The organism is Patescibacteria group bacterium, from assembly GCA_041649475.1.
In the GTDB taxonomy this organism is placed as follows: domain Bacteria; phylum Patescibacteriota; class Patescibacteriia; order Magasanikbacterales; family GWA2-37-8; genus JBAZNA01.
Map to the genome: position 1 here is coordinate 230,687 of JBAZNA010000001.1, position 230,686 is coordinate 461,372.

201 protein-coding genes, 11 tRNA genes, 1 rRNA gene, 1 other RNA gene, 1 pseudogene and 1 other annotated feature (2 of these 216 cut by a window edge) are annotated in these 230,686 nt (G+C 43.8%); of the genes and pseudogenes, 161 read left to right on the plus strand and 54 right to left on the minus strand.

Annotation, left to right across the window (positions count from 1 at the left end; all coding sequences use genetic code 11):
• From WC526_01175 to miaB, 11 genes are all read left to right on the plus strand, one after another.
• Nucleotides 1–1,314, plus strand: the 3' portion of a protein-coding gene (locus tag WC526_01175) for a class I tRNA ligase family protein (protein ID MFA5061740.1). It extends 1,005 nt beyond the left edge of the window; the window shows 1,314 of its 2,319 coding nt (coding positions 1,006–2,319); its start codon lies off the left edge, out of view; the stop codon is at nucleotides 1,312–1,314.
• A 5-nt stretch (nucleotides 1,315–1,319) separates the two neighbouring features.
• Entirely contained in the window at nucleotides 1,320–1,724 is a 405-nt protein-coding gene (locus tag WC526_01180) for a hypothetical protein (GenBank protein MFA5061741.1), read from the plus strand.
• 3 nt (nucleotides 1,725–1,727) lie between these two features.
• Nucleotides 1,728–3,047, plus strand: coding sequence for a ComEC/Rec2 family competence protein (locus tag WC526_01185; GenBank protein ID MFA5061742.1), 1,320 nt, complete (start codon nucleotides 1,728–1,730; stop codon nucleotides 3,045–3,047).
• Nucleotides 3,004–3,615 (plus strand): class I SAM-dependent methyltransferase, encoded by a 612-nt coding sequence (locus tag WC526_01190; protein ID MFA5061743.1) that lies wholly within the window; start codon nucleotides 3,004–3,006, stop codon nucleotides 3,613–3,615. The genes WC526_01185 and WC526_01190 overlap by 44 nt, the downstream gene beginning before the upstream one ends.
• 16 nt (nucleotides 3,616–3,631) lie before the next feature.
• Nucleotides 3,632–4,483, plus strand: coding sequence for an MBL fold metallo-hydrolase (locus WC526_01195; protein MFA5061744.1), 852 nt, complete (start codon nucleotides 3,632–3,634; stop codon nucleotides 4,481–4,483).
• Between the two features lie 6 nt (nucleotides 4,484–4,489).
• Nucleotides 4,490–5,131 carry a L,D-transpeptidase gene (locus tag WC526_01200; protein MFA5061745.1) on the plus strand — a complete coding sequence of 214 codons (642 nt, stop codon included), beginning with the start codon at nucleotides 4,490–4,492 and terminating at the stop codon, nucleotides 5,129–5,131.
• Between the two features lie 46 nt (nucleotides 5,132–5,177).
• A complete protein-coding gene (locus WC526_01205) occupies nucleotides 5,178–6,326 on the plus strand; it encodes a hypothetical protein (GenBank protein MFA5061746.1) in 1,149 nt (382 codons plus the stop codon).
• A 13-nt stretch (nucleotides 6,327–6,339) separates the two neighbouring features.
• Nucleotides 6,340–8,130, plus strand: a complete 1,791-nt coding sequence (thrS, locus tag WC526_01210) for a threonine--tRNA ligase (GenBank protein MFA5061747.1) — start codon at nucleotides 6,340–6,342, stop codon at nucleotides 8,128–8,130.
• 79 nt (nucleotides 8,131–8,209) lie between these two features.
• Entirely contained in the window at nucleotides 8,210–8,647 is a 438-nt protein-coding gene (locus WC526_01215; GenBank protein MFA5061748.1) for a hypothetical protein, read from the plus strand.
• Nucleotides 8,648–8,741: 94 nt separating this feature from the next.
• A complete protein-coding gene (locus WC526_01220; protein ID MFA5061749.1) occupies nucleotides 8,742–9,308 on the plus strand; it encodes a hypothetical protein in 567 nt (188 codons plus the stop codon).
• A complete protein-coding gene (gene miaB, locus WC526_01225) occupies nucleotides 9,308–10,594 on the plus strand; it encodes a tRNA (N6-isopentenyl adenosine(37)-C2)-methylthiotransferase MiaB (protein MFA5061750.1) in 1,287 nt (428 codons plus the stop codon). The genes WC526_01220 and miaB overlap by 1 nt, the downstream gene beginning before the upstream one ends.
• 27 nt (nucleotides 10,595–10,621) lie before the next feature.
• Here the strand turns inward: miaB and WC526_01230 are convergent, their stop codons facing one another.
• Complete coding sequence (locus WC526_01230; protein MFA5061751.1) at nucleotides 10,622–11,509, minus strand: hypothetical protein; 888 nt, start codon at nucleotides 11,507–11,509, stop codon at nucleotides 10,622–10,624.
• A gap of 117 nt (nucleotides 11,510–11,626) precedes the next feature.
• Here WC526_01230 and miaA point away from each other — a divergent pair, with 117 nt between their 5' ends.
• Nucleotides 11,627–12,523, plus strand: a complete 897-nt coding sequence (miaA, locus tag WC526_01235; protein ID MFA5061752.1) for a tRNA (adenosine(37)-N6)-dimethylallyltransferase MiaA — start codon at nucleotides 11,627–11,629, stop codon at nucleotides 12,521–12,523.
• Here the strand turns inward: miaA and WC526_01240 are convergent.
• The 7 genes from WC526_01240 to WC526_01270 form a co-directional block, all read right to left on the minus strand.
• The gene (locus WC526_01240) at nucleotides 12,492–14,306 is read right to left on the minus strand and encodes a hypothetical protein (protein MFA5061753.1); all 1,815 of its coding nucleotides are present in this window, start codon (nucleotides 14,304–14,306) and stop codon (nucleotides 12,492–12,494) included. The two genes, miaA and WC526_01240, sit on opposite strands and share 32 nt — an antisense overlap.
• Before the next feature lie 8 nt (nucleotides 14,307–14,314).
• Nucleotides 14,315–16,705, minus strand: coding sequence for a DUF4012 domain-containing protein (locus tag WC526_01245; protein MFA5061754.1), 2,391 nt, complete (start codon nucleotides 16,703–16,705; stop codon nucleotides 14,315–14,317).
• Nucleotides 16,706–16,782: 77 nt separating this feature from the next.
• Nucleotides 16,783–17,907: a glycosyltransferase family 1 protein gene (locus tag WC526_01250; GenBank protein ID MFA5061755.1), complete on the minus strand. Its 1,125-nt coding sequence runs from the start codon at nucleotides 17,905–17,907 to the stop codon at nucleotides 16,783–16,785.
• 2 nt (nucleotides 17,908–17,909) lie between these two features.
• Nucleotides 17,910–19,055, minus strand: coding sequence for a glycosyltransferase family 1 protein (locus WC526_01255; protein ID MFA5061756.1), 1,146 nt, complete (start codon nucleotides 19,053–19,055; stop codon nucleotides 17,910–17,912).
• A 65-nt stretch (nucleotides 19,056–19,120) separates the two neighbouring features.
• Nucleotides 19,121–19,465 (minus strand): hypothetical protein, encoded by a 345-nt coding sequence (locus tag WC526_01260; GenBank protein MFA5061757.1) that lies wholly within the window; start codon nucleotides 19,463–19,465, stop codon nucleotides 19,121–19,123.
• 4 nt (nucleotides 19,466–19,469) lie between these two features.
• Nucleotides 19,470–20,591, minus strand: coding sequence for a glycosyltransferase (locus tag WC526_01265; protein ID MFA5061758.1), 1,122 nt, complete (start codon nucleotides 20,589–20,591; stop codon nucleotides 19,470–19,472).
• A 5-nt stretch (nucleotides 20,592–20,596) separates the two neighbouring features.
• Nucleotides 20,597–22,015: a sugar transferase gene (locus WC526_01270; protein MFA5061759.1), complete on the minus strand. Its 1,419-nt coding sequence runs from the start codon at nucleotides 22,013–22,015 to the stop codon at nucleotides 20,597–20,599.
• A 158-nt stretch (nucleotides 22,016–22,173) separates the two neighbouring features.
• Between WC526_01270 and WC526_01275 the strand changes: the two genes are divergently transcribed.
• Together WC526_01275 and rnpB are read left to right on the plus strand one after the other, a co-directional pair.
• Nucleotides 22,174–22,839, plus strand: coding sequence for a hypothetical protein (locus tag WC526_01275; protein ID MFA5061760.1), 666 nt, complete (start codon nucleotides 22,174–22,176; stop codon nucleotides 22,837–22,839).
• A gap of 95 nt (nucleotides 22,840–22,934) precedes the next feature.
• Nucleotides 22,935–23,334: RNase P RNA component class A (gene rnpB, locus WC526_01280), an RNA gene on the plus strand.
• A gap of 40 nt (nucleotides 23,335–23,374) precedes the next feature.
• On the opposite strand, the gene WC526_01285 is transcribed toward rnpB, so the two are convergent.
• The 6 genes from WC526_01285 to secG form a co-directional block, all read right to left on the minus strand.
• Entirely contained in the window at nucleotides 23,375–24,913 is a 1,539-nt protein-coding gene (locus WC526_01285) for a hypothetical protein (protein ID MFA5061761.1), read from the minus strand.
• Nucleotides 24,914–24,926: 13 nt separating this feature from the next.
• The gene (locus WC526_01290) at nucleotides 24,927–25,874 is read right to left on the minus strand and encodes an L-lactate dehydrogenase (protein MFA5061762.1); all 948 of its coding nucleotides are present in this window, start codon (nucleotides 25,872–25,874) and stop codon (nucleotides 24,927–24,929) included.
• Nucleotides 25,875–25,923: 49 nt separating this feature from the next.
• Entirely contained in the window at nucleotides 25,924–27,708 is a 1,785-nt protein-coding gene (locus WC526_01295; GenBank protein ID MFA5061763.1) for a ribonuclease J, read from the minus strand.
• Between the two features lie 53 nt (nucleotides 27,709–27,761).
• Nucleotides 27,762–27,843, minus strand: a tRNA-Leu gene (locus WC526_01300).
• Between the two features lie 5 nt (nucleotides 27,844–27,848).
• Nucleotides 27,849–29,750 (minus strand): ABC transporter substrate-binding protein, encoded by a 1,902-nt coding sequence (locus WC526_01305; GenBank protein MFA5061764.1) that lies wholly within the window; start codon nucleotides 29,748–29,750, stop codon nucleotides 27,849–27,851.
• Between the two features lie 23 nt (nucleotides 29,751–29,773).
• A complete protein-coding gene (gene secG / locus WC526_01310; GenBank protein MFA5061765.1) occupies nucleotides 29,774–29,989 on the minus strand; it encodes a preprotein translocase subunit SecG in 216 nt (71 codons plus the stop codon).
• A 128-nt stretch (nucleotides 29,990–30,117) separates the two neighbouring features.
• On the opposite strand from secG, the gene WC526_01315 reads away from it, so the two are divergent.
• The 3 genes from WC526_01315 to uvrA are packed head-to-tail and all read left to right on the plus strand — an operon-like array spanning nucleotide 30,118 to nucleotide 35,205.
• The gene (locus tag WC526_01315) at nucleotides 30,118–30,864 is read left to right on the plus strand and encodes a thioredoxin domain-containing protein (GenBank protein MFA5061766.1); all 747 of its coding nucleotides are present in this window, start codon (nucleotides 30,118–30,120) and stop codon (nucleotides 30,862–30,864) included.
• 6 nt (nucleotides 30,865–30,870) lie between these two features.
• Nucleotides 30,871–32,352, plus strand: coding sequence for a pilin (locus WC526_01320; protein ID MFA5061767.1), 1,482 nt, complete (start codon nucleotides 30,871–30,873; stop codon nucleotides 32,350–32,352).
• A 3-nt stretch (nucleotides 32,353–32,355) separates the two neighbouring features.
• Entirely contained in the window at nucleotides 32,356–35,205 is a 2,850-nt protein-coding gene (uvrA, locus tag WC526_01325; protein ID MFA5061768.1) for an excinuclease ABC subunit UvrA, read from the plus strand.
• 128 nt (nucleotides 35,206–35,333) lie between these two features.
• Here the strand turns inward: uvrA and rplS are convergent, their stop codons facing one another.
• The 4 genes from rplS to WC526_01345 all read right to left on the minus strand — a co-directional run bounded on the left by rplS (nucleotide 35,334) and on the right by WC526_01345 (nucleotide 37,319).
• Complete coding sequence (gene rplS / locus WC526_01330; GenBank protein ID MFA5061769.1) at nucleotides 35,334–35,666, minus strand: 50S ribosomal protein L19; 333 nt, start codon at nucleotides 35,664–35,666, stop codon at nucleotides 35,334–35,336.
• 36 nt (nucleotides 35,667–35,702) lie between these two features.
• On the minus strand, nucleotides 35,703–36,275 hold the full coding sequence (gene gmk / locus WC526_01335) for a guanylate kinase (protein MFA5061770.1): 573 nt from the start codon (nucleotides 36,273–36,275) through the stop codon (nucleotides 35,703–35,705).
• A 9-nt stretch (nucleotides 36,276–36,284) separates the two neighbouring features.
• Entirely contained in the window at nucleotides 36,285–37,241 is a 957-nt protein-coding gene (locus WC526_01340) for an RluA family pseudouridine synthase (GenBank protein MFA5061771.1), read from the minus strand.
• Between the two features lie 4 nt (nucleotides 37,242–37,245).
• Nucleotides 37,246–37,319 (minus strand) — tRNA-Ile (locus tag WC526_01345).
• Nucleotides 37,320–37,437: 118 nt separating this feature from the next.
• Between WC526_01345 and WC526_01350 the strand changes: the two genes are divergently transcribed.
• The 5 genes from WC526_01350 to queA all read left to right on the plus strand — a co-directional run bounded on the left by WC526_01350 (nucleotide 37,438) and on the right by queA (nucleotide 41,297).
• Nucleotides 37,438–37,968, plus strand: coding sequence for a phosphatase PAP2 family protein (locus WC526_01350; GenBank protein ID MFA5061772.1), 531 nt, complete (start codon nucleotides 37,438–37,440; stop codon nucleotides 37,966–37,968).
• A gap of 2 nt (nucleotides 37,969–37,970) precedes the next feature.
• On the plus strand, nucleotides 37,971–38,510 hold the full coding sequence (locus tag WC526_01355; GenBank protein ID MFA5061773.1) for an NUDIX hydrolase: 540 nt from the start codon (nucleotides 37,971–37,973) through the stop codon (nucleotides 38,508–38,510).
• 81 nt (nucleotides 38,511–38,591) lie between these two features.
• A complete protein-coding gene (locus WC526_01360; protein MFA5061774.1) occupies nucleotides 38,592–39,284 on the plus strand; it encodes a sugar phosphate nucleotidyltransferase in 693 nt (230 codons plus the stop codon).
• 2 nt (nucleotides 39,285–39,286) lie between these two features.
• Nucleotides 39,287–40,183, plus strand: a complete 897-nt coding sequence (gene mltG, locus WC526_01365; protein MFA5061775.1) for an endolytic transglycosylase MltG — start codon at nucleotides 39,287–39,289, stop codon at nucleotides 40,181–40,183.
• Nucleotide 40,184: 1 nt separating this feature from the next.
• On the plus strand, nucleotides 40,185–41,297 hold the full coding sequence (gene queA / locus WC526_01370) for a tRNA preQ1(34) S-adenosylmethionine ribosyltransferase-isomerase QueA (protein ID MFA5061776.1): 1,113 nt from the start codon (nucleotides 40,185–40,187) through the stop codon (nucleotides 41,295–41,297).
• Nucleotides 41,298–41,451: 154 nt separating this feature from the next.
• Here the strand turns inward: queA and WC526_01375 are convergent, their stop codons facing one another.
• From WC526_01375 to gyrB, 5 genes are all read right to left on the minus strand, one after another.
• Complete coding sequence (locus tag WC526_01375) at nucleotides 41,452–41,985, minus strand: NUDIX hydrolase (protein MFA5061777.1); 534 nt, start codon at nucleotides 41,983–41,985, stop codon at nucleotides 41,452–41,454.
• A 144-nt stretch (nucleotides 41,986–42,129) separates the two neighbouring features.
• Nucleotides 42,130–42,555, minus strand: a complete 426-nt coding sequence (gene rplK, locus WC526_01380) for a 50S ribosomal protein L11 (protein ID MFA5061778.1) — start codon at nucleotides 42,553–42,555, stop codon at nucleotides 42,130–42,132.
• Between the two features lie 12 nt (nucleotides 42,556–42,567).
• The gene (gene nusG, locus WC526_01385; GenBank protein MFA5061779.1) at nucleotides 42,568–43,113 is read right to left on the minus strand and encodes a transcription termination/antitermination protein NusG; all 546 of its coding nucleotides are present in this window, start codon (nucleotides 43,111–43,113) and stop codon (nucleotides 42,568–42,570) included.
• Nucleotides 43,114–43,125: 12 nt separating this feature from the next.
• Nucleotides 43,126–43,314 (minus strand): preprotein translocase subunit SecE, encoded by a 189-nt coding sequence (gene secE / locus WC526_01390; protein MFA5061780.1) that lies wholly within the window; start codon nucleotides 43,312–43,314, stop codon nucleotides 43,126–43,128.
• Between the two features lie 93 nt (nucleotides 43,315–43,407).
• Nucleotides 43,408–45,567 (minus strand): DNA topoisomerase (ATP-hydrolyzing) subunit B, encoded by a 2,160-nt coding sequence (gene gyrB, locus WC526_01395; GenBank protein ID MFA5061781.1) that lies wholly within the window; start codon nucleotides 45,565–45,567, stop codon nucleotides 43,408–43,410.
• 90 nt (nucleotides 45,568–45,657) lie between these two features.
• Here gyrB and WC526_01400 point away from each other — a divergent pair, with 90 nt between their 5' ends.
• The 5 genes from WC526_01400 to WC526_01420 are packed head-to-tail and all read left to right on the plus strand — an operon-like array spanning nucleotide 45,658 to nucleotide 49,923.
• Nucleotides 45,658–46,593 carry a hypothetical protein gene (locus WC526_01400; protein MFA5061782.1) on the plus strand — a complete coding sequence of 312 codons (936 nt, stop codon included), beginning with the start codon at nucleotides 45,658–45,660 and terminating at the stop codon, nucleotides 46,591–46,593.
• Nucleotides 46,594–46,595: 2 nt separating this feature from the next.
• Nucleotides 46,596–47,690, plus strand: a complete 1,095-nt coding sequence (rodA, locus tag WC526_01405) for a rod shape-determining protein RodA (protein MFA5061783.1) — start codon at nucleotides 46,596–46,598, stop codon at nucleotides 47,688–47,690.
• A 50-nt stretch (nucleotides 47,691–47,740) separates the two neighbouring features.
• Nucleotides 47,741–48,082 carry a hypothetical protein gene (locus WC526_01410; GenBank protein ID MFA5061784.1) on the plus strand — a complete coding sequence of 114 codons (342 nt, stop codon included), beginning with the start codon at nucleotides 47,741–47,743 and terminating at the stop codon, nucleotides 48,080–48,082.
• On the plus strand, nucleotides 48,079–48,816 hold the full coding sequence (locus WC526_01415; protein ID MFA5061785.1) for a 50S ribosomal protein L25: 738 nt from the start codon (nucleotides 48,079–48,081) through the stop codon (nucleotides 48,814–48,816). Before WC526_01410 ends, WC526_01415 begins: the two co-directional genes overlap by 4 nt.
• Nucleotides 48,817–48,870: 54 nt before the next feature.
• Nucleotides 48,871–49,923, plus strand: coding sequence for a DUF3048 domain-containing protein (locus tag WC526_01420; GenBank protein MFA5061786.1), 1,053 nt, complete (start codon nucleotides 48,871–48,873; stop codon nucleotides 49,921–49,923).
• Here WC526_01420 and prmC read toward each other — a convergent pair.
• The 4 genes from prmC to rpmE form a co-directional block, all read right to left on the minus strand.
• On the minus strand, nucleotides 49,920–50,711 hold the full coding sequence (gene prmC, locus WC526_01425; protein MFA5061787.1) for a peptide chain release factor N(5)-glutamine methyltransferase: 792 nt from the start codon (nucleotides 50,709–50,711) through the stop codon (nucleotides 49,920–49,922). The genes WC526_01420 and prmC overlap by 4 nt on opposite strands.
• Nucleotides 50,701–52,176 (minus strand): glycosyltransferase family 39 protein, encoded by a 1,476-nt coding sequence (locus WC526_01430; GenBank protein ID MFA5061788.1) that lies wholly within the window; start codon nucleotides 52,174–52,176, stop codon nucleotides 50,701–50,703. The genes prmC and WC526_01430 overlap by 11 nt, the downstream gene beginning before the upstream one ends.
• Nucleotides 52,166–53,254: a peptide chain release factor 1 gene (gene prfA, locus WC526_01435; GenBank protein MFA5061789.1), complete on the minus strand. Its 1,089-nt coding sequence runs from the start codon at nucleotides 53,252–53,254 to the stop codon at nucleotides 52,166–52,168. The genes WC526_01430 and prfA overlap by 11 nt, the downstream gene beginning before the upstream one ends.
• Nucleotides 53,255–53,316: 62 nt before the next feature.
• Nucleotides 53,317–53,625: a 50S ribosomal protein L31 gene (gene rpmE, locus WC526_01440; GenBank protein MFA5061790.1), complete on the minus strand. Its 309-nt coding sequence runs from the start codon at nucleotides 53,623–53,625 to the stop codon at nucleotides 53,317–53,319.
• Nucleotides 53,626–53,722: 97 nt separating this feature from the next.
• Between rpmE and WC526_01445 the strand changes: the two genes are divergently transcribed.
• The 16 genes from WC526_01445 (at nucleotide 53,723) to gpmI (WC526_01520) (ending at nucleotide 70,453) form a co-directional block, all read left to right on the plus strand.
• A complete protein-coding gene (locus WC526_01445; GenBank protein ID MFA5061791.1) occupies nucleotides 53,723–54,910 on the plus strand; it encodes a protein phosphatase 2C domain-containing protein in 1,188 nt (395 codons plus the stop codon).
• A gap of 135 nt (nucleotides 54,911–55,045) precedes the next feature.
• Nucleotides 55,046–55,846 (plus strand): 30S ribosomal protein S2, encoded by an 801-nt coding sequence (rpsB, locus tag WC526_01450; protein ID MFA5061792.1) that lies wholly within the window; start codon nucleotides 55,046–55,048, stop codon nucleotides 55,844–55,846.
• Nucleotides 55,847–55,873: 27 nt separating this feature from the next.
• A complete protein-coding gene (gene tsf, locus WC526_01455; GenBank protein ID MFA5061793.1) occupies nucleotides 55,874–56,740 on the plus strand; it encodes a translation elongation factor Ts in 867 nt (288 codons plus the stop codon).
• A 119-nt stretch (nucleotides 56,741–56,859) separates the two neighbouring features.
• Nucleotides 56,860–58,539, plus strand: a complete 1,680-nt coding sequence (locus tag WC526_01460) for a hypothetical protein (protein ID MFA5061794.1) — start codon at nucleotides 56,860–56,862, stop codon at nucleotides 58,537–58,539.
• A gap of 92 nt (nucleotides 58,540–58,631) precedes the next feature.
• Nucleotides 58,632–58,940, plus strand: a complete 309-nt coding sequence (locus WC526_01465) for a hypothetical protein (protein ID MFA5061795.1) — start codon at nucleotides 58,632–58,634, stop codon at nucleotides 58,938–58,940.
• A gap of 15 nt (nucleotides 58,941–58,955) precedes the next feature.
• A complete protein-coding gene (gene gap, locus WC526_01470; GenBank protein ID MFA5061796.1) occupies nucleotides 58,956–59,951 on the plus strand; it encodes a type I glyceraldehyde-3-phosphate dehydrogenase in 996 nt (331 codons plus the stop codon).
• A gap of 9 nt (nucleotides 59,952–59,960) precedes the next feature.
• Nucleotides 59,961–61,352, plus strand: coding sequence for an aspartate--tRNA ligase (aspS, locus tag WC526_01475; GenBank protein ID MFA5061797.1), 1,392 nt, complete (start codon nucleotides 59,961–59,963; stop codon nucleotides 61,350–61,352).
• A gap of 1 nt (nucleotide 61,353) precedes the next feature.
• On the plus strand, nucleotides 61,354–61,641 hold the full coding sequence (locus WC526_01480; protein ID MFA5061798.1) for a hypothetical protein: 288 nt from the start codon (nucleotides 61,354–61,356) through the stop codon (nucleotides 61,639–61,641).
• A 14-nt stretch (nucleotides 61,642–61,655) separates the two neighbouring features.
• Nucleotides 61,656–62,348, plus strand: coding sequence for a segregation/condensation protein A (locus WC526_01485; protein ID MFA5061799.1), 693 nt, complete (start codon nucleotides 61,656–61,658; stop codon nucleotides 62,346–62,348).
• A gap of 1 nt (nucleotide 62,349) precedes the next feature.
• Nucleotides 62,350–62,883, plus strand: a complete 534-nt coding sequence (locus WC526_01490) for an SMC-Scp complex subunit ScpB (protein ID MFA5061800.1) — start codon at nucleotides 62,350–62,352, stop codon at nucleotides 62,881–62,883.
• Nucleotides 62,877–63,890, plus strand: a complete 1,014-nt coding sequence (locus tag WC526_01495) for a serine hydrolase (GenBank protein ID MFA5061801.1) — start codon at nucleotides 62,877–62,879, stop codon at nucleotides 63,888–63,890. The genes WC526_01490 and WC526_01495 overlap by 7 nt, the downstream gene beginning before the upstream one ends.
• 53 nt (nucleotides 63,891–63,943) lie before the next feature.
• A complete protein-coding gene (locus WC526_01500) occupies nucleotides 63,944–65,149 on the plus strand; it encodes a phosphoglycerate kinase (protein MFA5061802.1) in 1,206 nt (401 codons plus the stop codon).
• Between the two features lie 7 nt (nucleotides 65,150–65,156).
• On the plus strand, nucleotides 65,157–65,966 hold the full coding sequence (locus tag WC526_01505; GenBank protein MFA5061803.1) for an SIMPL domain-containing protein: 810 nt from the start codon (nucleotides 65,157–65,159) through the stop codon (nucleotides 65,964–65,966).
• A 111-nt stretch (nucleotides 65,967–66,077) separates the two neighbouring features.
• Entirely contained in the window at nucleotides 66,078–67,325 is a 1,248-nt protein-coding gene (gene eno / locus WC526_01510; GenBank protein ID MFA5061804.1) for a phosphopyruvate hydratase, read from the plus strand.
• A gap of 3 nt (nucleotides 67,326–67,328) precedes the next feature.
• Complete coding sequence (gene gpmI / locus WC526_01515) at nucleotides 67,329–68,870, plus strand: 2,3-bisphosphoglycerate-independent phosphoglycerate mutase (GenBank protein ID MFA5061805.1); 1,542 nt, start codon at nucleotides 67,329–67,331, stop codon at nucleotides 68,868–68,870.
• A gap of 8 nt (nucleotides 68,871–68,878) precedes the next feature.
• A complete protein-coding gene (gene gpmI, locus WC526_01520) occupies nucleotides 68,879–70,453 on the plus strand; it encodes a 2,3-bisphosphoglycerate-independent phosphoglycerate mutase (protein ID MFA5061806.1) in 1,575 nt (524 codons plus the stop codon).
• A 6-nt stretch (nucleotides 70,454–70,459) separates the two neighbouring features.
• Here the strand turns inward: gpmI (WC526_01520) and WC526_01525 are convergent, their stop codons facing one another.
• Nucleotides 70,460–71,605: a DHH family phosphoesterase gene (locus tag WC526_01525; protein MFA5061807.1), complete on the minus strand. Its 1,146-nt coding sequence runs from the start codon at nucleotides 71,603–71,605 to the stop codon at nucleotides 70,460–70,462.
• Nucleotides 71,606–71,751: 146 nt separating this feature from the next.
• Between WC526_01525 and tyrS the strand changes: the two genes are divergently transcribed.
• The 20 genes from tyrS (at nucleotide 71,752) to WC526_01625 (ending at nucleotide 89,732) form a co-directional block, all read left to right on the plus strand.
• Nucleotides 71,752–72,945, plus strand: coding sequence for a tyrosine--tRNA ligase (gene tyrS, locus WC526_01530; GenBank protein MFA5061808.1), 1,194 nt, complete (start codon nucleotides 71,752–71,754; stop codon nucleotides 72,943–72,945).
• A gap of 1 nt (nucleotide 72,946) precedes the next feature.
• The gene (argS, locus tag WC526_01535) at nucleotides 72,947–74,641 is read left to right on the plus strand and encodes an arginine--tRNA ligase (GenBank protein ID MFA5061809.1); all 1,695 of its coding nucleotides are present in this window, start codon (nucleotides 72,947–72,949) and stop codon (nucleotides 74,639–74,641) included.
• Nucleotides 74,642–74,756: 115 nt separating this feature from the next.
• Nucleotides 74,757–75,665 (plus strand): methyltransferase domain-containing protein, encoded by a 909-nt coding sequence (locus WC526_01540; protein MFA5061810.1) that lies wholly within the window; start codon nucleotides 74,757–74,759, stop codon nucleotides 75,663–75,665.
• Between the two features lie 119 nt (nucleotides 75,666–75,784).
• Nucleotides 75,785–77,389, plus strand: a complete 1,605-nt coding sequence (locus WC526_01545) for an ATP-binding protein (protein MFA5061811.1) — start codon at nucleotides 75,785–75,787, stop codon at nucleotides 77,387–77,389.
• 58 nt (nucleotides 77,390–77,447) lie between these two features.
• Nucleotides 77,448–77,921, plus strand: a complete 474-nt coding sequence (locus WC526_01550) for a polymer-forming cytoskeletal protein (GenBank protein MFA5061812.1) — start codon at nucleotides 77,448–77,450, stop codon at nucleotides 77,919–77,921.
• 24 nt (nucleotides 77,922–77,945) lie between these two features.
• Nucleotides 77,946–78,710, plus strand: coding sequence for a diacylglycerol kinase family protein (locus WC526_01555; protein ID MFA5061813.1), 765 nt, complete (start codon nucleotides 77,946–77,948; stop codon nucleotides 78,708–78,710).
• A 17-nt stretch (nucleotides 78,711–78,727) separates the two neighbouring features.
• Complete coding sequence (locus tag WC526_01560) at nucleotides 78,728–79,420, plus strand: LAGLIDADG family homing endonuclease (GenBank protein ID MFA5061814.1); 693 nt, start codon at nucleotides 78,728–78,730, stop codon at nucleotides 79,418–79,420.
• Nucleotides 79,406–79,489: transfer RNA gene (locus WC526_01565), tRNA-Leu, on the plus strand. Before WC526_01560 ends, WC526_01565 begins: the two co-directional genes overlap by 15 nt.
• A 49-nt stretch (nucleotides 79,490–79,538) precedes the next feature.
• On the plus strand, nucleotides 79,539–79,781 hold the full coding sequence (locus WC526_01570) for a hypothetical protein (protein MFA5061815.1): 243 nt from the start codon (nucleotides 79,539–79,541) through the stop codon (nucleotides 79,779–79,781).
• A 7-nt stretch (nucleotides 79,782–79,788) separates the two neighbouring features.
• Nucleotides 79,789–80,340: a methyltransferase domain-containing protein gene (locus WC526_01575; GenBank protein MFA5061816.1), complete on the plus strand. Its 552-nt coding sequence runs from the start codon at nucleotides 79,789–79,791 to the stop codon at nucleotides 80,338–80,340.
• A complete protein-coding gene (locus WC526_01580; protein MFA5061817.1) occupies nucleotides 80,337–80,741 on the plus strand; it encodes a hypothetical protein in 405 nt (134 codons plus the stop codon). The genes WC526_01575 and WC526_01580 overlap by 4 nt, the downstream gene beginning before the upstream one ends.
• 10 nt (nucleotides 80,742–80,751) lie before the next feature.
• Nucleotides 80,752–81,108, plus strand: coding sequence for a YraN family protein (locus WC526_01585; GenBank protein MFA5061818.1), 357 nt, complete (start codon nucleotides 80,752–80,754; stop codon nucleotides 81,106–81,108).
• A gap of 25 nt (nucleotides 81,109–81,133) precedes the next feature.
• Complete coding sequence (locus WC526_01590) at nucleotides 81,134–81,769, plus strand: nucleoside-diphosphate kinase (GenBank protein ID MFA5061819.1); 636 nt, start codon at nucleotides 81,134–81,136, stop codon at nucleotides 81,767–81,769.
• Nucleotides 81,770–81,874: 105 nt separating this feature from the next.
• Nucleotides 81,875–82,879 carry an NAD(P)H-dependent glycerol-3-phosphate dehydrogenase gene (locus WC526_01595; protein MFA5061820.1) on the plus strand — a complete coding sequence of 335 codons (1,005 nt, stop codon included), beginning with the start codon at nucleotides 81,875–81,877 and terminating at the stop codon, nucleotides 82,877–82,879.
• A gap of 4 nt (nucleotides 82,880–82,883) precedes the next feature.
• Nucleotides 82,884–84,605, plus strand: a complete 1,722-nt coding sequence (locus tag WC526_01600; GenBank protein MFA5061821.1) for a penicillin-binding protein 2 — start codon at nucleotides 82,884–82,886, stop codon at nucleotides 84,603–84,605.
• Nucleotides 84,606–84,625: 20 nt separating this feature from the next.
• Nucleotides 84,626–85,921: a Mur ligase family protein gene (locus WC526_01605; protein ID MFA5061822.1), complete on the plus strand. Its 1,296-nt coding sequence runs from the start codon at nucleotides 84,626–84,628 to the stop codon at nucleotides 85,919–85,921.
• Nucleotides 85,922–85,933: 12 nt separating this feature from the next.
• A complete protein-coding gene (gene mutM / locus WC526_01610; GenBank protein MFA5061823.1) occupies nucleotides 85,934–86,746 on the plus strand; it encodes a bifunctional DNA-formamidopyrimidine glycosylase/DNA-(apurinic or apyrimidinic site) lyase in 813 nt (270 codons plus the stop codon).
• 26 nt (nucleotides 86,747–86,772) lie between these two features.
• Entirely contained in the window at nucleotides 86,773–87,357 is a 585-nt protein-coding gene (locus tag WC526_01615; GenBank protein ID MFA5061824.1) for a superoxide dismutase, read from the plus strand.
• A 21-nt stretch (nucleotides 87,358–87,378) separates the two neighbouring features.
• Nucleotides 87,379–87,822 carry an Hsp20/alpha crystallin family protein gene (locus tag WC526_01620; protein ID MFA5061825.1) on the plus strand — a complete coding sequence of 148 codons (444 nt, stop codon included), beginning with the start codon at nucleotides 87,379–87,381 and terminating at the stop codon, nucleotides 87,820–87,822.
• Between the two features lie 2 nt (nucleotides 87,823–87,824).
• A complete protein-coding gene (locus WC526_01625) occupies nucleotides 87,825–89,732 on the plus strand; it encodes a VanW family protein (protein MFA5061826.1) in 1,908 nt (635 codons plus the stop codon).
• A gap of 339 nt (nucleotides 89,733–90,071) precedes the next feature.
• Here the strand turns inward: WC526_01625 and clpP are convergent, their stop codons facing one another.
• Complete coding sequence (clpP, locus tag WC526_01630) at nucleotides 90,072–90,671, minus strand: ATP-dependent Clp endopeptidase proteolytic subunit ClpP (protein MFA5061827.1); 600 nt, start codon at nucleotides 90,669–90,671, stop codon at nucleotides 90,072–90,074.
• Entirely contained in the window at nucleotides 90,668–91,621 is a 954-nt protein-coding gene (locus tag WC526_01635) for a DHH family phosphoesterase (GenBank protein ID MFA5061828.1), read from the minus strand. The genes clpP and WC526_01635 overlap by 4 nt, the downstream gene beginning before the upstream one ends.
• Nucleotides 91,622–91,694: 73 nt before the next feature.
• Here WC526_01635 and WC526_01640 point away from each other — a divergent pair, with 73 nt between their 5' ends.
• From WC526_01640 to WC526_01650, 3 genes are read left to right on the plus strand one after another with little or no spacing between them, the layout of a single operon-like run.
• Nucleotides 91,695–94,760 (plus strand): AAA family ATPase, encoded by a 3,066-nt coding sequence (locus WC526_01640; protein MFA5061829.1) that lies wholly within the window; start codon nucleotides 91,695–91,697, stop codon nucleotides 94,758–94,760.
• A 53-nt stretch (nucleotides 94,761–94,813) separates the two neighbouring features.
• Nucleotides 94,814–95,281, plus strand: a complete 468-nt coding sequence (gene rpsP / locus WC526_01645; GenBank protein ID MFA5061830.1) for a 30S ribosomal protein S16 — start codon at nucleotides 94,814–94,816, stop codon at nucleotides 95,279–95,281.
• A 42-nt stretch (nucleotides 95,282–95,323) separates the two neighbouring features.
• The gene (locus WC526_01650) at nucleotides 95,324–95,656 is read left to right on the plus strand and encodes a KH domain-containing protein (protein MFA5061831.1); all 333 of its coding nucleotides are present in this window, start codon (nucleotides 95,324–95,326) and stop codon (nucleotides 95,654–95,656) included.
• 137 nt (nucleotides 95,657–95,793) lie between these two features.
• On the opposite strand, the gene WC526_01655 is transcribed toward WC526_01650, so the two are convergent.
• Complete coding sequence (locus WC526_01655) at nucleotides 95,794–96,375, minus strand: hypothetical protein (GenBank protein ID MFA5061832.1); 582 nt, start codon at nucleotides 96,373–96,375, stop codon at nucleotides 95,794–95,796.
• Nucleotides 96,376–96,499: 124 nt separating this feature from the next.
• Between WC526_01655 and trmD the strand changes: the two genes are divergently transcribed.
• On the plus strand, nucleotides 96,500–97,156 hold the full coding sequence (gene trmD / locus WC526_01660; protein MFA5061833.1) for a tRNA (guanosine(37)-N1)-methyltransferase TrmD: 657 nt from the start codon (nucleotides 96,500–96,502) through the stop codon (nucleotides 97,154–97,156).
• Here trmD and WC526_01665 read toward each other — a convergent pair.
• Nucleotides 97,149–97,379 carry a hypothetical protein gene (locus tag WC526_01665; protein ID MFA5061834.1) on the minus strand — a complete coding sequence of 77 codons (231 nt, stop codon included), beginning with the start codon at nucleotides 97,377–97,379 and terminating at the stop codon, nucleotides 97,149–97,151. The two genes, trmD and WC526_01665, sit on opposite strands and share 8 nt — an antisense overlap.
• Before the next feature lie 453 nt (nucleotides 97,380–97,832).
• Here WC526_01665 and WC526_01670 point away from each other — a divergent pair.
• The 19 genes from WC526_01670 to pyk all read left to right on the plus strand — a co-directional run bounded on the left by WC526_01670 (nucleotide 97,833) and on the right by pyk (nucleotide 123,824).
• Nucleotides 97,833–99,330: ribosomal RNA gene (locus WC526_01670) — 16S ribosomal RNA — on the plus strand.
• Between the two features lie 199 nt (nucleotides 99,331–99,529).
• A tRNA-Val gene (locus WC526_01675) sits at nucleotides 99,530–99,606 on the plus strand.
• 48 nt (nucleotides 99,607–99,654) lie between these two features.
• A tRNA-Ile gene (locus tag WC526_01680) sits at nucleotides 99,655–99,728 on the plus strand.
• 90 nt (nucleotides 99,729–99,818) lie between these two features.
• Entirely contained in the window at nucleotides 99,819–100,421 is a 603-nt protein-coding gene (lepB, locus tag WC526_01685) for a signal peptidase I (GenBank protein MFA5061835.1), read from the plus strand.
• 17 nt (nucleotides 100,422–100,438) lie between these two features.
• On the plus strand, nucleotides 100,439–101,824 hold the full coding sequence (gene hisS / locus WC526_01690) for a histidine--tRNA ligase (GenBank protein ID MFA5061836.1): 1,386 nt from the start codon (nucleotides 100,439–100,441) through the stop codon (nucleotides 101,822–101,824).
• Between the two features lie 62 nt (nucleotides 101,825–101,886).
• The gene (gene rpsU, locus WC526_01695; protein MFA5061837.1) at nucleotides 101,887–102,126 is read left to right on the plus strand and encodes a 30S ribosomal protein S21; all 240 of its coding nucleotides are present in this window, start codon (nucleotides 101,887–101,889) and stop codon (nucleotides 102,124–102,126) included.
• A gap of 33 nt (nucleotides 102,127–102,159) precedes the next feature.
• Nucleotides 102,160–104,256, plus strand: a complete 2,097-nt coding sequence (locus tag WC526_01700) for a pilin (GenBank protein ID MFA5061838.1) — start codon at nucleotides 102,160–102,162, stop codon at nucleotides 104,254–104,256.
• Between the two features lies 1 nt (nucleotide 104,257).
• Nucleotides 104,258–111,961 carry an Ig-like domain-containing protein gene (locus WC526_01705; protein ID MFA5061839.1) on the plus strand — a complete coding sequence of 2,568 codons (7,704 nt, stop codon included), beginning with the start codon at nucleotides 104,258–104,260 and terminating at the stop codon, nucleotides 111,959–111,961.
• A gap of 4 nt (nucleotides 111,962–111,965) precedes the next feature.
• Complete coding sequence (locus WC526_01710; GenBank protein ID MFA5061840.1) at nucleotides 111,966–115,766, plus strand: LamG-like jellyroll fold domain-containing protein; 3,801 nt, start codon at nucleotides 111,966–111,968, stop codon at nucleotides 115,764–115,766.
• Nucleotide 115,767: 1 nt separating this feature from the next.
• Nucleotides 115,768–116,166 (plus strand): hypothetical protein, encoded by a 399-nt coding sequence (locus tag WC526_01715; GenBank protein MFA5061841.1) that lies wholly within the window; start codon nucleotides 115,768–115,770, stop codon nucleotides 116,164–116,166.
• 15 nt (nucleotides 116,167–116,181) lie between these two features.
• The gene (locus WC526_01720) at nucleotides 116,182–116,931 is read left to right on the plus strand and encodes a hypothetical protein (GenBank protein MFA5061842.1); all 750 of its coding nucleotides are present in this window, start codon (nucleotides 116,182–116,184) and stop codon (nucleotides 116,929–116,931) included.
• 10 nt (nucleotides 116,932–116,941) lie between these two features.
• Nucleotides 116,942–118,042, plus strand: coding sequence for a hypothetical protein (locus tag WC526_01725; protein ID MFA5061843.1), 1,101 nt, complete (start codon nucleotides 116,942–116,944; stop codon nucleotides 118,040–118,042).
• Nucleotides 118,039–118,461, plus strand: a complete 423-nt coding sequence (gene ybeY / locus WC526_01730) for an rRNA maturation RNase YbeY (protein ID MFA5061844.1) — start codon at nucleotides 118,039–118,041, stop codon at nucleotides 118,459–118,461. The genes WC526_01725 and ybeY overlap by 4 nt, the downstream gene beginning before the upstream one ends.
• Entirely contained in the window at nucleotides 118,458–118,826 is a 369-nt protein-coding gene (locus tag WC526_01735) for a diacylglycerol kinase family protein (protein ID MFA5061845.1), read from the plus strand. Before ybeY ends, WC526_01735 begins: the two co-directional genes overlap by 4 nt.
• A gap of 16 nt (nucleotides 118,827–118,842) precedes the next feature.
• Entirely contained in the window at nucleotides 118,843–120,111 is a 1,269-nt protein-coding gene (gene ftsA / locus WC526_01740; GenBank protein ID MFA5061846.1) for a cell division protein FtsA, read from the plus strand.
• A 126-nt stretch (nucleotides 120,112–120,237) separates the two neighbouring features.
• Complete coding sequence (gene ftsZ / locus WC526_01745; protein ID MFA5061847.1) at nucleotides 120,238–121,461, plus strand: cell division protein FtsZ; 1,224 nt, start codon at nucleotides 120,238–120,240, stop codon at nucleotides 121,459–121,461.
• A gap of 23 nt (nucleotides 121,462–121,484) precedes the next feature.
• The gene (gene nrdR / locus WC526_01750; protein ID MFA5061848.1) at nucleotides 121,485–121,937 is read left to right on the plus strand and encodes a transcriptional regulator NrdR; all 453 of its coding nucleotides are present in this window, start codon (nucleotides 121,485–121,487) and stop codon (nucleotides 121,935–121,937) included.
• A 2-nt stretch (nucleotides 121,938–121,939) separates the two neighbouring features.
• Nucleotides 121,940–122,368: a hypothetical protein gene (locus tag WC526_01755; GenBank protein MFA5061849.1), complete on the plus strand. Its 429-nt coding sequence runs from the start codon at nucleotides 121,940–121,942 to the stop codon at nucleotides 122,366–122,368.
• 19 nt (nucleotides 122,369–122,387) lie between these two features.
• Nucleotides 122,388–123,824, plus strand: coding sequence for a pyruvate kinase (gene pyk, locus WC526_01760; GenBank protein ID MFA5061850.1), 1,437 nt, complete (start codon nucleotides 122,388–122,390; stop codon nucleotides 123,822–123,824).
• Here pyk and glyA read toward each other — a convergent pair.
• Genes glyA through WC526_01775 form a run of 3 tightly spaced genes read right to left on the minus strand, consistent with a single transcriptional unit; the run spans nucleotide 123,817 to nucleotide 127,491 of the window.
• Nucleotides 123,817–125,064, minus strand: coding sequence for a serine hydroxymethyltransferase (glyA, locus tag WC526_01765; GenBank protein MFA5061851.1), 1,248 nt, complete (start codon nucleotides 125,062–125,064; stop codon nucleotides 123,817–123,819). The two genes, pyk and glyA, sit on opposite strands and share 8 nt — an antisense overlap.
• 11 nt (nucleotides 125,065–125,075) lie before the next feature.
• A complete protein-coding gene (locus WC526_01770) occupies nucleotides 125,076–125,924 on the minus strand; it encodes a haloacid dehalogenase-like hydrolase (protein ID MFA5061852.1) in 849 nt (282 codons plus the stop codon).
• A gap of 7 nt (nucleotides 125,925–125,931) precedes the next feature.
• Nucleotides 125,932–127,491, minus strand: a complete 1,560-nt coding sequence (locus WC526_01775) for a tRNA uridine(34) 5-carboxymethylaminomethyl modification radical SAM/GNAT enzyme Elp3 (protein MFA5061853.1) — start codon at nucleotides 127,489–127,491, stop codon at nucleotides 125,932–125,934.
• A 20-nt stretch (nucleotides 127,492–127,511) separates the two neighbouring features.
• On the opposite strand from WC526_01775, the gene WC526_01780 reads away from it, so the two are divergent.
• Together WC526_01780 and WC526_01785 are read left to right on the plus strand one after the other, a co-directional pair.
• The gene (locus tag WC526_01780) at nucleotides 127,512–128,219 is read left to right on the plus strand and encodes a class I SAM-dependent methyltransferase (protein MFA5061854.1); all 708 of its coding nucleotides are present in this window, start codon (nucleotides 127,512–127,514) and stop codon (nucleotides 128,217–128,219) included.
• Between the two features lie 3 nt (nucleotides 128,220–128,222).
• Entirely contained in the window at nucleotides 128,223–129,434 is a 1,212-nt protein-coding gene (locus WC526_01785) for a glycosyltransferase (protein ID MFA5061855.1), read from the plus strand.
• 1 nt (nucleotide 129,435) lies between these two features.
• On the opposite strand, the gene WC526_01790 is transcribed toward WC526_01785, so the two are convergent.
• Nucleotides 129,436–130,617 carry a glycosyltransferase family 4 protein gene (locus tag WC526_01790; protein MFA5061856.1) on the minus strand — a complete coding sequence of 394 codons (1,182 nt, stop codon included), beginning with the start codon at nucleotides 130,615–130,617 and terminating at the stop codon, nucleotides 129,436–129,438.
• A gap of 548 nt (nucleotides 130,618–131,165) precedes the next feature.
• Between WC526_01790 and WC526_01795 the strand changes: the two genes are divergently transcribed.
• The 4 genes from WC526_01795 to WC526_01810 all read left to right on the plus strand — a co-directional run bounded on the left by WC526_01795 (nucleotide 131,166) and on the right by WC526_01810 (nucleotide 134,443).
• A complete protein-coding gene (locus WC526_01795; protein ID MFA5061857.1) occupies nucleotides 131,166–132,071 on the plus strand; it encodes a DMT family transporter in 906 nt (301 codons plus the stop codon).
• A gap of 7 nt (nucleotides 132,072–132,078) precedes the next feature.
• Complete coding sequence (locus WC526_01800) at nucleotides 132,079–133,101, plus strand: hypothetical protein (protein ID MFA5061858.1); 1,023 nt, start codon at nucleotides 132,079–132,081, stop codon at nucleotides 133,099–133,101.
• Between the two features lie 44 nt (nucleotides 133,102–133,145).
• Nucleotides 133,146–133,219, plus strand: a tRNA-Val gene (locus tag WC526_01805).
• Between the two features lie 39 nt (nucleotides 133,220–133,258).
• Complete coding sequence (locus WC526_01810; protein ID MFA5061859.1) at nucleotides 133,259–134,443, plus strand: aromatic amino acid transport family protein; 1,185 nt, start codon at nucleotides 133,259–133,261, stop codon at nucleotides 134,441–134,443.
• Between the two features lie 18 nt (nucleotides 134,444–134,461).
• Here the strand turns inward: WC526_01810 and WC526_01815 are convergent, their stop codons facing one another.
• Nucleotides 134,462–136,210: a hypothetical protein gene (locus WC526_01815; GenBank protein MFA5061860.1), complete on the minus strand. Its 1,749-nt coding sequence runs from the start codon at nucleotides 136,208–136,210 to the stop codon at nucleotides 134,462–134,464.
• Nucleotides 136,211–136,366: 156 nt separating this feature from the next.
• Nucleotides 136,367–136,702, minus strand: coding sequence for a helix-turn-helix domain-containing protein (locus WC526_01820; GenBank protein ID MFA5061861.1), 336 nt, complete (start codon nucleotides 136,700–136,702; stop codon nucleotides 136,367–136,369).
• 455 nt (nucleotides 136,703–137,157) lie between these two features.
• On the opposite strand from WC526_01820, the gene WC526_01825 reads away from it, so the two are divergent.
• The 5 genes from WC526_01825 (at nucleotide 137,158) to WC526_01845 (ending at nucleotide 144,958) form a co-directional block, all read left to right on the plus strand.
• Entirely contained in the window at nucleotides 137,158–137,721 is a 564-nt protein-coding gene (locus tag WC526_01825) for an RNA polymerase sigma factor (GenBank protein ID MFA5061862.1), read from the plus strand.
• Between the two features lie 3 nt (nucleotides 137,722–137,724).
• Nucleotides 137,725–139,044 carry a DUF5667 domain-containing protein gene (locus WC526_01830; GenBank protein ID MFA5061863.1) on the plus strand — a complete coding sequence of 440 codons (1,320 nt, stop codon included), beginning with the start codon at nucleotides 137,725–137,727 and terminating at the stop codon, nucleotides 139,042–139,044.
• A 187-nt stretch (nucleotides 139,045–139,231) separates the two neighbouring features.
• A complete protein-coding gene (locus WC526_01835; GenBank protein ID MFA5061864.1) occupies nucleotides 139,232–142,939 on the plus strand; it encodes a hypothetical protein in 3,708 nt (1,235 codons plus the stop codon).
• A gap of 119 nt (nucleotides 142,940–143,058) precedes the next feature.
• The gene (gene typA, locus WC526_01840; GenBank protein ID MFA5061865.1) at nucleotides 143,059–144,870 is read left to right on the plus strand and encodes a translational GTPase TypA; all 1,812 of its coding nucleotides are present in this window, start codon (nucleotides 143,059–143,061) and stop codon (nucleotides 144,868–144,870) included.
• A 16-nt stretch (nucleotides 144,871–144,886) separates the two neighbouring features.
• Nucleotides 144,887–144,958: transfer RNA gene (locus WC526_01845), tRNA-Glu, on the plus strand.
• 11 nt (nucleotides 144,959–144,969) lie between these two features.
• Here WC526_01845 and WC526_01850 read toward each other — a convergent pair.
• Nucleotides 144,970–147,150 carry a hypothetical protein gene (locus tag WC526_01850; GenBank protein MFA5061866.1) on the minus strand — a complete coding sequence of 727 codons (2,181 nt, stop codon included), beginning with the start codon at nucleotides 147,148–147,150 and terminating at the stop codon, nucleotides 144,970–144,972.
• Nucleotides 147,151–147,262: 112 nt separating this feature from the next.
• On the opposite strand from WC526_01850, the gene WC526_01855 reads away from it, so the two are divergent.
• From WC526_01855 to WC526_01870, 4 genes are read left to right on the plus strand one after another with little or no spacing between them, the layout of a single operon-like run.
• A complete protein-coding gene (locus tag WC526_01855) occupies nucleotides 147,263–147,883 on the plus strand; it encodes a hypothetical protein (GenBank protein MFA5061867.1) in 621 nt (206 codons plus the stop codon).
• A 43-nt stretch (nucleotides 147,884–147,926) separates the two neighbouring features.
• Nucleotides 147,927–149,033, plus strand: coding sequence for a phosphatidylserine/phosphatidylglycerophosphate/cardiolipin synthase family protein (locus WC526_01860; GenBank protein ID MFA5061868.1), 1,107 nt, complete (start codon nucleotides 147,927–147,929; stop codon nucleotides 149,031–149,033).
• Nucleotides 149,026–150,249, plus strand: a complete 1,224-nt coding sequence (locus WC526_01865) for a replication-associated recombination protein A (GenBank protein ID MFA5061869.1) — start codon at nucleotides 149,026–149,028, stop codon at nucleotides 150,247–150,249. The genes WC526_01860 and WC526_01865 overlap by 8 nt, the downstream gene beginning before the upstream one ends.
• Nucleotides 150,246–150,788: an epoxyqueuosine reductase QueH gene (locus WC526_01870; protein MFA5061870.1), complete on the plus strand. Its 543-nt coding sequence runs from the start codon at nucleotides 150,246–150,248 to the stop codon at nucleotides 150,786–150,788. The genes WC526_01865 and WC526_01870 overlap by 4 nt, the downstream gene beginning before the upstream one ends.
• On the opposite strand, the gene tsaE is transcribed toward WC526_01870, so the two are convergent.
• On the minus strand, nucleotides 150,775–151,194 hold the full coding sequence (tsaE, locus tag WC526_01875) for a tRNA (adenosine(37)-N6)-threonylcarbamoyltransferase complex ATPase subunit type 1 TsaE (GenBank protein MFA5061871.1): 420 nt from the start codon (nucleotides 151,192–151,194) through the stop codon (nucleotides 150,775–150,777). The two genes, WC526_01870 and tsaE, sit on opposite strands and share 14 nt — an antisense overlap.
• A gap of 72 nt (nucleotides 151,195–151,266) precedes the next feature.
• Here tsaE and WC526_01880 point away from each other — a divergent pair.
• The 3 genes from WC526_01880 (at nucleotide 151,267) to WC526_01890 (ending at nucleotide 152,844) form a co-directional block, all read left to right on the plus strand.
• Nucleotides 151,267–151,339, plus strand: a tRNA-Pro gene (locus WC526_01880).
• 2 nt (nucleotides 151,340–151,341) lie between these two features.
• Nucleotides 151,342–152,172: an HAD hydrolase family protein gene (locus tag WC526_01885; GenBank protein MFA5061872.1), complete on the plus strand. Its 831-nt coding sequence runs from the start codon at nucleotides 151,342–151,344 to the stop codon at nucleotides 152,170–152,172.
• A gap of 72 nt (nucleotides 152,173–152,244) precedes the next feature.
• A complete protein-coding gene (locus tag WC526_01890) occupies nucleotides 152,245–152,844 on the plus strand; it encodes an SDR family NAD(P)-dependent oxidoreductase (GenBank protein ID MFA5061873.1) in 600 nt (199 codons plus the stop codon).
• Here WC526_01890 and WC526_01895 read toward each other — a convergent pair.
• Genes WC526_01895 through rpmB form a run of 4 tightly spaced genes read right to left on the minus strand, consistent with a single transcriptional unit; the run spans nucleotide 152,800 to nucleotide 154,371 of the window.
• The gene (locus WC526_01895) at nucleotides 152,800–153,372 is read right to left on the minus strand and encodes a hypothetical protein (GenBank protein MFA5061874.1); all 573 of its coding nucleotides are present in this window, start codon (nucleotides 153,370–153,372) and stop codon (nucleotides 152,800–152,802) included. The genes WC526_01890 and WC526_01895 overlap by 45 nt on opposite strands.
• 9 nt (nucleotides 153,373–153,381) lie before the next feature.
• Nucleotides 153,382–153,819 (minus strand): hypothetical protein, encoded by a 438-nt coding sequence (locus WC526_01900; GenBank protein ID MFA5061875.1) that lies wholly within the window; start codon nucleotides 153,817–153,819, stop codon nucleotides 153,382–153,384.
• Nucleotides 153,820–153,830: 11 nt separating this feature from the next.
• The gene (locus WC526_01905) at nucleotides 153,831–154,184 is read right to left on the minus strand and encodes a hypothetical protein (GenBank protein MFA5061876.1); all 354 of its coding nucleotides are present in this window, start codon (nucleotides 154,182–154,184) and stop codon (nucleotides 153,831–153,833) included.
• Between the two features lie 10 nt (nucleotides 154,185–154,194).
• A complete protein-coding gene (gene rpmB, locus WC526_01910; protein MFA5061877.1) occupies nucleotides 154,195–154,371 on the minus strand; it encodes a 50S ribosomal protein L28 in 177 nt (58 codons plus the stop codon).
• Nucleotides 154,372–154,474: 103 nt separating this feature from the next.
• Between rpmB and WC526_01915 the strand changes: the two genes are divergently transcribed.
• The 6 genes from WC526_01915 to rplL all read left to right on the plus strand — a co-directional run bounded on the left by WC526_01915 (nucleotide 154,475) and on the right by rplL (nucleotide 157,656).
• Nucleotides 154,475–155,083, plus strand: coding sequence for a site-2 protease family protein (locus WC526_01915; protein MFA5061878.1), 609 nt, complete (start codon nucleotides 154,475–154,477; stop codon nucleotides 155,081–155,083).
• A gap of 34 nt (nucleotides 155,084–155,117) precedes the next feature.
• Nucleotides 155,118–155,456, plus strand: a complete 339-nt coding sequence (locus WC526_01920; protein ID MFA5061879.1) for a phage holin family protein — start codon at nucleotides 155,118–155,120, stop codon at nucleotides 155,454–155,456.
• A gap of 222 nt (nucleotides 155,457–155,678) precedes the next feature.
• A complete protein-coding gene (gene pyrH / locus WC526_01925) occupies nucleotides 155,679–156,368 on the plus strand; it encodes a UMP kinase (protein MFA5061880.1) in 690 nt (229 codons plus the stop codon).
• Between the two features lie 14 nt (nucleotides 156,369–156,382).
• Nucleotides 156,383–156,544: a hypothetical protein gene (locus WC526_01930; GenBank protein MFA5061881.1), complete on the plus strand. Its 162-nt coding sequence runs from the start codon at nucleotides 156,383–156,385 to the stop codon at nucleotides 156,542–156,544.
• Between the two features lie 22 nt (nucleotides 156,545–156,566).
• Nucleotides 156,567–156,709, plus strand: a sequence feature (ribosomal protein L10 leader region).
• Complete coding sequence (gene rplJ, locus WC526_01935; protein ID MFA5061882.1) at nucleotides 156,708–157,238, plus strand: 50S ribosomal protein L10; 531 nt, start codon at nucleotides 156,708–156,710, stop codon at nucleotides 157,236–157,238. Its footprint overlaps the feature before it by 2 nt.
• Before the next feature lie 13 nt (nucleotides 157,239–157,251).
• Nucleotides 157,252–157,656 carry a 50S ribosomal protein L7/L12 gene (gene rplL, locus WC526_01940; GenBank protein MFA5061883.1) on the plus strand — a complete coding sequence of 135 codons (405 nt, stop codon included), beginning with the start codon at nucleotides 157,252–157,254 and terminating at the stop codon, nucleotides 157,654–157,656.
• Nucleotides 157,657–157,742: 86 nt separating this feature from the next.
• Here the strand turns inward: rplL and WC526_01945 are convergent, their stop codons facing one another.
• Nucleotides 157,743–160,019, minus strand: a complete 2,277-nt coding sequence (locus WC526_01945; GenBank protein ID MFA5061884.1) for a hypothetical protein — start codon at nucleotides 160,017–160,019, stop codon at nucleotides 157,743–157,745.
• A gap of 73 nt (nucleotides 160,020–160,092) precedes the next feature.
• Here WC526_01945 and WC526_01950 point away from each other — a divergent pair, with 73 nt between their 5' ends.
• The 43 genes and pseudogenes from WC526_01950 to WC526_02160 all read left to right on the plus strand — a co-directional run bounded on the left by WC526_01950 (nucleotide 160,093) and on the right by WC526_02160 (nucleotide 213,018).
• Nucleotides 160,093–160,692, plus strand: coding sequence for a hypothetical protein (locus WC526_01950; GenBank protein ID MFA5061885.1), 600 nt, complete (start codon nucleotides 160,093–160,095; stop codon nucleotides 160,690–160,692).
• A gap of 2 nt (nucleotides 160,693–160,694) precedes the next feature.
• Entirely contained in the window at nucleotides 160,695–161,087 is a 393-nt protein-coding gene (locus tag WC526_01955) for a hypothetical protein (protein MFA5061886.1), read from the plus strand.
• A gap of 3 nt (nucleotides 161,088–161,090) precedes the next feature.
• The gene (locus WC526_01960; GenBank protein ID MFA5061887.1) at nucleotides 161,091–162,575 is read left to right on the plus strand and encodes a glycosyltransferase family 2 protein; all 1,485 of its coding nucleotides are present in this window, start codon (nucleotides 161,091–161,093) and stop codon (nucleotides 162,573–162,575) included.
• A gap of 89 nt (nucleotides 162,576–162,664) precedes the next feature.
• The gene (locus WC526_01965; protein ID MFA5061888.1) at nucleotides 162,665–164,038 is read left to right on the plus strand and encodes a DUF4012 domain-containing protein; all 1,374 of its coding nucleotides are present in this window, start codon (nucleotides 162,665–162,667) and stop codon (nucleotides 164,036–164,038) included.
• Between the two features lie 2 nt (nucleotides 164,039–164,040).
• Nucleotides 164,041–165,048 (plus strand): rod shape-determining protein, encoded by a 1,008-nt coding sequence (locus WC526_01970; protein MFA5061889.1) that lies wholly within the window; start codon nucleotides 164,041–164,043, stop codon nucleotides 165,046–165,048.
• 1 nt (nucleotide 165,049) lies between these two features.
• Complete coding sequence (locus WC526_01975) at nucleotides 165,050–166,135, plus strand: glycosyltransferase family 1 protein (GenBank protein ID MFA5061890.1); 1,086 nt, start codon at nucleotides 165,050–165,052, stop codon at nucleotides 166,133–166,135.
• Nucleotides 166,136–166,138: 3 nt separating this feature from the next.
• Nucleotides 166,139–167,056, plus strand: a complete 918-nt coding sequence (locus WC526_01980; protein ID MFA5061891.1) for a hypothetical protein — start codon at nucleotides 166,139–166,141, stop codon at nucleotides 167,054–167,056.
• Between the two features lie 15 nt (nucleotides 167,057–167,071).
• Complete coding sequence (locus WC526_01985; GenBank protein ID MFA5061892.1) at nucleotides 167,072–168,157, plus strand: hypothetical protein; 1,086 nt, start codon at nucleotides 167,072–167,074, stop codon at nucleotides 168,155–168,157.
• Between the two features lie 10 nt (nucleotides 168,158–168,167).
• Nucleotides 168,168–168,716, plus strand: a complete 549-nt coding sequence (gene frr, locus WC526_01990) for a ribosome recycling factor (GenBank protein MFA5061893.1) — start codon at nucleotides 168,168–168,170, stop codon at nucleotides 168,714–168,716.
• Between the two features lie 79 nt (nucleotides 168,717–168,795).
• Nucleotides 168,796–170,169, plus strand: coding sequence for a glycine--tRNA ligase (locus WC526_01995; GenBank protein ID MFA5061894.1), 1,374 nt, complete (start codon nucleotides 168,796–168,798; stop codon nucleotides 170,167–170,169).
• A 2-nt stretch (nucleotides 170,170–170,171) separates the two neighbouring features.
• Entirely contained in the window at nucleotides 170,172–171,482 is a 1,311-nt protein-coding gene (locus tag WC526_02000) for a pitrilysin family protein (GenBank protein ID MFA5061895.1), read from the plus strand.
• On the plus strand, nucleotides 171,469–172,224 hold the full coding sequence (tpiA, locus tag WC526_02005) for a triose-phosphate isomerase (protein ID MFA5061896.1): 756 nt from the start codon (nucleotides 171,469–171,471) through the stop codon (nucleotides 172,222–172,224). The genes WC526_02000 and tpiA overlap by 14 nt, the downstream gene beginning before the upstream one ends.
• A gap of 13 nt (nucleotides 172,225–172,237) precedes the next feature.
• The gene (locus tag WC526_02010; GenBank protein MFA5061897.1) at nucleotides 172,238–173,161 is read left to right on the plus strand and encodes a tetratricopeptide repeat protein; all 924 of its coding nucleotides are present in this window, start codon (nucleotides 172,238–172,240) and stop codon (nucleotides 173,159–173,161) included.
• Nucleotides 173,141–173,212 (plus strand) — tRNA-Thr (locus WC526_02015). The genes WC526_02010 and WC526_02015 overlap by 21 nt, the downstream gene beginning before the upstream one ends.
• A gap of 403 nt (nucleotides 173,213–173,615) precedes the next feature.
• Complete coding sequence (locus WC526_02020; protein ID MFA5061898.1) at nucleotides 173,616–174,212, plus strand: hypothetical protein; 597 nt, start codon at nucleotides 173,616–173,618, stop codon at nucleotides 174,210–174,212.
• Nucleotides 174,213–174,530: 318 nt separating this feature from the next.
• Nucleotides 174,531–174,686, plus strand: a complete 156-nt coding sequence (gene rpmG, locus WC526_02025; GenBank protein MFA5061899.1) for a 50S ribosomal protein L33 — start codon at nucleotides 174,531–174,533, stop codon at nucleotides 174,684–174,686.
• A 32-nt stretch (nucleotides 174,687–174,718) separates the two neighbouring features.
• Nucleotides 174,719–174,789 (plus strand) — tRNA-Trp (locus WC526_02030).
• A gap of 52 nt (nucleotides 174,790–174,841) precedes the next feature.
• Nucleotides 174,842–175,804 carry an ATP-binding cassette domain-containing protein gene (locus WC526_02035; GenBank protein MFA5061900.1) on the plus strand — a complete coding sequence of 321 codons (963 nt, stop codon included), beginning with the start codon at nucleotides 174,842–174,844 and terminating at the stop codon, nucleotides 175,802–175,804.
• Between the two features lies 1 nt (nucleotide 175,805).
• The gene (locus WC526_02040; GenBank protein MFA5061901.1) at nucleotides 175,806–176,576 is read left to right on the plus strand and encodes an ABC transporter permease; all 771 of its coding nucleotides are present in this window, start codon (nucleotides 175,806–175,808) and stop codon (nucleotides 176,574–176,576) included.
• 4 nt (nucleotides 176,577–176,580) lie between these two features.
• Nucleotides 176,581–176,811 (plus strand): hypothetical protein, encoded by a 231-nt coding sequence (locus tag WC526_02045; GenBank protein MFA5061902.1) that lies wholly within the window; start codon nucleotides 176,581–176,583, stop codon nucleotides 176,809–176,811.
• On the plus strand, nucleotides 176,798–177,040 hold the full coding sequence (locus WC526_02050) for a hypothetical protein (GenBank protein ID MFA5061903.1): 243 nt from the start codon (nucleotides 176,798–176,800) through the stop codon (nucleotides 177,038–177,040). The genes WC526_02045 and WC526_02050 overlap by 14 nt, the downstream gene beginning before the upstream one ends.
• Before the next feature lie 3 nt (nucleotides 177,041–177,043).
• Nucleotides 177,044–177,589, plus strand: a complete 546-nt coding sequence (locus WC526_02055) for a thymidine kinase (protein MFA5061904.1) — start codon at nucleotides 177,044–177,046, stop codon at nucleotides 177,587–177,589.
• Between the two features lie 98 nt (nucleotides 177,590–177,687).
• Entirely contained in the window at nucleotides 177,688–179,964 is a 2,277-nt protein-coding gene (locus WC526_02060) for a carboxypeptidase-like regulatory domain-containing protein (GenBank protein MFA5061905.1), read from the plus strand.
• A gap of 6 nt (nucleotides 179,965–179,970) precedes the next feature.
• Entirely contained in the window at nucleotides 179,971–180,333 is a 363-nt protein-coding gene (locus tag WC526_02065; GenBank protein ID MFA5061906.1) for a hypothetical protein, read from the plus strand.
• 78 nt (nucleotides 180,334–180,411) lie between these two features.
• Complete coding sequence (locus WC526_02070; GenBank protein ID MFA5061907.1) at nucleotides 180,412–188,958, plus strand: hypothetical protein; 8,547 nt, start codon at nucleotides 180,412–180,414, stop codon at nucleotides 188,956–188,958.
• A 1-nt stretch (nucleotide 188,959) separates the two neighbouring features.
• On the plus strand, nucleotides 188,960–190,990 hold the full coding sequence (locus WC526_02075) for a LamG domain-containing protein (protein MFA5061908.1): 2,031 nt from the start codon (nucleotides 188,960–188,962) through the stop codon (nucleotides 190,988–190,990).
• A gap of 121 nt (nucleotides 190,991–191,111) precedes the next feature.
• On the plus strand, nucleotides 191,112–193,013 hold the full coding sequence (locus WC526_02080; protein MFA5061909.1) for a LamG domain-containing protein: 1,902 nt from the start codon (nucleotides 191,112–191,114) through the stop codon (nucleotides 193,011–193,013).
• A 1-nt stretch (nucleotide 193,014) separates the two neighbouring features.
• Nucleotides 193,015–195,126, plus strand: a complete 2,112-nt coding sequence (locus tag WC526_02085) for a LamG domain-containing protein (GenBank protein MFA5061910.1) — start codon at nucleotides 193,015–193,017, stop codon at nucleotides 195,124–195,126.
• A 3-nt stretch (nucleotides 195,127–195,129) separates the two neighbouring features.
• On the plus strand, nucleotides 195,130–197,229 hold the full coding sequence (locus WC526_02090; protein MFA5061911.1) for a LamG domain-containing protein: 2,100 nt from the start codon (nucleotides 195,130–195,132) through the stop codon (nucleotides 197,227–197,229).
• Between the two features lie 15 nt (nucleotides 197,230–197,244).
• A complete protein-coding gene (locus tag WC526_02095; GenBank protein MFA5061912.1) occupies nucleotides 197,245–199,287 on the plus strand; it encodes a LamG domain-containing protein in 2,043 nt (680 codons plus the stop codon).
• A 13-nt stretch (nucleotides 199,288–199,300) separates the two neighbouring features.
• The gene (locus WC526_02100; protein MFA5061913.1) at nucleotides 199,301–201,526 is read left to right on the plus strand and encodes a LamG domain-containing protein; all 2,226 of its coding nucleotides are present in this window, start codon (nucleotides 199,301–199,303) and stop codon (nucleotides 201,524–201,526) included.
• 142 nt (nucleotides 201,527–201,668) lie between these two features.
• Nucleotides 201,669–201,935 (plus strand): hypothetical protein, encoded by a 267-nt coding sequence (locus WC526_02105; protein MFA5061914.1) that lies wholly within the window; start codon nucleotides 201,669–201,671, stop codon nucleotides 201,933–201,935.
• 588 nt (nucleotides 201,936–202,523) lie between these two features.
• The gene (locus WC526_02110; GenBank protein MFA5061915.1) at nucleotides 202,524–202,670 is read left to right on the plus strand and encodes a hypothetical protein; all 147 of its coding nucleotides are present in this window, start codon (nucleotides 202,524–202,526) and stop codon (nucleotides 202,668–202,670) included.
• Nucleotides 202,671–202,719: 49 nt separating this feature from the next.
• Nucleotides 202,720–203,097 (plus strand): annotated as a pseudogene (locus WC526_02115) (ORF6N domain-containing protein).
• A 110-nt stretch (nucleotides 203,098–203,207) separates the two neighbouring features.
• Nucleotides 203,208–203,660, plus strand: coding sequence for a hypothetical protein (locus tag WC526_02120; protein MFA5061916.1), 453 nt, complete (start codon nucleotides 203,208–203,210; stop codon nucleotides 203,658–203,660).
• The gene (locus WC526_02125) at nucleotides 203,657–204,799 is read left to right on the plus strand and encodes a glycosyltransferase family 4 protein (protein ID MFA5061917.1); all 1,143 of its coding nucleotides are present in this window, start codon (nucleotides 203,657–203,659) and stop codon (nucleotides 204,797–204,799) included. The genes WC526_02120 and WC526_02125 overlap by 4 nt, the downstream gene beginning before the upstream one ends.
• A 30-nt stretch (nucleotides 204,800–204,829) precedes the next feature.
• Nucleotides 204,830–207,592, plus strand: coding sequence for a preprotein translocase subunit SecA (secA, locus tag WC526_02130; protein ID MFA5061918.1), 2,763 nt, complete (start codon nucleotides 204,830–204,832; stop codon nucleotides 207,590–207,592).
• Nucleotides 207,593–207,932: 340 nt separating this feature from the next.
• Nucleotides 207,933–208,199 carry a DUF3850 domain-containing protein gene (locus tag WC526_02135; GenBank protein ID MFA5061919.1) on the plus strand — a complete coding sequence of 89 codons (267 nt, stop codon included), beginning with the start codon at nucleotides 207,933–207,935 and terminating at the stop codon, nucleotides 208,197–208,199.
• Between the two features lie 201 nt (nucleotides 208,200–208,400).
• On the plus strand, nucleotides 208,401–208,703 hold the full coding sequence (locus WC526_02140) for a nucleoside triphosphate pyrophosphohydrolase (protein ID MFA5061920.1): 303 nt from the start codon (nucleotides 208,401–208,403) through the stop codon (nucleotides 208,701–208,703).
• Between the two features lie 46 nt (nucleotides 208,704–208,749).
• A complete protein-coding gene (secD, locus tag WC526_02145; GenBank protein MFA5061921.1) occupies nucleotides 208,750–210,492 on the plus strand; it encodes a protein translocase subunit SecD in 1,743 nt (580 codons plus the stop codon).
• Entirely contained in the window at nucleotides 210,489–211,403 is a 915-nt protein-coding gene (gene secF, locus WC526_02150) for a protein translocase subunit SecF (protein MFA5061922.1), read from the plus strand. Before secD ends, secF begins: the two co-directional genes overlap by 4 nt.
• Before the next feature lie 54 nt (nucleotides 211,404–211,457).
• The gene (locus WC526_02155) at nucleotides 211,458–211,619 is read left to right on the plus strand and encodes a hypothetical protein (protein MFA5061923.1); all 162 of its coding nucleotides are present in this window, start codon (nucleotides 211,458–211,460) and stop codon (nucleotides 211,617–211,619) included.
• A 1-nt stretch (nucleotide 211,620) separates the two neighbouring features.
• Nucleotides 211,621–213,018: a hypothetical protein gene (locus WC526_02160; protein MFA5061924.1), complete on the plus strand. Its 1,398-nt coding sequence runs from the start codon at nucleotides 211,621–211,623 to the stop codon at nucleotides 213,016–213,018.
• Here WC526_02160 and WC526_02165 read toward each other — a convergent pair.
• Together WC526_02165 and WC526_02170 are read right to left on the minus strand one after the other, a co-directional pair.
• On the minus strand, nucleotides 212,978–213,514 hold the full coding sequence (locus tag WC526_02165; protein MFA5061925.1) for a DUF6580 family putative transport protein: 537 nt from the start codon (nucleotides 213,512–213,514) through the stop codon (nucleotides 212,978–212,980). The genes WC526_02160 and WC526_02165 overlap by 41 nt on opposite strands.
• The gene (locus WC526_02170) at nucleotides 213,495–213,920 is read right to left on the minus strand and encodes a DUF4430 domain-containing protein (protein MFA5061926.1); all 426 of its coding nucleotides are present in this window, start codon (nucleotides 213,918–213,920) and stop codon (nucleotides 213,495–213,497) included. The genes WC526_02165 and WC526_02170 overlap by 20 nt, the downstream gene beginning before the upstream one ends.
• A 94-nt stretch (nucleotides 213,921–214,014) precedes the next feature.
• Here WC526_02170 and WC526_02175 point away from each other — a divergent pair, with 94 nt between their 5' ends.
• Nucleotides 214,015–214,944, plus strand: coding sequence for a tRNA-dihydrouridine synthase (locus tag WC526_02175; protein ID MFA5061927.1), 930 nt, complete (start codon nucleotides 214,015–214,017; stop codon nucleotides 214,942–214,944).
• Here the strand turns inward: WC526_02175 and WC526_02180 are convergent.
• The 6 genes from WC526_02180 to WC526_02205 all read right to left on the minus strand — a co-directional run bounded on the left by WC526_02180 (nucleotide 214,919) and on the right by WC526_02205 (nucleotide 221,378).
• Complete coding sequence (locus WC526_02180) at nucleotides 214,919–215,761, minus strand: bifunctional 5,10-methylenetetrahydrofolate dehydrogenase/5,10-methenyltetrahydrofolate cyclohydrolase (protein MFA5061928.1); 843 nt, start codon at nucleotides 215,759–215,761, stop codon at nucleotides 214,919–214,921. The two genes, WC526_02175 and WC526_02180, sit on opposite strands and share 26 nt — an antisense overlap.
• Before the next feature lie 8 nt (nucleotides 215,762–215,769).
• Nucleotides 215,770–215,840, minus strand: a tRNA-Gln gene (locus WC526_02185).
• Between the two features lie 3 nt (nucleotides 215,841–215,843).
• Nucleotides 215,844–216,683 carry a C39 family peptidase gene (locus tag WC526_02190; GenBank protein ID MFA5061929.1) on the minus strand — a complete coding sequence of 280 codons (840 nt, stop codon included), beginning with the start codon at nucleotides 216,681–216,683 and terminating at the stop codon, nucleotides 215,844–215,846.
• 85 nt (nucleotides 216,684–216,768) lie between these two features.
• Entirely contained in the window at nucleotides 216,769–218,271 is a 1,503-nt protein-coding gene (dnaX, locus tag WC526_02195; protein ID MFA5061930.1) for a DNA polymerase III subunit gamma/tau, read from the minus strand.
• Between the two features lies 1 nt (nucleotide 218,272).
• Nucleotides 218,273–220,696, minus strand: a complete 2,424-nt coding sequence (locus tag WC526_02200; protein MFA5061931.1) for a type IV secretion system DNA-binding domain-containing protein — start codon at nucleotides 220,694–220,696, stop codon at nucleotides 218,273–218,275.
• Nucleotides 220,697–220,877: 181 nt separating this feature from the next.
• Nucleotides 220,878–221,378, minus strand: coding sequence for a hypothetical protein (locus WC526_02205; protein MFA5061932.1), 501 nt, complete (start codon nucleotides 221,376–221,378; stop codon nucleotides 220,878–220,880).
• A gap of 155 nt (nucleotides 221,379–221,533) precedes the next feature.
• Here WC526_02205 and WC526_02210 point away from each other — a divergent pair, with 155 nt between their 5' ends.
• Complete coding sequence (locus WC526_02210; GenBank protein MFA5061933.1) at nucleotides 221,534–222,460, plus strand: CorA family divalent cation transporter; 927 nt, start codon at nucleotides 221,534–221,536, stop codon at nucleotides 222,458–222,460.
• Here the strand turns inward: WC526_02210 and cysS are convergent.
• Nucleotides 222,438–223,805 carry a cysteine--tRNA ligase gene (cysS, locus tag WC526_02215; protein ID MFA5061934.1) on the minus strand — a complete coding sequence of 456 codons (1,368 nt, stop codon included), beginning with the start codon at nucleotides 223,803–223,805 and terminating at the stop codon, nucleotides 222,438–222,440. The genes WC526_02210 and cysS overlap by 23 nt on opposite strands.
• Nucleotides 223,806–223,901: 96 nt before the next feature.
• Between cysS and pilM the strand changes: the two genes are divergently transcribed.
• The 6 genes from pilM to ppsA all read left to right on the plus strand — a co-directional run.
• Nucleotides 223,902–225,053: a pilus assembly protein PilM gene (gene pilM, locus WC526_02220; GenBank protein ID MFA5061935.1), complete on the plus strand. Its 1,152-nt coding sequence runs from the start codon at nucleotides 223,902–223,904 to the stop codon at nucleotides 225,051–225,053.
• 8 nt (nucleotides 225,054–225,061) lie between these two features.
• Nucleotides 225,062–225,454: a response regulator gene (locus tag WC526_02225; GenBank protein ID MFA5061936.1), complete on the plus strand. Its 393-nt coding sequence runs from the start codon at nucleotides 225,062–225,064 to the stop codon at nucleotides 225,452–225,454.
• A gap of 73 nt (nucleotides 225,455–225,527) precedes the next feature.
• Nucleotides 225,528–225,953, plus strand: coding sequence for a prepilin-type N-terminal cleavage/methylation domain-containing protein (locus WC526_02230; protein ID MFA5061937.1), 426 nt, complete (start codon nucleotides 225,528–225,530; stop codon nucleotides 225,951–225,953).
• Between the two features lie 99 nt (nucleotides 225,954–226,052).
• Complete coding sequence (locus tag WC526_02235; GenBank protein ID MFA5061938.1) at nucleotides 226,053–226,841, plus strand: prepilin peptidase; 789 nt, start codon at nucleotides 226,053–226,055, stop codon at nucleotides 226,839–226,841.
• Between the two features lie 80 nt (nucleotides 226,842–226,921).
• A complete protein-coding gene (ligA, locus tag WC526_02240; protein ID MFA5061939.1) occupies nucleotides 226,922–228,940 on the plus strand; it encodes an NAD-dependent DNA ligase LigA in 2,019 nt (672 codons plus the stop codon).
• Nucleotides 228,941–228,959: 19 nt separating this feature from the next.
• Nucleotides 228,960–230,686: the 5' portion of a phosphoenolpyruvate synthase gene (ppsA, locus tag WC526_02245; protein ID MFA5061940.1), read on the plus strand. Its footprint extends 1,210 nt past the window's final position; 1,727 of the gene's 2,937 nt are visible here — the first part of the coding sequence; it begins with the start codon at nucleotides 228,960–228,962; its stop codon lies beyond the right edge, outside the window.

Here is a 230,686-nt window from a genome sequence, read left to right on the forward strand (position 1 = left end):
GGCGCCATTATGGCCGTGCCGGCGCACGATGAAAGAGATAGAGAATTTGCGGAAAAGTTTAAGTTGGAAATCAGAGAGATGGTTCCCGAAAATATGGAAAAAATAATGAAATGGCTTGAAGAGAAAGGTGTTGGCAAGGCCGTTGTTAATTATAAACTTCGCGACTGGGTTTTTTCCCGACAAAGGTATTGGGGCGAGCCGATCCCATTGGTTTATTGTGAACATTGCGGCGGTTGGATTCCACTTCCCGAAGATCAGCTCCCACTAGAGCTTCCTAAAGTAAAAAAATACGAACCCACTGACACGGGCGAGTCGCCGCTCGCGGCCATGGAAAAATGGGTGAACACCAAATGCCCAAAGTGCGGCGGTCCGGCGCGCCGGGAAACCGACACCATGCCCAATTGGGCCGGTTCCAGTTGGTATTTTTTAAGATATTGCGATCCGCACAACGACCAAACATTTGCGGCGGCAGATAAATTGAGATATTGGATGCCGGTTGATTGGTATAACGGGGGCATGGAACACGTGGTTTTGCATTTATTGTATTCAAGGTTTTGGAATCAGTTTTTATACGATATCGGCGAAGTACCCGCCAGCGAGCCGTATAAGAAACGCACTTCGCACGGTTTGATTTTAGCCAAAGGCGGCGAAAAAATGTCCAAATCAAAAGGCAATGTGATTAACCCGGATGAGATGGTTGAACAGTTCAGCGCCGACACCTTGCGCGCGTACATAATGTTTATGGGTCCTTTTGATCAGGCGGTTGAGTGGGACACCAACGGCCTGGTGGGTGTGCAAAGATTTTTGGAAAAGGTTTGGCAGATGCAGGAAAAATTAAGCGCCGAGTCATCGCCCAAACTGGTGGCTTTGCTTCATCAAACCATTGCCAAAGTTTCCGAAGACATTGACGGCATGAGATTTAACACGGCCATCGCCAAGATGATGGAACTGGTAAATGAAATGGTTGATCGTCAGGCGGTGTCAAAATCGGATTATGAAATTTTAATAAAATTATTATCACCGTTTGCTCCGCATCTGGCCAATGAGATTTGGGAACTTTTGGGAAATAAATCCGATTTGGCTTTTGAACCATGGCCAAAATTCAATGCGGCACTGGCCAAAGACAGTGAATTTACTTTGGCCGTGCAGGTGAACGGAAAATTGCGGGATGCAATTTTAGTTGATGCCGGAATCTCCGAAGCGGAGGCAAAACAAACCGCCTTAGCCAGCGAGAAAGTGCAAAAATGGCTGGAAGGAAAGAAACCTAAAAAAGTTATTTACGTCAAAGGCAAGTTAATTAGTATAGTTGTGTAATTATTATGAATACAGAAATGGGTTCAGTAGAATCTATTCCAGGTGAAAATAGAAAAGATTTATCCTTAGGGATATCCGACCAGGCAGAAGCTAAGGACTACATTAATAAATTACTGGCGGGCGGGGTTAAGCCAAAAATTTCAGTGCCAAAGAGATTTTTGGAAAATGTTTTAAAGGAAGGTTCGCTTTCCGCAAAGAAATCATGGATACCAAAATTTTCAATTTTAGTGGGGACCTTGAATATTGATCCATATTCATATAGCACAGATAAGGAAAGAGTGATATTTGAAGTGACTAATCCGGAAGTGCCGGTTGAACCGCGATTTACCGGCAAAGATAAAAAATTTCACGGAATAATATATTTTCCGGAAGGACACATTGATCTAAAAGATTTAAAGAGAGTTAATTAATTTATGTTACAGGAGGGGTTAAAGAAAATTGCTGATTCCAAAAGCAAAATGTTTTTTATATTTTGCCTTTGTTTTATTATTGGGGTTGGTATTTTTACTTTTGACGTAAAGCCGCCCGACTCGCCCAAAAATATAAATTATTATAACGGCAGTCAAATGGAACTCACTGGCTATGTTTCCAGTGAACCGAATATTGGCCTAAGTAATACGCAATATATTTTAAAGACAAAAACAGGAAAAGTTCTGTTATCCGCGCCTCTTTACCCGCAGTATAATTACGGGGATGAATTGCAAGTAAAATGTATTTTGCAAGACACCAAAACATATTTGATCGCGCAAGGGGTGTGGTCAATATGCAATAGGCCAAAAATTTTATCAGTTTCAACCGGCACCGGCGGTTCAATTTTAATGAAAAAGATATTATGGTTTAAAGCAAAAATAAATAAGCAGTTAAATCAGTTGTGGCCCGAACCAGACAGCAGTTTTATGGCCGGATTATTATATGGCAGTAAAAGCGGCCTGCCTAAAGAACTTTCCGATAATTTTAGCCGCACCGGTGTGACTCACATTATCGCCGTGTCAGGGTTTAATATCAGTATTATTGTCAGTTTCCTGATGTCTATTTTGATTTTGATTGGATTATACAGACAGCAGGCCTTTTGGGTGGCCGTTTTTGGAATAATTTTATTTGTGATTTTTACCGGCGCCTCGGCTTCGGTGGTGCGGGCGGCAATTATGGGGATAATTGTTTTATTGAGCCAATATTTGGGCCGGCCGGCGCAGATAGGTAACACGTTGGTATTTACCGCCGCGCTCATGTCCGCCTTAAACCCTTATGTTTTGATTTGGGATGCCGGTTTTCAGTTGTCATTTTTAGCCACATTGGGTTTGATCTACTTATCGCCGATAGTTAATTCATATCTGACAAGATTAAAAATTCCTGAATTTATTCTGGAGAATCTCTCCACCACTTTGGCGGCCATTATTGCTACCCTGCCTTTGATTTTGTTTCAGTTCGGCCGGTTATCCATAGTGGCTCCGCTGGTAAATATCTTAATTTTATGGATAATACCCTGGCTGATGCTTTTTGGGTTTGTTTCTTTGGTCATAAGTTTTGTGGTTTTTCCTTTAGGACAGGTGGCGGCGTGGATAGCCGGATTGGGGTTGAATTATGTTATAATGGTAGTTAATTGGTTTGGCAATCAATCGTGGTCGGCCATTGATATACAAATTCCGTTTTGGGCCATGGTTTTGCTCTACATTTTAATTATTTATATTTATGTCAAAAAAAATAAAAGTGCTGTCGTCCGCAGAGGGGTATAATTTAGCAGCCGATTATTACGATGAAAAGGAAAAATATTTAAACAGTTTTGAACAAGGCAAAATTTTGCCGATGCTTGGCGATGTGACCAATAAAAAGGTCTTGGATGTCGGCGCCGGCACCGGCCGCTTGGCGGTTTACCTGGCCAATAGGGGAGCCGAGGTCACGGCTTTAGATATTTCCGGAAAGATGCTGGAAATGATTAAACGCAAACATAAAAAAATAGTCACCAAAATCGGGGATGCGGAAAATTTGCCGTTTAAAGATAGTTCCTTTGATATCGCGGTGGCGGCCTTTTTAATTGTGCATTTAAAAGATCCGAGGAGATTTTTTGATGAGGTCTATCGGGTTTTAAAAGATGACGGTATTTTTGTTGTCACCAATATCAACCAGACAGACCCGCCCCTGGTTAAGACCAAGCAGGGAGAAATTATAATAGAATCCTTTTATCACCGGCCGGAAAAAATCAGGGAAATTCTGGAATCGCTGGCATTTAAGATAGAAAAGGAAACTTTTATAACACAAGGGGATGATGTTTGGATAAACCAAATTATAGTAGCAAGGAAATAGTTTACTTCATTGGCTTATGACAAAAAGGAGGGTTATTTTGTTTTTGTTTGTTATCCTGATAATGATTTTGGTCTTGTTTTTTTATATAAAACTTTCCCGATCCAATCCAAAATTCAGCGTCACTTTTTTCAACATCGGCCAAGGCGACGCGGCTTTGATTAAATTTAATAACGGTCAAAAAATGTTGGTTGATTGCGGTCCGGACAGAAAAATTTTAGCCAAACTCGGTGCGGTTCTGCCGTTTTATGACAAAACCATAGATTTTTTATTAATTTCTCATCCGGATGCCGACCATTACGGGGGTTGTGCTGATGTTTTGGACAGATATGATGTTAAAAAAATTATTACCAATAGCACAAAAAAAGAAACGGACCCTTATTGGCGATATTTTGACCAAAAAGAAAAACAGGAGGGAGCAAAGATAAAAATTATGACCGGGCCGGAAGAATGGGTGATTGGTAGTTCAACTTTGGGGTTTTTAAATCCGGACAGCTCGCTCGCTTTGTCTGCCAAGGATGCAGAAGGGAACAATGCTTCAATTGTTTTTCGCCTGATTAATGACAATGAAAAATTTTTATTTACCGGCGATATGGAGGTTCCGCTTGAAGACGCGCTTGAACAAAAGTATTGTTCATCAACCCCGCGTGATTGTCCAGCGCTTAAAGCCGATATTTTAAAAGTCGGCCATCATGGCAGTGATAGTTCTACCGGCCAGAAACTGCTAAGCGCCACAAATCCCAGAGAAACTATTGTGTCGGTTGGTCAGAACACCTTTGGCCATCCGTCTTTTCGGGTATTAAAAAAGCTGGAACGGGCCAAAATAAAGGTGTTGCGCACTGACGAGATTGGTGATATATTTAAGTACTAGAGGTATATGAAAATTAAAAATGTCATTTGTATAATTTTTGTATCCACGTTGGTTTTTTTACCCAGTCGGCTTGTTTTTGCCGCCAGCACCTCAACTACACCGGTAACGGTTGATTTTGACAATGATGGTTTGGCAGATACCTTGGAGGTTGCCTTAGGTACTGATCTGCAAAATCCTGATACCGACAGTGATGGCTTTAAAGATGGTAATGAGGTATATAACGGGTTTAATCCTTTGGTGGGTAATAAAGACCGGAGCATGCCGCGCAAAGTTGAAGTTGATTTGTCAAAACAGCAGTTGTATTATTATTTGAATGACGTCAAAATTGGTTCAATGCCGGTTTCTACGGGCTTGCCAAGAATGCCCACGCCAGTCGGAGATTTTAAGGTAATGCGCAAAGTAATGATTATAGATTATATTGGTCCGGGTTATAATCTGCCCAATACCAAGTGGAATATGGAATTTAAGAGGCATTTTTTCTTGCATGGCGCTTATTGGCATAATCAGTTTGGCATCAGGCCGATGAGCCATGGCTGTGTGAATATTGCCTATAAAAATGCCCAAAAACTTTATGCTTTTGTAGATGCTGGCGATGCAGTTAAGATATATGGAAAAACACCCTTAGCAAGCGTTGCTTTAGCAAAATAGTTCCTTTTATGGTATAATATAGACGTTCTAAAATCGCATTTTCTCTATGATCACTCACAGAGTAACAACTAAAGTGGCGCCGGAGCCGCCGGTACGTTTTTATCGCACCATTGCCATTTCTTTTTTAGTTATCACCCTCGCTCTTTTAGGAATTATTATTTTTTTTACCTCTAAAAGCGCCACGGTGGTGATTGTGGCTAAAAATGACAACAAGAATATCAGTTTAAATGTTGATATCGGTTCAGATAATAGCAGCTTGTCTATTCCCGGTATTGTCACAACTACGGTTTTTTCCTGGAGTGAAAAATATTTTCCAACCGGCAGTGACGTGTCAGATGGCGTGGCCACGGGTAAAGCCATAATATACAATGAATCAAATATTTCTCAAACACTGGTAAAGACCACCCGCCTCTTGACTTCTGCCGGCGTATTATTTAGATTATCAGAACGCGTTCTGGTTCCCGCGGGCGGCTCCGTGACAGCTGATGTTTATGCTGATCAAGCCGGCGCCAGCGGCGATATCGGGCCGAGCACCTTTACCGTTCCGGGTTTATCCGCGGACAGGCAGAAGTCAATTTATGCCAAGAGTACTTCAGCCATGAGCGGCGGAGTGAAGAAAGTTGGGATTCTAACCGATAATGATTTAAAAACAGCTGCCAAGGATTATGATGATAAAGTTGCCAAGGCGGTTAGCGAAGCCCTGGGGAACAGTCCGTATAATGCTTATGACGCAAAATTGGTCTCGGTAATTGATAAAAATGTTAAAGCCGATCATAAGGCCGGCGACGAAGTAAGTGAATTTACTTTGTCCGGCACCAGTAGTGTGGCAGTGGTTTATTACAACAGAACATCTTTGCAAACGCTGGTGGAAAAATCCATCAAGGATAAAATTGATGTCACGACCGAGAGAATCCTGTCGGCCAGCAAAGATCCACAGGTCTCATTGGTTGATTACGACGTCAAAAAGAATGTCGCCCGGTTTTCCGTGTATCAGGATGTTTTAGTCACTTTGGATGCCAATGCCGATCGTCTGTCAGTCAGTAATTTTTTTGGAAAAAATAAAGATGATATTGAGAGATATGTTTTGAGTTTACCGCACGTGGTAGGGGTGGACGCGCAATTTTCACCGTCTTGGATGGGCAGCGCGCCGAGCGTGTCGGATAAGATAAAGGTGGTTGTAAAGAGCGTACAGTAGTTTGATTAATTATATGAATAATGAAAAATTGGAAATCATGAGGCATAGCTGCGCTCATTTGGTGGCGGCGGCTGTTTATGAGCTTTATCCGGACGCAAAGTTCGGCGTCGGGCCGGTGGTGGAAAACGGCTTTTATTATGATATAGATTTTAAGAAGCCAATCGGTGAAGCTGATTTGGAAAAGATTGAAGCCAAAGCCGGGGAATTGGCCAAAAAAGATCTAAAATTTGAACGCCAGGAGATGTCTCTTGATGAAGCGATTAAATTTTTCAAAAAAGAAAAACAGGATTATAAGGTTGAGCTTTTGCAGGATTTAAAAAAGCACGGCACCACCAACCTGAAAGACGTTGAAGAAATGAAAGATATGGATGTAAAAAATGTTTCTTTGTATAAAACTGGGGAGTTTGTTGATTTGTGCCGCGGACCGCACATCAAGTCCAGCAAGGAAATCGGCGCATTTAAAATCACCAAATTGGCCGGGGCTTATTGGCGCGGTAAAAATGAAAATCCGCAACTACAAAGAATTTACGGCGTTTGTTTTGCCAAAACATCCGAGCTTGAAGAGTATTTACACATGATGGAGGAGGCGGAGAAAAGAGATCACAGAAAGATTGGTCAGGAACAGAAATTATTTTTTATTGATGATTTAGTCGGCAAGGGCTTGATCATGTGGCAGCCGAATGGAACAATTATTAGAAATGAAATTGAAAAATTGGCGGTGGAAGAGGAAAACAAAGGCGGATACGTGCGCGTGGTGACTCCGCACATGGCCAAAGAGGAATTGTATTTAACTTCCAAACACTTGCCATATTACAAAGACAGCATGTATCCGGCCATGACAATGGATGACGGTGTGTATTATTTAAGAGGTATGAATTGTCCGCATCACCATTTGATTTACCGGCACGAAATGCGCAGCTATAGGGACTTGCCAATCAGAATTGCCGAGTATGGTACTGTTTATAGGAATGAATTGTCCGGAACTCTGGCTGGACTGCTTCGGGTGCGCGGATTGGCCATGAACGATGCTCATATTTATTGCCGCAAGGATCAAATCAAATCCGAATTTAAAGCCGTGATGGAGCTGACAATGAAATATTTTGACATTTTTGGGATGAATGACTATTGGTTCAGATTATCAAAATGGAGTCCAAAACATTTGGAAAAATATATCAATGAGCCGGCCAATTGGGAATATGCTCAAAATATAATCAGGGAGGTCTTGGATGAAATGAAAGTTAAGTATGTTGAAATAGACGACGAAGCGGCATTTTATGGCCCGAAGGTGGATGTTCAATTAAAATCGGTAATTGGCAGGGAAGAAACCATGTCAACCATTCAGCTGGATTTTGTTGCTAAGCAGAGATTTGGCTTGGCCTATACGGACGAGACCGGTAAAGAGAATAATGAGGTCTTTGTGATTCATCGCGCTCCACTTTCCACTCATGAAAGATTCATGGCGTTTTTAATAGAGCACTATGCCGGCAGTTGGCCGGTTTGGCTGTCTCCGGTTCAGGTTTTGCTGGCGCCGGTTTCAGAAAAACATGTTGACGGTGCAAAAAAGTTGGCCAAAGAATTGTTTGAAGTCGGAATTCGCGTAGAAATTGATGATGCCAATGAAACGATTGGCAATAAAGTGCGCAAGGCCGTGGAACGGAAGATCCCATATATTGTGGTGGTGGGTGATAAAGAGTTGGGCGGGGAGGATTGGATGATTAGAGTGAGAGGACAGAAGGAGCAAGTGAAGATGTCAAAGGATGAATTTGTTAAAAAAGTAGCTGATGAAATAAGTAAAAGAAAGTAGCTTTTAATAAAAAGAAAAAAGCACCCATTACCGGGTGTTTTTTTATCCCCAGGTTTACCCTTGACCAATTGTCTTTTTTATGCTAAAGTATGTGGTTCCTGCCAGAGAAAGGCAGGTCAGAAAGGAGGCCTCTCGGATGACACGGGTCATGAGTTTGATGGCTTTCTACGCGACTTATCGTCTCTTAAAGGTCGCGTACCGTGCGACCGAGAGACAGCTTAGGCTATTCTTCGTCCCCAAGCCGGGGTGCGAGGGGGCCTACGAGGTGGATGAGCAAATCTTCGCCAAGGTTCGGACGCTCATCGTCAATTCCAGGTCGTTTCAGACCGAAATCTACCCGCTGAACGCCAGTGACGTGGGGGAAGATTTCCGCCTTGGCGACCAGGATTTCACCGGCTCGGTGATGGTCTGGCTGAAGGAAGTAGATCCTTTAGACGCACTGTTTACCGACAGAATCAAGGAGGTTGTGTTCGGAGAGGAGAAAGAGTATCGCTTTCAGTGCGGTTCCCGCAACTAGCATCTGGGCGCTCATCTTCACTCCTCTCCGGGCGCCTTTACTACTTGGACTCGGATTGGTATAATATATTTACTAAAATTTAATTTTATATCATATGTTAAGCGAAGCATCAGCAAGAGCGGCAAAAGCCAGACAATTTCGCGCTAAAAATGCTGAAGTAACCGTACCTCATAGAGAGGCCGCCAGAAAACTTAAAGCCCAGATGAAGGAAGAAAAACAGGCAACAGCAAGAAATATGGTTCGTGAGGAAATTGAAACTTTGGCTGACAAATTGGAGGCGGAAGGAGATAAAGCAATAAATGGAGTTTTAGGCACCATAATTGAAAATGGCGATGTTGATGATTTGGATGTTTTAAAAATGTTAGACGGTTTCTGTTATCTGAAAAGAACAGAATTAGAACATGACAAAGTTGATAGAAGTATTTTGATGAGAGATGATACCTTGAGGGCGCAGGTGAAAAAAGCTTTAGAAAATTATAGCACCGGTGTTAAAAACCAAAAGAAAATTTTTGACGCCAGTGCGGGATTTGAAACCGGAAAGGAATACGCGCTTAAAGAAGGTGAAGACGCCATCAATGAACTTATGAGCCGGGCCCGTCAAAATATTGACGGTTTGATAACCGACAGAATCAACGAGATGGCTAACGAAGGAAAAAATTAATGTCCGGTTTTTATCACATCACAACCTTCGGCTGTCAGATGAATAAAAATGACTCCGAGCGTCTTTCGGCTCTGTTAAATTCCCTTGGTTTACAAAACACAATTCGGCCGGAACAGGCCGATTTGTTGTTTATAAATACCTGCAGTGTCCGCCAGCATGCGGAAGACAGGGTGTTTGGCTTGGTGAGGGAATGGCAAAAATTACGGTCGGCCAAACCGAATTTGATTATCGGCGTTACCGGCTGTATGCCGGGCAGAGACAAGGACGGAAAGCTGAAAGAAAAAATTCCGGGAGCGGATTTATTTTTTGGCATTGAAGAAATGGTGATGTTGCCGAAATGGATCAGGGGATTAAATCCGGATTTGATTGCGCCAGCCAAGGGTTTAAGCGACTATCTTTTGATTAATCCGGTGAGAGAAAATAAAGCCAAGGCGTTTATTACGATTGCTACCGGCTGTAATAATTTTTGTACCTATTGCGTAGTGCCTTATGCGCGTGGCCGGGAAAAGAACAGGCCGGCTAAAGATATTTTAAATGAGATTAAGACCGCGGCTGTGGATGGCTGTAAAGAGGTAACTCTGCTGGGTCAGACCGTAAATAATTATAAAGATGGAGATTATGACTTTGTTGATTTGCTGGAGGATGTGAATAAAATTAGCGGGATTGAACGAATAAATTGGACGGCTCCGGATCCGCAGTATTTTAACGATCGTCAGATTGAGGCCTTAAAATTGCCCAAGCAAATGAATTATTTGCATTTACCAGCGCAAAGCGGGGATAATGAGATTTTAAGAAAAATGAATCGCAAATATACGCGTGAAGATTATATTAATTTGGTGAAAAAAATTCGCGCCGCTCGGCCGGAAATCGCTTTGGGCACTGATTTGATCGTTGGCTTTTGCGGAGAAACCGAAGAACAATTCCAAAACACTTTGGATTTATATAAACAATGCGATTTTGATATTTCCTATCACGCCATGTATAGTTCAAGAAGCGGAACAGCCGCGGCCAAGGCGTTTAAAGATGATGTGCTCCAGGAAGAAAAAAAGCGCCGTTGGCGCGCGGTTCAGGATTTGATGGAAGAAATTGTTTATCGGAAAAATCAAAAATATTTAAATCAGACAGTTTCGGTTTTGGTTGATTCGTGCGAAGAGGGGGTATGTAGCGGAAATTCCAGCGAGATGAAACTGGTTCAGTTTCCGGGCAATGAAGATTTAATTGGCCAGATTATTGATGTTAAAATCACCAGGCCGGAGATGTGGGTGTTGAGAGGAGTGCTAGTTTAATTAGAATATTATTTGGTAGAGGGTACACTAAAGTTTGATACTTTTGAGAGATATTTTTAAATATAAATTTGAAGTCTTGTTTATTAAGAATTTTAATGTTTTGGGCAATACCCTGTCTAATAATGCAAGAAACGAGATAGTATATATTAAGGTTAAAAAATTATTTTTAAGTATCGTGATTATAAAATTTGGTTTATAATCCATCTTCCAGAATATTATATAAAGAATAAAATGTAATATGCAGAAGAATGCTATTGGCCAGAATGGAGCTTTAAAACCAAGTAGATCCCATTTTTCTGGCTCACCGAATTGGTTATTACTTTCGGGCGAGTTATAAATTTTATCATTCTTCATAATCCTTGACCAAATATCAGTGAATTTGGTTCCAGATATTATAAGTAGTAACCATTGAAAGCAGTCAGATATAAATTTTATAATATCGGTTATAATTACCCTCCAAAATAATAATTTTAACCTAAGTTTAAAACCCTTTAGTGGCATGGTTGGTTTTGTATGAAGCAAGTATAGCTCGTCGAGTAACATATTTGCTGTTATTTCTTTATTTTTTTTATAAAATTTGTTCAAGATAACATCATAAAAATACTCATCATTTGAAGTAAAATCTATCGGGCCAGTAACTTTTTTTATTTTATCTTGGTTACTCAATGATATGTAAGATCCTTTGTCATCTTCTTTAAGTTTTCCATAGCTAACCCTTATGGATAGGGGTTTAATGTTGCCATCCTTCAGTACATTTTCATTACTGATGTAAATATAGAATATTGATCCCCAATCGTCTGAACCCATTTTTCTAATTATACTAAAGCCAAATTTGCAATCTTTTAAAGGAGTGAGATTCAAAAATAATCCATTAGTTCCTATATTAAAATCTTTTATGAAATCTTGATTTTCCATATATAAATTTTATGTTAATAAATTGTAATCAATTTTTGCTTATTTCCATTAAAACTGCTAGAATGTTTAAAGTTATTCAGATTATATAGTAATTGTGTAGTTAAGTCAAAAATTCACATGGACCGAACCCTGCCAAAATTAATCGTCATCCTCGGTCCCACCGGCTCCGGGAAAACGGATCTGGGGATTGCGGTTGCCAAAAAGTATAATGGCGAAATTATTTCGGCTGATTCAAGACAGATTTACAAACAAATGAACATCGGCACGGCCAAGCCCAAGGGGGAGTGGCAGGACGGCGCTTATACTGTAAACGGCGTTCCGCACTATCTAATGGATATAATCAATCCGGATGAAAATTTCACGGTGGCGGATTTTAAAGAGCAGGCCACTTTCCATATCAATGACATTTTAAAACGTAAAAAATTACCTATTATTGTCGGCGGCACCGGATTGTATATTCAATCAATTGTAGATAATTTGGATATTCCTAAAGTGGCGCCCAGCACCGAGCTAAGATCAGAATTAGAAAAGAAAACCCAGCCGGAACTTATAGAAATATTAAAACAACTTGATCCGGAATCTGCCGAAAAAATAGATTTAAAAAATCCGCGCCGGGTTTTGCGGGCGCTGGAAGTGGCAATGATAACCGGTGAATCATTTTTTAATCAAAGAAAGAAGCAAGTGCCACTTTATGACGCCAAAGAATTTGGTATCAACATTTCCAAAGAGGAATTATATAGACGACTGGACGCCAGAGTGGACCAACAAATCAAAGACGGGCTGGTTGAAGAAGTAAAAAATTTATCTCAAAAATACAGTTGGGATTTGCCCAGCATGAGCGGAATTGGTTATAAACAGATCGGCTGCTTCCTGCGTGGCGAAATGACTTTGGAACAGGCAATTGAAGTTTTAAAGAGAGATACCAGAAGATATGCCAAGCGCCAAATGACCTGGTTTAAAAAGGATCAGAGAATAAATTGGATTACTGATTTAGAAGAATTTCATCTCCCATGAAATCAAGACGCTGACCTGTCACAGTGTCATCGGCCTGAACATGAACCTTGGAAACAAGCGTATTTTGGGTAGGATTGAGTTTGCTTAAGATCAAGGTAAATGGCATAGCCAGGGTATCGGCGTTTTCCGGCATTTCCGGAATCGTCCAGGTAATTTTTTTAGCCGCGCTGTCAAAATTGAAAGTTCCGGCCGGAGCGGATGGCTGACCTTGCAAACTAACATCGCCGTAAACATCAGCCGTTAAAGTCACATTCTTCAAAGCATGAAAGTGGTTGGTCAGCACCCAGTTGATTTGATGGGTTTTGTTGTCGCCGGAAGCGCTGTCGCGCGGATCAAATTTTAAATCGGAATTTAAAGTGATCACAATCAGATTGCTGGAAATGGTGTGGCTGGCGCCGGTGGAATCAGTATAAGAGACCTCGGCGGCGGCATTTATTTGAAAGGCGGATAAATTGGAAAGATCAAAATTTTCTGAAGTTTTTATCGGAATCTTTGTATCAATGGTAATTTCATCTCCTTTGTTAACCGCTCCCAAACCGGCAATCTGTGTTTTGCTAAAGGTCATCTCTCCGCGTCTTATAGTGTCGCTGATTTGTACGCCTTTGATGTCCGCGTTATATTTATCAACTTCCTGCGACCAATCCAAAACACTCTGCCGGTTTAAAGATGGCGCGTCCAAATTCAATTTAACAATCGCGTTTTTTAGATTACTGTTGCTGGTGTTTTTAAGATCAATCGTGATGTTAAGCATGTCCCCGGGCTGGGCATTGAAGTTAGCCATTGTTCCGTTCATGGTTAAACTGAATCCCAAATCACTTTGCAAAAGTTCTGTGTTAAAGTCGGTTTTGGCCAATTGGAAAACTTTATCATTGGCCGAAGAACTCAAGATACCCGAAATTGTGTTCGCGGACGAAGAGCTGGAGAATTTGCCGAATAATTTAAAAGTGTAACCGGTGTTGGCTGTGGTTGAAGGGCCTGCGGCCAAATCAATTGACCATTTTTTATTTTTGTTTAAAACCGGTGTGGCTGAAGCGATGTGAAAATTAGCAGGCACTGAAGGAATTAAATCTAGTTTGCTGACTCGGGACGGGTTTTCTTGCTTGACGGTAAAGTCATACTCAACCAGATTGCCGATGGCCGCTTTGTCCGGGCCGGCTATAGTCAGAGAGAACGGAGAATTGGTGGTTTTAACTTCTAAAATCGCGGTTTTCTGAAATTCAGAATTAAAATTTTCCGGTTGATAGGTTAAGAAAGCCCGCCAGGATTGGCTCTGGTCGGTTGAGCCATAAGTGATGCCGGTGATGGTGATGGTTCCAACTTGGAAAGGGGACAGCTTGCCCAGATCCCATTGGGTATGGCCGGTGTTTTGCGCGTCCGGATTGCTGGAAATGAAGATAAAACCAGCCGGATATTCAACATTTAAGACCGCGCTTTCAAGCGACAAGTTTTGGTTGTTTTTATAATCAATTTGGTAGGTGGTGGTTACTCCGGCCATGATGTTATCTGGACCGTTTACACTAAGATTGACTTTGTCGGCGGAGAATTTTCCGTTTCCGGGCATTAGGAAAAAGCCGATCCAGGCAATGGCGGCGAGTACCGCGCAAAAAATAATAAAAATAACCAGAGTTTTTAAAAAAGAACGGCCTTTTTTAATTTTAATTTTTTTCATATCAGGCAAATTACCATGGTCATCTTCATAAATTGAAACCAGTTGTTTTTCAATCTGTGAGTTTTTAACACTGGCTAATTTTTTTGTCGTCATCCTTTTGCGCGGCGTAGGCATATAGGTAATTAATTTATTTTATTATCTTGATTTAAAATCATGCTCCAAATCATGTCTTGATTTAGAAGCTGATTGTTGATTGTGGCTCCGTTGGAAGCGAGGGTTATGTTGGTTCCATCTTTCCAAACCGGATGCCAGAGGTCGGGGTAGATTATTTGATTGTCAAAGTTGCTGTCAATGCCGGATTGATTCTGGACTACCAGCTGGTATTTTGAACTCGGCACTGAAGATTGGAAAATCCCGGCCCATTTGTTTGCCGGTTTATTTTGTTCCAGGTTAAATGCTTTAAACGGCAATTTGTAAACAAACTGCACTTCACTGGTTTGGCCCGGCAGAGTGGCAATCCAATTTCCAAAAGCGGTTTTACTGAATTCATTGGTTACCCTGGTGCCTGAAACCGGGTCAATGTTGATTTCTTTTTCAAATTCATTAAGCATTTTATCCTCTGTAGTCCACTTATCGGGAACTTTTAAGTGCTGTTCATCGGGCCAGGAAAAGCCGCTGGCGCTAACGAGTTCACTGCCTTGCGGAACATAGACCCTGATATAATCAATATTCGTCTGACCGTATAATTGTTCTCCGGATACTCCGGTGTGTTCTCTTTTTACCACCACGCTGTCTAAAATTGTTCCGTCCGGCTGAACCACTGCCTGGTGGCTGATTGTCTGTTTAATTTTAGCATCGCTTTTTTGACCCTGGATGTTGGTATTTACCACCATCAGGTAATCTTGTCCGGCCGAGGTCTTGAGTATCTTTCCGCCCCAGCCGAAATTATTTATTGTCTCTTCGGTGTTGTTGTTGGTGAAATAGGCCTGGACCTCTTTTTGTTGTAAGGCCTCATGCAAATTTGTGAGAATCGGCAGAATATCCTGCGGTTTTATGTTTTTTAAATAATCCACAAACATCGGCGCCAGATCCGATAAAATTTGTTTTGGTTTGTTGTTGGCTTTGTCTGGTCCGTATTCAACGATATTTTGAATGGCCGGCAGGGCATTAGCCGCGGTTAAAGTGAGGTTGTATTTTTGGGCGGTAACCGGCCCGATAATAGAAAGAATGCGGTTTAAAACTGTGGCATTAATGGCAATGACGCCATCGGCCGTGATGTTGCGGCTGTGTCTGTAAAACCAGAGCATGTTTTGCGCGCTGGCAGGAAAATCCGGGAACCAATTTGAATCCTGAAATTCCCAGCGCTTATTGATAAATAACAGGGGGGTGGGCGGTTCTACCGATTCAGAAAGCTGGCCTTGCAAATCATAAGATCCGCCGGCCGGAACATCCATGTTCGTAATTTTACCATCCACCACGTCCAGCAAAGCGAAACTGCCGGCAAAGCCCCCGGTCGCCCTTAGTTCTGCCGGATTTTGGAAAACCAGCAAATATCTGCGTAAACCCTTGCCGCCGAAAATTTCCTGCAAGGATTGATTTAAATTTGATAAATTTTCCAGATCGCCGGAGAAAGCCGTGAAAATGGTTTTTAATTGGTTGAAAGAATTTTGATACTCAAAAGGCAGAACCTTCGGGTCAACCTGACCTAAATTTTTTAGGGCCTCATTGTAGGTGGGAATGGCATACTGCAGATATGCGTTTAAGATGTTCATGCTCTCGGTGAGGGTGGAACTGGGAGAGTTTTTAATTTCCGCCAATCCTTTGACCATATAAGTGTTGCCGAGAGCAATACTTTGTCCGGCCAGAATTAGTTTTTGTCGGCTTTGAATTTCATTACCAATTATTGGTAAAGTTGAAGCGATAGTTTGCACAAGCTGGTGGTTGCTGTTTAGAGTCGCAAGCGCGGCATCAAAGTTTTTCAAAGCATCGCCCAGTGATTTTTGGGCGTCATCAAGATTGCCGGCCATAATATCGGTGGTGGAATCCTGCAAGGCGATAAAACCTTGGGTGCTGTTTCCAGCCACTTTGTTTACGGTTGATTGCAGGTCGGTGTAATAGGACTGCGCGCTTGAGGGGAGAATGAATACCAGAGCAATAAGCGTGGCCAAGGCCACGGCGCGGCGGAGGGTGACGTGTTTAAAATAATTCTTTTTGATTTTTGGTTTGTGAATTTTAGGAATTTTGGGGGAAAATGAAGGAATCTTAATTGGGGCCTGGTTTTTTATTTTAGGGGCTTCTTCCGGTTTATGGTGAAAATAATATTCCTGATTTGTGAGTTCTTCTTCCGGAGCGGCAGTGTCAACATTTTTCCAAATGTCATGATGCTGTTCTTTTAAATTGACAACATGCGGTGAATCAGGGGAGTTGTAATTGACATGGTGGACAAAAAATTTAAACGGCTGGTTATCCCGTTTTTTTTCCTGGAGTTGTTCCGGACAGGTGGATTTGTTGTGCCCAACTCTTTGGCAAATTGCACAGCGCCTAAGCTGGGGTTTTTTGGTTGTTTTTGGCATTTTTTCAAGCACTAAAAATTGCCGATAAATATTATGGTATTATACACCATTTTTACGTTCGGCGCACCCGGCAACTGTTAATAAGTTTTGTAGATTTGAAGCGTTCTTTTGGCGGTTTCCAGCCAGGAGTATTTTTTGAGGATTTGTTGCGATTGTTGGATCAGATTAAGGCGCAAATTTTGGTTAGTAAAGCCGTTATAAAGGGCTTGAGTAATTTCTTCGGGGTTTTTGGGATCAAAATATAGCGCGGCGCTGCCGAGAATTTCCGGTAAGCAGGCGCTGTTTGCGGAAATTACCGGCACATGGTGGGTCATAGCTTCCAGTGGCGGCAGGCCAAACCCTTCATACAAGCTTGGGAACACATATAACATGGCTCCGGAGTAGATAGTGTTGAGTTCATCGTCATTTAGATAGTCAGTGAAGATTATATTCTTGCATTGTTTAAATTTTTTGCTGTTAATCAAGCGATCATAAAAATAATTTTTCTTGCCAACCAAAATCAGCTGAAAATTGTCGCCGTATTTTTTTTCAAAATCATGCCAGGCGTCAACCAAGCCCTCCAGATTTTTGTGCGGATAGGCCACGCCGACATATAAGGCGTAGGGTTTGTTAATGTTGAATTTTTTAAACAGTTCTTTGTGTGAGATATTATTTTGTTTTTGTTCCTGGGGCTGGGGGGACAGAAGGGTCACGAATATTTTTTGGAGCGGGATTTTAAGGGTTTTATGAATGTCTTGTTTGGTAAATTCGGAAGGGGTAATTATTTTTTTGGCTTTTTTTGATATTTTTTTTATTAAAATTTTATGGGCCTGATGTTTAAGCCAATAAACAATCACACTTCGCGTGCTGGCGCGGCGCGTCGGATAATGAAAAAGAATTAAATCGTGAATGGTTACCATAAACGGCCCGTTGTAAAAATAGGGGACATTCCAATGCGGAAAATGCATCAGATCAACTTTTTGCTGTTTTATTATTTTAGGTATCTTCGTTTGTTCGGCCAATCCGTACCAATAAACATCGGCTAAAACTTTTTTAAAGTTTGAATTGGCGGGCTGAAACTCTTCAAAATTTTCTTTGCGCAAAAAAATAATATATTCATTGGCTGAATCAATTTTTTCCAGATTTTTAATCAATTGTTCAATGTATCGTCCCAAGCCGCCTTGTTTTGGGCCATACATTCTGGCGTCTATGCCGATGCGCATAATTATAAGTTAGTCACTATATTTAACCAGTTTTTGGCTGTAATTGTCCAGTTGAACTTGGTTGCCTGGGTCAGGCCTTTATTTTTAAAATACATTTTTAGATCGGTGCTGTTTAAGATTTTAATCATGGCTTCGGCAAGAGAGCTGGTATCGGTTGGGTTGGTTAGCAGAGCTGCACCCTCGGTGATTTCCGGCAGTGAAGATCGGTTTGAGGTAATAACCGGCGTGCCCTCGGCCATAGCTTCTATTACCGGAAAGCCAAAACCTTCATAAAAACTGGGAAAGACAAATAATTCCGCCGCTTTATAAAGGGCGGGTTTGTCGGCCGAGTCAACGTAATCAATAAATTTTATCTGATCTTTAATTGGCGATGATTTTATTCTTTGAAAAATATGTTTATAGCGCCAACCCCTGGCGCCGGCAATCACTAAAGAGCAGGGGAAAGCCAATTTTGGGAAAGCTTTCTCATAGGCCTCAATCAAGCCGATAATGTTTTTACGCGGTTCAAGAGTGCCTAAAAATAGGATAAATTTTTCCGGGAGATTATATTTTTGTTGGATATTTTGCGTGCCATTTGTGGAGGTATTAAAATTAGAATCCAAGCCCGGATATAAAGTTTTAATCTTTTCTCCGGCTATGGCGTATTTTTCCACTATGTCTTTTTTGGTATTTTCCGATGGCGTCAGAATTACATTTGCTTGTTCGCATTGTTTTTTAGCGTTGACTATTTTATGCCAGAGGCGTTGTTTTAAAGAATAAAAATCAGGAAAAAATTCAAAAGACAAGTCGTGAATGGTAAGAATTATTTTTGTTTTATTGGCGAGCGAGGTGAAGTTAATGTTGGGCGAATAAAAAATATCAATGTTTTGCCTGGAAATCTTGGTTATCAGTTTATCCAGTCGCGGCCGTTTAAATACTTGTAAAGAAAAGTTAAATAATTTATTGGGCCATCTGGTGGTCACAAAATGCACGTTGTTTTGCTCCCACTTCGGGATAAATTTTGAAACATCAGCATGCGAATTATAAAAAAGAAAATATTGATTATTTTTATCAATTTCAAAAATAGCGTTGAGGAGTCCGTAGGTATACTCGCCAACGCCGGTGCGAACTAGTGACATTAACGGGCGGATGTCTATGCCGATATTCATAAGCGAAATGAGTGAGAGAAATGAAATTATTTATAATTTCATTTCCGAACGAATGAGCTTATATCTTAATATAACTTTTTGTAACTTTCAAAATGTATCTTATCGTCTGTAAAAATTTCTATAACTTTATACTTTCCCTTAGTATAGCTTTCATTATCTTGTTTAAAATGTGTTGCCTCAATTATGATTATGCCGGCCTTTGGTTTGGAGAGGTTTTCATTACCGGTTGTTTCAAGGAGCGGCAGTTCGCCATCCAGCCAATACAAACGTTGTCCCTTTTTTAAAAATGGATAGATCTCTCCGGTAATCAATTTTTCCGGAATGCACTCTTCAATTTTACGATTTCCAGCACGATATTCAGAAATATTTCGCAGGGCCAGATCAGGATTAAATTCAAATTTAATACCCATATAATTATTTTATTAAAACTTCCTGGTTCATGCCTTTTTTAAATTCCTCATGTCTGTCATTAATCTTTTTTTTGAAATTATTTTTAAAATTATTTACGTCAAATTTCAGAGCATGTTCGCGGATTTTGGCGCTGTCCCAATTTTCAAAATTAAAATTTAATAGGGCATCTAAAAGCGATTCCCAGCTTTGGCTGTGGAAAAATTTACCGGTTTCATTGGAGATAACCGTTTCCGTGGCTCCGCCTTGGCAGTAGGCGATTACCGGTCGGCCGCTGGCCATTGATTCAATGGCAGTGATGCCAAAATCCTCCAGTTGAGGATGAATATATGCTTTGGCACGGCTAAGCAGATCGGCTTTGGCCGTTTCCGAGATTTGTTCCAAAAATTCAATATTCGGTTTGGCTATTTTTTTTAAGGTTGATAATTCCGGACCGGTGCCAAAAATTTTAAGCGGCCAGCGCAGACGATTAAAAGCTTTAACAATTAAATCCGTGCGTTTATAAGGCACAAGTCGTCCGCCGGCTACAAAATAATCGCCGATGTTGGGTTGAATTTTGAAGTTTTGGGTGTCAACCGGCGGATAAATAACTTCGCTTTCGCGGCGGTAGTATTTATGGATTCTTTGTTGGACTGTTTTTGAGTTGGCTATAAAATAATCAACTCGGTCAACACTCATTTTATCCCAGATGCGCAAGTTATGGACCATGCCCGGTAAGAACAGTTTTATTAATCCATTTTGCCGCAGGTCGGAAATATATTCGCGATGATCGGCCCATAAAAATCTGGGCGGAGTGTGGCAGTATGAAATATGGAGAGTGCCGGGCGGGGTAATTACGCCTTTGGCAAACACGCTTGAGGTTGAAATAACCACATCAAATCCATTCAGGTCTTGGCTTTCCGTGGCCACCGGCATCCAGGGTAAGTACCATTGGTAGCTGGTTCGGCCAAAAGGCAAACGGGCCAAAAAGGTCTCTTTGATATTTTTATCAGGAAAAGAAGTGATTTTTTTCTTGTTATGAAATAAAACAAAAATCGGCGCTTCCGGCCAGATTTCATGCATGGCTTTTAGCACTCTTTCGGCCCCTCCATCTTGTGCCAGATAATCGTGAACAAGCGCGATTTTCATATTTTTTATAGGGAGCCGGTTTTTCTGATGACAACAAAAGGTGTTTTAATTAGAATTATGAGATCTAAAAATAAACTCCAGTTTTCTATATAAAATGTGTCCAGCTTTATTTCTTCTTCATAGCTTAAATTGCTGCGTCCGGAAATTTGCGCCAAGCCGGTGATACCGGGTTTGATTTCTAAAACTATTTTATGCTTTCTTTCGTAATTTTCAACCTCCCGGGGCTGGTGCGGACGCGGGCCGACCAAACTCATTTCACCTTTGAACACATTAAAGAATTGTGGCAATTCGTCTATGCTCCAGCGGCGGATAAACCGGCCAAACGGAGTGACACGCGGGTCATTTTTGATTTTGTAAATCGGACCGTTTTTTATGCTTTGTTTTTTGATCAGTTCCTGTTCTTTGGCCAAAGCCACGGTGGAAGCTTTTTTGCCAAACTGAATGCCGTTTGAATCTTTTTGATACATTGATCGAAATTTTAGCGTGAAGAATTTTTTATCGGCTTTGCCGACTCTTTCATTTTTGTAAATCACCGGCCGGCCGGTTTCAATTAAAATTATTAAAGAGATAATTAAATAAATTGGAGAGAGGATAATTATAAAAAATATACTGCCGATAATATCTATTAGTCGTTTGAAAATTCTGCCCCAACCCGTCAGCCGCGTTAAGCGCAGTTCAATAATCGGAATGCCGGTGATGGTGGAAACGGCCATGTTGGTGGAAATGGTTGAAAACAAATCAGCTGAATATTTGAAAGCGATGTGATGTTCGTTGGCAAAATCAATTGCTTCCAACGCCTCTTTTTCATTAGCTTTCGGATCCGTAAAAATTATTTCGTCCGGTTTTAGTTTTAAAATTGTTGGTTCGCTGGCGACATCAAAACCATCGTAGGTGGCCACCACTTTATAGCCAAATGACTTGTTGAGTAGTGATTGCTTGATTTCCTGGCCGATAATTTCTTTGCCGATAATAATTGTGCGGCGTAGTCCTACGCCGGCTTTGTGTAGCCAGATTTTTAAACCGGCGGTGAGGATGCGCCCCAGTGACACAAAGATAATGGCTAAAATCCAACCGACCAAAACCAAAAATCTGGAATCAAATTTTTGCAAGGTGAAAAAAACATAAATGGTGATGCCGGCAAAACCGGTGGCGGTGGCCATGACCACTCGGGTGAGATCGCGGGCGAGCTTGCGGTTGGGGTTGGTGCTATATAACCCGGATAAAGCAAAAATAATAATCCAGGCCGCGGCTGTAAGCAAGACCAATGGCCAGTATCTTTGCCAGGAAAGATTAAACAAAACCGGCCGGATGGCTTTGGCAAAATCAGCAAAGCGAAGCGTGTAGGCAGTAAAGCCGGCCAGTATCAGCAGGGCAAAGTCAAGAGGAAGTTGGAGTAAGGTAAAAAAGAGTTCAAATTTTTTCATAGTTGTGGGCGCGGTGCGCTTAGGTTGAGTATATTTTACGCCAACTGCCCAACATTGACAAGAGAGCTGTTTTAGTGTTAATTTAACGTGCTGTGGCGAAACCATTCTGGCCAAGCCCGACAGCGTCTGTAAACACGGTCGTATAAAGGAGACAAAACATGGCGACCGCAAAACAGATTCCGTTTTTGATGGGAAGGTTGGTGGAGCATCAGTTTTACTTCTGTGCTTTGTCCACCGCAAGCGCCACGTGGGCGAGCCAAAACCCGAAAGACGCCATTGCCTTGTGCGTGGCGGCGATCGAGAATCGCCAAAAGGAGCGTCAGTCCGACCCGGCGCCTTCGCCACTCCTCACCTTGGTCGGTGCCGTCGTGATCTGGCTGGCCGTGAGGTTCGTTGCCAGTGAACACCTGGTGAAGAATACCGAGAAGAACGCGCCGGTGAAGATTTCCTACATCTTCGATAAGGTCACCGTGTGGTTCCAGGGCAAGATCGAGGAGCGGGTCGAGGGCGAGATGGCTCTGTGCTGCCATACCCTGAACTCCGACTCGGACGATAACCTCATCATCAACCAGCTCGGCGGCGAGACCAAGGCCGAGACCGCCCTTGCCGAGGTCTTTGCCTGCTTGGAGAAGCAACCCAACGGCGAGGATGGTGCGCTACTCACTAACGGCCACGCGAACATCTTCTATGTTCGCAACACCGAAGGTGTGTTGTGCGTGATCCAAGTGATCTGGCGCGGTGACGGTTGGACCTTCTACACCCGTTCGGTCGGTTCTCTGGACACATGTACCGAGGGCCGCCGGGTGTTCTCCCGCGCCGCATAGTTTGTTCCTTCCTTCCAAGCGCCCCGCCTGTCAGATGGTGGGGCATTTTTTTATCCAAATCTTGACAAAACCCCTCATTTGTGCTATAGTTAACCCATTCATAGCGGATGATCGAGCCGACTTAGTCGGCTAGGAAAGTCCGAACACCCAAGATGGCAGTGGGTAACGCCCACCGCTACGGTGGCAACGCCGTGGTTGGGAAAGTGGCACAGAGACAATTCTAACCCCGACAAGCTCGGGGTAAAAGGTGAAAAGTGTATGGGGGATTTGGTTCTCGAGACCAAAGCTACTATACTCGGCTGATAGCAATATCAGTTCGTGCTAAACCCTGCCTGGTGCAAGAGCAGCGTTTCGCGGCGCAAAACCGCGGTTCGAAAAGTTCGCTCGCTAGAACGCGTTAGCAATAACGCGTCCAGATAAATGATCGTCACCTCGCCCCATTTTTAAACAAAATGGTGCGGAGCACAAAATTCGGCTTATAGCTATGAATAAAAAAGACGACCCGCAAGGGCCGTCTTTTAATATATCCGCGGATTTATGATGTTCCCGGCGCCATCGTTGGTTGCTGTTGCATCATCGGCTGTTGTGGTTGTTGTGGCATGTATTGTTGCATTCCCTGCGGCATTTGTACTTGTTTAAATTGTTGCGGCCCTTGTTCCCAAGGCATTATTTCTCCTTCTTGTCCGGTCAGTTCATTAACCTTATTGCCAAAATCCTGTCTTAAATTTTCTAAGTCATCCAGGGCTGATGTAATCGTATCAACATCATAATTTTTACTCGCAATCAAATCTTTTATTTCCTGTCCTTTTACTTTTATTTCATCCAGAATTGGTACAAGTTCGGATGTGTCTATCTTCTTTTTCTTTAATTGATTGATTGTTTGTTGCGCTTGATTGACACTTTGTTTAAAGGTGGAATTGAAACTGCCCAGGTTACCCATCATCATTATAATCTGGTCATTCTGCATTATGTCATCCATTTGGCCGAAGAAATCATTTTCCACGGTATCAAACGCGCCCTGTGAATCATCGGTGGCCATTTTGCTTACCGCGTCCGCTTTAACCGCTTTGAGTTTATTAACCGCCTCTTCAAATGCGTTGTAAACACTTTGGATGTCTATGCCCTTCTTAACTAATTTATCAGTGATTTGTTTGGCGCGTTTGAGCTCACGGGTAAGCATGGTGAGCTGTTTGTCCATCTGTTTTAAGGTTTGCGGCCAGCGAGCCAGCATCTCCAGTGTCTGACGGTCTTGGTTTAAATTTTCCATTGCTTCAGACATTGAATTGAAATCAATATCATTCAACTGATCGGCGGTGGTCGCGTTTTTTATACTGTTAATAATATTCCTTAGGTTAAGAATATTTTCTTGGGTGTTGGTCGGAATGGATATTTTTTGTTTTTGGAATTTGGCCACTTGTTTTTCAAACATATTAAGCTGCGATTCCATGCCTTTGATATTTCGTTTCATGTCCTGCAATCTTTGGTTTGCCTGAAAAACATCCTGCCTATATTGGTCTAAGGATTGTGACAGATCCTGCATCTCGCCCATATCAACATTTTGCATTTCTTCCATGGTGCTCACATTGGAAGCGGCCGCGACCAAATCTTTTAATTTAACCAAATTTTGTTTGATATCATCCGGTACGGTGATTCCGCTTTTCTCCGATTGGGCTATCATCCGGTCGTATTCTTTAATGGATCGTTGCAGTTGTTTTATACTATTTTTTATTTGTTTAAGCTGTTGTTCCGGACTTGGACCATAATTCGGTTGTTGCGGCGGCTGTTGTGGGGGTTGTGGTTGTGGCTGTGGTTGTGGCTGTGGTTCAGGACCCGGCTGTTGCGGGCCAGGGTTGGGCTCCGGAGATGGTTGAGGTGGAGTCGGGGGAGTTGGTTCGGGGGGAGCCGGAGCAATGACTTGTTGCTCTTCCGCTGAAGTATTGTTGGTGCCTAGCGTGCTTAAAAAGTTTTTTAATATTTGCGGAAGTTCTATATAAAAAGCTTTGGCTGGCATGGCAAATGAAAAAGTCACGGCCATGGCCACGGTTAGAATAGAAATGTTTATTATTTTTTTCATAAGGTTTAGTTTTTTATTTGACCCCGGATTGGTCCAGGGCAGTACGGATAATTTGAGCCGACCTTTTAAATTTTTTTAATTCTTCATTGTTTAATTTTATATCCAGCACTTTTTTTATGCCGGTGCGGCCAACTGTGCTGGGCAAAGAGATACAGACATCTTTTACGCCATATTGTCCGCTCATTAGGGAAGAAACCGAGTAAGCATGATCTTCGTCATTTATAATTGATTTAACAATGCGGGCAACAGCGGCGGCGATTCCATAGTAGGTGGCGCCTTTTTTACGGATAATTTCCTGGGCTGAGTCCCTGGTTCGGGTATAAGCGGCGGCAACTGTTTTTTTATCGTATTTAGGCAGGGAAGCAATATTTTCTCCCATAACATTGGCATGGGAATAAACCGGCACTTCGCTGTCGCCATGTTCGCCGATTAAATACGCGCCCATGCTATGCGGGTCAACATTGAATTTTTTTGCCAATAAATAGCGGAAACGGGAAGAATCCAAAGTTGTGCCGGTGCCAAAGACCTGGTTTTTTGGGAATTTTGAAACTTTTAACGCGGTATAGGTCAAAACGTCCAAGGGATTTGTGACCATCAGAATAATGGCGTCTTTAGTATATTTGCAGACATTCTTTACTACTTCGGTAATAATTTTGACATTTGTTTTTGCCAATTCCAGTCGGGTTTGGCCCGGTTTTTGGTTTATACCGGCGGCAATCACCACCACATCGGCGTCTTTACAATCTTTATAGTCGCCGGCCCAAACGTGGGAGTCCGGCGCAAAGGAAATGGCATGTTCTATGTCCAGCGCCTCGCCTTCACATTTCTTTTTGTTTACGTCAATCAAGACAATTTCCGAAGCTACGCCTTCAATCATCATAGTGTAGGCGGCGGTTGAGCCGACAAAACCCGTGCCGATTACCACCACGCGGGTTGACTCCATTTTTTTTGGTTTGGGCATAAAAAAAGCATTATATTATTATAATGCCTTTATTATACAGGATTTATTCCTATACCTCAATAACTACCGGCAGCACCATCGGACGTTTCTCGGTCTTGCTGAATAGGAACTGACCGACGTAATCGCGGATTTTGTTCCGGATATAATTGGTGTCTGCCCAAGACAGGGGATCAGAATCAATCACCAGCTTTTTTACGCGGTGGCGCAGATCCTCAATTAGTTCTTTATTCTCTTTTAAGAACACGAACCCGCGCGAGATGATGTCAGGGTTTTGAATCAGTTTGCCGGTTTTGCTGTCAACGGTTGCAATAATTACAATCATTCCGTCTTCAGCCAATACCTGCCGGTCGCGCAAGACAATGTTGGTTTCATCGCTTACGCCGAGCCCGTCAACGAACACATAATCAGCCGGCAGTTTTGTGGAAGTCATTTTACCGCTGCCATGCGAGAATTCAATCACTTGTCCGTTATCGGCAATGAAAATGTTTTCTTTGGGGAAACCCATCGACTGGGCGACTTTTGCATTGTAATGCAGTAAGAAGTGATTGCCTTCAATTGGAATGAAGTATTTCGGATTTATCAACCTGATCATCAGTTTTACGTCATCAGATTTGGCATGGCCGCCGGCATGGACGTCCATCATTTGATAATGGATAACTTCCGCGCCTTTTCTAAACAGCGTGTCTTTCAAACGTTGGACAGTTCTTTCATTTCCCGGAATAACTGACGAAGAGAAAACAACCGTGTCGCCCGGGGTCAGACGGATAAACCGGTGTTCGCCGCTCGCAATACGCATTAGCGATGCATTTTTTTCTCCCTGCGCGCCGGTGCAGATTATCACCACTTTGTTATCCGGATAATCGCTGACTTTGTTTAGGTCAATTAAGGTTTTGGGAGAAAACTGCATGTAGCCGAGCTCTTTGGCTATGCCGACATTGCTTTTCATGCTGAAGCCGTCAAGCGCAACTATTTTACCCAGCTTTTCCGATATTTCAATAATCTGTTTGATACGGGAAAGCAGGGAAGAGAAAGTACCGATGATTAATCGTCCCGGCGCCTTGGAGATGATTTCATCCAGGTTGGTGCCGATTTCCATTTCGGAAATCTGGTGTCCGGGCTGGGAGGCATTGGTGCTGTCGCTTAAGAGTGCGAGCACACCTTGAGAGCCGATGCGGGCAATTTTCTGTAAGTCCGCCGGCTGTTCGCCTGATGGCTGATAATCAAATTTCCAATCGCCGGTGTGAACAATGACGCCCTCCGGAGTGTGGATCACCACACCCATTGAATCGGGAATATTGTGGTTTAAGTGGAAAAATTCCAACTCAAAACTTCCCAGCGTCAGTTTGTCATCAACGTTTAAATTATTAATGTTGAGCGGGCGCAGGCCTTTGTAATCCTCTTGTCGCTTTTTGATAATCGCGTTGGTGAGCGGCAAGGCGTAAATCGGCGGGTATCCCAGTTGCGGAATCAAATGGGGGATGCCGCCGATATGGTCATAGTGGGCGTGCGTGATGATAACGCCGCGAATATGTTTTTCTTTGCCTTTGAGATAGCTCATGTTTGGAATGATGTAATCAATCCCGGGCATGTCTTCTTCGGGGAACTGCAAGCCCATGTCAATGATGATAATATCGCCATTGTATTCCAAAAGCGTGCAGTTGCGTCCGACTTCTTCCAGGCCGCCCAGCACGGCGATTTTTAATTTTGTTTCATCGCCGCGAAAGCGCGCGAAAGACGGGCCTCTTGGGGCCGGAACCGGTTGTCTGGGTCTTGCGTCCGTGTGATACGTCCGCTTGCCCCTACTGGATTTTTGTGTTTGTGTGTATCTGATCATATATATTAATGAATTAAGAAGCCAAAATATAATTTTGGAGTTTATTTAAATTGTGGGCGAGGAGGGATTTGAACCCTCATGACCGAAGTCATACGCTTCTGAGACGTACGCGTATACCAATTCCGCCACTCGCCCTGAAGTTAGTTAAATTTCCAATGCCTGGTGGTTTTGATGTACCAGTTATTTAGATCATTATATCTGTCTGACGGTGAAACGATTTTATCTAAATTTATTCCCCGCACTTCTTTGCTCACCGTGAAAGTGTAACTGGGTGTATACAAGAAGACAGCCGGAACGTCTTTGTTTAATGTGTTTTGAAAATCAGTATACAAACTGGCGCGCTTACTGTCGTCTGTGGTTGATCTGGCCTCTTCAAGTATCTTATCAGCGCTCCTGTTGGAATACAAGGCCAAATTAAGACCCGGATAATCAACTTGTGAGGAGTGCCAAAATGGATACGGATCCGGATCACCGCCAACTATTTCTCCATAGAGAATAACTTGATAATTGCGGTCTTTAATATTTGTTTTGGCAATTTCATGGCTGTCAACGTATTCTATTTTGGTTTGCACGCCAATGGCCTGCCACATTTTGGCTATGGACTCCGCGGCCTGATGATATTCCGGAGTGTCGGCTGTGGTAATCGTCAGTGTTAAAATATTGTTATTTTTATCTTCCCGGTAAAACGCCTGGCCGCTGTCCATTTCCTGGCGCGCCGCGTCGCCGACTTCCTTTTGAATCTGTTCTATAGAAGAAGTGGCGTCCAGAGTTGTGGTTGAGGCGCGAATGTCATCTATTTCTGTCTGTCTGGTTTTAAGCAGGGCGTTATATTTTAATTTGTAATAATCCTCCGGTTGGATGCGCTTCCATTTTTTATCCAGCAGGGTATTGGCCTTATCTATATCAAAAGCAATTGATTGTATTTTGTTGGAGAAGCCGACTTGACCGCGCAAAATCGGTGAATTTATTACTTCGCCATTGCCGCCCGTGGCGTCACTGGCAACTTTGTCTTTATTTATAGCCAGAGCCAAAGCATTTCGCAGGTCGCTATCCTGCAGATCAGCAGCAAAATTTTGGTTGAAAAATAAAGCGGTATATTGGGGCAATTGCAGTTTATGAAGTTCAAAATTTTTATTGCCGATTTTATCGGCCAAATCCTGCGGAATGAAACTCAAAGCCATTATGTCCTGGCCCTTTAGAGCGCTGGCCGCTTGCGTGTAATCGGTATAAAATTTAAAAGTGATTGTCTTCAGGTATGGCTGTTTTTGGTAATAATATTTGTTATGGACCAAAACATAATCTTGCAGATTGCCGTTTGAATCTTTTATTAATTTATCAAACATCCACGGTCCGGTGCCTACCGGCTGTAGATTTTGTTGAGCCAGCTTAATGCTTGCCGGAGGGACATCCGACCAGGTGTGCTGGGGCAAAATGCCGACAGTCAAACTGCTTAAGAATGGCGCGTAAGGATTTTTTAAAATAAAGCGTATGGAATAATCGCCGGTTTTTTCAATCTGCACTCCCTGAAAAGCAGGATAGAGCGGGCTGTTTACTTCCGGATTTTCAATTGTTTCAAAAGTAAACAATACGTCATCGGCCGTAAAATTTTCACCGTCAGACCAGTGAATATTTTGTTTTAAATTTATATCGTAAATTTTTCCGTCGGCGCTGATTTTATAATCAGTGGCCAGATCAGCGACCAGATTTTGGTTGTTGTCGTATTTGAAAAGTCCGGAGTAGATCAAATAGGTGATATCGGCGTCTACGTCATCGGTTGAGGAAAAGACCGGATTTATAAATTGCGGCTGGCCGATCAGACCCTCGCTGTAATCTCCGCCGGAGGCGGGGACGATGGTGTTGTTGTTGATAAAGAGTAGAACCACAAACGCGGCGAGGGCGCAAACCATCATCAGGGACATCAGTAAGATAATTTTTTTCTCAAATTTTGTTAAAAACCGCGGCAAGTATTTTAGTTGCGCGAAGTTGGGAAAAAAATGATGCCTAACCCGCTTGAGTAACTTTTTGTCAAGATCCGAGTTCATTGAAGAAGATTTAAAATTGAGTTTTATAAGGCGAGGCGCAGTAAGGAAACGCCAAAGAAAATTATGGAAATAACAATCGTGCCGGTATGAAGAATTTTATCAACCCCCCGTTTGGTGCTGTAGATGTTGCTTGAACCGCCGAACACCCCGCCCAGTCCGGTGCCTTTTTGCTGGATAAGAATAACCGCCACTAAGAAAGCCGCTAGAATGATTTGAATGATGTTAAAAAAAGTGTCCATAGAAGTATTAAATGATGTATACAGTATATCACTAATTTGGAAATTTGTCAATGTTACGGTGGAGATCTTGTATTTTTACTCATTTGTATGTATAATACCGCAAATGCAAACATAACCTCTTCTTTAATATGGCAGACACCAACGGCATAAATTTAAAATGGTATCAAAAGTGGTGGGGAGTATCGCTTATAGGTTTGATTGGTTTGGTGTCTGTAGCTTTAATTGTTTTCTTGGCTTTAACCGGTAAATATTGGTGGGATATCAAGCATGGCAAAGCAGAATTTTTAGCTCAAACCTTCTATTCTGGTTTTGCCAAGTCAACCTCAATTGCGGGTAACTCTAAAATAGACAGAACCAAATTGGAGACGGCTAACGGCCCTTTTATGGGAAACCCAAACGCGCCAATAACTATTGTGGCGTTTTTTGATTATAAATGTACATTTTCTAAAGAAGCGGTGCCGATAATTAAGAAATTAGTGGGTAAATACAGCAATGTAAAAGTAATTATTAGAAATTTTCCGGGTGAATCAATTCACCCGGGGACGGAAAAACTTTCCGAGATAGCCGCCTGCGCATTTATGGATCAGCCGGATCAGTTCTGGGGCTTATTTAATGTATTGTTTAACAAACAGGATAAGTTGCCGGCAATAATGACAGATCAGGATATTGCCAATCTTGCCGGTGACGCCGGTTTAAATTATGAACAGTTGAATAAATGTTTGCAGTCCGGCAAGGGCCAGATAAAGGAGCGTAAGGACTTTGCGGACGGAGTGGATGCCGGAGTAAGCGGCACGCCGACTTTTTTTGTGAACGGTGAAATGGTGGAGGGCGTGGTGCCTTTTGATATTTGGGAAAATTTTGTAAAAAATTATTAATTTTGTATGCCTAAGCAAATTAGGAAAATTATATTTATTCTAGCGCTTGGGTTTGTAGTTTTTCCGATGATGCCGGTGAGCGCCGCCGATGTAACTCCGGCACTGAATCCGATATGCTGGAAAAAAGCGGAATGCGATAAGGCCAGGGCATCATTTTTGGTCGGTTTGTCAGGAGCGGAGAAACAAAACGCGGCCGAGGGTTTTGTTAAAGGGGATGTGCCTTGCGTGGGCGGAGACGGAGAAGACGCCTGGGGGAAATGTTTGCCGGCTGGCGTCACTTATACTCAAATATCAATCGGCGGGCAGGGAAAATATGCCAATCTCGGCGTTTATTTACAGACCATTTATAACTACGCTTTGGGCATCGCTTCGGTTTTGGCGGTGGTCATGATAATAGTGGCCGGAGTGCAGTGGACAACTTCGGGCGGCAATACCGAGGTTATCAGTAGCTCCAAAAAAAGAATCGTCGGATCAGTGGTCGGGCTTTTTATTGCTTACATGTCTTTTTTTATTTTAAACACCATCAATCCGTCTCTGACCGCCCTGCGTTTGCCGCAGGTGTGGCTGATTAAACCGCAAAGCTTGATGCCGGAATATTGCAGTGCGGCACCGTCAAGTACCAAGTTTGGGAATGTTGGCACCGGCGATGCGAATGCGTTTAAAAATGTTAAGTATGATATTAGCTTGGCCACTGATAAGAGCAAGTTGGTTTGCGGAAGCAAGTTTGCCATGGAAAATGGGGGTAACACGACTTGTCTCGGGGATTATTGTCCGAATAAGGGAGAATTATGTTTTGGCAATAAAGTTGATAATTATAAATGCGAGCCGGGAGTGATTGGCGGAAAAATAATGCCGTCATTTACCCTTAGCAATTCAAATAGTAATCTGATCAGTTCGGTTAAATTATATGAGGTTTGTACAGACGGCAGTATTAAAGGACCTGCCGGCACAGCCACTCCGGTGAAAAGAGGCGGGGGTGAACAGTATTTGATAAGCGGCAGCATTGATACCTGCGGACCGGGGAAGACAGCCGGCTATTTTCTGGGCGCCGGCATAAATGATTGTTTATTACAATTAACCGGCACCTGCACCGGCGGCGGTATGGATTGGTTTGCTGTTGGCAGAGTACCCGGCACCAACTCGTGCAGTATTAATTTGGCCAATCAGTTTTTTAGATCATTCGGCGGCAACCAACCGGATTGCAGTCAGGTTCCCGCCGCCTGCACTTGCGGATTTTTGAAGTTGCTTAGCAATTCTGATGACTTTAAGAAGAACCTATTGATTCCTTCACTGCAAACAGATTACAAAGGTTATCTAATGTCCCCGGCAGAGTTGCAAAAAGGATTTATATGTGATATCCTTGTTGACCGTAGTGAGTTCCCCAGTTTGCCCGGTTCCACTGTTTCAACTTTGGTTAAGGGTGCCTTTACCGGGGGCCTTAGTATAATAGCTGAAGCAATAACATCTGCTAACAAAGATTGCCCATAGGTTATGCCCGACAAACTCATAATTAAAGGCGCAAGGGTGCATAATCTCAAAAATGTAGATATTGAGATACCCAAAAATAAATTGGTGGTCATTACCGGTTTGTCCGGTTCGGGCAAAAGCAGCTTGGCTTTTGACACCATCTATGCCGAAGGACAGAGGCGCTATGCCGAGTCCTTATCATCTTACGCGCGCCAGTTTATGGAAGTGCGTGACAAACCGGACGTGGATAGTATAGAAGGGTTGTCGCCGACTATTGCCATTGACCAGAAAAGCTATACGCAAAATCCGCGTTCAACCGTGGGCACGGTAACCGAAATTTATGATTATTTGCGTTTGCTCTTTGCTCGCATTGGCCAGCAATATTGTCCGGATGATCATGTGCCGGTTGAGTCATATACAGCCGGAGAGATTGTTGAAGAAGCCAGAAAAAAAGCCAGAATCAATCCGGAGATTTTAATTTTATCGCCTTTGGTGCGTGGCGCGCATGTTTCCCACGGCCAGCTTTTGGATCAGGTGGAAAAGTCAGGGCACGAGTGGGTGCGAGTTAATGGCGAACTGCTTAAAATAAACGACTTGGCCGAATATGAATTTTCAGATAAAAAATTATACAATGTTGAGTTATTGATTGGTAAAATTACCGATTACCGCAAACAGGACATCGCCAAAATGGTTGATATGGCCCTTGATTTGAGCAATGGCCTGGCGGTTGTCAGTAATAGTGAAGAAAAGTTATATTCCACCTCCGGCATCTGTCCGAAATGCAAAAAAACAATGCCGGTTTTGGATATGCGCAGTTTTAGTTTCAACAGTCCGTATGGGGCTTGTCAGCGTTGTACCGGTTTGGGTATTACTTTGGAGGTTGATGCTGATTTGGTAATTCCCAACGACAGATTAACCTTGGCCGAAGGGGCCGTTCAACCGTGGATGAGAATTACCGGCAATCAAAATTGGTATCAGAAAATTCTGACAGCCGTGGCCGAGCGCTATAATTTTTCCACCAACACGCCGGTTCGGGATTTGCCGGAGAAAATAAAAAAGATAATTCTCTACGGAACGGGCGAGGAGTATTATGATTTGGACGGAAAAAGGGCAACCTTTCCGGGTGTGATTCCTAATTTAATGCAGAGGCATCTGGAAACGGATTCAGAATATGTACGCAAAGAGATTGAACAGTATATGCGCGAGGTTATCTGCCCGGTATGCCACGGCAAGAGATTGCGTCAGGAGTCTTTGGCCGTAAAAATCGGGGAGCATAATATCGCCGATTTGTCGTCAATGAGTGTTGAAGATAATATTATTTTTTTCAAAAAAGAAGTCGCCAACATTATTGGTAATAAACCGGGCGCCGGTTTAAATCAACAGCAAAAAGCAGTGATTGCCAAACCGATTATTAAAGAAATTACCCAAAGAATACAAGGACTGGATGATGTTGGTTTAAGTTATCTGGCCTTGGACAGAGCCATGAACACACTTTCCGGCGGAGAAGTAACCCGCACCCGTTTGGCCACCCAGCTTTCAACCGGACTAATTGGAGTTATATATATTTTGGATGAACCTTCAATCGGTTTGCATCCGAAAGACAATGGCCGCTTAATCGCCAGCTTGAAATCTTTGCGCGACATGGGAAATACCGTGATTGTGGTTGAGCATGACAGCGCCATGATGCTCGCCGCCGATTATGTGGTTGATGTTGGTCCGGGCGCGGGCATTGAAGGCGGAAAAATAATGGCCAAAGGCACGGTCGCGGAAATTAAAAAATCAAAAAATTCTTTGACCGGGGCGTATTTGTCCGGCCGGGAGAAAATTGAATGCACCAAAGAAAAAGCCGCGCGCGGTGCGGGCGCCAAAGCGGATAAGAAAAATTTGAAGGCAATAAAAATCACCGGCGCCAAGGCCTATAATTTAAAAAATATTGATGTTGATCTGCCGTTAGGAAAATTGGTTTGCGTGACCGGTGTTTCCGGCTCGGGCAAATCAACTTTGGTAATAGATATTTTAGGCAAGGCCCTGGCTAAGAAATTTTATCGCGCCAAAGACGAACCGGGCGCGCACAAAAGCATCTCCGGCACGGAAAATATTGATAAAGTTATTACCATTGACCAGTCGCCAATTGGGCGCACGCCACGATCTAACCCGGCTACCTATACCGGCGTGTTTACTTTAATTCGCGACTTGTTCGCCGATTTGCCGGAAGCGCGCATGCACAGTTATGACGCGGGCAAGTTCAGCTTTAATGTCAAAGGCGGAGGCAGGTGCGAGGCCTGTGCCGGCGAGGGCTATGTGCGCATCCCGATGCAATTTTTGGCCGATGTTTATGTGCAGTGCAGTGAATGCGGCGGTGCGAGATATAATCGCGAGGCGCTGGAAATTCATTACCGCAATAAAAATATTTCCGATGTTTTGAACATGACCATTGATGAGGCCTATAACTTTTTTAATGACATTCCCAATATTGCCGACAAGTTGAATGTCTTGCGCAAAGTTGGTTTGGGGTATATTCAGTTGGGTCAGCCGGCAACCACACTGTCCGGCGGTGAGGCCCAGCGCGTTAAATTAGCCACTGAACTTTCTCGTGCTTCCACCGGCAGTACTTTATATATTTTAGACGAGCCGACTACCGGTCTGCATTTTGAAGATATAAAACATTTGCTTCAGGTCTTGAATCAGTTGGTCGCCAAGGGGAACACTGTTCTTATTATTGAACACAACTTGGATGTCATTAGATGCTCTGATTGGATTATTGATATGGGGCCGGGCGGAGGCCGACACGGGGGAGTGGTTGTAGCCAAAGGCACGCCGGCGGATGTGATGAAAATTAAGACCAGTTGGACAGGGAAATACCTAAAGGAATAGAATTAAAAAACAAAAAAGAGGGAGTAGTAATTGTCTTTAAGCGGGTTTGACCGCCACAGCGGTCACCCTGAGCCTCGCGGCGAGGAAAGCGAAAAGATAATTACTACTCCCTCTTTGATTATATATTTTTATTTTTTTTCCTTCAAACGTCTCTTAAACATCGGGTCTCTTAAGTAGTTTAATTTCGCTCTGCGGACGTCGTATTGTTTCACGACTTCAATCTTGTCAACGACCGGTGAGTGGATTGGGAAGATTTTTTCTACACCCACGCCATTGCTGATTTTTCTGACGGTGATGGTGCCGCCGGCTTCCTGGCCGTGTTTGGCCGCAATAATCGTACCCTCAAAAACCTGGATACGTTCTTTTTCTTCGCCCTTGGCATTTAATTCTTTGATTTTTTGATGAACCTTTACGACCATGCCTGGTTTGTAAATGGTTTCGGTCTGTGTGGTTTCGGTCATATTTAGAAAAACAAGTATTTAATTGGTTGCTTTATCCTATACTAATTCAGCTTTTTTGTCAACAATGAACTTGGCTACCTTATCAACGGTTTCGGAGAGTTCACCTTCTTTATTTACTACTCTAAAATCGTAATTTTTTGATTGTTCCACCTCGTTTTTGGCCTGTTCAAGCCGTTTGGCAATAATTTTTGGATCGTTTATGCCGCCGCGCCTCTCAATTCTCTCTTTTAAAACTTCCATGCTTTCCGGCATTAAAAATACCGACAAACTGGGGAAGCCGGCCTTATCAATGTTTTCTTTGCCGTGCACCTCAACATTGGTAAAGACAAAATCATATTTTTTTAGAGGTTCTTCAAGATTTTTTCGTTCAACCCCGTAATAATTGTCGGAGTAGATGTTGTGTTCAATAAATTTATTTTCATTTAGTCGTTTTTTAAATTCATCCGGGCTGACAAAAAAATACTCAATACCGTTTTGTTCGTGCGGCCGGGGCGGACGGGTAGTGGTGGTGGTCAGGCGCACTGAATTGGGAAATTTTTTTATCAGCTCTCTGATAACCGCATCTTTGCCGCCGCCGGAAGGGGAGGAGATGATTATAAGTTGGCCCATAAAGTTAAATTATTTTAAAAGTTTTAAAAATTCGCTTAGTTTTTTTGGCAGGGGTGATTCAAATGATTGTTTTTCATTTTTCAAATCAGTGAATTCCAATTTTACAGAATGTAAAAATAATCGGCCCAGTTTTTCGTCCCAGGTTCGTTTTTGTTTTTTGTTTAAATACAGCTGGTCGCCGACCACCGGATTGCCATAGGCGAAGAAATGGGCGCGGATTTGGTGCATACGGCCGGTGTGGATTTTTACGCGCAATAGTGTAAAATTTACAAATCTTTTTTCTATCCAGAATTCAGTTTTAGCTTCTTTAGTATCAGATTCATCAAACGGAACTGCAGCCATACGATCTTCGGTTCGGGATCTTCTTAAAGGAAAATTTATTTCGCCCCAATCTTTTGCTACTTTGCCATGTACCAACACTGTGTATTCTTTATTTATGGTTCTATCTTTAAATTGTTTTTTTAGATGTTCAAACATCGGTTGCGTACGGGCAACCACTAATAGGCCGGATGCCTCTTTATCCAATCTATGCGCAATACCCGGACGAATTGGATCATCGCCAACTTTTTTTACTTCCGGATATTTTTTGATTAGAAATTCAGTGAGCGCGTTTTTTTCTTCAGCCATGGTGGGGTGGGTAAGCATACCGGTGGGCTTATCAACTACGATGTATTCCGGAGTTGCGGCGATGATTTTTACGGGTTCGAGTTTTTTTGTTGTTTTGCCTGCTTTATTTTGTGATTTTAAATTTTTTGTAGTTTCGGATTTAGCGATTTCAATTTTATTGCCTTCAATCAATCTGTCTCCCGCTTTTTTGGGCAGTTTTCCGTTTACCGTCACAAAATTTTGTTCAATTAATTTTTGCACTTGTGACCGGCTCATTTCCAGTTTGGCGGATAAAAAAATGTCGAGGCGGGTGCCTGAAAATTTAGAATCAACTATCACATTATTTTTAGGTGAAACCATAATGTGCGCTCGGATGGACTCGGACCATCGACCCCTGCCTTATAAGGGCAGTGCTCTAACCAACTGAGCTACGAGCGCGTTTGAGGTGTTTAAAAACTGCGACTAGTATACCATTTTCCTTTATTTTTTCAAGAGCTGACTGCGTCTTTAAGGGTTGCCAAACCAACGCCGAATTGCTAGAATACCCGCACCAAATATGTCTGACTTTAATACAAAACTGTTTTTCAAGATAAATAATCTGGTCGGCAAGAATAGATATTTTGATGCCTTTAGCAAGGCCGGAGCCGAATGGGTGATAGTGACTATGATCGGCTGGTATGTTGCCGCCGACTTTTTATATAATTTGCCCAGCAAACGGCTGACTTTTTGGCCGATTGCGTTTTTAGGATTGGCCTGGTCAATCGGCTGGCTGATTAATCTGTTTATTGGCATGCTAGTGCGCGAACCGCGGCCGCACGTTATTTATCCGCAGGCCAAATTATTGTTTCAGCCGCTGATGAGTTGGAAGTCGTTTCCTTCCGACCACACCATGTCCGCTTTTCTCATTTTTTTCATGGCCTTGATTTTTCATCTGCCCGGAGCCTGGGCGCTACTGGTTATGGCCTTGTGGGTGGCTTGGGGCCGGATTTATGCCGGCGTGCATTATCCGTTTGATATTGTCGGCGGTTTTGGCGTCGCGCTTTTTATGTCTGCTGTCTCATACTATATATTATTGGCAATCTTTTAGATATGTTGGATAATTGGAAAATTTTAAAAAAAGAAACCGCGTTTAAAAATAAATGGCGGCAGGTTGATAGGTGGGATATTCAGTTCCCCGACGGATCACAAAAAGATTTTTATTTTACCGTCAGTCCTGATTTTGTATTTGTTATCGCGCTCGCGGCGGATAAAAATATTGTTTTGATTAATCAATATTTTATCCAGTCCGATGAAAATGTTTTGACCCTGCCTGCCGGATATCTTGATGACGGTGAAACTCCACTCGCGACAGCCAAACGGGAGCTCTTGGAAGAAACCGGCTACGAAGCGAAAGAATGGATGGAACTGGGGACGCAACATGCGGGTAAATGGACCACCAACAAGGTTCATTTTGTCCTGGCGTTAGGCGCTTATAAAAAAGGTGAGCAGGATTTGGAGGTTAGTGAGTATATAGAAGTGATTGAAAGGAGCGTGACGGATGTTAAAGAAATGTTAAGAGCAGGAAAATTTGGTGAAGTTTACGCCGTTGCCGGCTTGTATCTCGCTTTAGATTATCTAAATAAATTATAAAAACATTATATCTTATGATATAAACTCATTCATTCGGAAATGAAATTATAAATAATTTCATTTCTCTCATTCATTTCGTTTATGAACGCAATCATTCTTTGCGGCGGTTTGTCCACGCGCTTAAAAGACATCACCAAAAGCATTCCGAAAATCTTGCTTGATATAAAAGGCCGGACGGTTTTGGATTGGCAACTGGAGAAATTAAAAAAAGTCGGGATTAACGAGGTGGTTTTGGCGGCCGGACACCTGTCGGATGTTTTGCAAACCATGGTGGGCGAAGAGCGGCTGGGTGTGAAATTGATCTACGCCATTGAACCGGAACGGCTCGGCACCGGCGGCGCCATAAAATATGCCTGGAGTTATACACCGCACCAAGCTGACCCGGTTATTATTTTAAACGGCGACATTCTCACGCACATTGATTTGGGCGACATGATCGGCAAATTAAAACCGGAAAGCGAAGGTTTGGTTTTGGGATCAAAAGTTGACGATGCTTTTACCTATGGCACTTTGGAGTTTGATGCCAAAGATAATCACCTGAAGCAGTTTAAGGAAAAAGCCGGTTTGCATGAACCGGGCTACATCAACGGCGGTTTTTATATTTTCAATAAATCCGCCAAACAGTATTTTCCCAATCAAAACGCCTTTAGCATTGAATATGACGTTTTTCCGTTTATGAAAGATCTGTTCGTATATCCGTCGGATGAACCGTGGATTGACATCGGCGTGCCGGAGCGTCTGGAGTGGGCCAAAAATAATTGGACTCAAAGTTAAATATGTCTTTTAATAAAAAAGTCACGGTGATTTCGGTCTTGATAATTTTGGGCATGGCCGCCTACGGCGCCCTGCGTGTTTATAATAAATTGCATCCGAAATTTACTCCAATTCCAGCAAAGCCCGAGTTGACTATTACCATTATTCCGGGTTGGAATTTAGGCCAGGTTGAGGATTATTTTATCAAGCAGGGCTTGGCCAAGGGTCCGTTTTTGGACAAAATAATGGTGCCGCCGGCAATTGAAATTTCACTAAAGCGTTCTTTGCCTGCGGATATCTTGACTGATCCGGATAATCCGCCTTTAAAAGTTTTAAAAGACAAGCCATGGTTTGTCAGTTATGAAGGGTATTTGGCGCCGGATACTTACCGGGTTTTTGCGGACGCGTCTATTACCAGCACCCTGATGAAATTAATTAAAGAACGCGATTCGCAATTTACGGAAAAAATGTATCAGGACACGGATGATTTTTGGCGCCGTGTTTATAATAACAAAATCGAGACGCCTTTGAACGTTCACCAGCTTTTGACCATGGCCAGCATAATTGAAAAAGAAGTCAGGGATGGTGCAGACAGGGTGAAAGTGGCGGATATTTTATGGCGCCGATATTTAAAGGGCTGGGCATTGCAGGTTGATTCCAGTGTGCATTACGCGGTTGATAAGAGTGGCACTGTTTTTACCACTGACAAGGAACGAAGCATTGATTCGCCGTGGAATACCTATAAATATCCGGGCTTGCCGACCGGACCGATTTGCAACCCGGGCTTGTCGTCAATTATGTCCGCGCTCTATCCGGAGCCGAATAATTTTTGGTATTTTATGACTGATAAAGACGGGCAGGTGCATTATGCGAAGACGCTTGATGAACAGAATTATAATGTAAATAAGTATTTGCGCTAGTATGCTCACTTCCACATTTGACTACCAATTACCAAAAGAAGCGATTGCCCAAGTGCCGGCTGAACCGAGGGATTCTTCCAAGCTGATGGTGGTTGATAGAAAAGATAAAACAACCCAGGATCGGAATTTTTCTGATATTGGCGAATATCTGGGAACAGGCGATTTGCTGGTTTGGAATAACACCAAGGTCTTTAAAGCGCGTCTGCGCGGACAGATTACGTTGGACGAAGCGGCCGACGGCATTGATAAAAAAATCAAATCAACCGATAAAATTTGGAACTCGGCGCCGGTGGAGATTTTTTTAATCAGGCCCACGGAAAACAACAAGGTCTGGAAAGTGCTGGCCAAGCCGGGGAAAAAATTGCGATTGGGAATGAAGGTTGTTTTCACCGAAGATTTTTTTTGTGAGGTTTTACTGGGGGAAGATGATGGAACTTTTTTAGTGCAGTTTGATGATGACGACATGGCAGTGCGGGCCAAGGCGAACAAATACGGCGAGGTGCCGACGCCGCCGTATATCAGCGTTGGCATGGGTGATAATCTGGAAGACAAGTATCAGACCGTTTACGCTTCGCGCGAGGGTTCGGTGGCCGCGCCTACGGCCGGGTTTCATTTTACGCCGGAGTTGATTGAAAAATTGGAAAAGAAAGGCGTGCAATTTGCCGAGGTGACTTTGCATGTCGGTCTAGGGACATTTTTACCGGTTAAAACCGAAAAAGTTGAAGATCATAAAATGCACAGCGAGTGGGTGGAGGTGACGGCAAAGAACGTTGATTTGATAAATCAAGCCAAAGCGGAGGGCAGACGAGTGGTGGCGGTTGGAACTACGACCGTGCGGACGCTGGAAGGAATTGTGATGCTACAAAAAAATATGAGCGGCACGCCGCCGCAGTTAAAACCTTATTCGGGCGATATAAATATTTTTATCACCCCGGGGTTTGAATTTAAAGTCGTTGATGTTTTGATTACGAATTTCCATTTGCCGAAGTCAACGTTGCTGATGCTGGTGTCGGCTTTTGTTGGTGATACACAGTTTATATTAAATTGTTATCAAAAAGCCATAAATTTTGGCTATAGATTTTATAGTTTTGGCGACGCAATGCTGATAAAATAAACCAGCGATTTATTTTTAGATTATTAGTGAGCAAACAAAAAACCACCTGCTCGTTACTTTCCAACCCTATTGAAAAGTATCGAGCATTACAGGTGGTTTTTTTATTACCTCGCCGCCACACCCCAAAATTCGGGTGTGGCGGGAGGATGGACCGCTACGGGAACATCGCGTCGTACATCGCGATGACCGTCTCATGGACGCTCTCGGCCACGAGACGCTCGCGATCGTAGGCCGCGACTCCCAGCTGGACGTCGTATTCGCCCGGATCGAGCTTGATGCTGGCGAGCTCCTCCGGCGTCAACTCGAAGGCGAACTGGAGTGCTGGTTGGGTGGCCAGTGAGCCCGGCTCGTTGATGTAGTGAAAAACTGCGGCCACCATCTCGAGCCGGTCGGGCGAGACCGCGAGACCAAGCTCCTCGTTCAGCTTGCGGATGGCCGCGTTCTTGGGGAGCTCATCCTTCCCCGCCCGCCCGCCGAACCACCACGCTCCGCGCCGGGGCTGGCACCGTCGCGTGGCCAGGTAGAAAAGCTTGGCCGCCTTGTTCACGCCGACGATGTCGACAACGTAGATCGGCATGAGCAACTTGATTGGCTCAAAAAGCTGGTCCGGAATCCGTTCGTACTGGCCGACACCGGCCCCTTCGTCGATCACTGTTATGACCGGCAGAAACCTAACCTCGACTGTCATGGCCCCCTCCTTTCTTGGGAGTTGAGGGTTTGGTCCGTTTTTGGCGAACTGACAATGGTAACATTGCTAAAAGGTTTTGTCAAGATCTATACACTCATAAATAAAAAATCCGAGCTTGCGCCCGGATTTTTTAAATATATTTTTTTAACCTTCCACCGTCACACCCATATTTCTGGCCGTGCCTTCCACCATCTTCATTGCCGCTTCAACCGTGTGGCAGTTTAAGTCAGGCATTTTCTTTTCGGCAATCTGACGAACCTGGGCCTTGGTGATTTTGCCAACCTTATCTTGTAACGGCTTGGCCGAACCTTTGGCGATTCCAGCTGCTTTCTTAATCAATTCCGGCACCGGCGGGGTTTTCATTATGAAAGTGAAACTTCTGTCTTCATAGATTGAAATAACCACCGGTACTATTTCGCCTTTTTTGTCCTGGGTTTTCTCGTTAAATTCCTTGCAAAAGCCCTGGATGTTTACGCCGTGCTGGCCCAAAGCCGGACCGATTGGAGGCGCCGGGTTGGCAGCTCCGCCCGGGATCTGCAATTTGATCTGTGTGAGTAGTTTTTTAGCCATATATATTATTTATTATATTTTTTTAACTTGCATCGCGTCCAACTCAACCGGGGTTTCGCGTCCGAACATGGTGATTAACACCTTGATCTTGCCGCGTTCTTCGTCAACATTATTAATTTTTCCTTCAAAATTCTTAAATGGTCCGTCGGTAATGCGCACTGGGTCATTAATTTCCAGATCAATTTTGTGTTGGGGTTCGGCCGCACTCATGCGTTTGAGCAAGTTGTCAACTTCGGATTGATCAACCGGAGTAGGGGTGGTGCCGGAACCGACGAAGCCGGTGACATTGGGGGTATTTCGCACCACATACCAGGAGTCATCGGTTACGACCATCTCCACCAGAATATACCCGGGGAAGATTTTTTCGTCAACCGTAGTCCGCTTACCATTTTTTATTTTTATCTTTTTTTCTTTTGGAACCAAAACATTAAAAATTTTATCCTGCATGGCAAATGACTCAATACGCTGTTCCAAATTGTGTTTTACATTTTCTTCATAGCCGCTGTAGGTGTGAAGCACATACCAGCGCTTGCCGAGGTTTAACGTCTGTTTAGCCATACATTCTCCTTATTATTTGGTAATTAAAGTTGTTATACCTGAATTAAAAATATAATCCAGCAAACTGAAAAAAACAGCAAAGCCCAAGCTTAAACCGATAACCAAAACACTGTAGTTAATGGTCTGTTTTTTGGTCGGCCAGCTCACCTTTTTCATTTCATGAAATGAACCGACAAAGTAATTTTTTATTGCCTCTATCATATTATGGGTGTTTAATTTTAGTATTTAAAAACGGCCCTGGGCCGTATTAATGCTCAAAATATACCACAACCCCTTAAAGTTGTCAAGTTTTGGTTAAATATCCAGGTTCTGCACTTGTTTGGCATGGGTCTGGATGAATTTTTTGCGCGGTTCAACCTCATCGCCCATTAAAATCTCAAACATTTCATTGGCTTTCTCCGCGTCATCAACCGTCACGCGCTTCATCAACCGGTGAGCCGGATCCATAGTGGTATCCCAAAGCTGTTCGGCATCCATTTCTCCCAAACCTTTGTAGCGCTGGATGTTTACTCTTACACCGCCGATTTGCAGGGCCTGGACTTCATCACCGCCTTCACCCTCTTCAGACGTGGTCTCACCCTCAACCGGTTCAACTTTCTCAATTTTGGCTTTGCCCTTTTCTTTTGTCACAGAGGTTTGCAGATCTTTTAAGATTTTTTCCCGATCTTCATCATTAAACGCGTACTGTAAATTTTTTCCATACTTAATGCCGTAAAGCGGCGGCTGGGCGATCAAAATATGTCCGCCGGTGATTAGAGCGGGGAAGTATCTGTAGAAGAAAGTTAGAAGCAGGGTGCGGATGTGCGAACCATCCACATCAGCATCGGTCATAATTATGATTCGGTGATAGCGGAGCTTGGCGATGTCAAACTGTTCGCCGATGTTTGTGCCCAAGGCAATGATTAAAGATTTTAATTCATTGTTGGTTAAAATTTTGTCCAAGCGGGCGCGTTCAACATTCAAAACTTTTCCGCGCAAGGGCAAGATGGCTTGGTGCTCGCGGTTGCGTCCTTGTTTGGCGCTGCCGCCGGCCGAGTCGCCCTCAACAATAAACAATTCCGAGTCCTCAGCGTTGCGGCTGCTGCAGTCGGCTAACTTGCCCGGCAGAGTGAAGCCCTCCAAAGCGCCTTTGCGCAAAATGGTATCGCGGGCGATCTTGGCCGCATTGCGGGCTTTAGCCGCCAACACGCATTTTCCGATAATGGCTTCGGCGTCTTTTGGATGTTCTTCCAAATAAATCAAGAATTCATCATTCATTATTGTCTCCACCGCGGTTTTAACCTCGGTGTTTCCCAGCTTGGCTTTGGTCTGGCCTTCAAACTGCGGTTCTTTCACTTTTACGGAAATGATAGTATTTAAACCCTCGCGCACGTCTTCGCCGGTCAGATTCGCATCTTTTTCTTTTAAAATATTTTTATTGCGCGCGTAAGTGTTCAAACTGCGGGTGAGAGCGGTTCTAAATCCGGCCACGTGCGTGCCGCCTTCAAGGTTGAATATGTTATTGGTAAAGGCGAAGAGAGATTCGGTATATTCCTCGCTATACTGTAGGGCGATTTCTACTTTTGTGCCTTCATATTCTTTTTCAACATAAAATATGGTCTCGTTTTTGATTTCTTTATTTTGGTTCAAGTGGCGGACGTAGGAAGCGATGCCGCCTTCAAAATAAAATTGATAACTTAGGTTCGGGTAATTGATGGAAGTTTTATCAGTTTCTTTTTCTGCCGGGCTGCGTTTGTCGGCTATGCTGATTCTGATGCCCTTGGACAAATAAGCCATTTGGCGGACATGGTCAACAATTGTTTTCCATTCATAATCCAGGGTCTCAAAAATTGTATCATCGGCTTTGAAGGTTATAATGGTACCGCGATCTTTGCAGGTGCCAATCTGGTGAACTTTTTTAATCGGATTGCCGATGTGATATTCCTGCACCCAAATTTTGCCGTCGTGGTGAACCTCGGCTTTGGTATAAGAAGATAAAGCGTTTACTACTGACACGCCCACGCCGTGCAAACCGCCGGAGACCTTATAACTGTCGGAATCAAATTTTCCGCCGGCATGAAGTTTGGTCATGACGACTTCCAAAGCGCTGACTTTCATCTGCGGATGAATGTCAACCGGAATGCCGCGGCCGTTATCTTTGACTTCAACTATGTGATCCGGCAAGAGGGTAATGTCAATCTGGTTACAAAATCCGGCCATGGCTTCATCAATGGAGTTATCAACCACTTCCCAGATAAGATGATGCAAACCAACCGGTCCGGTTGAACCGATATACATGCCCGGCCTACGGCGGACTGCTTCCAATCCTTCGAGGACAGTAATGTTTTTGGCGCTGTAACCGCCGTCTGGTTTTTTTAATTCTTTTTTAGGAGCCGATTTTGGTGCCGCTTTTTTTGGCGCTGGTGTGGACTTTTTTTCTTCAATTCTTCCCCTTTGAACTCGTTTAATAGGCATATTTTGATGGCAGGAAAATAGAATTTAACAGGTATATTTTACCACATATCTATGTGTAGGGCAAGGGTTTTGTGGTATAATTATTTACGTATGCTCAATCTCTATAACATCAACAATCATAATGGGTCCACAGCCGTGCCCCCGACCAATCAGGCCAAGAAGAAAGTGAATATTGCCAAATATGAGGATCCGACCAATGAATTTGGCGCCAAGGAATTTATGTATGGCACCTGGTATGTCAAGCACCGGCTGACTTTATATAAAACACTGATTGGTTCTCTTATCGGTCTAAGCGCAATTTTTTGGCTTTTCAGTTTATGGAAATGGGGCGTGTATCTTTTGGATTATAATAAAACCCAGCAACTCCAGCAATCGCTTTCCAGTTCCATAAATTATACCGGCATCCATTCACATTTTTCAGCCCAACCGATTGCCGTTATCAGTTCGCAGGTTTTGCCGTCCGGGCAGAACAAATACGCGGCCGTGGCGCAAGTCATAAATCCCAACGACCGGTTTTTAGTTTTTTTTGATTATTATTTTGTCGTCAACGGACAAAATACTCCGGTGCAAAAAACTTTCCTGCTTCCGGGTGAAAGCCGGCCCCTGTCTTATCTGGGAGTGGAAAATGCCGGCGGCGTTGATTTGGTTTTGGAAAATATCACTTGGCAGAGAATTTCCAGCCACGACGTGGTAAACACCAAAGAATTCCAGGCATACCGCTTGAATTTTACAGTCAGCGATTTTGTTTTCCTAAAGTCGCTGGCCCAGGAAGGCAACAATGCGGACGCGGTGCAGTTTCAGTTGACAAATAACAGTCCGTATAGTTATGTAAATCCTGACTTCTATGTGGTCTTGTCGAGCAGTGGCGGAATGGTTGGCATATTGCCTTTGCATTTGGATTCAATTAAATCTCTTGAAACCAAAAGTGTTGACTTGCGCAGTTTGGCGCCAGGACTATATGTCAGCGATATTGCCATATACCCGATAATCAACGTCTACGACAGTTCGGTTTACCTGTCACCATAAGTATGTTAAACCTGGGCAAGTTTTCCCCGCGCAGTTTTGACTGGAAACTTTTTGTTTCGGTTCTGCTTTTAATTCTGATCGGGCTCTCTGCAATCTACAGCGTTGATCTTTCCCGCGGTTCCGGTCTGGTTGATTTTAAAAAACAATTACTCGCCTTCGGAGTTGGTTTGGTTTTGCTCACACTGGTAAGCATGATCCAATACAAGGTGTGGCAATATTCGGCCAAATGGTTTTTTTTGGCCGCGCTTTTACTTTTGATTGCAGTTTTATTTTTCGGTTCTACCATCCGCGGCACGCGCGGCTGGTTTGCTTTTACCGGCTTTTCTTTTCAGCCGGTTGAGGTGGCAAAAATCGGAATTATTTTAATGCTCGCTTATATTATTTCAAAATTCGGACGGCGTTTTGAGCGGCCCCTGTTTTTTTTCGGCACTTTGGTCATCACTCTGGCGCTGATTTTTTTGGTAATGCTTCAGCCGGATTTGGGCTCGGCGGTTCTCCTGGGCGCGATTTGGTTCGGCCTGATGTGGGCGGTCGGTAGCCGGCGTCTTTTTTTAATTTTATTGGTGTCGGTAATTATGGCTCTTGGTGTCAGCGGCTGGTTTTTCTTTTTGAAAGATTATCAGAAAGACCGCATCACCACTTTTATCAATCCGAGCAGGGATCCGCTCGGATCCGGATACAACATAACTCAATCCACGATTGCCATCGGCGCCGGCAAATTATTTGGCCGCGGTTTGGGTTTTGGCTCGCAAAGCCAGATGAAATTTTTGCCGGAAGCGCAAACCGACTTCATATTTTCCGTAATCGGCGAGGAACTTGGTTTGGCCGGAGTGTGTCTGCTCTTGGTTTTATTCGGCATCATTTTTTGGCGGTTGATTGTTTTGATCAGAAGCGCTGAAGATGACTTTGTTTCAGCGGCCGCCACCGGCATTTTGATATTGTTTTTTGTCCAATTTATAACCAATGTCGCCGCAACCATCGGTCTTTTGCCAATCACCGGCGTCACCTTGCCTTTTGTCAGCTATGGCGGCTCATCGCTGATTATTAACCTGTTTTTGGTGGGACTACTGGAAAGCATGCAGGTTAAAAAGTATTAATATTGACATTTTTAGCAAAATAATTTAGAATTAGTGCACTAGCGCAAACTATGCCTCTTAACACAATCGGTCAGGAATCTTGGCGAAAAACCTTAAAATTTATCAGCCAATGCCCGGTTTGCGGCAGGGAGTACAAAAAAGAATCGGCTAGGCAATTTGCCAACAAAAATAAAGCTCAATTTATCCATCTTGGCTGTGACGGTTGCAAAAGCAATTTTATGGCCGTGATAATGATTTTGGGCACAGGCATCAGCACCCTGGGCATGGTCACTGATCTGGGTTTTGAAGATGCCAAGCGGTTGTATGAACAGGCGCCGCTTTCCATTGATGACGTAATTGAAGGACATAAAAATATTAAACATAAAGATTTTTTTAATCAACTTTTCGTATGACCTTTAAATTAACTGCAAACGAGAGAACTGAAAAAGGAGAAAAAGTGAGAAGCAAGACCGTAATTCCGGCCGTGGTTTATGGCGCCGGTTCCGAGTCCGTTTCTTTGGCATTGAACTATGAAGATTTTGCCAAATTATACAAAGAGGCCGGCGAGGCCAGCTTGGTTGATTTGTCAATCGGTTCAAAAAATGAAGGCAAGGTTTTGATCCACGATATTCAATATGATCCGGTGACAGACAGAATCATCCATGTTGATTTGCGCCGCATTGATATGAATAAAGCCATGACCGCCACGGTTGAACTGCGCTTTACCAGCGAGTCGCCGGCTATCAAAGAGCAGGGTGGTACCTTGGTGCATAACATTGATGAGGTAGAGGTAACCTGTTTGCCGCAAGATTTGGTTTCCCACATTGATGTTGATTTGTCTATTTTGAAAACATTTGATGACGCGATTAAAGTAAAGGACTTGAATGTGCCGAAGGGCATTACCATCACCAGCCCGCACGCTGAAGACCTGGTTGTCAAAGCGGCTCCGGCTTTGACCGAAGAAGAAATCAAGGCCATGGAAGAAGCCGCCAAGCCGGCTGACTTGTCTGCCATTGAAGTATCCGGCAAGAAACCGGAAGAGGGCGAGGAAGGTGAAGCTGCTGCGGCAGAGGGCGAGGCGGGCAAAGCCGAAGCTGGCAAAGCCGCCCCGGAGTCAGTTGCGAAAGAAGAAAAGAAAAAAGAATAAATATGAAAGAAAATGGTTGCCTCAAGCGACCATTTTTGATATAATAATTTTACTATGAATAAACAAATGCTTTTTTGGGGATCTTTGGTGGCGACAGTGCTCATCGCGATTTCGGTTGGGGTATTTTTTTATTATATCCCTCTGCAAAACGAGGTAGAGGCCGCGTCCCGCGTTGCGGTCGTGTCCAAACCAAAATACATAAACGAGTTTGACGGTCAAGCTGTGTCTCTTAAAACCGATATTGATCCGCAGGTGATTGCGATTATGATTGATAACCAAACCGACGCGCGGCCGCAACTTGGTTTAGCAAAAGCAAAAATAGTTTATGAGGTTCCGGTTGAAGGCGAGTTTACCAGATACATGGCGCTGTATGATAACAAACAAAACCTGGCGCAAGTGGGACCGGTGCGAAGCGCGCGCACCTACTTCCTTGATTGGCTGGGAGAATATGGGCGGGGATTATATATGCATTCCGGCGGATCACCCGATGCCTTAAATCAAATTTTACAGAGAAATATTTTTGATGCCAACGAATTTTCCTGGGGCAGTTATTATTGGCGTGACGCCGGCAAAAGCGCGCCGCATAATTTATATACAAAAAGTTTGGCCTGGCAATCGCTTGTTACTTTGTACAGCACCTCAACCGACAAAATGCGGCCGGGTAGCGGTTGGAAATATCTAACCACTATCGGTAAGCCGACATCCGCGCAAAATGCAGTTAAAATTACTTATGATCCGAGTTATATCGTCAGCTGGCAATATGATGTGAAGGCAATGAGTTATGTGCGGTATATAAACGGAGTACAGTATCTGGATGCTGATGGTTCGCAGGTGCGCGCCAGAAATATTTTGGTTCAATATGTTTCAGTTAGTGTTTTAGACAGTGAAGGACGAAAAGGCATAACTACAATTGGCACCGGCAAGGGCTATGTGTTGGAAAAAGGCAATGCCATTATTGCTACTTGGAAGAAAAAATCTTTAACTGACCGGACGCGATTTTATACCAGTCAAGGCAAAGAAGTTACCCTTTTACCGGGAACAACCTGGGTGGAAGTAGTGCCCAGTGACGGGAAAGTTAACCTAACGAGCGGTAAAGTCAAGAATTAATTTTTTATAATCACAGTCCTGTCCAGCCCGGACAGGTCTTTTTTTATCTCAAATTCGGCTTGGGGCAGGTATTTTTTTATAAGTTCCGGAATTTTGTCTGCCTGGGCCGGGTCAATTTCCAAAAATACAGTAATGTGATTCTTTAGTTGCCGGATTTGTCGTAAAAGGTTTTCATAAATTGCCAGACCGTTTGTGTTGTCTGCGATTAAAGCGATTTTTGGTTCTTTTTTAATTGAGGGCTCGCGGTTGAATTGTTCCCGGGTAAGGTAGGGGAGATTGGCGGTGATGATTAAGCGATGGGATTGATCAAAATCAGGCAGTGATTTAAGCAAATCACTGTGCATGAAGTTTATTTTTACGCCATGTTGAATGGCGTTTATTTTGGCCACGCGCAGGGCTGATTTAGAAATATCAATGGCGTAAACCTTGGTGTTTGCCGGCGCAATAGATTTTAAAATTGAAATCGGAATACAGCCGCTGCCGGTACCTACATCAATTAAAACCGCTCCGGGATTTTTTCGGCATTTATCAATCGCATTTTCCACCAAGAGTTCCGTCTCCGGCCGGGGGATTAAAACATTTTTATCCACATAAAAATCAAGACCGAAAAATTCTTTATGTTTTGTAATCGTTGCCACAGCATAACCCCGGTGATATTTAAATAAAAAATATCTAAATTTTAATCTCTGCCAAAAATTCGGCTTATATTCCGGATGGGTATATAAAAATTCCCGGTTTTTGAGGGTACTGTGGGCGCGCAGCAAATCAAGATCTAAATTATCTGACATATTTTATTAGCTGATCATATTCCAAAAGCCGCGGTTTAAAAACACCCGCCTGTTTCCAGCCGTTTTCTTCAATCGTTTTTTTTAAATTGTCATTTTCTTGGCTGTTATAAAACAAGTATAAATCAGTATAGTTTTCCAGCCTTGCTTCCTTTACCCATTTTTGCGTTTCGTCTTTCGGAAAAGTATGTATTAAATAATTTTTTGTGATCAAATCAAAATCCCAGTCGCGTTTTGCGGCGGACGCATCGGGGTAATAGGGGATATCGGGCATTTGGCCGGTGTAATACCTGTCTATATGGTACTTATCGGAAAAGTGCGTGTATACAACAATTTGTTTTTTATTTTTATTATATTCCTGATTTAAATAAGTGTTGGTTGACCCCCAGTCATTTATTGGCAGTAATTTTGTTAATCCGACAATACCCGGCAAGCTAAACACAAATATGGCGGTTATTAAAATTAAATTAGAATTAATATAAAGATTTAATAAATAGCCGATGATGATAAAAATAAATGGCCAGCTGATTATAAAGAATTTTATATTCCACACATTGAGCATGGTCATTGCCGCAATTGGCAGGACAGCGCTAAAGATTAGCCATTTAAAATTAGGATTAACAGCTTTGGCTTGTTTCTGTTTGAAAATAGCTAAGGCCACGGCCAACAAAAACAGCATCATTATGATCAGGCCAAAATACAAGGGTGACGGGCCGGTGAAAAGCGGCTGTAATGATTGGGCTTTTTCAGCCCACTTGTTACTGATTTGGAAATACCAGGCCTGACCCAGCGAAGGATTTGTGAATTTAAAATAAAAAGAGGGAACAGCCCAAATGAGCCACAACATAACCGGTATGATCACGGTTTTAATCCAGGAAACGGCTCGGGTTTTTTTAAAAACTAACAAATATAGAAATTGACCGAACAAAAGCACGGTCGCGGTCAGGTGAGCGTATAGTAGAAAAACAACTAAAGCCGTAAAAATTATTTTGTTTTTCTTTGCTGCGTTATCTGTTAAAAATATTTCATAGAAATACATTGAGGCGGCAATGGTCAGGAAGATAAAAATTGAATAAACCCGGGCTGTGTCGGAGATAAAAATATGATAAGAACTGATGGCGAGCAGCCCCGCGCCAATCAAGCCGGTTTTGGCATTGAACAATTTTTTGGCGAAAAGATAAATAAAATACACGCTCAATACGCCAAAAATCAAACTCGGCATTCTGGTCCAGAATTCATTGGCCGGAAAAATGTAAAACCAGAGCTTAAGCAAGAATGTATGAAGCGGGGGATTGGTTTCCCAAATCCAAAATTTGGTAATGCTAAGAAGCCACGGTTTTTGGCTGTAAACAAAGTTAAACATTTCATCGCTCCAAAAATCACCGTAGCGAAAAAGCGCGGCCAAACGCAGAATAAAGGCGAGGCAAATAATCAAAATCAGAGTGAGTTTTGTTTTATTAATCTTCATCGTTTTCCGCCGGTTCAAAAGCAAATTTTTCCGGATGATAATCGGCATCGCGCAGGGCCAAAATAATTTGTTCAAGTTTGCCGTCTAAGATTGTGCCGATGTTGTTCCAGCTCCGGTGAATTCTATGATCCGTGATGCGGTCCTGGGGGTAATTGTAGGTTCTGATTTTTTCACTGCGATCGCCGCTGCCGATTTGTGAACGTCTTTTTTCAGTCAGTTCTTTTTGTTTTTTCTCCTGTTCCATGGCAAAGAGGCGGGCGCGCAGAACGGCCATGGCCTTTTCGCGGTTGGCGGTTTGGGAACGCTCATCCTGGCACTGGACAACGGTATTGGTCGGCAGATGCACGATGCGCACGGCCGAATAAGTCGTGTTCACGCTTTGACCGCCATGGCCGCCCGCGCAAAAGGTGTCAATGCGCAAATCTTTGGGATCAATTTTTATTTCGGTTTCCTCAATCTCCGGCAATACCGCCACGGTGGCCGTTGAGGTATGTATCCGGCCGGATTTTTCGGTTTCCGGAACTCGTTGCACACGGTGTACACCCATCTCGTATTTCAAATCTTTGTAAGCGTTTTTTCCTTTTATGGAAAAAATAACTTCTTTAAAACCGCCGATGCCGATGCGGTTGGCATCAACCAGCTGGGTTTTCCATTTGTGGTCTTCGGCGTAGCGGCTATACATTCTAAAAAGATTGGCCGCAAAAAGCGCGGATTCATCTCCGCCAACCCCGGCGCGGATTTCAATGATAACGTCTTTTTTGTCCATCGGATCTTGCGGCCGGGTTATTTCTTCAAGCTCCGCTTCAATTTGGATTTTTTTGGCCTGCAAATCGGGGAGTTCGGCCGCGGCCATCTCGCGCAAGCCATCGTCTTTTTCATCGGCTAAAATTAATTCCGTTTCGGCGATGCTTTTTTCCAATCCGTCCAGCTCGTTTATTTTTTCAGCCACCGGTTTGTTTTCGGTATATTCTTGGGAAATCTCTTTTATTTTTTTAGGATCATTAAGCACGGCCTGGTCCTGCAAATCGGCTTCAAGTTTTTGAAATTTATTTTTTAATTCCGCGTACTTCTTTAACATAAGGTATATTTATAAAAAAACAGACCAAATTAATTATAGTCCGTTTTTTCAATTTTATAAAGCTAAGCTTTTTTGGTTGTCTTTTTAGTATCTGCTTTTTTGGCCGCTTTCTTGGCGGTAACCACGGCCTTCTTAACTTTTTTGCCTTTTCTGGCCGCGGCGGCCTTGGTTTTTTTATCGGCACGTTCCTGGAATTTTTCCACGCGTCTGGCCGTGTCCACAAATTTTTGTTTTCCGGTATAAAAAGGATGGCACTTATCGCAGAGCTCAACCCGGATTGCTTTCATTGTACTGCCGGTAGTAAATGTGTTTCCGCAGGCGCAGGTTACGACCGCGTCATTGTGATATTCCGGATGGATGTCTTTTTTCATAATTTTTTGATTGGATATTGAGTTAATCTTGATTATTTAGCCAAAATGTGCTATAATTATAGCATAATTTAAATAATTGTCAACTATCTCTAATTATATGGGATTTTCAGACAAATTACGCGGTTTTTTCGGTAGTTCAAATCCGGATGCAAGCTCTTCTAAAGGACCCGAAAAGGTAAAAAATCGGGCAGATTTTAAAGTTGAAAAAACCGGAGAATTTGGCATAGAGTCGCTAGAAACCAATCCCGAACTGGAGCTTTCTCTTGATGTCTCTAAGCCCATATCCAAAGGAAAAGAACAGGCAGGATGGAGAAATCAAGATCGGGTAAAATCAGATGGCCGGGTAACGGTGTTGTGTGACGGCTTGGGTTCATCAGAGGCCGGTGATGCGGCGGCTGAAGCCGCTTCCAATAAAATTGCCGAACATTTGAATATGGGGGTGGAAGACAGAAAAAAAGAGCCGGTGATGGGGCGTAAATTATCGGTTTTAAGAGCAATGAGAATGGCCGATGCTTTGCGGGCCGGTGATGCGGCGGTGGCGCTAAGCAATGCTGTGGAAAATCAAAAATCAAAGACAACTGCCGTTGCTTTTGAAGTGGTTGTTGACGTTGAGGAAGACGGGACAAAAAATTCAAAATTAATTGTCGGCAGTGTCGGCGATAGCCGGGTGAGTATATTTAGAAAAGGGGAAGGGCTGAAACAAATTACCGAAGATGATTCCTATCTCAAAGCTTTATTTGCGGCGCTGCATATTAAAGTTGATATGAACGATAAAGCGATTCAGCATAAAATATTACGTGAATTTTTAAAAGAAAGTGGAGTACAGATCGGGCAGGCCTTAGATGCGGAATTAAACAAAGCGTGGTCCACCCAAAAGGTTGGCGGGAAAGATGTTCCTTTGACGGTTGGTGAATCAACAATTGGAAAAGCCAGAACAGGGATTATGGGCAAAGCGTTAGAGGGTACAGGGCATCAGCCCAGCGTTAAGGTGGTTGATTTGCGCGAAGGAGATATTATTTTAGGATATACCGATGGTTTATCTGACGGTGCTGAAAATAATGAAATCGCGCAAGTGTTGGAAGCGAACAGCGATAAAAGTTCCGATGAAATTGCGCAACTACTTCTGAAATTAGGCCTGCGTAAACAAGCGGAGGGCGCCAGCAAAAACGATGATGTCAGTATTGAAGTCGTAAAATATCAAGGCCTAAGCCAAAAGGTGGAAGAACTCTCCGATGAGGATTTAATTGAAGAATTAGACGATAAAGATTTGGAAGAAGTCGCCTAACCTTGACTAAAAAAACCGTTTAGTATATAATGCTTTCATAATTTAATCACTCATTCAGCAAACTTTTTCCTCCCTTGAGCCGCTGTCCGCGGACTTCCGGGGTAAGCTGAAGAGGAAGTAATAAGGAAAATATCTATGGCTAAAATGCCAACATTATTGGAAATGCTGAAGGCCGGAGTTCACTTCGGTCATCAGAAATCACGCTGGCACCCGAAAATGAAAGATAATATTTTCGGCGTGAGAAACGGCGTACATATAATCAATCTGGAAAAAACCCAGGAGGAGCTGGAAAAAGCTCTGGAATATGTAAAAACTCTGGCAAGCAAGGGCCAGGTTATTTTATTTGTAGGCACTAAGAGGCAGGCCCGTGAAATAATCAAGCAGGCGGCGGAAAGCTGCGGTATGCCATATTTGGTGGAGCGTTGGATTGGCGGACTCTTAACCAACTTTGATGAGGTTAAGCGCAGATTAAAAAAATATAATAATCTGAAAGAGCAATTTGCGACCGGTGAAATTGAACGCTATACCAAAAAAGAGCAGGTTAATTTGAAAAAACAATTGGAAAAAATGGATAAATATTTGATCGGTTTGGCTAAAATGGAAAAAATGCCGGATGCCCTATACATTGCCGACATGCGTACCGAAAAAACTGCTTTGGCTGAAACCCAGAGGACTGAAGTGCCGGTGGTGGCGGTTTGTGACACCAATACTGATCCGACCAAAGTCAATTATGCTATTCCGGCCAATGACGATGCCGTGAATTCCATTAAGATGATTGCTGATGCGATTGCCGAAGCCGTTAACGAAGGCAAAACCAAGTGGGATAAAGATAAAGCCGAACGGACTGCCGCGGCCGTGAAAGAAAAAGAAGAAAAGAAAACTACAGAACCGGCCAAAAAAGAAAGACGGGCGCTTAAAAAAGAAGAAGCAGTTTAAAATTATAAATTATAACGACTAAGGAGTATGACAAACATTACCGCCACAGATGTGGCAAAACTTCGTTCACAAACCGGCGCCGGGATGATGGATTGTAAGAAAGCTCTTGAGGAAGCGGGCGGTGATATGGATGTGGCCGCTGATATCCTGCGAAAAAAAGGTATTACCAAAGCCGCCAAAAGAGCGGACAAAGTGGCGTCTGAAGGTTTGGTATATGGTTTAAGCACCGGAAAGGTTGGTGCTTTGGTTGAGGTTAACAGCGAAACGGATTTTGTGGCCAATGGAGAAGATTTTATAAATTTCACTAAAGCAGTTACCCAAGCAGTGGTTGATAACAATGTAAACAGTGTTGAAGCGCTTTCTGCTGTAAAACTTCCGTCAGGCCAGACCGTTTCTGAAACTCTTAACGCTCTGACCTTAAAATTGGGAGAAAAAATGAATATCCGCCGAATCGCCAGATTTGAAGGCGATTTGATTTCGGTTTATCTGCATGGCACCAAAATCGGGGTGATGGTTGAGCTATCCGGCGGAGATGTGGCTTTAGGATCTGAAATCGCCATGCATATTGCCGCTGCCAACCCAAAATACTTAACCAGAAGCGAAGTGCCAACTGAAGTGCTTGATAAAGAAAAAGAAATCTATGCTGAACAACTGCGTCAGCAAGGCAAGCCGGATAATATCATTGAAAACATCCTGAAAGGTAAAATGGACAAGTTTTACGGTGAAATTTGTCTGCCGGAACAGCCGTTTATCAAAGATGAAGAAAAGACAATTCAAAAATTATTAACTGAAAAAGGCGCAAAGGTTAAAAAATTTGTGCGTTATGAATTAGGCGAGGGGATTGAAAAAATTGCGAAGAATTTTGCTGATGAAGTGGCGGAGCAGATGGGATAAACCAAAAAAGTTATCCACAGGGCCTTACCGGCCCTGTTTTTTTGTGCTATAATACTGGCGTCGACTCCGCCAAGGAGTAAAAGTTTTTTAAAATTTTAATAATTTAATAAAATAAACTTATGAGAATATCATGGTTAAAAAATTTAATACCTGCTTTTTTGTTGGTGGGTGTTTTAGGTTTTTTATTTTTTCTAATCAACGGTGCTGTTGCGGCTCCAGTTGCTCCCAGAAGTCCAACCTCAACTGTCGTGTCAGCACAGTCCATTTCTCTTACTTGGAGTACAACCACTGCCGATAGTGGACAATATTGGGTTCTACGCAGAGCCACGTCTTCGGTAGGAGTGGGTGGTATAACACACGTAGCCACTTCTTCTACAAGCACAGTTAGCTATACATTTACGGGATTAGCCACTAACACTTTATATTTTTTAGCCGTAGCTTCCGGTGATACTACAGCCGCCACTTCATCTTACGCCACTTCCAGCGCGGTTTACACCTGGGCCGCTACCCCGGGCACTCCCACAGTAACCTCTTCGGCTGCTACCTCTTTAACCATTACTATTAATCCGACGAGCAACCCCACAACCGCTTCCACTACCTATGTGGTGCATGATGCGGTAGCTCATAAATTTTTACAGGCTGACTCTTCCTGGGGCACGGCCACTACTACTCTTACCTATACTCAACTCGGCGGAGCATCAGGCACCACCACCGCTGCCACTGCCAATGCTCACTACACCATCAGTGTAGCGGCGGTCAATGGTGACAGTTCGGCTACCACCAGCTATAGCACCGCGGCCAGTACATACGTAGTTGTCAGTACTCCCTCATCAGCGGCTGTGACTGCGGCTGCTAATGGCTTTACCTTTTCCTGGACCGGCGATTCTGGTTCTGAATTTTATGCCGAAGATGAAACCGGCGCTACCAATAGCGGCTGGACCACAGATACGTCTTATGTGGTTAGCGGTGTAAACTGCGGCACTGCTCACACCTTCAGAGTCAAAGCCAGAAACAGCGATACCACCGAATCCGGCTGGTCTTCTGAAGTTAGCGCTACAACCAACGCTTGTGGTGGCGGTGTTGTAACTGGCGGCGGCGGAGGCAGTGGATCTTCAAGCAATATAGCAATACCAAATGTTCCGGTTTCCAATCTAGCTGCGGCTCAAGCCGCGGCCACAGCCGCCGGCTGTCCGGCTCTTTCTGCCGGTGACATGGTTAAGGTAACCGGCAAAGCAGCCATCTACTCCATAAACAGCAATCTCCAGGTTCTCTATTTCCCTTCTGGAGATGAATTCAAGAGTTGGAATGTTGACAACAGCTATGGCGGCTACAAATCAGTCAGCCAAACCTGTTTTGATGCCCTGTCTGTCCCGTCAAGCTATCCGGGCGCTGTCAATTACCGCCCTGGCTCATATATCGTCAAGAGACCGTCTTCTGACCAGTTATACGTGGTAGAACCGGGCAATGCTCTGGCTACAATCAGCGTTGCTGACGCCAAAGCCCTCTATGGCGACAGCTACAAGGTAATGACTGTAGCTGATCCGTTCTGGCCGCATTACATCAATCGCGGTTCGGCTATCTCCGGCGCTGCCCATCAAGGCATGTTAATCAGCAAAGACACTAAAACCTGGTATGTTGATGCCGGCAATGTCCTGCGTGAAGTGACTGCTAACGGCATGACTGCCAATAGATTCAAGACCAACTTTGTCCATACCGTTGCTGATTCGTATTTGACCGGGTTTACGACTGGGTCGCTCATAAATGATGTCCTATCATCTCTAAGCGATAGAACCCAATAAAATCAAGACAAACAATTACACCCAGCCATTGCGCTGGGTGTTTTTGTCTGCTATAATTTCCTTAGGAATTTAAGATTAATCTTCTATAATTTATGGACAAAAAATTACTCGGCCGTTCGTTTATTCACGCCCTATTGGCATTTGCCTATATTTTTTGCATTGGTCTGTTCTTTAATCATGCCGAACAAATTTTTCCCAGAGAACCGGATATATTGATACCGGTGGTCATGTTATTACTCTTCGTATTATCGGCTGCAATCATGGGTATCCTGATTTTTGGCAAACCCGTCATGATGTATTTGGATAATCAAAAAAAGGATGCACTGAAACTTCTGGGTTACACGGTTGGTTGGATAGCTTTTTTCCTTTTAGCCGTAATTATATTTGTTTTCTTATTTTAATAAATATTCAGTTTTATGAATCTCGCCATCAACGGTTTCGGCCGTATCGGCCGGCAGGCGTTTAAGGTCGCCATTTTGAAAAAAGGCATCAAAATTGTCGCCATCAACGATTTAACGGACACAAAGACACTGGCGCATCTTTTAAAATATGACACGGCTTATGGTCATTATGATTTGCCGGTCAGTTTTGATGAGAAAAATTTAATTGTCAAAGGCCAAAAAATTCCGGTGTTGGCGGAAAAAGATCCAACGCAGTTGCCATGGGCAAAAATGAAAGTGGATGTGGTTTTGGAATGCACAGGCCGGTTTACCAAAAAAGAAGACGCGGAAATGCATATAAAAGCGGGCGCTAAAAAGGTTATTTTAAGCGCGCCGGCCAAGGGCGGCGGCGTGCCCACTTATGTGCGCGGAGTAAACTGTGCAAAAGTTGGCAAGGAAGCGGCTAAAGTTATTAATAACGCATCCTGTACCACCAATTGCATTGCGCCGGTGATGGCGGTTTTGCAGGAAACTTTTGGAATTGAAAAGGCGTTTATGAGCACCGTGCACGGTTATACCGCTGACCAGAATTTGCAGGACGGACCGCACAAAGATTTGCGCCGGGCGCGGGCAGCTGCGGAAAACATCGTGCCGACCACTACAGGCGCAGCCAAAGCCGTAGGCGAGGCCATGCCAACAGTGCAGGGGATTTTTGACGGGCTGGCTTTTCGCGTGCCAGTTCCGACCTGTTCTTTGTCAGATATTACCGCGGTCTTAAAAAAGAAAGTGACTAAAGAAGAAATAAATAAGGCCCTGATTGAGGCCTCCAAAACTGAAAGATTTGCCGGAATTTTAACAACCACCGTTGAGGAGTTGGTTTCTTCAGATTTTGTGGGCAATACCCATTCTTCAATTATTGATTTGGGTCTGACCAATGTGGTTGGCGGAAATTTGGTGAAAGTCGTGGCTTGGTATGATAATGAGGCGGGCTATGCGAACCGGTTGGTGGAAATGGCGGAGTTGTACGCGTAATTTATAAATATGAGAATTTTATCAACCGAAACAGTAAAAAAAGTTGGTGAGGAGGTTTTACTATGTGGATGGATCAATGCCCGGAGAAACATGGGCAAGATTGTGTTTTTTGATTTGCGCGACCGGAGTGGAATCGTGCAAGTGGTTTGTGTGCCGAGTGAGTTGGATGAGAAATCTTTAGAAGACGTGAAAAAAGCGCGAATGGAATATTGTATTGAGATAAAAGGCGTGGTGCAGGAGAGGGGAGAAAAACAAAAAAATCCTGATCTGACCACAGGAAACGTAGAGGTGCTGGCTAAGTCGGTTTCTGTTTTAAATGAATCAGAGGCGATGCCATTTGATGTCAGCGCCGACACGAAAGAAGTAAACGAAGATCTGCGCATGAAATATCGCTATTTGGATATCAGATCAGAAAGGATGCAGAAAAATTTGCGTTTGCGCGACAAGGTGACAACCTTCTTCAGAAAATACATGCATGACAACGATTTTGTTGAAGTTGAGACACCTATTCTGATGAAAGGCACACCGGAGGGCTCAAGAGAGTATGTTGTGCCTTCAAGATTACATACTGGAAAATTTTATGTCCTGCCTCAATCTCCGCAACAATTTAAACAATTGTTAATGGTGGGTGGAATGGAGAGATACTTTCAGATTGCCAGATGTTTTAGGGATGAAGACCAGCGCGGTGACCGTCAGCCGGAATTTACGCAATTGGATTTTGAAATGTCATTTGTTACCCAGGAAGACATCTTAAAATATACCGAAGCCATGTTTATTGAAATGATAAAAAGTGTTACGCCGGAAAAACACATTTCCAAGACGCCATTTCCGCGCTTAACTTATAAGGAATCAATGGATAAATACGGCAGTGATAAGCCGGATTTAAGAAAAGATAAGAACGATCCAAATGAATTGGCCTTCTGTTGGATTCTGGACTTTCCGATGTTTGAAAAAGATGAAGAAGGGAACATTCAGGCAATGCACCATCCTTTTTGTTCGGTGAAAGAAGAAGATAAAAAATTATTGGACAAAGATCCAATGAAGGTTCGGGCTGATTCTTATGATTTGGTTTTAAACGGTTATGAACTTTCAAGCGGCAGTATCAGGATTCATCAGAGAGAATTACAGAAGAAGATTTTTGACATTCTAAAAATCAGTGAAGAGGAACAAAAAAAGCGTTTTGGGCATATGCTTGAGGCCTTTACCTTTGGCGCGCCTCCGCATGGCGGATTTGCGCCGGGGATTGACAGAATTGTCATGCTTTTAACCAATGAACCCAATATCCGCGAAGTTATTGCTTTCCCGAAAACCGGGGATGCCAGAGATCTGATGATGGACGCGCCGTCCGAACTGCCGGAAAAGGCCCTGAAGGAAGCGCATATAAAAATTGATAAGAAATAGTATGGTCTTTTCTTCCCTCCAGCAACACGTAATCAAAATATGTTATGGCAGGGACAAGGTTGACCGAAAAATTTTTGCTGATTTTTACGGGGGGAAAAACATTAAAGAAACGGCGCGGACAAAAATAATCACGAAGAGTTTGGAACGATTGATTGATAAGGGTTTGCTGGTGGGCTACGGCGTGCGCACACCGAAAAAATGGTTTATCAAGGAAGTACGCGTCACCAAACAGGGCAAAAAAATTTGGGAAAAGTGGCTAAACAGAAAACAAAGAAAATTAGCGGTTTAAATGTGGTCTAAATTATGCCGGATTTTAAGCTGGAAAAGTTTGAAGGTCCGTTGGACTTTTTGCTTCAGCTCCTGGATGAACAAAAATTAAATATTTCGGAAATCGCTCTTTCACAGGTGACAGAGCAATTTTTTTCTTATCTGGATAAACTTGAAGAAAACCGATCCGAAGAATTGGCGGATTTTTTGGTGATTGCCGCCCGCCTTATTTACACCAAGTCCCACCACCTGTTAAATTATTTGTATCCGGAAGAAGAGGAATCCGGCCCCAGTTTGGCGGATCAGCTCAAGATGTACAAAAAATATATTGAAGCCAGCAAAGATATTAACAGATTATGGTCAGCTGGCAGAATTGCTTATGGCCGCATTGAACCGCCAATTAAGATAAAGGAATTTGTTTTGCCGATAAACACGCAGTTAACCAATTTGCATTCGGCCATGACGGCTTTGGTGAGTCGTCTAAAGCCGCTTCAACCTTTGCCACAGGTGACTATAGATCACACGATCTCAATTAAACAAAAAATAGACAGCATCAGGGAATTGCTCCGAAATACCAAGCAATTTAATTTCAGCGAGATGCTTGCCGGAGCAAAAAACAAGACGGAAATCATCGCCAATTTTTTGGCCATACTGGAACTGATAAAAGATAAGTTTGTTTTCATAAAACAAGATCAGGCCTTTGCTGATTTAATAATCAAAAAAGTGTAGTATGTCTATTTTATCAAAATTGGAATCAATTTTATTTGTGGCGTCAAAACCTCTGGCTCTGAAAAAAATCGCCGCGGTTTTAGGCGCGAATGAATCGGAAGTAAGTTCGGCGATTGACCAGTTGCGTTTGAAATACAATAATCAAAATTCAGGGATCATTATAATGCAAAACGGCCAGGAAGTGCAAATGATGGCCAGTCCGGATAATCGTGAAGTCGCCGAGAATTTTATGAAATCCGAAGTGTCAGGTGAGCTTACCCGTCCGCAACTGGAAACTTTAACCGTTATCTCTTATTGCGGACCGATAACCAAGCCGGAGCTTGAACAAATCAGGGGCGTAAATTGCGGACTTATTTTGCGGAATCTGATGTTGCGGGGGCTGATAAAAGAAGCCGATAGCGGCTTGAATTTACTGCCGACCTATGAAGCGACGATGGATTATTTAAAGCACTTGGGAATAACCAGCTTAACAGAATTGCCGGACTATGATAAGCTCCATAATCATCCGTATTTGACGAATGAAGCGATATGTTAGAGAAAATACCGGAACCATTTTTTTCTTTTGGAATCATGGTGTTGGGGATTCTTATTTTGTTTTTGAGCCCGATCTCTTTAACCGTTGGGAAGAGTTATTCTTTTATTCCTTTTCCGGGCAGCGCGCAGAGGGCCAGCGCCGGAACAAATATAGTTATGGAGAATTTTCCGGCCAGCCGGCCGGCCGTGCCCATACAGAAAGATAAACTCGGTTTTGCCGGATCAAGTACCGCCGCTTCGGCCATTGTGGTTGATACCGGCACCAAGACCATTTTGTTTGATAAAAATAAAGACGAGGTCAGGCCGCTGGCCAGCATCTCCAAACTCATGAGCGCGATGGTTTTATTGGATTTGCCGATCAACTGGAATGTTTCCACGACAAAAATAACCGACGCGGATTATGACGGCAGTGATCACAATGTTAATGTGGGCGAGGAGTACACATTAAATGATTTGTGGCACGTGGCCTTAATCGGTTCTTCAAATACGGCGATCAGGGCTTTAGTGCGCGCCGTTGGGTTTACTACCGATGAGTTCGCGCAAAAAATGAATGCCAAAGCCAAAGAATTGCGGCTTTTTTCCGCTCATTTTGTTGAGCCCACCGGGCTTTCCAGTCAGAATGTGGCCAATGCTTACGATACGGCAAAATTATTAATTGATGCCTTGAAGTTTGATAAAATTTATACCACGGTTCAGATCGGACATTATGAGGCCCATCCGTTAAACGGCCAGCCAAAGAAAATCTGGACCACTGATTGGCTGCTCACCAATTGGGTGCCGAATGATTTCAAGATGGAAGACATCGCCGGCAAAACAGGATATATTACCGATTCCGGTTATAATTTTGCCGTGAATTTAACCAGCAAAAAAAACCATACTATTACGGTTGTGGTGCTTGGTACTGCTTCCAATGAACAGCGGTTCAGCGAGGCCCGCGATTTGGCCGAATGGACATTCAGCAATTTTGTTTGGCCGGAAGATGATGGGTATAAAACTCCGGCGCAATAGAACTTCTTCTATTTTTGTGGTATACTAAACATCGGCAACTCTTGCCGATTATTATGCACTTCCATAATATTAAAGATATAAAAGATTTTAAGAACAAAACCGTCCTGGTTCGCGCCGATTTTAACGTCCCTATAAAAAATGGCCGAATCTTGGATGATTTTAAAATCAAAAAGGGGACTGCGACCATTAAATATCTGTTGAATAAAAAAGCCAAAGTGGTTTTGGTTTCTCATCTGGGCAGGCCAAGCGGGTATGATAAAAAATTAAGCTTGAAGCCGGTTAAAAACCTGCTGGAAAAATTTTTGCGTAAGAAAATTAAATTCCTGGACGTAAAAGATTGGAAAAAAGTTCAGGGCGATATCGTTAAGCTGCCCTCCGGCGACGTTACATTACTTGAAAATATTCGTTTTATTAAAGGTGAAGAGGAAAATGATAAACGAGTGGCCAAAAGGTTGGCCGGTTTAGCGGATATTTTTGTGCTGGACGGGTTTGCGGTGTCGCATCGTGCCGCGGCTTCGGTTTCGGGGGTGGCAAAATATTTGCCAGCCTATGCCGGACTTTTATTAACTCAAGAGCTGGACGGTTTGGCAAAAGTTTTAACCCAGCCAAAACATCCGTTGGTGGTGGTGTTGGGCGGTGCGAAGATGGAAACTAAGATTCCGGTTTTGAAAAATTTATTATCCAAAGCAGACCATATTTTGCTTGGCGGCGGGATTGTCAATACCTATTTATGGGCCAAGGGTTACAAAATTGGAAGTTCGCTGATTGAGAAAAATTTTAAGCGGGAAGCTAAGAAATATTGTTCAAAACATAAAGTTGTCATGCCGGTTGATGTGATAGTGGGGAATGCTAAAGGCAAGCAGGCGCGGGCCATAAAAATTGATAAGAAATTTAAAGTTAAAAACGGGCAGGGAATTTATGACATTGGTCCGGAAACCATAAAGCTCTTTTCCAAATATATAAAATCAGCCCAGACCTTGGTTTGGAACGGCGCGGTCGGCTATTTTGAACAGCACCCTTATGAATACGGAACTTATTCCGTAGCCAGATTAATGGCCGCGCGAGCCAAAGGCAAGGCCTTTGGCGTGTGCGGAGGCGGGGAAACAGTGGAAGTTTTACGAAAGCTTGGTTTAATGAGTGGCATTGATCTTGTTTCCACCGGCGGCGGAGCGATGCTTGAATATTTAAGCGGCGAAAAGTTGCCGGGCGTGGAAGTGGTCAAACACAAATTGCATTTTTTACATAAGATATTTAATTAATAAACATATGCCTAACGGAAAAATCAAGGAGCACGGACCAACGTGTCTGTGCTGTCACGGTGGTTTTATAAAAAAAATAATGCTCACCTTAGCCGGCGTGCTTTTGGTCTATGTAATTTTTTATTTCGGCACCATGATCCGAAATAATATAAAACAATTCAATTATATCGGCCAGGCCGACAGAGCCGAGCGGACGATTACGGTTAATGGTTATGGGAAGGTCACCGGAAATAATGACATAGCCGTTACTACGATCGGCTATTCAAATACCGATAAAGATGTGGCTAAGGCGCAAACGGATAATAAAAAGGTTATGGATTCGGTCTTTGCGGATTTAAAAAAGATAGGTATTGAAGATAAGGATTTGCAGTCGGATTATACTATTTATCCGGAGTATAATTACACGCAGGACAAAGGCCAACAGCTGATAGGGTACAGGGTGACCAATTCTCTAACTGTGAAAATTCGGGATTTGAAGAAAATCAGCGACGTGCTTAATTTAGCCGGGAAATACGGCGCTAATAATGTGAGCGGTTTAAGTTTTACTATTGATGATCCGGAAAATCTGAAAACAGAGGCCAGAGACAAAGCGGTTCTTGATGCCAAAGACAAAGCCGGTTATTTGTCTGATACATTGGGCGTCGGGCTAGGCCGGGTGGTGTCATATACTGAATATGAGGGTTCATCTATAAGTAGCGACATGTATGCAATGAAGAACTATGCGGGTGCCGAAGGCGGCGGGGCCGCTCCGATTAGCGTTTCCGGCGGCAGCCGGGATGTGATTATGAACGTCTCGGTGACTTACGAAATATATTAAAAAGGTTTAAAAAGTTCTCCTCTCGCCGAGGGGAACTTTTTTATTTTTGGCAGTTGTTGGCAGACCGGCGCTGTGGTATAATATGCGCGCACATATTTAACCTTTTTAGTTATGAAAATAAAACAGATTTTAGCCCGTGAAGTGCTTGATTCACGCGGAAATCCAACCGTAGAAGCGAAGGTGATTTTGGCAAGCGGAGCTGTCGGTTCGGCCAAAGTGCCTTCCGGCGCTTCAACCGGTTCGCATGAGGCGCTTGAGCTTCGCGATGGCGGCCAAAGGTATGACGGTAAAGGGGTTTTAAAAGCCGTTAAAAATGTGAACACGATTATTGCCAAAGCAGTGGTGGGCATGGAAGTGGAAAATATCCAAGCGATTGATCAAAAAATGATAACTGTTGACGGGACAAAAAATAAATCAAAATTAGGTGCGAACGCGATTTTATCCGTTTCACTGGCGGTTGCGCGGGCCGGAGCCATTGCGTCCAAGATGCCGCTCTATAAATATCTGCGCAAAGTTTATCAGATAAAAGAAAAAGGATTTAGAATGCCGGTTCCGACCATGAATATCTTAAATGGCGGTCGGCACGCGGACAATCAACTAAACATCCAGGAGTTCATGATTATACCGCGTCACAGATTACTGCGGGAACGGGTGAGAATGGGAGCACAAATTTTTCACGCCCTGCTCGGTTGGTTAAATCAGAGGGACTATGTCACTGCCGTGGGCGATGAAGGCGGATGCGCGCCGGATTTATCAAACAATGAAAGGGCCATACAGATTATCATTGAAGCCATTAAGCTGGCCGGTTTCAAACCGGGCAAAGATGTATTTTTGGGGATGGACATTGCCTCTTCGGAATTTTATAACCACGGCAAATATTATTTTATCAGTAAAAAACAACCGTGGGATGCCGGGAAAATGATTTCCCTCTTTTCACAATGGGTAAAAAAATATCCGATTATTTCCATTGAAGACGGACTGGCTGAAGACGATTGGGCAAACTGGAAACTGCTCACCGCCAAGCTGGGAAAAAATGTGGCGTTGGTCGGGGATGATTTGTTCGTAACCAACATAACCAGATTGGGTAAAGGTATAAAAGAAAAAGTGGCTAACGCGATTTTGATCAAGTTAAATCAGATCGGCACGTTGTCGGAAACGATGGCCGCGATCATGCTGGCCAAGCAAAACCATTATCAAGTCAGCGTCTCGCACCGAAGCGGTGAAACCGCCGATACATTTATTGCCGATTTGGCCGTGGCCGTCAATGCTGAATTTATTAAAACCGGATCCTTGTCCCGATCGGAACGCGTTGAAAAATATAATCGTTTGATGGAAATAGAAATGGAATTAGGAATTTAAAATATGTCAAAACAAAAAACAACCTTATTGGTCATTATGGACGGTTGGGGTATCGCCGCTCCCGGCCGCGGCAATCCGGTGACGGCAAAAAATGCCCCGAATTATTTTTCCTGGTTGAAAAAATATCCTAACAGCAAGCTTGAAGCCAGCGGTTCGGCGGTCGGTTTGTTTAAAGATGAAGAGGGGAACAGTGAAGCCGGTCATTTAAATTTGGGGGCCGGCCGCATGGTCAAACAAGACGCTTTATATATTTCCGAAGCCATTGCCGACGGAACGTTTTTCAAAAATAATGCTTTTGATCAGGCCCTGCATCATATCAGAAAATACGGGACGGCTATTCATGTGATGGGACTCCTGTCAAACCACAACAGCGCCCATTCCTGTCCGGAGCATTTGTACGCGCTTTTGGATTTATTCTACAGTGAAGGCATAAAACAAGTTTATCTTCATCTTTTCACGGATGGCCGCGATTCCGGCCAACATGATGCTCCCAATCATCTTAAAAAATTAGAGAAACATTTTCATGGCACAGAACAGATCGCCACTATTATGGGCAGGTTCTATGCTATGGACAGAAACAAAGATTGGGATAGAACCAAAAAGGCCTATGAGGCAATGATACTGGGCAAGGGCTGTGTGGCCGGTAGCGCCGAAGAAGCCATAGCCCAATCATATAACAAAGGCGACACAGACGAATTTGTCTGTCCGACGGTTATAGTCAAACATAATCAGCCGACGGCCACTATTAAAGATAACGACGCAATTTTCTTTTTTAATCTGCGCAGTGATCGGGCGCGGGAACTGACCAAGGCCTTTGTCCAGCCGAATTTTAAAGAATTGAATCCGGGATCTTTTACCAGAACAAAGTATCCAAAAAATACCAGATTTGTGGCTATGGCCGATTTTGGGCCTGATTTGCCCGGCGTTCTCACCGCCTTCCCGAGCCGGGATGTTCCCAATAGTTTGGTACAGATGTTATGCCCGCGTCCGCAGCTGTATATTGCCGAATCGGAGAAATTCGCTCATATAACCTATTTCTTTAACGGCGGTTATGCCCAGCATTTTTGTGAGGAAAATTGGGTAAAGATAGAATCGCCGGAAGTTAAAAATTATGCCGAAAAACCGGAAATGAGCGCTAAAAAAGTCGCGGATTATGTTATCGGCGCTCTTGAGTCGCATAAGTATGAATTTATTGCCGTTAATTTTGCCAATCCCGATATGGTTGGTCATACCGGAAATTTTGCGGCCGGAGAAATTGCAGTAAACACGGTTGACCGCGAGGTGGCAAGAGTGATAAAGTCCTTGGAGAAAAATGGCGGCGCCGGAATTATTACCGCCGATCACGGCAATATTGAAGGAATGATAAATTTAAAGACCGGTGAAATAGATACCGAGCACTCCACCAATCCGGTGCCGTTTATCTTGATAAACACACCGGCTCCGCGTAAATTACCGGCAGGCAAGCTCGCCAATGTGGCTCCGACGTTATTAAAACTTATGGGTATAGGTAAACCGGAAGAGATGACTGCCAAGAGTTTAATTTAACAATATATATGTCCTACAAACCGGTGGTATTAGTGATAATGGACGGCTGGGGGATTGCTCCTGATAGCGCCGGCAATGCGGTCACCAGAGCGCAAACGCCCAATTTCAAAAGATTCCTAAAGGATTATCCGACCATGACCATTTATGCCGCGGGCAACGAGGTCGGTCTTTTGTTCGGCGAAATGGGCAATTCTGAAGTGGGGCATTTGAATATCGGCGCCGGCCGGGTCTATTACCAAACCTGTCCGAGAATCAACAAAGAAATTGCCGAAGGAAATTTCTTTAAGAACGAGGCGTTTTTAAACGCGATTAACAAAGCCAAAAAAAATAAGACAAAATTGCACTTGATTGGCCTGGTCAGTTCCGGAAATGTGCATTCAAGCAGTGATCATTTATATGCCTTGCTTGATCTCTGCAAGCGGCAAAAATTTCAAAATGTTTTTATTCATGTTATTTTAGACGGCCGGGATTGCTTGTATAATTCCGGCAAGGACTGCGTGTCTGCATTGATCGGCAAGATGAAGGAATATAAAGTCGGCACCATTGCTTCTCTTTCCGGAAGGTATTACGCGATGGACAGAGATAACCGCTGGGACAGATGCGAAAAGGCGTATAAGGCCATGGCCGAAGGCGTGTCAGAGCGCAGCGGTGATGATCCGATTAAAATGATTGAGGAGGCCTACAGTCAAAATAATTTTGATGAAGAATTTATCCCCGGAGTTATTACCAAAAATGGCCAGCCGGTGACCACAATAGACGAAGGCGACGCGGCTATATTTTTCAATTTTAGACCTGACCGGGCCAGAGAACTGACCCAGGCCTTTGTTTTGCCCAGTTTTAATAAGTTTGCCAAAAAACCTATCAAAGATTTATATTTTGTGACCATGTCCGAGTATGAAAAAGATCTGCCGGCTGTGGCGGCTTATACGCCGGTGGTGGTGCACAATTGTTTGGCCGAAGTGATAAGCAAAGCGGGGTTAAAGCAATTTCATATTGCCGAAACCGAAAAATACGCGCACGTAACCTTTTTTTTAAACGGCACCATTGAAGAGCCGTTTCCGGGCGAAGACAGATTTTTGGTTCCGTCGCCGAAAGTGGCCTCTTATGATTTAAAACCGGAGATGTCGGCCGCCGAGGTTTTAAAGGAATTAGGCAAAGCCATTGACAGCGAAAAATATGATTTTATTATTGTTAATTTCGCCAATCCGGATATGGTGGGCCATACCGGCGTTTTGAAGGCAGGTATCAGATCCTGCGAAGTGACGGATAAGTGCATCGGCGATTTGGTTGACCATGTGTTGTCTCATAGCGGCGTGGCTGTTATCACGGCCGATCATGGCAATGTTGAAGAAATGATAAATTTGCAAACCGGTGAAATAGATAAAGAACACTCAACCAATCCGGTGCCGCTCATTATTGTGGGCAAAGATTTTTTGGGTTCTGCCGGGCCGGCCGGCGATGCTCCGGAAGGGGATTTGAGTTTAACTCATCCGGTCGGCGTTTTGGCTGATGTGGCTCCGACCATTTTGAAATTAATGGGAGTGGAGCAGCCGCCGGAAATGACCGGCCAGCCGCTTATTTAACCGGCCTTATTTAGCCGACAGTGTTTTCTTTATATATTCTATAACCTCCGCTTCAAGTTCTTTCAATTTTTTACCGGTCTCTTGAAAAGAGGCGTTTTTTTTGTTGCCTTCAGGATGGAAGGGCGAGAGCAGAAGCTTGGCGTCATGCTGTCTGTCACAATACAAAAATCCCTGCACCAGATCGGCTGTCTGCGGATTTTCATAGAGAAGCAAAACTACCTTGGCTTCCGGAGAATTACTAATCAGTTCATCAATCAGTCCGTGCAGTTCTTCAATGCCGGCTCCGGATCTGGTAAAATCTTCGCGAGTAAGCGATGTCCAAACCAGTCCCAGACCGGGATCGTTTTCCATATGAATGAGCGCCTGTCCCCAAATTTTTAGTGAAGCAATGGTTTTTGTCCGGTAAAGATTTTGGACTATTTTTTCCCTGTCTGCCCCCAGGTTCATCAGCTGGCTGGCCACATTTAAAGTTAAAGGCGTAACATTGCTGGCTTTAAAGCTTTGGGTTTGGCTGATCATACCGGTTAGTAGTGCATTGGCAATATCTTCATCAATAAACGCCTCGCCCAATTGGGACATTGTTTTAAAAATTATTTCCGAGGTTGAGGTGGCGGTTAGATCAACATAGTTTATCTGGCCGTAGTGTTCATTGCTCGGGTGATTGTCAAAATTTACAATCGGTATCCGATAAAAAAGGTCGGTGTTGCTGAAGAAAACATTGCCCAGGGAGTCCAGGTCTTGAGCGTTTACGGTTATAATCAAATCGTATTTAAAATTTGACTGGGCGGTGCGCAGTTCGTTTTTGGTGATTATTCCTTGTTTGGGAGTGAGATAAATGGAAAGCCAGTTGTCTTTGATGTCATAGCTTAAAGTGTCTATTTTTATATTAGACACATCAACCTTAATCATGAATTTTTGCAGATGAGAAATTTCGGACGAAATACCGGCGATGTCTTTGAGGAACTTCAAATTTTTCGGTTCGCGGAAATTATCACAGACAACATCCACCTGTTTATGCTGTTTTTCCAGAAATTTTTTCCAAGCCAAAGACCCGCAGATGGCGTCTGTGTTTTGCGCGGAATTAAACACCAATAAGATGTGTTTGCTGTTTTCAATCAGTTGGTGCAGTTGTTGGATCTCATTTAATGCCATAATTTAGCCAAAAACTTGGAACATCCCATTTTATCAATCTTTCCAAACCTTGTCAACAACCGGGTTGACTGATGCGTATTTGATTTTTTGGCCTAGATTTAGTAAAATATTAGCAGTTTGCTTAATTAGATACCTATATATTGTTTATGAAAATTGATACCAGCCCGGAAAAAATCAACGAATTGCTTAGTCGGGGGGTGGAAAACGTATTTCCAACCAAAGAGTTTTTGGAAAAAGAGTTAAAATCAGGAAAACAGCTAACACTATACACGGGTTATGATCCAACCGCGCCGACTTTACATATCGGGCATGGCATAACTATGTTAAAACTGCGCCAGTTTCAAGAGTTGGGGCATAAGGTGATTATGCTGATAGGTGATTTTACCGGCATGATCGGCGACCCGACCGACAAGACATCTGCCAGGCAAAAATTGACCCGCGAACAGGTTTTAGAAAATTGTAAGAGTTATAAAAAACAGGCCTCTGCGATTTTGGACTTTGCCGGGAAGAATCCGGTGGAAGTAAAATACAACAGCAAGTGGCTGGCAAAATTAAATTTTGAGGACTTGATTGAATTGGCTTCTCATTTCACCGTTCAGAGAATGCTGGAAAGAGATATGTTTGAAAAGAGGATGCAGGAAGAAAAACCAATTTACATGCATGAGTTTTTTTATCCGTTAATGCAAGGTTATGATTCGGTGGCTATGGACGTTGATGGAGAAGTGGGTGGAAACGATCAGACCTTTAACATGCTGGCCGGGCGTGATTTAATGAAAGATTTAAAAAATAAAGAAAAATTTGTTTTAACAACCAGATTGCTTACTGATGCCGGCGGCAAGAAAATGGGTAAGAGCGAAGGTAATATGGTGGCATTGTCAGATGGGCCAGAAGATATGTTTGGAAAAGTGATGAGTTGGAGCGATGAAATGATTGGACCGGGATTTGAATTGTGCACACGCGTGCCCATGGATGAAGTTGATGATATGAAAAAAGATATGAAATCCGGCGCCAATCCGCGTGATTTCAAGATGCGTTTGGCCTATGAAGTTGTCAGAACATTTTTGGGAGATAAATATGCCAAGCAGGGCGAGGAGCATTTTCAAAAGGTCTTTCAGGAGAAAAGCAAACCGGAAGATATACTGGAAATAAAACCGAGCGCCGCCGATATTATAACTGTTTTGGTGGAAGCAAAAATTTGCAAAAGTAAATCAGAGGCACGGCAGGTTATTGCCCAGGGCGGGGTGAAAATAAACGATCAGAAGGTTGCGGCGATTGACATCAAAGTAAAATCAGGCGACGTGGTGCAAAAGGGCAGCCGGTTTTTTGTGAAAATAAAATAGTATGTGTAAATTGAAAGAGGAAGTGGCAAATTTGTTGCGCGACATAGGCGTGGAAGGCGAAATTGATATTATCACTCCACCTGATCCGGAAATGGGGGATTTGGGTTTTGCCACTTTCGGTTTGGCCAAACAGCAGAAAAAAAATCCTTATGATGTAACACTTGAGCTTAAGTCAGCAATTGAGGAGAAGGGAATGCCTAATGGTATTGAAGGTATTGCGGCGGTAGGCCCGTATTTGAATTTTTATTTTAAAACCGGCGGTTTGGCCAAATGTGTTATTGAAGAAATAAAAGTTCGGGGCAAAGATTTTGGCAAATCACAGACAAAACAAAAAGAAAAAGTGATGATTGAATATTCCCAGCCGAATACGCATAAGGAATTTCATATTGGCCACTTAAGGAATGTATGTATTGGTTCATCTTTGGTCAATATCTTTCGCGCCAGCGGCTATAAAATTTTGAGCGCGAATTATGTCGGTGATGTGGGCGCGCATGTGGCCAAGTGCCTTTGGTATATAAAAAAGTTTAACAAAGAAATTCCAAAAGAGAATAAAGGAAAATGGCTGGGCCAGATGTATACCGAAGCCAGTCGGGTGTTGGAGGATAAACCGGAATTGAAACCGGAGGTGCAAGAAGTGCAGGCCAAACTGGAGAGCGGCGATAAGGACTGGGTAAAATTTTGGCAAGAAACCAAAAAATGGAGTTTGGAAGAGTTTAAAAGAATTTATGATTTATTGGGAGTAAATTTTGATGTTTGGTTTTATGAAAGCGAAGTGGAAAAACCGGGCAAAGACATGGTTGATGAGTTACTAAAAAAAGGCGTGGCCCAAACCGGGGAAGGCGGGGCGGTTATTGTTGATTTAAATAAATACGGGCTTGATATATTTTTGATTTTAAAATCAGATGGGACGTCACTCTACGCTACCAAAGATCTGGCCTTGGCCAAAAAGAAATTTCATGAATATAAAATTGATAAAAACATCATGGTGGTTGACAGCCGGCAGGAATTTTATTTCAAGCAATTATTCCAAACTTTGGCATTGGCCGGCTGGAAAAAAGATCTACAATATATCGGTTATGAATTTGTGAAGCTGCCGGAAGGCGCCATGGCCAGCCGTACCGGCAATGTAGTTTTGTTTGACGATCTATATAATGATGTTTTTGCCACGGAAGTAGAAGAGGTAAAAACACGCCACGCGGATTGGAGCGCGAAAAATATTGAAGAGGCAGCGCGCGTACTAGCTTTGGGCGCTTTGAAATTTGACATGCTTAAGCATCCAGTTGATAAGGTTATCATTTTTAACAAAAAAGAGGCCCTGGCTTTTGAGGGTTATACCGGCCCGTATGTTTTATATGTTGTGGCTAGGATAAATTCACTCTTAAAAAAATCTAAAAATAAAATAAAGAAGGTTGATTTTGAGTTGTTAAAAGAATCGGAAGAAAAACAGCTTTTGTTGTTGATGTCTCAATTTGAAGAAATAATTATAAAATCTTTAGAAAATTATAATCCTTCTGTGATAATAAAGTATTGTTTTGATTTGGCAAAACAATACAATGACTTCTATACCCAGCATAGCGTGCTAAGCGCCCAGACCCCGGAACTAATTAATGCGCGTTTGGCCATATCTGCCTGCGTAAAGCAGGTTTTGGAAAACGCACTGGGACTGCTGGGCATTGACACAGTGCCCGAAATGTAGTATAATCAATTGTTCGTTCTTTGATAAATTTATTTGAAATTGCCCGATTTTTGTATACAAAATTTGTAGATAAAAACAGGGCAATTTCGCCCAAAAACCTTGAAGGAGGCACGACATGTCCAATTCTCGCAGTGGTCCAGCTCTTAGCGAACAGGTGGAGGCGTTGGGGAGGTTGCCGGTGGATTTCGCGGAGGTGGACTGTCTGCCTCCCGAGATCAAGAAGCTCATCGCTGATCCAGTCACGTGGAGTGACCCCCGGGTGCGGGGGTACACCACCACGAAATCCACGATCGCCCACATCCTCGCCGAGAACCCGGCTTCGGATCGGATGCTCCAGATTGTCTACCCGGACACCAACGGTTCGCCCTTGGTCAACGGTTTGGACAGGTTCTTGAGCCGGTCGCTCTCGGGCCAGGCGCTTCGTGATCGTCTGGACTTCTGTTCGGACTGGCTGGCGGACAACTTCGCCCGTCGCGGCAAGCGCATCATTGACCTTGGCGGCGGCTCCGGTTCGTACGCGTTCAGGGTCTTTCGTGTCCACGGTTTGATTCCCGCAAAGTTTGTGTGGGACATTTTGGACCTTGACCTTGAGGCCCTCAATGTCGCCCGGATGCGGGCGCATGACACCGGCCTGGACGGCGTCATCCAGGTCCGCCAGGGTAACTTCAAGCACGACAGCGCCATTCTGCCCGAGAAGGCCGACTACGCTGTTCTCATTGGAGTTCTCTGCGGCATGGACAAGGACACTGCTAGGGACGTGCTCTGCCGTGCCAAGGATCACCTCAAGCCCGGCGGTGAGATGCTCGCCGCGACCCTCCTGCAGAAGGCCTTTGATGAAGACCCTCGCACCTTCCGCATCCTCTGCAACGTCGGCGGCTGGCAACTCCGCCCCAAGACGCCGGAGCAGGTTGCTGAAATCTTCCAGCTTGCCGGTTGGGAGATCATCGGCGATATGATGTCCGAGCGTCCCGACACCAAAGTCGGCGGCGGTCAGTACGCCATCGTGCACGCCCGCGCCCTCTAGCGCGGTCCTGCCGAAACACCCTCATGCCCGTGCCTGTTCTCTCCGAGAGCAGTCACGGGTTTTTTTTATTTTATTTTTATGGTAAAATATATCAAACGCAATCGGAATCATCTTCAACTATGGAGGTCTCATACACATATTTTGCCTTTTCAGCTGTCTTTAATGCTTTTGTCAGCACTTTTTTGGGTTTCTTGATTTTGTTTAAAGACAGAAAAAACAAGATATACAGAAATTTGGCCTGGTTCAGTTTTGGCGTGGCCCTATGGTCTTACGCGTATATCCTGTGGCCATTGGCGCCTAACCGCGAACTGACTTTGTTGTCTTTCCAACTCCTTCACATCCCGGCTTGCTTTGTGTCTATCTTCTATCTTCATTTCGTCGTTAACTGGCTGGGCATATATAAAAAACAAAGATTGATAATTTGGCTGGGATACATCATTTCCTTCTTTTTTGCCTGTACTACTTTTACGACGGATTTTATCGCCGGCATGGTGCCTAAGTTCGGTATGCGCTATTGGGCGGTGCCTGGGCCATTGTATGATTATTATTTGGTAATGTTTTTTGGCTTCACGCTTTACGCCACTTATCTTTTGATTAGGCACTACTCTAAAGAAACCGAAATCAAAAAGAAACAAATTGCCCTAATGCTGGTCGGCATCGTTTTATCTTTTATCGGCGGCTCAACCAATTATTATCTTTGGTATGAGGTGAATATTCCACCTTACGGAAACATCCTGGCTTCCTCGTTTGTTATTTTTACCGTTTATGCCATTATCCGTTATAAACTTCTTAACATAAAACTCATTGCCACTGAAGGCGCGCTTCTGATAATGAACACTTTATTGTTGTTCAGGTTTTTGACTTCAAGGGATACGACTGAATTGATTGTCAATCTTTTAATCATGATTGGTTCTTTGGTCCTTTCTTTTATCTTGATTTCAAGCGTAAAAAAAGAAATAAAACGCCGTGAGGAAGTAACTGTTTTGGCGCGTTCGCTTGAAGCCGCCAACGCCCAACTGAAAGAATTGGATCAGCAAAAAACCGAATTTTTATCCATCGCCTCCCACCAACTGCGGACGCCGCTTTCCATCGCCAAAGGGTATATAGAATTGATTAAGGATGGGGCCTATGGAAAGGCGGGGCCGGAAATGGTTAAAGTTTTGGATAAAATGGATACCAGCAATGAACACTTGGTAAAACTGGTTGACGAGTTTTTAGACATCACTCATATTGAACAGGGGCAGATAAAATATGATTTCGCGGAAAAAAATATCTGCGAGATCACCGATGATGTTATCCATGAGCTGGCGGAAAAAGCAACACAGCAAGGATTGAAAATAAGCTGGGCTTGTCCCCGGGAAAGAAAAAATATTTTTTGTGATGGCGAAAAAATTCGTCACGTGGTATTAAATTTCATTGATAATGCCATTAAGTATAGCGACAAGGGTGTGGTGGCGATTACTTTAAAGAATGAAAATAAGGGAGTGGCCTTCAGAGTAAAAGATAACGGATTGGGTTTTGATAAAGCGGATGAAGCCGGATTTTTTCAAAAATTTTATCGCGGGAATAATGTTAAGGGCGTAAGTATTAACGGTACCGGGCTTGGTCTTTTTGTTTGCCGTAAATTTATAGAAGCCCATAAGGGCAAGGTTTGGGCCCATAGCGACGGCTTGGGCAAGGGCAGTGAGTTTGGTTTTTGGATACCGTCAACCCAAAATTCATGATTGTCAATTTTTTTTAAATAGTGTAATATATACTTGTTAAAAATTAAGCCAATACCATATGATATTTCAAAAATCATCCCCTAAAAATATTGTTGAGGAAGAACTGGAAATAGTTGAATTTTCTCCGCAAACCACTTCCGATGAAGTGGAAACGGTTGTTGGTCCGTCCGTAAATGTTGAGGGTGATTTTGCCTCGGAAGGCAATATCGTGGTAAAGGGCACGGTTTCCGGCAGTGTTTATACCAGCAAGCACCTGACGGTTGAGATTGGCGCCAAAATTGTCGCCAATGTTAGAGCCGGCAGCGCTACGATCGCCGGTGAAGTAAAGGGCAACATGAAGATAAAGGAATCGCTGGAACTCACATCCACTTCAAAAGTTTTAGGTGATGTTGATGTCAGGACATTGACGGTTGAATCCGGCGCCCTGCTTTACGGAAAAATCACCATGCCCGGAATGGACGCGAGCGACAAACCGTCACGGAATAAATCGGTTAAAAGGGTGACAGAGGAACAGATGACCACGCTTGAATAGAGGAGTTGGAATTTGGATATATTTATGTATGTTTATCTCTACGACAATCTTTTGCGCCAGAAAAATTTTACTTCCACCATTAAGGCAATTGAGGTTAGATTGACCGATTACGGGATTGCCGGAAAAATTTTGCGTCTCAACAATTATATTGACACCAAGCCGATAATTGAGGATGAAATCAAGAAAGGCGCCAAAACCATAGTTATTGTCGGCAATGATTCAACCTTCGGCCAGGTGTTGTCGCGCAGCGCCACCTGTGGCTGTACATTTGGTTTTCTGCCCGTCGGGCCGGATAATTCCATTGCCGAGGTCTTGGGCATCCCGGAAGGGGTGGAGGCCTGTGATGTGTTGTCAAAACGTCGCCGTGAATTTTTGGATGTCGGCTGGATGAACAGCAGATACTTTGTTTCCCAGCTTCACATTATGCCGGGAAAATTACAAGTGGTTTATGATGAGCGCTTTAAGGTTACGGCCGCTGACAAAATGGAAGTTATTGTTTGTAACTTACAGCCGTTTTTTTGGAAAAAAGACAAGAAAGACCGGGAGCGCCGCGTGGTGCATCCGCAGGACGGAAAATTAGAGGCGTTTCTGCGGCCTTTGACAAAAAACAAGTGGTGGGGGTATAAATATGAAGACCCCAGCATTTTTCCGTTTGAAGAGATGATGATTTCCAGCCGCGAACCGTTTACGGTTGAGGCAGACGGCAAAATCTCAAAGGAAGTTAAAGTAAAAATAAAATTGGCCCACAGCAAGATAGATATGATTGTGGGGAGGAATAGGAAGTTTTAAATATAAAAAGGAGGGGTATGAAAAGAGGAGGAAGGAAACCCTTGGGAAGGGTTAAAATTAAGTGGTCTTCTAATTTTGCGTATGCAATTGGGCTTATTGCGACTGATGGATGCTTATCAAAAGATGGTAGGCATGTAGTTTTTGTTTCAAAGGATTTAGAGCAGATAGAAAATTATCAGAGAACTTTAGGTATTTCATGTTCCATAGGGCGGAAAAGCCGGGGAGGCGAAAGTGAAAGAAAATATTTTGTTCTTCAGTTCGGGGATGTCCTTTTCTATAAATTTTTATTATCAGTAGGTCTTACTCCTGCCAAATCGAAAATTATTGGTGAGCTTGAAATACCAGATGAATATTTTTTCGATTTTCTGCGTGGACATTTGGATGGAGACGGGACGTTTTATTCGTATTGGGATCCGCGTTGGCATTCCAGTTTTATGTTTTATACTGTTTTTCTTTCAGCGAGCAAGAAACATATTGATTGGATATCCTCTAAATTATACCAATTTTTGGAAATCAAGGGGCACATAGTGAATAATAACGACTTAATTTACAGTTTGAAATTTGCCAAAAATGAATCTTTAAAATTATTGCCAAAATTGTATTATTCTGATAAAATAATTTATCTGTCCAGGAAATATAATAAGATACAAAAAGCTCTGCATATTGAAAACAAGCACAATAATGAGTCAAAAAATGCCCGGGTGCTGTAACCGGTAGCCAGCTTGGTTTGAGGTACCAAGGTCCTAACGGACGTGGAGGTTCAATTCCTCTCCCGGGCACAATTTACTTTGCTAAAAAGTGAACTTCATAGTAAAATATAGGGGATATATGCGTTACTTTATCGGAATAGTCATGGTCGCGGCAGGGGTGTTTTTGGTTTTAAAAACTGAATGGTTTATTCAGAATTTTGGCACTAATGCTTGGGCCGAAGAAAAATTCGGTACAGGCGGCGGCACCAGAATGGTGTATAAATTCGTGGGAATTATTTTAATATTTTTTGGTTTTTTGGCGATAACCAATTTATACCAGGGATTTTTAGCCGGCACAGTCGGCAAAATATTTGTCCGCTAATAAATATATGACCCATTCAGGCACAGCTTTAATTGATCCATATAAAATTTTTGCGAAAATTGATTTGGGCCCGGGTATGCGGGTGGCGGATTTGGGCTGCGGTCGCACCGGTCATTTTGTTTTTGCGGCCTCACAGGTTATCGGCGATAAAGGAATTGTTTACGCGGTTGATGTGATTAAAAATGTTTTGGAAAGCGTCAAGAGCATGGCTAAAACCGAGGGTTGTGATAATGTGCGAACCGTGTGGTCTGACATTGAGTTGATTGGTAAAACGCCAATACCGGATAACAGTTTGGATGCTTGTTTTTTTATTAATGTTTTGTCCCAGGTTAAAGATAAGGTGTCGGCCCTGGGGGAGGCGACACGCATGCTCCATCGTGACGGATTTTTAATTGTGGTGGACTGGGTAAAAAAATTGGGCGGCTTGGGGCCAACACCTGAATTAATGCTGCCGGCGGAAAAATTAACTGGTTTGGGCGCGGAGAAAAATTTAAAACCAATTGACAAATCCATGGCCGGGGACTATCATTACGCTGTAATTTTTCAAAAAACCGTATGAACATAAAAAATTTATTTGATTTATACTATTGGTTTAGGGAGCCGTATACCGCTACGGGCCTGACTCTCTGGCTTTTGGTCGGCGGCTTTCTGTTTTTGATCGTAACCGGCCTGATTATACAAATAATCGCGCAATATATTAAAAATAAGACCAGCAAGGTTGTTTTAAAGAAAATCAGTACCCTGGAAATGACAATGGGCTTTCTTGGTTTGCTTTGGATGTTTTTCAGGCAGGAAAGAGTGGCGTTTTTGGCCTGGAGATTTTGGCTGCTAATTTTTGCCGCGGTTTCGGTCTGGTGGATATATAGAATTATTTGGTATGCGGTCAAGCGCGCGCCGGAGATAAAAGCCGAGCAGGAGAAGAAAGAAAGAATTGAAAAATATTTGCCCGGTCGCGGTTAGATTATAAACTATGACAAGGAGGGGGAAAAATTTGGGTGACTTCGGAGAAGCCCGGGCCTGCGATTTTTTAATCAGGCACGGGTTTGCAATTATAGAAAGAAATTATCACACGACAGTTGGTGAAATAGATATCATCGCCGAGAAGGGCGGTGATTATTATTTTATTGAAGTGAAAACGCGCCGGAATTTTAATCTGGCCAGTGATGAGGCAATAACTTTCTCTAAACGCAAACGACTGAATAAAACCGTCAAGATATATTGCTATCGGAAAAATATCGCCGGTGGTTCAATTATTTTAGCCGGCGTAATTATCGCGGCTGATGCGGCGCGGAAAAAATTGAAATTCCGATTTTGCGTGTTTAGTTGACATTTTGTGAAATTTTTAGTATAATATGGCCAACTTTATTCATAATATTTTTAATATGGCGGTTCATCCATCTAAAGAAAAAACATTTGTTATCATCAAACCGGACGGAGTCCAGCGCGCTTTGGTTGGCGAGATAATTCAGCGTTTAGAAAAAGTCGGTTTGAAAATTATTGCTTTAAAGATGGTGCTTCCAACCGAAGATCAGTGCTGGACGCATTACAACAAAGACGATGCCTGGTTTAAGCAAAAAGGGGAGAGGACGATTGAAAACAGAAAAGCGATGAAAATGAAGGTTGATAAATCAGCTCTTGAATACGGCAAAGATATTGTCCGCGCTTTGGTTAAATTTATGACTGCCGGTCCGGTGGTGGCTATGGTTTTATCCGGCAATCAGGCGGTAGGGATTGTTAAAAAATTAGTTGGCGGCACCGAACCGCTGACATCCGATGTGGGAACCATCAGAGGTGATTTGACTTTGGATTCTTATGAACTTTCCAGTTTGGATGAACGGGCCGTGCGCAATTTGATTCATTGTTCGGATAAACCGGAAGAAGCCGAGAGGGAAATTGACATTTGGTTTAAACCGGAGGAATTGATTGGTTATAGGCAGATTCAGGAAGAGATTTTGTATGATGTAAACCTGGATGGAATTCTAGAGTAACTAAATATAAAAGATAGTTTCTTCTCTCTTTAGTTTTAATTGATTTAGCTCAAAATCAGGTGTATAATATCCCCATCTTAAGCAATTTTTTTGTATTCCTAAAATATGCCTAAAAAACAAATCATCGCTGTCCTCGGAGCCGGAAACATGGGCACATCCATCGCCAATGTAATCGCTCAAAATGGGTATAGTGTAAATCTTTGGAACTATGAAGGCGACCCGGAACCCTTAAAGCAAATTGCCCAATTCGGCGAGAATAAAAAATATCTGGCCGGCATAAAGTTATCAAAAAATATTAAACCGGTTTTTGATTTGGCCAAAGCTCTCAAAACCGCCAATATTGTCTTTTTTGTCGTGCCCAGTTCATTTGTGGCTGATCTTGCCAAACGAACGGTCAAACATTTAACAAAAGAAACTATTTGTGTTGACGCCTCCAAAGGTATGGATGAAAAGTCCCTGGAAATCATCCCCAATATTATCAGCGCCAGCTTGCCCAAGCATTTAAAAAACAAAGTGGCCACCATTTCCGGACCGGCGATTGCTATTGATATGGTCAAAGGCGGTTTTACAGCCATGAATATCGCTTCAAAAAATTTTAAATCAATTACAGCCGTCAAAAAAGTAATGGAAAATAAAAATCTGAAATTGATCCCAACCAACGATATTATCGGGGTTGAAGTTACGGGTTCGTTTAAAAATGTTTACGCCATTGCCATGGGCTTGTGTGACGGGTTTGGATATTCGATGAACACCAAAGCCGCCCTTTTGGTTATCGCTTTAAAAGAAATCAGCGTATTGGTTAAAAAAATGGGCGGAGAGTCCCATACGGTTTATGATCTGGCCGGCCTGGGTGATTTGGTCGGCACTGGTCTTTGCGCCACCAGCCGCAACCGGCGTTTCGGCGAACTGGTTGCCCAGGGTCTTACCAAAAATGAAGCAGTAGCCAAAGTCGGCCAAACAGTTGAAGGTATAAAGGCCAGCCAGACGCTTTATAAACTCAATAAAAGATATAAGATAAAATCTCCGTTTGCGGAAATGGTCTACAAAATAGTTTCCGGCGTTGCTTCGCCCAAATCTGCTTTGGAAAAATTTTTACAAAATATCAAATAATTAAATGCGAGCCAAGACGGAAGACAAATCATTACGCGTAATTTCGGTACTTTTTTTAGTAATCGCCATAGGTGTGGCGGTCCGGCTTTTTGTTTTGCAAATTGTTGAATACCAATATTACTCAACCCTGGCCTTAAACAGCCACGAAATTTATAAACAGCTTTTTCCAACCAGAGGCAATATTTATATTCAGGATACGCGCAATCATACCGAATATCCTTTAGCCATTAATCGACCGTATTATTTATTATACGCCGTACCCAGGGATATATTAGCGGGAGAAATTAGTTCCACCACTAATTTTTTGGCGAATTTGTTACAGCTCCCGCCGGAGAAAAAAATCGTTATTCAGGAAAAATTATCCAAATCCAATGATTTGTATGAAACGCTTGCCCGGAAGGTATCGGATGAAAATATTGATAAAATCAGCAGCGCCAACATCAAAGGAATAAATTACTCCAGCCAACAGTTCAGGTATTATCCGGAGCAAAATTTGGCGGCCAATGTGGTTGGTTTTGTCGGGTCTGATGTTGCCGGTAATTTAGTCGGCAATTATGGGATTGAAGGTTTTTGGGAAAAAGAATTGGCCGGTAAAAGCGGTTTTCTGTCCGGCGAGCAAGGCGCGCTCGGCAGTTGGATATCTTTGGCCGGGCGCACCATTCACCATGCGCAGGACGGGGATAGTTTGCTTTTGACTATAGATCGCACTTTGGAGTATAAGTCCTGTGAGAGGTTGCGACAGGGGTTTGAAGAATATAAGGCGAAAAGCGCGACGTTGATTATTATGGAGCCGTCAACCGGCGCGATTCTAAGCATGTGCAGTTTGCCGGATTTTGACCCGAATAATTACGGGCAAGCGACTGATCTGGCCGCGTATAACAATACGGCTGTTTTCACTCCTTATGAGCCCGGTTCGGTTTTTAAACCAATCGCCATGGCCGCGGCGCTGGATTTGGGAGTGGTTAGCCCGGATACAACCTATGTGGATACCGGAGAGAGGATTATAGATGATTATAAAATTCATAACGCCTTGAATAAAAAATACGGGCTCGCGACCATGACCAATGTGCTTGAAAATTCTATAAATACCGGTATGATTTTTGTGGAAGAAAAATTGGGCCGTGAAAATTTTAAAAATTACGTGGAAAAATTTGGTTTTGGCAAAGAAACCGGCATAGAGCTGGACACGGAAACAAGCGGTGACATTTCCTCTTTCAGTAAGAGAGCGGCTATCTATTACGCCAACGGCGCTTTTGGCCAAGGGTTTACTGCCACTCCGCTTCAGCTGGTGACCGCTTACGCGGCTTTAGCTAACAATGGTAAATTGCCGAAGCCATACATCGTTTCGCAAATCAGGCACGCTGACGGCCAAGTGGAAAAAACCGAGCCGCGGATAGTGGAGAATGTGATCTCGCCGCGCGCCGACCAATTAATAACCGGTATGCTCACTTCGGTAGTTGAAAAGACCTATAAAAATGTGGCCAAAATCCCCGGATATTATATCGCCGCCAAAACCGGCACGGCGCAAATCGCCCAGGGCGGAAAATATTCCGAAGCTACAAATCATACTTTTATCGGGTATTTTCCGGCGGATAATCCGAAGTTTGTGATGGTGGTAAAGTATGAAGCGCCGGACCGGCTTTGGGCCGAACAAACAGCGGCGCCGGTCTTTAAAGACATTGCTAAATTTGCCTTGGACTATTATGGCATTCCTGCCAACAGATAAATTAATTTTTTAAATAATATATGCTTAAATCAATTGTAATCTATTTCCTACGGGCGATTTCCAAAAAGATTTTGAAAAAATATAAACCGGATGTGGTCGGTATCACCGGTTCGGTGGGCAAAACCTCGGCCAAAGAGGCGGTCGCCGCCGTGCTTTCCAGCCAATTTTCCGTGCGCCGGAGCGTAAAGAATTATAACAACGAAATTGGTTTGCCCCTCTCCATCATCGGCGCGAACGAATCAGCCGGAAAATCCGTGCCGGGGTGGCTGGCTATTATTTTTAAAGGTTTGAAGTTATTATTTTCCAGGGATAAAAATTATCCGGAAATTTTGGTTTTGGAAATGGGAGCCGACAAGCCGGGCGACATTGAATATCTGGTTGATATCGCGCCCTGCAAGGTGGGCGTGCTGACTTTTATTTCTCACGCGCACACTGAATTTTTTAAGACCATAAAAAAGATCGCCCAGGAAAAAAGAATTATAATTTCGCATCTGCGGCAGGATGGTTTTGCGGTTTTAAATTATGACAGCGAACTGGTGATGCAAAATGCCGGCGCGACTAAGGCGGAGGTTGTCACCTATGGTTTTAGAGAAGGCGCGGATTTGCGCGCCACCGAAATAAATGTCATTAAGGACGACGCGAGCGCCTGGCCGACGGGTCTGAATTTTAAAATAGTATACAAAGGAAACGTGGTGCCGGTATATTTGCCGGGAGCCATTGCTAAGCCCCTGATATCAGCGGCTTTGGCCGGACTGGCGGTTGGCAATGTGTTTGGGATTAATTTGGTGGAAGGCGCCCAGGCCTTGGGTTCGCTTGAACCGCTCTCGGGTCACATGCGTCTGATACCGGGTATAAAAAATACTTTAATTATAGATGACACCTATAATTCCAGCCCGGAAGCCGTCAAATCAGCGCTGGATGCATTGTCTCAAATAAGCGTCAAAGAAGGCAACAAGCGCTTTGTGGCTTTGGGAGATATGCTTGAACTTGGGTCTGAAACCGAGAACGCGCATCGTGAAATCGGTTTTAAGGTGGCTGAATTGGGCATAAATTATTTAATTACCATAGGCGAGGCGGCCAAGCATATTGCCGCCGCGGCCCGCGAAGCCGGCATAAACGGAGATCAGATCGCCAGTTTTGATAACAGCGCGGCCGCCGGTAAATTTTTGCAGGAAAAATTGGCAAGCGGAGATGTGGTTTTAATCAAGGGCTCGCAAAGCATCAGGATGGAAAAAATGGTCAAAGAGGTTATGGCCGAGCCGTTATTGGCTGAAAAACTTTTGGTGCGCCAGGGCAAGGAGTGGCAGAATAAATAATCAAATAGCGATATGCCGGAGTTGCCGGAAGTGGAAACAATCAGAAGGGGACTGGCGAAGAGTGTTTTGCATAAAAGCATTTCCGGTGTTATGGTGATAAACAGCCAGCCGATTCGCGGCAACAAAAATACTTTTGCCAATACTTTGAAAAATCAAAAGATAGAAGATATTGGCCGAATCGGCAAACTGTTGATTTTTAAATTATCCGGTGGGAAGTATTTGCTGATTCATTTGAAAATGACCGGCCAGCTGATATATGGAAAAGATCTGCCCACAAAATATACCCGGGTAATCTGGAATTTCAAAGATAAGTCCAAGTTGTATTTTAACGACATGAGAAAGTTCGGATATTTGGAAATTGTTGATCAAAAAACTAAAGACAAGATCGTGAGTAAATACGGCATAGAGCCGCTCGCAAAAAATTTCACCTTGCCGAATTTTAAAATAGCCATTGATAAAAGAAAAGCGCCGATTAAAGCCGTACTGCTTAATCAACAGCTGATCGCCGGCATCGGCAATATCTATGCCGATGAAATTTGTTTTGCAGCCGAGGTAATGCCCAGCCGGCCGGTGCACAAACTCCGTGAAGAAGAAATAAAAAAATTATACAAAAGCGCTCAAAAAATTATAAAGGAAGCCATTCTCCACGGCGGAACCACCTTTAAAGATTATGTAAACGCCCACGGCGCCAAAGGGACCCATACGGACTATTTGCAGGTTTATAAACGCGCCGGAGAAAAATGCTTGCGTTGCCGGAAGGGAATTGTTACAGTAAAAAGAGTCGGGGGCAGAGGAACGCATTTTTGCCCGGTTTGTCAGAAGTAGCTTATTAATTTAACCGCACATAATATATGATGAAATTTGAACTACCAAAATTAGAATATTCGTTTGACGCGTTAGAGCCGTTTATTGACGCCAAAACCATGGAAATACATTATTCCAAGCACCACCAGGCCTATTTGGATAAGTTTAACGCCGTGCTTGCTAAGTATCCGGATTTAAATTACGAATCGGCCGAAGCCATACTTAAAGACCTGACAAATTTGCCGGTCGGCGAGGAAGACAAAAAAATAATTAAAAATTTCGGCGGCGGATATGTAAACCACAGTTTGTATTGGAAAATAATGGCTCCGAAAAAAGAAATTGACCAAAAGCTGATCGCTGATATAGAAACGGATTTTGGCGGAGTGGAAAATTTTAAAGCCGAATTCAGCAAAATTTCAACCGCTCATTTTGGCAGCGGCTGGGCGTGGCTTGTCAGAAGCGGAGACAATAAACTCAAAATATACTCATTGCCAAACCAGGATTCGCCGCTCTCTTTAGGAGACGAACCGATAGCGACCATAGATCTGTGGGAGCATGCTTACTACTTAAAATATCAGAACCGCCGAGCAGAGTATATTGAAAATTGGTGGAATGTGCTAAAATTAATGTAGGCAGTTATTAAAAAGCCGTCTATGAATGAGAAGGCCAAAAAATTTGTGCTACCTCTTGATTTGAACGAACCAAGTGATTTTGATATTCTGTCGTCTTTGCAGTCGGCCAAAGCCGTTTTTGAGGAGCGTCAGTTTGAAGGACAATTAAGCGTTGATGTGGCGCAAACAGCCGAAGAGCTGGTGGTTCTGGCCACGATGGCCGGCACGGCTCCGGATAAAATTGAACTGCATCTCAACAACGACCTTTTAACCATCAGAGGCGAACGCACCCCGCCTTTGGATTTGGATGCCGAGTATTTTTATAAAGAATGTTTCTGGGGAAAGTTTTCACGCACAATCGTTTTGCCGGTGGAGGTGAAAGCCGATTCGGTGCAAGCCCAATATAAAAATGGAGTTTTAATAATCAGGTTGCCGAAGGCGGCTGCCGGCAAAAGTGAGATTCCGATAATGGTGATTGACGAATAAGTATGTTCGTACAAGATATATTTGCGAAGAAATGGTTTAAATATAGTTTGATTTCCCTGGGGGCTGTTTTGGTTTTAGCCGTCCTGTTTTTTGGTTTCGCTTTTTGCTATAACCAATTTTATCAAGACAAAATTTATCCGAGTGTCTATGTTGGCAGTTATTCTTTGGGCGGAATGACCAGACAGGAAGCCAGGGATTTTGTTGAAAATTTTAATAACAGAATTGCCAGAGAGGGCGTGGGCTTTACTTATCAATCTGCCGACGGCCCCAAACAATTACAGCTTAATACCGTATCCGCCGATGACAGTTCAGTGGAACTTGTACGCATAGACGGCGAGGGCGTGGTGGCCGCGGCTATGAGCCAGGGCCGGGGCGGATCGTTTTTAAATAATTTTTTTGGACCGGTAATAATCAAATTGTTTTCGCCGCGGGTTATTAGCGCCAAAGTAACAATTGAACAAAAGTTTAAAGATATTTTAAACAGCGCGCTTACAGAGATCAGCGATAAGCCGCATAATGCCAACATCAAAATAACATCAACGTTGCCGACGGTAAAATACGAGGTCATTCCCGAAAGTAACGGCATGGTTTTTAACTACAACAAAGCCGTCGCGGATATTACCGGCAGTTTATCCCGGCTGACATTAGTTCCGATTGCGCTGACTAAGGAAGAATTTAAGCCGAATATTTTAACCGCCGATGTGGCTTCGATTTTGCCGAAAATTGACAGTGTGATCGGTTATGGGGATTTGAATTTAAATTATGTTGATTCACAGACAAAAGAATTGAAAAGTTGGAATGTAACGCCGGATGTATTTGCGCGCTGGATTGAGGTGAGCAAGGATGAAAACGGCAACAATGTATTTGCTTTAAATAAAGAGACCGTGGAAACCTACCTGGAAACACTGCGTCCTTTCATTGACACTCCGGCCCAAAATGCCAAATTTGTGGTTCAAAATGATAAAGTGCAGGAATTTCAGGCCAGTCAAAGCGGCGTTACTTTAAATGCCGAAAAAACTTATAATGATTTAAATACGGTTTTTGAAGATCGCAATTATGGGTCGTCGGAGTTGGTTAAGACGATTACCGTTTCAACTGACATGGCTGATCCGGATGTGCAGATTGCGGATGTTAATAATTTAGGCATATCAGATGTGATTGGGGTTGGCATTTCTACATTCAAAGACAGTCACACCAATAGGATCAAAAATATTGCCAATGCTGTAAAACGACTAAACGGCACCCTGATAAAACCGGGAGAAGTTTTTTCCGCAAATAAATATGCCGGACCCTACACCAGAGAAAACGGATTCTTGCCGGAGCAAGTGATAAAAGGGGATAAGATATTGCCGGAGGTTGGCGGCGGCATGTGCCAGATCGGCACCACTCTGTTTAGAATGGCCATGAACTCGGGAATGCAGATTACGGAAAGAAGAAATCATTCTTTGGTGGTTTCCTATTATGCTGATCCGGTAAACGGCAACCCGGGTACGGACGCAACTTTGTATGATCCGGATTTGGATTTGAAATTTATAAATGACACCGGAAATTATTTGTTGTTGTCAACTGATATTAATTATACCAAACAGCAGCTCACCTTTACCCTGTGGGGTAAAAGCGACGGTCGCAAGGGCTGGTATACGCATCCGATTGTCAGCCGATGGATTTCCGCCGGCGAACCGAGAATAATAACCGTCACGGACGGCAGTTTGAAACCGGGCCAAGAGTCATGCCAGGGCGCGTTTAGAGGCGCAGTGGCCAGTTTCACTTATAGCCGCATTACTTCCAGCAGTGAAAAAATTGATCGGGTATTTGAAAGTTATTACCGGCCTTTGCCGAAGATTTGTCTGGTTGGAGCCGAGCCGGATGTTAATACAAACACCCCCGGCGTAGCGCCAGGGGTGTTATAAATAGTTTGGGGGAGAATACCCCCCCTTAAAACCGCACCCAAGAAGATGTGTAACGGTAGCGAACGAGCCGAAGCCGGTTAACACCCCATTACACACCTCCATGCTTGTCGTGGATACGGGATAATACTTACTTTTAAATCTAGCGCTGTCTGGTAAATTAAGCATTATTCCACATCCGGACAAGTCATAAGGATCTGTTTCTGCATTAATACTGACAATTTAAGGTACGACTATTGATTCTAAAAGTAACTTCGTATAATAACATACTAAATGGGTTTTGTCAAGGTCTGCCAATAAAAATAGCCGTTTAAACGGCTATTTTTAGCTTGTTTTAGCCAATTATTCAATAACCTTGTCAATTAAGCCGTAAGTGAGCGCTTCTTTTGAATCCATAAAATAGTCCCGATCCGTGTCTTTTTCAATTTGGGTAAGGTTTTTGCCGGTATGTTTCGCCAAAATCTCATTTAGACGTTCTTTAATACGCAAAATTCTTTCGGCCCGGATCTTGATATCGCTGGCCTGTCCTTCCATGCCGCCCATAACCTGATGGATCATTATTTCCGAATTGGGCAAAGCTAATCTTTTGCCCTTGGCGCCGGCGGCTAAGAGAACCGCGGCCATGCTCGCGGCCATACCGATACAGATGGTGCTCACATCCGGTTTAATATATTGCATGGTGTCATAAATGGCCATGCCGGCAGTGACTGACCCGCCCGGTGAATTGATATATAACTTGATATCCTTATCACTGCTTTGGTTTTCCAGAAACAAAAGCTGGGCGATTATCAGGTTGGCCACATTATCGTCTACCATTGTGCCCAAAAAGACGATTCGGTCTTGGAGCAGACGGGAGTAGATGTCAAAGGCGCGCTCGCCGTAGGAGGTCTTTTCAATGACCGTGGGAATTAAAAACTGTGATCTAAGTTCATTGTCTTTCATATAAGATTAGTTATTTTTATTAAAACACTTTCAATTGTTCCGTCGGTGGTGAATCCGGCCGCTTTTTTGTGTCCGCCGCCGCCCATTTTTTTGGCCAGCAGGGAAACATCCGTGTCATCGCTGGTTGTCCGCAAACTACCTTTGATTTTACCATCCATTGTTTCTTTAATCAACAAAGATATTTTCGTGCCGTAGAGCTTGTTTAAGAAATTAGCAATGCCATCGGCCTCAATTTCGCTGATGCCATACTCCAGGGTGTCTTTTTTGGTCAGATAAGTATAAACCAAATCCAGTCCGTCTTTTTTGGTCAGGCGATCCAAGACCACGCCCCACAGTTTTAAAGTGTTAATGCTTTTGTTGCGGATGATATAACTGTGAATTAAATTTAAATTCGCGCCCAAACGCAAGAGCTGGCTGGCCGCTATCAGTGATGACTCGGTTGTGGCCGGGTTGGAAAAATTATCAGTGTCGTTTACCAGGCCGGTTAAAAGAGATGTGGCCATGTCGCGGTTGATTTTGGCGCCGATAATTTTAAAAAAATCATAAAGGATTTCCGTGGTTGCGGCCGCCTGCGCGTTTAGCATATTTATATGCCCGTATTTTTCGTTAGTCGGGTGATGGTCTATATTTATAATCGTTGCCGCCAGCCGGGGGATAATATCGGCCACGCCGGCATATCTCAAATCGCCGGCATCCATTATAATAATCGTATCCGCCTCGGTCAGCATATCTTTATTTTGTGAAATCAGGTCGGTGTGGTTTAGAAATTTTAATCTTTCCGGCACTTCCGTATCGCAAAATATCCGCGGTGTTTTTTTTAAAGCAAGCAAATACTGCGCCATGGCCGTCACCGAGCCAATCGCATCGCCATCGGGGTTTTGATGGGTAACCAAGGCGATTTTATTCGCCTTTTTCAAATGCTTGTCTATTTGTACGGCAGTTCCATTCATAGTATTGTTGAACAAATCATTATATCTTTATTATTTACCCCTGTCAAGATATATGGTATAATCTTGACAAGTTATGTATCTAAAACGTTTGGAAATAAGGGGGTTCAAATCCTTTGCCGAAAAGACGGTTTTGGAATTTTTGCCGTATAAGAATAATAGGAATAGCGTTACTGTTATTGTCGGTCCGAACGGCTCCGGCAAATCAAATATTTCCGACGCGGTGAGATGGGTGATGGGCGAACAAAGCTTGAAAAATTTGCGGGGAAAGAAAAATGAGGACGTAATTTTTAGCGGTTCCGAGACCAAAGGCCAGCTCGGCGCGGCCGAAGTGACCATGACTTTGGATAACGGCGACGGCCGGCTGCTTTCAGATTATCCGGAAATCATCATTACCCGCCGTTTGTACCGGTCCGGCGAAGCCGAATATCTGGTCAATAATAATGCGGCGCGTTTGATAGACATTCATCTGCTTTTGGCCAAAGCCCAGTTTGCCCAGCATTCATACAGCGTGGTTGGCCAGGGTATGATTGATAAACTGCTCACGGTCGGGCCGGTGGAAAGAAAAGATTTTTTGGATGAGGCGTCCGGTATAAAAGAATTTCAAATCAAACAGCACCAGGCCGAACTCAAGCTGACGCGCACGACCGAAAATGTGGCGCAGGCGGAGCGGCTGATGCAGGAGGTTGAACCGCGTTTGAAAATTTTATCCAAACAGGTTAAAAAATTGGAAAAACGGCAGGAGGTGGAACTGAAACTGCGCGAGATGCAGGAGAAATATTATGCTTCAATATATTTGACCAATAAAAACGAGCTGGACGGCTTGGTTGAAAAATTAAATCTGGTTGAAAATTCATACCGCGGCGCTTTTAAGGAATTGGAGGATATTCAGAATGAATTGGCTGTTTTGGCCCGCGCTTCCGGCAGAGGGGACGCGTTTAATGAATTGCAATCCAAATTTCAGGTTTTAGCCAAAGAAAAAAATGATCTGGAACGCCAGCTGGCCATAAAAGACGGGCAGACGCACGCGCAATATAACGCGGCCGGAAAACAAAATGTCAGTTGGACGCAAAATAAGATTGCCGAATTAAAACTTCAGCACGATTCTTTATCCGGGCAGATGGCGGCCACGGCAACGGAAATAAACGATGCCAATCGCTTGGTTCTGGAGCAGAAAAATTTGCTGGATCAGATTACCAAAGAAAAAACTGAAAAGCAAATAAAAATTTCGGATTTGGAAAGACAGGTAATGCAGGATCAATCAGAACAGCACTACCGGCAGTTTACCGGACTTCTCGCCGTGCAGGCGGTTTTGGAAAACAAGGATAAATTCGGCAAGGTTTACGGATTAATTTCCGAGCTGGGTGACAGTGAAGAAAAATTTCGCACCGCCCTTGAGGCCGCGGCCGGATCATATTTGTCGGCAATCGTGGTTGAAAGCGATGACGTGGCCGGACGCGCAATAGAATTTTTGCATACAAACCGGTTGGGGGTTGCGACTTTTTTACCTTTAAATAAAATAGTGCCGAAGGGTAGTGAAAATATTCATAATCTTTTGTCCCAACCGGGCGTCTGCGGGCTGGCTTCGGAATTAATAAGATTTGAACCCAAACTTAGCAATATTTTTTCTTTTGTTTTTGGCCAGACCATCGTGGTGGAAGATTTGGCGGCGGCCAAACGTATCGGCATCGGTTCGGCGCGGATGGTAACGCTTTCCGGCGATGTGATTGAGAAAACCGGCGTGATGAAAGGCGGTTATCGCCAGGCCAAAAAAGCCGGACTGGGATTTTCCAGAAAATTATTATTAAGCCCGGATAAGTTTATTGAGTATCAATCGCAGATCAACGCCGGCCGTGAAGAGATTGCCGGATTGGAGACGAAATACGAAAAAGCCAAGACCCAGCTTTTTGTTTTTGAAACCAAGAGCCAGTCGGCCCATGCCAAATTTGAGGTCTTAAATTCGGAATTGAAAAATCTCGCGCAAGAAGTGGCCGGACTGGAACAGGAATTATCGCTGTTTAATGCCGATCCCAAACAATATGATAAGATATTGGCGCAGCTCTTGGTTGAGAAAGACGCGCTGTCAGTGCAAATAAAAGCCAAGGAAGACACCTTAAATAAATTATCTGAAAAAATAGACAATTTTAATAAAGAGGAAGAAGACAAGAAGCAGAGAGTTTTTGCTTTGCAGGATCAAATGCAAAAAAAGCAGAACAAACTAAATGAAATTTTATCGGCGCGCAATGATTTGAAAATTGAAATTGCCAAACTGGAGACCAAACAGGATGCCATCGGCGAAGAAGTGCGCGCGGAAATGAATGCGGCGATTGAAGCAGTGGTGGAGAGAAAGCCGCCGACAGTTGAAGCGGAAAAAATTATTGAGACGGCCAATGAAATTCAAAAATTAAAATATCAATTGAGTTTGATCGGTGGAATTGACGCGGAAGTTGTGGAGGAGCATCAGCAGACCAAAGAAAAGTATGATTTTTTATCCGGCCAGATTGAGGATTTGCACAGTGCCATGACAGATTTGGATAAAATGATTGTGGAACTGGATGAGGTCATGAAAAAGAAGCGGGCCGCGGCTTTTAAAAAAATCAGAAAAGAATTTGATCGCTATGTGAAAATACTGTTCGGCGGCGGCAACGCGGATATGACTGAAATTTACGGTGAGCCGGAAAGCGAGGCAGATGAAGATTTGGCCGGCGCCGAAGGCGAGCTCCCAGAAGAAAAAGTTGTGAGCAAACGAAAAGAAAAAATATTAACCGGTATAGATATTTCCATAAACCCGCCGGGCAAAAAAATAAAACATATCAATACGCTTTCCGGCGGCGAACGCACCCTGGCCTCAATTGCTTTGATCTGTGCGGTCTTAAATTACAATCCGTCTCCGTTTGTGGTTCTAGACGAAGTTGAAGCGGCGTTAGATGAGACCAATACCAGGCGTTTTGTCCAGATTTTATCCGAACTGTCCGAGCATTCTCAATTTATTATCATCACCCATAACCGGGTGACCATGCACAGCGCCGATGCCCTTTATGGCGTGGTTATGGGTGGGGATGGCATATCTAAGTTACTTAGCGTAAAAATGGAAGAGGTAGGGGTCGCCCGAGGCGACCAAAGTATTGACAAAGCGGTTTAGACGTAGTATATTAACCGCGCTCTCAAAACTGTCACAGGATTAAATAATATATTATGTTAACTATCAGATTACAAAGATTGGGCAAGAAAAATTATCCGACCTATCGTTTTATAATTTCCGAAAAGACCCGCGATACCCAGGGCACGTTTTTAGAAACTCTAGGAAATTTTGATCCGCATAAAAAAGAAACCGGATTGGTGCTGGATGCGGAGAGAGTTAAGTATTGGCTGGGCAAGGGCGCACAAACATCAAATACTGTCCATAACATATTGATGAAAGCCGGAATTATAACCGACGGCAAGAAAATGAAATCGGTTTATATTTCCAAGACCCGCGCGGTTAAACTGGTTGAAAAGAAAAAAGTAGTAGCAGAGCCGAAGGCGGCCGCGGAACCGAAGATGGAAGTGAAACCGGAACCTGCAGCAGAAGTTCAACCGGAAGCGCCGGTCGCACCGGAAACTCCGGTAGTTCCGGAAACTCCGACCACACCAACTGAACCACAAACAGCAGAACCAAAATAGGTCGATGGGCTGCTTTAAAAATTAAGATTTTGAAGATTGAATATGGAAGCTGATCAACAGTACGTGGAGACAATCGTGAAAGCGATTGTCAATCATCCTGAGGATGTGAAAACCACACGCATTATTGATGAGCGAGGAGTACTTATCACCCTGGATATCAATCCGGCTGATATGGGTTATGTCATTGGCCGACAAGGCCAGACCGCCCGCTCCATCCGCACCCTGCTCAAGATTGTTGGCGCCAAGCACAATGCCCGCGTTAACCTGAAAATCAATGAGCCGGCCGGTGGCAGAGCCCCTCGCATGAATCACGATGATCATGATCATAGTCATGATGTGGTGGACACAAGTGCAGTGGATAACCTGAACATCTAAAAGTTTCAAAATAAGATCGGCCGCCTAAAGCGGCCGGTTTTAATTTGTAAGATAATTTTTATAAAAAAATATGCGCTCCGTCTTTGTCTCGTGTGAGATTTGGACGAAGCGCGTGTCGTGCCTCCTTGTGGCTACTGCTAGACCCTGTGAGCGTAGGCCTTGATGGCTTTGGGGATGATCCCCGTGCGGTGCGGCTCCACGGTGTTTTCGGGCAACTGGTCCACCGGGTACCAGTCGTGCCTTTCGTCTTCGCGCGGAGAACCGTCGCAGTGGACGAGGTAGATCCTGGAGACGCCGGAGCCGCGGATCTCGCCTTTCTTCCAGTCCACGTATTCGCCGATGTACCGGAAGGAGATGATCGGAGTGCCAAACTCCCGCTCAAGGCGGTTGGCCACATCACGTTCGGTCTCGCCCGGCCGGAAGGCCGACCCGGGCGCATGCCACTCGAGCGGGTAGACCTCATCCGCCGCGCGCTTGCGCAGATAGATTTCGATCTTGGTGGTGGAGGGGTTGACCCGGAGTGCCACACCCTCAAAGAACATATTCCACGAGAGCCGGGCGATCGCGTTGTAGAGGTTGGTGCCGTAGGGCTTGTACGGATCGAGTCCGTTGAGCACATCCGCGGCGAATTCCCTGTATTCCTTGCTATCTGGGCCGAGACCCGCAAGCAGTTTGAGGGCTTCCTCAAGGATGCGCTTTGCATAACCCTTGTCCAACATCGTGTCCTCCTTGTCCCTTTTCTGAATAGGGAACCGTATAGTTTAATACAAAATACTTGAGATGTCAAGAATACTTAGTTTAATCATAATTGATTTTTTTATCTAAAAAATATATACTTACTGCATGAAATTTGATATACTCACAATTTTTCCGGAAGTGGTTGATTGCTATGGTCAAGCCAGTATTCTTGGCCGTGCCCAGAAAAAGAAATTGATAAAGGTGACTGCGCATAATTTTAGAGATTATACTTTGGATAAGCACGGTCACGTTGATGATCGACCGTTTGGCGGCGGGCCGGGCATGATTTTGCAAATCCAGCCAATTTATGATTGTTTAAAAAAAATTAAGGCGCGCAAAAAAACTAAGGGGCAGAAAATTATTATTTTAGATCCGGCCGGTAAAAAATTTGATCAAAAAATGGCAGAGAAATTCTCAAAGTTAAATAGATTAATTTTGATTGCCGGCAGGTATGAGGGTTTTGATGCCAGGATTTATAAACTGGCTGATGAGCGTGTGTCAGTGGGGGATTATGTTTTAGCCGGAGGGGAGCTGGCGGCGCTTACAGTGGTTGAGGCGGTGGCGAGATTAATTCCCGGAGTTTTAGGAAATGAAAATTCTTTAAAAGAAGAGACATTTAATAAGAGCGCGAAAGCGGAAATCCAAAAAGAATACCCTCAATACACCCGGCCGGAAAATTTTAAGGGACAGAAAGTGCCGAAGGTTTTACTTTCCGGTGATCATAAGAAGATTGAAGATTGGCGAAAGAAAAATTCTATTTAACTTCCCAGACCTTTCCGCAGGTGCATCGATGACTTCCATTTTCTCCAAAAATTGTAATGTTGTGCTTATGCTTTTCATCATCCGGAAAACTTAATTCATGCTCCCTTGCCTTTTGGGCGACTTCCGCCTGGTTTTCACAAAGTTCCGGTTGTTCCATATCTTTAACTTCTATTTTACCGGATTCCTCCAAAATTTCTTCAATTGGATTGCCTTCTTCACTCATAATTATTGATTAGAAAATAATGGACTTATTGTATAGATTTTTAGCTATTCTGTCAATTAAAATTTCATAATAATTTTATCCCCAAATCATCCCCAGGGCTAAAATTAGCCCTCTTGACAGTTTTTCCCTCTCATGATAGTATTTTGAGTGCGCTAATGATTAACCTCAAACACCGCAAACAAAGCACCTCATACAATTCGTTAATCTTCTAAGTCCCGAAAGGGATACTGGAAAGAGAAAAGAGCAACTCCAAATTGGGTTTCTCTTTTTTCTTTCTCGCAAAGGCCGCCTAGAGGTGGCACAAGAAAGAAAGTGAACCTTGACAACACAAACGTGACAAAGACCATATTAAAGTCTATTCAAACCAAACGGTTAGGCGCGATTCGTCGCGCCGTACCAAACAGTAACAGTAATAAATCCAAACAAACTCGTTCATATGAACGAGATCAACTCTTTTTTAAGAGTTTGATCCTAGCTCAGGATGAACGCTGGCGGCGTGTTTAAGGCATGCAAGTCGGGGGACGGCCTTGTAGCAATACGAGGTACGGACCGGCAAACGGGTGAGTAACACACTGGTAACCTACCTTCAAGACGGGGATAGCTCGCCGAAAGGCGAATTAATACCCGATGGTAATGCGGGGGCACAAGCCATTCGCATTTAAAGATTTATCGCTTGAAGAGGGGCCTATGTCTGATTAGCTAGTTGGTAGGGTAATGGCCTACCAAGGCTTCGATCAGTAGCAGGCGTGAGAGCGTGACCTGCCTCACTGGGACTGAGACACTGCCCAGACACCTACGGGTGGCTGCAGTCAAGAATCTTCCGCAATGGGCGAAAGCCTGACGGAGCGACGCCGCGTGCAGGATGAAGGCCTTCGGGTCGTAAACTGCTTTTATGGGGGACGAATTCGTGACGGTACCCCAAGAATAAGAGGTTGCTAACTCTGTGCCAGCAGCAGCGGTAATACAGAGACCTCAAGTGTTATCCGGATTTATTGGGCGTAAAGCGTCCGCAGATGGTTTGGCGTGTCAGGAGTCAAAACCCAGTGCTTAACATTGGGATTGCTTTTGAAACTACCAAACTAGAGGATGGAAGAGGTAAGCGGAATTGCAGGTGTAGTCGTAATAAGCGTTGATATCTGCAAGAACACCAAAGGCGAAGGCAGCTTACTGGTACATTCCTGACATTCATGGACGAAAGCGTGGGGAGCGAACAGGATTAGATACCCTGGTAGTCCACGCCCTAAACGATGCGCACTAGGTATTGGCAGTATCGACCCTGTCAGTGCCGTTTAAAAAAGCTAACGCGTTAAGTGCGCCGCCTGGGGAGTACGGCCGCAAGGTTAAAACTCAAAGGAATAGACGGGGACCCGCACAAGCGGTGGATTATGTGGTTTAATTCGACGACAAACGAGGAACCTTACCTGGGCTCAACTACTAGCTGCAAGCCTGCAGAAACGCAGGCCGCCTTCGAGGGTGCTAGATAGGTGCTGCATGGTTGCCGTCAGCTCGTGCTGTGAAGTGTACCGTTAAGTCGGGAAACGAGCGCAACCCACGTCGTGTGTTAAATGTACACGCGAGACTGCCCGCGCAAGCGGGAGGAAGGGGTGGACGACGTCAAATCAGCATGGCTCTTACGTCCAGGGCTACACACATAATACAATGGCCGGTACAATGGGTTGCTAAGCCGCGAGGCGGAGCTAATCCCACCAACGCCGGCCCCAGTTCAGATTGAAGGCTGCAACTCGCCTTCATGAAGTCGGAATCGCTAGTAAACGCGTATCAGCCACGGCGCGTTGAATACGTTCTCGGGTCTTGTACTCACCGCCCGTCACACCACGGGAGCTGGCAATGCCCAAAGTCTCGATTTATCGGGATTAAGGCAGGGTCAGTGACTAGGGTGAAGTCGTAACAAGGCATCCGTAGCGGAAGCTGTGGATGGATCACCTCCTTTCTGGAGATACTCGGTCGAAAGACCGTGAACTCTTGTCGATATGAACTTCGGTTCATAATTGAATAGATGGGTCGCCTTCGGGCGACCAGGGCCTTTGTCACATTTGTGCAGTCAAGCTAAAAGCCGCCGTTTGGCGGCTTTTTCATATCTTGAATTATTTAAACAGTTTTGGTATACTTGAAGTCGGATTTTTAAAATTGGGCGGCTAGCTCAGATGGTTAGAGCGTCACATTGACATTGTGAAGGTCACAGGTTCGATTCCTGTGTCGCCCACCAAAACTTGATTTTTAATCAAAAATCTGGTATTCTGGTTTCATAAAAAATGGGCGTGTAGCTCAGATGGTTAGAGCGTTACACTGATAATGTAAAGGTCATAGGTTCGATTCCTATCACGCCCACACAGCCAAACTTCCCGTAGTTGTCAATTTGCCAAAAGCCAAATAATCCTTTATAATACTTCTAAATAATATTAAACATTATCTATTATTATGGCCGATAAAAACGGGTCATCCTTTAAGAAAAAAGCCGGAATTTATTTGCAAAAAGCCGGTCTATTTTTGCTGGAGCTTGTTAAAGTGGTGGTTTTAGCCGGAGTTACCATCGCCCTGGTCAGATATTTTTTGTTTAAACCGTTTTATGTCAAGGGCGCTTCAATGGAGCCGAATTTTGAAGATAAAGAATATCTCATCATAGATGAATTGACTTACAGAATAAGAACGCCTGCCAGAGGCGATGTGATTGTGTTTAAGTATCCGGAGAATCAGCAAGAATATTTTTTAAAGAGAGTGATCGGTTTGCCGGGCGAACGTGTCAAGGTGTTTAACGGGGAAGTGACAATCTATAACAAAGAACACCCGGAAGGCGTAGTGCTTGAAGAGCCATATTTACCCAAAGATTTGCAAACCGAAGGCGATCAAACCGTAACTTTGGGATCCAATCAATATTTTGTTCTAGGCGATAACCGTCCTAACAGTTATGATTCGCGCCGTTTCGGAGTAGTTGATAAAAGTTTGATTGTCGGTCGGGTAATTCTTCGGGGGTGGCCGTTTAATCGGGCGGAAATTTTTAACACCCCGAAACTTAATGTGTAATGCAATTAAAAAAATATATGCCAAAGAAAAAACAGCTGAAAGCGGTAGCCAAAAAGAAGATTTCCAGAAAACCGGAAAAAGAAAAAGCGGAGACATCAGAAAAGGGCAAGAAGGTATTTAACCTCTTGCGCGGAATGCATGATATTTTACCGAGAGAAGAAAAATATCTGAAACTTTTTTACCACACTGCCGAAAATTTGGCCGAGGCCTTTCAATTTGGCAGAATAGACACGCCGGCGCTTGAAGAGTCAGGTTTGTTTATCAGATCAATCGGCCGGGGTACGGATGTGGTGGATAAGGAAATGTATGTTTTTGAAGACCGCGATGGCAACAAGGTTTGTTTGCGGCCGGAAGCAACTGCTTCAATTGTGCGCGCCTATATAATGCACGGCATGTGGAATATGCCCCAACCGGTTAAACTATGGTATTGGGGACCGATGTTTAGGTATGATCGCCCGCAAGCCGGGAGATTCCGCGAATTTAGACAGCTTGGGTATGAAACACTTGGCGATGGCGATCCGGTAGTTGACGCCGAACTCATCCTAATGGCCTATAATTTTTACAGTGACGTCGGTTTGCCGGTTGAAATACATATTAACAGCATCGGCACGCCCGAAGAAAGACAGAGATATAAGACCGCGCTGGTTGATTATTATAAAAGCAAACGCAGTTATCTGTGCGATGACTGCAAACAGCGCTTGCATAAAAATCCTTTGCGTCTTTTGGATTGTAAACAAGAAAAATGCCAGCCCATAAAAGAGGAGGCGCCGCAAATCATTGATTGGCTGGGAGAGGACTCAAAAAGCCATTTCATGAAAGTTTTGGAATATTTGGATGAGTTGTCCATTCCTTATACTTTGCGCCATACGCTGGTGCGCGGATTGGATTATTATACCCGCACCGTCTTTGAAGTTTATCCGACTATAACCGGAGAGGGAGGCGCCCAAAGCGCCTTAGGCGGAGGCGGAAGATACGACTTATTGGTGGAAGAACTTGGTGGCAAGCCAACGCCGGCAGCCGGCCTGGCTCTTGGTTTGGAAAGGAGTGTCACCGCTTTAAAACAGTATCTGGAACAGACGCAATCCAAGTTGCCTTTGCCAAAATTTGACGCTTATTTAGCTCAACTAGGCGATCAAGCCAGAAGGCGGGCGCTTAAAATTATCAATGAAATGCGCAAATCCGGCTTAAAAGTTGATTATAACTTTTCCAAGAATTCTTTAAAGAGCCAGTTGGAATCAGCCAACAGCATCCAAGTGCCTTATGCTTTAATTTTGGGTCAAAAAGAGGTTCAGGATGACACCATTATTGTCCGTGATATGGAATCCGGCGTGCAGGAAATTGTTGACCAAAAGAAGGTAGAAAACGTGCTTAAGAAAAAATTGTCCAGGTTTGACGTTTCGTAAAAAAACGTGTATACTTAAGGCAAAGATAAATTATTCATCAATTAAGAAAGTGAGGTGAATTTGTGCCAGAGGTAAAAAGAAGGAAGAATGAGTCCTTTGAGGCGTTTCTGCGCAGAGTAAAGAAGAGATGGCAGCAATCCGGTAAAATATTGCAAGTAAAGAAGATTCAGTTTTATGAACGTCCGAAGAATAAAAACATGCGCAAGAAAAGCGCCTTGCATCGTCTTGCTGTTGCCCAAAAAATGGAATATTTAAAGAAAATCGGCAGATTGCCGGAAGAGCCAAAGAAATTTGGCAGATAAAGGGTTTGATAATCCCTAAATTATCCATTGCCCATGCTTCAATGGATCCGAAAAAATTATTTTACAGTTCTAAAAACCGCCATGGCCCTAGGGGTGATTTTGTTGGCGGTTTTTTTGTTCGCGAGGGCTAATTTAGCACAGGCGCAAAGCACTTCCAGCGCTAATGGTTCTTTGCAGGAGGGAGTGCAGGTTATTAGCCAACCTTTGGGACTACCAACCACAGACATTAGGGTAATTATCGTAAATATAATAAAAACCGCCCTGGGGCTCTTGGGCATTATTTTATTGGTTATAAGTTTATACGGCGGATATTTATGGATGACGGCCGGCGGCAATGAAGAACAAATTGCCCAGGCAAAAAAGGTCTTGGTTAATGCCGTAATCGGTTTGGCCATTATTTTAAGCGCCTACGCCATAGTGGCGTTTGTAGCCCAGATGCTCGGCATCGGCCAAGGCGGCGGCGGGCAGGGCACGGGAATAAATTTAGGAGCGCCCGGGACGCAAAACTTTTCCGGCAGCGGGGCTTTGGGTGGTATTATCAAAGATCACTACCCGGCAAGAAATCAAACCGCCGTGCCCAGAAATACTAAAATCGTCGTCACTTTCCGCAAGCCGGTTTTGGCCAGCAGTTTTATAACAGATACCAATGGCGACGGTGTTTATGGAAACTGCCGGGATCCGTTTACCAGTTGGGCTGATTGCGACCATGCTAAATTGGACAACGACCATATAATGATAAAACAGGCAGGCACTAGCACGCCAATTTCCGCCGCGGTTGTAACTGCTGTTTCCACCACCATTAACGGTATTTCCGGTGTTTATACGATTGTCATCAAACCAATCACCGATCCAAATGCGTCTTCAGGCGGTTATCTTGGCAGTGATACAAATCAAATTAGTTATATCGTGCATCTGGGGTCGGGCATGCAGCTTGATGATCAACTCAATAATAATCCGTCGGCTTTCAGTGCGAGTTCAATCGGGAATAATTATTATGAATGGCAATTTACCTGCAGTACTGAATTGGATCTGACGCCGCCGCACGTGGTGGATGTGTTTCCGGCGCAGGGTGTGACTGAAGCCAGAAACAGCGTGGTGCAAATTGATTTTAGCAAGCCGATTGACCCCACCGGCATTGAGGGAAAATTTAATAACGGCACAGCCACTGACCCGGCATATTTCTTAGACGGCCAAAATATTTTCTTAAAAGCGGATAATAGCACGGTGCCGCCGGGCAGTTTTCATTTAGTCAACGGCTACCGCACGCTGGAATTTACGCCCAGTCAAGTTTGCGGCACCAATACCTGCGGCGGTAAAATTTATTGTTTGCCGGTTTGTGATAAAGCCGGGGCCAATTGTTCCCAGGACAATTATCAGTTTTTACTAAAAGCCGCGCGGGCCATTAGCAGCAGCACCTTTGAAGCTATACCACTTTCCGGAGTAATGGATTTATCCGGTAATGTTTTGGATGGCAATAATAACAGCAAGGTTGAATTCGCTCCGACCGCGATCCCGGTTTTTGACCACCAGCTAAAACCGGATAATTATTTTTGGGATTTTAATATCAATAATCAAATTGACGCAACTTCGCCATATCTGCGAAACGCAGTGCCCGGGTTGGATGCGGATAGCGTAAAAAGCGATCAGGAATGGAGTGTTACCTTTAACAAACGAATGCGGCTTGAGCCGTTATATGACGTGGTCATAGACGAAAAACCGACTCCGGCCGAGAGGCGCGACAATATTCCTCTTTGCAAGGTGCCGATAACCAAGTTTAATGCTGATAATTCAACCTATACCAATTTCAGCCACTGTCCGTTTTTGACCGGCGCCATGCAATATTATTTCCCGATAGTCACTTCCACAATTGAAGATGTTCATTTTAATTGTTTTTATCCCGGCAAAGGTCCGGGAGGCGGATCCGGCAGTGCCAATGTTCCGGATGCGGCGGTCAAGGCCGATCCGGTTACAAAACTTTCTCCCACTTGCGCCGGAAACGGTGATAATTGTTGTGATGTAATCACCGCGACCAACAAAAGCACCTGTTGCAACGGTTCCACGCAATATAGCAACACTCAAGCTTGCCGGGAAAATTTAGAAAATAGCAGTATTATAATTCCAACCCCTTAGCATGCCAGCCAAGTTTAAAAAAATATTTATAATTTTATCGGCAGTTGCGGTTATCGCCGGGGGTTTGTTTTGGTTTGCTCAAATTTCAAATGCCCAGCAAGGTCCTGATTTGGGACTGGCGCAGGTGAGTTCTACTATCGGTTTACCTACAACCGATATCAGAGTGATAGTGGCCAATATTATCAGAACGGCTCTGGGACTTTTGGGAATTGTGGCTTTGGTTTTAGTTCTTTATGGCGGTTATACCTGGATGACAGCCGGCGGCAACGAAGAAAAAATTGCTCAAGCCAAAAAGATTTTGGTTAATGCCGTTATCGGGCTGGCGATTATTTTATCTGCCTACGCGATTACCAGTTTTATAATCAGTTCACTGCTTGGTGCCACCACCGGAACTCCCGCGCATTGTTTTGATGGCATTCAAAATGAGGGTGAAACGGCGGTTGATTGTGGCGGCGGCGGTTGCGGGCCTTGCACGGCTCCGAATAATCCGTATTTTACTTCCGGCGCTTTCTATATTACCGCTTTGCCTGCCGGCGGACAGGTTTGTATCAGGAATGTTAATCCGGCCATTACCTTTAATATGGATGTGGACGCCGCATCATTGGCCGGAAGTGTAGTGCTGTTGGATAACAATAACAATGAACAGGCCGGAGTGTGGAGCGTGGTTGATGGTAACACGGCCAAATTTACACCGGTCGGGGCCTGCGGCGCGCCCGATAACGGCAATGATTGTTTGCTCGCTTCCACTAACTACACTTTGCATTTTAAAAATGGCGGTGCCATCAAATCCGCTGACGGGCGGGCTATAAATTGCCTGGCCGGAGCCAAATGCACTGATGTACAATTTACAACCGGCGACGGCATTGACCGCACGCCGCCGACAGTGAAAATAGAAAATATTGCCGACGATAAACTGGTAACCGGCCAGGTGGTGCCGGTTAAAATCAGTTATACGGACGATAATGGCGTACAAAAAATTGATTTGAAAGCGGATAATAACTATGTTGGCAGCGGCACAGTTTCCGGCTGTCAAAAAACCGGCAGTGTCACCATAAATTGGCCGACAGCCGGGTTATCAGATGGCGCGCACGGTCTTGATGCTAAGGGTTATGACTGGTCAATGCAAAGTGCTGTTGATCATTATGCCGCGATTTTAAAGCCGCCCCATTGTTTGAATAATATTTTAGACGGAAACGAAGATCAGGCCGGACCACTGGGCTGTTGCGCGCCGGAAAAAAATTGCGGTTGCGGCGGTTGCGGGGGTTCAAGTTGTACTCAAGATACTGATTGTGCCAGTGGTTATTGCAAAATACCACCAGGTCAAACTACGGGTGTTTGTGTTGACCGCATGCGGATTACCGGCGTATCGCCGGGATCCGGAGCGGTTGGCACTTATGTTTCCATTTCCGGAGAATATTTTGGCACTGCCAGGGGTCAGGTATATTTTACCGGTGCGAGCGGTTGGCTTGTAGCGCCTCTGGCCGATTGTGGGGCCGGTGCCTGGAAACCGTGGCAGGTTATTGCTACTGTTCCGCAAGGCGCCATAACCGGACCGATAAGATTGATTACCGCTGATCAGCAGTTTGTGGATGTTACTAATGATAATGTCGTTGGGCCGCTTATTCCTGATTTTGTGGTAAATAATTTGGTGCGTCCGGGAATTTGTTCTCTGGATAAAACCAATGGTTTGCCCAGCGACAGCATTACCATTTCCGGTAAAAATTTCGGCGCCGTGCAACTGGCGAACAGCGCCGTTTCCTTCGGACAACTGCAGGCCTTTATTAATGTCTGGGGAGATACCACTATTAAAACAAAAGTGCCAATGCTTTCTGCCGGTCCGGCGGCCGTCAAGGTTACTAAAGAAAACATAGACAGTAACAGTGTCGCCTTTTTTGTTGGCGAGGGAATAAACAGTACCACGCCGACTATTACTAGTATCAGTCCTGATCACGGCGCAAAGGGTGAATATCTGACCATAACCGGAAATAATTTTGGCGCAGAGCAGGGGAGGGTGTGGTTTAAAGTTAACAATAACGGCCAGCCGGCCAATGACCAAGACGCGATCAATGGTTCGTTTGATTTTCCGGCCGGTTGTAAAGATAATATCTGGAGCGACAGCAAAATTATTGTTAAATTTCCAGAGAGCGCCGGTCAGACCGGCCAAACATATTTTGTACAAGTGAGGCCGTCTGAAATTGATAAGGGCTGGAGCCCGATCGGTCCAACCTTTAAACTGGAAACAGGCAATCCGGCGCCGGGCATTTGCGGAATTTCGCCGGCTTCCGGTCCGGTACCTTTTGGCACCGGCGCAGATCCGATGAAAATTTATGGAGAATATTTTGGCGGAAGTCCGGATGTGTATTTTTGGAATACCAACGCGGATGCGTCTACTATAACTGGTCGCATAAAGGCAGCTAACCCAAATATTTCCGGTTCTGACTTGAATGTTTTTCCTCCCAACAACACTCAAACCGGTCCGGTGGTAGTTTTTAGAAGTTCTGACAGTAAGATGAGCAACTCGGCGCTATTTACAGTTTCAAATTGTGTGCAAAATGGAAACAGTTGTTCGCAAGCGGGTTACCATTGCTGCGCGGCCGGGCCCGAAGCGGGGATGTGCAAAACCGATTTATGTATTGATGAAAAGATATCCGCCGGTTATATCTGGCGGTTTGCCACTCAACCTATACCTAAGGTGCCTCATTTAGTTGAAAGATGCGATAGCCAGTCGGATGCCGGTAAAAATGTTCCTTCGCCTTCGCCCAGCGTCCAATGGGACACTAATGATAGTGGTGACCATCATAATGTCTGCCGCACCGCCTCCATTGTCTTGGATTTTAGCGTTGATAATATCAATCCGATTCCCAGAGGAGACATTCTGGTGAGTGAATGCGAGTCAAGCACGGTGAATGTGGCGAGCAGAACCTGCACCCAGCTAACGCCCCGCCCCAGCTTTTTGGGAAGCGGTGACTATGTTGTTGAACATAGTACGCAATCAACCAATGATCTGGAATTGGACTTGAGTCAGGATTATAACAATAACACCGGTAAATGGAAAGATAATACCTGGTATCAGGTGATTTTAAGCGCGGATATTTCTGCCGGTGCCGGCACTGCTCTGATGCATCTGGCCAAAGACGCGCCTTGTGATAGTGCGGGTATTACCAATACCGCTTATTGTTTCTTGTTTAAAACTGATGCTAAGGATTGCAAAATTAAAGCGGTAGCCATAACGCCTTACTCTTACTGGGCATCGGTCTTGGAAGCGCCGATTAAATACCGGTCCAGTCCTTCTGATGAGGGTGTGGATCTTGTTTATAGCGGCCATATTTTAAGCGATCAGCATTGTATTTGGATGAACCCGGGCGGATTGAATTGGGATTGGAACGTGGCCAACCCTGATCCAAACCAGAAAAAATATGCTGACGTTTTTGCTTTAAAAGAAGATACGGTCGTACACAAAACCGATGCTTTAATTTCGGCTTTGGCCAATACCGTGGGAGTGGGGTTGGCAAATAATTCCGTGGATGTTGAGGCCACGGTTTCAACCGGCACTGTCAGCCATACCGGTTCAAGCCCACTCAAAATAGATTTAAATACTCCGGAAGTGGTTGACTATTGGCCAAAATGCAATGAGGCCTGCGCTAATGCCGAGGTTGGCGCCAAATTTAATACCACCATGTCTGATTTAAATTTAGACAGCGGCGCCGTGCATTTGTATAAATGTTTGGATGAAAATTGCGCGCAGACCCAGCCGGTGGTCTTGCCGTCGGTTAGTTTTGAAAAAAATTCAAATCCGCCCTATACGCTTTTAGAAATAAATAATTACGGTTTGAACCATGTTGATCTTGAACCGAATACGATTTATGAAGTGGTTTTGTCAGCCAGCAGTTCTAATCCGAATTCACCGGATCAGCTGTGGTCGGCTTCCAGTTTGTTAACCGATAGAGATGCAGACGGCAACGTCATTGTTATTGGCCGTTCCGGCACCAGCAAACCATATAATAAACAATTTATTTGGAAATTCACAACCAAACAAACTTCGTGTGCCGTTGATCGTACCGAAGTTTTGCCCAGTGTCTTTACTGCCAGACAAAATAATGACCGGGCTGTGTTTAATGTTCAGCCATATTCAGCGCCTGATGCCTGCAGTGTCAAAGGCCAAAAATTGAATCCCTGGTCAGAGAATTGGGTTTGGAGTTCGTCTGATGTAAACGCGGCCACAGTGGCAACATTTAGCACTCAAGGGTATAGCCCGTATTGCACATCAGATTGCATCCGCAGAGGGAGCACACTTCCGGCGGGTAGCGATACGGTTCCGCTTTGCGGAAGCGGCGGCAACCCGCAAGCCGGCCAGGATTGCGTTTTTCCTGATAAAAATAATAATTGCAGTTTGAATTGCTTGTTTATAAACAAAACCAACACCGGCTCCGCCCAGTCGGCCGGCGCCACCAGCGTCAGTTCATCGGTTTGCGGAAACGGATTCTTGGGAACAGGGGAGGATTGCGACATCGGCATACCGGCCAACCCGCTTAGTCCGACTTCATCAATGTATTGTTCAAATAAATGCTTGCATTTGGGCGCCCCGCTTGCATCCAGCTGGTGCAATACTCATTTTACGGATTATGCCGGTTTGGGTTTTACAAAAACAGAATTTGAAGCTGCCTGCGCCAAGGCAATTAGCGTCTGCGGTGATAAGGTCTTAAGTCCGGACGAAGATCCGGGCTGTGACGGGTCAGGTGGTTGGGATCAAAATTTATGTAATCGTATTTGTTTGTTAAAATCAAACAACGCTCCGACTGACAATGCGCCGGCTAATAGTTGTTCCAACGGAGGTTGTAATTTGGATAATAAACATGCTGGTTCTTCGCTCCTATATTCCACGCCTTCAGTTTGCGGAGATAAGGCGGTGGGTATTGGTGAAGACGTTTCCTGTGAAAATAATAATTTTATAACCACCGATCACGTCGGTAAGACAGATCCGTGGGCCTTGGTTTTGGGCAAAGGGCTTTCAACCAATGTTGGCGGCACACCGCCGGCGCAAAGCTCCACCATTTCCGCAACGGCCAATGTTAGCGGCAAAAATATTGCGGGGCAGGGCCAATTTGTGATTCCCTGCGGATACAAGACGGATGCTGAATGTAAGAATGCTTTGGGGGATGACTATGGGCTCGGCGCCAATTCCTGCTGTTATAAAAAACCGGTCTTAACTAAAGTGTACCCCGGTACAACTTCCACTCCAATCGCGCAAAATGTTTGTCCGAACACAGTGATTGAAGCGCAGTTCAGCAATTCAATTGATGCTAAAAGTTTACCCGGGAATTTATTAATTGCCCGCGGTATCGGCGAAAATTTTTCCACGAATTTGAATATAGACAGCACGGTTGGGTTGAGCGGTTCAAGTCACGTTTTTGTCTCCGGCAATTATGCTTATGTGGCCAACAGTTTAAACGGCCTGAATGTAATCAACATTTCCGATTCCAAACATCCATTGCCAATTTGGACACCGCTTAATACTGCCAATTATGCCGATGTTTATGTAATAGGGAAGTATGCTTATATTGTTGATCAGGGCGCGAATTCTTTAAAAATATTTGATATATCCAGTTCCACGAATCCAACGGTAGTGGGTTCTGTTGATTTGGTAAACATAACCAATCCCAACCGGATTGTCGTTTCCGGAAAGTTTGCTTATGTGATTAGCGCTAATGGTGGAAACATAATCAATGTCGCCAATCCAGCCGGTCCTACTTTTTCAACCAAGTTATCAATCTCACCAAGACAAATCCAGCCGGCCGGAAACAATATTGCTTTGTTGGATAATAATAATTTTACGATAATGGATTTTTCCGACCCCGCCAATCCCAGGACAATCGGTTCAGTCCAAGTCAATGATGCTCAAGATTTTAAAGTTTCCGGAAATTATGCCTTTTTAGCCGGCACCGGCGGTCTGCAAATTTTGGATATTTCCAATCCGGCCAATCCGCACAGTGTGGCCGCTCTCACCGCAGGGTCCCTTAGTAGTATTAATGTTTATAATAGTTTGGTTTTTGCGACTGATGCTTCCGGAGCAATACACATCATAGATGTTTCCGATCCCGCCATTCCCAAGAATCTTGAGGTGTATACCGGATTGGTACACGCGGGTTATGTGTCGCAAAACATTGCGGTTAGCGGCAATTATGCCTATGCGGTCCATAGTAGCGGTTTGACCATAGTTGATGTTTCAAAATATACAAATAATTGCCCGGCCAATTCTGATGTCACGAATTTAATTGTTTTGAATAGTCCGAACGCCAATTTACCGTGGTATGAAAAGATTTGGACAAATATTGTGCAATTTGTAAAATCATTATTCGGATTTACAGCCACGGCCCAAAGCAATACCCCGACTAAATGGTGCGCCGGCCTTGATTTGGGCACGCCCGCCATGTTATCAAGCAGTACCATAATGGTGAAACTACAAGCGCCTTTGGCTTTAGACACCAGTTATGCCATCATTTTAAAGCATGGTCTCAAAGACACAAATGGCGTCAGTATTGATACCAGCACTAATTGGAGATTTGTAACCGCGCCTAAGATTTGTCAGGTCAGTGGTGTTAGTGTGACTCCAAATGCAGTGGCTTTTGGCAGTGTGGGGCAGACCAGCACCCTAGAGGCCAAGGCCCTGGCGGCGAGTGGCGGTGAAATACAAATTATACCCGGATATTATGCCTGGGAATATGTTTGGGGTCCCAGCAGTAATGCCTTTGTTACTTTGACAAACACCACCTCATCGCTCAATATGATTACTGCCCAAAATCGGAATGGTGAACTTGATGTTTGGGCTTCCGCTAATATAACTGACAATAAATACACCAGCCAGACCGGCCCGGCGGCAACCGGCAAGTCGCACGTGATTGTTTTCCTGTGTGAAAATCCCTGGCCGCCGAAGAATTTATATTATAATAATCAGGGGCCGTTTATGATTTTCCCTTATGAAGATAAATTGGGGAATAATGATAATTATAATTTAACGGCCGATAGTTTTGATAATACGGCTCTGCCGGCATCTCCGTTTGGCGGATACTTCAATTTTAGAACTTATTATTGCGCGGATAACGGCGCGCCCGGAACGGCCGATGATTTGCCTTATATGCGCGCGGCCGTACAGGTTTCACCGACGATTGTGAGCGACGCCACTGCTTTTAAACGTTTCATATTTACCAGCGCCAAAAACAATGACGCCATTGGTATTCAGGTCTTTCCCAATACCCAGCACTTAACGGTTGAACAGTGGTTCCAATATGGCAAGACCTATGGCGGTCAGGGATTTGTCACCGGCGGAAATATGCAGCCAACCACCATAGACGGTTATGACGCGCTTTCCGACGGCAATAATATTTACGTTGACGCGCTCAATTACGCTACGACATCGCCGGTTTCGGGGAATTTATATACCAATGTATATCTCTTTAGTATAAACGCCGATGCCCGGCCCGAAACCAGGAAGGTCTTTGAACAAATGATTAACAATTGGCATTTTAATATTAATCTAACTAATTACAGACGCTGTGGCGTGGATGTGGAGAGTCCCGGCGACACTTCTTGTCAGACCGACCTTGATTGTTCAGGTGGACAGATTTGTTCCGCGCAAATTGATAAATTAAAACGCAATTATCAAAGATTGCGGGATTTAAATGAAATTCAAAAAGCATTAGGGCAATAATTGTATGCGTAAAAAAGCAAGTTTGATTATAATGTTTCTGTTCATGGTGCCGCTTATAAAAGAAGGATCATTTTTAAGCGGACAGAGTTTGAGCGTTTGGCCGTCCTGGTCTGTTTTAGGCAACGCGGTTGGCGTAGCTTTACCGGTTGATCCGATTAATAAACTGGCGCCGGCCGGCACCTGCGCTTCTTCAACCAATCATTTCTGCGTAAAGAACACTGATTGCCCGGCTATGATCGGCACAACCACGCCGGAGAGTTGTATTTTGCACGATCCGGCCACTGGCTGGAGCACTGTTAATCGTCGGTTTAGCTTCGCTTGCTCCACTTCTTCTTATGCTTACAGATATATTGACATCTCCACCACCACCTACAAAATTTTAGCGCATTTTGAAGATCCTTTTGGTAACAGCAACGCGATTGCCAATTGGAATGATAATTTTGTATATAAATTTGTCAGCACCACTGAATCGCCAAATCATAGTTATATTGTAATAAGCCAGCAGTATGGCATATGCAATAATGATCAGGAGATATCAACCCTTCAGCAGGGTTCTTGCGGTGACAAGGTCTTGAATCCGAACGAGCAGTGCGACCCGCCGGGAAGCATGAGATATAGCGCTTGTTCGCCGGACGCGATTCATCCTAACCAAATCAGAGTTGATAAATGCGGCACGGACTGTAAGTGGTCAGTTGCGCCAACCTATATATTATGTTCGGCTTTAAGCAAATGCGGCAATGGCATTATAGAATCAGGAGAACAATGTGATGATGGCCGGTTAAACGGAACCTATAATCATTGCAATACAAGTTGTACGGGAAAAGTTGCCCCTTATAGTTCACATAACCCAAACGGATCCCCGGGTTATTGCGGTGATGGCGTTTCGCCAAACTATATAGTAAATCCAAAATATGAGGTCTGTGATAAGGGCGGAGTTGATTTTTGGGCGTTGCAAAGAGCGAATTCCTGCAGTTGGAACTGCCAAGGGTATGGGCCTTATTGCGGCGATGGTGTTAAAAACGGTTCGGAAGAATGCGACGGTAACCAGCCATGTACGGCAAGCGGAAAAAATGGAACGATAGTGTGCGATAACACCTGTCATATAGTTTATCCGACCCAACAACCGGCCGTGGCAAATGATTTTGCCTTGTGGACTTTTGATAACACAGACATGAATGGATCCACAATTATAGATAAAAGCGGAAACGGTCAGGATGCGATGGCTTATGGCACCTATTCAATTGTAAACGGCCATTCCGGACAGGCCATACAATTTGATGGACAAACAGCATTTGTTTCCAGCACCGTTATGAATTTTTATAAATATTTTTCAGCTGATTTTTGGATGAAGATCAACCAAACGGATAATAATTGGCGAATGATTATGGCTGAAAATAATTGGAACGCGGGTCTGGGTTGGATGATGTATACAAGTCAGGGTTCTGCTAGCGGCAAAGCCAATTTTACCTATATGCGGTCTGGATATTCCGGAGTTGCCGTTGCTGATGCGTTTGATGTTGGTGTTTGGCAGCATGTTAAGGTTGTAAACAACAATGGCTCCGCAAAGGTGTATGTTAATGATATTTTAAAAGGCAGCGGTGCGGTTAGTATAAGCAATGCCGGTAATAACCTGCTTGTGGGAGCCGGCCATAATAATGATGGAACCGGTGCTTCAGGTTATTTTAATGGAATAATAGACGAAGTTCATATAGCTAATAGTTCCACTACGCCACTGCTCCAATCATGCACTGTCGCGGTCAGTCAAGAGCCCACCAGTACTCCCGGGGCCTGTGGTGATGGACACGTAGATGCCAGTGAGGCCTGTGACAAGGGAGCGAATAATGGTAAGCCCTGTACGCCCGGATACGATAAGGCCTGTTCTTACTGTTCGGCCGATTGCCAGAATGTGATTGATGTCCAGCCCACTGCTTATTGCGGCAATGGCCTGATAGAAGGAACAGAAGTTTGCGACACTGATCCTGGTAATGGAGATATTTATGTTTCCAGCACGGTATTTTGTACGCCGACAAATGAAGGCGGTCATGGCGGCGGTTTGACCTGCAATTATCCTGATATTCTTAAATATACCTTTCAAAATCCGGTAACCGGACACGGTGGGCTCAAAGTTGTGAAGGATTGTGAAAGCGAAACTGCAAATGCGAACACCGTTAAAAAAGGTATTAAGGCCTGTGTTAATAATTGTAAAGCGGTGAAATTGACGACTGGAGAGGATCAATGCATAGCCTGCGGTTTAGATCCGGTAAATGGCGTTGAAGTGGGTGGTTATGTGCTTAATGCGATTGATCCACTTTCAGGAAATCCGCTGATGGGAGTCGGTGGGCATACTGGTAGCCAGACCAAACTGGAGCTTTATTTGGGAACAAAGAAAGATTTTTCCTTCTCTCCCATTACTGCTACTAAAGTTACCGGCTATTGCGCGGCCAATACGTTCTATAAAAATTATTCATTTTCAAGTTCCGTTCATCCTGACGCTTGTAATAACACCAGAGGGCTGTTAAATCCAAATCCGATTTGTTCCACCGGAAAAACCAGTTATAAGCTGATTGTTAATGATGGTACTACTCATGTTTTTCCATTTTCAGTTATATCTGATCCGCTTGAAAAACAACCTTGGAGAAATGACTTACTGTTATCGCCGATGATACCACAACCCAGTCATATCAGGGTGGTGGTCAGCTGGGTCGGCGACGGAGAATTTTATAGCGGATTTTTAGACCCAGCCCAAACCAGCGATCCGATTATTGAGGGGTCTAAGTTTGTGACCGGCGATTATGTTGACCAGACTGTGGTTTACAATTATTCCACAGGTAAGGATTATTATACCCAAACTGATTCGGATCATAAAAAATTAGGTATTTGGTATCATGGCTTTGGCGATACTCCTAATTTGTTAAAAGAGGAGTCGTTTACAGTTGATACTGCAAATATGGATTCCGGTAATTATGTTTTTTATGTCAGATCCGGAGGTCCGATTAAGCCATATCAGGTTTCGGCAAATTTGAAAGTGGAGGTTTATTTGCCGGAAGGTGATACTAATTATCGCCATTTCGGTTTGCCGGCGGCAACTTATTATTTAAGCGGCGCCTTGCCGTCTGATAGTCCGGCCGCGAGTTATTGGCAGGTCTTTAATATCGTTGATTCAAACGGCACCGTGACCTTAGCGGATAATATCCTGGACGTTAATTCAATTGTTTCTGCCCCAAGATACTTTATTTATTCAACTTCTTGTATTGGCCGGGCCGGAAGATTATGCCGGGCATCGGCCGGACCTTGCGACACTGCCGAATATTGTGTGGCCGGAAATGATGTTTGTCCGGAAGATTCTTTTAGATCGGCCACGGCTTATTGTTATGACAATCTGGCTAGCAAACCGTGTTACAGCGGGGCCACCTGCAGTGGTTATTCTGCAGATTGTCCGCAAAGCACATATAAAGCGGCTGGTTTAACATGCACGGGCTTTGTGGTTGACAGTGAATGTGAGAATCCAGCAACCTGCAATGGAACCTCTTATGAATGTACCGGTAGTTTAACCTTAAAACCAGACGGCACCTCATGCGGAAATGTGTGTAATAACAATGTTTGTCAGGGCGGATCCTGCAGAGCTGGCACCCCGACCAACTGTGCCAGCAGTAACCCCTGTAAAAATCCGGTTTGTGATCCTCTGATTGGTTGTACCTATAAACCAATAGGATCTCCTTGCAGTACTACTTCAGGTTCCGGTACTTGTCAGTTTCATTTGGGAGGTGGAGATCAGATTACATGTAAATATACCATCATCTACTAATATGAAAAAAATAATTATAATTATATTGGTTGTTTTGCTGGCGGGAGTTGGTATATTTGTATATTTGCGGATAAAAAGTAATAAAACCAGCCAGACCAATCCGCAGGATATTAAAAGAGCGGAATTTTTACAAAAACAAACCCAGTTTAACAATTCAATCCAGACCATCGTTCAAACCGATAGTGATGCCGACGGCTTGTCAAATACGGATGAGGCCAAATACAAGACGGACCCAAACAACGCGGACACAGACGGGGACGGTCTGACTGATAAAATTGAAATTTCGGTTTATCATACTGATCCGCTTAAAGCCGATACCGACGGAGATGGTTTTCCGGATGGTAAAGAAGTCAGATACCGCACCAATCCGCTTGATGTTAAAAGTCATCCAACTAAATAATTTAAATATACCTTTATGTTTGAAGACCAAAACCCACAAGCCAACCCGCCAAAAAATCTGCCGACCGAGCCGGTGGATATGTTTGCCGGTGTGGAAAAAAACACCGAGCCCGCGATTCCCGATGCCTTGTCGGCCGGGTTGCTTAAGAAAAAAGATTCAAGAATCCAAACTCCTCCGGATCTAAACACCTTAACGGCCCAAACCCAGACCTATAAGATCAGCGAACCGATCTTTGGCAAGGTTGCTTACGCTTTAATCATCGCGGCCATTGTGGTTGGTTTGGCCGGTGGGGGCTGGTTTGTTTATGCCAAATATTTTAGGGCGACAAACACTATTATTCAAACTCAGGTTCAAACCCAGACACCTTTACCAGAACCTCCACAAACTACAGAACCGACACCCTCCGCTCAAGTCAATGAAACTGCGGCTACCCCCAGCGTCACTGCCACCAGTAATATTTCCAATGATGTTCAAAATGATAATATACTTTTTGGAAATACAGTAGATAGCGATAAAGACGGATTAAGCGACGCGCGCGAAACACAAATCGGCACTGATCCGCAAAATCCCGATACTGACAGCGACGGGCTGTCAGACGGCGATGAGGTTTTGATTTGGCATACTGATCCGCTCAAAGCCGACACCGACGGCGATAGTTTTCCGGATGGCCAGGAGGTGCGGAGCGGTTATGATCCGCTCGGACCGGGAAAATTATTTAGTGTTCCAACCCCGACAACCTCACCGGTGTCAACAAGCTCAAAGTAAACGTTAATATATGTTTGCACAAAAAAAACAGGCGCCCGCCGAAACTGAAGAACAATTAGTACGGGTTCAAACCATCCCGAATGATTTTTATGGGGGAGTGAACCCGGTGGTTAAGTTTAAAAGAGTTGAAAAAGAGGTGGTGCTCCAACCAAAATTGTCTCCGACTGAAAAGGGCTTACTTGATAAAGCCACCGCGGTCGGCGGTTCCGAGGCCTTGCATCCGGTTAATTTGGTTTCTAACCGGAAGTACTTGCTGATCGGCGGAGCAGCGCTGTTTGTTTTGTTTATTGCCGGCGCCAGCTGGTATTATATTCGGCAAGCATATCCGAATAAACCGGTTACACCCGCACCCGTGCCCATAACAAATAATCCGGTGGAAACCGTTCCGGTGGTTGCGGAAACTTCAACCGAAACGAGCGTTGTTACCCCTGAACCCACCTCCACCGTTCCACAATTTTCAGCCGAAGCGCCGATTGAGTTTCCTTCAAAGCTTCTTGTTGAAAGCGTGGATACTGATCAAGACGGGTTAACCGATGTGGCCGAGGAGGTTTTTAGAACCGACCCAAATATACCGGATACTGATAATGACAGTTATAATGACGGCTTAGAGGTTTATAATTTATACAATCCAAACGGCATCGCGCCGGTACGGCTCATTGATTCCGGATACGTGAAGGATTTTGTCAACCCGACTTTTGGCTACGAGTTATATTATCCGGCCGATTGGGCCGCCGGTAATGTGGATGGCAGTTATAGGGACATGCTTTTTAGTACTTTGGGCGGAGAAAATATTGAGGTTAGAGTTTTTGACCATGATCCGGCCCTAAGTTTTGCTGACTGGTTCGGACAGTGGGCCCCTGACCAAAATTATGGCGATCTGACTACTTTTGGCGGTTATTTTAAAGATCAGGGCATGGCCAGAAGCGATCATCTGGTTTACTATTTTTATGATGCCAACCACGCGTATGTAATTGTCTATCACACCACCGATTCAATGACGGCTAATTATAAGTCAATCATTACAATGATAGCCAGAAGTATGAGATTACCCGCTACCGAGCCAACTCCAACCGAAGCTACTACCACTGAAGCTACTACCACCGCCCTATGATTTCTGTTTACATAAATCGGGAGATAAAAGCGTCGCCATCTGATCAGGAAATAAAAAAAATATTAAGTTTAATTGGAAAAAAGTTAAAATTCGCCGGCCAGATTGAGATAAATATTATTGGCGAAAGCGTGATTAAAAAATTAAATAAAAAATACCGCAAAAAAGATAAAGTGACGGATGTGCTGTCGTTTGCCTGGCAAGAAGATAAAATAATAAACAGTGATTTTATCGGCCAGATTTATATCTGCTATCCGCAAATACAAAGACAGGCGAAGGAATTTAAGGTGTCAGCCGGCGAAGAATTTATCAGAATTTTGACGCACGGGGTTTTGCACCTGTTGGGTTATGACCATGTGGAAGAAAATGGTGCCAAAAAAATGTTCAAAATCCAGGAAGACATAGTTAAAAAGTTTTTATGATTTCACTTAAGCGTTTTTTTAAAAGTTTTATTCATGCCCTGCGCGGACTGGCCTTTGTTTTTAATTCCGAACAAAATTTTCGCCTGCAGGTGTTGGTAGGGATACTGGTAATGATAGCCGCGTTTTATTTCCCGTTGCGCAACTTGGAAAGGATAGCGCTGATGATGCTGGTCTTACTGGTTTTGTTGGTAGAAATTTTAAATACCGCCTTTGAGTATTTCAGCGATTTATTAAAACCGCGCTTACATCATTATGTGCATATTGTAAAAGATTTGATGGCCGGAGCTGTTTTTTTGACATCACTGGTGGCGGCGATTGTGGGGGCCATTATCCTCCTGCCTCACTTCATAAATTTGTTCAAATGATGTATAATGTTTTTATATGAAACGCGGACATAATCATTTAATTAGCGGCCTTGATATCGGTTCGGACATGGTGAGAATGGCTGTGGGACAATTGGCTGAAAAAGAAAACGGAGCACCGGAACTGCAAATTTTAGGGGCCGCTGAATATGCCTCTGAAGGCGTGCACAAGGGTGTTATCAGCAGTATTGAAGATGTTGTATCTTCAATTTCCGGCTGTCTGGAAAGAGCAGAAAGAGTTGTGGGCGTGCCGGTTGACACGGCCTGGGTTGGAATTTCCGGATTGCATATTTTGCCGCAAAGCAGTAAAGGCGTGGTGGCTGTCTCAAAATCAAACAGTGAAATAGCCGGAGAAGACGTGGCCCGCGCGCTTGAGGCGGCCAGATCCATTGCCACACCGCTCAATTATGAGGTTTTGCACGTTTTGCCCTGTGCCTATACGGTTGACGGTCAGACCGGCATCAAAGACCCGATTGGCATGACCGGCGTTCGTCTTGAGGTTGATGCCCATATTATTTTAGGTGCATCTTCGCAGATCAAAAATCTAACCAAAGCCGTATATCGCGCCGGCATTGATATTGAGGATATGGTGCTTTCCATTTTGGCCACAGCCGAAGCCGTTGTCACCAAAAGACAGAAAGAATTGGGGGTGGCAGTCATAAATCTGGGCGGTTCAACCACCAGTTTGGCGGTTTTTGAAGAAGGCGAGCTGCTTCACACTGCGGTTTTGCCGGTTGGGTCAGAACATATTACCAATGATGTGGCTATTGGCCTGCGCACTTCGGTTGATATGGCCGAGAGGGTAAAACTTGAGTTTGGCGATTGTGTGCCTAATTTAACTGTCAAAAATGATGAAATTGATTTGTTTGACGTGGGGTCGTCTGATCATGAATTAATTAAAAAGAAATATTTAAGTGAAATAATTTCGGCCCGGGTTGAAGAAATTTTACAAAAAGTTGATGAGGAATTGCGGCGCATCGGGCGCAGCGGCCTGCTCCCGGCCGGAGTGGTGTTTACCGGCGGCGGCGCCAAACTTCCCGGTCTCACTGAAATGGCAAAAAAGGTTCTGCGTTTACCGGCCACTTTGGGCTATCCGATAAACATGACCAGCGTTACTGACAAAATCAATGATTTGGGTTTTGCCACTGCCATTGGTTTGGTTAAATGGGGTACTAATATGATGGGAGCCGGCGCGAGCAGGCCTGATGGTGCGCTCATGCGCAACTTAAAAGGCCTTGGTAATGCCGGCGGCAACTTCAAAAAATGGATAAAAGCACTTATCCCATGAGGGTGTTTTTGTTTGCTTGACAGCGCCAAAGTTAACCTATAAACTATATAGCGGAGAAAAGCTCCGTTATTTATTTAGAAGAGGGTGAACACAAATTGTGTTCAAGAATTTTTTTAAACTATTTATATGCCTCAAGTAAAACCGGACATTGAAACATTTGCCAAAATAAAAGTTGTTGGTGTCGGCGGCTCCGGCGGATCAGCCGTCAATAGAATGGTTGCCAGCAGAATTAGAGGGGTAGATTTTATAGTCATGAACACAGATGTTCAGGCCTTGCATCATAACAGCGCTCCGCAAAAATTACATATCGGTAAAAGTGTCACCAGAGGATTGGGAGCGGGAATGGATCCGGATATAGGCAGAAAAGCGGCCGAAGAGTCGCAAAATGAAATCAGAGAAACACTAAAAGACGCGGACATGGTTTTTATCACTTGCGGCTTGGGCGGAGGCACAGGCACCGGCGGCGCGCCGGTAGTGGCCGCGGTTGCCAAAGATGTTGGCGCGTTAACAGTGGCGGTTGTAACCAAACCGTTTGGTTTTGAAGGGCCAAAACGATCTGACATTGCCGACAGGGGTTGGGAACAGCTGGCCAAAAATGTTGATGCGATTATCACCATACCCAATGACAGGATTCTTCAGGTCATTGATAAGAAAACCACATTGCTTGATGCTTTTAGAATTGCCGATGAAATCTTAAAACAAGGCGTGCAAGGTATTGCTGAACTCATTACCATTCCTGGGCTCATTAATGTTGATTTTGCCGATGTCAAAACAATCATGAAGGATACTGGTTCGGCTTTGATGGGCATAGGCACAGGGAGCGGCGATAACAAAGCGACGGAAGCGGCCAAGTCGGCTATTTCCAGTCCGCTTTTGGAATTGTCCATTGACGGCGCCAGAGGTATACTGTTTACCATTACCGGCGGTCCGGATATGACTATGACCGAGGTTAGCGAGGCAGCCAAAATTATCACCAGCTCGGCTTCGCCGGACGCCAAGGTTATTTTTGGCGCCACTATAGATGATAGTTTAACCGGCAATATGCGTATCTGCGTGGTGGCGACCGGCTTTGATGACCGTCGGCCAAATATGCCGGCAGTTGAAGACGAATCGCAATCTTTTTTTGGCGCCGGCAAATTCACCCCCAGCAATTTTATGCGCAAGATGCAGAAGGATGAAGAAGAGGAAGAAAAGAAATTTAAACAAATTATCCAAAAGAACGCGCCGGTCGCGCCGGTTAATAATAAAAGAGCGCCCGAACCATTTTCTGCTTCTTCGGCTTCAGCGCCGAAAAGCGAAGATGAAGAATTGGAAATTCCGGCCTTTATAAGAAAGAAAATGGGAATATAAAAACTCGGCTTAGCATTGCTTGTATGCGTTGTCCGGTTTGTAATAATAATAGTTTAAGCGTGATAGACACGCGGTCATCGGAAGACCATTTATCCATCAGACGCCGCCGCGAATGCGACAAGTGTCATTTTCGTTTTTCCACCATTGAAGAAATGGAATTATTGGATATTATTGTGATAAAAAGCGACGGTCACCGGGAAAGCTATATGAGGGACAAACTGGAAAGCGGTATTAAAATGTCTTTGACCAAAAGGCCGTATACCCGTGATAGTTTCCACAGGTTAGTGAATTCCGTAGAGCGTGATATCCAAAAGATAAAAGGCAAAGAAATTTCCAGCTCTGAAATAGGGGAGATCGTGATGAAACATTTGCGCGGTTTTGATAAAGTGGCCTATATTCGGTTCGCGAGCGTGTATCGTGATTTTAAGGATGTGCGCACATTTGCCAAGGAGCTTAAAAATTTATCTAAAAAATAAATATGTTTAAACATGACAAAATTCCGGAACAAAGTTCCGAGGCGGAGAAAAAAACAGACGGAAAAGACGAAGCGAAAATTGAAGTAGCACAACCCAAAAAAGAAGAAAGTTTGGAGGATTTAGTTCGGAAGAATTTGAAGTGGTCGCAGATTATTTATGAACAGAACCGGAAGATAAATAACAAATTGCTGTGGTCGGCCGTTGTCAGCTGGCTGTATTTTATTTTAATAGTCGCTCCGCTTATTTTGGGCATTATATTTTTGCCGCCGTTAATTAAGAATGTCTGGTCGCAGTATGGCGATTTGTTGGGAGGTATAACCGGCACGACCCAAAATTCCGGCTCCAGTCAAAGCACCATAGACAGCTTTATTAAAATGTTGAATCTGGATCCGGCCAAACAGGCGCAGGTAAAGGCCCTGATTAATAAATAGTTTGCGGAAATTATAATATATGTTTAAAAAAACCAAAATTTGCTGCACCATCGGTCCGGCTTGCGCGGATGTGAAAACCTTAGCCGACATGGTCAAAGCGGGCATGAATATCGCCCGTTTGAATTTTTCTCACGGTGATTATAAAAGCCATGAGAAATTAATAAAAAATATCAGGAAGGTGGAAGAAAAAACCGGCGAGCCGGTTGCAATTATGCAGGATTTGCAGGGACCGAAAATCAGAATTGGCGCTATGCCGGAAAAGGGCGTGATGATTAAAGAAGGCGAACAAATAATATTGGACACTTCCATACAGGAATTTAAGAAGAATTTCCCCATTGATTATCCCGATTTGCATAAATATATTAAAAAAGGGGATAGGGTTTTGATTGATGACGGACATATTGAGTTAAAAGTTTTGGAAGTTAGCGGAACAAAAATAAAGGGCCAGGTGGTTGAAGGCGGTTTAATCACCTCGCATAAAGGCATTAATTTGCCTGACAGTAAATTAACCATTCCGGCTCTGGGCGATAAAGATAAGCAAGATTTAAAATTCGGAGTGGAAATGGGGGTTGATTTAATTGCTTTGTCTTTTGTGCAGACCGCCAAAGATATTTTGGATTTGCGCTTTTTGATAAAACAACACGAAGATAAATTAAAATTAAAAAATCAACCGCCGATAAAAATAATTGCCAAAATTGAAAGGCACGAGGCGGTTGATCATCTGGAAGAGATTTTAGACGTCGCCGACGGGGTGATGGTGGCGCGCGGAGATTTGGGTTTGGAGATGCCGGCCGAAGAAGTGCCGCTGGTGCAGAAAAAAATTATTGATGAAGCCAGAAAATTGGCCAAGCCGGTGATTGTGGCCACACAGATGCTTGATTCCATGCGCGAAAACCGCCGGCCAACGCGCGCCGAGGTTAGCGACGTGGCCAATGCGGTGATTGATCATGCTGACACTCTGATGCTTTCTAATGAAACCGCTACCGGCAGATATCCGGTCTTGGTGGTCCGGACAATGGCCGAAATTATTATCGCTACAGAACAATCCGTTTATGATGATATGGCTTTGCCGGCTATTCATAAAAGCGGGACGACTGTAGACACGGCCGTAAGCGAACTTTCGCGCATTTTGGCCGAAGAAGTAAAGGCAAAATTAATTTTAGCGGCTTCTTTGTCGGGTGAAACAGGGCGGCTTATAAGTCATGTCCGTCCCGGTTTGCCAATTCTGGTGGCTACCGGCACAGATCGGGTGCGCAGACAACTGAATCTTTCCTGGGGCGTCAAACCGTTTATTTTGATTCCCTGCTCCAGCATTGAAGAATTAATTGAACGTTCAATTTCCTATATTAAGAAAAATAAGCTGGCCAAAAATGGTGAGCGGATAATTGTGGTGGCCGGGGAGCCGGTGGGACAGGCCGGAAATGTGAATTTGGTTGAGGTGAGGGAGATTAAATAAGTGTCGGATACAACGGAAACTTTTTCGTTAGTTCAATCACTTGCTGTTTAATCGCAGCAAGTTTTGTTTCATCCTGCCAGTTCATAATCGCGTCATCAATCCAGCCGGCCACCATTTTCATCTCTTCTTCTTTCATTCCGCGGGTAGTCAGGGCCGGAGTACCCAAACGGATACCGGAAGGGTCCATTGGTGAGCGGGGATCATCCGGGATCATGTTTTTGTTTACCGTTATGCCGGCCTTGTCCAAGGCAATTTGTGCCTGCTTGCCCGACAAACCCTTTGGTGTGACATCCATTAAAATTAAATGGTTATCAGTTCCGCCAAAGCACAGTTTGTATCCGCGCGCATTGAATTCCGCTTCTAAAACTTTGGTATTCTTTTTAATTTGTTTTGCGTATTCTTTAAACTCCGGCTGGAGAGCTTCTTTAAACGCCACGGCCTTGGCTGCGATGTTATTTTCATGCGGACCGCCCTGAAAACCGGGAAATACTGCCTTATCAATTTCCTTGGCAAATTTTTCTTTGCACATAATCATGCCGCCGCGCGGGCCGCGCAAAGTTTTATGCGTGGTGGTTGTCACCACATCAAAAATCGGCACCGGGTTATCCATTTCACCGGCCGCGATCAGCCCGGCGATATGGGCGATGTCAGCCATGGTCATGGCGCCAACTTCATCGGCGATATCTTTTATTTTTTGATATTCAATTTCGCGCGAATAGGCCGAGTAGCCGACTAAAATTAATTTGGGTTTATGCTCCAAAGCCATCTGGCGCAGATTGTCCAAATCAATTTTTCCCGAGGCATCTGTCTTATAGCGTACAAAGTTAAAAACCTGGGCCATGTAGGTGACCGGGTGGCCATGGGTCAAATGCCCGCCATGGGAGAGATCCATACCCAGGACTGTGTCCCCGGGCTTCAGTAACGCGAAATAAACGGCTATATTAGCGGGCGCGCCGGATAAGGGCTGTACATTGACGTGCTCGGCCCCAAAGAGCTGTTTGGCGCGATCTATGGCCAATTGTTCAACTTCATCAATAAATTCACAGCCGCCATAATAACGCTTCCCTACATACCCTTCGGAATACTTATTGGTCAAAATTGAGCCCAGCGCTTCCAAGACCGCGGGGGAGACAAAGTTTTCTGAAGGGATCATCTCCAGTCCTTCTTCCTGTCTTTTCTGCTCTCGTTTTATACTGGCTAAAATATCTGGATCAAAGTCCTTTAAATTATGCGTGTACATATTATATGGATTTAAGATAAAATTTGTTTTAATAAATTATTTACTTCCGCAAATGTGCCGTCGTTTAAAATAATTAGATCATAGATTTCTTTATAGGCAGGCAAGTGCTCGTCTACCTTAGTATTTAAGAATCCAATTTTTATTAAATTTTTATAATCAAAGCCCTCCACCATGCCGACGTCGTTTTGACTGTCGCCGATTAAGATAACATTTTTTCTGTTTTTAATCGTTTGAAAAACCGGAAAATTTTGGATAGCGGTTTCATCTTTGTTCATGCCGTGAATAATCGGCTCTTGCACGCCAACGGCCTTGCCCTGTTCGTCCCAAATAAATTCATTGCCGATTATATGGATGTTGTTGTATAAATGTTTTTCTTGTTCTAAGTATGTTTTTATTGCATCGCCACCCAAACCACTTGAAGACATGATAACAATCGGCACCTGTGCTTCGTGGAGTGTTTGTACAAATTCTAAAACTCCGGCTCTGAATTTTAATTTACCCGATTTGACCACCTGTTCAACATGGTCTTTAGTTAGGCCATAATCGAATAAAAGTTTGAAAACTTTCCGCCACCACTGCGCCATGGCCGCCTTCTTTTCTGCCTTGGGAATTTTTGGGTCAATTTCAATTGGGTAATAATGACTATATAACTCTTGTGCCTTGGCGGAATAATCCGGAGCTAAATATCCCTCATCAAATAAAATAGCTATCATGGCGGGGAGTAATTTACCATTCACAAAGGCATGCGTCAGTGTCCGATCAAAATCCGTCAGAATATGTAAATTTTCCGGCCCATCGGTTTTAATTTTGGTTATAGTTTTTTCCAGTTTTTCTTTATCCGGGATTTCAATTTCCATCATATGTTCTTTAAATGTTTTTCACCATGTATGTGTTATCCAGTTTATAACCCAGCTTTTTGTAATATCCGCGCACACCAACCCCGGAAATAACAGTCAGTTTTTTAACCCCACCCTTCTTTGCTAATTGTTCGGCTATCTTAACTAACTTTACACCCAAACCCTTGTGTTGGCTAGCGCCTTTTTCGGTCTTGCCGATCTCAACTAAATGACCGTAGGTGTGCAGTTCGCGGATAAAAGCCGGATAAATTACGTTTTTGCAAATGCGCAACCGGCAAAACGCAAAAACCACGCTTCGCTTGGCGTCTTCAAAACTGATAAAATATTCTGTGCCGCCGCTGGATTTATATTTATCAATAAATAATTTCGGCGCGGCTATAGTTTTTAATTGGTGGCCGACTTCCCGGCAGCGCAAACATTTACACTTTAAACCTTCTTTAGTCATCTCGGCTTGAATAACCTGGCGCAGGTTGGTTAATTTATTGCCGGCCTGGATGTGGTGGCTGGGAATATCTCTGATTAGACGGGAAATACGCGCATACCTTGGCACTTGGGTCTTAAATTTTTTTAAAATATTTATCAATTGGCGATCAGAATATGGTTTATACTTTCCGGCTTTCAGCCACTTATATAATTGTGTATTTTTTATCACCGTGCAGGGATAAATTTTAATCATGTCCGGACGAAAAGCAGAATCGGCAAAAATTTCCAGCATCATTTTTAAATCCTTAGCCGGAGTGGAGCCGGGTAGTTGAGGCATCAAGTGATAGTCAACCTTAAATCCGGAATTTTTTAATAACCTCGTGGCGTTAATGACACTTTTGACATCATGTCCTCTTTGGATTTTTTTTAGCGTTTTTTCATCAGTGGTTTGCACACCCATTTCAACGCGCGTGCATCCCAACTCGCGCATTATTTTTATATTTTTCTCATTTATATAGTCCGGCCGGGTTTCTAGGGTCAGACCGATTATGCGATGTCTCGCAGATTCGTTTTTGATTTGTGCTTTTTGCAAATCGTTAGTTTTTGATTCGTTGCACGCTTCAAAGCATCTCAAGATAAACCAATACTGATAACTAGTCGGATAAGCGTTCCACGTACCGCCTTTAACAATCAGTTCAATCTTGTCAGTCGGATGGCCATTATCTTCCAAGGCCTTGATGCGCAGGCGAACCTGTTCGTAAGGATCAAATTTTAAACCGAGAGCTCTATTTGCAGCGGGTTCGTCTGATAAGTAACTCTTAGGCATACCATTTTCAGTCGGACAGTAAATACATTTTCCCGGGCAGGAGAATGGCTTAGTTAAAACCGTGATTATGGTCACTCCGGACAAGGTTCGCACCGCCCTTTTGGTCAAAAGCTGTTCCAAATTAAGGTCTTTTTTAATCTTGTGTTTAAGCACTAATTTATGGTATGCTTTAAGCAGTTCCGAAGTTGTTGGTATGTTTTTTACAGTTGTTTGGGAGCGCAAAATCAGGCGCTTTAAGGTGTTAAGCGCTTCCAGATCCTTCGGCTTTTTCCGAATGGATTCAACCACCATTTTTTCGTTTAGATTCAGCTTTTTTTCCATGTTTTCGGTCAGATCTAATTATGCGGGATATTATACAGAAAACTCGTGAAGATTACAATAAAATAGCCAAATATTTTTCCGATACCAGGTATGATTCCTGGTTTGAGCTTGAACAATTCAAAAAGCTCGTGAAAGACGGTCAAAATATTTTGGATTGGGGATGCGGCAATGGCCGGCTTATTTTTTTATTACAAAGCAAAAACATCAAATATTTTGGTATAGATCAGAGCGAAAATCTGATCAAAATCGCGAAAACAAAATTCAGCCGGGAAGTTAAAAAGGGCAGAGCGAAATTTTTTTGTACGGCAAAAAAACGGAAGAGTTTTCCGCCCGGTTTTTTTGATCTGGTGTTTATGGTCGCTTCTTTTCACCATTTGCCCGACAAAACTAGCCGTTTACAGCTCTTGACGCAGGCCTATAAAGAAATGAGAAAAGGTGGTAAGATAATCATAACAGTTTGGAATCTTGGCAGTGACTGGGCCAAACAAAAGTTTAAAAAGGACTGGCAAAAAATCGGGGAAAATGATTTTCTGATTCCCTGGAAAAATTCGCAGGGTGAACTGCAGTGCCAAAGATACTATCATCATTTTTCCAAAGAAGAATTAAGGGGGCTTTTAAAAGAAGCGGGTTTTAAAGTAAAAAAATTGGATTATTATAATAAAGATAACTGGACTGATGAAAAAATAGGCAGGGACTTAATTGCCATTGCGGAAAAAACTAAAATTTAGATTATGCGCGTTCTCCAAGTCAATAAATTTTTTTACCGAAGAGGCGGAGCGGAAGTGGTTTTTTTTGATACCATAAACGGCTTGCGCGAGCGCGGTCACGAGGTGATAGAATTTTCCATGCAGGGCAGCCGTAATTTACCGTCTGATTATTCGGCCTACTTTTCTCCGGAAATTCCGGAGTTTACCTCCAAACAAAGTTTGGGGTCGGATTGGGTAACCTTTAAAAACATTTTTCATTCAAACGCAGTGGAAAATAAACTGCGGACTTTGATTTCCGCCACCGAACCGGAGGTGGCGCACTTGCACAATGTCACCCGGCAATTATCAGCCAGCATATTTTTTACTTTGAAAAAGGCCGGCGTGCCGATTGTGCTCACCGTTCATGATGTCCAGCCCATGTGTCCGAACCACCGCATGCTTCGCAATCACACTGTCTGTGAGAAATGTTTTAAACACAAATATTATAATTGCACGCGCTACAATTGTATAAACGGTTCCAAGGCGCAGAGTTTGGCCGGATCACTTGAGGCCTATTACTATTATTTAAAAGGCATTTGGCATTTTGTGGATGCTTTTGTTTGTCCCAGCCAGTTTATGCTGGATAAAATGGTAAAGTGGGGGTTCCCGGCAAAAAAAATGCATCTGGTGCGCAATCCGTATGCCGTGACAGCCAAAGATACAACCTTGGGCGATAAGGTTGTTTATATGGGCCGTTTGCATGAGGAAAAGGGAATAAATATTTTTTTGGAGGCCTTAAAAGATTTGAAAAATTATCAAGTTATCATTGCCGGCACCGGTCCGGAAGAAGAAAATGTGGAAAAATTTATCAGACAAAACGGACTAACCAATGTTTTAAGGGTGGGCTGGGTTGGCGGCGAGAAATGGCAGGCAATAATGAACGAAGCTAAAGTAATAGCGGTGCCGTCGTTGTTTTATGAAAATTGTTCAATCTCAATTTTGGAAGCTCTGGGCAATGGCAAGCTGGTGGTCGCGTCAGACCGCGGCGGCAACAATGAACTCATAATAAACAATCAAACCGGTTTTTTGGCCGAGCCGGAAAATCCAAAGTCATTGGCCGAAGCAATCAGGAAGGCCATGCAACTGCGCGGGCCGGAAGCTGGCAAGCTAATCGCGAATGCCAAAAATTTACTGGAGCAAAATCATGATCCCGCCGGATATTGCCACGCCTTAGAAGAAATTTACGCGGCTCTATAATTTACGCTACCTTATAACTTTTTTTAACTTCGGTTTTTTTCGGCAACGAGTATAGATCGCCGGTCTTTAGGGCGATATCCTGCCAATTATATTTTAAATTGGTGGTTTGTTTGTTTAACAACCCCGTATTTTTTAGCAATTGCTCATCACTCATCAGTTCAACAATTTTATTGGCCAGAGACATAGTGTTGGCATTGGCAAACCAAAAACGGCCGTCAGTAATAACTTCTTTATGTTCAGGAATATCTGAAACTAAAACCGGCTTGCCATAAGACATGGCTTGTAAAACGGTTATAGGCATACCTTCATTTTCCGAAGGGTGAATGAATAATTTTGCGTTGGCGTATAATTCGGATAAATTTTGTCCGCTCTGCCAATCAGTGAAAATAATGCTATTATCTCCGCGGGCCATGGTGTGTAATTTTTTAACATAATCATCCGTAAAAGAAGCCCCACCCACAATTACCAGTTTGTAATCTTTCAAAATTTCCGGATTTTGCTGTTTGGCGAACTGCCAGGCGTCAATCAAAAAATGTGCGCCTTTGTGTTTGACCAAACGGGAGACCATCAAAACGTATTTGTTGGTTTCCAAATTCCATTGATCAATCACGGCCGGTGATTTGGAAACCTGGCCGGTGATGCCGTTGGGAATGTAGGTAGTTATTGTCTGATATTCGTTTAAGCAGTAATTTTGAATAGTTTTAGAAACCGCAATGGCTTCGTGCGCAAAACGGCAGGCAGACCATTCACCCAGGTGAAGCATCAGGCGCGCGAACAGCCCCCATTTTTGATGGTATCTGTCAAGACAATGAATAGTAGCAACCACTTTTATTTTAGGGGCGAAAATTCTTGGTAGCCAGCAAAGCAAAGACGGGCCGACTCCGTGGAAGTGAATAACATCCGGTTTTTGCCACATAGCATGAATTGCGGATGTGAAAGTATTGGAAATAGCATCAAGATGTTTGGAATGAAATGCCGGGGTGTGGATAATTTTAATGCCGTCAAAATTCTTAATATTTGGCGAGGTATACCATTTTCTGGCGTAAACAGACACAGAGTGGCCTTGTTTAACCAATTCTAAAGCCAGCTCCTCAACATGGCGCTCAATGCCGCCGTATTTGGCCGGAATGCCTTTTTGTCCAATCATGGCTATTTTCATATCGTTTTTAAAACATTCAATCATAGCAGATTTTGGGATTTTTGTCAATAGTTGGGCTAATTTGAGCCGGCTCTTGACGTACAGTTATAAAATTGTTATAATTTAGCATCGCTATTTACTCACAGGAGGGAAAAAGGATGAGCCAGAGCAGAGGTGTCCACAGGGGACCGCGCCGGCGCATGATCTACGATTCGCCGCAGTACAGCAATCCCATGACTGCCTTCGGTCAGCCCGCCACCGCACCCGCGAAGACGGTTGTGGTCAGAAGGGGGCCGTCTCCGCAGGCAGTACTGCGGTACCGGAAGAACCGGCAGTTCCGCCGGCTGCAGGGCTAGGTGTCGCCATGATCACCACTGCTGCGGTTGTTGGAGGCATCGCTAGCGCAGTGGTGATCATTTTCGCCGTGCGCAAGCTCTTCCCATCCTAGAGGGAATCACCAAGAGAAAGAACCCTCTTCCGGGTGCCCGACGCGACTCTACGTCGGGCACCCACACTTTTTTCTAAACAATTGTGGAGTTATCAATTTAATGGTAGAATAATAACGCTTTAAGGCGTTTTTTGTTTTATTGTATATGTGGCTTACCGTAGCCCTGCTCGGTTTTACAATCTCGGCAATAGTCGGTATTTTGGACAAATTCATTATTTCTAAATCAGAAGTCCGGCCGATTGTTTTTACCTTTTATTCTTCCATTTTTGTTTTGCCAATTTTATTGCTTCTGCCGTTTGGAGTGGCGTTTCCTTCTCGTGCCATTGATTGGCTGATTTTTGTGGTAGCCGGTTTTGGTTTTGCCCTTGGTTTGTGGGTGATGTATCTTGGTTTTAAAAAAAGCGAGATTAGCCATATCGGGCCCCTGGTCGGGGCCGCTACCGCCTTTTTTGTTTTGATTTTGAGCAATCTTTTTTTACCTGAAAATTTGGGTGTTTATAAACTCATAGCCATTTTTGTTTTAATTATCGGTTCGCTGGTTATTTCTTTTGAATACAGTCCGGAGCATAACGGCCTGCATACAGGTATGCTTCTGGGAATAATTTCCGGGTTGCTGTTTGCAATTTCGCACGTGGCTTCCAAGTATGCTTATGATGTTTACGGGTTTTACAGCGGCTTTGTCTGGACGCGAAGTTTTTTGGGCGTGTTCGGAATTTTGTTGTTGGCCTTTCCCGGCGTGCGTGCGCTTTTTTATAAAAAGAAAACCGGAGCGGTCGTTAAGGAGGTTAAACAAACCGTATTGGTATGCTGGGATAAAATTTTGGGCGTCTTTGGTTTGGTTTTAATTCAGTACGCGATCGCTTTGGGAAGCGTGACTTTGGTAAACGCCTTGGCCGGCGTACAGTTTGCCATTTTGATTATTTTTGTTGCCTTGCTGTCAAAATTTTTTCCCAAGATTTTCAAAGAGGAGTATATGGGCAGGGAAATTATTCAGGAATTTTTTGCCGTTGTTCTCATTGCCGGCGGTTTGGCATTAATGCTCATAAAATAGCAAATATATGTTGGCAAAACATGCACGGACATTAAAAATAATCATTATTACTTTATTAATCATCGGAGTCGGTTTGTTTTTGATTTTTTTATCAGCTTTTTTATCCGATAAAGCGCGCCAGCCGGGCAATGTTATTTATGGCGTGACTTATGATCCGGCGTATGCGCAGTATCTGGGGCTGGACGGACGGGCGTCTTTTATAAGAATGCTTGATGATTTTAAATTTAAATATATCCGGCTCACCGCCCATTGGGATATGGTGGAGGCGGTTGCCGGAAAAAAAGATTTTACTGAACTTGATTGGATGATGAGCGAGGCGCAAAAAAGAAACGCAAAAATAATTTTGGTGGTTGGCCAAAAAACACCCCGGTGGCCGGAGTGTCATATTCCGGGCTGGGCGGCTAAACTGCCTCTTGATAAATATAGGAACAAATTGGAAGGTTATATAGACGCCACTGTTAATCATTTTAAAAACAGTCCGGCTTTGGAAATTTGGCAGGTTGAAAATGAACCGTTTTTGGCATTTGGCGCAAAATGTCCGAAATTTACGGACAAAAATTTAGCCGATGAGTTAAAATTGGTAAAGAGTTTAGATCCCAACCATCTAACCATGACCACAGATGCCGGAGAGTTAAGTTTGTGGACTCATACTGCCGACAAAGCCGATCTTTTCGGGTTTACGGTTTATCGAGTGGTATGGGATGAAAATATTGGCTATTGGACTTATGATTATATTCTGCCGACAGCCGGTTACCGTCTGCGACTGGCCGCCAATGACAGAAATATTGATACTGCTTATGCCGTGGAATTGCAGGCCGAACCATGGATACCGTTTGGAACGCTTTCTTCTACTCCTTTAAAAGAACAATTTAAATCAATGGATTTAAGCCGATTAAAAGACAATATCAATTTCACCGACAAAATTGGTGTGTCCAGAGCATATTTGTGGGGGGCGGAATGGTGGCTGTGGCTGGAAAAACAGGGTGATAACAGTTTTGTTGAGTATGTGAGAACTTTGCGGAAGGAATAGTTGACTTTTCCTGCGTCTTCCGTTATACTTTTTTCATTGTTATCGCGCGCCTAGCTCAGTTGGTTAGAGCATCTCGTTTACACCGAGAGGGTCAGGGGTTCGAATCCCTTGGCGCGCACAACTTCAGCTCGTAGTGGAATTATGGTATAATATTGCCATGATAACGCCTTCTACAATTACTGATAAAAAAATAGTCCTTCATCAAGGAGTTTATAAACCAATAGCCACGGTGTCGGAGGCGGTTTTTATGATTACGGGCATGACTATTGGCGCCGGTGTGCTGGGCATGCCTTATGTCATCTCCAAAGTCGGACTGCTGATTGGTATTTTATATATTATCGTTATTGGCTTGGTAATGTTGGGGTTGAATCTGATGATTGGCGAGGTGGCTCTTAAAACCGATGAACAGTTACAATTGCCGGGTTTGTCCGGCAGGTATTTAGGTAATTGGGCAAAGTATTTATCTTCATTTTTATTTATTTTCGGTGCCTACGGTAGTTTGTTGGTTTTTATAGTCGGCGAAGGGGAATCTTTGTCGGCACTGTTTGGTGGCAATCCAATCTGGTGGGGAGTTTTTTTCTGGAGTTTGGGCAGTTTCTTTATTTGGAGAGGTCTGCGCATGATTAAAATTTTTGAGAAGATAATTGGTTCAATAGTTATTTTTATTCTGGCGGCGCTTTCTATCTTTTTATTAACAAAAGTACAGGTAACAAATCTATTCTATATTAATACCGCTAATATTTTCTTGCCGCTCGGTGTTATTATGTTTGCCTTAAGTAATAGCGCGGCTGTGGTGGAAGCGCACGCGCTTTTGCCGGGCAGTCAGCGTCATTTTCGCAAAGCATTAATAATAGGCACTTTAATTCCAATTGTCTTATATATTCTGTTTGCCGTGGCCGTGGTCGGTGTTAGCGGTTTAAATACTACTGAAGTGGCCACCATCGGCCTGGGGGAAATTTTTGGCAATGCGGTTTTAGTGGCCGGAAATTTATTGGCGATTTTGGCCATGGGCACCGGTTTTGTGGGTATTGGCATTGTCTTAAAACAAACTTTTATTTGGGATAATAAGTTGAACAAAGTTTTGGCGGAATTTCTGGTTATTTTTTTACCCCTAGCCGCATATCTGGCCGGGATAAGAAATTTTGTGGGCATACTCGGTATTATGGGCGGGCTGGGGTTTAGTTCGTATTCAATTATTTTAGTGCTGGCGTGCTGGCGTGCTCACAAGGTTGGCGGTTTGGATACCTCAAGATACAACCTGCGTCATTTTTGGCTGTTAACAGTTCCGTTATTTTTGATTTTTACTTTAGTATTTGTTTACAGCCTGCTGGCGTTGTTCTAACAGCTGTAAGAAGAACTTCTATTCGGTTACTTGAGAGCCGTAAATATGGCCCCTGTCGTTGGCGTTTAAAATATTTGTTACTCCGGCTGTGGATAAGTTGAAGGTTTTATTTACAAAATCATCAGTCGCTCCAAACTGCATACTGTTGGTCAGGTTTATATTTTGACCAAGCTGGGCGGCGGTTGGGGTGACGGCGACTTCAAAATATATTCCAACCTGGCTATTGGCTGGGATAGCATCATTGCTCCAGCTTATTTTTCGGCTGGCAGAATCGTAAATAATATCTGATCCCAAAGTCACGCTTTGTTTGCCGGTGAGCGTAACGCCGTTTGCCAGAGAGGTGATTAGTTTAGCGTTATTTATTTGGTTGCTGGTATTTGAAATTTTTATAAAGACCCAGTATTTGGTGGTCTTTTTTACTTGCGGAGGCAGGGACCCTCGTCCGAGCTGGTCTCCTTCCGGGGTGTAATATCTGGCTTCAGAGGCAAGGCGCACTTCGCTGGCGAGTGGTAATCTGGCTCTTGAGCCCTCTTGGGTGAATTTTTGCGTAGAGATTTTAGCCAGTCCGGCTTCCATTGTTGGAATGAGTTCTAAATAGATTTTTTCGCCGGTAACGGCAAATGTTGGCAGTAAATATAAATTTATGGTGAAGCTGTCGTTACTGCCCGGGTTGCCATTACTGAAATTTGTTCTGGTTTTTGTATCTAAAATCAATCCATCTTTTGCGGCTGTAGCGTGGTTTTCTCTGGCGGTTTTGGCCCAGTCCACGACTTTCGTCTGGTTTGCCGTTAATTTCATTTGTAAATTATCCAGTTTGAAATTACTTTTATTATTCCACCTGATTGCAAGCGGTATCACTTGGCCCGGTTCGGCGTAAGCCGGTGTGGAAACAAAACTTACGCTTGATTCTATATTTGGCGAGATGTTATTACTCGTTTGTTTTACGATCTTCTGCGCTATTTGGTAATTATTGATTAAAATTTGCGGTGTAATTTCTAAGGAATAATTTCCGCCTTGATTGGGGGTGGTTAGAGTTCCGCTGATAACCTTGTAACCTCCGGCCGGTAAAGAAAAATTTTGGTCTTTTGCGGCAATTATATTGGTTAGCCAATTGTTAATTAGAGAAATATTATTTACAGTTTCTGATCCGGTGTTGGTGATAGTGTAGGTAAATTGAGTCGGCGTGTTTGGAAAAGTGGTGGTGGCCATCTCAAGTTTGCCGGTGATTATGCTTTCCGGCAACCTTGCGGCATAGACAGAGACCTTTTGTTCGGTTCGGTTAAGTCCGTGCGGTTCATAGGCCAAGTAGGCCGTGATTCTTTCTTCCTGATTAGGTACGCTCCACAGCCAGCCAAAGATTTCTACCTGACCTTTGGCGCCCGGGTCCAGAGTTGTTATGGCCGTAAAGATTGAAGTTTTTGAAAAGGTTGATTCAGGAGTTTTTGTTCTATCAACTGTGAATCCGTTTGGCAGGCGCAAGCCAAGAGAAATATTTTCCAGTTTATATTTGCTTTTGTTGGCATAATCCACGGTGAGGTGGACGTATTCGCCGCTTTTTATTCGGTTGTTGCCCAGTGAGATGCTTAGATCAATTAAATCAGTGATACCCGGTTTCCAGAAAAAGAAAAATATGCCGCCGGCCAGTATGATGATGGCTAAGCCCAGCAAAGCTAAATCAAAAACAAAAAGTTTTTTAGCGTGTCTGTATATACCATGGTATTTGGTATGGTATATTTTATGGAAGAAACTATAGATGTGTTTGTGCATAATTAAGTATGAATAGTATGAGAGATGAAGTTTTGAGCACTAGCGACAGCTTGGCGAAAAACTTCATCTCTCATACTATCGTATTTATAATATGTAGCTATATTATACAACTTCCTTAGCTATACAGCAAACAGTCAAAAGGAACAAAAACGCCGGCTAGGCGGCCGGTGTTTCTGGTTCATTTTCTTTTTTATTTTCTACAGTTTTGGGGTTGGGGGAGTAAAGGGGATTCTTGATCTTCCATTGACCTACAAATTGCCCAATTCCTTTATTAATCAGCTTGTTTTTAATTGTGGTATGGCGTTGTGACCACTTAACTAAGCTTTCAAAATTTAGTTTATATCTTCCGGCTACTATAATATAAGTGACTTCTTGAGCTGTAATAGCGCGTCTGATGGTTTGGGCATTTACACCAAAGAGTTTGGCGGCTTCAGAAATGGAGACCCTGATGATTTCTTTGGGGTTTTCTGTTTTTTTATTGTCTTCATTCATAGTAGAAGTATACAATAGTGTATACAATCATAGCACAGCTACAGATATTTGTCAATCAAATCATATAGATAGTTGTTGTATTTATTATATTTGTATACGCTTGTCTATACAATTTTACAATAATACACACGGAAAAGTAGTATTTTTCGCCAAGCTATCGCTAGTGCAAAAAACCTCATGTGTGTACTATTATGTTTGTATACAATAGTGTATACAAATTATTACAGATACTGACAACTTACAGACATAAAGAAGATTTTAAGCACTAGCGAAACACCTTTAAATCAAGTATGTGTGGAGCTTGGCGAAAAATCTTCTTTATGTCTGTAAGTCTTTGTGTGGGTATTTGTATATTTTATTTGACCAAACCTTGAAATTTTGCTAAAATATGTAACATTAATTTTGAGCTATAACAAGGTAGGTGTAACACTTTTAATTATTTTACGTCTACTATAATGTCAGCCAAGAAGCTTACCGAGAAAATCCTCCTCTATCAACTATATACTAAGCAAGATCCTGAAGCGTTTGCGAAACTTTACGATTTGTACGCAAGACGCATTTACAGGTTCGTTTTTTTTAAAGTTGCAAATCATGAAGAAGCCGAGGATGTTACTTCTGAAGTATTTTTAAAGGCCTGGAATTTCATAAGCGAGAAGAAAAAGATTGATAGTTTCAGCGGGTTGCTTTACAAATTGGCACGCAATTGCGTGATTGATCTATACAGAAAAAAATCCAGACAAACAGAAATCTTGTCCCTGGATAATATAAATGAAGAAAGCGGGCTTGATATAAATGATGCCGGAAAATGGAAAGAAACATTCGGAGATAAAATGGAAGCGCAAAAAATCATTCAGGCCTTGCAAAAATTAAAACAAGAATATAGAGAAATAGTTACTCTGAAATATGTTGATGAACTGGATGTAAGCGAGATTTCCGAAATAACCGGAAAAGGCGGTATAGCAGTAAGAGTCACTTTGCATCGTGGTCTAAAAAAATTGAAAGAGCTTTTGGAAGGTTAAAATATGTATCGCAACATAATTAAACAACTCAAAACTCTGAAACATCAGGATGTCAATCCTAGCAATGAGTGGTTAGAGAATAACCGCGGGCTTTTGCTGTCTCAAATAAAAAATACAGTTACCCAGGAACCTTCCCAATTTAAAATGGAGAATGTCTGGCAGAGCCTGTCCATCTTTTTACCGCAATCCTTTGTTAATTCAATAGTTCGCCCGGCCTTGGCGCTGGCCCTCATTATGGGTATGGTTGGTGGCGGCTGGCTTGGAACAGTGTCAGCTTCAGCCGAAGCTCTGCCCGGGGATTGGTTATATGCTGCTAAGAAAATTACAGAACAAACCCAAGCGGCGGTGGTGGCGGTTGTTGGAGATAAGAAGGCCGAGGCCAGCTTACATGTGGAGTTTGCCAAACGCCGAGCCATAGAAACCAAAAAAATTATCAGCGATCCGCAGAAAATCGGTATGGCCATGAACACTGTTAATGATTTGAAAAATGAAATTCAAACTGTGAGCAGCACCTTGAATGATTTAAAAACTAATACCGACGCGTCGGTATCCGCTCAAACCGCCAAAGACATATCTCAAAATGCGGTGCAAATCCAGGATGTCTTAACTTCCGTAAAAACAGATCTTTTAACCACTCCAACCAGCACAGCGGCCAGTTTAAGTGATTTGACCACCCGGGTAGCTGAAGCCAAAAATTTAACCAAAGACACTGCGGTGAAAGCAATGGAAGTTATGGTAACCAAACATTTGCAGGGTGATAATAGCGTTTCCAAAGATGAAGTAAAACAAGTTATAAATAATCAATTGCAATCTGCGGTTGCCGATGCCGCCGTATCTCAACAAAATACCGCGGATGTTAATCAAGCCATCAATATTGTAAAAACCGAAGTGGCTGCTATTTCCAAAGACGCCAAGCAAGATAAAAATACAAGTTTAGTCAGCAGTACGCAAGTGCTGTCCACCAAATTGGAAGCCGCCAGCATTCAGACCCAGGTTGCGGTAAGTCAGACCCAACAAGTCGGGGTTGTCGCCAATCAACAAGCAAGCGAAGGCCAACAGCTTCTATCTCAAGGCAACTTATTGCAAGCTGTTGATAAAGTAAAAGTGGCTTCAGATGCCACCAAGGTATCAGAACAGATTGCCGACAATACCATTAAAACTGTTCAGACCGTATTACCGGTGGTATCGGTTGTGGGTGATAAAGGGGTATCCTCAAGCATATCAGCGGTTGTTATCACCTCAACACCATCAAGCAGCAGTACGGTGGGTATTGTCGTGAGCAGTTCAACGGTTATAATATTGCCAACCAGCACGGTAAAATAGTTTTTTCTTCCCGCACTGCAGGCAAGATTTATTGTCTGTAACGCGGAGAGAAAAAGTTAGTAAGTAGTAGTTATTATTAACGGTCTTAGCAAAGGTTGAGGGTCCATGAGGACTCGCCTAGACCATTGTGTCTCTTGCAGGTATCCTAACGGAAATTTGCGAGGGAAAAAATAATCTTAATTTAAATATGACCGATGTATTAAAACTAGGAAAGAGAATCTTTACCATCGGCGTTGTTGTAACCACAATCATGTGGTCACTTGGCGTAGTTTCATTAGCTTCAACCGTTGCTAATGCCGCATCATGTCCAACTTTATCAGCTGGCAACATGATTAAGGTAACTGGCAAGGCAGCTATCTATGCTGTAAACAATGCTTCAAAGGTATTGTATTTTCCTTCCGGAGATGAATTTAAGAGCTGGAACGTAAACAACACCTACGGTGGCTATATTTCAGTCACCCAGGAATGTTTTGACTCTTTGTCAGTTCCCAGCACTTATCCAGGCGGAGTAAACTATCGCCCGGGTTCTTATGTTGTAAAGAGACCGTCTTCAGATCAATTATATGTAGTTGAACCAGGAAATACTTTGGCAAAAATCAGCGTAACTGATGCCAAGGCCCTCTATGGCGCAACCTACAAAGTAATGACAGTTGCTGATCCGTTCTGGCCGCATTATGTTAACCGCGGTGCAGACATTGCTGGCTTAGCCCATGAGGGCATGCTGGTAAGCAAGGACAGCAAAACATGGTATGTCGCCGCCGGTAACGTCCTTCGTGAAGTTACTGCTACAGGCATGACTGCCAACAGATTCAAGACCGCATTTGTACATGCTGTTCCTGCTGCTTATTTAGCAGGATTCACCACTGGTGCTGTGCTTGATTCTTTAGATTCAACAATCAGCAACCGAACACAGGACGGAGCAATTGCTCCGGGTACTGGCGGTAACTTAACAGTGGCCTTAGCCGCAGATAATCCAGCAGCTGCAAACATTGCTGATGGATCTGCCTATAACGCTGTTTTGAAGTTAGCCCTAAGCGCTGGTAGCGCCACAAAAGTAACTGGTATTACCTTAACCAAAACTGGTTTAATCGCTAATACCAATATTACTGGCGTCAGCATTTGGGACGCGGAAGGAAATCGCCATGGCGATGTCATGACCTCCTTCACTTCAGACAATAAAGTAACTGTGGGCTTTGCCGGCAACCCAATCTTGGTTTCTTCCGGCGCCCCGGAATCTTTAATTGTCAGGTTAAATATTTCCGCTGCTGCTAACTCCGGTTTGGTTGGAATGAAAGTCGCTGCTGCCACTGATATTACTTCAGACGGCACAGTTGGCGGTTCATTCCCAATCACTGGCAACCAGATGAGTATTATTGACGGCAATGCATCATTAGCTATAGTTTCATCTACTAATGTAGCTGTCGGTGGTATTACAAATGGCAGTGAGGCAACAATTGCTCTCGCCAACATTTCAGTTGGTGATGTCGGCAAAGAAATTGCCAAATTCAAATTCACAGAGAGCAGCGGCAATGAAGATGTTGTTATTTCAAGATTGACCTTCTATTTTGAAGGCAGCTTGCAAGACAAAGATCTTACCAATCTCTCTCTCGTGGCACCGGATGGTTCAGTATTGGGTACAGCGACCACTCTAGCTGATCGCTATGTGACCATAAATTTCACTAACCCGTATACTTTGCCAAAGAGCACCAACAGAACATTGACCTTAAAAGCCGATGTTGTTGATGGTTCAACTCATTATTTCCGCGTTCACTTACAGAATGATTACGACATGTTGCTTAAGGGATCCACAACCGGGTTCTATATTTTACCGGACGGGTTCGCTGACCAATATGAAACAAACGGCTGGTTTGAAATCAAATCCGGCAGTTTGACTGTAAACAAGAACGTGGCTTCTCCAGCCGGGAATATCTCCTCTGGAGCTTCAGGAGTTGTGTTAGCAACCTTTGATATTAAAGCGGTTGGTGAGAACATGGAAATCCGCAAAATGGGCTTGGGAGTAGTAACTACTACTGCTTCAACCCATAAGTTAACCGGTAATATTTCTGTACAGGATTCCAGCGGCAATACCTACTTGACCGTCGCTGCTTCTGATGTAAATTTGTATTACCCAACGCAGGGCAAACAATATAACATGTCCAGCTACTTGACAATCAACTCTGGTAGTACCAAGACCTTGCAAGTAGTCGGCAATATTGATTCCCTTGCCAGCGGAGACACCTATAAGATTGCTGTTGGTGATTTCTATGCCAAGAGATTATCTACTCTTGACTTCAAAGATAATCTGCCAACTGTTGTGCCAACCAGCACAGCCGCCAATCAATTGGCCGTGAGTGCAACCGCACTTACCTGCTACAAAGATACTGCCATGGGTAATGTGACCCGCGCCAGCGGATCAAATACCGTTCTTGGCCAGTACATTTGTACAGCCGGCACCTCTGAAGATATTGCTTTAAGCAGCATGACCTTCGCCTTTGGTGATACCGGCAGTGCAGCCAATACTTTCCAGAATGTAGCTCTGTATGATGGAACCACTCAATTGGGCTCCACCTTAAGCACCGTAGCTTCCACTTCAAATGGTTATACTTTCAGTTTAACTGTTCCGAAGGGCACTACTAAGACCTTGCAATTACAGGGTCTGATAATTTCAGGCGCTTCCGGTGTCGTGAGTTCATCCATCTCAGCGTATAACTACACTGGCAAGAGCAGCAACAATTCCACATCCTACACCACTCCTCTGATCGTTGGTCAGAATGTGACCGTGGGAAATGGTACATTGGGAATCGCTGCGGCATCTGATGCCTCAACTATCTCCAAGATCTACGGTCCGAGTCAGACCGGTGTTCAGCTTGGTAAGTGGAAATTATCCGCGGCCAGCGATAGCGTGACCTTAAACAAGTTGTCGTTTACTTTAAGGCTGCCGGATGGTGCTCCTATTATTGACTACACCACTTCAGGTCTATTCGGTCTGTTAACATTGTACGATTCTACCGGCGCTGCCTTAGCTACAGGCAATTATGTTGCTGGCAATGTTGTTTTCACCGGGCTCACTCTTGAAATCCCGATGGATTCATACAAAGTCATTACCTTAAAAGGTAACACTAATGGCTCAGGCGTGATTAACAAAGATCAACCGGTTGACTTCGTAATCAAGAGTAATAGCAATACGGACATGGAAGCCAGATCAGGCGCAGGTTCTTTATTGGCAGCCGCCGATATTGGCCTTACCACTGCTGGTAGCAATTCCGCAATGGAAAGATTTGCGACTTCTTCTGCCTACATCTTCCATGATGCGTATCCGACAATTACTGCCACATCTTTGGGCTCTGCCTTAGCTTTGGACACCAAAGCTCAAATACTTAAATTCACAGTTACCAATTCTGGTGCCCGTGATTTAAGAGTTGGTTCAACTACGATTTCTGTTAGCGTGTCCGGTTTGGCCGGCGCAGGAACATCTAGTGGAACAATCAGAGACTTCAGATTGTATGAAGATAACGGTTCAGGCGGACTTGGAACTTATCTTGCTGTAAACGATACAGTGGTAAATTCCAGCACAGCCAATCCATCCACCGTTACCTTTGATGGGGCTCAAGCGGCCACAACTGGTTCAATGAGTAATATTACTATTGGTCCAGGCGCCGCGATTACCTTTATTGTCACTGCTGACACATCCAATATGGGTACTAGCAAGACCTCAGGCACCAGCGTAACGCTGTCTGCCAAGATTGCCGGTTCAACAGGTTGGAGCGGTTCAGCGTGGAATACAGGCAACTTGTTCTACTACTACACTCCAGTCGGAGGTAGCGAGAACACTGTTCCTTATTCAGCTTCAGATTCTTACGAAGTGTCCGGATCAACAATGACCCGAGCCTTCTAAGTAGTTTGAGTTGAATTCTGTAAAAAGTTTACAGAACAAAACCCGCCCGCAAGGGCGGGTTTTTGTTGACAAAAACATACTTATTGTGTATAATTTTGTCACCGCAATCTTAAATATTTATGAAAATCAGAAACGTCGCCATTATCGCCCACGTAGACCACGGCAAAACCACGCTCGTGGATGCTTTGCTTCGCCAATCCAAAACCAAACTGTCCAAAGAACAGGCAAATCAGGACACCATTATGGACAGCAATGATCTGGAACGCGAAAGGGGAATTACTATTTTTTCCAAAAATGCGGCCATAGATTGGCAAGGGACCAAAATAAACATCATTGACACCCCGGGTCATGCTGATTTTGGCGGGGAAGTTGAACGCGTTTTGAAGATGGCCGACGGTTGTTTGCTTTTGGTTGATGCCAAAGAAGGGCCGATGCCGCAAACCAGATTCGTGCTCAAAAAAGCGCTGGCCATGGGGCATAAGATTATTGTGGTGATAAATAAAATTGACAAGCCGGGCGCCAGGCCGGAATACGCCTTGGACAAAACCTTTGATTTGTTTGTGGAGTTGGGCGCCAGCGATGAGGCCGCTGATTTTCCGGTAATATACGCTTCAGCCAAACAGGGCAAAGCTGGGCTTCTCCCGGATATAGAAAAAATGACCGACATCACTCCAATTTTTGATACGATTTTAAAATACGTGCCCGAGCCGTCCGGCGATGAAAATGCGCCTTTACAAATGCTTGTCACCACCATCAGTGGTAATGACTTTAAAGGCAGAATCGCCATTGGCAGAATCTATAACGGCAAGATAAAAGCCGGTCAGGATGTCATGCATATTAATCGCGCCGGACAAATGGAAAAATGTCGCTTGATGTCTCTGATGAGTTTTGAGGGGTTGGGTCGGGTTGAGGTAAGTGAGGCCTTGGTCGGAGACATTGTGGCCTTGGCCGGAATTCCTGATATAAATATCGGAGAAACAATCGCGGATGTTGCCAGCCCAATCGCTTTGCCCCTTTTAAACATTGAAGAGCCGACCGTGAAGATGACCTTTTGCGTAAATGATTCGCCCTTTGCCGGCAAAGAAGGCCAATTTAGCACTTCGCGCCAGGTTAGGGAAAGATTATATAAAGAGTTGGAAACGGATATGGCTTTGCGGGTTACAGACGGGCCAAACGGTGATTGGATTGTTTCCGGAAGAGGCGAACTGCATTTGGCCATTTTAATTGAACGCTTGCGCCGGGAGGGTTATGAATTTCAGGTTTCCCGTCCGCAGGTGATTCTTAAAGAAGTTAATGGAAAAATGCTGGCGCCATACGAGCAGATATTTATTGAGACCCCCGAGGTTCATGCCGGAGCCGTTATTCAAAAATTAGGCGGCAGACACGGCGAATTGCGCGAAATGCGTACGGAAAACGGAATTAATTTTTTAGAATTTATTATTCCCACCCGGGGCTTGTTCGGCTATCGCACCGAATTTTTGACCGACACCAGGGGCCTAGGAATAATCAATACAATTTTTTATGATTATATGCCTGATCCGGGCAATTGGCGCGAACGCGACCAGGGTTCTTTGGTCGCTCATGAAACCGGAACGACAAATTTGTACGGCCTGTTAAATGTGCAGGATAGGGGAGTGATGTTTGTTGGGCCGGCCGTGTCTGTTTATAAAGGACAAGTTGTCGGACAGAATGCGCGCACCGGCGATATCCGCGTTAATGTTTGTAAAGAAAAACAGCTTTCCAACATGCGTTCCAAAGGCGACGGCAGCGCCGAACATTTCAATACGCCAAGAACCATGGATTTGGAAGATGCCTTGGAATATATTGGCGATGATGAATTGGTGGAAGTGACTCCCAAAAATATCAGAATTAGAAAGGTGATTTTGGATCCGGAGGATGAGAAAAGAAGGTCTAAAGGGATTATGGTATAATATTAAATGCCTTTACGCCGCCATCGTCTAATGGCTAGGACATTACCCTCTCACGGTAGTAATAGGGGTTCGATTCCCCTTGGCGGTACAATTCTAATTCTAATAGGTCACATCCAAAAACCCTTTGTTGATATTATCTATTGAAAAAGTCATTATCAAGAAATATCCCGGTTTATACATAGTCAATTGTTTGCTCCCTTCGTCCTGCGTTTTGTAGCCAAGGCCTTCCAGATAACTTTTCACTTTAGCCATATCGTCTTTGGTAATAACGCGATCAAAGGTGTAGCTTAGCATTTGTCCGGACAAATTATCCGTCAGTTTGACGTGACTGTCAAAAAGCTGGTTTAGAATGGGTAGGAGCTCGCTGTTGATTGTCCGGCTCTTTTCATTGACCGGTTCCACAGTGGTTTTGTTGTCGTAATTCATTTCCGGCCAGGTTTTTTTAGCAGTGAAATCAGTGTTGTTAGTAGAAACTGTAGGCAGTTGGGCGGGGGGAGTATTTTGAGAAGCTTTAAACGGGGCGTAGGTTGAAACTTTTGCTTTTTTATAGAGAGAAAATTCCGGCTTGCGGTTTGTTAAATTAATTGGGTAGGGTTCCACTTGCGCGGTTAAATTATTGGAAATAGAGTAGGTCGTCGCCATCTCTACGGCAAAACTGCCGTTATAGTCTGTTATCCAACTGGTATCATTATTAACATTGCCGCTTGCATCTATCTTCAGCAAAAATCCGTCTTTATAATAGGTTTTACTGTCCAATATGACTGATTTAACTATCTTAGTTACATATTCGCCGGCGATGATGGCCCCGCTGTCGGTTGTGGCCTTTAAAACATAATTCGTGGCTCCGCGCTGGGGGTTAATTATCTTTGCCCAGCTAACATTTAGGTCAGCATCCATTTTCATCATAAAAATACCGGGGCGATACGCGTCTCGAGCCGCATCAATGGTTGCTTGATCCTGTTCATTGACTGCTTTAGTTTTTTCCTGAAAATCATCGTCAGCCCAACTGATCGGTCCAGCAATCATTATTTGTTTGTCAGCCGAGAGAGCCATGGAAAATTCTATCATCGGCGAGGTAAAATCATTAAAACCAAAATTCATTTTTTTGACCCACTCTAAATTACCCGCAGAATCATATTTGAAGGCAATCAAATAATCCTTTTTCATTGACGCTAGGTCCGTAATTTTTGGCAGCATAGACAAGGTTCCGGCTAAAGTTCCTAAAACCAAATACCCGTTATCTTGCGTCTGAATCAGGCCGCGAATATTGCTTGCTCCTTGGCGCACCTTTTTCCAACCCATCTCATAGCCCCCGCCTGCTTTGGGAATAGCCGCGGCCATATCCAAAGGCGTCCCCTCCAAACTTTTTGCCCACTGGAAGTTAAAATCTTTATCAAATTTAACCAGTCCGGGATAGGTATCAAAATTATACGGCAAACTTTTTTCCGCATTCGGTTCGGTTACGTTTCCGGCCAGGGCATAGCCGCCATCTGGCGTTGCTATAAGATAAGAATCATTGTTGCGGGAAATAAAGTTTTTTATATTTTTTGACCAATCCAAATTTCCGTTTTTATCAAATTTCAAAACCTTAAGCGAAGCAAAGGGCAAATCTTGATAAACATCAGAGTCCTCTCCTCTTTGCTCGGGCGGCAAATCAAGTATGTTTGCGTAAAACAAAAAACCATTGTCCGCGGTTTGGAGCAGTGAGTTTCTGGCATCTTCCACGGCGGCGGTGAAAGATTTGTTCCAAACCATGTTGCCATTCTTGTCCAATTTGGTGATTAGTATTTTGTTTAAATCAACATTGTCCATCTTCCATTCTGCGGATTTAATAAACCCCCAGACCTTGGAAGCCATTAAATAGCCGCCGTTTTTAAGTTCAATAATTGACTGGACATCTTCTTCCCCTTTGGGATTGCCATCTCCGGCGGCATTGGTGGTTTTTAGAAGTTTTAGCCACTGCACGCTGCCCTGTTTATCAAGTTTGGCCACAAAACCATCCGGCGGGATAAACATAATATTGGGGTCAGTCGTGCCGGAAACAATATAACCGCCATCTTTGGTTGGCCAGGCGCCGTTAATTTTTGTAAATACCAGCAGACGGTATGATTTTAAAAAGGTGGTATTAGCCACGGATGTGGCCGATGCCGGGCTAAGAGAAACACCCACGCTGACTTTAGCCGCATTCGTATTCCAATTCATTCCTATGCAAACCGAGGATAAAAATATCAAAGCAAAGGCAATGGTGAGCAAAGAGTTGGTTTTTGAACTTCTTTTCATATTTTTTATTTATAGTTTTTGGCGACTCTATTATACCACTATATTGCCCGGTTGTTGAGTTATGGTGTATAATATTAAAAATTAATGGCTTTTATTCTTAATATCATACGTTATGAACAAAAAAACGTTGATCGTAGTGGTCGTGGTGGTGGGGGCATTGGTGGTGTTGGGTGGAATATTTTATGGCTATAATCGCTGGCGCCAACAAAGGATAGCCAATCAAATTTTGAGTTTGTATGGCGGCAATACCGGCTTGTTGGGTAAATTGACCGGTGGCGACGCCAACCAAATTGCGCAGGAAATGGCCAGACAGCAAGCGATTGAGGAAGCAAATACCGCGGCCCAGGAAGCGGCCAAGACCCCGGAGGATAAATATAACGCAACGCAGGAAATGCAAGCTTATGATGATAATTCCAGGACCGTGTCCGGTGCGGCCAAGGCAATAGTGGAACAGGTGTTTGGTAAAGCGAAGTTAACCTCTTATACTACGGGTTATTTTGCGTCCACTCCTGGTTCCGGCGCGGCAATTTTTGAAACCATCCGGCCAGCCACTGCTGCTGACGTGGGCGCCTTTAATAAAATATTGACTGATAAGGGTTTGCAGATTATTTCGAGCGGCACGGATAATCAGGATGCTTCAATCATGGCCGGTAATGACAACGAGCAATACATAATTGGATTTGGCATCGGCAGTCAGGAGATAACGGTAACGATTGTTAAGACCGCCCAGTAATTTTTCCATTGATTTTTTTGGATGTTTGGCCTATAGTATCTGTATGAACAGTGATTTTTCATATCAATTTTTTAATACATCCGTTTTGGCTTGGGAGGCAATGTACCAGGCAATTTTGGCTGCAAAAAAATCTATCTTTTGGGAGGTTTATACCCTGGTTGACGACGAAGCCGGTAAAAGATTTATAGAGCTTTTGGCGGAAAAAGCCGCCGTTGGTATTGATGTGAAGATTATTGTTGATGCTTTCGGCAGTTATGATTTGTCCAAATCCGCTCTTTTTAAATTGCAAACAGCCGGGGCCAAGATTGTTTATTTCAACCGTTTGCGCCCGGGCATAAATATAGTGGATTGGGTGCGTAGGATGTGGTATAGAACTCATAGAAAAATTTTGATCATTGACGAAGAGAGGGCTTTTGTCGGCGGGGTCAATGTTGAACAGCCCGCGGCTGATTGGTATGATTTGCATCTTCTCATTACCGGCAGCGCAGTAATCAGGCCGCTTTTGTATGGATTTGCCAAATCTTATATTCATTGCGGCGGCAACGCCAAAGAAGTGGAGCATTTGTTACATCCCGATTTTGCCGAAGGCCTTAATTCCATCAGAAATAGAATTAATTTTTTGATGCATGCGCCGTTTTACGCGAAGATTTCTCCGTTTAAAAAATTTTATTACCAAAGTTTGGAATCCGCCCAAAATACTTTTAATGTGGTAACGCCGTATTATGTGCCCGATTTGCATTTTTTGGATCTGGTTTCACGCGCCAAAAAGCGGGGAGTGGAAGTCAATATAATTTTGCCGTGGGAAACCGACGTGAATTTAATGCGGCATATGGCCAACGCCTTTTATGGCATATCTTCCAAGGCCGGCGTGTCTTTTTACATGCTTAAGAAAATGAATCACGCCAAGGCCGTAAGTTATGACGATAAACTGGGTATTGTCGGCAGCGCCAATTTTACGCCGCGCAGTTTTTTTATCAACCAGGAAGCCAGCGCCGCGTTTTCCGATCCCAAGATGGTCGGCGATTTAAATAAAATTATTGGTGATTGGAAGAAAGAAGCCGTGCCGTTATCCGAGGTTGGTTTGAGCAAAAAAAAGTGGTCGGCCAGGTTTAAGGATTGGTGGCTGAATAAGTTTAAGGATTATGTCTGAAGTTTTAAAATCGCCTTTGGCCGACCGGATGAGGCCAAAGAATTTTGCGGAGTTTGTCGGGCAGGAAGAGATCGTCGGCGCCGGCCGGCTGCTTCGGAAATTAATTGAAAAAGACGAAATGGCGTCCATTATTTTTTGGGGTCCGCCCGGAGTGGGCAAAACCACCTTGGCCAGAATTATAGCCGAACAGACAAAATCCGCCTTTTCAATCATTTCCGCGGTTACCTCCGGCAAAGAAGAATTAAAAAAAATTATTGCCACCGCCAAACAACTTCTGCAGGTTGGACAAAAGACAGTATTGTTTGTTGATGAAATTCACCGCTGGAATAAAGCCCAGCAGGACGCCCTGCTTCCGCATGTTGAAAACGGGATTATCACCTTAATCGGCGCTACCACTGAAAATCCTTCTTTTGAAATAATCGGGCCGCTCTTATCGCGTTCCAGAGTTTTTATTTTAAAAAATTTGGCCGATGCTGATATTGTCAAGATTATAGAAAGGGCTTTAGAAGATAAAAGCAGGGGATTGGGGTCTTTAAAAATTAAAATAGAAAAGGAAAGCGTTGAACTGTTGGCCGAGCTTTCCGGCGGCGATGCCCGCACCGCTTTAAACGGCCTGGAGCTGGCCGTGAAAGCGAAACTCAAACCAAAAGAGTCCGCGGTTGAATTAACTAAAGAAGATATTAAAGAGGCCCTGCAGAGGACACATCTGGTTTTTGATAAAAAGGGCGAGGAATTTTATAATTTAATTTCCGCTCTGCACAAATCAATGCGCGGATCAGATGCCGATGCGGCGCTCTATTGGCTGGCCCGCATGCTTGAAGGCGGAGCCGACCCCCTGTATGTGGCTCGCCGGGTGCTTAGGTTTGCCTGTGAGGATATTGGTATGGCTAACAGTGAAGCTTTAGTGCAAGCCAATGCCGCTTATGACGCCTGCCATAAAATCGGCATGCCGGAATGCACTGTGCATTTGGCCCAGGCCGTGGTTTACTGTGCCAAATCAAAAAAATCAAATTTATTATACACAGCTTACGGCAAAGCGGCCGCGGATGCGAAAAACACTTCGCATCTGGGCGTGCCACTGCATTTGCGCAACGCGCCGACAAAATTCATGAAGGAAATCGGCTACGGCAAGGATTACAAATACAATCCGAATTTTGCCGGGCCGGTTGAGCAGGATTATTTGCCGCCGGAACTGAAAGGCAAAAAATATTTATGACTTTAAAATTTCTACTGCACACCTGTTGTGCGCCGTGCAGTATCGCCATAATTGATGAATTGAAAAACAAATTTGCGCTGACGGTCTTTTTTTATAATCCCAACATTTTTCCCTTTGCTGAATATGAAAAGCGCAAAGCCGAGGTAGTGCGGGTTTGCCAGGAGTGGGGTGTACCGATGATTGATATGGATTATGAGGCGGACAAATGGCACAAGGAAGTGGCCGAGGGTTTGGAAATGGAAGCGGAAGGAGAGTCCAGGTGCGCGCTGTGTTTCCGGTTCCGGCTGGCCAAAACCGCCGAGTACGCCAAGAAAAACGGTTTTCATTATTTCAGCAGCAGTTTAACCAGCGGCCGCAACAAACCAGCCGAAGTGATAAATTCAATTGGCAAAGTTTTTGGCAAGCATTACAAAGTGAAGTTTTATGATGTTGATTGGAAAAAAGACGGACGGCAGGAAAAGGCAAAGAAGATGGTTGAGGAGAGGGGAATATACAGACAAAATTATTGCGGGTGCGAGTCGTCAATTAAGAAACCGTGATTTTTCTTTTCGTTTCTTCCAGATGTTCCAATAAAATTGAGATGGTTTTTTTATTTTGTAAAAGTCCGGAAATTTTTTCCGGCCATTCAATCACGCAAATTGTATTTGGTTTTCCCAGATAATCTTCTACTCCAATATCAATCAGTTCCTGCGCGTTTTTTAACCGGTAGGTGTCAATGTGAACAAAATTTCGGCCGGCTGGCATCGGGCAGACATTCATCAGAGTAAAAGTGGGACTGGTCATTTCATTTTTTATTCCCAAACCGCGCGCCAGGCCTTTAATCAGGGTGGTTTTGCCGGCGCCGAGTTCGCCGGATAATAACACAACCTCTCCGCCTTTTAATTTTGCGGATAGGTCCTGGCCGAATTTTTCAGTTTCTTTTTCCGAATTTGTGATCATAGGCATACTTGAATAATTTTACCTCGTCCTATTTGACCGTGTCAATACCAAGTGGTATTCTTATATTGGCCTGGTTTACGGGTTGTAGCGAAGTTGGTATCGCGCATGCATGGGGTGCATGAGATCGCGGGTTCAAGTCCCGCCAGCCCGACTATGATTAATGAAAATCGACTTGTTGCTCATGCTTGGATTTTTGATGTTGACGGAGTTCTTACTCATCCAAGCGAAAAAAAAGTTACTAAGCAAGAATTATTTTTTCAGCTTATTAAAAGATTAGAAGCCGGCGAACCTGTGATTTTGAATTCAGGACGAGCGGTAGATTTTATGCTTAAAAATATTCTTGATCCAGTTGAACGGTTAGTTGAGGACAAAAAGTTTCTCAAAAATTTGTTCGCTGTCGGTGAAAAAGGGGCTGTGAGTGTTTTGTATAATGACAACAAGGAGCGTACAGAGTACATAGATCGTTCAATAATTGTGCCTCAAGAATTGCAAAATGAGGCCCGAAAATTAGTTGAAGAAAAATTCAGCGACATTGCTTTTTATGATTTGACTAAAAAAACCATGATTTCTATAGAGATGCACGATGGTTTGTCTGTTGATGAATTTAGAAAAAGACAAGGAGAACTGGGCAAAAAATTATCAGAACTGCTGGAACAGCATGGCCTTACTGCAAAATATAGGGTTGAGCTTACCAGGATTGCGATTGATGTTGAAAACAAGCATGTGGGCAAGGGTTTGGGAGTGCAAAGAGCTCTGCAGTGGCTGTCTGAACAAAAAATCAAACCGGAGAAATTTATTGCTTTTGGCGATAGCCCGTCAGATGCGGCAATGGCAGCTGAATTGCAAGAGCGGGGCCTGCCGGTAGAATTTGTCTTTGTCGGCGAAAAAGACCTTTTGGCCGATCAAAAATTTGACTTTCACATCACCTATACCAAAGGGCAATGCGAGGAAGGCACGGTAGAATATTTAAAAGGCCTGGAATAAACTAGCCCCCTTTTTTTGTCGGGGGCTTTTTTGTATTTGACATACTATACCATATTGGTATGATTTAAGTATATGAAACTTGATGTCAAACACAAAACTATTTTTATCACCGGACCAAGCGTGGGCATCGGCAGGGAGACGGCTTTAAAATTCGCCCGCGCCGGCTGTAGTTTGGCTATTACTTATTATAAGGATAAGGAAGAGGCGATGGAAGTGGCTGACAAATGCCGGCGTCTGGGTGCAAAGGATGTGCAAGCGGTACGGCTTGATTTAATGGATGATCAAAGCATACGCTTGGCCGTGGGTGAAGTGGTTGAAAGGTTCGGAGAGATCTCGGTGTTGATTAATAATGCCGGAGTGGTTGTTTGGAAGCCCCTAAGCGAGCAGAGTTTTGAAAATATTGAACAGCAAGTACGGATAAACGTTGAGGGTTTGATTAAAATAACCAGAGCTTGCCTGCCGCATATCAAGGACTCAATCATCAACATTGTCGGCGATGCCGGCAGGGAAGGGATGGAGAATTTGGTTACTTATTGGACTGCCAAATTTGCAGTCAGGGGTTTTACCGAGGCCTTGGCCAGAGAATTGCCGGAGATAAAAGTATCGGCGGTTAACGAAGATCCGGCCTCATTCAATACAGCAATCAATAGCTTTCTTTACAATCGCGCGTAATTTGCCCATAAATCCCTGATTACTGACGCCGGCAGCCGGAGGAACAGGCAAACTTTTGTCAGTGTCATGCCTGTTTAAGGCCTCTTCATCTATTTTTTTGATGTCATCGGTTTTAATGAGTTTCAAATTGATGCCCCAGAACATTGAATATAAATCATAGGCCTTGCTAAACAATCCCAGCGCTTCTTCTTTTTTCCCGACCCCCTGGGCCTTGGTGCCGACTTCCATTAGACGCATGGATGCCGCGAGCAGATGTTTGGAAATGCACCAGACCTCGCCTTCCGGTTCTTTGACGATTTTTTTCAGCAGGGTTTTTCTCATTTCACGCACTTCCTGGAGTAAATCAAAATATGCCGGCTTGTCCAGTTTGGCGCCGGTAAAAAAGAAATGTTCTTCAATACTCACTAAATTCATTATGGCAATGGACAGATCTTCATCGGAAGACAGATCCATTTTTTCCTGTTTGGACAGATTGTTTACTTTTTGCACTAATTGATCCAGATTGTATAAATTATTTTCTTCGGGCATATGTAATAATTATCTTGTGAGCAAGTAAAATATTAAACTGAAAATTAAAAGTGGCACAACCGGAGCCACGACTTTTTCAAAAGGAAAATGCGCTTTGCCGTTTTTTCTTTTAATATAATCATACCAGGCAATGCCGGCAGTCAGGCCGATACTCCCCAGCAGGAAGCCGAACATTATTTTATCAATTCCCCAAAGCTTGTTTTGCGGATGTCCCATGATGCCGGCGAGTTCCAGGGGTATGAGGACCATGGCATAGTAAGCCAGGAGAACGAGAACCTCCTTAGCTTTGAAGTTTATATTTTTTTTAGTCAGCCAATTTATTGTCCATAAACTGACGGCCACGGTGAGTCCGCCGATCCACAACCCGCTGATAGTATCGTCTATTCCCAACCATCGGGAAAGTCCGACTCCGGCGGAAACCACGACAATGCAAACTGGGCAAGGCATAATTTTTTGGATTACTTGTTTATGTATTGCTGTAAATAATTTGTAACCTGGTCTTCGCCTTCGTAGCATTTGCTTCCGTCCCATAGCAGAGGCACACCCAGCTGATTGCCGGTGATGCCGCATTTTTGGGCGGTTTTGGCCATGTCGCTTGCATTATTTTGATCATGATACACTTCCACCCGGTTTATTTTGACTTTTTGGTCAATATTGTTTGTTTTTATAAACTCTTCAACCCGGGCGCAATGAGGACACTCCTGGCCATAATATAAAGTCAGCCCCTCGGCCGGTTTTTGGCCTTTGAAAAAGAAAATGGCGCCGACAACTATAACGATTGCCAGAATAATTAAAATTACTGTTTTTTTCATAAAACTTAAGTTAGGCTGTCGCTTTGGCCAGTGTTCTTCGGCAGGTGGAACAGACCCTGATGCTTTTGCCGCTGATTTTGAGCAATTGCAGATTAGGATTTTGTCTGCGCGGAACTTTTCGGTTGGAGTGGCTGACATTGTTGGCGCGAGCCGATGATTTGCCGCATAAATCGCATGATCTGGACATAAAGTTGATTACTTAGTGTTAATAAGATATAATTACTTTGTAGAAAAGTGGATTAATTGTATCTTGAAAAACTGTTTTTGTCAAATGATAATATGGATAAGTTATGGAATTGATTTTTTATTTTTTAATTATCATTCCTTCAGCCATAATTCATGAATATGCTCATGGCTGGGCCGCTGATTTGATGGGCGATCCAACTGCGAAATTCGCGGGTCGCCTGACCATAAATCCGGTCGCGCACATAGATTTGTGGGGAACGATTTTAATGCCGCTGGTGCTATATTTTTTAACCGGAGGCCAGTTTATGTTTGCTTACGCCAAACCGGTTCCGTATAATCCCTATAACTTAAAAAACCAAAAATGGGGTCCGGCCTTGGTGGCAATTGCCGGGCCGATAGCTAATTTTTTGCTGGCTTTTGTTTTTGCCATGGTTTTAAGGTTCGTACCTATAGGGGTTTTCAATCCTGGTCTAATTTCTTTCCTTGACATAATAGTTTACGCCAATATAATGCTGATGGTCTTTAATCTGGTGCCGATTCCGCCCTTGGACGGATCAAAGGTTTTGTACGCGGTCTTGCCGGCATCGGCGCAAAATGTAAAATTGTTTTTGGACAGATACGGGTTTATTATCTTATTGGTTTTTATTTTCTTTTTATTTGAATTGATCTCGCCGATTATAGACGGCATATTCAGATTGCTGGTGGGTTATTAATATATTTTAATTTTTTATTCATTAATGTAAAAATATGAAATTATTGTTTAGATGGTTAATTAGCGCGCTAGTTTTAATGTTCATTGCTTATTACGTGCCGGGTATTCATGTGACCAGTTTTTATTCGGCCTTGGTGGCGGCTTTGATTTTGGGTTTGGTCAATGCCCTGATAAGGCCATTGCTTTTATTGCTAACCTTGCCGATAAATATTTTTACTTTTGGACTGTTTACCTTAGTCATAAACGCCTTAATGTTCTGGCTGGCCTCAACAGTGGTCAAAGGTTTTTATGTGGCTGGATTTTGGCCCGCCTTTTGGGGGGCTTTGATTATGTGGATAGTCGGCTGGTTTGTAAACAGTTTATTAAAAAAATAGAGTTTGGATATTGGGTAGTGATATATGTTTTTGAGCACTAGCGATAGCTTGGCGAAAAAACATATATCACTACCAATGAATAAAGTTTATATATTATATGAAAAACTACTCTTCAAACAGAGCACAAAAAGGGAAGACAGCATTTAGGACTCCAAGCATGTTTAAGGTGTTTAAATCACAATTTGCTAAAAACAAAATAAATAATAAAATGAACAATAAAATATGGTCAAACCAGAAGTCAAAGTGATTTCCATCGGCGGATCAATCATAATTCCCAAGACCGGATTTGACATAGAGTTTCTAAAAAAATTTCGGGAAATGATAATCGCACGGGTAAAGACGGGTGAAAGATTTATTCTGGTTGTCGGCGGCGGCAGCACTTGCCGCGCCTATCAGGCGGCCGCCAAAAGCGTTGTTGATCTTTCCGGCGTGGATTTGGATTGGCTTGGTATTGCCGCGACTCATTTTAACGCCCAGTTTGTTAAATTATTATTTGGTGATCTGGCCTATCCGCAAATTGTTGACAACCCGACTAAAAAAATAAAAACTAATAAACCGATAATAGTCGCCGGCGGCTGGCAACCGGGTTGCTCAACCGACAGAGACGCGGTGCTACTGGCCAAGACCTACGGGGCTAAAGAAGTGATAAACGCTTCCAACATAGATTTCGTTTATACGGCTGACCCGAAAAAAGATCCCAGTGCCAAGCCGATCCCCAAAATGACTTGGCCGCAGATGCAAAAAATAGTAGGGGAGATGTGGAGTCCGGGCGCCAATTTGCCTTTTGATCCTTTGGCCACCAAAGAAGCCGGTAAACTAAAACTAAAGGTTTCTTTTGTCAAAGGCACGGACTTAAAAACATTTGCCAATATTTTAAATAAAAAAGAGTTTCAGGGGACAGTTGTTGAATAATTAATTTTTTGCGTATGTCGGTTGAAAAGCCAGTATCATTAAAAGAATTTTTAGAGAAAGAAACGCCCCAAGAAAAATTAGCCAAACACCTCCGCAGTTTACCGGATGAGGATAAACGCCGTCGAGCTGTCATTAAGGCCGCCGCCAATGCTGAAAAGAAGCAAAAACATGAGTAATGCTTGACATTATTTTTATTATAGGTTATCATTTGGACATCCATAGACAGTAGGTGCCCTTTGGGCTTAATCTCCTACCGAGGTGCAAAAGCTAGATTTAAAGCTAATTTAGGTCGATTGTACCGTTTGGTCTGTGGTGGATATCACAGATTTTTTGTTAAATATGCCAAAAACAAAACAACAGAAACAATCAACCGTAAAAATCCTTGTTGATGGTTTAAAGAGCGCCAAAGCCGCTGTTTTTGCCAACTTCCAGGGTTTGAAAGTTTCCGAAGCAGAGCAGTTGCGACGCGAATGCCGCAAAAATAACATCCAAGTATTGGCTGCCAAAAAAACCCTGGTTAAAAGAGCTTGTGAAGATATTGGTTTAACCGATATCAACCCAAAAATCTTTTCCGGCGGCGTGGCCACGTTTATGGCCCAGGGCGATGAGGTGTCGGCGGCAAAAATTGTAAGTAATTTTGCCAAGACCCATCAAATTGTCACCGTTTTCGGCGGTATCATGGAAGGCAAATTCGTTGATGCTTTGGCTATAAAAAGTTTAGCCAGTTTGCCAAGCAGACAGGAACTTTTATCAAGGTTGGTTGGCACAATCAATGCGCCGGTTTCCGGTTTCGTCAATGTGTTGGCCGGAAATTTACGCAATTTGGTTGGCGTATTAAATAATATTAAATCCGCAAAGGGCGGAGCTTAATTAAAATAATTATATGACTGACGAACAAAAAAACGTTGAGGTGCCGAAAAAGTTTGCGGCCCTCGTAGAGGAAATAGAAAAAATGTCCGTTCTGGATCTTTCCGAATTGGTGAAGATTCTGGAAGACAAGTTCGGCGTATCAGCCGCCGCTCCGGCCATGATGATGGCCGCACCGGCCGCGGGAGCCGCATCGGCCGCTGAAGAAAAATCAGAGTTCAATGTTGAACTTACTGACGCGGGCGCTTCCAAGATCAACGTGATCAAGGCAGTGAAAGAAATAACCGGTCTTGGTTTAGCCGATGCCAAAGCTTTGGTAGACGGCGCTCCAAAAATGATTAAAGAAGGCGTCAAGAAAGATGATGCCGAAGCCATGAAAAAGAAAATTGAAGAGGCCGGAGGCAAGGTTACACTAAAATAATCTTTAGACAATACAAAAGAGGGATGGAAAGAGTTTTTCGCCAAGCTTCGCTAGTGCTCAAAACTCTTTCCATCCCTCTTTTTGTTTTAGTTCAAAGTTATCTTGTATAATTTTTCCGAGTCCACTACATAGATAACATTCTTCGCTTCATCCACAATCATGCCGGTGGGTTTTACAAATTCATTGGCCGTGATTTGTTTTATCAGCTGGCCGGTTTTATCTAAAATAATAATCCGTTTATTTTGACTGTCTAAAATGTAGTTGTAAGTCAGATCGGTGTAGGTATAAATTTCATCAGCGTGGTCAAGCGCGGGATCAAGGCCGCTTACAGTATACGGTTGTTTCTGGCCGGAGGTAAATTTATCAATCGTGCCGTTGCTTTCCAAAACAAACATGTCGCCGTCGGTGGCCAGGTCAATGCCCGCGGCCAGGTTTACTCCCGCATCTTTTATCCAATTGGTGCCGCGGCCAAAACCGGTTTTGATGGAATCGTGCCGGTAAATTTGGTTATTGGCGGTATCAAGAGAATACAAGCGGCGGTTATAAATCATGATATTTTTAATATCCACGTTCGTATTCGGATATGACACGTCAATAAATTTGACGGAATTATCAGTCGGATTATATTGCGCCAATTTGTTGTCGGCTAAAAGCAGTGCGTAATCGTTTTCTTTAGGCACGGTGCCGGCCGTAAAGCCGTTTATGGCCAAACCGGAAGTAATGGTTTTACTGCTTTTGGAAACCGGATCATAAACGAACAGGTTGGAAGTGGCGCTGCCAAAACCGATAATTTGATTGCTAATGACAACAATATTTTCTATACCGGCCTGACCGGCTAAGTTAGCCCAATCAGCCAGAAGCTCCGGAGCGGCAACCGTTACTTTTCTAAGTTTTAACAGCAAAGCGTTTAACTGGTCGCCCAAACTCTGGCAGGTATTTTTTTCATCGGCGGTTTTGCAGGGGAGGCCGGCGAGCGTGGCCTGGGCCTCTTTAATATTGGTCATGGCCGCGCTGTTGTCCCCGTAAATTGAAGCGCTATCCGCGTTGCCGATTTTTGTATTAATGCTTGACACCGCATCGGCGTAGGCCTTGGCCGTTGCCGCTTTTTGCTGATTGATGCGCAGGTAAATTAAGCTGAAAACAAAAGTGATGCAGACCAATACGGAAGCGATCAAAAGTATTTTTGTAATAAGCGGCAGGCGTTTTAAATTATTTATAAATTCCTGCCGTCTTTTTGACCAGATATTTAAAATATCCTGCCGACGATTTTTATAGTTGAAAATGACAATAAACAACAGCACAATGGTTCGGCCCAGCCCCACTACGAGGGCGGCGATAAACATGGCCAGCCAGGCCAGGCCCCTGGCAATGTATTTTATGATTTGCCAAGCCACTTCCAGCACTTGTTTGAGCGCTTGCTGGAAATCAATCGTGTTGGTTTTTTCTTTTAGGGAACGATGCGATTTTAAGTGGGTGGAATTTATTTGGGCGTCGGCATTCATATTTGTCGCCGACTCCGCATGGTCTTCATCGTTGCCTTTAAAAGAATTATTCAGCCGGTTTTGCAGGCGTGGTAAAAATGATGAGGAGAGTATGTTAGCGGTTTTTTGTTCAGTGTTAAAAAGATTGGAGAGCGATTTTACCGAACCCTTGGCCTGCTGGGATCTTACTGATTTTATCAGCCGGTCATCGCCTTTTTGGAAGTGGATGATTATGCCGCCGAAAGAAGTATTGCTTTTTAATTCCGCCAAAACCCTTTGCAGATGTTCCGAACTTTGCCGGGGCGGGCGGGTGGTTACTATTTTTTGCAATCTGTCATTGCTGAAATATTCTTTGACATGAGGCGTGCTGGCAAAAAAGTAATCATTCTGGCCGATTTTTCCCTGAATGATTTGTGAAAAAAGCTGCCGGCTGGCTTCGGGCTCTTCGCTCCGGTTTTCCGTGATTAAATCCATGACTTTATAATTTCCGTCTTTGGTTTTGTAAAACAACAGCATCTGCGGCTCGCCGTAAAAACTGAAGATAATTTCCTGTTCGCGGATGGCGCCGACCAGGCAGTTCATCAAGAGATCGGGTTTGACCAAAGAAAACGACTCTTTGTTGATTTTATCAAGCACGATTTCCAGTGAGCTTTTGTCCGCCTGATCCGGGGTTTCATAATAATCATTTTCCACCTCGTCTATGATATGCTGGAGTTTTTCTATTGATTTATGCTCGCCGTTGTTTATTTCGCAGACGGCAAAAAAATAGCCCTTGTCTTTTTCTGCCGGTGTGGCCGGTTCGGTGATGTTAAGCAGAACATGGGAGTTTTCGGCGTCTCCTCCTTCAACAAAAAATTCATGCAAATGTAGGATTGGATCCATAACGTTCGCCTTTGACTTTTTAGGTTCTAATTATTATACTATAGGTAACTTTAAAACGCAAAGCACACAATATATGCTTGAACAACTTTTTGGTTCAAAGACCAGAGTTAAATTACTCCATATTTTTTTTCAATTCCCGGAAAGATCTTTTTACGTGCGGGAAATCGCCCGGCTGGCCGACACTCAATTAAACGCGGTCAGGCGCGAAATTGCCAACATGGAGGAGTTGGGGCTGATTTGCGGCGTATCAATGGATGAAGCCGCTTCCACGTCTGAAATCGGCGGCACCGGCCGATCAAAATATTATAAATTGGATGGCGGCTGTTTGCTCCATTTTGAACTGAAGGCGCTCCTGTTAAAGGCGCAAATGCTCCAGGAAAGGGAATTGGTTGAACTTTTAAAGCAAAAAGCCGGCAAATTAAAAATGATGATGCTCACCGGCTCGTTTACCGGCGCGACTGATTCTGAAACCGACGTGCTTTTAGTCGGCGAGGTTAAGCCCGGGGCGGTGGTTAAAATAATAAATGAATTTGAAAAAGATTTGGGCCGTTTGATCAGGTACACGATCATGTCTGAAAAAGAGTTTTTCGACCGTAAAGAAATTGGCGATAAATTCTTATATAACATTTTTGAAGGCAAGCACATGGTTGTTCTTGACGAGATAACGGTTTAGTTATGTTTTTAATCATTGATAACAGCGGGGAGAAAGCGGTTGTCTTTTATTATTCAACCGGCGCTTCCAGCGGAGGATTTAAGCAGAAACAAATCAAAGCGGAAGCAGGGGAGGACATTTTAGTTTGTCTGGAAAAATTTTTGACGCAAATCGGTTTGACGCTGAAAGATATAAAATATTTGGCAGTGGTTATCGGTGTCGGCAAATTCACGGCCACTCGTCTGGCAGTTACTTGCGTCAATACGCTGGGCTTGGCTTTAAAAATTCCGGTTATGGGCATAGATAAGGAGTGGCGCCCGGAAGCTGTTTGGAAAAAAATAAAGAAAATTCCGGTAGGGCAGTACGCAGTGCCAAAATACAGCGGCGAGGCGCATATCGGCAAGAAAAAAAAGTAAACTATGCTTTCAAACTACGCCAGATATCGGCTATATGAGATTTTACCGGGACTGTCTATTTGGCTGACCCTGATTGTCGGCGTCGGTCTGTCTTTTGTCCGGCCGCTGTGGATGATTTATTTTATAATTGTTTTTGATGTTTATTGGGTTTTGCGGGTTATTTATTTTTCATTTTATCTGATATTTTCCTGGCGCCGGTTCAGGCGCGCGGTCAAAGTGGATTGGTTTAAAAAATTAACCGAAGAATTTCCCAACTGGCGCGAGAAAAAGAATGTAGTTTTTTTACCGATATATAATGAGGATTGGGAGGTGGTTGGAACCACCCTGGACAGTTTATGCGCTTCGACGTATCCGGCCGGCGAAATATATATTGTCATGTCCGGAGAAGGCAGAAAAATTGAACACTGGCAGAAAATTCAAAGCCAGGTTAAGGAAAACTATGCGGGAAAATTTGCCGACCTGATATTTTATACGCACCCCGACGGTTTGCCGGATGAAATCAAGGGCAAGGGTTCCAATATTCATTTTGCCGAATATGAATTTAAAAAATACGCCGATACCAGGGGTTGGGATTATAAAAATATTATCGCCTCAATTTTTGACATAGACACGATCGCGCACCCCGCCTATATAGCGCACCTGACCTATTTATATTCTTCACACCCCAGGCCGGATCACAGTTCTTTCCAGCCGCTTACCCTCTACAACAACAACATGTGGCAATCGCCTTCAATCTTGCGCGTGATGGCGTTCGGCACGACTTTTTGGATGTTGTTTTCTCTGGCCCGGCTGGATAATCTGGTGACGTTTTCTTCGCACAGCATGAGTTTTAAGGCCATTATGGATTGCGGCGGACACAGCAAAAATATAGTGAGCGAGGACTCAAGGATTTTTTATCAGTGCTGGTTGAGGTATAATGGAGATTACGAGGTGACGCCTTTGTATATTCCGGTTTCCTTGGATACGGTGCGTGACAACAATTGGCTGATGTCGCTAAAAAATTTATATTACCAGCAAAGACGCTGGGCTTGGGGGGCCGAACATATTTCCTACTTGCTTTGGCAATATAGGACAAATAAAAATATCAGCTGGTGGAAGAAGGCCACGGTTTTATTTCATGAATGGGAAGGCAAGTGGAGCTGGGCGGTGGTGGCCATTTTAATTACTTTAATCGGCAGATTGCCCTTGTGGGTGGCCGGTAACGAAGTCAGGCAAAGCGCGCTCTTTTTCAACGCTCCGAACATTTTGGAAATTTTGATGACCTTGGCCATGTTGGGTTTATTTGTATCGGCGATATTAAGCATGTTAATTCTGCCGCGCCGGCCGGGCACTCATCCGCGCTATCATTATTTGTTCATGCTTTTACAGTGGCTGCTCTTGCCGGTTTCCCTGATTCTTTTTTCAGCCATTCCCTGCATTGACGCGGTTACGCATTTAATGTTCGGCAAATATCTGGGTTTTAACGTTTCAGTCAAAAAAAGAATGTAACTAGAAATATAAACGCCTGCGGCTAGAAATTTCTGCAGGTTTCGCAAAAAAGAAAATGCATTTTCTTTTTTGACTCAACCTTTGAAATTATGAAAAAAATTGTAGTAGGGCTAGTTATAATAATACTCGCGCTTGGCGCCGCCACAGCCGGTCTTTATTTTTGGTATAAATCCGGCGGTTTGGAAAAAACAATCATTAGAACCATGAGTGAACACGTCACTTCCAATAAATCGGAGGTGAATCTGATTCAGGAAATTTTGGGTTATAACAATCCGCGCACTTATTTGCTGTTGTTTTTAAATAACACCGAACTGCGGCCCGGAGGCGGTTTTATCGGCGCTTACGCGGTGGTGCGAGTTGACAAAGGCATTCCGCAAATTTTAAAAGTTGAGGGCACGGAAATTTTAGATAATTACGCTCCCCAGGATAAATTGCCAATTCCGCCCGCCCCTTTGGCAAAATATTTATACATTAAGAAATGGGGGTTTAGAGACAGTAATTGGTCGCCGGATTTTGCCGAGTCATCTTTGAACTCCATGAATTTGTTTAAAATAGAAAATGGAACCGCCGCGGATTCCATTGATTCCGTGATTGGCTTTACCCCGACCGTTCTGGAAAACATTTTAAAAATCAGCGGGCCGATTACGGTTGACGGCGAAGAGTTTACACCGGAAAATTTTACCCAAAAATTGGAATATGAAGTTGAATATGGATACGCGCAAAAGGGTTTGGAATTTAATGATAGAAAACAAATTTTAGCCAATTTGTCCCGTGTATTGTTGCAAAGATTGCGCACTGACGTGGTTCTGCACTGGGCTGATTATCTGAATTTGGCACAGCAAATGCTTACCCAAAAGCAGATTGTGGCTTACTCGTCTTATCCGGAGGCCGAAAATGTTTTGCTCGCTAAAGATTGGGCCGGAGAAATCAAACAGGTGCCATCCGATTATTTGATGTGGGTGGATGCCAATTTGGCCGCGCTTAAAACAGACAAAGCGATGGAGCGGACCTTGAGTTATTTGATAGCGCCATCACCGTCTTCCACGGACAAATTTATCGGCACCGTGAAAATGACCTACACCAACACCGGCCATTTTGATAAGTTTACGACCCGCTACCGCACTTACGCGCGCGTCTATTTGCCTCTGGGCAGTAAATTCATTTCCGTAGAGGGCAGTATGAGAAATGACCGCACCACCGATGTTGGGACAGTTGATCAGGGCATGGAAAACGGCAAGCAGTGGTTTGGTACTTTCATAGCCATAGAACCGGGCCAGACCAAAGATTTGACTTGGCAGTTTGAGCTGGCGCCGAAGATTGTTTCACAAATCAATGCCAACACCTATCAGTTATTTGTGCAAAAGCAGATCGGCACCTTGGGACATAAATTGACTCTGCACCTGAATTTTGGTAAAACTGTATTTACCAAGGAGTCCGATTTAATCGTAGATAGAGAATTCTAGTTATGTTTATTAAAAAGTTAGGCATAGATTTAGGCACAACCAATGTTTTGGTTTATGTGCCAAAAAAGGGGATTGTGATAAACGAGCCCAGTGTTGTGGCTATCTCCAAAGCTGATGGAAAAATTTTGGCTGTCGGACTTGAGGCCAAAGATATGATCGGTCGTGCTCCGGATTCCATTCTGGCGGAGCGGCCTCTTAAAGACGGAGTGATTGCCAATTATCACACCACCGAAGCCATGCTCCGATATTTTATAAACAAGGCCTTGGGCGGAGTGCACTTGTTCCGACCGGAGGTTATGGTGGCGGTGCCGGCCGGCATTACCTCTACTGAAAAACGCGCGGTAATTGACGCTACTATCGCGGCCGGCGCGCGCGCCGCTTATATTATAAAAGAGCCGGTGGTGGCGGCCATTGGCGCCGACATACCAATTGGCGCGGCTTCGGGCCATATGATTATTGATGTTGGCGGCGGCACGTCCGAGATTGCCGTGATTTCTTTAGGCGGGATTGTTTCCTGGGGTTCGGCCCGTATTGGCGGCAGTAAGTTTGATATGGCTATTATTGAATATATACGCCACAAATATAATCTGGCCATTGGCGAACGCACTGCCGAAGAAATTAAAATAAACATCGGTTCGGCCATGTTTATGGATAAGCCCCTCACTATGGATGTCAAAGGACGCGATATGATTACCGGCTTGCCGAAAATTTTACAAGTTACTTCTGACGACACCACCGAGGCCTTAAAGCATGATTTGGAAAATTTAATAGATGCCATTAAAGAGGTTCTGCACAAGACCCCGCCCGAGCTGTCGGCGGACGTGATTGATAAAGGCATAATTTTAGCGGGCGGTTCGGCGCAACTGCGCAATCTTGATGAACTGGTGGCGCAATCAACCGGCGTGCCTACTTATGTGGCCGAAGAGCCGCTGTTGTGCGTGGCCAAAGGCACGGGTATTGCTTTGGATAATTTAGAAAGTTATAAACGCAGTATTTTGGCGACGAAATAGTATGATCATTGGTATAGAAGCCGCGCATGCCAACAAACCGCAGAGAACCGGAGTGGAAAATTATTGCTGGCATGTGATACAAGAACTTAAAAAACAAATACCCTCAACGGCGAGGGTGGTTTTGTATTCCAACACGCCTTTGCAAGGTGAGTTGGGTGTTTTGCCGCCGAACTGGGAGGCAAAAATTTTACGCTGGCCGCTAGAAAAACTTTGGAGTCAAATTCGGCTGTCTTGGGAGTTGTGGCGCAACCCGCCGGATGTTTTTTTTGCGCCCGGGCAATTGATTCCCTGGGTTTGTCCGGCGAAAATTGTGGCTACAATCCATGATAGCGCTTTTTTGGCGTTTCCTTCGGCCTATAATTTTTTAGGTAGAATTTATTTAAAATGGATGAACCGTTTGATTGTTAAAAAAGCGGTGGTAATTTTGACGCCGTCGCAGTTTAGTAAAAACGAGTTAAAAAAATATTATAAAATTAATGAAGAAAAAATAAAGGTGACGCCTCTGGGCTATGACAGTAATGTTTTTAAATCTTTGGGAATACCCAGAGAGCCGATGATAATGTCGCTGGGGCGTCTGGAAGAGAAAAAAAATACAATTGGCATTGTCAAAAGTTTTAATATTTTAAAAAAAACCCATCCGGATTTGAAATTAATACTGGTCGGCGCGCCCCGGGTCGGCTATGAAAAAATAAAACAGGAAATAGAGGCGTCGCCTTATAAATCAGATATAATTTTACCCGGTTGGATTAATGAACAGGAAATAGTCGGATTATTAAACAAGGCCTCCGTGTTTTTGATTCCTTCTTTGTATGAAGGGTTCGGTCTGCCGGTTTTGGAAGCCATGGCCTGCGGTGCGCCGGTGGTGGCTTCAGCCGGAAATTCTTTGGCCGAAGTTGGGGGAGGCGCGGTTTTATATGCTGATCCGCAAAACATCAATGAAATTGCCGGGGCTGTGGATAAATTATTGGCAGATCATAACTTGCGCGAAGAAAAAATAAAGGCCGGATTAGAAAGAGTTAAAAATTTTTCCTGGGAGAAAACCGGCGCCAACACCTGGGAAACCATCAGTAAAATTGTAAACGTCTGAAATATGATTATCGGCCACAAAAAAATCCTGGATTATTTTGACAACGCGCTGGCCAACAAAAATTTGGCCCAGTCATATTGTTTTGTCGGCTATGACGAGGTCGGCAAAAGAACCGTGGCCAGAAATATTTGCGCGAAACTGTTAAGAGTGGATGAAGCAAAATTGGATTTATATCCGGATTTTTATTACGTCGCCCGCGAGGAAGACGAGAAAACCGGCAAACTGAAAAAAGACATATCCATCGCGCAGGCGCGCCAGATAAAAGACCGGGTGGGGCGCAAATCATGGCTAGGAGAGTATCAATCTGTTATAATAGATGAGGCCGAACTGCTTAATGAAGAATCCGGCAGCGCACTCTTAAAGATTTTGGAGGAAACAAAAGGACAGTGCGTGTTTTTTCTGCTGACAACCGACGACAACGCGCTCCTGCCAACCATCCGCTCCCGTTGTCAGATGTTTTATTTCCCTTTAATAGAAAAAGGAGAAATAGAAGCCGGTTTGAAGGAAATGGGTTTTGAACAAACCGCAGCCAGGGATTCGGCCAATTTGTCATGGGGCCGGCCGGGGAAAGCCATAAATTTGGCCCAAGACGCGGTTCTGCGCAAAAGTTACGGCCAGGAAATTGAGCGGTGGAATACAATCATGAGCGTACCTTTTTATAAAAGGATGTCGGCGGTAAGCGATTTGTTCGGCGATAAAACCGACACCATCAGAAGCCGCGACAAGGTGCTCTCGGCCTTGGAAATTTGGATTATCCTCTGGCGAGAGGTGATGCTAAAAAATCTTTTTTTGCCGAATAATAATTTATCCGCCAAAGATGCCGCCCGCCTGATTGACGAATTTAAAAAAGCGCGGGTGCTGTTAAATCAAAATATAAATCCAAAATTAATTATTGAACAAATTTTGTTAACATTTAGTTAAAAATAAGTTAAAGATATGTCCAAAAATATATACATCCTATTGGTTCTAGCCGGTTCGTTGCTTTTGCTGGGCGCCAGCTGTATCCAAATAAACGGCAGCACGACCGGAGGCGGAGCCATGGGAATTTTCAGATCGGAAGACGGCGGAACGACGTGGGTGCAAAAGGCGGCTTTGCCGACCGCTAAGGGTGTACAAAGTATCGGCGGCGCCAAGGTCTATAGAATTTTTACGGATCCGAGCGACGCGAACGCTCTTTATATGGGCACCCGTGGCCAGGGTTTGTTTTACAGTTATGATAACGGCGATACCTGGACCGCGGTCTCCGCTATGGCCGGCAAATATATCTATGCTTTGGCCGTGGATCCGCGCGACAAGTGCACGATTTTTGTGAGTGATGGACCACATGTTTATAAAACCAATGATTGTTTGCGTACTTGGAGTTTGGCTTTTACCGAAGAGCGTCCGGATCAGCGGTTTACTTCTTTGATTGTTGATTATCAAAATTCCAGTATTGTTTATGGCGCAGAAATCGGCGGCGACATCCTGCGCAGTAAAGACGGCGGCTCAAGCTGGAGAATAGCCAAAAGATTTAATTTTGAAATTCGTTCTTTGGTTTTGGATCGGTTTACCGGCGGTCGTCTTTACGCGGCCGCGCTTACCAACGGTCTTTATAAGTCGGACGATGGCGGAGATAACTGGACGGACTTAAGCTCCGGGTTTAGCAGTTTTAGCGAAAGTAAAAATTTTTACAGAATGTATCCAAATCCCGCGCAAAAGGACAGTTTGTTTTGGGTTTCAAAGTATGGCATCCTGCGTTCTGATGACGCCGGCAAAACCTGGACTGATTTGAAACTGCTGACAGCGCCGGGCAGTGTGAATATTTACAGTTTGGCCGTAAATCCGAAGAATCAGTTGGAAATTTATTATACCGGCACGATTTTGAGCGACAGCAATGCCAATGTGCGATCCACTCTGTATAAAACAACCGACGGCGGTAAAAATTGGGTGACTAAAAATTTGCCGACCAATACGATTCCGGTTGATATGTTGATTCAGCCGGCCAATGGCAAAATGCTCTTTGTCGGGTTTACTACTCCTTAATCTAAAACTTATGCAAATAAATGATTTTAAAGGGGACTTTGAGAAGGCGGTTGAATTTCTGAAAAATGATATTTCCGGTCTGCGCACCGGCCGGGCGTCTTCGGCGATTGTTGAAGACGTCATGGTTGAGGCCTATGGCACCAAACAGACGCTCAAATCCGTGGCGTCCATAAACATTCCCGATTCCAAAACCGTAAACATTGACCCTTGGGACAAGGCGCTTTTGGCGGCAGTGGAAAAAGGCATCCGCGATTCCGGGCTGGGGTTAAATCCGGTCAATACCGGCAGTCAAATCAGGTTATTTTTACCGGAACTGACCACTGAACGCCGGCAGGAACTTATAAAAGTTTTACACCAAAAATTAGAAGCCGCCCGCATTTCCATACGTAAAAACAGGGAAGACGTGAAAGAAATGATTAAGGCCGCCGAAGACGGCGGTGAAATCGGCGAGGATGAAAAGTACCGCCTGCAGGAAGAGTTGGAAAAAATGGTGGGAGAATATAATGAAAAAGTTAAAGAAATTGGAGAAAAGAAAGAAGCGGAAATAAATGCGATATAAAGCGAAAACCGAACAAACCCTCTTGACCAAAGAGGGTCTTAAATTTATAATGTATATACCTTCATAAAATATACCTACTATGCCAAAAGACATGGAAAAAATTGTATCTCTAGCCAAGAGACGAGGTTTCGTGTTCCCGGGAAGCGAGATTTACGGCGGTTTGGCCAATAGCTGGGATTATGGCCCGGTTGGACACTTGCTAAAGCAAAACATCAAAAAGGCCTGGTGGAAGTTTTTTGTACAGGAAAGAGAGGATATGGTGCCGCTTGACTCGGCCATTATTATGAACCCAAAGGCCTGGGAGGCCTCGGGTCATTTGCAGAATTTCAGCGATGAATTGGTGGAATGCAAAAAATGCCACCATCGTTTTAGGGCTGACCATTTGTTGGAGACAATTAGCGCCAAACCGGGTTATGATAAAGAAAAAATAAAAACCATATCAGAAGTGAAATGCCCTGATTGCGGGGGATCGCTCACTACTCCAAAAAGTTTTAATTTAATGTTTAAAACATTTTTAGGCACCACCGAAGATAATTCTACCGTGGCCTATTTGCGTCCGGAAACCGCCGGCGGTATGTTTGTTAATTTTAAAAACATTCAATCAGTTACCCGCCGCCGCTTGCCGTTTGGCATCGCCCAAATCGGCAAATGTTTCAGAAATGAAATCACTCCGGGCAATTTCATTTTTCGCACCCGCGAATTTGAAATCGGAGAATTTGAATATTTTATTAATCCCAAGGACTGGAAAAAAATATTTGAAATGTGGCTCAAAGAAATTGAACGCTGGTGGAAAGATGTGATGCAAATTAATATGAAAAATTTGGTCTGGCATGAGATTCCGGACGGCGAAAGAGCCCATTACAGCAAACGCACGGTTGATATTGAATACAAATATCCGTTTGGCGTCAAAGAACTTCATGGCATTGCCTATCGCACTGATTTTGACTTATCCAGACATGAAGCTGTCAGCGGTCAGGATTTGCACTATACGGATCCGGAAACCAATGAAAGATTTTTACCCCATGTTATTGAGCCGACTTTTGGAATTGATCGGATGATGTTGGTTTGTTTGCTGGAAGCATACAATGAAGAAGAGGCCCCCACAGCCGAAAAAGGCGAGACAGAAAATCGCGTGGTCATGAAATTTCCCAAACATTTAGCGCCAATTCAGGTGGCAATTTTACCTCTTTCCAAAAAAGAAGAATTGTCAAAAATTGCCAAGCCCCTGGCTGACCAGCTGCGCAAGGATTTTATGATTGAATATGACGAGACCCAAAGTATTGGCAAGCGCTACCGCCGCCAGGACGAGATCGGCACGCCTTATTGTGTCACTGTTGATTTTGAGTCCCTGGAAGACAAAAAAGTAACGGTGCGGGATCGCGACAGTATGAAGCAGGAAAGAATTAAGATTGCCGAACTTAAAGATTATCTGGCGGAAAAATTCAAGGAATAATTATGCACAAATTGTCAAAATTAAAAAATGGCATGAGCGTGATTACCATGCCTCTTGCCGGCACCAAAGCCGTCACGGTTTTGGCCATGTTTCCGGTTGGCTCCAGATATGAAGACAAAAAATTATCCGGCGCTTCGCATTTTGTGGAGCACATGATGTTTAAAGGCACAACCAAACGGCCGGATTATCTGGAAATTTCCCGCGAGCTGGACGCGGCCGGAGCGGAATTTAACGCCTTCACCTATAAAGATTACACCGGTTATTATATAAAAATTTCCAGCGCCAAATTGGACCTGGCCTTTGACCTTTTGGATGATATGGTATATCACTCGGTTTTTTCAGCCGAAGAAATTGAAAAAGAAAAGGGCGTGATTGTTGAAGAAATCAGAATGTATGAAGACAATCCGACTATGGCCGTTGATTTGCTGTTTGACAGGGTTATGTTTGGCAATCATCCATTGGGACGAGATATTGCCGGCACAGCTCAAAGCGTTCGCGCACTATCTAGAGCCGATTTATGGAATTATTATAAAAAACATTACGTACCCAAGAACATGATTTTGGCGGTTGCCGGAAATTTTCAGCCGGCCGCGCTTAAAAAATATTTAAAATGTTTCGCCGATGAAAAAGCAACCGGCAGCAATGCTTTGGAATTTAAAAAATTTGCCTGGCCGGGCGCGGGCGGTACTGGCAGCGCCGGCGCTAAAATTCCATTGGCAAATAAAATTGAGCTTTCACAGAGAAAAGTAGATCAGGCGCACGTGATCTTAGGATTTCCCGGTTTAAAATATACTCATCCGGATCGTTATGCCGAGGCCGTGCTCTTAACTATTTTGGGCGGCGGCATGAGTTCAAGGTTATTTGTGGAGGTGCGCGAGAAGCGGGGGTTGGCCTACATGGTGCGCGCCGGTTCGGCATCATTTAAAGATGTGGGCGCGGTAGCGGTTCAGGCCGGTTTGGATCCGTCACGACTGCACGATGCCTTAAAGGTTATCAAATCAGAAATAATCAAAATTCAAAAGGACTTGGTTTCCGCCAAAGAACTCGCCGATGCCAAGACAAATATCGCCGGCAAACTTGATTTGGCTATGGAGGACTCAAGCGCCCAGAGCCAGTGGTTCGCGCGCCAGTTTTTGTTCGGCGACAAGATGGAAACTTATGAAGAATTTATTAAGAATGTCAAAAAAGTAACAGCCGGCGAGGTGCGCCGCGTGGCTCAAAAAATTCTGGATTTAAAACAGATGAAAATGGCCATTGTCGGACCGGACGACAAAGCCAAAATCACTAAATTATTTGCCTATGTCTGTGAGTAAACCCGTATATTTATTTGCCAATTGGAAAATGTATTTGGATTTTGACGAGAGCAATATTTTGGCCAACGCCCTGGCCAATGAATCAAAAAATTTTCCTAAAAATGTAAAGATGGCGATTTTCCCAAGCGCCCTGGCTTTGTATCCGGTCGGGCAGGTGCTCGCAGATGTTGGTATCGGGCTCGGCGCGCAAAACACCTACTGGGTTGATAAGGGCGGTTACACCGGTGAAATTTCAGCACAGATGTATAAAGACGCGGGTTGCTCTTATGCGCTCGCCGGACATTCGGAAAGAAGACATCAGTTTCATGAATCAAACCATGAGACCCGAGAAAAACTGGAAGCGATTTTAGCGGCCGGTATGACAGCGGTGTTATGCGTTGGGGAAACCGCGGCTGAAAGAGAGAAAGGCCAAACCGATGAAGCGGTTGAGGTGCAACTTCGGGCGGCTTTTGATAACTTAACCTGGCCGGAGGGCAAAAATTTGTTTATTGCCTATGAGCCGGTCTGGGCAATAGGCACGGGCAAAAATTGTGACGCGAAAGAAGCGCAAAGAATGCACGCGCTGATTAAAAAATTAGTTTCCGGATTGGTTACGGGCGTTAATCCGATAATTTTATACGGCGGCAGTGTGCGGCCGGAAAATGTCGACGAGTATTTGGGCCAGCCGGATATTGCCGGCGTCCTGGTCGGCGGCGCCTCCGCCAAACTTGACAGCTGGCTGGGGATTGTCAACAAAGTTTAAACACGCGAAGTATATGTTTTATTTAATCCCATTGGGGGTTTTTCTTATCGGCCTGGGGGTGGTTGTGTTTGTTGTCTTTAAAAAATTCGCGCAGGTTTCCAATCTTGATCTGACTAATTTTCAGGAAGAAAAAATATATAAAAAGAAAAGAGAAATCATCAACAGCCGCATTGCCAAAACCAGCGACGTTATTAAAACGCAGACCATCAGGGTGCTGTCGCCGATTAAAAAAATTTGGGGATTATCACAATTAAAGTTCAGAATTTACGTCGGCAAGATTGAACGTTTGTTGCACCACGAGCAGGTGCTCAAAACCAAAGCGGAAATAGCCACGCCGCAAGCCAGCGAGGAGCAGGAACAAAAATTAAATCAGTTGATTAATGACGGCGAACAGAATCTGCAATTGGGAAATTTTGATCAGGCCGAGAATTGTTTTATCACCGCCATTAAAATTAATCCCAAATCAGCGCCGGCTTACCGTGGGTTGGGGGATACCTATCTGGCCAAAAAATCTTTGGAAGAGGCCAGGCAAACCTACAAATTTTTATTACATCTGGAACCGGATGATGACAGCGTTTTGGTTAAGTTGGCGGAAGTGGCCGAGAGCCAGGGGGATATTGAAGAAGCGATCGGCTATTATCAGCAGGCGGTTTTGCTAAATGACGCCTTTTCACCGCGGTTTTATCACCTGGCCGAACTGCTCCTCAAGGTTGATCAGCCCAAGGTGGCCAAAGAGGCGGCGCTTCAAGCGGTGGAACTTGAACCGCAGAACCCGAAGTACCTTGACTTATTGATAGAAATTGCTATAATATGCGGCGACAAGGACCTCGCGCTTAAGGCCTTTAATGATCTGCGTCTGGTGAACCCGGATAATCAAAAATTGGACAGCTTTAAGGAGAGGATCTCTAAGATTACCGCCGCCTTAGCTCAGCGGTAGAGCAACACTTTTGTAAAGTGAAGGTCCTGGGTTCGAATCCCTGAGGCGGCTCTTGGTTAGTTATTAATTTAATTAAAAATGTAATAATGGGTGGATTTCTGAGCGGTCAAAAGAGACAGACTGTAGTAAAATGCAGCTCTTAAGAGAAATCTTAAGATGAACTCTCTGGGATAACGGTGAAAGCTAAAACAAGTGTCATGCTAATACCGTGGGAACCCCGAAAAGGTCGGGGAGCGCCGTAGAGACTAGATACCAGAGTGCCTAAAATCTTAAAAAGATTATGGCAAAGATATAGTCCATGCCTTAAGGAAACTTAGGGGAAAGTGAAATCTGTTGGCTCTGCCTTCGTAGGTTCGAATCCTACTCCACCCACTGATATTTGACAATTAGCTTACCTATATGGTGTTAGTTTGCTAAGAGTATATTTTTATGTTAGGATATTTGATGTAAAAATATGTTGCAATTATCAAAAGATAAATTAGCAAAACTCTATTTAGGTAAAGGTCAATCGGCAAAAGAAATTGCTGATGCTTATAAATGTTCCATTAATAAGATTAGATACTGGATGGAAAAATATGGAATCAAATCAAGATCTATAGGCGAAGCAATTTATCAAAAGAATAATCCTAATGGGGATCCTTTTAAGGTTAAGTATCCGGGTACAATAGAAGAAGCAATTTTGTTTGGTTTTGGTCTTGGTTTGTACTGGGGGGAAGGAACAAAAGCTGACAAAGGTTCAGTGAGGTTGGGGAATACCGATCGTGATTTGATAAAAAAATTTATTGCGTTTCTGGTTACAGTATTTGGTATTAAAAAGAAAGATTTAAAATTTAGTTTGCAATTATTTAACGATATTGACGAGACAGAGGCGGTAGAACATTGGTCAAATTATTTGAAAATTGGAAAAGAGCAATTTTATAAATGTACTATAACAAAGTCGGTGAGAAAAGGTACATATGGCAAGAAAAGCGAGTATGGAGTTCTAACAGTGTATTATCATAATACGAAAATGAGGAATGCCTTAGTGGCAATATTACAAAAAGAAAAATAGATAACGCCGTTGTAGCTCAGTTGGTAGAGCATTTCCATGGTGGTTCGCAAAAACCCCGCCCACTGGCAAGGAAACTTGTCGGTGAATCCCGAATAACGGTTAAAGGCCAGAAATGGTTAAGACCGTGGCGAATAAAATCGCCCGAACGACTGACAAGGGGAGTTAAATCCCGACTAAGTCGGGACAAGCTCAAGATACAGTCTAGCCCTCTAATAACAAAATAGAGGTGTAAGCGAAGGAAAAGGTCTCGGGTTCAAATCCCGACAACGGCTCGGATAAACATAAGGGCGCAAAGCCGCGCCGGAAAAATTTAATAATATGTCGCAAGATAATCTTGTAAAAATGGAGTGCAAGGAGTGCAAACATACAAATTATTTTACCAGCAAAAACAAGAAGACCTTGAAGAACCGCTTGGAGTTGGAAAAGTTTTGTAAATTTTGCCGGAAACACACCGTGCACAAGGAAACAAAATAGATAATTATTCCTGCCGGCGCAGGAATTTTTATGGGGGCTTGGTGTAGTGGTAACATGCCTCTCTCCAAAAGAGGTGACGTGGGTCCGATTCCTACAGCCCCTGCAAAATTTTTACAGCTCTAGCCAAAATTTTTTGCCTGTTTTATAATACCCCCATGCCAATAATTGAAACGAACAATCTGACCAAAAGATATGGTGAATTGGTGGCTGTGGATAACCTAAATTTACAGGTTGAAGAAGGGGAGATATTCGGGCTTTTAGGCCCAAACGGAGCCGGAAAAAGCACCACCTTACTAATGTTAACCACCTTAATCAAACCAACTTCGGGCACGGCCAGTGTCAATGCTTTTGATATTGTCAAAGAGTCCGGCAAGGTGCGAAAATCAATCGGCATTGTGTTTCAGGATCCGAGTTCCGATGACACCTTAACCGGCTACGAAAATCTGAAGCTGCATGGTATGCTTTATGGCATGCCCGCCGCCCACCGCGAAGAAAAAATAAAAGAGGTCTTGGAACTCGTTGATTTGACCGACAGAAAAGATGATACGGTAAAAAAATACTCCGGAGGTATGAGAAGGCGTTTGGAATTGGCGCGCGGGCTGATGCACCATCCGAAAGTTTTGTTTTTGGATGAACCGACCCTTGGCCTTGATCCGCAATCACGCGAGCATCTCTGGCAATACATCCAAAAACTTGCCAAAGAAAAAGGCATGAGCGTGGTTATCACCACCCACTACATGGAAGAAGCGGATTTACTGTGCAACCGATTGGCAATCATTGATCACGGCAAAATTGTGGCGCTGGACACTTCGGCAAATTTAAAATCAATTGTCGGCGGAGATAAAGTTTTGTTAAAAAGTCAAAACCCAAATTTGGACGCGCTCAAACAATTGGATTATGTAAAAAAGGTTGAACAAATAGACGGTCTGGTGTATTTAACGGTTATAAATCCCAATGAACATCTGCCGCAGATTTTGCAGGTAGTAGGCAAGGTTGACTCGGTGGAAGTGCATTCGCCAACTCTAAATGACGTATTTCTGCACTATACTGGCCGGGAAATCAGAGAAGATTCAGCCGAGGGCGGCTGGGCGGAAAGGGTTATGCACTTAAAGAAATAATATGAATGAATTAAGCGGCTTTTTAGCCATCTGGTACAGAGAATTTAAAGTATTTCTACGGGAAAAATCAAGAATTGTTTCGTCTTTGGTGACGCCGGTTCTTTGGCTACTCATTTTCGGCGGCGGGTTGGGATCAAGCGTTGCCGTTTCCGGCACCAGTTATCAGGTGTTTATTTTCCCCGGAATTTTGGCGCAGGCGGTTTTGTTTTCATCGATTTTTTTCGGTGTCTATATTGTCTGGGATAGAAAGATTGATTTTTTAAAAGAGGTCTTGGTGGCGCCGATTTCCCGCACTACAATATTTTTGGGCAAAGTTGTCGGCGGCGCGACTGACTCAATCATTCAATCAATCTTGTTATTAATTTTGGGCGTGATTTTTGGAGCCATAGGATTAATTCCGGGCTTGCATATAAATTTTACCGCCTTTATACTTTCTTTAGTAATTATACTTTTTACCACTGCGTCGTTTACCAGTTTGGGACTGATTATTGGTTCAATGATGGAAAGCCCGGAGGGCTTCCAATTTGTCATGAGCTTCCTGCTCTTGCCGGTTTTCCTTCTTTCCGGCGCTTTATTTCCAATTAATAACTTGCCGGTTTGGCTGGCGCCATTTACCTTCATAAATCCGCTAACCTATGCGGTTGACGCGCTTAGGCATGTCATTTTAGGCGCTTCGCAATTTGGTCTGGCTTTTGACATGGGGATTTTAGTTTTGTTTATGGTTTTGGTGTTTGCCATCGGCACCTATGCCTTTGAAAAAATGAAAGTTTAAAAATATGACAACAAACATCGCACCGGAAAAATTTATCCGTGAATTATTAGACGAAGAAATGATTGAGGTTAATTTTATTAATTTATATATGTCGCTCTTGGATTTGCGTGTGGAGCAGTGTATTGACGCAAAAAAACAAAAAGAATTTAGAAAGGGTATGGAAATACTTCATTCGGATTCGCAGGAGCATAGGCGTATAATTGAAAATATAATCAGACATTATGAAAAAAAATAAAGCCACACAGCTACTAAAATGTTTGTTGGACAAAAAATCCCTTTTGTTTAATCTTAAACAAGGTCTGGAAATGGAATACCAGGCCAGGGATATTTGTAAAGACCTGTTAAAATATTTGAAAAAACCGGATGAAAGAAAAAAAGTCGCGGCTATAGTGGAAGATGAAAAAGAACACATAGCCATTACAAAAAATTTGATAAAAATCGTCCAGAAGCACTATATTAAATAAGTTATGGATCTCACCCTCATTCTCGGCCCGATGAAAAGCGGGAAATCATTTGATCTTATCAGCTATTTTGCGCCGCTAAAATATACCGACATCCCGCACGGCTTGTTTCAGTCAGCCAGAAATTTGCGGGATGAGCATATTTGTTCAAGAAACGGCGTAGTCATTGAAGCCAAAAAAGTTCAGAGTTTAGCGGAAATTTTGGATTCTGATTTAAAAGTAGTCGGCATTGACGAATTGCACATGTTTCAGCCGGAAGATGCGGGGGTCATTGATAAGTTATTGCGCAAAGGGGTCAAGGTGGTTGCTTCCGGGCTGGACACCGATTATAGAGGCAAAATGTTTGATATTATCAGGGCATTTTTGGAACTGGGGCCAAGAGAAGTGAAATACAAACGAGCGGTCTGTGAAATTTGCAAACAACCAATAGCCACTTATTCCCAGGTTCTAAATAAAGGCGTGCCCATAACCGAAGGCATGCCCTCGGTGCTTCCAGACGACGGCACGTTTACTTATGTGCCGGTGTGCCGGAATTGTTTCGTCCAAACATAATAAAAAACTTCTAAAGTTATCCACACAAAATCTTAAAGAAGTGGTGATTTTGTGGTATAATAAAAGCAAATTTAAAGTAGAGGGGTTAAAAATACCCTATGATAAAGGGAGGAAAATTATTAGTAACACTACTACTGGTGGTGGGGACCGCTATTTTTGTTGTATCTCAAGCCAAAGCTTCCATAACCGACGGCACCATTGACCCCAACCATAAATATGCCTGGAGTTCAAAAATTGGCTGGATAAATTTTGGCGCCACCAACGGAAATGTTCGCATAACAGACACAGCCATCACCGGCTATGCCTGGAGCCAGGAATACGGTTGGATAAATTTGAGCCCGACCATGAGCGGGGTAAAAAACACTTCCGAAGGAGTTTTGTCCGGCTACGCCTGGGGTGAAAATATCGGCTGGATAAATTTTGCGGGCATAACAATTAACAGTACCGGAGTTTTTCAAGGCCAGGCCATTGGCGGAGATAATTCCGGAACAATAAATTTTTCTTGCGCGAACTGTTCGGTTGAAACCGATTGGATACCGGCCAGCGCGCGTCCAAATCCAAACCCGCCGGGCGGCACCCCTTTGCCTCCGGGCTCGGGAAATCCACCCACTTCGCCGTTTTCAATAACCATAAATAACGGCAGTCCTTTAACCAATTCCACTACCGTACAAATTATCTTAAAGGGTGGAAATGATTCCAGCTATGTTTTTCTTTCCGATGATCCAGGGTTTATAAACAACACCTATCGTTTGATTTTTATACCCGGCCAGACATCCACCGGTACGCCGTTTGTACTCTCAAACGACAATCCGGGTTTAAAAAATATTTACGCGAAATTTTGTACGCAGTGGGGCCAGTGCAGTGAACTGATTTCAAACTCAATTGTTTTTGCGCCGACGCCAATTGTTCCGCCGGGTCAACAACCGCCACCAACCCAGCCGCCGGGTCAACAACATCCGCCCGCCGGCACAACCAGCACCACGCCCGCCGGCCAGATTTTTCAAGAATTGGGAAATTTGTTAAGTTCAATTCTTTCTGATGTTTTTAGTCCAAAAATGCCGGTTTTCAAGGTGCCGACCATTTCTTTGTCTAAGGTCTACAGCCAACTCAAACTCTGGGTGCCGTATTTGTTCAGGACGCCGTCAATTATCCAGCCGAAAATTCCGATTGAGCGTTTTGTGGCTAAGATTACGCCAATTTCCATGAGAGGCGTGTGGGATTATCTTGACCCCAGACCAATTCACGAATTTGTGTTTGCGCCTTTGCCAAAAGAATTTTTGGCGCTGGAAGCCAAGTTTCCGGCTGTGGAAAAAACATTTAACGATGTCGGCATCAAACGCATGAAGGATGTGGAAAAATTAAAAACTGTGCAGATGTATCTGCCCAGTTTGACCCAGGCAGTAATGCCGGCGGCCAGCGGTACGATGTTGGCAGTTGACATAATGAACCAGATGAAAGGGGTGCCCTTAAGCGAACTGCCGACATATCTGAAAGAAAAAATTCCTTCGGATATAATTTTCGCGCGCACCGGCGGTCAATTGGTTGATTTTAAAGTGGCATTGTCTTTAAATAAATCCGGTAACCCGGAACAAAAAATTTCAACGATTTCCAACAAGCCACTGCACTTAACGATCAGACCGGACAAGCCGGTAAAAAGCGTAGTGGGCTATTTGATGTTTAGATCAGCCAAGGCGCAAGCCAGAACGGAAATGAATTTGAAAGATTTAGTGGCTTCGGCATTTTTTGCGGAGCCGGTTTTCGCCAGCACGCAAGATGTGCCGGTGCCCACCGAAGAGAAATTGGTTTTAATGCAGTTTGATTATCTGCCGGATAAATCCGACCCGGGCCTTTTTACTGCCGATATAATTTCTCCAATACCGGCCGGCGAATATGAAATCGTCACGGTCATGAACTATCAGGACCCGTCTTTTGGCTCAAAAATGGTGCGTTTGATTACCGTGGTTGATCCGGAGGGCTATGTTTTTGAGAAAATAGGGGATAAGGAGTTGCGCATTCCGGGCGCGATTGCCACTTTGTTTTTTTACAATCCGGACACGAAAAATTACCAGCAGTGGCCGGCAAAAGATTTCCAACAGGAAAATCCGCAGGTTACGGGTTTGGCCGGCACTTACTCATACCTCGTTCCGGGCGGGATGTATTATTTAACGGTTTCAGCTCCGGGTTACGAGCCGTATTCAGGCAAACCGTTTTCGGTTGAGAGCGGCTCCGGCGTGCACTTAAATGTTGAACTCAAGACCAAATATTGGTGGTTAAAAAATATTGATTGGAAGACCGCGCTTCTGGTAGCCGTGGCCTTGCTGTTGGCATACAATTTTTACAAAGACAAAAAAAATAAAAATAAACAAACTAATTAATATCGTATGAAGTCAAAAATATTTTGGGGGCTGATCATCTTAATTCTACTCGCGAGTAATGTGTTCTTGGGACTAATGTATTACAACGCGTCCAAAGAGCTTGAAGGCAGCCGGGACACGGTGGCGACACAACGCTACAATGGCCAGGTGCTGAATTTTTTGAAGATGTTTATCAAGCAGGTGATCAAATCCAAGACAGAGATTGATTTTGATACCCGCTTACAACTTGAAAATTCAGTACGTGGCCTTAATGACCCGGAGATTCTGGCGCAATGGCAGAAGTTCGTTAATAGCACTACTCAAGATGAAGCGCAGGCAAATGTTAAAGATTTGCTTGAGTTGTTGGTTGGTAAAATCTATCTCAAATAACTGTGGATAAGTCCCCCCAAAATATCCAAAAGTTAGCGAAAATATGGTATAATAATCAAAGAGAGAATGCTTGTCACTATGGACAACGGAGAGAGGTATAAAAAATTCTCCAAAATATTAACTGGTGCTTCTTTAATAGTGGGCATATTTATGGCCCTCTATTATTTTGTTTATCCAGTTTTAGCCAATCCGCCGGGCAGTCCGTACGCGCCGGGCGCAACGCTTGATCCGGGTTGTTCTCCCGGAGATCCGAATTGCACGGTTTATCCACCGCTTACCACCACCCTTACCACCTCCACCGCCATAACAATGGGCACGAGCACCTTGAATTTTGGCACCAGCACACTGTTTATAGACGCATACAACACCAGAGTCGGCATTGGCACTGCAAACCCGACCTATACCTTGCATGTGGTGGGAAATACAAATTTGGGGGGAGATGTCACCACTACTGGCAATTTATATATTGCCGGAGTTACGAATTTTGGACAGACCGTCATTACCAATCTTAATGTCACTTCTGTCACTTCCACCAATCTGTACATTTCAGGCCTGGCTAGTTTTAACACTATTGCCTCGGGCACCTGGGCCGGCAGTATTATTGCCAATACCCATGGCGGCACCGGACAAAATAGTTCGGGCTGGACAGGGTTTGCCTATGTAAACAATGGCACGTGGACAACTTCTACGATAACAACCGGCACCGTTTCCGGTTTGCCTACTTTCAATGCCGGTACTGCAGGATGGATTCCGTATTATGCCGGTGCGACTTCAACACTGACTCCGACCTCGGCGATTTTTATCGCGGCAGATGGAAAAGTGGGGATAAATTCCACCAGTCCTATAGCGCAGTTCGCCATTAATCAGATGGCAGGCTCTGCCACTGACGCCGCTTTATTTGATGTTTCTTCTTCTACCGGGGGTAGTATGCTTCATGTTTCGGCGAATGGAAATGTTGGGGTTGGAACGGTGAGTCCGGCGGCAAATTTGTCAGTTATTTCAAATTTACGTATTTTCCGTCCTGGTTATGAAACAACAGCTTACGCGGAGTTTATAAGAAATCCTACCGGAGGTTTCATTTATTCAAGTAATGCTTTATATGTCGGCGGGACAAATACTAAAACTTCGCTTGGCGGTGGTTCAATCGGAGGAATTGTCCAGGGTATATTTAATTCCGCGTCCAACCAGACAGCGGTGGATATACCAATCACGTTTTCTCCCGGAAGCGGCACGCCTACAGACATCGCTTTAAATATTAATCCGATTATCAATTGGGGTGGAACTCCGGGCGCGGGTTCGTATGAGGCGCTAAAGATAGCCGTTACAGAAACTTCGCTTCCCACCGGAAATAATTATTTGATAAGAGCTAGCGCGGGTGCGGCCGGAACAACGGATAGATTTGTAGTGACAAATAATGGTTATGTGGGGATTGGGACATCTTCTCCTGTTGGAGCATTATCTCTCGCCTCTGGTCAGGTGTTTGTTCCGGATGGAGCGGCAGCTACTCCATCATATTCTTTTGTTGGTGAACAAAATACTGGTTTTTATCGCCCCACGTCCGGATTATTAACGGTAGCTGTAAGGAATGCCCAGATAGCTGCCTTTAATGGTCAGGCGGGGACGAATTATGGTTTAGTGCTTGGAGGGACAAAATCTCTACAATGGAATGTTGATGATAATCCTGCAACTGGTTATAATGTTGACACGGCTTTGGCAAGAAGCGCGGTTGGAATGCTTGAAATAAATAATAGTAATTCAGGACAGTATAGAGATTTAATCCTAAGAAATTTGTTTGCTACAAGTAGTGTTGGCATCAACAGTTCATCTCCTATCGCCAAATTAGGAGTACAAGGTTCTGTAACCAATGGTAGTTTGCCCCTTTTAGACATCGCCTCTTCCACCGGGACCAGCTTGCTTCGTGTAACATCGGGCGGGAATGTGGGGGTTGGAACGGCGAGTCCTGGGTATAAAATGGATGTTAATTTGGGTTTGTTTGCCAGTAATGATACGTTTGGATATAACATTTATGGAAATGCAGGAAATGCTGTCGGTTATGCGGGTTATAACTTGCAATTAGATAATACAACAGGAAATACTTCCGGTTATGTGAGATTAGCAAGAACACCTAGTACCGCTTACCTAGGGCTGGAAATCGGTTCACAATCACGTGATGGTATAAGGTTTTTAACAAATACAATTACACCTGTTGAGGTAATGCGTATAACAAGTGCTGGCAACGTCGGTATCAACACCACCTCTCCCGCTTGGAAATTATCAGTAGCCGGTGATATCAACACCACCGGCACTTACAGGATAAATGACACACAAATTGCTTTAACTAACTTGGGTGACACTTCGCTTCCTGCACCCGTTGCCAATGACTGTCTAACTTATAACGGTTCTTTCTGGGTGGCTGGCGCGTGCACTTCGCTTTCTGCCGGGCAGAGCGTGGACTATTATATTAATGATCAACTGTCGGCTGTTTCCACAACTCTTCATTTATTAGAAAGAGCACCAATCACAGCAACCGAAGTGAGTGATGTTGTCAGTGTTCCGGCTGGAACTACGACTACGATTGATGCCTATATTTCGTCTTCTACGATAGGCGCGACGCAGGTGGATGCCGGAGCTTGGACATTTTCCGTCTTTGCGTCGTCAACCGGAGGAGCGGGACAGCAGACCATTGTGATAGAGGTCTATACTATTTCTGTTACAGGCACTACTCAATTGTTGTTTAGTGTCAGGACCGCGGATATTACCCAGACCACCCCCACCTTGATTGATGTTGAAACAGTCCAGCCGGCTTTTCAGCTTGCTTCTTCAACCGACAGATTGTATGTGATTTTTAAAGGTTCTAACACTGGGGGGACAGCCCGAAATATTGGTTATACCGAAAATGGCACATCCAGATATACTCATTTTCATACGCCATTATTAACCAGACATAATAATTTAGCAGGAATTCAGGGCGGTTCCACAGCTGATCAGTATTATCATCTCACCGCTGCCGAATACGCGGGCACTGGTTCGGGTATTTTTGTAAAACAAACTTCTCCGACTTTTTTGACTAATATTTCAATTGGCGGTGGCACCGCTACCACAACTATCTATGGCAGCGCAACTTCTACCTTTCCGTATGGCGCGACGTTTGCGACTACAGGAGGAAGTGTGGGGATTGGAACATCAACCCCAACTATGCCTCTGCATGTTTATTCTTCTACGGCAGGAGTTTGGGGAAACCCCACTAATTTAGCAATTTTGGAGCAAGCTAGTGCTGATGCCAACCCTTTCCTCGTCTTAAGAAGAACCAACACTGCTTATAATGACAGTGCGGGCGGCGGAATAACCGTACAAGAAGGAAGACCTGATGGCAGTACACTTGCAACTTTGGGTCAATTAAGGTTTGCTCAAGACGACAACTTTGCCGCAACTCCAAAGACCTCATTTATTTTGAATCTGAACAATGGTAGCGCTTTAACTGAAGTTTTGAGAGTTAAAGGAAATGGAAGTATTGGGATAAATTCTACTTCTCCTATCGCCAAATTAGGAATACAAGGTTCTGTGACTAACGGCAGTTTGCCGCTTCTAGACATCGCCTCTTCCACTGGTTCTAGTTTGCTTCGGGTTTTGGCGAATGGGAATGTAGCTTTGTCTTTGGGGTCATACCTTTGTTTTGATGGAAGCGGCTGTTCGGCGGGCATAAATTATACCGGAGGAGGAGCTATGCAGTTTAATGGCTCTAACATGATATTCTATAGTAGTAATATTGATGTTCAGGGTAATGCAATTTATAACAGTGGTTCTGGAAACGGCGGAGGCATTTATATAAACGATAATGTCGGTATCGGCACCTCCACTCCCGACGCTCGCCTCACGGTTTTGTCCGCCACCATCGCTACCTCCTCTAACGCCCTCACAGTTTACAACGCCAGTTCAACAAAACTTTTTAAAATCGCGGACAGTGGAGATGTTTCTTTTGCCAACGACGGCCTGTATTATGAGGCGTCAAGTTCGGTTTTATACGCAAACAGCATTGAAACCGGCGCGATGAATTTTGATGAAGATGCCGGACAAGTGACATGGGTGAATCTTCCAATCACCACCACCACAGCCGGGTTGGTTGAAAGTTATAGCGCGCAGGTGGGTGATAATAATATATTAACAGTATACGGTGTAACAGATGGCGCCGGTGGAGTTTCACAATTACGCGTTGGCATAAATACCAGCACTCCATTATCTGATTTGGATGTATTTGGCAGTATGGTTTTATCCGGCTCAAACAGATATCTAAACTTCGGCAATACCACCGGCACCACCGGTTATGGTATTTATGATAATGGGGGAGTCATGCAATTTAAAAATTCAAGTGGCGCGTGGACAAATATTTCCACTTCAACTGTTGCCTATGGCACAGCCGGGTATATTCCATATTATGCGACAACCGGTAATGCACTTACCGCCACTTCGGCTGTGTTTATCAAAACAGATGGAAAAGTGGGGATTGGGACGACTTCTCCCAGTGCGAAGTTACAGATTACTCCAAATGCTAATACTACCGTTGGATTGATTGTGCAGGGAGACAATAATCAAACTGCAGATATTCAGCAATGGCAAACCAGTACTGGTACACTCCTGGCGTCAATCATAGGTTCCGGATCTTATCAGGGCGGCTGGCTTTTTTATGGGCTAAATAATTATATAGATGCTTCTAATTACTCTAGGTTAAGGATATCACCTAATGGTAATGAATACCGTTTAATTACTGAATCTGCGGGGAGTGGTACCGCGAGAGATTTAAGTTTGGTAGCAGACACAGGAAGGGCTCTATACTTTGGTGCTAATGGGACAGCTTATCAAGCATACCTAAACGCTCTTGGTAATTTTATTGTTAATGGCGGAAAACTCGGTGTTAGTACCAGTACCCCAATCGCAAAATTAGGAGTGCAAGGTCTAGCCACTGAAGGCAGCTTGCCATTGTTAGACATCGCCTCTTCCACTGGCTCCAGTTTACTGCGAGTAACATCAGGAGGAAATGTGGGGATTGGGACGGCGAGTCCGGATACGACATTACACGTAAATGGAAATATAACATTAGGAACAGGATCAAGTTCAAACGATCATCTTATATTTAACTACATTTCAGGGTTGGGAGAAGATTACGCAAGAATTAGGTTGGGAGCTAGTGGATACGAGCGTGTGAAATTAAGTCTTGGCATTGATCCTTTGGCTACCGGGCGTGGTCTTTTCAAAATAAGTACGGGTGATGGGGGGTCAGCTCCCACTGAAAGATTTAGAATAACCCCGAGTGGCTATATTGGTATAAATAGTTCTACACCAATGGCTCAGCTCGCCGTTCAGGGGTATGCTACTTCCACTCCTCTTTTAGACATCGCCTCTTCCACTGGCTCCAGTTTACTGCGAGTAACATCAGGAGGAAATGTGGGGATTGGAACGGAGAGTCCTTATGCACCCCTTCAAGTGGGAGCAGGCATACCATTGTATTCCACCGGACAACTTGATGTGTGGCAAGCAAGTAAGCCGGTCACTAGTATTGGTAATGTGAATATTTATTCAAATGATTCTGCGACAATAAACACTGGTGGGAGTATTGGTTTTGGTGGAGCCAATGGGAGTAACACGTATGTCTTTGGAAAAGTAGCCGGGCGTTTAGAAAATGCATCAGGTTATGCTGGCTATCTTCAATTTTCAACAACTCTTGCTAGTTCTGAAATTTCGGAAAAAATGAGGATAACAAGTGCTGGTAACGTCGGCATCGGCACCACCAGCCCTTACGCCCGACTAAGCATAACGAGCGCCGGTATAACCAGTTCCACCCTCGCTTTTGCAGTTGACAATGCCAGTTCCACTCAACTGATGAGGATAGATGACGCCGGCAACATTTCTATGGGCGGGGATGGTTTTTATTACGACGCTTCAACCACTGTTTCGCATCTAAACGCCGAGTTTGGCAGTATGAGTTTTGACGAGGATGCGGGCATTGTCTCGTGGATAAATTTGCCGTTCGTTTCCACCACCATACCGCAAGGCACAATAATGTCTTATTCAGCGCAAATTAACAATACAGATATTTTAACAATTTATGGCGAGACCAACGGCTCGGGCGGTTTGCAGAATCCGCGGGTGGGTGTTGGCACCACCACGCCAAATGCAAAGCTTACTATTTATAGTGATACTATAGCCACTTCCTCTAATGCTCTCACCGTTTATAACACTTCCTCCACGCGGTTGTTAAAAGTTGCCGACAGTGGAGATATTAGTTTTGGAAATGCCGATGGTTTGTATTATGAGGCCTCAAGTTCGGTTACATATGTAAACAGTTTGCAAACCGGCCCGCAGAGTTTTGACGAGGACGCGGGCATAGTTTCATGGATCAATTTACCGATTACCACTACCACGGCCGGAATAGTGAACAGCTACAGCGCTCAAATTGCCAGTAATGATATTTTGACAATTTACGGTGAGACCGATGGAAGCGGAGGTATATTAAATACAAAAGTCGGTATCAACAGCAACACTCCGATGGCAACTTTGGCAGTGCAGGGTTACGCCAGCAGTTTGCCAATTTTTGACGTGGCTTCTTCAAGCGGTGCCAGCTTCTTGAGGGTCCTAGCGAATGGAAAAGTGGGGATTGGGACAACGACACCGAGGAATCCATTGGATGTGCGTGCAGTCGGGGGAACTGAAGAAGTTTTGAGAATTGGTGGTGGAAGTACGAACGATACTTATGGTTTCGGCGTGGGAGGTGGGTCACACGCGGCTGGAGGATATTTTGGCTTGTGGCATTTTAGCGCTACTACCAATGATTGGGATACAAACGTATTTTTAGTAACTCCAACAGGTGATTTTTATCCACAGCACAATATACAAATTGCTCCTCCCAGTGGATATACAAATGGAAACAATTTGGGATTATTTCCACAAACAGACGCCACACTAGAAAATGCCGTCTTGAAGTTATACGGTGCAAATGCATTGCAGTTTGATGTGCGACCGTACACAGGTACTTGGGGAACGCAAGTTACTGCTATGTATATAAATGGTGTTGGCAACGTTGGCATCGCTACCACCACACCTTTAGCTAGACTTACTATTGCCGGCGCTACCATCGCCACTTCCTCCAATGCTCTCACTGTCTATAACGCTTCAACCACCCGTTTATTTAAAGTTGCCGATTCCGGTGACATCTCCATGGGTTCTGCGGACGGCTTCTACTATGAGGCATCCACCAGTATTTCATATGTCAATTCTCTACAAACCGGTGGCTTAAATTTTGATGATAATGCCGGTCTGGTAAGCTGGGTGGATATGACCATTGATAACAATGCTACCACTGGCACACCGGAAGGATACACTGCCTCGCTCAACGGCAATCCGATGATACTTGTCTATGGCGACAGCGTCGGTGACGGCACAGTCACCAATATGACTGTCTCCATTGGCACCAGCACCACCAGCACTTACAAGCTATATATAGACGCGGGTGGAAGCGCCAATGCTGGTTTAGGTGTCAACGGTTATATCAAATCATCCGGGTTTATCGCCGGCACCACCACTTTGGACTTGGCCGAAACCTACCCGCTTGATCCGAATTGTTCGGCTCTTGGAAATTGTCCGGCAGTGGGCGATGTGGTTTGCGCGAACGAGAAAAATGTTAATATACAAATTCCGGATCCGTCCAACCCATCTTCAACCATTGATACCGTAAACACTTTGTTTGTCATAGAAAAATGTTCAGCCACTTCAACCGACAACGCGATTGGTGTGGTTTCCGCCAATCCGGGCTTTGTCCTCGGTGGCTATGACTTGAACGATACTTTGAAATCCAAAAATCCGGGTTTGTATCCGTCAACTTATCAGCCGGTGGCCTTGTCCGGACGCGTGCCGGTTAATGTTTCACTGGAAAACGGTCCGATTAAAGCAGGGGACTTGCTTACTTCATCTGTCCAGCCGGGCGTGGCTGTGAAAGCGGTTGAACCGGGTCGTGTGATCGGTGTGGCTTTGGAATCTGCCAGCGCCACCAGCTCTGTGCCGACAATAAAAATGTTTGTCAACCCGCATTGGTCAGTTGGATCGCTCACCGAAGAACAGATCAGTAACGAATTGCCTGACTTCAGTGTACAAGGAATATTAGACAGCTTCACTGTGGCTGTGGAAAATAGTTTACGGAAATTGGGAATGCTGTTAAAGAATGGCGTAGCCACAGTCAAACAATTATTTGCCGATAAAGTGCAGACCAATCAACTGTGCGTTGGCGCTACTTGCGTAAACGAACAGCAATTGCAGGATTTATTAAACAAAACAAATACCCAGCCGGCCGCACCCGTGATTGAGACCCCGACAACAACTGAACCACCAGCTAGTACAACAACCCCTGTCGTTGAGACCCCGACAACAACCCCGCCAGTCACCGAACCTGTCGCGCCGGTCGTTGAGACCCCTCCGACTACAGAACCGGCTCCGCCAACAGAAGTAACTCCGCCACCGACCGAAGTAACTCCGCCACCAGCGGAACCAGCTCCAGTTGTGGTTGAACCCGCTCCAGCACCAGAACCTGCTCCTACTCCAGCCCCGGCCCCAGCTGATACCGGAACAGTAACTCCATAGCATGAAAAAATTATTCACAATTATTTCAATTTTTACCTTCATTCTAGCGATAGGCATAATTTTTGTGGTACTCAAGCCCGCCTCTGCCACAGTTCTCAACACACCTACCGTTAATTCCACCCTATCCAACGGCCTTGTCGGCTGGTGGACAATGGATGGAAAAGATTCCGATGCTGCAGCTTTTTTTGACAAAAGTGGAAGTGGAAATGTAGGAGTAAAAAACGGCGGAGTGGGAAGCGTTTCCGGTCAAATTGGGCAGGCGGCAGGTAGTTTTAATGGATCAAATTATCTTAATGCCGGTAATTCCTCCACTCTTAATCCTTCAATTATTACCATCACGGCGTGGATAAAAATAAAAACCATCGCCGCTAATAATAATACTATTTTAGTAAGAGGAGGCGCCGATTATTCGTTTGAAACAAATAATATCGGTGGTGGAAATGAAACATTGGCATTCTATCTCAACGGTTATAATGCTTTTCGTGGAAATACCGGTCTCACCAGAAATAAATGGAATTTTGTGGCCGTTTCTTATGATCCAAATTTGGCCAGTCAGAATATAAAGTTTTATCTTAATGGTGTTCCGGATGGAACCTCTGTAACCAGCAGTCCCATGGTTTCTACTGCCAATTATATTACTATTGGCGCCCGCGGTGGCGGTGCCGCTAATTTTAATTTGGATGACGTCCGTGTCTACAACCGCGCCCTATCCGCTTCCGAAATCCAGCAATTATATACACAAGGCGGTGGAAAGATAAATACAGCTGATTTGGTTAATGCCCAGCTTCGCAACGGGCTGGTTGGTTGGTGGACAATGGATGGAAAGGATGGTTCAACCGACAAAAGCGGACACAATCTTAATGGAACGAATACGGCGATAACAAAAGTGGCGGGCAAAATCGGCCAGGCGTATAAGTTTGATGGAACGACTTCTGCCGTAACTTTGCCGAGTTTTACCAATACCGCTGTAATCTCACGAACCGCTTGGATTAAAACAACCAGCACCGCTCAACAGGGCGTGTTAGACAATTATTCTAATGGCGCTGGAATATATTTTGGGTTAACCTCCGGAGTGGTATTTGTTTATCAAAATAGTGGGAACCCAACGGGAACAAGTGGAACTAGAACAGTCACTGATGGTAAATGGCATCATATCGCCTTTACTAATGATGGGACAGTATCTTCATTTTATTTAGACGGGATCTTTGATAGATCTACACCGCAAACATTAACAGCGCAGGCAAGCGTTGGCAGTATTGGATATGGCAGCGGTGCCGGCGGTTTTGCCGGCTCATTAGATGATATTAGAGAATATAACCGTGTTTTGTCCGCCACCGAAATTCAAGAACTATACAAACAAGGCGGGGGAAAGATAAACAAAACAGATTTGATCACAGCGCAACTGCGCAACGGGCTTGTTGGTTATTGGACCATGGATGGGAAAGATATTGACGCCGGTTCGGTTTTTGATAAAAGCGGGTTAGGAAATATTGGCACCAGAACTGGTGGCACAAAACTTGTTTCAGGTAAAATTGGGCAGGCGATGAACTTTAATGCTTCTGATACGGGGGTCAGTGTTGCCGGGTCATCAATAACGGGAACAAACGTCAGTCGCTTTGCCTGGATTAAAATTAAAAATACGGACCCTGCTACTTGTGGCGGAGGCCGTTGTGAAATTATAGGTGGAGTAGGATCGCCGTACAGTTTGCTTGAGTGGGATGGAAGTTTGTCGGTTTATGGGTATGGGTTTGACACGCCTGCGTGGGTGAGTGTTGCAACCACCCTGGTCGCCAACAGATGGTATCATGTTGGTTTTACTTATGACGGAACTCGTTTACGGATTTTCAAAAATGGCGTGGATATTGGCGGTAATAATAATGCCCCCGGAGCTATGGCGGCGATGGGATCTTTGTCTGTCGGTTATCTAAGTGGTGTTGGCAGATATTTTAATGGTTCTATTGATGATGTGCGCGCTTACAGTCGCGCCCTGTCCGCCACCGAAGTAATGCAGTTATATAAAATGGGAAAATAATTAGCCGAACAGCATGAAAAAAATAAGTTTTACAATTTTGGGTTTATCCTTTCTCGCCGTTGGCCTATTGTTTTCGCACAGCGTTTTTTCCGCGACCGTGAACACATCGGGGAGTGTTTCTTTGCCCAATCTAAATAAGGGTTTGGTGGGGTGGTGGACGTTTGATGGTAAAGATTTTCTTGATCCGACACATATAAAAGATACTTCCACAAATGGAAATATTGGCACCGTATCTAGTGGAATTAGAAAATTAACCGGGAAATTAGGGCAAGCGTTAAGTGGAAGTGGGACATCCGCCTGGGTTAATACCGGAAATGCGGCCTCCTTACAGGTTGATACGGGAACCTTATCACTTTGGTTAAAGGGCAGTAGTTTAAATGATGATGGACAACATAATCTTATTCAGAAAGCTAACGCTTATGGCATTTTTATGTTGGGTGGATTGTTGGAAACATATAGCTGGGGAGGTAGTGCAGGATTTAGAAATACTAATATTAATATAAGAGATAATAAGTGGCACCATATTGTAATGTCATTTCAAAGCGGAGTTACAAACGGAACGATATTTTATGTTGATGGTGTGCAGAGGTATTTAACAACTATTACAATTTCGGACCAGCTCGGCAGTTTTGATATTGGAGGTGCAAATTTGCTTGGTTCTCTTGATGACGTCCGCGTCTACAGTCGTGTCTTGTCTGTTTCCGAAGTCCAACAACTATACAAACAAGGCGGGGGGGTGATAGTAAATAAACCTGAAACCGCCAAACCAAATTTAAATTCGGGATTGGTGGGGTGGTGGACTTTTGATGGAAAGGAAACAACCGCTGTAACCACAACGGATAAAAGTAGAAATGGGATTGATGGAACGAGAATATCGGTTACTTCTGTTGCTGGCAAAATTGGCCAGGCGATGAAGTTTAACGGGACGACATCAAAAATAACTTTACCATCTTTTACGACTGGCGCCACACTTACACTGGCAGGGTGGTTTAAAACAACCAGCAATGACCAGCAATCAATTGTTAATAATTATTGGGACTCGAGGGGTTTGTATTTTGGCACAGTTGGCGGGAAGATGTTTTCTTACTCAACTTATAATAGTCCAGAAGCTTTTCAGGGTAATGCAATTATCAAAGACAATAAATGGCACCTTGGTGTTTATACGCTTAATGGGACTAAGGGTAGGTTTTATGTAGATGGAATTCTGGATAAAGAGATAGATCAAACAAGAACAACGTTTACCTTGGCAGGGGCAATTGGTTTTGGTATGGGTTCACCGGATTATTTTAACGGTCTTATTGACGACGTTCGTGTCTACAACCGCGCTTTGTCCGCGCAGGAAGTCCAACAATTATACAAACAGGGCGGAGGCATCATAACCAGCAAATCCGAAACTACCAAGCCGAATTTGAATTCCGGTTTGGTTGGGCATTGGACCTTTGACGGAAAAGATTGGGCTTCGCCCACGGTTGTATTGGACAAGAGTGTGAATAAAAATAATGGAACTCTAAACGGAGGGGTGACCAGAGTGAGTGGCAAATTTGGGCAGGCGATGAAGCTTAATGGAACAAATGGATTTATAACTTCAGCAACGACGGGATTTCCGACTTCCAGTGCCGCCATTTCTTTCTGGGCTAAAGTTGTTAATCCGGCTTCAAATACATCAATTATATATTCCGGTCCTCTTTTTAATATTCACTTTCCCGGGTGGGGAGGTATTTATTGGGACTTTGGTTCCACTGCTAGTGGAGGCAGGCTTTCTATTGCTTGGGATGCAAGCTGGACTAATAAATGGGCTTTTTGGACGTTTACTTCGCAAGACGGTGTCGGGCAAAAAATTTTTAGAAATGGAATAGTTATTGCGAGCGACAACGATACCGCCACTTCTTCATACGGCGCGACATTTTGGATAGGCGACCTGCCGGGCTATGATTCTTGGGATGGAACTCTGGATGATCTTCGCATCTACAACCGCGCCCTGTCCACTGCTGAAGTAACGCAGTTGTATAAAATGGGAAAATAATATGAAACGCGTTTTGTTCACAGTTCCTTTCTTACTGATAATACTCGCCGCGGGCTTGTTTTTGCGTTCCCGTTTTGCAAATGCCATGGTTGTCAATCAAAGCGTTAACAATAGCAACTTAACTTTTGGTTTGGTGGGCTGGTGGACAATGGATGGAGCGGATACCAATGCCACACAGGCCTTGGATAAAAGCGGAAATGGAAATACCGGCGCTAGAAATGGCGGGACTAAACTTGTTTCGGGCAAAATTGGGCAGGCGATGAAGTTTGATGGGAGTAGCGGGAATATTGCTACAACTCCAGGTGTTACTGCCTTGACTTCTACATCTACTTTTACAATGTCGGTTTGGGTTTATTGGAATGATACCACCGCAAACGCACCCGCGACGGAATGTCCTTTTTATAATGGAGGCAGTTATGGTTTTTGTATAAATACTGGAGGTAATAAAATGGGTATTTATTATAATAATATTAACGCGACTGTTATAGTCGCGAGTGTATTACCAAAAAAAACCTGGAGACATTATGTGATGACAAGGGCTAATGGGGTAAGTTCTTTGTATGAAAATGGAGTATTTAAGGACTCTCAAAATACCGATGTCCCCCAAGATGTGAATACGTTTTATGCCACGCATGTTGGAGAATTGTGGGCTGGTCCTACCTTTCCTTTTAACGGTTCAGTTGACGATGCCCGCATTTACTCCCGCGCCCTGTCCGCCACAGAGGTCCAGCAATTATACAAACTCGGCGGCGGAAAGATAAATCAAACTCCGACAATAAATTTAAGCAACGGCCTGGTGGGCTGGTGGACAATGGATGGAGCGGATACAAACGCCACACAGGCGTTGGACAAATCAGGGTATAATAACACGGGGACAAGAACGACAGTTACACCAGTGGTAGGGGAAATAGGTCAGGCAATGAGTTTTAATGGGACGAGCGGATATGTTAATGTTCCAGTAAGTCAAGGATCTGTTTTGGATATAGCCACTAGTACATATTCGGTTTGGATTTATCCAACTGTGAGTGGTGTTGGAGCACAAAGTGGGCTTAGAGGTATAATCACTCGTGATTCTGGGAGTATGCCAATGGCGTGGAGATATGCCAATGATAATATCATATTTAGCTTTAACGATACGATTATTATTACGGTCGCAGGTCCGGCTTTGAATAAATGGACCCTGGCTACTGTAACATACGATGGTACGAACGTGAGAATGTATTATAACGGCGTTCTTGTTGCTGGCCCCACCGCTTCTTCGCCGCCGGCTGTTTCAAGCGATCCTTTAAAAATTGGATTGGACTACACTGGTCAGTATAGTAGATATTTTAGTGGGAAAATGGATGACGTTCGCATCTACAGCCGCGCCCTGTCTGTCGCCGAAGTAAAAGCCCTGTATCAAATGTCACTTCCCGCAAAATCCAATTCCTCCAATGCGGGCAAAGGCGGATCTTTAACGGATTCCAGTTTGGTGGGCTGGTGGACTTTTGATGGCGCCTATACAAATACCACACAGGCCCTGGACAAAAGTAGAAATAGTAATACCGGTACCAGAACTGGTGGAACAAAACTTGTTTCAGGCAAACTCGGTCAGGCGATGAAGTTTGATGGGAGCAGTGCATACGTTGGAATGGCGGCTTCTGCGGGAAATAATTCAAGTGCCATAGGTCATACGTATGCCGTCTGGGTTTACAGAACAAAAGATTATAGCAGCGGACTCGGATGGGTTATAGAGAATGGCGGGACATGGGGGGAAGCGGGTGGCTCTAATTTGACGATCAGCGGAAACAGAATTTGTTATTATTATAACAATGCTAATGTTTCGGTTTTAAGCAATAGTACCGTTTCAGCCAATGCCTGGCACCATATCGTGGTTTCGTATAATGCAAATACCAATAAAGCTACGTTTTATTTGGATGGAAGAGCAGATGGAACCAGTGCAGCCCTGGGAAGCTGGGATGCTTCAACAAATTTAGTTAGAATCGGAAATTGGATTTCAGGAGGGGGTGGGCATAATGAATACTATTTTGAAGGTTCCATTGACGACGCCCGCATCTATTCCCGCGCCCTCTCGGCCGCCGAAGTAATGCAGTTATATAAAATGGGAAAGTAAAATATGAAACGATTTTTATTCACAATTTCCATAATAATATTCCTATGGCTGGTAGCGCCGGCAAGCGCCGCCACTATCTCCACATCTAACACCAGCGCCCCGAATTTAAAAACAGGTCTCGTTGGCTGGTGGACGTTTGATGGGGTATCAGTCACCAGCACCGGCGTTCTTGATAAAAGCGGACAAAATAATAATGGCGGTAGAATGGGTGGGACTTCCGTGGCTACCGGAAAGGTTGGACAGGGAATTAAACTAAATGGAACTACCGGCTACATTTCGGGCGCCAATTCAACAGATATCGCGTCTACACCGGTGACTGTTTCTGTGTGGGTAAAATTTTTAACCATTGCTCCTGGTAATAATTATCCAAGAATAATTGATGTGCAGGATAGTAATTATTCAGTCCAAATAGTTTGGGACTATGGAACGGGTGGCAGTGGTCAATTTGTAACCAAGCATAGTGAGTGGCAAGCCGCAGGTGACGGTACACAGTGGGGTGTAACACCGGTTCTAAATAAATGGTATCATCTTGTGGCAGTTTGGGATGCGTCTGCAAACTCAACCAAATTTTATGTTAATGGTATTGAACAGTCAGGTTCGGCAAATAGTAATATTGGTGAGGGAGCATCAAGAAACAAATATTTTTTTGGAGTCAGAGGCGACCTTTTAGCAAGTCCAAATACTTTTGGTAACGAGGTGCTTGACGACGTTCGTATTTACAGTCGTACTCTGTCCGCTACCGAAGTTCAGGCATTATATAAACAAGGCGGAGGAGTGATAAGCAAAACCGATTTAATCACGGCACAACTGCGAAACGGATTGGGAGGTTTGTGGACTTTTGACGGAAAAGATACAACCTCGGTAACGACCACCGATAAAAGCGGAAATGGGAATGACGGAACAAGAAGTGGTTTAACAAAAGTGATAATCGGCAAAATTGGACAGGGGATGAATTTTGATGCGGTTCATGGAAGCGGTCAGATAACCATAACATCGTCTCCGTCTGTCCATCCAACAGGGAGCTTTACCCTATCAGCTTGGGTTAATCGTGCCAATGCACAAAATGCGGAAATTATTCAAAAAGGTACTGGGGCTTTTAGCGGAGCAGCGGCGGGTACCGACTTTGAATTCGGTTTTGTTTCTCTTTTATATTTTCAATTTCACGGCAGTGACGGTTCAGCCAACAGTTTGGCTGTTTCTGCGCCAATATTGAATCAATGGCAGTTACTTACAGCGGTTTTTGATTCAGGAAGAACAATGAAAATTTATATCAATGGAGTAGAAAAAGCCACCAAAGATGTCACGGTCACGAGCACTGAAGATTCCACCGGTAATTTACATATTGGCGGGTTTGTTTATTTTTTTCATGGTTCTATAGACGACGCCCGCATCTACAACCGCGCTCTTTCGGCCACGGAAATTCAACAATTATATACACAAGGTGGAGGTAAAATCAGCAAGACCGATTTAATCACAGCGCAACTGCGAAACGGATTGGTTGGCCATTGGACTTTTGATGGAACGTCAGTCACCACCACGGGCGTTATTGATAAGAGCGGACAAAATAACAACGGGGTCAGGGTGGGCGGGACAAAAGTGGCAACCGGTAAAATCGGGCAGGCGATGAAGTTTGATGGGGCGGACGGAAGAATATATTCTTCCTGCACCGGTTTTTCTAATACAGCGATCAGTATTGCTTTTTGGGCCAAACAATTGGCCGCGCCTTCTAATTATTCTCTGGTGGTTGGTGACCAAGGCGGCCTGGGCGCTGTTTTTGTCTTTCCATCCGATGGTAGGTTTTTCGGTCAGCTTTCCTTGACTTCTGCCGGAAACGTTTATTCAGGGTATGTTGCCCCAGGAACAGGTTGGAATCACTGGGTGTTTACTTGGAAAAGTGGCGATAAATTAAAACTTTATAAAAACGGTGTTTTAGCCAGCCAGAGCGGAGACGCATATACTGATACGATTCAAAATTTTATAGGAATTTATATTGGTTATTACAGTGGTGTAAATTATTTTAACGGTTATATAGACGACGCCCGTGTCTACTCCCGCGCCCTGTCCGCGGCCGAAATCCAGCAGTTATATAGGATGGGGAAATAAATCCATATAGATTTTATGAAGCGCATTTCGTTCGCAATTGCCGCAATAATATTCCTATGGCTGATGGCACCAGCAAACGCTATTGTTGTCAATTCTTCTCCGGCCAAAAGTTTGACAAATGGTTTGGTGGGCTGGTGGACGTTTGATGGGATGGATACGACGGCAAGCACTGCTAATGCTAAAAATGGGTTAGGAAATAACGGAACAAGGATGGGAACGACGTCGCTAGTGAGGGGCAAGATTGGCCAGGCAATAAAACTTGATGGGTTAAGCGGACAAATAAACGCCGGTTCGGCTAGCGGTTTTGGAAGTACAGAAAGTCATACTTTTTCTGCTTGGATAAATGCCAAAGCTCTTGGTGCTGATGCTGATTGGCCGTGTATCATTAGCAGAGACAACACTGGTGTAGGTACAGACCTGCTTATTTACAATCAGAAAATCTCTTTTTTATATAACGGAGGAGCGGCGGCAGTTTTTGGCAATTCACCTCTTTCTTTAAATAAATGGTATTTTATTTCTGTAGTTTATGATGCCTCCACCAATAAAGCTACTTTTTATGTAAATGGTTTACTAGATGTAACTTCAAATGCTCTTGGTTCATGGAATTCCGGTTCGGCCCCATTATATATTGGTTCATATCAGGGAAGTACTCATTTTTTTAATGGTTCTATTGATGATGCGCGCATCTATAGCCGAGCCCTGTCCGCTACCGAAATTCAGCAACTATACAAACAAGGCGGGGGAGTGATAAACAAAACTGATTTAATTAAAGCGCAACTGCGCACCGGACTCGTAGGCCAGTGGACCTTTGACGGATTGTCAGTCACCAGTACCGGCGTTCTTGATCAAAGCGGACTAGGAAATAACGGTGGCAGGCAAGGCGGAACTTCTCTGGTGAGAGGCAAAATCGGCCAGGCGATGAAGTTTGATGGAACAAATGACTTTATTGACGTAGGGCATAGTAATACAAGTTTGGATTTAGAAGACAGATTAACTCTTTCTACATGGGTTAAGTTTAATGTTTTAACCGGAACTTTTGAAGAAATGATTGTTAAATCCGGGGGTTATTATTGGATAGGTATCACTCAAGATGGTGCAGACTACAAACCGTATTTCCTTATCTATAATGGTACTAATCGAACTGTCACAGGAGTGACTTCCATTAAGACAGGGGTCTGGTACCATATTGTTGGTACTTGGGATAAAAATGAAGGAACCATGAGGTTATATCTCAATGGGATTTTTGAAAATTCATTACCTAATATCACCACTTCTATTTTTGCGCAGACAGCCAATGTTTATTTGGGCGGAGATGTCACTGTAAGAATCAATGGACTTATTGACGACGCCCGTATCTACAACCGCGCCCTGTCCGCGACAGAAATCCAGGAACTTTATAAAATGGGCGGGGGGGTGATAAACAAAACTGATTTGATTAAGGCACAGCTCCGCACCGGGCTCGTCGGCCAGTGGACCTTTGACGGATTATCAGTCACCAGTACCGGCGTTCTTGATCAAAGCGGACAAAATAACAATGGTGGCAGGCAAGGTGGAACTTCTCTGATGAGAGGAAAAATCGGGCAGGCGATGAAGTTTGATGGCGTGGATGGCAAAGTTTCGGCGACAGGTTATGAGACCACGATATTTACAATCAGCGCGTGGGTAAAAACTAATGATGCTAGAGACGACAAACATTTTGTCGAGTTTACCGACAGTTCTGGCTACAGACACGGGATAGGACTGTACCCGGCAGGCAGACCGGTTATGACTTACGGCGTGGCAAAATGGAAAAACAGCACCGGTTCCTTAATAAACGATTCAAAATGGCATCATTTTGTCGGCACTTACGACGGAATTAGCGCAAAAATATATATTGATGGCATTTCCCAAGGCCTCTCTGGCGAAAATTCATGTGGCGCATCAGCAGCAAGTGTCCTAGTGATTGGAAGAGCCGTGGATAACGGTTCCCAAGTTAATTCTTTAATTGACGACGCTCGTGTCTACTCCCGCGCCCTGTCCGCGCAGGAGGTTTACCAATTGTATAAAATGGGAAAATAGGAGCTACGCCCATATGAAAATAGTTATGTATAAATTCCGTTTTACAATTTTGTCTGTATTGGTCGCTCTTGTCTGGGTATTTTTGCCGCTCAAAACTTCTGCCCTCGTTATTTCTAAAACTCCGGCCAACAGTTTGCAAACCGGCCTGGTGGGCTGGTGGACTTTTGATGGAAAGGATTGGGCGTCTTCCCTGATTACTAAGGATAAAAGTGTGTTTAATAATAACGGAACTTTGATCGGAGGAGTGGCAAAAGTGAATGGAAAAATCGGGCAGGCCATTAATTTTACAGGTACTGGCACAGATTACATGTCTTTAGGTGCAACCACACCATCATCATTGCAAAATTTGCCATTAGGAGATTTTACTGCTTGTGCGTGGGTGTATCCCAAATCACAAGGAAAAAACAATCTGGGAACCATATTTGATAATTATATTACTCCAAATGGCGGATGGGCTTTGTTGTTGGTTCCTAATTATGCTCTTCAACTATCAATTGATTATCAGGGTGGTACCGGAAATGTTTATGCCCATAGTTTGGATAATGCTATAACACCAAGGGTGTGGCAACATCTTTGTATGGTTTTTAATATAAGCACTAAACGTGGACGGTTATTTAAAAATGGCATACAACTATCATTGAATGGTGACGTTGCCGGTGGAACCAGCTATGCGAACGACGCGACCCATGAGTTCCGCATCGGTAATCAATCAAATACAACAGACCGTACCTTTGACGGGAAAATGGATGATGTCCGCATCTACTCTCGCGCCCTGTCCACAACGGAAATCCAAGAACTATATAAACAAGGCGGGGGAGTGATAAACAAAACCGATTTGATTAAAGCGCAACTTCGCACTGGGTTGGTTGGCCAATTGACTTTTGATGGTAAGGATTTTTCTGATGCAACTCATGCCATTGATAAGAGTGGAAGAGGCAATACAGGCACGCTGAATGGCACTTTGAGGAAAGTTAATGGAAAAATTGGACAAGCGTTAAGTTTTCCCGGACTGGCCACGGCCAATATTACAATGGCCGATTCTGCAATCCTTAATCCCGGAAGTGGTGATTACACTGTAAGTACGTGGTTTAAATATTACGGAATAGTTGATACTGCTCACCCTGCTTTTATTTATAATGATTACGGTAGTAATACAAATAATTTAGTGAATTTGTCAATTGAGTATCCCAGTAATCAACTTAGAGCAACTTATAGAGACGGAAGCGGAAACGACATTCTTGTTCTCGGTGTTGGTCCAACAGTAAATGACAGCAAGTGGCATCATGTTGTCTGGACAAAAAATAACAAAACCGGTTATCTGTATCTTGATGGAGTGTTTATAACATCCGACACTGACAGTTTAGTTGGGACAATTACCACCAACGACGCCAACCCGCCGATGGTCGGTCGCTACTCGCAAGATGCTAATAATATAGGGATGTTTTGGGGTTTGATGGATGACTTTCGCATCTACTCCCGTGCTCTGTCCGCCTCTGAAGTTCAAGAACTATACAAACAAGGCGGAGGAAAGATAAACAAAACCGACTTGGTTAAGGCGCAACTGCGCACTGGGTTGGTTGGCCACTGGACTTTTGATGGAAAAGATTGGGCTTCAAATATTTTAACTTTGGATAAAAGCGGGTCCAATAATAACGGCATTTTGAATGGGGGAGTTACAAAAGTTAATGGCAAAATCGGACAGGCGGTGAAGTTTGATGGGAGTACCGGATATATAAATGGTGGTGCTACCGGAATAATTGCAAACAATAACTACACTTATGCGACCTGGGTTAAATTTAAAACTCTTCCGGCGGACGGTACTTACTATACGGTAATTGGCGTAACCGAAGGTGATCAAAATTTTTTAATGGCAAATAATTATAATGTCACCTGGCATTACACCGGATTTGGCTGTGGCAGTTACTACAACGCCAGCTTCGGCGACCAAGCCGGGTATAATGGAGTACTGCCGAGCATTAACAAATGGTATCATGTTGCGTGCGTTAGAAATACAGCCACCAATAAAATAAGTTTATATATCAATGGCGTGCTTTCTAGTTCTACTACTCTTTCCAGCCCAACCGCGTATTATGGCGCCACGCAAGCAGTTTATATTGGTCGCAGAATAGCCGGGCCGGGGTATGAGGGGTACTTTAATGGTTGGTTTGATGATGCCCGCATCTACAACCGCGCCCTGTCCGCTACCGAGGTTTATGAGTTATATAGGATGGGGAAATAAGTTGAATTAAATTATCTTGAAGTAGCCAAGTTACATCGCTTGGCTATTTTATTTTTCTTTTATCCAAATTTTAGTTTTTCTTTACCTAAATTTTATCTGGGGTATGTTAAAGTATTTTTGTTATTTTTAATCATTTAGTAATATGTCTAAAGTATCATATTGTGATGTGTGTCATAGAAAACAAAATGCGGAAGCGGATGAGAATAAGTGGTTATCACTAACCATGTTTTGTTATGGAGCTGATTTAAAGGAATTTGGCATAAGGTCTGTTCAGAGATTAGAGTTTTGTCCGCGCTGTATCGTCAAAATAGTTCCCAAAATAGTTAAAATTTTAAAAACCATCCATGGCCCAGAATCTTCAAATTTTTCAGGCAAAAACAAAAGGAGTACCCGGAACAAATTACGCTGAAGTTTATAAGAAGTCTTTTTCTGTTTATCAAGAGATATGTAGGAGGACTAAAAGGCGACCTTACGTAAGGTCGGCCTATTTTAATAAAGAGAAGATATTTTTAGGACTTTTCTGGGGTCATTTGCACAGCAAACTAAATTACCGTGACAAAACACGACGAGTTAAGTTATTTCCATGTGCCATAGAACTAATAGAAAGGGGACAATGCCATCCAATTCTGACTAAACAAAGTCTAGAGCAACCGAACACGATATTATATCGTTTTGTTGGCAAAACTCCAGATGGAAAATTATTTTTTGTTCAAATCAAAAAAGATATGCACTCTAATCAGAAATGGCTAATTTCTGCGTTTCCGTGTGAGAATTAAGCAAATAAAAAAGACCTTCCGCCAATTTGTGCCGTAACGCGTATAGCACGGCCGAAAGTCCTTTTTCTAGAATTATTATAATATATCTTGAAAATATGTCAAGAGGATCATTGGGGATATCTTATAATTTTGAAACTAATTTATTTTATTTTTTCTTTATCCAAGTTTCATGTGAGATATGATATGGTAGTTTACAATTATGAAAATTATTAGTGCCTGATATGTATCATTATTCTTCTTTGTTGAGGGCATTTAATGAAGATGTGGCTTTTCTAAATAATTTAAATAAAAAATTGGCTAAAACAAAAGAGGGGCATTACCCTTCGGACGAAACCTTAGGTGTGTCCCCTCATCGTGATTCTGAATGAATAATAATACATTGAGTTCTATTTGTCAAGAGGTTTAATTCTATATTTTATGTCCGAGTATTCAATGGTCCCAAGTGAAAGAATAGTTAGCAAAATTTATATTATCCGCAATCGTAAGGTGATGCTGGATCGTGATCTGGCGGAGCTTTATGGAGTAAAAACCATGGTTTTGAATCAGGCGGTAAAAAGAAATATCAAGCGTTTTCCGCCGGATTTTATGTTTCAGCTCACTAAAGAAGAGATGGAAAATTGGAAGTCACAATTTGTGACTTCCAATTTAGACGAATCTTTAAGATCACAAATTGTGATCTTAAAGAGACGAGGCAAACATTCAAAATATCTACCTTATGTTTTCACCGAACAAGGCGTGGCCATGCTTTCCAGTGTTTTAAATAGTGATAGAGCCGTAGAAGTCAACATCCAAATAAAAGCGTGGAGAAATCGGGTTTAAAGCCAAATAATTTAGTTTTGGTTTGATAGACACACCCTCTATTTTGTGTTATTATATTTCTTGTTAGATAATAACCCAAATTAAGTATGTCTCCAATTGTGATCCAGAGGAAAAATCCCAAGCGGTTTATCTGGGCTGTGGTTATTTTACTAGTAGTCGGAGTCATCTTTGCCTGGGTTTATTACAGATATGACTTGGCCGCCAGAGGCGCGGCTAATTACGCCAATCCGGTTTTAGATCAACAAAAGCAGAACGCGCAAAAAGAATTGCAGGACACCATCGCCAAAGTCGGCAAACACATAGTTTTGCCAACCGGAGAAACCCCGGCCTTGGCCATAGTCAATGATGCGGCCAAACTGGCTCAAACTCAGCCGTTTTACAAAGACGCGCAAAACGGCGATAAGGTTTTGGTATATTTTCAGGCCAAAAAGGCATTTATCTATGACCCAAACCGGGATATTGTCGTCAATGTCGGGCCGGTGATTACCCAAAAAGATAATAAAACTGAAGTTAAAACAGGGACATCAACTCCATTATGAAAATAGCCATGATCGGCCAAAAGGGGATTCCCTTTGATAAAGACGGAGGCGGAATTGAAAGGCATGTGGAGGAACTTTCGGTGCGTCTGGCCGCAGCCGGGCATTCTGTTTCCGCATATATCCGGCCGAGATTTTTAAAACAGGAAATCAAAGAATATAAAGGCGTCAAATTGATTCCACTCCCGTCCATTCCGACCAAAAATTTTGACACCATCACTTATACCCTGTTCGCCAGCATCCATGTTTTGTTTCAAAAAGTTGATGTGATTCATTATCACGGCGTGGGCCCATCCACTTTGGCTTGGATACCAAGATTGTTCAAGCCCAAAGCCAGGGTGATAGTCACCTTCCACAGCATTGACCGCTTTCATAAAAAATGGGGGTGGTTTGCGCGCTTGTATTTGGGCTGGGGCGAGTGGACCGCCTGTCACTATCCGCATAAAACCATCGTGGTTTCGCATTCCCTCCACGAATATTGTTTGGATAGATTTAAAAAAGAAACGGTTTATATCCCGAACGGTGTCAGCGTTTCCAAAGTAAACACCAATGAAAAAATCCAAAAATTCGGTTTGGGCTATGAAGATTATATTCTAACAGTCGCGCGGTTGGTCAAACATAAAGGCATACATTATTTAATTGAGGCCTATAAAAAAATAGAACAGCATTTCGGCACTGACGCGAATAATTGGCCGGGCGGGCAGATTAAAAAATTGGTCATTGTGGGCGCCCCCAGTTTTACCCAGGATTATTTCCAGTATTTGAAAAAGCTGTCCGCCGGCAATCCCAATATTATTTTTGTCGGCTTTCAAACTGGTGTCACTCTGGCCCAGTTATACGCCAATGCCTACTTATACGTTCATCCTTCAGAGGCCGAAGGTCTGTCCGTGTCCATTTTGGAAGCCATGAGCCATGGCCGTTGTGTTTTAACCAGCAATATCCCCGAGAATTTGGAGATTATTGATCATGGCGGATATTCATTTGAATCAAAAAACATTGATGATTTGTATGAAAAATTGGCTTATTTGCTGGATTTTGATGAAGCAGTGAAGCGCCGTGGCGAGCATGGACTTGAGTTTATCAGGGAAAATTTTGACTGGGATGACATAACCAAAGAGGTACAGAATGTGTACTCTTGCTAATGGCATACTTTTGTGATAAAATCATAGGGTATGTCATTTTTGTCTAAAATTTTTGGCGATCCGAACGCGGCGGTTATCAAAGAAATCCAGCCGATTGTTGAAAAGATAAATTCTTTGGAAGCGGAGGTTTCCAAGTTGAGTTTGGATGGGCTGAAGGCCAAAACCGATGAATTTAAGGCCCGTTTGGTCAAAGGCGAGACCCTGGACGATATTTTACCGGAGGCGTTTGCCGTTGTCCGGGAAACTTCAAAGCGTTTGACCGGCATGCGCCATTTTGACGTGCAGTTAATTGGCGGCATTGTTTTGCATCGCGGCCAGATTTCGGAAATGGCCACCGGTGAAGGAAAAACTTTGGTGGCCACTTTGCCAGTGTATTTGAATGCCTTAACCGGTAAGGGCGTGCATCTGGTGACTGTCAACGATTATTTGGCCAAACGCGACGCGGTTTGGATGGGACAGATTTATGACGCGCTTGGGCTTTCCGTGGGCATAATTCAACAGCAATTGATTTCATATAAATACAGTTCCACGCCGATTCATAGCGCCGAAGCTTTGGCCGAGGGCAGTGCGGCTGATAAAGAGCGGGATAAAAAAGGCGCTTTTAAAGTTGAATCAGAATATTTACAGCCCTGTTCGCGCCAGGAAGCATACCGGTGCGACATTACTTATGGCACCAATAATGAATTTGGTTTTGATTATTTGCGCGACAACATGGTGCAGAATTTAAGCGAAATGTCGCAGAGACCGTTTTATTATGCCATCGTTGATGAAGTTGACTCCATTTTAATAGATGAAGCGCGCACGCCGCTTATTATTTCCGCGCCGGCCGAAGAAGCGGCTGATATGTATTACAAATTCGCGGGCTTGGTGCGCCGTTTGACCTTGGATGAGGACTATAACGTTGATGAAAAAATGCGGTCTGCCACTTTGACCGAAGCCGGTTTGGCCAAAATGGAAAAATGGCTGGGCATTCCAAACATTTACGCCGAAGGCGGCATGAGCATGGTCCATCATTTGGAGCAGGCCCTGCGCGCCCATGCTTTGTTTGTGCGCGACCGCGATTACATCGTTGAAAACGGCGAAGTGATTATCGTTGATGAATTTACCGGCCGCAAAATGCCCGGACGTAGATATAGCGAGGGCTTGCATCAGGCCATTGAAGCGCAGGAAAATGTGAGGATCCAGAATGAGAGCCAGACCATGGCCACGATTACTTTTCAAAATTATTTCCGCTTGTACGAGAAATTGTCCGGTATGACCGGCACGGCCGTGACCGAAGCCGAAGAATTCGGCAAGATTTATAAACTGGAAGTGGTGGTTATTCCGCAAAACAAACCCAGTCGCCGATTAAATAATCCGGATAGAATATACAGAACCGCGGATGCGAAATATAAAGCGATTGCCATGAAAGTGAAAGAATTGCAGGCCAAGGGCCAGCCGGTTTTAATCGGTACGGTTTCGGTTGATAAAAATGAGGAATTGAGTTTGTATCTGGAGAGAGAGGGGATTACACATGAAATTTTAAACGCCAAAAACCATGAACGTGAAGGAGAAATTATCGCCCAGGCCGGCAAACCGGGTCGGGTAACTTTAGCCACGAACATGGCCGGCCGCGGCGTTGATATTATTTTAGGCGGCAACCCTCCGGATGCCGGTGATGCCGAGAAGGTGAAAGCTGCCGGCGGTTTGTTTGTTTTGGGCACCGAGCGCCATGAGAGCCGGCGTATTGACAACCAGTTGCGCGGACGCGCCGGACGCCAAGGGGACCCGGGCGAGTCGCAATTTTTCTTATGCACCGAAGATGATCTGATGAGAATTTTTGCCGGCGATCGCATAAAATCGGTGATGACCACTTTGAAAGTGCCGGAGGATATGCCGATTGAACAGGGGATGATCACCCGTATTATTGAATCCGCCCAGAAAAAAGTTGAGGGTCTGCATTTTGACACCCGCAAACATTTATTGGAATATGACGACGTTTTAAACCGCCACCGCGAGGTGATCTACGGCAAGCGCCGCGAGATCTTGCAAGTTTTTGATACTGAAAAATCCGGCACAATGGCTGCAGGCATGAAAACCTTGCAGGATTTGATTCTGGAAATGGTTGAACAGGAAATTGAACAGGTGGTTTCTTTCCACACCAATACTGAAGACAGGAAAGATTGGAATATAAAAGAAATTATTGAAACCGCTTCCACGATTTTTGCGCTTTCCGGTGAAGAGCAAAATAAAATTGAGGAGTTGTCCGGCGCGCGCGGAGAAGCCAAGCTTGATGATGTGCAAACCCGCACCAATATAATTGAATACCTTACCGATTTAGCCAAGCAAAAATATGAAACCCAACTGATCAAAGCCGTGCCTGACAAACAGATGCTTTATGAAATTGAAAAGCAGGTTTTGCTTCGCGGAATTGATAATTTGTGGGTGGAGCATTTGGTGGCGGTTGATTATCTGCGCACCGGCATCGGCCTGCGCGGTTACGGCCAGCACGATCCGCTGGTGGAATACAAAAAAGAGACCTTCCACATGTTTAATGAGCTTCTGAATTTAATCCAGAAAGAAGTTGTTTATTTGATTTACAAAGTTAATTTTGGCATCCAGATGGCGCCGTCGGTGATGAACAGGCGCAATAATTTGATTTTGAGCGGTGCCGAAACCGAATCTGTGCCCGTGGCCGCCGGAAAAATGAAAGATGACGCAGGCAAGGTTATTGGTCGAAATGATCCGTGTCCGTGTGGCAAAAAAAATTCTGACGGAAAACCGATAAAATATAAGCACTGCCACGGAGCATAGTTGTTAGCGTGTTTAAAACAAAAAGGCCTCCCTTGCGGGAGCCTTGGGATCTGATTACGGCTATCGGTGCTGCAACTAGAATTGCCATTCATTTACAAATATATCATAATAAATATTTTTGTCAAGGTGGTTGGTAAAATAATTATCAAAAAATAATCAAATTCAGATAAAAATCAAACCAAAACTCGCCTTTGGGGCGAGTTGGTGCCAATAGTTGACCGGAGGGGGGATCGAACCCCAAAAGCTGATTAGCAGGTCAGCTTGTGGCACCAGCCACACTCCGCCCCCGCAACCGGCGAAAATATTTTAACAAGAGGTAGGTGAAATAAAATTAAAAAATATGTCCACAATAAATAAAAAAATTTGGCCGGAATATTTTGACGCAGTGGCTTCAGGTAAAAAGAAATTTGAGCTTCGTCTTAATGATTTTGATGTCAATGAAGGAGATACACTAATTTTGGAAGAATGGAATCCTGAAACAAAAGAATATACCGGTAGAAAAATTGAGAAAAAAGTAACCTATGTTGGAAAATTCAAAATAGATAAATTATTTTGGCCGGAAGAAGAAATAAAAGAGAAGGGGATACAAATTATTTCATTAGAATAAACCAAAGCCCGCCTTTTGAGCGAGCAATTGATTTGGGACCAGCTTGGGGAACTTACCCCCTCCATCCACCAGCATTAATGCTCTTGTCAACACAGCACTAACACGTAAATGATTGTAGCATACACCTGGTAAAGAAAATTTAAAGAAAAAATCAAATCCAGATGAATTTTATATAAAATTTAACCAAAAAACCTAACGTTTATGAAATACAACAAACTCGTCCGGGACAAAATCCCCGAATACATCAAAAGCAAAGGGGGAGTGCCTGTTACCCACATTGCCAACAACGAAGAATACTGGACAAAATTGAAAGAAAAACTGATAGAGGAAACAAGTGAATTTTTAACTTCAGAGACCCCGGGGGAATTGGCTGACATTTACGAGGTTTTGGATGCCATCCGCGAATTTAAGGATTTTAAAAAAGAAGATGTTCTGGAATTACAAAAACGCAAACATACAGAAAAGGGCGGTTTTAAGGAAAAAATCATCCTTGACGAATCATAGAATATAATGTAAAATCGGCGTGAACTCTTAATCAATTTTTTGATCTATGGCCGTAAAAAATCAACCAAAAAAGCAGGTTTCCAAAACCAGTTTAAGGTGGCGCGTTTTCGGTATTTTTATTCTGGTAGTTGTTTGTTTGTTAATTGTTTTGCCAACCTATGCCAATAAAGGGCTAAATTGGATAAATAAAAACGCCAATTTGGGTTTGCCCACTCTGTCGGAAAAGGGCTTTAATCTTGGTTTGGATCTGCAGGGCGGCGCGCATCTGATTTATCAGGCCGACACTTCAATTTTACCGGCCGGACAAGACAAAACCGCAGCCGTGGAAGGCGTCAGGGATGTGATTGAAAGGCGCGTGCGCGGCGGACTGGGCGTGTCCGAACCACTGGTGCAAACCACCAAAGTCGGCAATGATTTTAGAATTATAGTTGATTTGCCGGGCGTCACCGATGTCAATCAGGCCATAAAAATGATCGGTGAAACTCCGATTTTGGAATTTAAAGAACAAAGCAATGAGCCACAAAGAAAACTAACCGTGGCCGAGCAAAAACAACTGACTGACTATAATGCTGCGGCGCAAAAAAAGGCCCAGCAAGCGCTTAACGATTTAAATAAGGGCTTGAGTTTTACTGATGCGGTGACCAAGTATTCCGAAGACGTCACTACCACGCTTGAAAGAGGCGGTGAGGGTTTAATAAGTTCCCAAACTTTACCCGAACTATACACCTGGGCCGATACGCATAAAAACGGAGAAATAAGCAAAACAATCATCAAGACCGCTGACGGGCTAAATATTGTAAAATTAATTTCCCCAACCACGACCATAGAGAATGGCACTTCTACAAAAGTATTTGATATTGCCAGAGTATTTATTAGAACAAAAACTGAATCTGACATTGTTCCGCCGTCTGACCAATGGAAAGGCACTGGCTTGTCCGGAAAACAATTGAGCAAAGCGGCGGTGGTGCAAGACCCCAACACCAGCCAGGTTCAGGTGAGTTTACAGTTTAACAGCGAGGGAACCAAATTGTTTGCCGACATCACCAAAAAAAATGTCGGTAAGCCGGTGGCGATATTTTTAGACGGAGAGCCGATCAGCACTCCGGTAGTAAACGAGCCGATTTTAAATGGCAATGCCGTGATTTCCGGAAATTTTACTTTGCAAGACGCTAAATTATTGGCCCAAAGGTTAAACTCCGGCGCTCTGCCCGTGCCGGTTCAACTTATCAGTCAGGAAACAGTTGACGCGACCCTGGGTGTGAGTTCTTTGAATAAAAGTTTTTACGCGGGCATTATCGGCTTGATTGCGGTTTTGATGTTTATGGTAATTTATTACCGTTTCCCTGGGGTGTTGGCCGCGCTGGCTCTTGGCGTCTATGCTCTTTTGAGTTTAGCTATTTTCAAACTCATCGGGGTTACTTTGACGCTTTCCGGTATTGCCGGTTTTATCTTGTCCATAGGCATGGCCGTAGATGCGAATGTGCTGATTTTTGAACGTCTTAAAGAAGAACTCCGGATGGGTAAAAGTTTAAGGCCGGCAATGGAGGAGGCGTTCATTAGAGCTTGGCCGTCAATTCGTGATAGTAACATAACTACATTGTTGAGTTGCGTATTTTTGATATGGATGGGTACGGGTTTTGTTCAGGGGTTCGCGGTGGTACTGGCGATCGGTATTTTAGCAAGTATGTTTTCAGCCATAACCGTTACGCGCACGTTAATGAGATTTGTCGCGCCCTGGTTTAAAGAAGAAGGAAACAGATTATTTTTGGGTTATAAAAAATCTATATGATTCCATTTATAAAATATTCCAAAATTTGGCTGGCGATTAGCGGCCTAGTCGCTCTGGTTTGTATTGTATTTTTATTCATGTGGCAATTGAAGCTGGGAATTGATTTTACCGGCGGGTCACTGATGCAGGTTTCTTTCAGTCAAAATACGCCGCCAATGGAAGATTTGCAGAAAAGTTTGGAAGCAATGGGGTTGCATAATTCCGTCATTCAAACCGTAGGGGACAAGGGTGTGTTGTTTAGAACGAATTTTTTAAGCGAAGATGAACATCAGAATGTTTTGAAGACCTTGAGAACCGAATATCAAAAAGAGGGGAATACGCTTACTGAAGTCAGCTTTGAAACCATCGGTTCTTCGGTTAGCCAACAGTTGAGATCAAGAGCGGTTTGGGCTATTATCTTTGTTAATATCGGTATAATCCTTTACGTGGCTTACGCCTTTAGAAAGGTGTCTCGACCCGTCGCCAGTTGGAAATACGGCTTGTTGGCCATCGTGGCTCTGCTCCATGATGTTTTGCTCGTTATGGGCGTCTTCGCTCTCCTGGGTCATTTACAGGGTGTTGAAATAGATGTGGCTTTTGTGGTCGCTATTCTTACGGTTTTGGGGTATTCCGTAAATGACACTATAGTCGTTTACGACAGAATCAGAGAAAATTTAATTCGCAAGAGTTCCGCGGATTTTGCCGAAACCGTTAATACCGGTTTGAATGAAACCCTGATGAGGTCTATAAACACAACTCTAAAGACAATGTTGCCTTTATTTGCTTTGTATTTCTTGGGCGGTTCCACTTTACATAACTTTACCCTTGCCTTACTCATCGGCATTGCCAGCGGGGCCTATTCTTCAATCTTTATTGCCAGTCCGCTTCTGGTCATAGTTCATAAGTGGCAATTACGCAGACAAGTCGCCTAAAATGTGCTATACTAGTCATTAGTTCCGCCGATTGGCGGATAGAATTTTAAGCATATGTCTGATAGCGCCATGCGTCATCTCGTTTGTATAATTGCAAGCGTGATTTGCTTATTGGCCTACTATGCCGGCTGGTTATCCGGCCAATTTGGCTGGTGGTGGACGGCTTTCGCTATTCTTATAGTTTACGGCGGCGTATACAGAATTTTAAACAAGTAATATGCCGATTTTAGAATTGCCGTTTGGAATCAGCGTTGATTTCTCATTTTGGTCTGAAGTTTTAAATTGGCCCACGCCTCTACTAATCCGGGCGGTTTTTGCGATTGTGGGCTGGGCGATTTTGATTTTGGTTTTCTTTTACATGGGTTCGGAATTGTGGCTGGATCTTAAGCAAAGTAAATTTAGTAAGAATTGGAAATGGATTTTGTTGGCCATTGATATCCCGCCCGAACAAATCCAGAGTCCAAAGGCCGTGGAGCAGATTTTTGCCCAGCTTTCCGGAGCTTTGCTGGTGCCGAATTTCGGTGAAAAATACTGGCAGGGAGTCAAACAAAAATGGTTTAGTTTTGAAATTATCAGCATTGAGGGGTACACGCAATTTTTAATTTATACGGAATCGCAATTTCGGGATTTGGTTGAGGCCGCCATTTACGCGCAATACACCACCGCTGAAATTACGGAAGTTGAAGATTATATCAGCAATGTGTCCAGTAAATTTCCCAACGATACAGACGATGTTTTGGGCGTTGAATTTGGATTGGTAAGCCCCGATTCGTACCCAATCCGCACTTATCAGGATTTTGAGCACAGCGTAACCCTAGACGCCACCTTTAACGATCCGATGGCTGCCATTTTGGAAACATTTTCCCGAATCGGAGCCGGAGAATATTTCTGGACGCAGATTATTATTCAGCCCAGCCCGAACAATTGGAAAGAGACCGGCATAAAATTAATCAAAGATATTATCGCTCAAAAATCAGGCGCTAAAGGACCGTCGGTCTTATCGCAAGTGGCGGCGCTTCCGGTCGGCGTTGTGGCCGAATTTGCAAAATCAATTACCAGCAGTCCCGATGCCAAACCGGTTATCAAAAAAGAACCGCCGACTCCGAAGATTTCCGACTTGACCCCGGGTATAAAAGATACGGTGGCCGCCATTGAAGAAAAAATTGCCAAGATCGGTTTTTTTACAAAAATCAGAGCGCTATACGCGGCGCGCAAAGAGGTGTTTAATCCCAGCAAATGTTTGGAAGGATTTATCGGCGGTTTAAATCAATTTCATATCCAGGGCCGCAACGGTTTTGTACCCAAAAAGTTCACCTCGGCGCATTATGCCTTTAAACATTACCGCACCGCCGAAGAAAAAAGAAAATTTGTGGCCGCTTATAAAAAACGCAAACTTAAGGTTGGCAGAAAACCGTATATTTTAAACATTGAAGAACTGGCCACCATCTGGCACTTCCCATTGCCTCTGGTGAAGACGCCGTCACTGCAGAAGAGTTCAATTAAGAGATCTGAACCGCCGATTAATTTACCGGTTGAGTCCTTTGCAACGCCTTTAAAACACAAGACAGAAGAAACTAAAGACGAGCTTCCGCCCGAAGAGCCAATGTACGGATAACAAGCTCCATGCCGCCAACCAAGACCCCAGTATAGAACAGATCGCCGGCCAAACTGTTTCTGAAGAAGGGGAGAGCCATATAAAAGCATTGGAAAAGTCCGTTGAGGTTGTGCGCGTACATTGTGCCGAATATCCAGACCGCCAGATTGGTGAAGATAAAGAATATAACACTGCCGAGCAAAGTTCCGCCCAGTATGGTGCGGAATTTTTTGTTTTTGCTGACCCAAATGCCGATTAAGGCGGAAACTATAAAGCAAGCATAAACCGTGGCCATTGTTGGCAGGTTGTAGAAACCGATAAAAATGTCGCTGATGAACATACCAACGAGCGGCACAACTAGCGCCCATTTTTTGGGCAGATAAATTCCGGCAAACAAAGCAATGGCCGCGATGGGGGTAAAATTGGCCGGATGCGGGATTAAACGGGCGGCTATGGCCAGAATTATTAATATATAGATTGGTATGTATTTTTTCATGTTAAAAAGTTGATTTTTCATATTTCCAAGTGATGGTGTCTCCTTGTTTCAGCTTATATTGCGAGATGCCGACTTGAGCACTCTCTCCGTTTATGTAGTATATCCAATAGGTTTGGGTTTTGTCATCTCCGGCCACATTCATGATTTGTTGCACCAAAAGTCCCATGCTTGGGTAATCCTTTGTTTGCAGGTCAATGCCGTTGTCCGCGGCCACTTTGGTGATTAGATCAGCGGCCGTGCTGCCCTCCGGCATGGTGCTGGGGTAAGAGTAGGTTTTGCCGTTTAATTCAATGGTGGTGGTAACGGTTAAGTTTTGCACCTGGTTTACAGCTGGATTTACGGTTGGGTTGGCAGTACGATTTGTGGCCAAGTAATACGCGCCGCCGGCTAATATGACCAGAACCAATAACCAAAGGATTTTTTTCATAAAATATTAAGATAAGTTAATGAAAATAGTATACCAGCCCGGCCGGGTTCAGTCAACTTGAGTTTTTGGTTTGAAAAAGGTATTCTATGCTGGTATGTGGTTTGATAATATGCCGATTATTGCCTTGGCGCCAATGGCTGATTTAACTGACAGCCCGTTTTGCCGTATCTGCCGAGAGGTGGCTGGAACGGATTTTGTAATTTTTAGGGAGATGGTGAGCACTGAAGCGATTGTACGGGGTAATGCCAAGACCTTGAAAATGTGCGAGTTTGAAAAAATTGAGAGACCGATTGTTTTACAACTGTTTGGGTCGGATGCGGATGTGGTGCGAAAGGCGGCGCGGATTGTGGTTGATAAATTTAAGCCGGATGGAATTGATATAAACATGGGCTGTCCGGTGCCAAAGATTGTCGGCAAGTCCGACTCCGGCGCGGCTTTGATGAAAGATCACGATCGGGCCGTGCGAATTGTGGGGGCGCTTAAAAGCGAAAATTTGGGTGTGCCTATTTCTGTAAAAACCCGGCTGGGCTGGAGCAAAGATGATGAAATTTTGGAGTTTGCGCCGCGCCTCGCGGCGGCCGGTGCGGATTTGATTTCCATCCATGGCCGGACTAAAGCGCAAGGGTATTCCGGTTTTGCCAACTGGAGTATGATCGGCCAGGTCAAAAAATTAATTTCCATTCCGGTTATTGCCAATGGCGATATTACTTGCTGGGAAGATATTGATAAGTGTTTGAAAATCACCGGCGCTGATGGCGTGATGATCGGCCGTGCCGCCATCGGCAACCCCTGGATATTTAAAAATTTAAAACCAACTTCAGAAGAGTTGGTTGCCACGGTTTTGCGCCACGCGCGTTTACATATTGAACGCTACGGCGCCAAGAGCATGGTCACTTTTCGCAAACATTTGGCTTGGTATTTTAAGGGCACCAGGGGCACAAAAGATTTAAGAAGTCGGTTGGTATTGATAAAATCAATTTCCGAATTGGAAGAAATACTTAATTTAAATTTTCCGCGCAAATAACCGTGTTGAGCAAGAGTTTTGCCACTGTAATCGGTCCGATGCCGCCGGGAGTTGGGGTGATGAAACTGGCTTTTCGGGAAACGTTTTTATAATCAACGTCTCCATACATTTTGCCGTCAATATAGACAATGCCGGTGTCAATTATAATGGCATCTTTTTTTATCATGCCCGCGGTCAGCAAATTTTTTTTGCCAACGGCCGTGATAATAACATCTGCCTGTAAGCATTTGGCTTTAATGTTTTGGGTGTGTTTGTTGCAGGTGGTGATACTGGCTTTTTCATTGGCCAGCATAATCGCCAGGGGTTTGCCCACCAAGGCGCCCATGCCGATTATAGTGATATTTTTACCCTCCAACTTGGCGCCAATCTCCTTTAAAACGTGTATAACGGCCCAGGGAGTGGGGGGTTCAATGCGATTGGTGTTCATGACCAGTTTGCCGATATTGGCGTCTGTCAGGCAATCTACGTCAATTGCCGGATTTATGGAGTTTAATACCCTTGAATTGTATAATCTCTCCGGCAGAGGCAATTGGATGATTAGTCCGGCCAAATTTTTTTGTTGCTGGATTTTTTCTAAAGATTTTATCAAGTTTGATTCCTTTACAGTGGTTGGAAATTCATATAGCTCAAATTTTATACCCACTCTTTCGGCGGCTTCTTGTTTTCTTCTGATATAAGTGCGAGAAGGTTTATGATCGCCGACTAAAACCACGGCCAGCTTGGGAGTGATGCCTTTTTGTTTTAAAATTTGCACCCGGCGCGCAACCTGTTTTTCAATTTTCGCGGCAATTGATTTGCCGTCTATTATTGTGGCCATAAAAATTGTTCCGAGGCTTGGATTCGAACCAAGATAAGCAGATTCAGAGTCTGCTGGCCTGCCGTTAGCCGACCTCGGAGTTTTATTGTGTTACTGCTGTTCCGGCCGGAAAGCTATTTAACCAATTTTTATCAACAGTTTGCACCAAGCTCCATTTCCAACCGCGAGTTTTGAAAACGGACGGCGCAGTGATGTATTGCCGTGTGTTGTTACTGATCAAATAAATCCGGTTGCTGCCTTTGGCTTTAGCCAGAATTCTTTGACTGGTAAAAATCACTGTTGGTGGCCCATCTGTGCGCTTGGTAGTGTGGTTATAATCATGCAAAGCGCCTAAAACTATATCATATTTATAACGTAAGTCAAGACCTTGTCTTAAATCGCCAACATCATTGACTATGAATTCGTTGGTGTTGTTATCATAGCCGACAATCACAAAGGTGTGATAATATGAACCACCGACCAAGAAATCAATTCTGGGGTTTAAACCCTTGCCATATATCAAAGCTATTACTGGTCGGCCGGTATTAAGTTCGTCTTTAATTTGGTCTAAGGTCGGATTTTGCACAATTGTAGCCGCTGAACTGGTGGAGTATTGGTTCATCAATTGCGCAATTTGTTTGGCGTTTTCATTGGCATTGCCGCCAAAGATTTTATTGGCGATACCAAAGTACCTGTTCATCAAATTCTTGGCTTGGGTAGTCGGTAGTTTTGTAGTTGTGTTGCCGGCGTAAAACTGTTCAATCATGACAATTGATGCCTCTTCACAGGCATTTTTCCAGTTGCCAACCATCAAACCATCGGGCGCTTCGGAAGTGAAGGGGACATTTAAATTTACGGTTTGCGGTTCAGTTTGAGCATTAGCTGCGAACTCGGGCGCCAATAAGGCAACAAGAAGTAATAAAGTTAAGATATTTTTTTTCATATTATTAAACTTTTTATTAAACTTTAAAACAACAAAATCAGGGTTACTTTTGTACTCTAGCATTTATAAGTGAAGTGTCAACGGTTCAGACAACAACTTCACCGCCGAAGTCCGCGGCTAAAGTATTTAATTCCTGGTTCTCTTCTGCAGTTTGACCGGGAGCCACTTCACAACAAAGCAGGATCTTTTCGCCAAAGGCGTTGGCTAAAAAGCCCTCAATAATTTTTTTGGCTTTGTGTTCGTCCAACTTATCTTTATGAAAAGAGTAGGGAACTGATATGTGCAGTCCGGCGTCGTCAATTGATTCCAAGTTGCACATTTTTAAAATAAAAGTCAGGGCGTGATTTTCTTTGGAAATTTCTTCAACTATTTCATTCCATTTATCTTTGATTTGATCAATGGTTGTATTGGTTGGTTGAGCGGGTTTTTTTGCCGGTGTTGGCGTTTGAATTGGCGACTCTTCCGTTTTTGGTTCGGTCGTCTCGGTCGTTTTTGGTTCGGTCGCAGAAAAATTTACTATGAACAATTCCAAAGGTAATTGGGGCATGGGCGAGGATTTAATTTCACGCCGTCTGATTATCAAAGATTCCAGCATTTGAATCAATCGCGTGGACTCAATTTTGCTTGCCAGTTTTTTAATAATTTTTAAATTGGCTTCACTGTAATCGGTGGCCAGATTTTTTTCCTGATGATTGGCTTGCATAATCATAATCACGCGCAAAACCTCAATGGTGTCATAACAAAATTGTTCCAGATTAACGCCGTCTGACACCAATTCATCCACTAGTGTGATGGCTTTATCTGTTTCTTGACTAATGGTGTGTTCAATAAATTGAATAACGGTTTGCACGTTGGAAGTCGGCAGAATCATCTCGGCGTCTTCAGGACCAATATTTTTTAAATTTAAACTCAAGATTTGCCCGAGCAAACTTTCGGCGTCGCGCATACAGCCGTCGCTTTTATTAATCACGCGTTCCAAAACCTTTTTATCGATTTTGACTTTTTCTTCTTTGGAAATGCGTTCTAACCGCTCCAGCATCTGGTCGTAACCGACTTTTTTGAAATTAAAACGCTGACAGCGGGAAATAATCGTGGCCGGTAGTTTGTGCGGTTCGGTAGTGGCCAGAATAAAAATCACGTGGGCTGGTGGTTCTTCCAGGGTCTTGAGCAGCGCGTTAAAAGCACTAGTTGAGAGCATGTGCACTTCGTCTATGATAAAGACCTTGTATTTGGACTTGGTCGGTTTGAATTGCGCGTTGTCTATGATATTTTCGCGCACGTTGTCCACGCCGGTATTGCTGGCCGCGTCAATTTCAATGACGTCAATATTGTGGCCGGCGGTTATCTCCACGCAGGAAGAGCATTCTTTGCACGGTTCAAAGTCCTTTTCCTTTCTATTTTCGCAATTTATGGATTTGGCAAACAGACGGGCCAAAGTGGTTTTGCCGATGCCGCGCGGTCCGGAAAACAAATAAGCATGGGCGATTTTGCCCGTGGCGATTTCATTGGTGATGGTCTTTATTATATGATCCTGACCGGTAACATCAGAAAAACTTTGCGGCCGGTATTTTCTGTAGATTGTAGACATATTAAAGTGAGGTTTCGGTTACTTCGCTGTCTCCGGCTCCTATCGCCGACAGTTGGGCGCGTTCCATTATTTCCGCTTCAACGATTTCCCGCGGTCGGCCGTATTTCAGCCGTGATAATTCTTTGATGGCCGCGGCCAATTCCTTGTTGCCCGGCTTGGGCGGGTAGGTGAACATATTAAACGGCTTGGCGGCGGTGTTGTCAATAAGCAGTTTCACGTAAGCCGTGTATTGTTCAACATTGATCAAGTCATAAGCATTAAACACCGGTGCGAATTCTTTTTGCAATATTTCCGCGTCTTCAACGCCAATGCGGAAACTGACAATCGTGCCGGCATTGCCCAAGACCGCGTCGCGCACCGACGTTTTGCCTTTGTTGTCTTCAAGTTGCTTCATGTATTGGTGGGCGATGATAAGCTCCAAACGATATTTGCGGGCTTCGGATAAAATGGTGGCGATTGAATCGGTGATAAAGTTTTGAAATTCATCAATGTATAAATAAAAATCATTGCGTTCTTCTTCGGGAAGCGAGGCGCGCTCAAGGGCGGCCATCTGCAGTTTGGAAACAATAATCAAACCCAAAAGGTTTGAGTTTATCTCGCCGACCAAGCCCTTGGCCAAATTTACCAGCAGTATTTTTTTCTGATTCATTATTTCGCTGAAACTAAAACCGGAATGCGATTGGCCGATGATGTTTCTGATCATTGCGTTTTCCACGAAGCGGCCGACTTTGGAAATGAGATACCCAAGCATTTCTGATTTATGAAAATCAGAGGTCTTGGCCATTTCTTTGTCCCAGAAAGCCAAAACCATCGGATCGGTTAATTTTTTCTTCCATTCTTTAACGAATTCGTCGTCGGTAAACATGCGCGGAATCTCGGCAATCGTGCCCGGATTTTCCATGTCAGACATCAGGGTGAGCATGACGTTTCGCATGTTGTGCTCAAACATCGGGCCGATCATTGAAGGGTCGGTGACCAACTTATAGAAAATGGAAATCATTTCCTGGGTGGCAAAATCCTTTTGCCCTTCGGACTTTACCTCCAACATATTCAAGCCGATTGGCCTTTCCGTGTCAGAAGGATTGAAATATATGACATCGTCGGCTCTTTCTTTGGGCACGTGCTGTAAAACATATTCCACAAAATCGCCATGCGGATCAATGACACAGATGCCTTCTCCGTTTTGTACATCCTGAATGGCCATGTTTTGAATGAAGACCGATTTGCCGCCGCCGGATTTACCGATGGTGTATAAGTGCCGGCGCCGGTCAGCTGTTTTCATTTTAACAATTGTTTCTTCGCCTCGGTAAACCGCTCGGCCCAAAACAATGCCTTCTTTGGGCATGTTGACCGGTGGCGGCGCTTTACGCGCCCCCAGCCAGTTGATGTTTGGCGTTTCCGTGTTATGCAGAGGCATGTGCCAAAAACTGGCCATCTCTTCGGTATTGATAACCATGTGTCTGTCTTCGCGCATTGACCGGTAAATTGAATCCCTGATCAGGGTGTTTGGTTTTTTGGGAATAGCCGCGCCCAAAGTATTTCCGTAGCGGTAAATATTATATTGGCTGAAGGAATTGATGATGTTTTCCAAATTCAGAGTGGCCTTTTCTTTGCTGTCTGCCGAGCTGACCAGACGAATGGTGATTTCCAATCCGCCTTTGCTAAGTTTTTCTTCCATGTTTTTTACCATCTCTTCTTCCATTTGGGTTAGCTGATAAGGCGCGTCCTGATGTTGCTTGCTCGGATCCTTGCTTTTTGTAAAAAGTAATTTTTTCCAGCCGCTCCAAGCGCGCGCCAAAGCGCCGCGGCGCATCACGTATTCAAATTTTTCTCCCTTTTTAATGTCGCGGATCATGTGCACGCCCTGCCGGCGCCACTTTGGTCCGGCCGGTCTAACTACATATTGAACCAAGGCGCCTTCTTCCTCCGCTATTTTGCTAAGCGGATTGAGCAGGGCCGCCAAAGGATCACTGTCGGCTTTTTTATATGACTTTAAAGGAAAGGCCGAACGATGTTTGAGCCACAAGTACGCGCCGACAATATGGCTTTGTGGTTTGAAAATATTATAGTCCGGTTCTTCGGTGATTTCGGCGTGCGGGTATTGAGCATGGATTTGTTGCTCCACAAACCCCTTTATTTTGTCCGGCACAGCCACATAGTAGGAAATTTTACTGTCCTTGACGACCAATTCAAAAGATACATGGTCATTTCTGCCTCTTAACCAGGCCAAAAGTCCGCTTTCCCGGTGCAAACCGGCGATGGCGGAAAAAAGGCCTTCAGTGGTGGCGATTTCTTCGCGGGTTTGGTTGATATTTTCTTCAACATTGGCCGACTCCGGTTTTTCACCCTTTTTTTCTTTCGGGACTTTTATGAGCAGTATGGTTTTGTGGAAGGCCTTGCCCTCACGACCACGTACCGTTAGCATCGCTTTTAAGATATACAACAGAGCAATAAAAAATATTACTAGAAGGATAGGGGAGAGTAGTAATAGCAATTGAGTATTTATATTTATTATAAACATAGTAACTAGATATCGGTGAGTAAGGAATCTTTTTTCGCCAAGCTTCGCTAGTGCTCAAAAAGTTTCCTTACCCACCAATAAGTTGTTATATCTTATTTTTTAAGGCAATAATCCTGTCCGTTTTTATTTTTGCCTCCTGTTCCAAAAAGAATCTATTAATACCCGGTAACATTTTTAGCCACTCTAAAATTAATCTAAAGATTTTTTTTGCCTGAACATGAGCTGATTTAAGCAGTTCTCTAATTTTACCGGCTGTCTGTTCGCCTTTTAGCTTAAATTCCTGCTGGGCAACCGGGGATAAGCGTGAAAATGAGTCCTTTAAACCCTCTTCCAGTATTTTTTCCACCTTAACAGCCATTTCATCGCGCAGCAAAGGGACAAAGGTCTTGTGGATTTTAGGAAACGTTGCCGGTTTGGCAATTGTTTTTTCCGACTCTCTTGGTGTTTGTTCCGGTGCCGACGTTTCCTGTTCGTTTTGTCCTTCTGTTTCTAGTGCTTCTTCGGTTGGAGCAGCTTGGTTTTCGGTTGGCTTAATTTCTGGTGTAATCTCTGTGGACGGCATCTCTTCGGCTTGGTTATCTGTCATAGTTTTTGTATATTTTAGACGAGAATAGTATACCATATTTTAAAGGTTTCGGAAAATGTGGTATAATGTTTCTATAAAGTAGGTTGGTAAGCAATTTTGAGCACTAGCGATAGCTTGGCGAAAAATTGCTTACCAACCTAATTCTCTAAAAAATTATGAAACACCTCTACGAAATTCAACACGATGGTTTACTTTGGGTAAATATAACTAAACCGGAAGAAAAAGTTTTACGAATAGCGCAAAAGCGTTTTAAATTTGACGATCAGGATATTTTAGAAAGTTTGCCGCCATTCCAGCGCCCGAAAATCGTAAAAAAACCGGAATATTACTTTATGGTTCTGCATTTTCCGGTTTTTGACCGCGTCAGCAAACGGCTTAGTTTTACCGAAGTTGACTTCTTTTTAAGCGCCAACCATCTCATCACCGTGCATGAAAGCAAATTGCCGGTAATTGATAAATTTTTTACTGATTGCCAAAAAAATCTGGCTACGCGCGGTCAGTTTTTCAAGGGCACGGCCGTGAATTTATTATTTGAACTGTTAAGCCGTCTTTTAGATGCCATTTTTCCGATTTTACTTCACGTCAATGATGATATCAACTCGGTGGATAAGAAATTATTCGCGCGTATGCCTGACCGGGCCATGGCTGAAGAGATTTTGCGCCTGAAAACCAACATTGTTACTTTTAGGCGCACTATGCAAGGCCACCGCACGGTTTTGGAGCGGCTGATAATGTACAGCGGCCGCGAATTGGATCTGGTGTCGTGTCAAGGGTATATAAATTCGTTGCGCGAGTTTACCAATGAAATCTGGCACATGCTGGACAGCCAGCAGGAAAGTATCAATGCCCTGCACGAAGCCAATGAGTCGCTGGTTGGTTTGCGCATGAATGAAACCATGAGAACTTTGACGATAATTTCGGTAATCACTTTCCCGTTAACTCTGCTGGCCACTTTGTTTGGTGTAAAAGCAAAAGGTACCCCGTTTATTGATGATCAGTGGGGTTTTTGGATGATTTTTGGCCTCATCGCCCTTGGCGCTTTGTTGTTGATTTTGATTTTTAGGAGAAAGAGATGGCTTTAGTTCCATCTTTTGTATCTTCAACTTTATAACCCATTTCTTCCAGTTTTTTTCTTATCTGGTCGCTTTCGGCCCAGTTTTTTTGTTTACGCGCCTCGTCGCGGGCGTGCAGAAGTTTTTTTACTTCATCGGACAGTTCAGCGGCTGGGGTGTCTTTGAATTCTGCTAAATTTAATCCAAAAATTTCGTCAAATTTAAATAACTGTTCCTTGGAAATTCTTCGGTCGCGCACCGCCTGCCAGACCAGGGCCAGCGCGGCCGGCACATCCAGGTCATTATTAATTTTTTCCAAAAATTGTTGGGACAAAGTTTTATCTTCATCTTTTTCAGGTAACTGCGCCAGTGATCGGTATAAATGATCCAAACCGTTTTGCGCTCCTTCCAGTGCCTCCCAAGTAAAATTCAATTGTTTCCGATAATGAGTTTGTAATAAGAAATAGCGATAAGCAAGAGGGGAGAATCCCTTTTCTTTCAAAACCCCCATAGTGATAAAGTTTTCGCCAGATTTAGCCATTTTTTCACTTCCGGTGATCAAAAACTCCCCATGCATCCAGTAATTTGCCAGGGGTTTGCCGTTAGCCGCTTCGCTTTGGGCGATTTCATTGGTGTGGTGAACAGAAACATGATCAATGCCGCCGCAGTGAATATCAAACGGCTGGCCCAAATATTTTTCCGACATTGCCGAGCATTCTATGTGCCAACCGGGGAAACCGACACCCCACGGGCTTGGCCATTCCATTTGGCGTTGTTGTCCGGCTGGAGAAAATTTCCACAACGCGAAGTCGGTGAGATGTTTCTTTTCTCCCATTTCCACTCTGGCGCCGGCTTGCAGTTTCTGGTTTTGCAAATTAGCCAGTTTGCCGTAGTCCTTTAATTTTGAAGTGTCAAAATAGATGCCGTCCGAGGTTTTGTAGGTATATTTCTTTTTTTCCAGTTTTTTGATCAGTTTAATTTGTTCCTTTATATGATCTGTTGCTTTTGGCATTTCGTCCGGCGGTAAAATATTTAAGTCCTTTAAATCATTAATAAAAGCGTTGGTATAAAATTTGGCGATCTCCCAGGCGGTTTTGCCTTCACGCTTGGCGCCTTTTTCCATTTTATCTTCGCCTTCATCAGCATCGCTGGTCAGATGGCCGACATCAGTAATATTCATCACGTGTTTAACCTTCAAACCGTTATATTCCAAAACCCTTTTTAAAATATCTTCAAAAACAAAAGACCGCAAATTGCCAATATGCGCGTAGTTATAGACCGTGGGTCCGCAGGCATACATTCCGACTTTGCCCTTTTTGATCGGCTTAAATTCTTCTGTTTTTCGGGTGAGGGTATTAAAAAGTTTGAGAGACATATGAATATAGTTTACCTCATTTATCCCCACTTATCAACACAGGCACTGTCCTTGCTTTTGTTTTTCTGGTATAATTTAGTTGACATTAATTAATCTATGCCATTTTTTAAGCCAAAGTCCTATCTGGGAATTGACATCGGCGCGGGTGGGGTCAAACTGGTGGAGTTGCGCCATGAGAAAAATCGGCCTGTTTTATTTACTTACGGGCTTACCTCTGACCGGCAAGATGTGCATAAGTTAGTTGTAAAAAACGACCTCACCGTTAAAGATTTATTAAAAAAAGATACTGTCCAAGCGTCTCCAGCGCCAATTGCAAGCGAAGATCAAAATAAATTGAGCGACCAGCAGGTGCAGAAATACGCCAATTTAATCAGAACGGTGTGCAAAACCGCCAAAACAACGTCAAAGACGGCCGTGGTCAGCTTGCCGGTTTCTTCGGTTTTCCACGCTATTGTAACTTTGCCGGTTGTTAAAAAAGAAGAACTTGACCATTTAGTGAAAGCCGAGGTAAAAAAGCTGTTGCCTATGCCGCTTGAAGAAATGGCTCTGGATTATCAGGTGGTGCAGACGGTCGAGGGCGACAGGGCCCAGAAAATACTCGTTAATGCCGTGCCGCACAATTTGATTGCATTTTATTCAAAAATATTTCAAAAAGCCGGTTTAACACTAGATGCGCTTGAACCGGAGTCAACGGCCTTAACCAGATGTTTGGTTGGTAAAGATCAGGGGGTCTCCATGATTATTGACATCGGCGCCGAGAGAACCAATTTTTGTATTATTGATAATGGCACCCCGGTAACACACCAAAGCATTGAATCGGGCGGCAACAAGGCGGATAAAATTTTACAGAACATATTGGGCGTTCCCCATGAGCAGGTTGAGCAAGTTAAATATGATTTGTTTGAGAACCTGGCCCTGCCAAACAACAAAATAATTTCCGAACAGAAGTTTTTGGATATTTTTATGCCGGTTATTGATCCGATTGTTAAAGAAATTGAAGTCAGTTTGGAAATCTTTTTAAGACAGAGCGGAAATGAAGGCAAACGGCCGGAAAAAATTATTTTAACCGGCGGTATGGGATTTGTTCCGTATTTTTCCAAGTACATTTCCGATAAATTCAAGGTTAAATCATATTTGGGCGATCCTTGGGCAAGAATTGTTTATCAGGAGGGACTTAAACCGATTTTAAGCCAAATTGGGCCAAGAATGTCAGTGGCCATCGGTCTGGCTCTAAAAAACTTAGTATAAAATATTATATGGCAAAAAAAGAAACCGCCAACCAAACACACGTTTTAATAGTGGAGGATGATAATTTTTTGGCTGAAATCTATCAGAAGAAATTTGAGATGGAGGGCTTTAAAGTGAGCGTGGCCGGTAACGGTGAGCTGGGCCTCTCCGATGCCAAAAAGAAAAAGCCGGATATTATTCTTTTAGACATTCTTCTGCCCAAGCTTGACGGCTTCGCGGTTTTGGAAGCGCTTAAAAAAGATGCGTCAATGAAAAATATACCCATAATTTTACTCACCAATCTTGGCCAAAAAGATGATGTTGAGCGCGGTTTGAAGGAAGGCGCGAATGATTACCTGATCAAGACCCATTTCAAGCCGTCGGAGGTTGTGGATAAAGTCCGGAAAGTATTAAGACAATAATCTAAAAAAGTGGTATACTATTGTAATTAAGCATTTAAAGTATGTTATCTACAATTGGAAAGGGGGTGAGAATATGAATAAGAAAGGTTTTACTTTGATTGAATTGTTGGTGGTTATCGCCATCATTGGTTTACTCTCCACCTTAGCCGTCGTGGCTTTGGGTAACGCCAGAGTTAAAGCTCGCGATGCCAAACGTCTGTCGGATTTGAAACAACTGCAAACTGCATTAGAGCTTTATTATACTGATAATAATATGTATCCGGCCGGATCAAGCGTAGCGTTGGGAGATTCCAACCATGCTTGTTTGAACTCTGCTGCTGGTTTCACAACCACAGGTTGTACAAATCCATACATGGGTCAAGTACCAACCGATCCACAGACAGGCAACTATACCTACTCCGGTTCAACCAGCACGTATACAGTGTCAGCCAGTTTAGAAGGCACTATGAATGGTTTAACTGGCGCTATCACCCTGTCACCGTCGGGAATCAGCCAGTAAGTAGTTAAAGATTAAAAAACTTCCCCTTTTTGGGGAGGTTTTTTAGTTGTTTTAATTAAAGGATTTATGGTATAATAACGCCATATTAATAGCGGCTATATGTCCTATATAGTGTTTACGGGCTGGTTTTTTTACCTTTTTATTTTTTTGCTTGGTTTAGCCCTGGGCAGCTTTTTGAATTCATGGATTTGGCGTACCAGGGAAAACATGAAAATAGGCAATTCGCGAAGCATTTGCCCGGCGTGCCGTCGGCAGTTGGCCTGGTATGAAAACATTCCGGTGTTAAGCTATTTATTTTTATTTGGACATTGTCGCACCTGTAAAAAACCAATCCCTTGGCACTTTACTTTGGTTGAGCTGGGTACGGCTCTGATTTTTGTTTTTGTGGCCTGGTATCATATCAATTACGATGTAACCGAATTTCGTTTTGCCAGAGATATAGTTTTTGTCTCTTTTTTGATTGCAATTTTTGTTTATGACGCGCTTTATGAAATAATTTTATCAGGCGTGATTTATCTGGCGGCAGTGATGGGATTTATTTTCAATTATTTTTATTTGCATTACAGTTTGCAGTCAATGTTAATTGGCGTGGCAATTGCCGGCGGTTTTTTTCTTTTGCAATATATTGTTTCCAAAGGATCCTGGATCGGCGGGGGCGATGTGCGGATGGGAGTTTTATTGGGAATTTGGCTGGGTTGGCCGTATGTTTTGGTGGCTTTGGGCGCGGCGTATATTGTGGGAACTGTTATTAGTTTGGGACAGATTGTTTTTAAGAAGAAAAGTTTCTCCAGCAGTACACCCTTTGGAACTTATTTAGCACTGGGCACTTTTGTGGCAATATTTTGGGGAAGTACAGTTGTTAATTGGTATTTAAGTTTGCTTAAATAGCATCAGGTAGTGAGATGTTTATTTTTTCGCCAAGCTTCGCTAGTGCTCAAAAACAAACATCTCACTACCTATTACTATCTATGACAAGTGATCTAAAAAAACGAGTTGAATTACTACACAAGCAGATTGATGATTTGCGGTATCGCTATCATGTTCTTAACGACCCTGAAATTACAGATGCCATGTATGAGAGTTTGATGGATGAGCTTCGCAAAATCGAACAGGACCATCCGGAACTTATAACTCCGGATTCGCCTACACAAAGAGTGGCCGGAAAGCCGTCGGAAAAATTTGAAAAAGTTACTCACACGGTGACGCAGTGGTCTTTTAATGACGCTTTTGAAGAAAATGATATTTTGGATTGGGAAGAAAGAATAATGAAAATTTTGGAAAAAGAGTTGGGTTCGCGGCCTAAGGATTTGGATTATGTTTGCGAACTGAAAATTGACGGCCTGCACATGGTTTTGACGTATGTAAACGGCGAACTGCAAACCGCAGCCACGCGCGGCGATGGCAAGGTGGGTGAGGATGTAACCACAAATATTAAAACAATTTGGTCTGTGCCGTTAAAGTTAAAAGAGAAAATAGATATTATAGCCGAAGGGGAAGTGTGGCTGGATAAAAAAATGCTGGAGAAAATCAATAGTGAGCGGGCTAAAAATGATGAGCCGCTTTTTGCCAATCCGCGCAACGCGGCCGCCGGCACCATTCGTCAGCTTGATCCCAAAATCGTAGCGAATCGGAAATTGTCGTTGACTGCCTATGATATTTCCAGCGATAACGCGCCGTCAACGCAAAAAGAAGAGTTGGAAAAATTAAAAGAGTTGGGTTTTAAAACAGACACACATTGGCGGGTTTGTAAAAATATCGGTGAGATTTTTAAATTTCATAATGATTGGCAAGATAAAAAAACCACCCAGGAATTTTGGATTGACGGCGTGGTGATAAAGGTAAATCAAAAAAAATATCAAAATTTGCTTGGCTTTACGGGCAAGGCGCCGCGTTGGGCAATTGCCTATAAGTTCCCGGCCGAGCAGGGGACAACCAAAATAAATGAAGTGATTTGGGGAGTTGGGCGTACCGGCGCGATAACTCCGGTGGCAGTGATGGATCCGGTGAAATTGGCCGGAACAACGGTTACGCACGCCACTTTGCATAATTTTGATGAGATCAAGCGGTTGGGTGTAAAAGTTGGCGATACGGTGGTGGTGGAAAAAGCCGGAGATATTATTCCCAAAGTGATGCGAGTTTTGGATAAAATGCGAAATGGCAGTGAAAAAACCATAAAAGAACCGACCAAGTGTCCGGTTTGCGGCAGCCCGGTGAAAAAGAAAGAAATTTCCGATAAAAAACAGGGCGCCTCGGTGGCAATTTTCTGCACTAATTCAAATTGTTATGCTCAGCAGACAAAAAATTTGATCCATTTTGTTTCCAAATCAGCGTTTGATATAGACGGCATGGGTGAAAGAATTGTGGAAACATTAATTGATGAAGGATTGATCAAAAGTCCGGCAGACATTTTTTCTTTAACCCAAGGGGACCTGGAACCGCTGGAGAGATTTGCCGAAAAATCGGCCGAAAATTTAGTGAGCGCCATAAACACGGCCAAAAATGTTACTTTATCAAGGTTTATAAACGCTCTTGGCATCCGTCATGTGGGTGAGGAGACAGCCGTGAAACTGGCGGAACATTTTGGCAGTTTGGAAAAAATCATGAAAGCGGAAATGACTGATTTGGAAAAAATTGCCGACATTGGTCCGCAGGTGTCCGGTTCAATATATGAATATTTTAATAATAAAGAAAATATAAAGGCCGTTGCAGAATTATTAAATAACGGCGTGAAAATTCTGCGTGAAGCGAAGAAATCCGGAAAATTAAACGGCAAAACCTTTGTTATTACCGGCAGTTTGGACACGATGAGCCGGGAAGACGCCAAAGAAAAAATTCGTGCCTTGGGCGGGCAAATTTCCGAAAGTGTGAGCAGAAAAACGGATTATGTGGTGGTGGGTCATGAGCCGGGCAGTAAATTTGAAAAAGCGAGAGAATTTGGGATAAAAACTGTAGATGAAAAGGAGTTTTTAAAAATGGTTGAGGTGTGATATAATTATAGGCACTTATATGCAGTTCATCCGCTGGTTTAAAGATTTAACTATAAAAGACATACCTTCTGTGGGAGGGAAAAATGCATCTCTAGGAGAGATGTACTCTCGGCTTGCTTCCAAAGGCGTGCCGGTGCCAAACGGTTTTGCCCTGACGGCCGACGCGTACTGGGCTTTTCTTCGTGAAAACAAATTGGATAAAAAAATTAAAGATGTTTTGAAAGATTTGGATAAAAGAAATATGCGGGCGCTCTCCGCGGCCGGAACAAAGGTGCGGAACATGATTTTAGCGGCCCAGTTTCCTACAGAAATTAAAAAAGAAATAGAGAAAGCGTATAAAGATTTATGCAAGTTTGCCAAGCGGGCCAATGTTGATGTGGCGGTTAGAAGCAGCGCCACGGCCGAGGACTTGCCTGATGCCAGTTTCGCCGGTCAGCAGGAAACATATTTGAATGTGCGCGGCGCAGCCGAGCTTATGATCGCGGCCAAGAAATGTATTTCTTCGCTTTTTACCGATCGGGCAATCTCATACCGTGAAGATAAGGGTTTTGATCACATGGTGGTGGCATTGTCGGTTGGCGTGCAGGAAATGATCCGTTCTGACGTCGGTCAAAGCGGGGTAATGTTTACTTTAGACACTGAATCGGGTTTCAAAGGCGTGGTTCTCATAAACGCGGCTTACGGCTTGGGTGAGTATGTGGTCAAGGGCCGGGTAAATCCGGATCAGTATTATGTTTTTAAAGAAGGAATGAAAGCCGGATATAAAGCAATCATGAGCCGCCGACTGGGATCAAAAGAAGTGAAACTCATTTACGAAAAAAATGGCGGTACTAAACAGGAAAAAGTGAAAATGGCAGACCAGAAAAAATATTGTTTAAAAGACGAAGAGGTTTTGCAGTTGGCCAAGTGGGGTGTGATTATTGAAGAGCATTATGATCATCCGATGGACATTGAATGGGCCAAGGATGGCCAGACCGGAAAATTATTTATCGTGCAGGCGCGTTCGGAAACAGTGCGCTCCCGGGCGAATATAAATGTCATTGAACAATATAAATTAAAAACAAAAGGAAAAATTTTGCTGACCGGCTTAAGCATCGGTCAGAAAATCGGGCAGGGGAGAGCGCGGGTGATAAATTCTCCCAAACAGATGAAACAATTCAAGCCCGGCGAGGTTTTGGTGACCAAAATTACCGATCCTGATTGGGAGCCGATAATGCGCATAGCCAGCGCGATTATTACTGAACAGGGCGGAAAAACTTCGCATGCGGCGATTGTCAGCCGCGAACTGGGCACGCCGTGTATTGTGGGCGTAAACAAAGCCAGACAGGTTGTAAAAAACGGCGATGAAATCACGGTGTCTTGTGCTGAAGGCGAGGTCGGTTATGTGTATAAGGGACTGCTGCCGTTTGAAGTTCTTAAAACCGAAATTAAAAAAATAGAAAAAACCCGCACAAAAATAATGATGAATGTCGGCGATCCGGATAGCGCCTTTGCGCTTTCGGCGATTCCTAATGACGGCGTGGGCTTGGCGCGCGAGGAGTTTATTTTCACAAATTTCGTCAAGATTCATCCGCTGGCTTTGGTCAATTATAAAAAATTAAAAGGGGATGTTAAGAAGCAGGTTGATGAACTGACAATTGGTTATACGGATAAAACCAAATTTTGCGTGGATAAATTGGCCGAGGGTTTTGCGTTTATCGCGTCGGCTTTTTATCCGCATGACGTGATTTTGCGTTTATCGGATTT

Bases quoted from the DNA above. Each gene is read 5' to 3' on its own strand.
- WC526_01430 (MFA5061788.1), bottom strand. From the start codon at position 52,176: ATGAAGATTAATAAAACAAAACTCACTCTGATTTTGATTATTTGCCTC.
- WC526_01600 (MFA5061821.1), top strand. From the start codon at position 82,884: ATGCGAGCCAAGACGGAAGACAAATCATTACGCGTAATTTCGGTACTT.
- WC526_01570 (MFA5061815.1), top strand. From the start codon at position 79,539: ATGCGTTACTTTATCGGAATAGTCATGGTCGCGGCAGGGGTGTTTTTG.
- WC526_01800 (MFA5061858.1), top strand. From the start codon at position 132,079: ATGTTGGCAAAACATGCACGGACATTAAAAATAATCATTATTACTTTA.
- WC526_01735 (MFA5061845.1), top strand. From the start codon at position 118,458: ATGATTTCACTTAAGCGTTTTTTTAAAAGTTTTATTCATGCCCTGCGC.
- lepB (MFA5061835.1), top strand. From the start codon at position 99,819: ATGGCCGATAAAAACGGGTCATCCTTTAAGAAAAAAGCCGGAATTTAT.
- secA (MFA5061918.1), top strand. From the start codon at position 204,830: ATGTCATTTTTGTCTAAAATTTTTGGCGATCCGAACGCGGCGGTTATC.
- hisS (MFA5061836.1), top strand. From the start codon at position 100,439: ATGCCAAAGAAAAAACAGCTGAAAGCGGTAGCCAAAAAGAAGATTTCC.
- rplL (MFA5061883.1), top strand. From the start codon at position 157,252: ATGACTGACGAACAAAAAAACGTTGAGGTGCCGAAAAAGTTTGCGGCC.
- WC526_01830 (MFA5061863.1), top strand. From the start codon at position 137,725: ATGTATCGCAACATAATTAAACAACTCAAAACTCTGAAACATCAGGAT.
- WC526_01375 (MFA5061777.1), bottom strand. From the start codon at position 41,985: ATGACAGTCGAGGTTAGGTTTCTGCCGGTCATAACAGTGATCGACGAA.
- WC526_01315 (MFA5061766.1), top strand. From the start codon at position 30,118: ATGGCAGACACCAACGGCATAAATTTAAAATGGTATCAAAAGTGGTGG.
- WC526_01855 (MFA5061867.1), top strand. From the start codon at position 147,263: ATGAACAAAAAAACGTTGATCGTAGTGGTCGTGGTGGTGGGGGCATTG.
- WC526_01860 (MFA5061868.1), top strand. From the start codon at position 147,927: ATGAACAGTGATTTTTCATATCAATTTTTTAATACATCCGTTTTGGCT.
- gpmI (MFA5061806.1), top strand. From the start codon at position 68,879: ATGTCCTACAAACCGGTGGTATTAGTGATAATGGACGGCTGGGGGATT.
- WC526_01850 (MFA5061866.1), bottom strand. From the start codon at position 147,150: ATGAAAAGAAGTTCAAAAACCAACTCTTTGCTCACCATTGCCTTTGCT.
- WC526_01445 (MFA5061791.1), top strand. From the start codon at position 53,723: ATGGGATTTTCAGACAAATTACGCGGTTTTTTCGGTAGTTCAAATCCG.
- WC526_01975 (MFA5061890.1), top strand. From the start codon at position 165,050: ATGATCATTGGTATAGAAGCCGCGCATGCCAACAAACCGCAGAGAACC.
- WC526_02205 (MFA5061932.1), bottom strand. From the start codon at position 221,378: ATGACAGATAACCAAGCCGAAGAGATGCCGTCCACAGAGATTACACCA.
- WC526_01590 (MFA5061819.1), top strand. From the start codon at position 81,134: ATGGCCAACTTTATTCATAATATTTTTAATATGGCGGTTCATCCATCT.
- WC526_02120 (MFA5061916.1), top strand. From the start codon at position 203,208: ATGTCTCCAATTGTGATCCAGAGGAAAAATCCCAAGCGGTTTATCTGG.
- WC526_01285 (MFA5061761.1), bottom strand. From the start codon at position 24,913: ATGAAAAAAATAATAAACATTTCTATTCTAACCGTGGCCATGGCCGTG.
- WC526_01550 (MFA5061812.1), top strand. From the start codon at position 77,448: ATGATATTTCAAAAATCATCCCCTAAAAATATTGTTGAGGAAGAACTG.
- ftsZ (MFA5061847.1), top strand. From the start codon at position 120,238: ATGCCTCAAGTAAAACCGGACATTGAAACATTTGCCAAAATAAAAGTT.
- WC526_01290 (MFA5061762.1), bottom strand. From the start codon at position 25,874: ATGCCCAAACCAAAAAAAATGGAGTCAACCCGCGTGGTGGTAATCGGC.
- WC526_02060 (MFA5061905.1), top strand. From the start codon at position 177,688: ATGATAAAGGGAGGAAAATTATTAGTAACACTACTACTGGTGGTGGGG.
- WC526_01625 (MFA5061826.1), top strand. From the start codon at position 87,825: ATGTTCGTACAAGATATATTTGCGAAGAAATGGTTTAAATATAGTTTG.
- WC526_01525 (MFA5061807.1), bottom strand. From the start codon at position 71,605: ATGGCATTAAATGAGATCCAACAACTGCACCAACTGATTGAAAACAGC.
- WC526_01350 (MFA5061772.1), top strand. From the start codon at position 37,438: ATGTCTGACTTTAATACAAAACTGTTTTTCAAGATAAATAATCTGGTC.
- argS (MFA5061809.1), top strand. From the start codon at position 72,947: ATGTGTAAATTGAAAGAGGAAGTGGCAAATTTGTTGCGCGACATAGGC.
- gpmI (MFA5061805.1), top strand. From the start codon at position 67,329: ATGTCAAAACAAAAAACAACCTTATTGGTCATTATGGACGGTTGGGGT.
- tsaE (MFA5061871.1), bottom strand. From the start codon at position 151,194: ATGCCTATGATCACAAATTCGGAAAAAGAAACTGAAAAATTCGGCCAG.
- WC526_01465 (MFA5061795.1), top strand. From the start codon at position 58,632: ATGGACAAAAAATTACTCGGCCGTTCGTTTATTCACGCCCTATTGGCA.
- WC526_02170 (MFA5061926.1), bottom strand. From the start codon at position 213,920: ATGAAAAAAATCCTTTGGTTATTGGTTCTGGTCATATTAGCCGGCGGC.
- WC526_01190 (MFA5061743.1), top strand. From the start codon at position 3,004: ATGTCAAAAAAAATAAAAGTGCTGTCGTCCGCAGAGGGGTATAATTTA.
- WC526_01480 (MFA5061798.1), top strand. From the start codon at position 61,354: ATGGTCTTTTCTTCCCTCCAGCAACACGTAATCAAAATATGTTATGGC.
- WC526_01635 (MFA5061828.1), bottom strand. From the start codon at position 91,621: ATGAATGGAACTGCCGTACAAATAGACAAGCATTTGAAAAAGGCGAAT.
- WC526_01320 (MFA5061767.1), top strand. From the start codon at position 30,871: ATGCCTAAGCAAATTAGGAAAATTATATTTATTCTAGCGCTTGGGTTT.
- WC526_01575 (MFA5061816.1), top strand. From the start codon at position 79,789: ATGACCCATTCAGGCACAGCTTTAATTGATCCATATAAAATTTTTGCG.
- mltG (MFA5061775.1), top strand. From the start codon at position 39,287: ATGTCTTTTAATAAAAAAGTCACGGTGATTTCGGTCTTGATAATTTTG.
- WC526_01245 (MFA5061754.1), bottom strand. From the start codon at position 16,705: ATGCCAAAAACAACCAAAAAACCCCAGCTTAGGCGCTGTGCAATTTGC.
- WC526_01220 (MFA5061749.1), top strand. From the start codon at position 8,742: ATGTTAAGCGAAGCATCAGCAAGAGCGGCAAAAGCCAGACAATTTCGC.
- WC526_01460 (MFA5061794.1), top strand. From the start codon at position 56,860: ATGAGAATATCATGGTTAAAAAATTTAATACCTGCTTTTTTGTTGGTG.
- WC526_01775 (MFA5061853.1), bottom strand. From the start codon at position 127,491: ATGGAAAAAAAGCTGAATCTAAACGAAAAAATGGTGGTTGAATCCATT.
- WC526_02225 (MFA5061936.1), top strand. From the start codon at position 225,062: ATGGCAAAAAAAGAAACCGCCAACCAAACACACGTTTTAATAGTGGAG.
- WC526_01605 (MFA5061822.1), top strand. From the start codon at position 84,626: ATGCTTAAATCAATTGTAATCTATTTCCTACGGGCGATTTCCAAAAAG.
- gyrB (MFA5061781.1), bottom strand. From the start codon at position 45,567: ATGCCTATTAAACGAGTTCAAAGGGGAAGAATTGAAGAAAAAAAGTCC.
- WC526_02035 (MFA5061900.1), top strand. From the start codon at position 174,842: ATGCCAATAATTGAAACGAACAATCTGACCAAAAGATATGGTGAATTG.
- WC526_01410 (MFA5061784.1), top strand. From the start codon at position 47,741: ATGCCTCTTAACACAATCGGTCAGGAATCTTGGCGAAAAACCTTAAAA.
- WC526_02065 (MFA5061906.1), top strand. From the start codon at position 179,971: ATGAAGTCAAAAATATTTTGGGGGCTGATCATCTTAATTCTACTCGCG.
- rpmG (MFA5061899.1), top strand. From the start codon at position 174,531: ATGTCGCAAGATAATCTTGTAAAAATGGAGTGCAAGGAGTGCAAACAT.
- WC526_01755 (MFA5061849.1), top strand. From the start codon at position 121,940: ATGTTTAAACATGACAAAATTCCGGAACAAAGTTCCGAGGCGGAGAAA.
- ftsA (MFA5061846.1), top strand. From the start codon at position 118,843: ATGAAACGCGGACATAATCATTTAATTAGCGGCCTTGATATCGGTTCG.
- WC526_01915 (MFA5061878.1), top strand. From the start codon at position 154,475: ATGGAATTGATTTTTTATTTTTTAATTATCATTCCTTCAGCCATAATT.
- WC526_01555 (MFA5061813.1), top strand. From the start codon at position 77,946: ATGTATGTTTATCTCTACGACAATCTTTTGCGCCAGAAAAATTTTACT.
- WC526_01585 (MFA5061818.1), top strand. From the start codon at position 80,752: ATGACAAGGAGGGGGAAAAATTTGGGTGACTTCGGAGAAGCCCGGGCC.
- WC526_02040 (MFA5061901.1), top strand. From the start codon at position 175,806: ATGAATGAATTAAGCGGCTTTTTAGCCATCTGGTACAGAGAATTTAAA.
- WC526_01205 (MFA5061746.1), top strand. From the start codon at position 5,178: ATGATCACTCACAGAGTAACAACTAAAGTGGCGCCGGAGCCGCCGGTA.
- uvrA (MFA5061768.1), top strand. From the start codon at position 32,356: ATGCCCGACAAACTCATAATTAAAGGCGCAAGGGTGCATAATCTCAAA.
- WC526_01485 (MFA5061799.1), top strand. From the start codon at position 61,656: ATGCCGGATTTTAAGCTGGAAAAGTTTGAAGGTCCGTTGGACTTTTTG.
- WC526_01810 (MFA5061859.1), top strand. From the start codon at position 133,259: ATGATAACGCCTTCTACAATTACTGATAAAAAAATAGTCCTTCATCAA.
- nrdR (MFA5061848.1), top strand. From the start codon at position 121,485: ATGCGTTGTCCGGTTTGTAATAATAATAGTTTAAGCGTGATAGACACG.
- WC526_01360 (MFA5061774.1), top strand. From the start codon at position 38,592: ATGAACGCAATCATTCTTTGCGGCGGTTTGTCCACGCGCTTAAAAGAC.
- WC526_02095 (MFA5061912.1), top strand. From the start codon at position 197,245: ATGAAGCGCATTTCGTTCGCAATTGCCGCAATAATATTCCTATGGCTG.
- WC526_01665 (MFA5061834.1), bottom strand. From the start codon at position 97,379: ATGAGTGAAGAAGGCAATCCAATTGAAGAAATTTTGGAGGAATCCGGT.
- WC526_01200 (MFA5061745.1), top strand. From the start codon at position 4,490: ATGAAAATTAAAAATGTCATTTGTATAATTTTTGTATCCACGTTGGTT.
- WC526_02140 (MFA5061920.1), top strand. From the start codon at position 208,401: ATGAAATACAACAAACTCGTCCGGGACAAAATCCCCGAATACATCAAA.
- secG (MFA5061765.1), bottom strand. From the start codon at position 29,989: ATGGACACTTTTTTTAACATCATTCAAATCATTCTAGCGGCTTTCTTA.
- WC526_01500 (MFA5061802.1), top strand. From the start codon at position 63,944: ATGCACTTCCATAATATTAAAGATATAAAAGATTTTAAGAACAAAACC.
- WC526_01790 (MFA5061856.1), bottom strand. From the start codon at position 130,617: ATGATTGAATGTTTTAAAAACGATATGAAAATAGCCATGATTGGACAA.
- WC526_02135 (MFA5061919.1), top strand. From the start codon at position 207,933: ATGTCCACAATAAATAAAAAAATTTGGCCGGAATATTTTGACGCAGTG.
- frr (MFA5061893.1), top strand. From the start codon at position 168,168: ATGCAAATAAATGATTTTAAAGGGGACTTTGAGAAGGCGGTTGAATTT.
- WC526_01955 (MFA5061886.1), top strand. From the start codon at position 160,695: ATGTTTTTAATCATTGATAACAGCGGGGAGAAAGCGGTTGTCTTTTAT.
- aspS (MFA5061797.1), top strand. From the start codon at position 59,961: ATGAGAATTTTATCAACCGAAACAGTAAAAAAAGTTGGTGAGGAGGTT.
- WC526_02230 (MFA5061937.1), top strand. From the start codon at position 225,528: ATGAATAAGAAAGGTTTTACTTTGATTGAATTGTTGGTGGTTATCGCC.
- tpiA (MFA5061896.1), top strand. From the start codon at position 171,469: ATGTCTGTGAGTAAACCCGTATATTTATTTGCCAATTGGAAAATGTAT.
- WC526_01505 (MFA5061803.1), top strand. From the start codon at position 65,157: ATGCCTAACGGAAAAATCAAGGAGCACGGACCAACGTGTCTGTGCTGT.
- typA (MFA5061865.1), top strand. From the start codon at position 143,059: ATGAAAATCAGAAACGTCGCCATTATCGCCCACGTAGACCACGGCAAA.
- WC526_02165 (MFA5061925.1), bottom strand. From the start codon at position 213,514: ATGAAAAATCAACTTTTTAACATGAAAAAATACATACCAATCTATATA.
- WC526_01960 (MFA5061887.1), top strand. From the start codon at position 161,091: ATGCTTTCAAACTACGCCAGATATCGGCTATATGAGATTTTACCGGGA.
- WC526_02110 (MFA5061915.1), top strand. From the start codon at position 202,524: ATGTATCATTATTCTTCTTTGTTGAGGGCATTTAATGAAGATGTGGCT.
- cysS (MFA5061934.1), bottom strand. From the start codon at position 223,805: ATGTCTCTCAAACTTTTTAATACCCTCACCCGAAAAACAGAAGAATTT.
- WC526_01705 (MFA5061839.1), top strand. From the start codon at position 104,258: ATGCCAGCCAAGTTTAAAAAAATATTTATAATTTTATCGGCAGTTGCG.
- secE (MFA5061780.1), bottom strand. From the start codon at position 43,314: ATGATAGAGGCAATAAAAAATTACTTTGTCGGTTCATTTCATGAAATG.
- WC526_01265 (MFA5061758.1), bottom strand. From the start codon at position 20,591: ATGAAAATCGCGCTTGTTCACGATTATCTGGCACAAGATGGAGGGGCC.
- WC526_01655 (MFA5061832.1), bottom strand. From the start codon at position 96,375: ATGTTGGACAAGGGTTATGCAAAGCGCATCCTTGAGGAAGCCCTCAAA.
- pilM (MFA5061935.1), top strand. From the start codon at position 223,902: ATGCCATTTTTTAAGCCAAAGTCCTATCTGGGAATTGACATCGGCGCG.
- WC526_02010 (MFA5061897.1), top strand. From the start codon at position 172,238: ATGTTTTATTTAATCCCATTGGGGGTTTTTCTTATCGGCCTGGGGGTG.
- WC526_01340 (MFA5061771.1), bottom strand. From the start codon at position 37,241: ATGGTTTCACCTAAAAATAATGTGATAGTTGATTCTAAATTTTCAGGC.
- WC526_02105 (MFA5061914.1), top strand. From the start codon at position 201,669: ATGTCTAAAGTATCATATTGTGATGTGTGTCATAGAAAACAAAATGCG.
- WC526_02235 (MFA5061938.1), top strand. From the start codon at position 226,053: ATGTCCTATATAGTGTTTACGGGCTGGTTTTTTTACCTTTTTATTTTT.
- secD (MFA5061921.1), top strand. From the start codon at position 208,750: ATGGCCGTAAAAAATCAACCAAAAAAGCAGGTTTCCAAAACCAGTTTA.
- WC526_01250 (MFA5061755.1), bottom strand. From the start codon at position 17,907: ATGCGCATCGGCATAGACGCCAGAATGTATGGCCCAAAACAAGGCGGC.
- tyrS (MFA5061808.1), top strand. From the start codon at position 71,752: ATGAAAATTGATACCAGCCCGGAAAAAATCAACGAATTGCTTAGTCGG.
- WC526_01900 (MFA5061875.1), bottom strand. From the start codon at position 153,819: ATGCCTTGCCCAGTTTGCATTGTCGTGGTTTCCGCCGGAGTCGGACTT.
- WC526_01965 (MFA5061888.1), top strand. From the start codon at position 162,665: ATGAAAAAAATTGTAGTAGGGCTAGTTATAATAATACTCGCGCTTGGC.
- WC526_02075 (MFA5061908.1), top strand. From the start codon at position 188,960: ATGAAAAAATTATTCACAATTATTTCAATTTTTACCTTCATTCTAGCG.
- WC526_02070 (MFA5061907.1), top strand. From the start codon at position 180,412: ATGGACAACGGAGAGAGGTATAAAAAATTCTCCAAAATATTAACTGGT.
- WC526_01185 (MFA5061742.1), top strand. From the start codon at position 1,728: ATGTTACAGGAGGGGTTAAAGAAAATTGCTGATTCCAAAAGCAAAATG.
- WC526_01255 (MFA5061756.1), bottom strand. From the start codon at position 19,055: ATGAATATCGGCATAGACATCCGCCCGTTAATGTCACTAGTTCGCACC.
- WC526_02055 (MFA5061904.1), top strand. From the start codon at position 177,044: ATGGATCTCACCCTCATTCTCGGCCCGATGAAAAGCGGGAAATCATTT.
- WC526_01355 (MFA5061773.1), top strand. From the start codon at position 37,971: ATGTTGGATAATTGGAAAATTTTAAAAAAAGAAACCGCGTTTAAAAAT.
- WC526_01710 (MFA5061840.1), top strand. From the start codon at position 111,966: ATGCGTAAAAAAGCAAGTTTGATTATAATGTTTCTGTTCATGGTGCCG.
- prfA (MFA5061789.1), bottom strand. From the start codon at position 53,254: ATGTTAAAGAAGTACGCGGAATTAAAAAATAAATTTCAAAAACTTGAA.
- WC526_01260 (MFA5061757.1), bottom strand. From the start codon at position 19,465: ATGGGTATTAAATTTGAATTTAATCCTGATCTGGCCCTGCGAAATATT.
- WC526_01495 (MFA5061801.1), top strand. From the start codon at position 62,877: ATGTTAGAGAAAATACCGGAACCATTTTTTTCTTTTGGAATCATGGTG.
- eno (MFA5061804.1), top strand. From the start codon at position 66,078: ATGAAAATAAAACAGATTTTAGCCCGTGAAGTGCTTGATTCACGCGGA.
- secF (MFA5061922.1), top strand. From the start codon at position 210,489: ATGATTCCATTTATAAAATATTCCAAAATTTGGCTGGCGATTAGCGGC.
- WC526_01795 (MFA5061857.1), top strand. From the start codon at position 131,166: ATGTGGCTTACCGTAGCCCTGCTCGGTTTTACAATCTCGGCAATAGTC.
- WC526_01295 (MFA5061763.1), bottom strand. From the start codon at position 27,708: ATGATCAGATACACACAAACACAAAAATCCAGTAGGGGCAAGCGGACG.
- WC526_01950 (MFA5061885.1), top strand. From the start codon at position 160,093: ATGCTTGAACAACTTTTTGGTTCAAAGACCAGAGTTAAATTACTCCAT.
- WC526_01815 (MFA5061860.1), bottom strand. From the start codon at position 136,210: ATGCACAAACACATCTATAGTTTCTTCCATAAAATATACCATACCAAA.
- WC526_01560 (MFA5061814.1), top strand. From the start codon at position 78,728: ATGAAAAGAGGAGGAAGGAAACCCTTGGGAAGGGTTAAAATTAAGTGG.
- WC526_01985 (MFA5061892.1), top strand. From the start codon at position 167,072: ATGTCCAAAAATATATACATCCTATTGGTTCTAGCCGGTTCGTTGCTT.
- rplJ (MFA5061882.1), top strand. From the start codon at position 156,708: ATGCCAAAAACAAAACAACAGAAACAATCAACCGTAAAAATCCTTGTT.
- WC526_01885 (MFA5061872.1), top strand. From the start codon at position 151,342: ATGATTAATGAAAATCGACTTGTTGCTCATGCTTGGATTTTTGATGTT.
- WC526_01890 (MFA5061873.1), top strand. From the start codon at position 152,245: ATGAAACTTGATGTCAAACACAAAACTATTTTTATCACCGGACCAAGC.
- WC526_01620 (MFA5061825.1), top strand. From the start codon at position 87,379: ATGAATGAGAAGGCCAAAAAATTTGTGCTACCTCTTGATTTGAACGAA.
- WC526_02180 (MFA5061928.1), bottom strand. From the start codon at position 215,761: ATGGCCACAATAATAGACGGCAAATCAATTGCCGCGAAAATTGAAAAA.
- WC526_01725 (MFA5061843.1), top strand. From the start codon at position 116,942: ATGTTTGCACAAAAAAAACAGGCGCCCGCCGAAACTGAAGAACAATTA.
- WC526_01820 (MFA5061861.1), bottom strand. From the start codon at position 136,702: ATGAATGAAGACAATAAAAAAACAGAAAACCCCAAAGAAATCATCAGG.
- WC526_01895 (MFA5061874.1), bottom strand. From the start codon at position 153,372: ATGCCCGAAGAAAATAATTTATACAATCTGGATCAATTAGTGCAAAAA.
- glyA (MFA5061851.1), bottom strand. From the start codon at position 125,064: ATGTACACGCATAATTTAAAGGACTTTGATCCAGATATTTTAGCCAGT.
- gmk (MFA5061770.1), bottom strand. From the start codon at position 36,275: ATGGGCCAACTTATAATCATCTCCTCCCCTTCCGGCGGCGGCAAAGAT.
- miaA (MFA5061752.1), top strand. From the start codon at position 11,627: ATGGACCGAACCCTGCCAAAATTAATCGTCATCCTCGGTCCCACCGGC.
- WC526_01595 (MFA5061820.1), top strand. From the start codon at position 81,875: ATGCCTAAAAAACAAATCATCGCTGTCCTCGGAGCCGGAAACATGGGC.
- WC526_01920 (MFA5061879.1), top strand. From the start codon at position 155,118: ATGAAATTATTGTTTAGATGGTTAATTAGCGCGCTAGTTTTAATGTTC.
- rplS (MFA5061769.1), bottom strand. From the start codon at position 35,666: ATGACCGAAACCACACAGACCGAAACCATTTACAAACCAGGCATGGTC.
- WC526_01945 (MFA5061884.1), bottom strand. From the start codon at position 160,019: ATGGATCCAATCCTACATTTGCATGAATTTTTTGTTGAAGGAGGAGAC.
- WC526_01420 (MFA5061786.1), top strand. From the start codon at position 48,871: ATGAATAAACAAATGCTTTTTTGGGGATCTTTGGTGGCGACAGTGCTC.
- WC526_01700 (MFA5061838.1), top strand. From the start codon at position 102,160: ATGCTTCAATGGATCCGAAAAAATTATTTTACAGTTCTAAAAACCGCC.
- WC526_02125 (MFA5061917.1), top strand. From the start codon at position 203,657: ATGAAAATAGCCATGATCGGCCAAAAGGGGATTCCCTTTGATAAAGAC.
- WC526_01970 (MFA5061889.1), top strand. From the start codon at position 164,041: ATGTTTATTAAAAAGTTAGGCATAGATTTAGGCACAACCAATGTTTTG.
- WC526_01870 (MFA5061870.1), top strand. From the start codon at position 150,246: ATGACTTTAAAATTTCTACTGCACACCTGTTGTGCGCCGTGCAGTATC.
- rplK (MFA5061778.1), bottom strand. From the start codon at position 42,555: ATGGCTAAAAAACTACTCACACAGATCAAATTGCAGATCCCGGGCGGA.
- queA (MFA5061776.1), top strand. From the start codon at position 40,185: ATGCTCACTTCCACATTTGACTACCAATTACCAAAAGAAGCGATTGCC.
- WC526_02100 (MFA5061913.1), top strand. From the start codon at position 199,301: ATGAAAATAGTTATGTATAAATTCCGTTTTACAATTTTGTCTGTATTG.
- trmD (MFA5061833.1), top strand. From the start codon at position 96,500: ATGAAATTTGATATACTCACAATTTTTCCGGAAGTGGTTGATTGCTAT.
- pyk (MFA5061850.1), top strand. From the start codon at position 122,388: ATGTTTAAAAAAACCAAAATTTGCTGCACCATCGGTCCGGCTTGCGCG.
- WC526_02090 (MFA5061911.1), top strand. From the start codon at position 195,130: ATGAAACGATTTTTATTCACAATTTCCATAATAATATTCCTATGGCTG.
- thrS (MFA5061747.1), top strand. From the start codon at position 6,340: ATGAATAATGAAAAATTGGAAATCATGAGGCATAGCTGCGCTCATTTG.
- WC526_01905 (MFA5061876.1), bottom strand. From the start codon at position 154,184: ATGAAAAAAACAGTAATTTTAATTATTCTGGCAATCGTTATAGTTGTC.
- WC526_01930 (MFA5061881.1), top strand. From the start codon at position 156,383: ATGTCGGTTGAAAAGCCAGTATCATTAAAAGAATTTTTAGAGAAAGAA.
- WC526_01980 (MFA5061891.1), top strand. From the start codon at position 166,139: ATGATTATCGGCCACAAAAAAATCCTGGATTATTTTGACAACGCGCTG.
- nusG (MFA5061779.1), bottom strand. From the start codon at position 43,113: ATGGCTAAACAGACGTTAAACCTCGGCAAGCGCTGGTATGTGCTTCAC.
- WC526_01780 (MFA5061854.1), top strand. From the start codon at position 127,512: ATGCGGGATATTATACAGAAAACTCGTGAAGATTACAATAAAATAGCC.
- prmC (MFA5061787.1), bottom strand. From the start codon at position 50,711: ATGTCAGATAATTTAGATCTTGATTTGCTGCGCGCCCACAGTACCCTC.
- WC526_02045 (MFA5061902.1), top strand. From the start codon at position 176,581: ATGACAACAAACATCGCACCGGAAAAATTTATCCGTGAATTATTAGAC.
- ybeY (MFA5061844.1), top strand. From the start codon at position 118,039: ATGATTTCTGTTTACATAAATCGGGAGATAAAAGCGTCGCCATCTGAT.
- WC526_01230 (MFA5061751.1), bottom strand. From the start codon at position 11,509: ATGGAAAATCAAGATTTCATAAAAGATTTTAATATAGGAACTAATGGA.
- WC526_01580 (MFA5061817.1), top strand. From the start codon at position 80,337: ATGAACATAAAAAATTTATTTGATTTATACTATTGGTTTAGGGAGCCG.
- WC526_01825 (MFA5061862.1), top strand. From the start codon at position 137,158: ATGTCAGCCAAGAAGCTTACCGAGAAAATCCTCCTCTATCAACTATAT.
- WC526_01275 (MFA5061760.1), top strand. From the start codon at position 22,174: ATGGCGACCGCAAAACAGATTCCGTTTTTGATGGGAAGGTTGGTGGAG.
- tsf (MFA5061793.1), top strand. From the start codon at position 55,874: ATGACAAACATTACCGCCACAGATGTGGCAAAACTTCGTTCACAAACC.
- dnaX (MFA5061930.1), bottom strand. From the start codon at position 218,271: ATGTCTACAATCTACAGAAAATACCGGCCGCAAAGTTTTTCTGATGTT.
- WC526_01715 (MFA5061841.1), top strand. From the start codon at position 115,768: ATGAAAAAAATAATTATAATTATATTGGTTGTTTTGCTGGCGGGAGTT.
- WC526_01415 (MFA5061785.1), top strand. From the start codon at position 48,079: ATGACCTTTAAATTAACTGCAAACGAGAGAACTGAAAAAGGAGAAAAA.
- WC526_02085 (MFA5061910.1), top strand. From the start codon at position 193,015: ATGAAACGCGTTTTGTTCACAGTTCCTTTCTTACTGATAATACTCGCC.
- WC526_01215 (MFA5061748.1), top strand. From the start codon at position 8,210: ATGCTAAAGTATGTGGTTCCTGCCAGAGAAAGGCAGGTCAGAAAGGAG.
- WC526_01240 (MFA5061753.1), bottom strand. From the start codon at position 14,306: ATGCCTACGCCGCGCAAAAGGATGACGACAAAAAAATTAGCCAGTGTT.
- WC526_01615 (MFA5061824.1), top strand. From the start codon at position 86,773: ATGATGAAATTTGAACTACCAAAATTAGAATATTCGTTTGACGCGTTA.
- WC526_01195 (MFA5061744.1), top strand. From the start codon at position 3,632: ATGACAAAAAGGAGGGTTATTTTGTTTTTGTTTGTTATCCTGATAATG.
- WC526_01180 (MFA5061741.1), top strand. From the start codon at position 1,320: ATGAATACAGAAATGGGTTCAGTAGAATCTATTCCAGGTGAAAATAGA.
- rpmE (MFA5061790.1), bottom strand. From the start codon at position 53,625: ATGAAAAAAGACATCCATCCGGAATATCACAATGACGCGGTCGTAACC.
- ligA (MFA5061939.1), top strand. From the start codon at position 226,922: ATGACAAGTGATCTAAAAAAACGAGTTGAATTACTACACAAGCAGATT.
- WC526_01540 (MFA5061810.1), top strand. From the start codon at position 74,757: ATGTCCAATTCTCGCAGTGGTCCAGCTCTTAGCGAACAGGTGGAGGCG.
- WC526_01305 (MFA5061764.1), bottom strand. From the start codon at position 29,750: ATGAACTCGGATCTTGACAAAAAGTTACTCAAGCGGGTTAGGCATCAT.
- gap (MFA5061796.1), top strand. From the start codon at position 58,956: ATGAATCTCGCCATCAACGGTTTCGGCCGTATCGGCCGGCAGGCGTTT.
- mutM (MFA5061823.1), top strand. From the start codon at position 85,934: ATGCCGGAGTTGCCGGAAGTGGAAACAATCAGAAGGGGACTGGCGAAG.
- WC526_01490 (MFA5061800.1), top strand. From the start codon at position 62,350: ATGTCTATTTTATCAAAATTGGAATCAATTTTATTTGTGGCGTCAAAA.
- WC526_02050 (MFA5061903.1), top strand. From the start codon at position 176,798: ATGAAAAAAAATAAAGCCACACAGCTACTAAAATGTTTGTTGGACAAA.
- rpsP (MFA5061830.1), top strand. From the start codon at position 94,814: ATGTTAACTATCAGATTACAAAGATTGGGCAAGAAAAATTATCCGACC.
- WC526_01400 (MFA5061782.1), top strand. From the start codon at position 45,658: ATGCTCAATCTCTATAACATCAACAATCATAATGGGTCCACAGCCGTG.
- WC526_02210 (MFA5061933.1), top strand. From the start codon at position 221,534: ATGAAACACCTCTACGAAATTCAACACGATGGTTTACTTTGGGTAAAT.
- clpP (MFA5061827.1), bottom strand. From the start codon at position 90,671: ATGAAAGACAATGAACTTAGATCACAGTTTTTAATTCCCACGGTCATT.
- WC526_01770 (MFA5061852.1), bottom strand. From the start codon at position 125,924: ATGATGGAAATTGAAATCCCGGATAAAGAAAAACTGGAAAAAACTATA.
- WC526_01270 (MFA5061759.1), bottom strand. From the start codon at position 22,015: ATGAAAAAATTTGAACTCTTTTTTACCTTACTCCAACTTCCTCTTGAC.
- WC526_01545 (MFA5061811.1), top strand. From the start codon at position 75,785: ATGGAGGTCTCATACACATATTTTGCCTTTTCAGCTGTCTTTAATGCT.
- WC526_01720 (MFA5061842.1), top strand. From the start codon at position 116,182: ATGTTTGAAGACCAAAACCCACAAGCCAACCCGCCAAAAAATCTGCCG.
- WC526_01640 (MFA5061829.1), top strand. From the start codon at position 91,695: ATGTATCTAAAACGTTTGGAAATAAGGGGGTTCAAATCCTTTGCCGAA.
- WC526_02000 (MFA5061895.1), top strand. From the start codon at position 170,172: ATGCACAAATTGTCAAAATTAAAAAATGGCATGAGCGTGATTACCATG.
- WC526_01650 (MFA5061831.1), top strand. From the start codon at position 95,324: ATGGAAGCTGATCAACAGTACGTGGAGACAATCGTGAAAGCGATTGTC.
- WC526_02155 (MFA5061923.1), top strand. From the start codon at position 211,458: ATGTCTGATAGCGCCATGCGTCATCTCGTTTGTATAATTGCAAGCGTG.
- WC526_02200 (MFA5061931.1), bottom strand. From the start codon at position 220,696: ATGCTAACGGTACGTGGTCGTGAGGGCAAGGCCTTCCACAAAACCATA.
- miaB (MFA5061750.1), top strand. From the start codon at position 9,308: ATGTCCGGTTTTTATCACATCACAACCTTCGGCTGTCAGATGAATAAA.
- rpsB (MFA5061792.1), top strand. From the start codon at position 55,046: ATGGCTAAAATGCCAACATTATTGGAAATGCTGAAGGCCGGAGTTCAC.
- WC526_01865 (MFA5061869.1), top strand. From the start codon at position 149,026: ATGTCTGAAGTTTTAAAATCGCCTTTGGCCGACCGGATGAGGCCAAAG.
- rodA (MFA5061783.1), top strand. From the start codon at position 46,596: ATGTTAAACCTGGGCAAGTTTTCCCCGCGCAGTTTTGACTGGAAACTT.
- rpmB (MFA5061877.1), bottom strand. From the start codon at position 154,371: ATGTCCAGATCATGCGATTTATGCGGCAAATCATCGGCTCGCGCCAAC.
- WC526_01835 (MFA5061864.1), top strand. From the start codon at position 139,232: ATGACCGATGTATTAAAACTAGGAAAGAGAATCTTTACCATCGGCGTT.
- WC526_02190 (MFA5061929.1), bottom strand. From the start codon at position 216,683: ATGAAAAAAAATATCTTAACTTTATTACTTCTTGTTGCCTTATTGGCG.
- WC526_01785 (MFA5061855.1), top strand. From the start codon at position 128,223: ATGCGCGTTCTCCAAGTCAATAAATTTTTTTACCGAAGAGGCGGAGCG.
- WC526_01995 (MFA5061894.1), top strand. From the start codon at position 168,796: ATGCCAAAAGACATGGAAAAAATTGTATCTCTAGCCAAGAGACGAGGT.
- WC526_02175 (MFA5061927.1), top strand. From the start codon at position 214,015: ATGTGGTTTGATAATATGCCGATTATTGCCTTGGCGCCAATGGCTGAT.
- pyrH (MFA5061880.1), top strand. From the start codon at position 155,679: ATGGTCAAACCAGAAGTCAAAGTGATTTCCATCGGCGGATCAATCATA.
- WC526_02160 (MFA5061924.1), top strand. From the start codon at position 211,621: ATGCCGATTTTAGAATTGCCGTTTGGAATCAGCGTTGATTTCTCATTT.
- WC526_02020 (MFA5061898.1), top strand. From the start codon at position 173,616: ATGTTGCAATTATCAAAAGATAAATTAGCAAAACTCTATTTAGGTAAA.